We start from the raw sequence: 226,686 nt of genomic DNA on the forward strand, positions 1-226,686 counted from the left end.
TTCTTCGGCCGGTCGCGCGGCGGCGCGGTCGCCGCCCCCCTGAAGCCGTTCCGCGACGAGCTGCTCAGCCTCGAGCGGCTCGACGAGCGCGCCCGCTCGCTCGCCGCGCGCTTCACGGTGGACCCGTCGGGCCGCGCGGCGCGGACCGTCCTGCCGCGCTTCGAGGACAACGTCCGGGCGCTGCGCGACGGCTATCGCTCGCTCGCCGGGGACGTGCGCCGCGGCGAGTTCGTCACGCCCGCCGCCGAGTGGCTCCTCGACAACTACCACCTCGTCGCGTCCGAGAGCCGCGACGTCCGCCACAACCTCCCGCGGCGCTACTACCGCGAGCTGCCCAAGCTCGCCGCCCGCGAGGAGGCGGGGAACGCCCGCGTCTACGCGCTCGCGGTCGAGCTCATCCGCCACAGCGACAGCCGCCTCGACCGCGCCCAGCTCGTGCGCTGGCTCGACGCGTTCCAGACGGTCGCGCCGCTCACCATCGGCGAGCTCTGGGCCTGGCCGAGCATGGTCAAGCTGGCGCTCGTGGAGAACCTGCGGCGCCTCGCGGACGAGGCGCTCGTCGCCCGCGCCGCCCGGCGGGCCGCCGACGCCTACCTGGCGCGCTTCGACGCCGCGGGACACGGCTCCGCGCCGCCCCTGCCGCGCGTGCTGCACCCGGCGCTCGTCGTGCAGCTCCTCCAGCGCCTGCGCGAGTACGGGCCCCGCCTCTCGTCCGTCCGGAGCGACCTCGACCGGCACCTCGCCGCGGACCGCCGGACGGCGGAGGAGGCGATCCGGAGCGAGCACCAGCACGAGGCCGTCGCCCAGGTCTCGGTGGCGAACGTGGTCACGAGCCTGCGCCTCTGCGCGACGCTCGACTGGACCAGCTTCGTCGAGGGCGTGAGCCTGGTGGAGCGGGTGCTGCAGCGAGATCCCGCGGGCGTCCACGCGCGCATGGACTTCCTCACCCGCGACCGCTACCGCCAGGCGGTCGAGGAGCTCGCAGAGCCCACCGGGGAGGCCCAGGTCCGCGTCGCGCTCCGCGCGGTCGAGAGCGCGCGGGAGGCGGCGGAGGCCGGGGGGCCGGGCGCGCGCGCGGCGCACGTCGGGTCCCACCTCATCGGGAAGGAGCGCCGCGAGCTCGAGGTGGACGTGGCCTGGCGCCCGGGCCCGAGGAAGCGGCTCCGGCGGTTCGCGTTCGCCCACGCGACCGCCGCCTACCTCGGCGGGATCGCGGTCGCGACGGCGGCGCTCGTCCTCGCCGGGCTGGCGTACGCGCACCGCGCCGGCGCCTCCGCGCCGGCGTCGCTCGCGGTGGCGCTGCTCCTCCTCCTTCCGGCGAGCGAGGTGGCCGTCGCGCTCGTCCAGCGCCTGGCCGCGCGCCTCGCTCCGCCCCGGCGCCTCCCCCGCCTCGACCTGGCCGGCGGGATCCCCGAGGACGCGCGGACGCTCGTGGTCGTCCCGACGCTGCTCACGAGCGTCGAGGGCGTCGAGCGGCAGCTCGAGCACCTCGAGGTTCTCGCGCTCGGGAACCTCGACCCGCACGTCCACTTCGCGATCCTCGGGGACTTCGCCGACGCCGAGTCCGAGGCCGCGCCCGCGGACGCGGGGATCCTCGCGGCCGCCCGGAGCGGGATCGCGGCGCTGAACGCCCGCCTCGGCGACGGCCGGGACGACCGGTTCTTCCTGTTCCATCGCGCGCGCCGCTGGAACGCGGCCGAGGACGTGTGGATGGGGTGGGAGCGCAAGCGCGGGAAGCTCCAGGAGCTGAACCGGCTGCTCCGCGGCGCGACGGACACGAGCTACGACGTGCAGGTCGGCGACGTCGGCGTCCTGCAGCGCGTGCGCTACTGCATCACGCTCGACTCCGACACGCGCCTCCCGCGAGACGGGGCGAAGACGCTCGTCGGCATCATCGCGCATCCGCTCAACCGGCCCGTGCTCGACCCGCGCTCCGGCCGCGTCACCGAGGGCTACGGGGTCCTGCAGCCGCGGGTCAGCGTCACGACCGCGAGCGCGGCCAGCTCGCGCTTCGCGCGGATCTTCGCCGGCCACACCGGCGTGGATCCGTATACCACCGCGGTCTCCGACACCTACCAGGACCTGTTCGGCGAGGGCAGCTTCACCGGCAAGGGCCTCTACGACGTGGACGCCTTCACCGCGGCGCTCGAGGGACGCGTCCCGGACAACACCCTCCTCTCCCACGATCTGTTCGAGGGCCTCCACGCCCGCACCGGGCTCGTGACCGACGTCGAGGTCGTGGACGACTACCCCTCGAGCGTCCTCGCCCACGCGCGCCGCCAGCACCGCTGGACGCGCGGCGACTGGCAGATCCTCGGCTGGCTCCTGCCGTTCGTGCGGACGACGGCGGGCCTCGCGAGGAATCGCCTCCCGCTCATCTCCCGCTGGAAGATCTTCGACAACCTGCGGCGCGCGCTGCTCGCGCCCGCGACGGTCGTCCTCCTCCTCGCCGCGTGGACCGCGCTCCCGGGCAGCCCGGCGCTCTGGACGGCCGCGGTCCTGGCGTCCGTCGCGCTCCCGCTGCTCCCGCTCGCGCTCGCGGCCCTCCGCGGCCCGAGGCGCCACCAGCCGGTCCGGGCCTTCCTGCGCGCGCTCGCCGACGACGCGGTCGCCACCTCGGCCCGCGTCCTCCTGCAGGTCACGTTCCTCGCGAACCAGGCGTTCGCGATGGTGCACGCGATCGCGGTCACGCTGGTCCGGCTCACCGTCACGCGGCGCGGCCTGCTCGAGTGGGAGACCGCCGCCGCCAGCGCCGCGCGCGGCGCCGGGCTCGAGGCGCGGTCCTTCCTCGCCGGCATGGCCGCGGGCCCTGCGATCGCGCTCGCCGGCGGGATCCTCGTCTCCGCGCTGCGGCCCGCAGCGCTGCTCCCGGCCGCCCCGCTGCTCCTGCTGTGGGCGCTCGCGCCGCTCGTCGCGCACCGGCTCTCGCAGCCGATCGCGGCGCGCGACCGCGAGCTCGGGGAGGAGGACCGTCGCTTCCTGCTCGGCGTCGCGCGCGCGACCTGGAGGTACTTCGACGCGTTCATGGGGCCGGACGACCACCACCTGCCCGCGGACAATTTCCAGGAGGCGCCGGACCGCGTCGCGCACCGGACCTCGCCGACGAACATCGGGATGGGGCTCCTCTCCACGCTGGCCGCGCACGACCTCGGCATCATCCCGACCGGCGAGCTCCTCCGGCGGATCGACGCCACCCTCACCACCATGGAGGGGCTGGAGCGGCTCGAGGGGCACCTCTTCAACTGGTACGACACCGCGAGCCTGGCGCCGCTCCCGCCGCGCTACGTCTCGACCGTGGACAGCGGCAACCTCGCCGGCGCGCTCGTCGCGGTGGCCGAGGGGCTCCGCGCGCTCGCGCGCGGGCCCGGACCGCCCGGCGCTGGGCCCGGCGCCGCGCCGGCGCGGCTCGAGGACCTGGCGGCGCGCGCCGCGGCGTTCGCCGATGGCATGAGCTTCCGCTTCCTCTACGATCCCCGCCGGAGCCTGTTCGCGATCGGCTACCGCCCCGCCGACGCGGAGGGGCCCGGCCGGCTCGATCCCGCGCACTACGACCTGCTCGCCTCGGAGGCCCGCCTCGCCAGCTTCATCGCCATCGCGAAGGGCGACGTCCCGGAGAAGCACTGGTTCCACCTCGGCCGCGCGGTCACCAGCGTGCACGGCAGCCCGGCGCTCCTGTCCTGGAGCGCGACGATGTTCGAGTACCTGATGCCGCTGCTCCTCCTGCGCAGCTACCCCGACACCCTGCTCGACGAGAGCTGCCGGCTGGCGGTGCGGCGACAGCGGGACTACGCAGCCGAGCGCGGCAGGCCATGGGGGATCTCCGAGTCGGCCTACGACCTCGTCGATCACCACGGCAACTACCAGTACAAGGCGTTCGGCGTCCCGGGGCTCGGCCTGAAGCGCGGCCTCGCGGACGAGCTCGTGGTCGCGCCGTACGCCACCGCGCTCGCCGCGCTCGTCCACCCCACCGCGGCGGCGGAGAACCTGCGCCGCCTCGAGCGAGAAGGCCTCCTCGGCGCGTACGGGTACTTCGACGCGGTGGACTACACCCCCCGGCATCCGGAGGAGACGGACGCCGCGCCGGGGCGCGCCGATCGCGGGGGGACGATCGTCCGGACCTACCTCGCCCACCACCAGGGGATGACGCTCGCGGCCATCGCGGGCGCGCTCCAGGGGAACCGCATGGTGGAGCGCTTCCACGCCGATCGCCGGGTGCAGGCGACGGAGCTGCTCCTCCAGGAGCGCGTGCCGCGCCACGCGGCGGTCATCCGGCCGCGGCCGGACGAGGTGGCGCGCGTCGCCGCGCCGATCCCGCCGGCGGCCGCCCGCCGCTTCCGCTCGCCCGACACCACCTTCCCGCACGCGCAGTTCCTCTCGAACGGGAGCTACACCGCCGTCGTCACGAACGCGGGCGGCGGCGCGAGCTTCTGCCGCGACCGCGCCGTCACGAGGTGGCGGCAGGACGCGACGCGCGACCTCGGCGGCCAGTACCTCTACCTCCGCGACGTCCGCAGCGGCCGCGTCTGGTCCGCGACGCACCAGCCGACCGCGCGGGCCGGCGGGGACGACGTGGTCACGTTCACGATCGACAAGGCGGCGTTCCAGCGGACGGACGACGACATCGGGACGCGCCTCGACGTCGCCGTCTCGCCCGAGGACGACGTCGAGGTGCGGCGGCTCGAGGTGACGAACCACGGCGACCGCGCCCGCGAGCTCGAGGTGACGAGCTACGCCGAGATCGTCCTCGCGCCGGGCGCCGACGACCTGGCGCACCCCGCCTTCGGCAAGCTCTTCGTCGAGACGGAGTACGTCGCGGAGTGCAGCGCGCTCGTCTGCCGGCGGCGGCGGCGCGCCCCGGAGGAGGCCGAGGTCTTCGCGGTGCACGTCATCGGCCAGGAGGGCCGGACCCAGGGGCCGGTGGAGTGGGAGAGCGACCGCGAGCGCTTCCTCGGCCGCGGGCGCGACCCCGAGGATCCCGTGGCGCTCGACGGGCGCGCGCTCTCCGGCACCACGGGCATCCTGCTCGACCCCATCGTGAGCCTGCGGCAGCGCGTGCGGCTCGCGCCGGGCGGCGTGGTGAGGCTGTCGTTCGCGACCGGCGTCGCCTCCAGCCGCGAGACCGCCCTCGCGCTCGCGCAGCGGTACCACGACCCCACCGCCGCCGCCCGGACCTTCGCGCTCGCGTTCGCGCACGCCCGGAGCAGGCTCCACCACCTCGGCATCTCGAGCGAGGAGGCGCTCCTCTTCGAGCGCCTGGCCTCGCGCGTGCTCTACGCCGACGCCTCGCTCCGCGCCGGCCCGGAGCTCCTCGCGCGAAACGCGCTCGGCCAGGAAGGCCTCTGGGCACACGGCGTCTCCGGGGACCTCCCGGTCCTGCTCGTGCGCATCGCCTCGGACGCGGATCTCGCGCTGGTCCGGCAGGTCCTCCAGGCGCAGGAGTACTGGCGCCTGAAGGGGCTCCGCGCGGACGTCGTGCTCCTGAACGAGCACCCGGTGAGCTACCTCGACGAGATGCACGCGCAGCTCGCGGCGCTCCTCGACGACGGACCGTGGCGGACGTGGAAGCACACGCCGGGCGGCGCGTACCTGCTGCGCGGAGACCGGATGACCGAGGCCGAGCGCCTCCTCCTCTGCGGGGTGGCGCGGGCCGTGCTCACGGGCGGAGCCGGCTCCCTCGCGCAGCAGCTCGACGCCGCGCAGGGATCGCGCGAGCCGGCGCCGCTCGCGCTCCCGCGGGCCGGGAGGCGGGGGCCCGCGCTCGCGGCGGCCGCGCAGCCCGAGGTCCCCCCGCTCGCGCTCTGGAACGGCCTGGGCGGCTTCGCCGGCGGCGGGCGCGAGTACGTGATCGTCCTCGAGGGCGCCGAGGAGACGCCGCTCCCCTGGGCGAACGTCCTCGCGAACCCCGCCTTCGGCACGGTGGTCACGGCGTCGGGCGCGTCGTTCACCTGGTCCGAGAACAGCCGCGAGAACCGCCTCACCCCGTTCGCGAACGACCCGGTGAGCGATCCCACCTCCGAGGCGATCCTCGTCCGCGACGACGAGACCGGCGAGGCGTGGTCGCCCACCCCGGGGCCGCTGCCCCGGACCGCCGCGTCCGGCCGGTTCGTGATCCGCCACGCCGCGGGCGCGACCCGCTTCGAGCGGGCGGCGAGCGGCGTCCGGCACGCGCTCGACGTCTTCGTGGACGCCGCGGACCCGGTGAAGCTCTCGCTCCTCACGCTCACGAACGAGAGCGGCGTCGCGCGGTCCCTGTCGGTCTTCTCCTACGTCGAGTGGGTCCTCGGCCCTCCGCAGGCCGGCCAGAGCCTGCACGTCGTCACCGGGCAGGACGCCGGGAGCGGCGCGGTCCTCGCCACGAACGCCTGGAACCACGAGTTCGCCGGCCGCGTCGCGTTCGCCCACGCGAGCGAGGCGCTCCGGTCCGCGACTGGCGACCGCACCGCCTTCCTCGGCCGGAACGGCTCGCTGGGCCAGCCCGCGGCGCTCGGCCTCGCGGCGCTCCCCGCGCGCTTCGGCGCGGGGCTCGATCCGTGCGCGGCGCTGCAGGTCGGCGTCGTGCTCCAGCCGGGCGAGACCCGGCGCATCGTGTTCCTCGTCGGCGAGGGGCGGGACGTCGCGCACGTCCGGGCGCTCGTCGCACGCCACGGCCGCCCCGAGGCCGCCGACGCCGCGCTCGCCGCCGTGACGGCGGCGTGGGAGGAGACGCTCGGCGCGGTGCAGGTCCGCACGCCCGACGACTCCTTCGACGTCCTCATGAACCGGTGGCTCCTCCTCCAGGACCTCTCCTGCCGCATGTGGGCCCGGACCGGCTACCACCAGCCCGGCGGCGCGTTCGGGTTCAGGGATCAGCTGCAGGACGCGATGGCGCTCGCGATGGCGCGCCCGGCGCTCGTGCGCGCGCACCTCCTGCGGGCGGCCGCGCGCCAGTTCCGCGAGGGGGACGTCCAGCACTGGTGGCATCCGCCGGGCGGGCGCGGGACGCGCACCCGGTGCTCGGACGACCTCGTGTGGCTGCCGTACGCGGTGGCGCACTACGTCGAGACGACGGGCGACGCCGGCGTGCTCGACGAGCGCGTGCCGTTCCTCGAGGGCGAACCGCTCGCGCCGGGCGCGCCCGACGCCTACGCCCAGCCGCGCGGGTCGGACGAGCAGGCCTCGCTGTTCGAGCACTGCGTGCGCGCCCTCGAGCGCGGGCTCACCTCGGGAGTCCACGGCCTGCCGCTCATGGGGACGGGCGACTGGAACGACGGGATGAACCGCGTGGGGAGCGAGGGCCGCGGCGAGAGCGTCTGGCTCGGCTTCTTCCTCCACGCCGTCCTCTCCGGCTTCGCCCCGCTGTGCGCAGCCCGCGGCGAGGCCGACCGCGCCGCGCGCTACCGCGCCGAGGCGGCCCGGCTCGGCTCGGCGCTCGAGCGGAGCTGGGACGGGGAGTGGTACCGGCGCGGCTACTACGACGACGGCGCGCCGCTCGGCTCGGCGGAGAACGACGAGTGCTCCATCGACTCGATCGCCCAGTCGTGGGCCGTGCTCTCCGGCGTCGCCCCGGCGCGCTTCGCCGATCGCGCGATGGACTCCGTCCGGACGCACCTGGTGCGGCGCGGCGCCCAGGTGGTCCTGCTGCTCGCGCCGCCGTTCGACCGCTCGACGCAGGAACCCGGCTACATCAAGGGCTATCCGCCCGGCGTGCGCGAGAACGGCGGGCAGTACACGCACGCCGCCGCGTGGGTGGTGATGGCGCTCGCGAAGCTCGGGAGCGGAGACGAGGCGGCCGAGCTGTTCCACATGCTGAACCCCGTGAACCACACCCGCACCGCCGCGGACGTCGCGCGCTACCGGGGAGAGCCCTACGCCGTCGCCGGCGACGTCTGCGCCCACCCCGAGCACGCAGGGCGCGCCGGCTGGACCTGGTACACGGGCTCGGCCGGCTGGCTGTACCGCGCCGGGCTGGAGAGCATCCTCGGGCTGCGCAGGCACGGCGGGACGTTCGAGCTGGATCCGTGCATCCCGGCGTCGTGGCCCGAGTACGGGATCACCTGGCGCCTCGGCGCGACGCGGTACGAGATCACGGTCGCGAACCCCGAGCGGCGGTGCCGCGGGATCGCGCTCGCCGTGCTGGACGGCGTCGCGGTCGATCCGTCCGCCTTCGCGCTCGCCGACGACGGCCGCACGCACGAGGTCCTGGTGGTGATGGGGGCGGCCGGCCAGCGCGGCGAGCTGACGGGGCCGACCGCGGTGACACCCGCGTGACATCCCCTGTCCATGTATTGCCCATGACGGCATCGGCCCTCCGCGCCCGCTTCCCACGCGACGACGGGTTCCACGCGGACCTGAAGCGCCGCGTCGCGGCGTACTTCGCGGCGACGGGCGAGCCGGCGCAGGGGGGCCGCGCGATGCACGTGAAGACGGCCGCCATCTTCGGCTGGTTCGGCGCCTCGTATGCGCTGCTCCTCGCCTGGGGGGACGTCTCGGCGTGGCTCGCGATCGGCCTCACCGTCTCGATCGCGCTGGCGACCGCCGGGATCGGCTTCTCGGTCATGCACGACGCCAACCACGGCGCCTACTCGCGGTCGCCCCGCGTGAACCGCGCCGTCGGGCTCGCGCTCGACTTCATCGGCGCGAGCTCGTACGTCTGGCGCTTCAAGCACAACGTGCAGCACCACACCTACACCAACGTCGCCGGCCTGGACGCCGACATCGACGCCGAGCCGTTCCTCCGGCTCGCCGGCGCACAGCGCCGCCGCGCCCTCCACCGCTTCCAGGGCGCGTACGCCTGGCCGCTGTACGGCGTGCTCTCGCTGAAGTGGTGGCTGGTGGACGACGTCGTGGACCTCGTCCGCGGGACGATCGGCGGCCATCCGTACCCGCGGCCGCGCGGGCGCGAGCTCGCCGCCGTGGTCGCCGGCAAGGCCACGTTCCTCGGCTGGGCGCTTGTCGTCCCGGTCCTCGTCCACGGGAGCGCGTGGCCCGTGGCCTTCTTCGTGCTCGGTTCGCTCGTGCTCGGGGTGGTCATGGCGGTGGTCTTCCAGCTCGCGCACGCGGTCTCCGGCGCGCAGTTCCACGACGCGCCCGCCGCAGACGGCCGCATGCCCGCGGCCTGGGCCGAGCACCAGGTCCGGACGACCGTGGACTTCGCGCGCTCGAGCCGGGTCCTCGCCTGGTACCTGGGCGGCCTCAACTTCCAGATCGAGCACCACCTCTTCCCCGGCGTCTGCCACGTCCGCTACCCGGCGCTCGCGACGATCGTGGAGGAGACGTGCCGCGCGCACGGGATCCCCTACCGCGCGGAGCCGTCGCTCGGGGCGGCCATCGCCGCGCACCACCGGCACCTGCGCGCCCTGGGCGCGCCGGTGCCGGCGTGAGGGACCGCCCGGACCGCCGGGCGACTTACCTGGTCGTCCCGGGCGGCGGCGACGTCGGCGCGGGCGGGGACGCCCCTTCGCTCGAGCTCCCCGTCCCGGTCGCAGGAGGCGTCCGGTCGCCGCTGCCCATCCCGGACCCCGAGGCGGCGCCCGAAGGGTTCACCGCCACCGTCACCGCCGTCGGCCCGTTGGCGGACGGCTCGTAGACGACGCGCGCTTCGGCGCCTTCGCGGATCTGGTCCGCTGCCGCGACCCGGCCGTCGATCTGGACCTGCGTCCGATCGTTCAGCTTGAACCTCATGACGTCGCCCGCGCGAGGCTGCAGCACGATCTCGTCGGACCGGACCTGCGTCACCACGCCCGCGGCGAGCTGCTGGCCGCGCACGCTGCGCTCCGTCTGCTGGACGAGCCCGCTCTCGGCCGCCCGCTGGTGCCGCTGCGTCTCCTGCGTTGCCCGGGCGGTCTCCTGCTGCGCCGAGGCCTGGAGCTGCTGGGCCTTCAGCTGCTCCTGCCGGAGCTTCATCTGATCCTGCTCCAGCTTCGCCTGATCCTCCCGCACCTGCGCCTCCGCCGCCGCGGCCCTCTTCGCCTGCTCGGCCGCCGCGTCCTGCGCGGCCTGCGCGCGCTTCAAGGCCGCCTGGGACTGCGCCTGCGCCGACGCGACCTCCCGCGTCGCAGGGTTCGGGCTCTCGGACGCCTGCTGCCTGCTCGCGCAGCCCAGCAACAGCGCCGTGCACGCTACCGCGTAGCTCACCGCTCTCATGGTTTTGCCCCCGATCAGATCTCTGTGGTGCGTCTCGAGTCGGCAACCACCGGCCCCGGCGCCGGGCTCGGCGAGCTCGCTCGCGACCCTGGGCGCCGGCTCCCTGCGGCCGCTATGGAGGGAAGGCTGACGAGATCGCTCGTCGCGCGTCAGGGTTTCGGCCCTGCAGGACGGCGTCATGGGGAATCCGGGAAGTCTCACCAGGAGCGCGCTCGCGTTCTCGCTTGCCGCGGGGGTCGCCTTCCTCGGCAGCGCGATGCTGCTGAAGGCGGGCCGCACGTTCCCGGCCCTGGCGGGCGGGGCGCCGGGCGCCGGGCAGCCGGGCATCCTCCTGGTCACGACGGTGATCCTGCTCGCGACGACCGGTGTGCTCCTGGCGGGGATGGCCGCGCGGGACCTCCTGGAACAGCGCCGCCGCTCTCACGCGCGCTGAGGGACGCGCCGTACCACCGTCAGGCCCGGAGCACGACGGTGATGCTGCCCGACCGCTCCAGGTACGCGTCCTTCACGTCCGCGAGGCTCCCCTTCCCGAGCCGCCGCACGTGGGCGAGGAGCTCGTCCTCGGAGACCCGCGTCGCCCGCATGACGTCCCGCTGTAGCACGCCGTCGCGGACGAGCTGGCGGATCCTCCCCTCGAGCAGGTCGGCCGCGCGCCTGCTCCGAGACGTCACGAGCGAGAACAGCCAGTCGAGGGCGACGAGCGTGGTGAGCGCCACGACCGCGGTGGTGAGGCTCGCGTCGTCCGCGACGAGGGTCTTCCGGACGGCGGTGGTGACGAGGAACAGCAGCACGATGTCGGAGACGCCCCACCGGGCGAACTCCTTCCGCCCGACCACGCGGAACAGGACCTGGACGAACAGGTAGACGAAGGCCGCCCGGAACACGACCTCCCACGGCGGAAGCTCCGGGCGCCAGAGGGCACTGTCCATGGTGCAAGGATGCGACCGCCGGGCGTGGGCCGCAGCCGAGGGCTGCCGCCGTGCGTGAAACGGCGCGCACGCCAGTCCCATGCCGGCGGGACCGAGAACACCTGGTACCACGTCGCGCGACGACGCGGGCCCGATCCACGGCCTCGCACGCGGAACCAGGCTCCCCCCCCGCCACGGCGCACCGTGGCGGGGGGGACTCCGGTCCTGCCCACCGGTCACGGCAGCTCGTCGTCGTCCTCGCGCCTCGGCGAGAACGCGCCGGGCTCGTCCCTGCGGACGCTCGCTCCACCCTCGCCCTCGACGCGGATGCGCTCCTTGCGCAGGTCCTCGTCAGCCGCTCGCTGCTCGGTCACGCGCTCCTTGCGGAGCCGGACCTCCTCCTTGACGACGGGGCGCTTGCGGATCTCGACCTCCTCCTCGTGGACCGGGACCGAGACGCTGTCCTTCTCGAACGCCCTCTCCCCCGCGCTCATGGCGCGCTCGCCGGTCGCCGGCGTGCGCTCCACGTGGACCACCTCGCGCGTCACGGGAACGTCGACGTGCTTGGTCTCGGTCACGACGTCCTTGCGGAGCCGGACCTCGCCGGCATCCCGCTCGCGCTTCAGGACGTCGAGCTCCTCCTCGTGCACCGGTACCCGGATGTCCTCGGCGCTGGTCCGCGTGGTGTCGCGGGTGTCGGTGAACCCGTAGTCCCCCCGCTCGCGCATCGCGATGAAGGCGTCCTTGGTCATGGCGAGCCGGATCTCGTCGTCGGTGATCCCGCTGATCTCGTCGTACCTGGCGATGTAGTCCTTCGGGAAGAAGATGCCCTTCTCCACCGTGAAGCTCCGGTCGTCCTTCGCGACCACCTTGCCGAGCTTTTCCCCATCGCTGCTCAGAACCGTCATCCCGTCCTGCACCATCCAGCGGTCGTTCATCTGTCGTCCCTCCCGGCCTCAAATGCTGCTTATGCCTGGGCAAGCGGCCTGCCCTGCGGCGCGAGCCGCGACCGGGCTGGCGACCGGGTGAGTCGGGAGGGCGTCGGCAGGACCGCCCGCGGCAGGCCGGTGCGCCGGGCAGGAGATCGCCCCGCCCACCCACGGGATGCTCGGCGCTCCGCTACATCATGTTCGCGCCGCCGCACACGGGCAGGTAGACGCCCGTCACGTGCCGCGCCGCGGGGGAGCAGAGGAAGGCGACGGCCCCGGCGATGTCCTCCGGCTCGGCCAGCCGCCGGAGCGGCGTGTGCGCGGCGATCGCCTCGTGGAACTGCGCCGGCTGGTCGCGCGTCGCGTCGGTGAGGGTGAGGCCGGGCGCGACGACGTTCACGCGGATGCCGTGCGGCCCCAGCTCGAGGGCGAGCGCCCTGGAGAACCCGTCGAGCCCGGACTTGGCGCACGAGTGCGCGACGAACCCGGGGCCCGGGAACCGCGACAGCGTGCTGCTCACGTTCACGATGCAGCCGCTACGCCGCTGGATCATGCCGGGGATCACCGCCTGGCAGGTGAAGAAGCTGGCCTTCGCCTCCCCCTCGACCTTCCGCTGGAAGTCCTCCCAGGCGTACTCGGCGAACGGGACGATCGGAAAGCCGATGGAGGCGTTGTTGACGAGGATGTCCACGGGGCCGAGCTCCGCCTCGACGCCGCGGACCATCGCCTCGGCCTCCGACCGGACCGTGGCGTCGGCGCGGACGAGGATCGCCCGCCCGCCCGCCGCGACGATCTCGTCCACCACGTGCTGCCCCTTGGCGCGGCTGGCCACGTAGTTCACCGCGACCTTCGCGCCCTGGCGGGCGAGCGCCTTGGCGATGGCGGCGCCGATGCCGCGGCTCGAGCCGGTGACGATGGCGATCTTGTCCCATGATCCAGATCGCCGAGTGGTGGTCGCGCGAGCGCGATCGGGCCCCGGGCGAGGCGCTCGCCGCGCTGCTGTGGCGCCTCGCCTGCGATCCGCGGCCGCACCTGGAGCCGCTCCTGTCCAAGGTGGGCGGGCACCTGTGCGTCCGGGCGATGCAGCTCGTGCGCGAAGGCTCCGCGTGATCCGGCGCGACGAGAAGTCTGGCGAGGGAGGACCGACATGGCCGCGAAGGACGACCGCGCCGCGAACATCACGCCGGACTCCCGGGTCGGAGAGCTGCTGGAGCGCTGGCCGCAGCTCGAGGACGTGCTCATCGAGCTCTCGCCGCGGTACCGCGCGCTGAAGAACCCGGTGCTCCGGCGCACGATCGCGAAGGTCGCCACGCTCCGCCAGGTCTCGGTCGTCGGCGGCGTCTCGCTGGCCACGCTGATCGAGCGGCTCCGCGCGGCCGCCGGCCTCGCGCCGCTCGCCATCCCGGCGGCGGAGGCCGGGGCGCCCGGCCGGCGCCCACCGTGGGCGGTGGAGCAGGCGGTGACGCGGCGCCATGATGCGCGCGCGGCCATCGAGGCGGGCGAGCACCCCATGCCGAAGGTGATGGCGGACCTCGCCGCGCTCGGCGAAGGGGACGTCTACGAGCTCGTGACGCCCTTCGTCCCTGCGCCGCTCGTGGATCTCGCCCGCGGGAAGGGGTTCGAGAGCTTCAGCGTCTCCGAGGGAGACGCCGTGGTGCGGACCTACTTCCGGAGGGTCGGATGAGCGAGCTCATCAACAACCGCGAGAAGCGCGTCCAGACGCTGAAGGAGATCATCCTCCACCTGCACCGCGGCGAGGCGCCGGAGGCCGTGCGGGGCCGGCTCGCGGCGCTCATCGCGGACGTGGACGCGAGCGAGGTCGCCGCCATGGAGCAGGAGCTCATGGCGGAGGGCATGTCTCACCAGGAGGTCCAGTCCCTCTGCGATCTGCACGCGGACGTGCTGCAGGACGTGATGACGCGGCCCGCGACGCCGATGCCGCTCGCGCCCGGCCACCCCGTGCACCAGCTCCGCGCCGAGAACCGCGCGCTCGGCGCCGCGGCCCAGGCCGCGCGGTTGCACGTCCGGAAGCTGGCGGCGCTCCCGGACGAGGGGCGGTTCGACGCCAGCCGAGTACGGATGGTGCCTCGTCGCGCCGGCCACGGGCTACCGCCCGCCCGAGCCGCGACCGGTGACCGACGCCGTGAAGCTGCCGCCGGCGCAGGCGGTGCAGTTCCCGAGCGGCACGCTCTCGTTCGAGCAGCTCCTCGGGCTGTTCCAGACGTTGCCGGTGGATCTCACGTTCGTGGACCGAGACGACCGGGTGGCGTTCTTCAGCGAGGGGCCCGACCGCGTCTTCGCCCGCTCGCGCGCCGTCATCGGCCGGGAGGTGAAGCACTGCCACCCGCCGAAGAGCGTCCACATCGTCGAGCGCATCGTCGCGGACTTCAAGGCGGGGCGGGAGAGCGTGGCGGAGTTCTGGATCGACCTCCACGGGAAGTTCGTGCACATCCGTTATTTCGCCGTCCGCGACGCCGCGGGCGCGTACCTCGGCACGCTCGAGGTGACGCAGGACCTCACGCGGCTGCGGGCGCTCGAGGGGGAGCGGCGGCTGCTCGAGTACGACAGGCCGCAGACCTGACGGCGTCCACCTCGGGACGTCGTCGTGGCTCGCGCATTCCCTTGACCGCCGGAGGACACCTCCACATATCCGGGCCCGTCGGTTCCGGGAGCGGTGGCGAGCGTCCGCGCGCCTCGAAGCCGGATCCCGCGTCACACCCCTCCGTCCCGCCTCCGGGAGATTCGCCATGTCGAGCCCCTCCGTCAACCGCCGCATCGTGCTCGCCGCTCGCCCGCGCGGCGCGCCGACGGCGCAGGATTTCCGCCTCGAGCAGGTCCCGGTGACGGCCCCCGCGGACGGGCAGGTGCTGCTTCGCACGGTGTACCTGTCGCTCGACCCGTACATGCGGGGCCGCATGAGCGAGGGCCCCTCCTACGTGCCGCCGCTGGCGCTCGGGGAGACGATGGGGGGTGGCACGGTGAGTCGCGTGGTCGCCTCCAGGCACCCGGGATTCCGCGAGGGCGAGCTGGTGCTCGGGGCCACCGGCTGGCAGGACTACGCGCTCTCCGACGGCGAGGGGCTGATGCCGGTCCGCGACACCGCGCATCCTTCCTACGCCCTGAGCGTGCTCGGCATGCCCGGCTTCACCGCGTACCACGGGCTCCTGAACATCGGCCAGCCGAGGCCCGGCGAGACCGTGGTCGTGGCCGCGGCGAGCGGCGCGGTCGGCGCCGTCGTGGGCCAGATCGCCAGGATCCGGGGCGCGCGCGTGATCGGCGTCGCCGGCGGCGCCGAGAAGCGCCGGTACGTGACCGAGCAGCTCGGCTTCGACGCCTGCCTCGATCGCCGCGACCCGCACCTCGCGCAGCAGCTCGCCGAGGCCTGCCCCGACGGCATCGACGTCTACTTCGAGAACGTCGGCGGCGCGGTGCTCGACGCCGTGCTGCCGCTCCTCCGCGAGGGCGCGCGCGTCCCGGTGTGCGGGGGGATCGCGCACTACAACGACGAGGCGCCGCCGCCCGGGCCGGACCGCCTGCCGATGCTGATGGCGCTCGTGCTCCGCAAGCGCCTCCGCCTGCAGGGCTTCATCATCCTCGACCACTACGCCGACGGCTACGCGCCCTTCCTGCGCGACATGAGCGCATGGGTCGCCGAGGGCAAGGTGAAGCTCCGCGAGGACGTGGTCGTCGGGCTGGAGAACGCGCCGGCGGCGTTGATGGGCCTGCTGGAGGGCAAGAACTTCGGCAAGGTCGTCGTCCGCGTCGCGGATTGACGCGGGGTCCGGTGCGGTGGGGACGGGCGAGCGCGGCAGCCCCGGCATCGGCGGGGTCACGTCGCCGTCGCCGTCCCTCCACCTCACCCGGGCATCACGCGATAGAACGCGCCCAGGATCCCGCCGAACACGAGGTGCGCGGCGACCGTGGTGATGGGCGTCCGGACGCCGTAGTTCAGCGCGAGGAACCCGGGCGGCTCGAGCTGCCGCGTGACGTCGGGGCCTTGCTCCTCGCTCGCCATCCTCGGGTGGAGACCGGGCAGGATCCGCATCCCCGCGGTCAGCACGAACGCCGCGTGGACGAGGCCGATGGCGGCGCCCAGCCACACCGATGCCCTGCCCCAGGCCTCGAACGCCGCGACGTATAGGAGCGAGAACAACCAGCCGTTCACGAGGTGCACGCCGAACCCGAGGAGCTTCGCCCGGTCCCGGCTCGGGGTGAGCATCGTGCCCAGCATGTACGGCAGGTTCATGCGGGTGAGCCGGAGGCCCTGGCTCGCCGACATCACCGTCGTGAGCACGACCGTCCCGACGAAGCCCCAGAGCAGCCAGCTCCCGACGCTCATGGGCCCACCTCGTCGGCCGCGGGCAGCTCGCGCGCCTCCGCAGCCGACGCTGGCGCCTCGCGCCGGATCCGCCGCTCCAGCGAGAGCGCCGCGTTGATGAGGCCGACGTGCGTGAACGCCTGGGGGAAGTTCCCGACCGCCTCGCCGGTGGCGGGGTCGATCTCCTCCGCGAACAGGCCGACGTCGTTCGCGAATCCGCACAGCCGCTCGAACGTGGCCTGCGCGTCGGCCGCGCTCCCCGCCCCGAGCGCCAGGGTCTCGGCGCCCCAGAAGCAACAGATCCCGAAGGCGCCCTCGCCGGGCGAGTCGCCGGTGCGGTACCGGTAGAGGAGGCCGTCCCGCGCGCCGAGCTGCTCGGTGATCCGCCGGTACGTCGCGCGCATCCGGGGCGCGCTCGCGTCCTGGAACCCGTACCACGGGATGAGGAGCAGCGACGCGTCGAGCTCCTCGCCGTCGAGCCGCGACACGTAGCTGCCGAGCCGCGCGTTCCACGCGTGCGCCTCGACCTCGCCGCGGATCGCCGCCCGGTTCCGCTCGAACAGGCCCGCCGGCGCGTGGCGGACGTGCCGCTTCGCGTGCAGCTCGAGGAGGCGGTCGAGGGCGGTCCAGCAGAGGACGCGGGAGTGCGTGTTGTGGGCCGCTCCGGACCGGGGCTCCCAGATCCCGTCGTCCGGCCGCTGCCAGTTGCGGCAGACGTACTCGCCCAGCGCGGACAGCATCCGCTGCGTCTCGCGGTCGAGCGTCCCGCCGCTGCGGACGAAGTGCGCCACCGCGTCGATCACCTCACCGTAGACGTCGAGCTGGAGCTGACCCGCGGCGCCGTTCCCGACCCGCACCGGGCGCGATCCACGGTAGCCCGCGAGGTGCCCCAGCGTGCGCTCGGCCGCAGGCTGGTTGCCGTGGACGTCGTACAGCACCTGGAGCGCCGGCTGCGTGAGGCGGGTCGAGTGCAGGAGCCAGCTCACGAACGCGTCCGCCTCCTCGCGGAAGCCGAGCCCGAACAGCGCCCGGACCGTGAGGGCTGCGTCGCGCAGCCAGCAGTACCGATAGTCCCAGTTGAGATCGCCTCCCACCCGCTCCGGGAGCGACGTGGTGGGCGCCGCGACGACGGCGCCGGAGGGTGCGTAGACGAGGAGCCGCAGCGCGAGGGCGCTCCGCACCACCGCCTCGCGAGCCGGTCCGCCGTAGCGGATCCGCGCGGCCCAGTCGCTCCACCAGCCGACCGTCCGGTGGAGGGCGTCGTGCGTCGCGGCCCCGAGCGGCGGCAGCACGGCGGGCCACTCGCTCGCGAAGGTGAGCGCAAAGTGGCACGCCTCGCCGGCGCGGAGCCGGACCCGCCCGGTGGCGCGCCCGCCGTCCTCGATGCGCAGCGGCAGCCCGGCGCGGAGCGCGACGAGCCCCGCCCGCGTCTCCACGCGCAGCCCCAGCCCGCGCGCGTCGACGAGCCGCGGCCGCTCGCGCCCGTAGTCGGGGCGCGGCTCGAAGATCGCCTCCAGCTCGACGTCACCGCGCTCGCACGCAGCGATGCGCAGGATGGCGTGGTCGGGGAGGAGGAGGCGCCGCCGCTCCGGGCCGGACGCGACCGGCATGAAGTCCGTGACCGCGACGGTCCCCGATGCGGTCTCGAACCGCGTCTCGAGCACGTTGGTGTCCCCGAGGTAGCGCCGGCGGGTCCGGAATGGCTGGGTCGGCGCGACGGTGAAGTGTCCCGCCCCGTCGTCCAGGAGCGCGCCGAGGACGCTCGGGCCGTCGAACCGCGGCCAGCACAGCCAGTCGATGCTCCCGCGCCTGGACACGAGCGCCGCCGACCGGCCGTCGCCGATGATGGCGTGATCGTGGATGCGCTCCACCCGCACCTCCCCGGCGCCGGCGCCGGTCCGCGACGGGGCCAGCGGCCAGCCCGTCCCGCAGATGCGTGCGGCGCACCGGGGTTACCGTAGTGCCCCCGAGGTCGCGCGGCACCGGAGCGGTGGAGCACTCGGTCGCCGAGGTCGGCGACCTGCCGCTCCGTCCTAGGCCTCCTGAGCGGCTGGTCCGGTGAGCCCGTGGAGCAGATCGGCCCTGTCCACGATCCCGACGACGCGCCCGTCGGCGTCCGTGACCGCGAGGACCTTGTCGTCGCCCTGCAGCATGCTCGCGATGGCCTCCGAGAGCAGCGCGTGCTCCCGGGCCGTCGCCACGTGGCGGCTCATCACGTCGGCCGCCGTGCCACCTCGCGTGTGCGCGGCGACCGACTCCTCGCCCCTCGCGTGCCGGAACGGGAGCCGCTGCATGATCGCCCGGATCGCGCCCGGGCGCAGCGCCGGCGTCACACGCTCGAGGAGCTCGGCATCCGTGACGAGCCCGACCGGTCGCCGCTCGTCGTCCAGCACCAGCGCGCGGTTCAGGCGGGTGGAGGTGACGGCCTGGAACACCTCGGGCAGCGGTGACTCAGGATGGATGGCCGGGACGTCGCGGCGCATCACCCGCGAGAGCGGCACGTCGCCGGCGAGTCCCAGCTCGCGTGCGATCGGCTCCTTCTTGCCGAACCCGACGCCGACCGTGCGGAGCAGGTCCACCCGGCTCACGATTCCGACGAGCGACCCGGCCTCGTCCACCACCGGGAGGCGCTTCAGCCTGCGACGAGCCATGCGCTCCGCCGCCGCGGGGAGCGAGGCGGACGACCTCACCGTCACGGGGTCGGGCGTCATCACCTCTGCCGCCGTCCGTCGCTGCTGGGTCAGGCGCTCGAGGAGCTCCTGGAGCGCGGGCCTGTCGAGCGTCGCCAGCAGGTCGAGCCGGACGCCGAGCCCGCCGCGGTGGACGAGGTCGCTGCTGGTGACGATGCCGACCGGCCGACCGCCCTCGACCACCGGGACCGCGCGGTACGTCTTGCCGAGCGTGAGCTCCACGACCTCGCGCACCGGTGTCGAGCGCGCCACCGTCACGACGTCCCGGCTCATCACGTCGGCGACGATCGCCGTCGTGGTGAGATCCCGGACCGGGTGCGGCTCGAACAGGAGCACGTCCGTGTCGTCCACGGTGATGAGGCCGTGGCGAACGAGCGCGCGGAGGCGGGGCGCGAGCCGCTCGACCTGCTCCGGGCGATCGACCCACTCGATCACGAGGGGCAGGCGCCAGGCGACGTCGACGAGGCTGCTGACGTGGATCCGGCCCGTCGCGCCGAAGCCCTCGACGCCCTTCAGGACGGTCGCTCCCTGGGCGCTCTCCCGACGGAGGAGCTCCAGGATCGCGAGGTGGAGCGGCTTTCCGTCCGCCCGGTCGTCCTCGCTCACGTAGATGCGGACCCGCTTCGCCTTTCCGAGCGTCTCCATGCGCGCTCCTCGTGCGCCCTCCATCAGAAGTGTCGGGCGTTCGCCGCGCCGAGGAGCGTCTCGCATGGGGTGCGACCGATGAGCCCTTCTCGGCCGCCGGGTCGGATGAGTGGAGCCCCTTCCGATGGCTCGTCGGGAGGGCGTTCCTTCGGTACCGAGTCTCCCCATCCGACCGCCGTCGCGTCGATGGGCGGCAGGCGTCCCACAACGGAGGACGAACACATGGAGAAGAACACGATCTGTCTCTGGTTCGACAAGGACGCCGAGGCGGCGGCCCGCTTCTACGCGAAGACCTTCCCGGACAGCGCCGTCGGCCGCATCTACCGTGCGCCCAGCGACTTCCCGAGCGGCAAGAAGGGCGACGTGCTGATGGTCGCGTTCACGGTGGCCGGGGTGCCGTGCATCGGCCTGAACGGGGGTCCCGCGTTCAAGCACAACGAGGCGTTCTCGTTCCAGATCGCGACCGAGGATCAGGCGGAGACCGATCGCTACTGGAACGCGATCGTCGGCAACGGTGGCCAGGAGAGCGCGTGCGGCTGGTGCAAGGATCGCTGGGGCGTGTCGTGGCAGATCACGCCGCGGGTCCTGATGGAAGCGCTCGAGGCGGGGGGCGAGGAGGCGCGGCGCGCCTTCGAGGCCATGATGCCGATGACGAAGATCGACGTCGCGAAGATCGAGGCGGCGCGGCGCGGCTGACGCCCGCATGACTCGACGCATCCGGCCATCGACTCCATGGGACTCCTGACCTTCGCGCTCAACGTGACGCTCGACGGTTGCTGCGACCACCGCGAGGGGATCGCCGACGACGAGATGCTCCGCTACTGGACGCGCGTGATGGACGGGGCGGGAGCGATGCTCTTCGGCCGGGTGACCTACGAGCTGATGGAGGAGGCCTGGCCGCAGGTGGCGCGCGACCCGAAGGCGAGGCCGGCGGACCGGACCTGGGCGAGGAAGCTCGAGGCGAAGCCCAAGTACGTGGTCTCGACCACGCGCCGCGACTTCCCGTGGAGCAACACGCACCTCGTCGAGGGAGACCTGACGCGGGCGGTGAAGGCGCTGAAGAAGGCCACGCCGCGCGGGATCCTGGTGGGCAGCCCCCAGCTCTCGGCCGCGCTGCAGCGCCTCGATCTCGTGGACGAGTATCGCCTCGTCGTCCACCCGGTGGTGGCCGGGCACGGTCCGTACCTGTTCACCGGCCTGCAGCCCTCGCTGCGCCTGAAGCTCGTGGCGGCGAGGCGGCTGAAGTCGGGCATCGTGACGCTGCACTACCGGCGACGCTAGAGGGCGTTCGGCGGACGCCGGTTGCGAGCAAGCGGGCGGCGATCCTTCCCGGCCGGCGCCCCTTGCACGCACCGGTGACGTTGCGCCGCGGTGGCAGGAGGGCGCCTGGCCCACGCCTCGCGCCTCACTTCCGGAGGATGCTCTCCAGCTTCTTCCCCCTGGCGAGCTCGTCGACGAGCTTGTCGAGGTAGCGGATCTTCTGCATCAGCGGGTCGGCGATCTCCTCGACGCGCACCCCGCACACCACGCCGGTGATGAGCCCGACGTTCGGGTTCAGCCGCGGCGCCTTCGAGAAGAACGTCTCGAAGTCCACCCCGGAGTCGATGGCGCGCTGGAGCTTCGCGCCGCGGTAGCCGGTGAGCCACGCGATGATCTCGTCCACCTCCTCCTTGGTCCGCCCCTTCTTCTCCGCCTTCTGGACGTACAGCGGGTACACGCTCCCGAACGACATCGTGAAGACGCGCGGCTTCTTTTCCATGGTCGCCAGGTCTCGCGACGCGGCACCGAGGTCCCCGCGTCGATCCCCTCCCAGGCGAGGAGACCATGGATGCACTTTGCGTGTCGACCACCTTGCGCATTTCGCCGGCGCCCTCCGCTCCGGACGTCTCCAGCACGTGCCACCACGGCGCGACCGCGATCGGGCTCCGGTGCCCCCAATCATGAAGGCTTCCTGCACGGCCCATGCATCTTGCGGCCGTTTCTCGGACGTCTGCCCGCGCCTAGGTTCCCGGGCGACGAGAAGGCGCCGATGGCCGTCGAGCCGGACCACGTGGGCCTCGAGGGGCTCGCGAAGCTCGCGGACGAGGGGAAGCTGCGGGTCCACGTGAGCGAGGCGCTTCTCCTCGTCCCGCGGGCGTTGCTTGCTCACGCCGCCTCGAGCAGGTGCCATGTCGGGTCGGCGTTCCGCAGCGGGAGCGGCAGCTTCGACTCCCGCGCCGGCTCCGAGCGCACCAGTCGCCAGGACCGTCCAAAGGCCGAGGCGACGTCCTCCGCGCTCGCGCCCCGCGGCGCCGGCCCCCGCCACCCCGGCTTGAACGCGAACAGCAGCATCACCGTGCGCGCCCCGCGCAGCGCGGTCACGCCCTGCGCGTACGCCGCTCGCTCCGGGTCCGAGAGCCCGTGGAAGCAGCCTGCGTCGAGGAAGAGGTCGTAGCCCGGCGAGAGCCCGAGCGCGTCGAGCCGGGTGACGTCGCCGTCCAAGAACTGCACCTCCACGCCGGCCTCCGCCGCCCTCCGGCGCGCCTGTGCGAGCGCTGTCGGGACGAGATCCACCCCGGTCACCTTCCACCCGTGGCTCGCGAGATAGACCGCGTGCGCCCCCCTCCCGCACCCGAGATCGAGCGCCCGTCCGGGAGGACGCGCGCGCGGTCCCTCGACGAGCGCCAGGAGCTCCGGCGGCAGTGGCTGGTCTTCCCAGGGCGTGAACCCGAGCAAGTATGCCAGGCGGTACGAAGTGCCCATCGCGCACCTCTCCGGCGGCGCTCAGTCCTGTACGCGCCACCGCCGGGGAGATAGACGGCGGGCGTGGGGCGCGCTGCTCCCGAAGAGACAAAGGCCTCCGTCGTCGACGCACGGCTCCGCAGACCATACAGAATCGGTCCCCGCGCGCGCACCAGGGGCGCAGCGCGCCAGGGTGGTCCGGGCCTGCCGCCGGGTCGACGGGCCCGCCTCGACCTGCCCCTCACGGCGAGAGCTGTGAGGCGGCGGCCTTGCTGCGCAAGCTGACCACGTGTCGCCGAGGAGGCGCGCCGAAGAGCCGCGCGTACTCGCGGCTGAACTGCGAGGGGCTCTCGTACCCGACCTTGAATGCGGCGCCGGCCGCATCGAAGCCCTCGTTCAGCATCACCCGCCTCGCCTCGTTCAGCCGCAGCCACTTCTGGTACTGCAGCGGGCTCATCGCCGTGAGCTGGCGGAAGTGCTGGTGCAGGCTCGACGGGCTCATGTGCACGCGCGCAGCCAGCTCCGCGATGCGCAGCGGCGCCGCATAGTTCACCTTCAGCCACTCGATGGCGCGCGCGATGGCGTGGCTCTGGCTGCCCACGGATGCAATCTGGCGCAGGCGTCCCGCCTGGTCGCTCGTCAGCAGCCGATAGTGGAGCTCGCGACGCACGAGCGGCGCCAGCACGTCGATCGCGTCCGGCTCGTCGAGCAGATCCGTGAGCCGCATGAAGGCGTCGAGCAGCGGCGGCGTGACCGCGCCGAGCGCCATGCCCTTCGCGGCGGAGCGCTCCTCGCGCGCCGCCAGGTGGACCTGCGGCACGAGCTCGGCCAGCAGGCGCAGGTCGAGCTTCAGGGTCAGGCCCAGGCAAGGTCGTTTCGGGCTCGCCTCGAGGACCTGGGAGCTCGCCGGGACGTCGAGCGACGCGATCAGGAAGTGATCCCGGTCGTACGCGTACGCGTCGTCGCCCGCGAGCATCCGCTTCTTCCCCTGGACCACCAGGACCACGCTCGGCTCGACCCTGCAGATGCCCGGCGGCGTCGGCCCCTCGCGGCGGAAGAACAGGAGGTCCGCGATGGGCGTCGAGCGGTCCTCGACGCCCTCGGTCCACCGCCCGATGGTGCGCGCCAGCGCCGCGCGGATTGCGTCGAGAGACGTCCCTGTCTGGTCGGATGGCATGCGGGCCCTTTCCCTCCCTCACGGAGCATCATTGTAGCGAATGCCGCCCAGGCGTTCTCGATCCTCCGCGGCCTTGTCGGATCAGGCAAGAACAGGCGCCGATCCGTCTACCGGTCGCGCATGCCCCCCGACAAGAATGCCCAGGTCGAACCATCGATCCCCGAGGAGACGCGAATGAAGAGGCTTCACCCCCACAACGGAATCACCCGGCGCTCGCTCATCGCCTGCGCAGCGCTTGCCGTGACCTTTGGGCCCGGTCTCGTGCGCGCCGCTCCCGATGCGAGCAAGGAGAACGCCGTGAAGCGGACCCAGGCCTGGGACAAGACCTTCGCGAGGAGCGCGAAGGTGGACCATCAGAAGGTGACGTTCAAGAACCGCTACGGCATCACGCTCGCGGGCGACCTGTACCTGCCGAAGGACCGCGCCGGCAGGAAGCTCGCGGCGCTCGCCGTGAGCGGTCCGTTCGGCGCGGTGAAGGAGCAGTCGTCCGGGCTCTACGCGCAGACCATGGCCGAGCGCGGGTACGTGACGCTCGCGTTCGATCCGTCCTTCACCGGCGAGAGCGGCGGCGAGCCGCGCAACGTCCCGTCGCCGGAGATCGACACCGAGGACTTCAGCGCCGCGGTGGACTTCCTCGGCCTTCAGGCCTTCGTGGATCGCGCCCGCATCGGCCTCATCGGCATCTGCGGCTTCGGCGGGATGGCGCTCAACGCCGCCGCGCCCGACAAGCGGATCAAGGCCGTGGTCACGACGAGCATGTACGACATGTCGCGAGTGATGGCGAAGGGCTACTACGACCGCCTCACGAGGGAGCAGCGCGGGCAGCTGCTGGAACGGATGAGCCAGCAGCGCTGGGCCGACGCCGAGCGTGGCACCCCGGCCGCGGGCCCGCGGATCCTGCCCGAGACGCTGGAAGGGGTGACCGATCCCGTCGCCCGGATGTACTTCGACTACTACCGCACGCCGCGCGGCTTCCACGAGCGCTCGCCCAACTCCAACGGTGCCTGGACGGCCACGGGGGCGATGCCGTTCATGAACATGCCGCTGCTGACCTACGTCGACGAGATCTCGCCGCGTCCCATCCTCCTGATCGCCGGCGAGAACGCGCACTCGCGCTACTTCAGCGAGGACGCCTACGAGGCCGCGGCGGAGCCCAAGGAGCTCCTGATCATCAAGAACGCCGATCACGTGGATCTGTACGACCGTCCGGACAAGATCCCGTTCGACAAGATCGCGGAGTTCTTCGGCAAGAACCTGAGATGAGCGATCGGGGGCGCTCCACCGGCCGGACGCTTGGCCGGGGGCGCCGCTCACCCCCATGGCACGCATCTTCATCACAGGGTCGGCGGACGGGCTGGGCAAGGCCGCAGCCGAGACGCTTGTCGCCGGCGGTCACGAGGTGATCGTCCACGTGCGCACCGAGCAGCGGCTCGGGGCGGTGCAGGAGCTCGTCGCACGAGGTGCGACGGCCCTGGTCGGCGATCTCGCCGACCTGGAGCAGACCCGCGCGCTCGCAAGGCAGACCAGCACGCTCGGGCGCATGGACGCCGTGATCCACAACGCGGGCGTCTACTCCGGCCCTTCGGTCCTTCCAGTGAACGCGGTCGCGCCCTACGTGCTCACGGCGCTCATGCCGCGCCCGGAACGCCTGATCTACCTGAGCAGCGGGATGCACCACGGCGGCCGACCGCGGCTCGAAGGCCTGGACTGGAGCGGGCGGCGTGCCACCGGGTCCTATTCGGACAGCAAGCTCTTCGTGACCGCGCTCGCCGCCGCCGTCGCGCGGCTGTGGCCGGACGTCGTCAGCAACGCGGTGGATCCGGGGTGGGTGCCCACTCGGATGGGCGGTCCCAACGCGCCGGACGATCTCCGCCTCGGGCACGCCACTCAGGAGTGGCTCGCGACCAGCGACGCTCGCGAGGCGCGCACCAGCGGCGGCTACTGGCACCATCGACGGCAGGTCGCGCCGCACCCCGCGGTGCACGACGTGAAGTTCCAGGCCCGGCTTCTAGGAGAGCTGGCTCGGGTCACCGGCGTGACGCTGGAATGAAGACATCGCGCGCGCCCCCTCGTCCTCCTTCTGCTGGTCGGCAACGCGCCGCTGACGACGGAGGCCCCCCCTCCGGCGACCGACTCGGCCGCAACGCAGGAAGTGACTTCGATGAAGATCAAGATCCAGCTCGAGGGTCGTGCGTTCACCGCGACGCTCGCGAACGGCGAGGGAGCGCGTGACTTCCTGTCGCTCCTGCCCCTCACGCTGACGCTCACCGACTACGACGGAACGGAGAAGATCGCCGACCTGCCGAGGAAGCTCTCGACCCGCGGCGACTGCTGCCGGGCATGAGCTGACCGTCTCGGGCCGACGCGCGAAGGCGGAGGGGTGCCCACGAACAAGCGTGTTGTGTCTGAGCTATAATCATGACACAACCGCCCTCCCCGGCCCCCCACGGCCGGACAGAGGAAGATCGAATGGCCTACGTGCGGAGACGGGGCAACCAGCTCGCCATCGTCCGAGGTGCCCGCAACCCGGAGACGAAGAAGGTCGAGCAGGAGATCCTCTTCACGCTCTACTCGAAGGGCGAGGCGCTGGCGGCGCTCGGGAAGGCCGACGGCGGAGACGCCTTTCGCTTCCAGTCCCTCGTCGAGCGCGCTCACCCCGACGTGCGCTTCGACTGGAAGGCGATCTCCCGCGCCATCGCCGAGAACCTCGAGGTCCTGCCGGAGAACTACGATTACCGCTCCACCCGCCTGCACGCCGGCTTCCGGCGAGACCTGCTCGCCTTCGCGCGGCAGGTCGTCCTCACCGATCCGCTCGGCGCGACCGCCGCGCGGCAGCTCATCGACGAGCACCGCGAGGCGCTCGAGTACCTTCGCGAGCTCATCGACCGGCGGCTCGCCGCGCCAGCTCAGGTCGAGAGCGAGTGGACCGCGGACAACGCCTTCTACTGGCGCTTCGCGTCCCGACCCTCGGACGTCCCGGCTGACGTCGAGGAGCAGGCGGCGGACCTGTACGCGCGCCAGGAGTACCGCCGCGCCGCAGCGGCGTTCCGCCTGTTGACCGAGTCCTTCCCCGACTACGCGGAAGGTCACAACTACCTCGGCCTCATCGCGCTCGACCAGCGGCGTGCGGAGGAGGCGATCGAACACTTCGAGCGCACGATCGAGGTCGGACGCCGCCTCCTCCCGCGCCGCGTGCCCCGGAGCAGCTGGTGGAGCGATCACCGGACCCGGCCGTACATGCGCGGGCTGCGCAACCTCGCCCTCGCCCTCGTCCACGCCAAGCGCTACGAGGAGGCCCTCGCCACCTGCGACCGGCTCACCACGGAGTGCGACGACAGGATCACGGCCTCGGCCCACCGCGCCTCGGCGTACCTCGACACCGGCCGCTGGCGGGAGGCGCTGGCGGCCGCGCTGCACATCCACCAGCTCAGCCCAGGCGACAGCCTTCTCGCCGCCTTCGCCGCCTTCGAACTCGGGCGTGAGGCCGAGGCTCGGGCGCTGTTCCTCCATGCCGCGTTGAACAAGCCGCGAACCGTGGGGGGCCTCCTCGGCGTCCGGTTCGCGCGCCCTCGGGACCGCGACGAGACCGTGGACCACAACGACGGCGTCCTGCTCGCGAGGACCCTGGACGACTTCCTGCGCAAGCGTCGCCCCGCCTCCCGGCGCTTCTTCGCCGGGCTCTGGGAGCACCCGATGGTGAAGGACCTGCGCGAGGAGGTGGCGGTGGTGACCGCCCGCTGGCAGGCCGACCGTCAGGGTCGCGACCGCGCCGCCTTCGTCCGGATGCAGGAGCTGCGCTCCTGGGAGTTCGCCGAACGAGCCTGGGGCCCGGAAGGCCCTCCGATCGCGGGCTCCCCTCCCCTAGCCCGCGGGCGTGCCAGGAAACAGCTTCACTGACGAGCATCGGCGAGGGTTCCACACAGATCCGCGCTGCGCTCGGGTTCACTTCGCGGTGCGCATCGCGAGCTCCCGGGCCGCGTCGATGAAGAGTCGCAGCGGCGCGTAGCGCTGCGATCGGGGGGAAGTACAGGAAGAAGCCCGCGATGGTAGCGGACTCGAGCAGCCGCTGCAGGCGGCCCGTTCGCAGCGGGCTCTTCGAACTGGAGCCGGGCGCCACCGCGCTCGGCGGGCTCGCGCTCGCTCAGGTAGACCGGCGAGCGTGCGACGTACTCTGGCTCCGGGTATCGCGCCGAGAGGCAGGGGAGCCCCACGGGCCGGCGCGCTCGTCTGCGACTACGCGGGAGCGGCTCAGGGGGGCGGCGGTCCCGCGGGGAGCGTCACCAGCGACAGAACCACGAGCGCCGCGAATAGGCCGATGGTGACGACCCAGCTCGCCCGCCGCGGCGGCGGCGGCGCGGCGCCGGTGGCGAGCCGCCGCTCGGGCGGCCGGAGCGACCACGACGTGACCGTGAAGGCGGCGAACACGAGCGGCGCGACCCACTTGCCGGCACGATCCCCGACGAGGAAGTGGGACGCGGCGGCGCCTGCGTAGTTGAGCAGGGAGCCCGTGTACGCCCACTCCTTGACGCGCAGGAACCGCGGGAGGAGGAGCACTGCGCCACAGGGGATCTTCCAGACGCCGATGATGAGCAGCACGTAGAGGGGATACCCCAGGTGCTCCATCACGACGCGGACGTACTCGATGCGGAGGAGGTCCCAGAGCCCCCCGGCGATCATCTCGTAGGCGACGATCAGCGTGGACGTCCAGTAGAGGGCGCGCGCGGCCCAGGCCGCGGCGCCGAGCCGGTGGCCTCTGGGGGCGGCGGGGGATGACGCCGCGGGATCGCGTGGAAGCGGGTTCGAGTCGTGAGCGAGCATGGGTGAGCTTTCGATGTGTGCGAGATCGCCGATCTCGACGGGTGGGTACGTCGCGACGATGACGCGCGAGCCGAAGGAAACGTGACGGACGCGTCCGGCGTGCGCGCCCGGTTGCCCCCGGCACGACGGGGCTCGACGCGCGAGCGACGACGCGCGCCGCAACCCCATGGTTCGCACGCGACTGGCGCCGTCGTCGTCGCGTCACCCGGGGATCTTCAGGTCGAGCGCGCGGAGCCGCTCGGGATCGGCGAGCACGTCGATCTCGACGATCTTGCCGTGCGCGACCGTGAACCCCAGCACCGAGAAGGGCTGCCCTTCCTTATCGAACGAGACGAGGCCCGCAGCGCCGTTGACGAGCGCGGCCCGGGTCTCGCCGGCGGCCCGGGCGGCGTGGATCGACTGGTCGGCCGCCGCCCGCGCGCCGCGGATTACGATCGTCCCGCCCGGCGCGGCCGGGCCGCGGTCGGCCCGGAGGACGACGTCCGGATCCAGGATTCGGAGCAGCGCGTCGAAGTCTCCTCCGCGCGACGCGGCGAGGAACGCATCGACGATCACCCGCTGCCGGGAGAGATCCGGGTCAGGGCTCGGCGCGGCGCCACGGACCCGGCGGCGCGCCCGGCTCGCGAGCTGCCGGGCCGCCTCCGGTGAACGGCCGACCACGCGCGCGATATCCTCGAACGGGACGCCGAACATGTCATGGAGCACGAAAGCGAGCCGCTCCGCGGGCGCGAGGGAGTCGAGCACCACGAGGAGCGCGAGCCCGACCGAGCCCGACAGGAGAGCCTCGGTCTCGGGATCGGGGCCGCCCGCACCGCTCACGATCGGCTCGGGCAGGCGGACGCCGACCGGCTCTTCGCGCCGGGATCGGCGCGACCTGAGCATGTCGAGGCACACGCGGGCAACCACGGTGGTGAGCCACCCGCGGAGGCTGCTCACCCCGTCCGTGTCGGCGCCGCTGAGGCGGATCCAGGCTTCCTGGACGGCGTCCTCGGCCTCGTTCAGCGATCCGAGCATCCGATAGGCCACCGCGCGGAGATGCGCGCGGTGGGCCTCGAACCGCCCGGCCAGAGCCTCGTCTTCCTTCATCGGTCACGTTCCTTGGTCGCGTTCCGTCTACTGCGTGACGAACGAGGCGAGCCTGGCGTGACGAGGAACGACCACGGAGGCCGCACGGGCGAGACCGATCCGCATCTAGCGATACGAGGAGACCTCTTCCATGAAGATTTTGATGGTGCGTTCGAGCATAAAGCCGGAGCACGTGATGGACGTGGAGGCCGCGGTCCAGCGGCTCTTCTCGGCCATCGAGCGCGCGCGGCCGGCCAACGTCCGGTACGCCTCGTCGATGCTTCCCGACGGGGAGACGTTCCTGGCCCTGCTGCAGGTCGAGGAGGGAACCGAGAACCCCCTCCCGGCGCTGCCGGCATTCAGGGAGTTCCAGGAGCGCCTGAAAGCGTGGGTCGCGAGCCCGCCCGTCGCCGAGCAGCTCACGGTGGTCGGGTCGTACCGGCTTTTCGGGTAGCTCGCACACCGACGTTCCTAGGTCGGGCGCCGCCGCACAGCGGGGCGCCTGCCTCCGCAGCGTGCCGTCCGCTGGATGCCAGCGGTAGTGCACCACGGCGACTTCGTTGCGATGGGCAGAATGAACGGGGACTCGCCCTCGGCCGGAAGAACTTCCTCTTCGTCGGGACGGACGAGGCCGGCGAGAACCTGGCCGGCCTGTACTCGCTCATCGCGAACGTGCGAGGCGAGCGGCGTGAACCCCGTCGACTACCTCACCGACGTCCTCCTCCGCGTGCAGACGCACCCGGCGGCGCGGATCGACGAGCTGCTGCCACACAACTGGACGCCCCCGAGACCCGAGCCGTCGGCCTGAGCAGGTCGGCGGCGAACTCGAACACGACCGGGGGGAGCGACGAGCCCGCGGCGGCGCGGGGCGGACAACTACCGGGTCAACACGTCCGCGGCCGGGCGGTTATGGAGGGCCCGCTCGAAGCCCTTCCCGCGGATCCCAGTCACGTTTCAGGCACGTTTCACGGTATGTCAAACGACGAAGGCCCCGGAACGACGCGGTTTCCCGCGCAATTCCGAGGCCTTCTGAGTCGGGGAGACAGGATTTGAACCTGCGACCCCTTGGTCCCGAACCAAGTGCTCTACCAGGCTGAGCCACTCCCCGATGCTGCAGGACGCCGGTGCTTCACCAGGGCCTCGGGAGGGCCTCGGTCCGACGTAAGGCCGCGTATCTACTGGACGGCCGAGAGGGTGTCAAGGGGCTTCTCCGCGGCGGGGGCAGAAAAGCCCGGGGCTGCTGAAACGGCTGGGCGGGAGGCGTTTCGGGCGCCCGAAACGACGCGTCGGCTCAACCCTTCGACAGGCTCCGGGTGAGCGGCGGGGGACGGGCTGCACGCGCGTCAGCTCTCCCTTCGACAGGCTCAGGGTGAGGGGCGGGGGCGGGCTGCACGCGCGTCAGCTCATCCTTCGACAGGCTCAGGGTGAGGGGCGGGGGCGGGCTGCACGGCTCCGCTCACCCTTCGACGGAGCTCAGGGTAAGCGGACGACGGCCTACCTCACGCAGACCGCCTCCATCTCGGCGATCTCCTTGGGCACGGCCTCGGTGAGGTTCGCGTGACCGTCGTCGGTGACGAGCACGTCGTCCTCGATGCGGATGCCGACGCCGCGAAGCGCTTCGGGGGCGTCCGGGTCGTCCTCGGCGACGTACAGGCCGGGCTCGATGGTCAGCACCATGCCGGGCACGAGCGGCCGCGACTTGCCGTCCACGTAGTAGTCGCCGACGTCGTGCACGTCCATGCCGAGCCAGTGGCTGGTGCGGTGCATGTAGTACCGGCGGAACGACTTGTCGGCGATGCGCTCGTCCACGCTCCCCTTCAGCAGGCCAAGGCCGATGAGGCCGTCGGTCAGCTCGCGGACGGTCTGGTCGTGGATGGCGTCGAGCGTGGTCCCGGGGCGCACCGAGGCGACGGCGCGCTTCTGCACCTCGAGGCAGAGCGAGTACAGCTCGGCCTGCGCGGGGGAGAACTCGCCGGACACGGGGAACGTGCGGGTCACGTCGGCGGTGTACCACTGGTACTCGCCGCCGGCGTCCACCAGGCACACGTCGCCGTCCTTCAGCACGGCGTCGCCGGCGCGGTAGTGGAGGATCGTCGAGTTCACGCCGGCGGCCACGATGGTCCCGTAGCCGGGCCCGCTCCCGCCGCGGCGGCGGAACGCGTACTCGATCTCCGACTGCACCTGGTACTCGCGGCGGCCGGGCAGGCCGTCGCGCATGGCGGCCATGTGCGCCTCGGCGCTGATCTCGGCTGCGCGGCGGAGCTTCACGATCTCGTCGGGCGTCTTCACGAGCCGCAGCTCGTGGACGATGCGGCCGGGATCGACGACCGCCTCGGGGGGCAGCTTGCCGAGCCGGGCGGCGCCGCGCAGCTCGGTGAGGATGCGCGAGAGCCGCGCGTCCCAGGCGGCGTCGAAGCCGATGCGGTACCAGAGCGTCCGCGCCCCCTCGACGAGCCGGGGCAGCTTCTCGTCCAGCTCGGCGACGACGTACGCCTCGTCGGCGCCGTACAGCTCCTTCGCGCCCTCCACCCCGGCGCGGCGCCCGGTCCAGATCTCCTTCTCGCGATCCCGCGGCCGCACGAACAGCACGAGCTTCCGCTCGCCGCCGCGCGCGAGCAGCACGGCGCAGCCGGTGGGCTCGTCGAGGCCGATCGCCCACGCGTAGTCGGAGTCCTGGCGGAACAGGTACTCGGAGTCGTGGTTGCGGACCTTCTCGTCGGCGGCGGGGAGCACCATCACGCCGCCGCCTCGCTTCTCCATCTCCTCGAAGACGCGGGCGCGGCGGGCGGCGTGGATGCTGGGGTCGTGGGCCATGGCGGACCCTTATAACCCAGCCCCCGCAGGCAGGCTCGGGCCGTGATCAGGGCACGGCCGGCCGGGGCACGGCGCCCCCGGCGCGCGGCGTCATGATGGCCTCACTTCGCCGGGAAGGGCGCGCCGGCCCAGGCCTCGAACGCGGCCTTCTGCTCGGGCGACGGCGCGGCGGCGGGCTCGAGCCAGAGGGTGTCCTCGGGCGCCTTCCCGAGCGTCACAAGCACCTCGACCAGCTCGTCGCGGCGGAACACGGTCAGCCGGAGCGCACCGCCCTCCCCCACCTCGCAGAGCCGGTTCCACAGCGCGCCGGCGTCCACCCGGAACCCGTCCTCGGCGACGACCTCGTCCTCTGCGTAGAGCCCGGCCCGCCAGGCGGGGCTGCCCTCGCGCACGCTCCGCACCGCGAGCTTGGGCGACGTCGCGAGGTCGGCGCCGAGCCAGCCGGCGGGCGGCCGATCATCGTGGTTGCCGTTGCTGGCGGGCTTGCCGCCCTTGTCCTCGAAGCCGCTCGCGGCGCGCCGGCGGAGCGCGAGGCCGACGAGGTCGAGGTCGGGCTGGAGCGGCGCGGTCCCGCGCACCCACCGGTCGAAGAACGCGCGCGCGGGCGCCTCGCCGAGCAGCTCGGCGGCGACCCGCTCCACGCCGTCCTCGGGCACGCCTCCGTCGGCGAAGCGCGCGTACAGCGTCCGCAGGAGCGCGTCGAGCGAGTGGCCGGCGCGGCGCAGCGCGAGGTCGAGCGCGAGCGCCACCAGCTCGCCCTTCAGGTAGTAGGAGATGGCGCTGTTGGGCGAGTTCTCGTCGGGCCGGTAGTGCTTCACCCAGGCGAGGAAGCTCGCCTCCTCGACGCTCATCTTCCCTGCGCCGGGCGTGCGCTCGAGGCTGGTGAGCGCCTGGCCGAGGTTCTCGAGCCACTTCTTCGGCGACAGGATCCCGGCGCGCACCAGCGCGAGCTGCTCGTAGTAGCTGGTCGCACCCTCGAACCACCACAGGAGCCGCGTGTACTGCTCCCGCCCGTAGTCGAACGGCACGAACGCCGCGGGGCGGAGCCGCTTCACGTTCCACAGGTGGAAGTACTCGTGCGAGAACAGCCCGAGCGTCTCCACGTACGCGTCGCGCGGGAAGAAGCCGCCGCGCGCCACGTTGAGCGTCGTCGAGCGCGCGTGCTCGAGCCCGCCGCGCCGCTTGTCGGTGACGTGCACGATGAAGAGGTAGCGATCGTAGGGCAGCTCCCCGCCCATCAGCTTCCCCTGCGCCTCCACGATGCGGCGCGCGTCCTCGGCGAGCCGCTCCCCGTCCACGTGCCCGCGCCCCCACAGCGCGATCTGGTGGGGCTTCCCGAGCGCCTCGAACCGGACCAGCCGGTGCGTGCCGATCTCCACCGGCGAGTCGGCCAGCTCGTCGTAGTCGCGCGCCGTGAACGTCGTCGGGCCGCCCTCGAGCGCGGTCGCGACCGACCAGCCGGCGGGCGGGGCGATCTCGAGCAGGTGCGGCTCCCGCTCTCGCCCGGGGACCCACGGGAACACCGCGGCGCCGTTCAGGTAACCGTGCGTGCCGTCGAGGTGGCAGGTGCGGACGGTCAGGTCGTTCGCGTAGACGCGGTAGCGGAGCACGAGCTGCGTCGCGTTGCCGCAGGCGACCCGGACCCGGTGCTTGTCGAGCCGCTCCAGGGCGAGCGCTCGCCCGCTGCCGTCCTCGGCGGCGAGCCCCTCCACGTGCCGCGCGTACTCGCGGACCAGGTAGCTGCCGGGCGTCCAGACCGGAAAGCGCAGCTCGGCGGACGGACCGGGGCGCTCGACGTGCACCTCGACGTGGAACAGGTGGCCGTGGGGCTCGGGCATCGAGAGGCGGTAGCGCATGCAGCCGCCGACTGTAGCCCGGGATCAAGTCCGCCGCGGGGGCTTCTTGGTACGTTGCCCCGGGGGAGACGCGGCGATGGAAACGCAGGGCCATCGAGGCGGAGCCCGGCCCGGCGAGCCATCGTCGCCGCTGCTGCGGCTCTACCTGCTCGGACGGTTCGAGGCGGTCCGGGAGGACGCGCCCATCCCCGCGCACGCCTGGCGCCGCCGCCGGCCCGCCGACCTCCTCCAGCTCGTCGCGCTCACGCCGGGCCGCGCGCTCGGTCGCGACCAGGCCATCGACGCGCTCTGGCCGGACAAGGACCCGGCCAGCGGCGCGAACAACCTGCACCGCGCGCTCTACGACCTGCGCCAGATCCTGGGCGGACGCTGGGTGGACATCGAGCGCGGCCAGGTGCGGATGCGGCCGGACGTCTGGGTGGACGTGGACGCGTTCGAGCAGGCCATCGCCGACGGCGGCCGCGAGCGGCTCGCGGAGGCGGTCTCGCTCTACCGCGGCGACCTCTGCCCGGGCGAGCGCGAGGTGCCCTGGCTCTCGGCCCGCCGCGCGGTGCTGCGGGCACGCTTCGTCGAGGCGGCCTACCCGCTCGCCCGCGCGCACGCGGAGGCCGGCGCGGCGGCCCAGGCGATCCCGCTGCTGCGGCGGCTCCTCGAGGTGGACCCGGCCGCGGAGGACGCGCACCGCCAGCTCATGCGCCTGCTCGCGGAGTCGGGGCGGCGCGCGGAGGCGCTGCGGCAGTACGACGCCTGCGAGGGGGCGCTCCGCACCGCCGGCGTGGCGGTGTCCGACGACACGCGGCTGCTGCGCCAGGCGATCCAGCGCGGCGAGGTGGGCCACCCGCAGGCGCGCCCGGCGCTCGACGGCGTGCGCCGCGCGGCGCGGCGGCTGCTCGGCACGGTGGACCCGCCGCCGGTGCGCGGGCGCGGCGCGATCCTGCTGCTGTTCGAGTCGCTGGTGGAGCGCGGCAGCGGCACGCTGATCTTGCTCGGCGAGCGCGGGGTGGGGAAGACGCGGCTCGCCGTGGAGGGCGCGCGCATCGCGCAGTCCCGCGGGGCGGGGGTGCTCTCGTGCGTGGCCGGCGCGCAGGGCGCGGGCGTGCCGTACGGCCTGTTCGCCGACCTGTTCCGCGAGGAGTGCCGGCTGGCCCAGGGCGTCGCCGACCCGTTCGCCGACGCGAACTTCGACGGCAGGGCCTCGGCGGAGGCGGTGCGCCTGCGGGTGTTCGACGCGGTGACCCGCGGCCTCGCCACGCTGGGCGAAGGCCGGCCGGTGTACCTGCTGCTCGACGAGCTTCACGACGCCGACGAGTCGTCCCTCAACCTGCTCCACCACCTCGCGCTCCACGCCGGCGCGCAGCGCCTCATGATCGTCGGCACCTGCCGCGAGGACCGCATCCACGCGGGCACGCCCATCCAGATGGCGCTGTCGCACCTCGACGGCGGGCGGCTGGCGCGCGGCATCCGCGTGCCGCGGCTCGGCCTGGTCGCCACCCGCGAGCAGGTGGCCGATCTCGTGGGCGGGGTTCCGCCGGACGCGCTGGTGGAGCAGGTGTATCGGGTCACCGACGGCTGCCCGTTCCTGGTGGAGGAGGCGGTGCGCGCGCAGCGCGAGACCGGCCACCAGGTCCCCGCGGAGCCGCGGGCGGGCCTGCGTGCGCGGGTGGCGCGGCTCGGGCCTCGGGTGGAAGGGCTGCTCGCGGCTGCGGCGGTCGCGGGGCAGCGCTTCGACTTCGAGCTGGTGCGGCCGGTCACCGGGCTCACCGCGCACGAGGCGGTGGGCGCGCTGGAGGCGTGCCTGGAGCACGGCCTCCTCGACGAGGACGGCAGCGGGTACCACTTCCACCACGGGATGGTGCGCGACGCGATCCTGGCCGGGCTGGAGCCGACCCGGCGGGCGGCGCTGCACGGCGCCCTCGCCGACGCGCTGGAGGCGAGCGCCGGGCACGAGCCGCCCTCGGAGGCGCTGGCGCGCCACCGACGCGAGGCCGGCCAGCCGGAGCGTGCGTTGCGCCACCTGGTGGCCGCCGGGCACCGCGCCGCGGCGCGGGCCGGCCTGCGCGAGGCGGTCGCGTTCTACGCGGAGGCGCTCGAGCTGCTGGCCGGCCAGGCGAGCCCGGATCCGGCGCTGCGGCTCGAGCTGCTCGAGGCGATGGGGCGGGTGCAGCTCGAGCTGGGCGAGGTGTCGGGCGCGGCCCGCAGCTTCGGCGACGCGGCGCTCCTCGCCGGCGCGGGTGGGGCCGGACGGCCCGATGTGCGCGCCCGGAGCCACCGGCTCGCCGCCATCGCGCACGCGGCCGCGGGGCGGATCGACTCCGCCCTGGCCGAGGTGGCGGCGGGGCTGGAGCCGGCGGGCGACGAGCCGGCGCCGCTCCTCCACCTGCGCGCGCAGCTCGACTGGCACCGCGGGCAGTACGCCGAGGCGCGCGAGTCGGCCCGCGCCTGCGCCGAGGCCGCGGGGCGCGCCGGCGACGCGGACCTGCTCGCCCGCAGCCACGATCTCTCCGCGCTGGCGCGCGGCATGCTCGGGGAGGCCTCCACGCCCGAGGACGAGTCGGACGCGGTGGGGCTGGCCGACCGGTGCGCGCAGGACGCCGCCCCGGAGCACCCGCTCGACCTGCACCTCGTCCTGTGGGACCGCGATCTGCTCGGCGACCTGGGCTGTGCCGAGCTGGCGCGCGGCGCGGGGCTGCTGGTGGACCGTGCCCGGCTGCGCGAGGCGCCGGAGGCCCAGGCGGCGGGCCGGCTCGGCGAGGGCACGTTCGCGCTCGCCGCCGGCCAGCTCGAGGCGGCCGAGCTCGCCATCCGCGCCGCGCTGGACGGGTTCCGCTCGGTGGGCTCGGCGCTCGGCGAGGCGCTCGCGCTCGAGCGGCTCGGCCTGCTGCTCACGGTGCTCGGGCACCTCGAGGAGGCGCGGTCGGTGCTGGGCGAGGCGGTGGTGGTGGCGGAGCGGTCCTCGCTGCGCCGGCACGCGCTCACCCGCATCCACGCCGCCGAGGTGCGCCACCGGCTCGCCTCCGGCCTCACCGCGGCGGCGGAGGACGCGCTCCACGAGGCGAGCGAGACCGCCGCCCGCCACGGCGACTGCCTGGCCTGCGACGCGGCGTTCCGGCCCGAGGCGGTGCGGGTGGCGCTGGCGCGCGGCCGGATCCCCGACGCGGACCTCGAGGTGCTGTCGCTCGAGGAGATCGCGCGGCAGCGCGGGGGCCGCGGGCTCGCGGCCGTGGCGCGCCTGGCGCGCGCGCGGGTGCTCGCGGGCCAGGGGCGCACCGACGACGCGCGGGCGGCGCTGGCGCAGGCTCGGTTCGCGTTCCTCGCCGGCGGGCAGCGCTACGACGCCGCGCGCTGCGTCCGGCTGGAGGCGCGGCTCGGCGGCGCGCTGCCGGACGACCTGAAGGCGCTCGATGCGCTGGTGCGGGTGGACGCGGACGCCTAGACGTCGCGGGCGGTTGCGCGTTCGCACGGCCCCGCGGGCCCGGGAATCGCTGCGCCCCAGCCATTTTGATCCAGGTCAAGCGTTCGGCCACCCCTTGACGCCCGAATCTTGAACATGAGAATGATTCTCAACTTCATCGGTCGCCGGCCGCCGCCTTCCACCCACCCTCCCCGCGCCCAGGTCCACCGCATGCCCGTCCCGCACCCCCTCGTCGTCGCCGCCCTCCTCCTCGCCTCCGCCGCCCGCGCCCAGGCACCGGACGAGCCGTCCCCGCCCGCGCCCGACCACGGCAAGGTGGCCACCGACGACGCGACGCCCGCCGGCGCGGGGACGCGCGAGGTGGAGCTGGCCTACCTCCCGTCCGTCACGCACCACGGCGGCGGGCGCTTCGAGCAGGCGGCGCACGCGCACGTGAACGCGTTCGCGGTCACCGCGCTGGTCGGCGTCACCGACGACCTCGACCTGAAGCTCACCGGCGGCTTCGCCCACGCGATGGACCGCTCCGACCCCGCCATGGCGACCCGCGGCTCCGGCCTGACCGATCTCACCTTCGGCTCGCGCTGGCGCCTGCTCGCCTCGGCGCCGCGGGCGCTCGACGTCATGCTCACCACCGCGGTCGTCGCGCCCGTCGGGCACGAGGCGTCGCCGGGGTCGCTGGGGCTCACGCAGGGCTTCTGGAGCGTCCGGAACGCGCTCGTCGCGTCGAAGGACTGGGGGCGGGTCACCGGCAACGCCGAGGTCGCGCTCACCGTGCCGGTGGGCGGCGGCGCCGGCGCCTTCCGATCGGCCACCTGCGGCAACCTCGCCGTCGGGTACGCGGTGCTGCCCTGGCTGCAGCCGCTCCTCGAGGCGAACTACGACCTCGCCCGCAGCGCCGTGACCTCGCAGCGCGTCGCGGTGACCGCGGGCGTGAACCTCAGCGGCAGCGGCGGCACGCGCCTGATGGCCGGCGTCCAGCGGGCGGTGTGGGGCCGGAACGTCGTCGAGTCCACCAGCGGGCTCGTCGCGCTCAAGACCGGCTTCTGACGAGGGCGCGAGAGGAGCCACGCGATGATGCCGCTCGGGCTGATGGGCGAGGGAGAGGTCGCGGAGATCGTCTCCGTGCAGTGCGCCGCCGGCGGGACCGCCGCGGCGAGGGTCGAGGACATGGGCCTGCGGCCGGGGAAGCGCGTCCGGATGCTGTCGAACGGCGCGGGCCCGGTGCTGGTGAAGGTGGACGAGTCGCGCCTCGCGATCGATCGCGGCGTGGCCATGCGCATCGCGGTGAGGACGGCATGAGGACGAACCTGGCGAGTCTCTCCCCCGGGCAGCGGGGGCACATCACGGCGCTCCGGGCGCCGGGCGCCCTGCGGCGCCGGCTCATGGACATGGGCCTTCTGCCCGGCGAGGAGGTCCGCGTGGAGAAGGTGGCGCCGCTCGGCGATCCCATCGAGGTGACGGTGAAGCGCTACCAGCTCTCGCTGCGCAAGGCGGAGGCGGAGGGCATCGCGGTGGAGGTGATGCCGTGAGCGCCGCCCGCCCGCTCCGCGACGCCGCCGCGGCCGCGAACGGCCCCGCGCGCACGGTGACGATCGCCATCGCCGGCAACCCGAACTCCGGCAAGTCCACCCTGGTGAACGGCCTGGCCGGCTCGCGGCTGCAGGTGGGGAACTGGCCGGGCGTCACGGTGGAGCGCAAGGAGGCGTCGTTCGAGCACGGCGGCCGCCGCGTCCGCCTGGTGGACCTCCCCGGCACCTACTCGCTCTCGCCCTGGTCGCAGGAGGAGCGCGTCGCGCGCGACTACCTCGTCGAGGAGCGGCCGGACGTGGTGGTGAACGTCGTGGACGCGACCAACCTCGAGCGCAACCTGTACCTCACCGTGCAGCTCCTCGAGCTGGGCCTGCCGGTGGTGATGGCGCTCAACATCTACGACGAGGCGCAGGCGAAGGGGCTGCGCATCGACGTGCGGGGCCTCGAGGAGCGGCTCGGGATCCGGGTGATCCCCACCTCCGCCACGCGCAAGGAGGGCCTGCCGGCGCTGCTCGACGCGGTGCTCGCGACCGCCGACGCGGCCGCCGGCACGCGCCTCGGCGCCCCGCCGTCCTACGGCCCGGACCTCGAGGACGCCATCGCCGCGGTGGAGCGCGCCGTCGAGCAGGCCGACCCGGCGCTCGCCGCGAGCGCCCCGCGCCGCTGGCTCGCGCTGAAGCTCATCGAGGGGGACGCGCCGGTGGTGGCGGCGACGGCGCTCGACGCCCCGGCGCTGGTCGAGGCGCCGCTCCGCCACCTGCGGGAGGCCCACGGCGGCGACGTGGAGGCGATGGTCACCGAGGCCCGCTACGCCGTCGCGACCGGCCTCACCCGCGAGGTGCTGACGCAGCCGGCCCGGCCGCGCCGCGAGCTGACCGAGCGGATCGACCGGGTGGTGCTGAACCGCTTCCTCGGCATCCCCATCTTCCTCGCCGCCATGTGGCTGGTGTTCAAGCTCACCTTCGACCTCTCTGCGCCGTTCGGCGACTGGATCGACGCGGCCACCAACGGCCCGCTGAAGCGCTGGGCGGCGGCGCTGCTCGGCGCGGCGGGCGCGCCGGACTGGACCGTCTCGCTCGTGAACGACGGCATCGTCTCGGGCGTCGGCTTCGTGCTGGTGTTCGTGCCGGTCATCTTCGCGATGATGTTCTTCATCACGCTGCTCGAGGCCTCTGGCTACATGGCCCGGGCCGCGTTCGTGATGGACAAGGCCATGCACGCCATCGGCCTGCACGGGAAGTCCTTCATCCCCATGGTGCTCGGGTTCGGCTGCAACGTGCCGGCCGTCTACGCGACGCGCACGCTGGAGAGCCACCGCGACCGCGTGCTCACCGCGCTGCTCGTGCCGCTCATGTCCTGCGGCGCGCGCCTCCCGGTGTACGTGCTGTTCGTGGGCCTCTTCTTCCCCGGCCGGTCCGGCACGGTGATCTGGGGCCTCTACGTCCTCGGCATCGCGCTCGCGATCGGGGTGGGCATGGTGTTCAAGCGCACGCTGTTCCGCGGTGAGGCGCCCGCCTTCATCATGGAGCTGCCGCCCTACCGCATGCCCTCGATGCGCAGCCTGTGCCTGCACACCTGGGAGAAGGGGAAGCACTTCCTCTACAAGGCGGGCACGTACATCCTCGCGGTGTCCGTGATCGTCTGGTTCCTGCTCAACCTGCCCTGGGGCGTCGCGAGCAAGAAGGACTCGCTGCTCGGCCAGGCGGGCCAGGCGGTGGCGCCGGCGCTCGCGCCGCTCGGGTTCGGCACCTGGGAGGCGGCCTCCTCGCTCCTCACCGGCATCATCGCGAAGGAGATCGTGGTCGGCACCATGGGCGAGATCTACGCGCCGGCGGCGCCGCCCGAGCCGGCAGGCCCGGCGCCGACGCTCGCCGAGGACGCGCGGGAGCTGGCGACGTCCTTCGTCGCCGCGGTGGGCGCCGCGGGCGCGAACGTGAGCTCCACGTTCGGCCTCACCTCGCTCCGCGCCGAGGACGACACCGCGCCGGACACGCCGCTCAAGCTCGCGGTCCACCGTGCGTTCACGCCGCTCACCGCGCTCGGCTTCATGATCTTCGTCCTGCTGTACATGCCGTGCGTGGTGGTCGCCATCGCCATGCGCCAGGAGCTGGGCGGCTGGAAGTGGTTCGGCGTCGCGTTCGCGTACCAGACCGCGCTGGCCTGGAGCGTGGCGCTCCTCGTCCACCAGATCGGCCGCGCGCTCGGGCTGGGGGCGTGACATGGGTGCCGGCGATCTCGTCGCGGCGGCGGTCATCCTCGGCCTGGCGGTGTGGCTCCTCTGGCGCTCGGCGTTCCGGCGCGGCGGCGGGTGCGCCGGCTGCTCCGGCGCAGGCTGCGGCCGGCCCCCGGAGCACGGCGGCGCCCTCGTGAAGCTGGGACGGCGCGGGCGCTGAGGGCAGGCGGCGCTCCGTCGCGGGCCTCGACGCGTGGCGGGCGTCCTCCTAAGCTCCGCCGCCATGGATCCCTACGGCCTCCGCCGCGTCATCTCCCCCGCGGGCGTGCTCCCGCAGCGCGCCGACGTCCTCGACCCGGCGCTGCCGCTCGGCGAGGACGAGCTGTCGATCGAGGTCGAGGCGCTCAACGTGGACGCCGCCAGCTTCCGCCAGCTCGAGGGCGCGGTGGGCGGCGATCCCGGGCGCATCGGCGACGAGGTGCTCCGCATCGTCCGCGCGCGCGGCAAGATGCACAACCCGGTCACCGGCTCGGGCGGCATGCTCATCGGCCGCGTCCGCGCGCTCGGGCCGCGCCACCCCGCCGCGGCCGCGCTGCGCCCGGGCGACCGGATCGCGACGCTGGTCTCCCTCACGCTCACCCCGCTCCGCATCGACGGCATCCGCGCCGTGCGGACGGAGATCGACCGGGTCGAGTGCGACGGTGAGGCGATCCTGTTCGCGACCGGCCTGTGGGCGAGGCTGCCGGACGATCTCCCCGAGACGCTGGCGCTCGCCGCGCTCGACGTGTGCGGCGCGCCCGCGCTGGTGGCGCGGCACGTGCGCCCGGGCATTCGCGTCCTGGTGCTGGGCGCGGGGAAGTCCGGCGCGCTCGTCGCGGTCCAGGCCCGCGCCTCGATGGGCGACGACGGTGCGGTGGTGCTGGCGGATCGCTCCGAGCCGGCGCTCGACGCCCTCGGCGCGCTGGGCGTCGCCGACGCGCGGCTGCGCGTGGACGCCACCGACCCGCTGGCGGTGCTCGCCGCGGCCGAGGGCGCGGGCGGGCGCTTCGACCTCGTGGTGAACTGCGCCAGCGTCCCCGGGACCGAGATGGCGGCCATCCTCGCCGCGAAGGACGGCGGGACCGTGATCTTCTTCTCGATGGCGACCAGCTTCACCGCCGCGGCGCTGGGGGCGGAGGGCGTGGGCAAGGACGTCACCATGCTGGTCGGCAACGGCTACGCCCCGGGGCACGCCGAGCTCACCCTCGACCTGCTCCGTCGCCACCCGCGCCTGCGCGCGCTGTTCGAGCAGCGCTACGCGCGCTAGTGCCCCCGCTCCGGCCGCGGCCGGCCGCCGCCGCTCGATGGGCGGGGCCGCTGGCGCGGTAGCCCGCGCGCGGTATCATCCCGCCGCCGCGCGATGCGCGGCCGTCGTCACGGGGCCGTGGCGAAACTGGCAGACGCGGGGGACTTAAAATCCCCGGCCGCGGAAGCGGCGTCCCGGTTCGAGTCCGGGCGGCCCTACACTCTGAAACGCCGTCGCCGCAGGGGCGAGAACGCGAGGGGAGCCGAGTCCAGGCACCGGCTGCAGCCCTGGTGCAGCCCGCGGAACATCGAAGGCGCGCGCCACCACGCCGCCGAGCAGGTCCTCGGCGAGGTGGGTGTACTTCGCGGTCATCCTCGGGTCGGAGTGCGCGAGCAGCGCCTGCCCGGCGCCCGTCCCGCCCGCCGCCACCACCGCCGTGCCGAACGAGTGCCGCAGGTCATGGAAGCGGACCTTCCGCGGCACCGGTCGCGCGTAGACGCTGTCGTGGCCGCAGCTCGGGCAGGCGTCCGGGATCGGTGGCGGCTGCACTCCGCCCCGCTCCTCGGTCCAGCCGCACGCGGCGCGCCGCCGGCAGCGGAGCTCGTGCCCGGTGACCAACCCGGCCCGCCCGCAGGCGCGGCGGAGCATCTTCACCAGGTTCGGGAGGCGCTTCGTCCGGTCCCACGCGAACAGGTACGCCCCCGGTGTCGCGAGCTGCCGCTCGAGGTCCGCCACCAGGTCGTCGTGGATGGGCAACCGGCGCGCCTTCTTCCCCTTCGAGATCGTCGCGTTCAGTACCTGGTGCTCGAGATCGACGTCGGCCTTCCGGAGGCCGAACACGTCGCCTCGGCGGAGCCCGGTGAAGAACGCGACCTTCGCCACGGTCCGCCAGCGCGCGAAGATGTGCGGCTCGAGCAGGGGCCACTCCGCCGGCGTGATCACCTGGATGCTCTTCTCCGGCGGCCTGAGCTGGCGCGCCTCGGGCACCGGGTTCGGCCGGCCCTCCCACGGCCCGCCCTGCACCCGCGCCGCCTCGAAGATCGCGTTCAGGTGGCCGCGGATGTGCTTCACGCTCTTCTCGCTGAGCTCGCCGAGCTTCGCGCCCAGGAGGCGGTCGACGACCGCCGTGGTCACGTCCACCGCCGGCATCCGGCGCAGCCGCACCAGGTGGCTCGAGCACCAGGCGGCGAACGTGGGCGACCGGAGCCCGGCGCCGCGGGTGGTCCCGTAGAAGTCCTCGAGGTCGCCGAAGGTGACGCCGGTGGTCGCCCCCCGCGGGCGCGGCGCGAGGCCGGCGCGCTGCCGCTCGGCCAGGTCCTCGAGCTCGGCCAGGAGCCGGCGCGCCTCGCCGCGCAGGGCGATGGGGGACAGCGGGCGCCCGTCGGCGCGGCGCTTCCTCACGGTGCGCTGCCGCTTCCGGCCGGCGCCGTCCACCCACTGCACCACGATCCGCTCGCCGCGCTCGAGGATGGCGCCCATGGCTACTCCTCTGCCGTGTCCAGGTACCGGCGAAGGACCTCCGGCCGCCAGCGGTACAGCGCGCCCAGCTTCACCGCGGGCAGCTTGCCGAGGCGGCGGAGCTTGTAGACCAGCTCGACCGAGCACGCGAGGTGCGCAGCGACCTGCTCGGCCGTGAGCAGTGGTGACCCCAGCGCCGGCACGGTGGAGGTGCTCACGGCCGGAGATCCTCAGCGGAAATCCCCAGGACCCTCGCGACGGCCTGGGCGGTCCGATCCGACATGAGCTGTGGGGCCTTCTCGGCCCAGTACAGCGTCGCTCGACTGATCCCCGCCGAGACGGCGAGTTGCTCCATGCTCAGCCGCGCGCGCTGTCTCGCAGCTCGCAGAGGGCTCGCGTTCTCAGGATTGGCGCTAACCATGACGCGAATCCTCGCTCGGTTTTCGGAATCGTCCAGCGCAGTGCACACTCTCTGGTAGGACACGATCCGTGTAGTACCGGCGCTGCCCGCGAGCCTTCCGCCAGCGGCCCCACCGCGCGCCGGAGCTACCTACTCGGAGCCCGCCTTCTTCCGGCGCTTGAGCCAGGCGTCGAGGATCTCGCGCATCACCTCCGACGCATCGACCCTCCGAGCTCCGCGTTCGATCATCCGGCGCGTGGCTTCCTCCCGGAGCGCGTCATCCTGTTCCGGGGTCAGCGTCCACTGCCCTTTCACGAAGCCCTTCGTCGGCACCACGCGCCACTGTCGAGCGGGTTTCGGCGTCTTCACCATGTCGGGACCCCTCCGTCCCGAAGGGTACTATCACGCCGGCGTGACAGCGTGCCTGCCGCGGCGGGGCTGAGACGCCAAGTCTGATCCGACTTCGCGCTCGACGGCGTCGAGAACCCGCTCCAGGTGTGCCGCGGCGCTGATCAGCCTCGTGAGCTGCATCTCCGGATCGGGGAGCCGGGAAGGCTGGCCGCTCTGCTTCAGTGCGAACTCCACGAGGCCTACGTCGAGCAGCATCGAGGTCAGGGCGTCTGCGCCGCTCCCGTCTGCGGCCTGCGCCTGCGCGAAGGCGGTCCGGATGCTCGCCCGAACCCGCTCGAGACGAGGACCATCCGGGAGCGCAAGAGCCCGAGCATCCAACCGGCTGCGCTCGCGTCCCCTATCAGCGCTCAGCTGCTTCGCGCGGCCAGAGGCGGCCTCAGCCTCGAACTGTTTGTGCGCCCTCTTCATTGTGAATCCTCCTGGCCACGGCTGGTTTGGGAAGGGGGCCGTGCCCTGTAATCCGGCACGCTAGCACGCTAGCACGCCAACGAGCAACACCCCTCCAGCTCTCGCGGGCCGGCGGGCCGGCGAGTTAGGGGCCGCGGTCTGAGTACAGTCGCTGCGGTGGCCTCAAGCCGCGCGGGACGCCGACTCGGACGAGCGTCCCGGGCGAGGAGTCCGGAATCGGCGCGCATCTGTGCTGCACGGCATCGGCTCGGCCTGCCGCTGGGGGTTTTGGTGTTCCCCGGGCCCGGTCGAGCCGGCGGTGGTGCCCGCGAGCTGGCTCGCCGCGCAGGCACGGACGGCGGCGCACCGGCGCGCTAGCCGCGGGTCCGCATCCGCGCGAGGCGCTCCTCCGCGCGGGCGTCGGCGAGGTCCTCCTCGGCCGCGACCTGGCGCAACCGGTGCCGGCGCCACGCCGTCAGCACGGCGTGCGCCGCCACGTAGCAGGAGATCCAGGTCAGCGCGAGGCCGACGGGGATCGCCAGGAGCGCGACGAGCGGGTCCACTCAGGGACCGTGAAGTAATCCGTCCGCGCTGCGGGTGCGGCGCGGGCAGGCGCCCGGGGTCGAGCGCGCCCACCTTCGGGGACGCGGGGGCGTCGGAGGGCTCGTTCAGCCGGCGGAGCTCGGTCCGGCGCCGGGAGTCCCGTCCGGAGGCGATTAGGCCGAGAGTCTGCTCGCGATGAGACGCATGATGTTGAAGCTGATCGCGGCGAGCAGCACGATCGTCTTCACCTTTACCAGCCCTCGGACGTTCAGCCGGTCGAGTCGCCGGTGCACACGGAGATCTGCGTTCGTCCTCTCGGCGAGGACGCCGCGCTGCACGTAGACGCGCTTGGCGTCCTCTGTCCCCATCCGCACGCGCCAGGCCCCGATCGCAGGTGTGTCGTTGCGCTTCGGAGCGTGCGGATCGACGGCTTTGCTCTTCGGCTTCGGCAGCGGCGCATACGGAGTCGCGCCCCGCTCTGCGATGGCCTCGATGTTGTCGAGCGTCACGAAGCCACCGTCGACCAGGTACTCGCGTGGCGTCTCGCCCGTTCGGCGCCGGATCTCGTCGAGCATCGGCACGACGTGCGGCTGGTCGGTACCGTTGTTCGTGACGTCGGTGCCCACGATGACACCGCTCTCGTCCGTCGCGAACTGCACGTTGTAGGCGGGCCGGAACCCACCGTCCGCCATCTTCATCACGCGGCTCTCCGCGTCCGTGGTGCTGACGCGGATCTCGCCGCGACGCCTCGCGTCCGAGGGCTTCTTCTCGTCTCGCTCGACGCGCTGCTTCTCGACGACTTCGACCTCCGCAAGTGCGGCCTCGACGGCATCGAGCCGAGCTTGCGCGGCCCGCTCCTTCGCAGCCTGCACACGCTTCGTCGAAGCTGACGGATCGCTCTCGATCTCGCGCCTGAGCTTTCGGACCTGTTCCTCGGCTTCTTTGCGGCAGCGCTCCAGTGACTGACGACGCCGGAAGCTCGCCGCGCCGGCGCTCGCCCGGACCTTCATCCCGTCCTGCGCCACGCGCCGGAGCTGCACCACGCCTTCCTTCATGAGCGCGGCCAGCACCTGCGTCATGAGCCGGTCGAGCTTCTTCCCGTGCTCCACGCGAAAGTCGGCGAGCGTATGGTGGTTCACCGGCACCCCGCCGCAGATCCAGCGGTAGGGCGCGTCCCGCTCGCACAGCCGCTCGAGCAACCGCGCGCTCCCCACGCCCTCCGAGTTGGCGAACAGCCACAGCGCGAGCAGCACCGCCGGGTCCGTCGCTGGCCGCCCAGCATTGCTGCCGCGCGACGCGATCTCGTCGTAGAACGCCGACAGGTCCAGCCGCTCGACCAACGTCCAGATGGCGCGAACCGGGTGCTCGTCCGGGACCAGCGCTTCGAGGTCCGTCGGCTGCAGCGAGAGTTGATTTCGGACCGGCCTCACCACCCGCGGCGCGTCGTGTTCGCTCACGCCCCGAGAAGATCACGGCCGGCGGCCACAGTCCATGGGGCACCGGCCGATTCCTTCACGCTCTCTCAGTGCACCGCCGCGGGGTCGCAGTCGTGCGGAGGCACCTTGTCCGGCGATTGCGCCACGATGAGGGTGTCGCAGTTGCGGCAACGATACGCTGGCGCACTGGTGAGTCCGCCCGTTGTCGTCACTTCCATCTTCGTGAACAGCCCCTCGACGTACCCACCCACAATCAGCCGCCTCGTCGCCATGGTGATCTCCTTGTCCTACTGGTGCGGACACGGATCCATGGGGGTCTGACAATGAGTGAGAACACGGAAAGTAGAGTGAGGTAGGCTAGTCGCGTGCCCTCCTGGTGGCGCTGCTCCGAGTGCAGGTGCCCGTGGACCAAGGCCGACCGCCGGCGCCGGCGCACCGGCCTCCCGCCGCTCACGGTGGTCGCGAAGACTTGCTCGCCCCGGTGTGCCACGGTCCGCAACCGCAGGATCGTCCCGCAGAACGGCGGTGCCTGGCGCTGCTCGGAGTGCGGCGTCGGGTGGGGCGAGGCGCTCGAGCGCCCGCCGCGCGCGGCCTGCGCGAACTGATGCGCGGCCGGGCCCGGACCTGCTCGCCGGAGTGCGGGGCCGCCCGGGCGCGCCGGCGCCACCTCGTCGAGCGGCGCGCGTGTAGGGGAAACCACCTGCCACCAAAGTGTCGAGTTTAGAATTTTATAAACACCCCACTTGCGGGCGGGCGCCGTGCCCGCTAGCCTGTGGACTGCATGGCATCCCACCGCACGCCAGGCCAGCTGCTCGCCGAGCTTCTTGAGGAGCGCTCCTGGACGCAGAACGTCCTGTCAGTAGTCCTCGGCATCAACAAGGCCACCATCAGCCAGATCGTGGCCGGGAAGCGGGACCTCGATGTCGAACTCGCGCTCCGGCTCGCCGAGATCTTCGATGTGCCGGTCCAGCAGTTCATGGATCTGCAGAAGTCGTATGAACTGTCGCGCGCACTCCTGACCTGGTCCCCCGATCCCGCATTGGCGCGCCGCGCGGAGTTGTTCGGCTCACTGCCGATCGCCGAGATGATCAAGCGGTCCTGGCTATCGGTCGGCGATCTAAAGGACATGCCCAAAGTCGAACGGGCAGTCGCTGCGTTCTTCGATGTCGCGGCGATCGAGGACGTGCTCACTCGTCCCCAGCCACACGCCGCGAAAAAGACCGCCGCGGGGACTCCGGTGACGCCGACGCAGCGTGCGTGGCTCCAGCGTGTGAAGCAGATCGCGCGCGAGATGATCGCCCCGAGATACTCGGCGGCCGGGCTTCGCGCCGCGATCGAGAAGCTCTCTGACCTTCGTCTCTCCCCGGACGAGGCTCGTCACGTGCCGCGCATTGTGGCTGAGGCCGGCGTGCGCTTCGTGCTTGTTGAATCGCTGTCCGGCGCGAAGATCGACGGGGCATGTCTATGGCTGGACGAGAAGGCTCCCGTCGTCGGCATGTCTATGCGCTTCGATCGTTTCGACAACTTCTGGTTCGTGCTTCGCCACGAGCTCGAGCATGTCCTCCGTGACCACGGCCGAGACCATCCAATGCTCGACACCGAGTTGGAGGCCAGCAACTCCGTGGTCGGGACCGACCGGCCCGAAGAGGAACGCCAGGCGGATGCCGCCGCCGCAGCGTTCTGTGTGCCGCAGAAGGATCTCGAGTCCTTCATCGCGCGGAAGAGCCCGTTCTTCGCGGACCGCGACATCGTCGGCTTCGCCGCGAAGCGCCGGATCCACCCGAGTCTCGTCGCTGGTCAGATCCGCCACCGAATGAAGCGGTGGGATTTGTTCACGAAGCACAACGCGAAGGTGCGGTTTGCAGTTGCACCGGGTGCGATGGTCGATGGCTGGGGGAACGTCGCCCCAGTAGAGCAGGCAAGGAGCGTGTAGCGATGAAGAAGGCGATCCTCCACCAGCGGCTCCGCCGGCAATATCAGGAGGAGACGGGTAACGCCGGTCCAGTGACGACGAACGAGGTCGCGCGCTGGGCGGTCGGGCGGAACTTTCTCCCCCTTCCAAAACCTGTAGACCCGATGACCAGGCTGGCGGACGAACTCGCCCGCTCGTGGCGGCAGGAAACGCGGCACGACAAGAACACCGGTCGCCCATACAGAGCGAACCACGCGGTCACGGAGACGGTATCGGGAACGACGCGGACGCTCTGGGGCGACATCGACCATGCGCCCCGGTCGTTCGTGCACAAGTCCTTCGTGCAGCGCCGCGAGCAGATCGTAGGGGACTGCGTCCAGCTCACCTTCGACTGCGACCACTTCAACAGTGAGCATCCAGACGAGGAGCCAATCTCCATTCCGCTGGACTTCACTGAAGACGTGGACGAGCGGAAGTACGGCGAGGCAACCCCGGACGCGGAGGCGGCATAGAGGGCAGAGCGTCCATCGGGCCCTGTTACAGTAGGTGTGTACGGCATCGTCTACGTCGGCCGCGGGGAGCGCACGGGCCGGCGGATGATGCGAGGAGCGCGTATGGCTTGATGCGGCGCGACCCGCAGCCCCTTGCACGGGCGGCGGGTCGCGGGGTGATGCTGCCCGACCTAGGTCGAGACGGAACAGGACACGCGGACGGTGTCACCACTGGACGCGCTCGTCAAGCTCTCCGCTGCGGGCGGTAACTGGAAACGAAAGGAGGCCCTCATATGAGCGGCTCTTCTATGTTCCCGCCTGTGCCGCCGGGATGCACGGTCATCTTCCGGCGCTGGCGCAAGGACCCGCGGACGGGAGCGTGGCTCGACGCTCGCCGGTACGGGCACCGCGCGTGGCCGATGGTCGTCCGCAACGACGACGACAAGCGGCAGTAACTCGTAGCCTGCAGTGCAGCGGCCCCGGTGCTCCGTCGCCGGGGCCGCTCTCGTTGAACGACTGCGCTGAGCGGCTCGCTCCCGCGCTCCGTTCGGCGGGCAATGCCACCGCGCGCGGGGCTGGAGAGGCTGGGGGAATGGCCGCTCGACAGGTCCCCGCGCGAGGCAACTCTAGGAGGCCAGCATCGGCGGCATCGGAAGCGCGAATGATCCGGCGCCACCGGCCTTCACCGCTTGGAACTGCACGATCTGCTGGCTCTTGATGAACGCCTTGCCCCAGTTGTTCTCGATGATCTTCTGGACCGCCACCCCTGTGCCACTGAAGGTGTGCGTCGCGGCGTGATACACGGAGAGCACTAGGTCCTGCAGCTGCTGGTCCGACTCGAGGTCATCGACTACTAGACCGAGGGTCTTCAGCTCCTCACGTGGGATGAAGCGCGAGTGAGACTTGAAGTGGTCGTGGTTGTTGAGCGTCTTCGCGATCGCCTCAGCCTTGGCCACAGCGTCCGGATGACCGCTGAGCATGTACTTGGCCAACCACGAGCCGACGAGCGACTCTGCGAGATCCGTGTGGTACCGGCACTGCATGAGCAGCGACGGCCCGAGCGAACGCAGGATGGGCAGCCAGGTCGCGATCTTCGCGGGGTTCTTCGCGCATTCATCTTGCGCGAACTTGAACTGCTCCATGATTGCGTGGGCTGGTGCCACGCGCGTGTAAACGTCCCCGCCGGACAGGATGAACTGCGGGTCGATGGGCCCCAGGAACGAATGCTTGCCCATCAGGAGACGATCGCCGGAGCAAGCCAGCATGGTGGCAGCTGACATCGCCGCATGCGGGACGATCACCCGGACGTCGGAGAACTTCGACCGCATGTAGTTGACGATCGCCTCGGCTGCCTCAGCCGAGCCGCCCGGCGAATGAAGGATAAGGTCGACGCCCTTCGCCGCCGCCAGCCCGTGGAACACCTCCATTAGCCCTTGAAGATCCTCCATCGTGACGGAGGTCAACTGAGGGTCGGAGCCTGGCTGCGTCCATGCGGTTGCGTACAGGACCACATTCCGCCCCGTCGTCTTTGCCACCTCTTTGAGGTAGCGACGGCGAACGATGTCGAACTCAGTTCCCGGGGTGGGTGCAGGCTTCTTGGCGCGCTCTGCCTTGATCTCGTTGAGGATTCCTCCCCACGTGGGCATCTAGCGCTCCGATCCGTCGTTCGTCGAGTACATGGGCGCGATGGCTTCCGCGACGAGGTAGCGACCAACTTCCACCACTGCGCGTTCGTACCCCCCGTAGAGGCTCAACACGTCCATGACGCCCGGACCTGCCTCTCGGGCGGCTGCCTCCTCGATGGCCGCGAACTCGGCCTCTGCCTCTCGCTGCAGTTCTTCGCGCGACCTGGACATGGCGTCTCCTAAGGGGTCGGTCGGCTCCAAGCGGACGGGGGACACGGACAGTATGCGCTTCCGAGGGCGAAGTGAAGAGTGGCGAGCGCGTACATGTGAACCATGCTCGGGTGACCTGTCGCGTCATCTCATTTAACGGATGCGGCGGGATGGCGTCGCGACCTGAGATGGTGCGCTCGACTGGGCGTGGTTCTGCAAACCGTCACGCTCCCCTCGAAGCGCGTCACCGCCTCGCGAACGGTATGGTCACAACGGCGGTTGCTTCGCGGACAACCTATCCCGCAACAGACGGCGACGCCGACGCTGTATCGTTCGAGCGCGCGCAAGAGGAACCGCGCCGCGCGGAGCCCTTCCGATGACCGAGGAAGACGCAGCACGGACTGCGACGGGACGAGCCCTCGATGAACTCGCCGCCGCGGCCAGGCAGGTAGCAGCGGCGTTCAGCACGCAGCTCCCCAGGGAGATCCGCGCCAGCGACGCGATCGCAGCCTACGCCGCCGCCCGTGCCTTGGCGGACGCCCTAGCCGTAACCTTCGGTCCCAACGTCCGTGCGCTCGCCGATCGCGTCGCGGTGAAAGTGAAGGCCGAGGTGCTCACGAACGCGGGCCTCTCGTCCGACGGGTCGACGCACTAGGAACTCGTGGCCGAGCCGACCGCGACCCTCCAGGTCCTCCTCGCCGCGATCGAGCGGCTCGAGCGCAAGGTCGACGCGCTCACTGCGCGCCTCGCGGAGCCCCCGCCGGCGGAGGCCGTGGGCAAGCGGGAGGCGGCGCGGCTCCTGGGGGTCGACCGCTCGACGACGCTCGAGCAGCTGCTCCGCAACGGGCGGCTGCGGGCCACCAGGTACGGGGGCCGGGTTCGGATCGCCCGGTCCGAGATCCAGCGGTTCCTCGAGGAGCCGGAGGCGCCGCGCCGGCACCGCGCGGCCGCCGCGCCGCGCCGGGCAACGACGCGCCGCCAGGTCATGGACGAAGCGGCGCGACTGCGTGCGTTGAAGATCGGCGACCTGTAGCGAGGAGCACGCGGGCGAGCTCCTCGGCCCGGGCTACCGCTCAGCTGCCACCGACGTCGGCCTCCCTGGTGACGGCGAGCACCGTGCACGGCAGCGGCTCGCGCTGGCGCACCGCGGCGCGGCCCTTCTTGTTCCAGCTCGAGAACGCGACGACCTCGGCGAGGCCGGAGAACAGCTCGGGCACGCTGAACCCGTCGCCCGGCTGCTCCCACTCGGCCCATTCGCTCTCGGGCGCGCCGGCCGCCTCCGCCACCTCGAGCCCGCGGCTCGCCTCGAGCTCGAAGGCGACGCGGGTCACGGTCTTGACCTGGTTGCGGACGTTCGCGTTCGGCAGCGCCAGGTCGAGCAGCTCGAACTCGGAGACGTAGGGGAGGCCGACGTGCACGACCTGGTAGCCCTCGCCGTCGCCGGGCGGGAGCACGACCTGCCCGCCGGCGACCCGGAGCGGCGCGCCGGCCGCGTCCTCCCGGAGCACCCGGCCGTCCGCGAGCGCGACGACCTGGAGGCCTTCGAGGTGTCCCAGGCCGCCCACCACCGGCCCGGGGTCGGCCGCCGGGACGGCGCGCGCCGTGACCGCGGAGTCGAGGAAGATCCCCTCCTCCGCCATCACGCGCGCGGTCGTGTAGGGCTTCCCCTCGGCGTCGATCGCCTCCACCGGCTCGGTCGGGAGGACACGCGACGCCATGCGCTCGACGTAGCGGTGCCAGGTCCCGTCCCCGATCTGCCGCTTCACGATCAGGTAGACCGCGTCCTCGGTGCCCTCGGGGATGGCGCAGACGTCCTCGACGATGCCCTGCGTGTCGTGCCACGCCCAGGCCCAGACCTCTTGATCCCGGACGTAGGTGAGCGAGAGGAGCTTCCCGTCGGAGCGCACCAGCCAGGCGACGCTCCACGGGTCCTCCTGGAACGTCCACGCCTTGATCGAGTAGCCGGTGAACAGGTGCTTCGCGAGGAGCGACAGGTCGGAGCCCACGAACCCCTGGCGGCCGTCGTCGTACACCAGGTCGCGCACGCCCGAGCCCTTGGTGCGGACGTACAGCACAGCGTCGCCGACGGCGCTCGGCACGACGAGCGGGTCCAGGTAGCTCGAGCCGGCGGAGCTCTGCGGGACCGCGGTTGCCTTCCCCGGCCCGAGGACCTCGCCGCTCGGCGGCCGGATGGCCCAGACGCCGCTCTGCGTGCCGATGAGGAGCGCCGCGGCGCCCACCGCCCACCGGACCTCCTCGCGGAGCCGCCCGGCGAGCTCGAGCTCGAAGGCGTCGTCCACGAGCGCGGGCGTGTGCCTGTCGAAGTTGTAGTAGTCACCGGTCCGCGAGAGGAAGGCGTGCGCCGGGCGCTGCGCCGTGCCGAGCAGCGAGCGCCGCTCGGCGTGGAACGTCACGACGGACGGTTGCTCGAGGCGCACCACCTCGCCTGCGGGCCCGAACACCGTGAACGGGTTTCGACCCTGGGGCGGGGAGTAACTGAGATCCGGCGTGTCGCCGGTGTCGCGGAACTCGGCGACCTCGAATTCCCCGACGTAGCCGAAGACGGTTCCACGGCCCCGGTACACGCGTCGCCCGACGAGACGGGAGCCGTCGACTCCGGTCCACGCCCCGGAGGCCCAGAGCTTGATGGTGCGGTCCGGGAAGAGCACCACATCGGTCGGAGCGTTCGACTCGTAGACGGCGAACGGATCCGGGACGGCCCCGACGGGCGTCCAGTAGGGGTAAGTCGCCGCCGGCGGGTCACCCACCATCACGGCCTCTGGGACGTGCCCGCGGTTGTCCGCGATCACCGACTGCCAGAACTGCCCGGCGTACGAGACGCACGCGCCGAGGGGGTACGTGAAGCCGGTGTGCCAGGTGGCGCCCGCGCCGACTGCGATCTTCCGCACCCGAAGCGGGCTCGTCTCCCACTGCAGGCCGCTCTCGTCTTCCCAGATCTCCGTGACCTGCCACGCCCACTGGCGAGCCGGGTGCGTCGCGTCCGCGACGTTCTCGAGCGCTTCGACGCCGAGGTACACGACGCCGTTCGGCGCCGGGACGTCGAACGAGAGGGGGACGAGCTCCCACGAGTCGTGCGCCAGGCGGCGCAGCTCGCGCGGATCGTAGCCCTTGCACGTCAGGGTCACGACGTCGCCCTGCTGCGCGTACTTGAGGCGCGGGAGGTCCGCGGCCAGGTACGGAGTGGCTAGCTCGTACGGCTGCGCCGAGTTGAGCGGGTCGGCGATCGTCGCGCCGCCCACGTGGAAGCGGACGTACCCCTGGCCGAACTCGAGCTCGTACGCCTGGCCGAGGTCCTCCGAGAAGATGAACGGGATCAACCGCGCGCCGCGGTCCACGCCGGCGGCGGAGTCCTTGGCCTCCCGCACGAACGGGGTCCCGGGCCGGTTGAGCGCGGCGCCCTCCGGGGACAGGAAGAAGTTGCGCGCGCGCCGGAGGCCGACCTGGTACTTCGCGAGGTCGTGGCGCCCGTGGAGCCGCGGGCCGAGCTCGCCGGCGGCGAAGGAGCCCTGGCGGAAAGGTTGGAGGCCCATCAGGTCGTCTCCCCTCGGTGAACGCTCATCGGCGAGAACCTCGCGCGTCCCGGAGCGCCGTGCCCACGCGAACCAGTAGCCGGACGAGCTCGGGATGGTTGCCGTATCCGTGGGCGTCGAGGGCCTCCTCCAGCTCCCTCGTGCCGAACTCGGAGACGACGTCGCGGGCGATGCCGATCGACGAGTCGAACCGGTCGCCGCCGATCTCCTGGTCGTCGCGCGCCGCCTTCTCCCACGAGGTGACCTGGGCATCCCAGGTCTCGCGCCACGCCTCGAGGGACCGCTCGTGCATCTCGAGGAACCTGCTCGCCCCTTCCCCGTCGAGACCGAGCTCGTCCGCCACCTTTTTGAACTCGCCGAGGATCGGGTCAGCCGGATCCATCCCTGCAGGCGCCTCGAGATCGAGTGGCGACTCCGGAGCGGCCGCGGGTTCGGTCGGCTGGCGCTCGCGGCGTTCCTCGCCGTCGCCCTCCCCCTCCACCTCCGACCCGCCCACCCCCTCCGGATCGCCGTCCAGCTCCGCCTGCATCTTCGGGTAGAGGACGCGCCCGGGCGCGCCCGGCTCGCCGTCCGCACCCCGGCGTCCGTCCTGGTCGCTGGCGACCTCCGGCCTGCCGCGCGGCGCACCGGCCGCCGATGGCATCGTGCGCGCGTACATCTGCTCCATCCGCGCGCGCGGACTGCTCTGCTTCTCGGGTTCGAGGCGAACCTGCGTCGGGGCCGGGTCCTGCGCCTTCGCCCCCTCCTGCTCCATCGACTTGTAGAGCTTCCCCCCGATGTCGTCTGCCACGCCCATTGGCTACCTCCTCGAGTTGCGACCACCGCGCCGGGCCTGCGCGACAGCGCTGGTCACGGCGCGTCGGTGCGCGGCGAGCAACGGCTCGGCCTTCTCGCGCGGGAGCCCCAGCTCGACCATCGCCCGGAGGAACCGGTCCTCGGCGGCACCGCCCGCATTGGCGCCGGGCGGCTTGGTCGCCCCCGGTCCGCGCTCGGGCGGCGGTCGCTCCCCCGCGCGGACCCGTGCGCCGCCGAGCTCGGCTTCCATCTTCGGGTACATCGACTTCGGGAAGCGGTGCCCCGAGTTCACTTTCCGTCCTCTTCGGCCCGGTCACCGTGGAGGTACGCGCGCTGCCGCTTCACCCCCATCTCGCGAACCGTGAGGAGCGCCCTCGCGATCCCGTCCCACAGCTCGCCCTCGGCCTCCGAGATGGTCGAGAAGACCGTCCCGCCGGTGTGCGTTCCCGGCGCCCCACCGGACCCGACGCGCACCGCGTCCCCGAGTGCCCTTCGCGCGGCGACGAGATCCCGGTGCGCCGCGAGTCGCTGGCGGACCTGCTGCTCCAAGTTGAGGAAGTACTCGCCGAGGGACACGACGTCCTTCCGGACCTGCTCCTGGAGGTCCTGCAGCTCGAGCTTGTCTGCCGCGAGCTGGACCTCCGCCAGGTCGGTCTCGGCCTTCTGCGCCGCCGCACGGGAGGCCGCGAGGGATGCCTTGAGCGTGCGCTGCTTCCGCCGCGCGTTCTCCCGCTCGAGGAGGTCGTTCTGCGTGACCTCCGGAGCATCCTCGATCGCGCGCAGCGTCTCCTGAACGGACGCGATCTGCGCCTCGAGATCGCGCACCGCGGCCTCGCACTGCTCGCGCCTCTCTTCGGCCGCCTTCACCTTCGCGGCAACCGCGTCCCTCAACTGTTGGGTCGCAACCGCTTCCACCTCTTCGATCATGTCCGTCTCCTGTGGTGATGCTGCTTTCCCGGCGCGCCCCCGTCGCGCGCCTCGGTCTCTTTGCGGCGAGCTGCGTCAACCCTCGTCGCTGTCCTCCTCCTGGTGGTCTTCGTCGCTCTCGTGCGCGCCACGCTCGACGATGCCTCGCCTCGAACGGTGCCCGTCCAGCATTGGCCCGGCGTCGGCCCGCACCTCGCGCCAGGCGTGAGGGAGGACGGGCCGAGCCACGCCGTTCACCACTCGCCACCCGGGAGCCAGCTCGCTCGCCGGCAGGCGTACGATCTCGCCGGGCTCGTACATCCGCCCGGCGCGGTAGTACGGCACGCCAACGGGCGCGCCCGGGATCCGATAGGTCTTGGTGGTCGCCGGCCCGCCGATCGGGCACCGGTCGATGCCAGGCTCCCGCGCCGCGCAGCGCTTCACCTTGCACCGCCGAGGATCGTCTCGAACCGCCGTGAGGCGCCGGTCGCGGGCGGCGCGCTACACAGCGCCCATCGAGCCGCGCAGGCGGCGAGGAGCTCCTCGACACGCGCGAGCCGCGCATCGAGATCCTGGCGGACCGTCAGCGTGGCGTGCGCCTCGATGACGGCCTGGGCGGCGCGGGCTGCCACGTGATCGGACTTGGCACCGCGCGCGAGCTGGACCAGGCGATCCGCGGCCGATGGAAGACCGTTCCGGAGACGGGTCACGGCATCCCGGATGACCTCGCCGCGTGCGGCCTCGACCTCCGCCCAGCACTCGGGGATGGCGCGCCAGCGCTGAACCGTTCGCACTGAGAGGCGCACGTGCTTCGCTACGTCCTCGGTCCGGGTGTGCTGGACGAAGGCGGCGAGCAGTCGGTCATGGTAGACGCGCTTGCGGTACGAACTGCGGCGCCTCGCGCCGTTCATGGGGGTGACAGAGGCGGTCATCGAGCGGCTCCTCAAGCTCGAGTAGGCGCCGCCTCGCGACACTCCGATAGGTGGACAGGTCGGTTGTCGGCGGTTCTCTGCTCGACGAGCTGCTTCGCCGCGGCGGCCAGAAGCCGCGGGTAGCAGGCACGCGCGAACCCGCTCTGGTTCCTGACGTCGAGCAGCGCGCCACATCCGCAGGCGCACTGCCGGTTCGACACGTTCGCCTTTCGGCACAGGTAGCAGATGCCGCTCCGGTTGCTCGGGCGCAGGGGATCGCCGCAAGCGGCGCACGAGCGGTCTTCCGGGCGAGGCGTGGCGCTGGGACTTCTCACCGGCACGCGACCTGCCCAACGACCGGCAGCGCCAGCTGCAGAACCTGAGGCCTACCGAGCGCAACGCGGCGCCGCTTATCTCGGGATATCGCTGGGTTGTGCGCACGAGCCGGGCGGGCTGCCGTCCAGGCGCGACGCGGCGGGGCATCAGGTGGAATCAAGTCGTCAGGTCCACGCGCCGAGCGTGTCACCTCACGCGGCGGACGGCGCACCTCGGCGCTGCGGTCCTCGGCGGCCTCCTGCCAGTACGCCGGGGGCGCCTCCTCGCGCACGGGCGCGGACTCTGCGGGGCGATCGCCGGGTTCAGCGGGCTCGGATGCGGGCCCGGCTTCGTTCGCCTCGCTGGCGGCCAGCGCGGCCGCCTCGGCGCGCAGGCGCGCCGTCGTACGGCGAAGCCGCTCCTCCGCGTTGGGGCCGTGGTCCGGCATCATGGCGCGCCGCCCATCGCGGCGGCGCGGGCCGGCTCGAGGATCTGCAGGCCGAGGCCCAGGCAATGTGCCTCGCGCTCCAGGCCGGCGCGGTAGAACTCGAGCGCCGCCGCCACATCGGGACGGCGGGGCCGCGCGGTGAGCAGCTGCCCCTCGGTGCGCAGCTCGCAGCCGCCCAAGGTGGTCTGGAGCATCGGCGTCAGCTTGCCGGCCGCGTCGATTCGCTCCTCGAGCAGCGCCCAGCCTTCGGCCTCCCGCGCCGCGGCAGCGAGCCGCCGCTCCGGCTGCTCCCGTGGACCCGCCGGCTGTTCCTCCGCCGGCACTGGGCGCCGCGGCGCGCCGTTCGCTCCGCTGTACGCGTTCCACTTCGCCGCGAGCTCGTGCATCCCGTCGCAGCGCCGGAAGCCGGCCTCGTCGAGCCCCGTCCGCCACCGCCGCTCGACCTCGGCGGAGTCCCCGTTCGACAACCGCAGGAGCTCGGTGAGCGCCTTCGCGTCGCGCGGCTGGAACCCGTACGCGCTGCCACGCACCTCGCGGAAGGCGGCCTCGAGGCGTTCCTGCAGCGGCCGGTGCCGCGGATCAGGCTCTGCCCCTGCCCTCCTGCGCCGGCGCGGCGCGCTCGCCGGAGCCGAAGGCGACGGCGAAGACGTCTTCGTGTTCTGTGTTCCCTTGTTCTCTTGTTGGATGGGGTCGGCCGACATGTTGGCCCGGGTGTCGGCCTGGGTGTCGGCCGGGGTGTCGGTCGGTCCGGACGGCGCCTGAATTCCGAACCAACTTCCGAGGTCTACGAGCGTCGGGGGGGTGCCGCCCGAGGTGTCGGGTGCACTGTCGGCCTGGGTGTCGGCACGGGTGTCGCCCGACACCCCCACGAGCGATGCCCGCCGGGCGGTCGCGAGTCCGACCTGCTCGAAGCGGCGCAGCGCGCGGCGCACCGCCTGCCACTCCATGCCGTACCTCGCGGCCAAGCCGTCGTAGCTCACGAGGACCTGGCCACGCCCGATGCGCCAGCGGCCATCCGCCGAGACCGAGCCTCCCGGCCGCCACTCCGCGGCGTAGGCCAGGCCGATGAAGAGGCGGAGCTGCTCCGCGGTGAGTTCGCCGATCGCGCGGGCCAGCACCGCGTTCGGCAACCCGGTGAAGCCCTCGCGCGGCTGGACGGGCCAGGCGCGCGGCATCAGACGTCCTCTTCGAGCGCGCCCAGCGCCTCCAGGAGCAGCCGCCGCGCGCGCCGCCGATCCCCCGCTGCGAGTGCCACCCTGGCGGCCTCGAGCGCGTCCCACGCCGCCTCGCCACGCGCGGCGCTGGACCGCCTCTCGTCGTCGTGGCTCCGAGGTGCGTCGGAGACGGGCGCCGACGCAACTTGCAGCCCCGGTGCAGCCCTGAGTATCGGGTCAGATGCATCGGAGCCGTCCCGGTACAGCGACGGCCCGGAACCCGTGTCAGTGATTCCGCCTGGATGCGCCCCGGTGCACTCCGTCCCAACGTATGCAACGCTAGTCCTGGCCGGTTCGAGTCCGGGCGGCCCTACACTCGCCACCCCTTCAGCCGGACCCTTTGCCGCCGCGGCGTCGGAGGCCGCGAGCGGCGCCGGTGGCAGGCAGCGGTCACGTGCAGGGCGTCGGTCGCGCGCGAACACGTCACCGCGCCAGAACGTGCGGTCCCGTGATGCTCCTTGTTCTCCGCACGCCTCGGCGCACACTGACGGTGGTGCTGCCGGCGAGCACCCCACGTGAAGGGAGTTGGTCATGCTCTGGACCGTCGCCGTCGTCCTCCTCGTTCTCTGGGCCGTCGGGCTCCTGAGTTCGTACACCCTCGGTGGATTCATCCACGCCTTGCTGGTGGTGGCAGTCGTCGCGGTGCTTGTGGGCATCATCCAGCGCCGGCGAGTCGTCTAGCGCCGCGAGGAGCCCCGGGGCGAGCGCTGCCTCGGCGCGCCCGGGCGGCCGTCGTCGAGCTCACGGAACTGGAGGTCACGAGATGCGCAGCCTGCTCATGGCGTTGTCGTTGATCCTTTGCCCGGTGATGGCCCGCGCGCAGGTCGGCGTCTCCGTCGGCGTCAACATCGGGTTCAGCATGCCCGTCTTCCCGGAGCTCGTCGTGGTGCCGGGCCACCCCGTCTACTACGCGCCTCGTGCGCCTGCGAACTACTTCTATTACGACGGACTTTACTGGGTGTATCAGGGCGACCGCTGGTACCTGAGCAGCTGGTACGACGGGCCGTGGCAGATGGTGGATCCCGACTCCGTGCCGCTGTACCTGCTCCGCGTTCCGGTGCGCTACTACCGCCAGCCGCCCGTGTACTTCCGCGCCTGGGCGCAGGACGCGCCCCCACGCTGGGGCGAGCGCTGGGGCCGCGGCTGGGAGCAGCATCGAAGGGGATGGGACCGATGGGATCGCCGATCCGCTCCACCTCCCGCGCCGCTTCCGGTCTACCAGCGGGAGTACTCCGGTGATCGCTATCCTCGCGCGCTGGAGCAGCAACACGCGGTCCGCTCCGAGAGGTTCCAGTACCAGCCGCGCGAGGTCGTGACGCGGCAGCACTATCAGCAGAGGGCCAGCCCACGGCCGGTGTCGGTGCAGCCGGCGCCCGCGCGAGAGCCGCCGCCCTCCCGGCCTGCGCCGCAGGTGCAACCCGGGCAGCAGAGGCAGCATCCTCAGGGTGCACCGCAGGAGCAGGGTCGGGAGATGCCGCCCGCGCGGGACCGCGGCCGGGCGAGCCAGGCCGTGCCGCAGAAGAGCGGCCAGCAAGACGAGGGCCGGAAGGACGGGGGCCCGCCGGGCAAGGGCCAGAAGGACAATGCCGGCGGGCACGGTCAGGGCGAACGTTGATCGAAGCTCATGAAGCTCACGGAGAGGGAGCAGCCCCCATGAAATGGATGAACGCCGTCGCGATGTCGCTTCTGTCGTCGTTGCTCGTGGCCGTCGCGGGTTGTGCCACCTCGCCGAGCACCCCGGCCAAGCGCGAGGATCTGAAGGCCAGCGCCGTCGATGCGCTGGCGACGATGAAGGCAGACGACCCGAGCCTCGCGGGGTTCCTCGACAAGGCGCACGGCTACGCCATCTTCCCTCACGTGGGGAAGGGCGGGGCCATCGTCGGTGGCTCCTATGGCCGCGGCATCGTCTACGAGAAAGGCGCGCCCATCGGCTACGCCGACATCTCGCAGGCGACGGTCGGGCTCCAGCTCGGCGGCCAGAAGTTCATGGAGCTGCTCACCTTCGAGAGCGCCAAGGACCTCGAGCGCTTCACGGCCGGCAAGCTGGCCGTCTCGGCGAACGTCTCGGCCGTCATGCTCAAGTCCGGCGCCGCGGAGTCGGCCAGGTACACCGACGGCGTCGCGGTCTTCGTCAAGCCGATCGGCGGAGCGATGGTCGAGGCCTCCATCGGCGGACAGCAGTTCACCTTCCAGCGCGAGTGAGCGTCACTCCCGCTCGCCCAGGATCGCGAGCATCGCCGCCACGTCGACGAGCTTGTCGCGCGGGGCGCCGCGGCGTGCTCCGCGCGCGACCTCCACCTCGTCGAGCCGCGCCCAGTCCACGAACGACACCGGCCGGACGCCGCGCGCGCGCAGCAGCTCGTCGATGGCGTGGCGCGGGGGCAGCGCGCGGGCCTCGAGCCCGGCGCCGTCCGCGAACATGTGCGCCACCACGTTTGCCGAGGCGCGCCGGTGCTCGCCGATGAGCCCCTGCGGTCCGCTGCGCGCCCAGCCGACCACGTACTCGCCGGGGAACACCGTGCGGCGGACCGGGTCGACCACCCGCCCGTCCTCGTTGGCGACGACCCGCGCCTTCTCGTCGAAGGGGACGCCCGCGATGCGCTCCGCGGCGTAGCCGACCGCCGGCAGCACCAGCCCGACCTCCAGCACCTCGGTCTCGCCGGTGCCGCGCGCGGCGACGCTGCCGTCGGCCCTCGTCTCCAGGCGGTTCCTCTCGAGCCTCAGCCCCGCGACCGCGCCGGCCGCATCCGGGAGCACCTCCGTCGGCGACACGAGGAAGCGGAGGTGGAGCTTCCTCGCGTCCGGGCGCGGCCGCCGCGCGGCGAAGGCGCGGAGGATCTCCAGGTTCCCGCCCGGCGCGGGGTCGCTCAGGCCCGCGAGGTCGGCGGGGTCGACGACCGGGTCCGCCGCCTCGAGGGTGCCGAGCTCCCGGAGCTCGGCCGGCGAGAACGCCGCCTGCGCAGGGCCCCTCCGCCCGAGCAGGTACACCTCGCGGACCTGGCTCTCGCGCAGGGCCTCGAGCGCGTGCGCCGCGATGTCGGTCCGCTCGAGCTCGGCCCGCGTGCGCAGCAGGATGCGGGCGACGTCGACCGCGACGTTGCCGTTGCCCACCACCGCGGCCCGCCGGACCGACAGGTCGAACCGCGCGTGGCGATAGTCCGGGTGGCCGTTGTACCAGCCGACGAACACCGTCGCCGGCGTGCAGCGCTCGATCCCCTCGCCCGGGATGCCGAGCCGCCGGTCGGACTCGTTGCCGGTGGCGTAGACGATCTGGTGGTAGTGCCGGCGAAGCTCGTCCACCGTGACGTCCTGCCCGAGCCGCACGTTGCCGAGGAACCGGAAGGTGGGCCGTGCCGCCGTGCTCGCGAAGACGCGGGTGACCGCCTTGATCTTCTGGTGATCGGGCGCGACCCCGCCTCGCACCAGCCCGAACGGCGTGGGGAGGCGATCGAACATGTCCACGTCCACCGCCACGTCGGTCCGCTTCAGCAGCGCCTCGGCCGCGTAGAAGCCGGCAGGACCGGAGCCGATGATCGCGACGCGCATGCGAGGTGCTCCTTACTGTCCGGCGGATACCGTGACGCATCTTACGAGACACCGCGGAGAAGGCCCTGCGACGCGGGGCCTCGGCGGATTGCCCGGTAGCGGGCGATCGCACCCTGGGCGGCTCAGTCGATGGGGATGCTCCGGCCGTCGTGCGGGTGCACCGGCACCGTCGCGGGGTCCACGCCCTCGGAGCGTGCCCTTCGAGCAGATGGGGCGTCCCCCCGCATCGTGAGAAGGCGGCGCGGCGGCCGCCCGGGGGCGGGTCCGCCGCGCCGCTCGCCGCCGCTCCACTCAGTGGATCGACGCCTGATCGCTCTTCACCGCCTGGACGGTGTCGCCGATGGACCGCTCGCTCTCGACCTCGGCGATGTCGGCCAGGCTGATCACGCCGCGGAGCCGGCCGTCGTCGTCGCAGACCATCACCCGAGACAGCTGGCGCTGCCGCATGAGCTGCTCCGCGTCCCTGAGGTCGTCGCCCAGCCGGCAGGCCACCACCTCCCGCGTCATGCAGCTCGACACCTGCTCGTCCGCCGTGCGCCCCTCCGCCAGCACCCGGATAGCGAGGTCGCGATCCGTGATCGCCCCCACCGGCTCGCCGGCGTCGTTGCACACCGGCACGAACCCGATCTCCTCGTCCCTCATGAGCTCCGCGCAGTCGCGCACCGAGTCGTTCTCCCGGCAGCCCGTCGCACGGCTCATCGCCTGTTCGACCCGCATCGTTCGCCTCCTCCCGTGGATGAGGGTGCGGACGCGGCGGGGAACGGCAACGTGCGGGCGGGAGGTGCCACGGCCGCTCGCGCGCCTGATTGCGCCGCTGCCCGCTTTTCGGGCAATCGCACATTGCGGGCACTCTGGCCGATTCGGCAATCGAACATTTACGTCCTCCGACGCCGCTGGCGGCAACGGTGACGGCCCATCGTGGCCACACACGGACTCGGGGTAAATCACGCTCCGTCAAATCGGCGGCTTACGCATCCGCGATCCCCCGCCCTCGCAGGAGGCCTCCGGGGCGCCCCCATCGGGACCCCTCGTCACGAAGCGGGGTGGTGTGCACGTGTGCGACAACCGCTCGATCGTAAAGCCACCGAGAAGAAGAGAGGACGGCAGGTCCCCGCCCGCCGCTACGGGATCCGTCCGTCCTTTCGCGCATCTGTCCGCCTCGCATGGCGCGAGGTGGACGACCGGGCCCCTGCCGGAAGCAGGAGATGCCGTGACCGTGACCCGCGCTACCCAGGTGCTCTCGCTCCTCGCGATCGCGAGCGCCGCAGTGTCCGCCGCCGCGCAGCCCGCACCGCTGCCGTCCGCATCGCTCACGCCGCAGACGGCGCTCCCGCCGAAGGCCATCCCGCCGTTCGTGGATCGGCTGCCGGTGCTCTCCGCCAGCGCGGAGCCGCTCTGGTCGGCGTACCCGCGCATCGAGACCGTGGTGGACGACGGCGAGACGCCGCTCGCCGTCCACATGTGCGAGTTCCAGACGAACGTGCTCCCCACCGGCACCTTCGCCCCCGGGCAGCGGCCCGCCACCTGGACCTGGGGCTACCGGCTGGGCGGATGTCCCGCCGCCGGTGCGCTCCCGCAGGACACCTTCCTCGGCCCGGTGGTCGTCGCGACCCGCGGCGCGCCCACCACCGTGCGCTACGTGAACGCCCTCCCCGCCTCGCCGGATCCCATCTCGACGAACCCGCTCGGCACGCACGTGATCGCGTACTCCGACAGCGTGGACCAGACGCTCCACTGGGCCGACGCGAACATGCAGATGTGCATGTCGAGCATGCCGCCCGCGCTCCGCGACGTGTGCACGTACCCGTACCGCGACGCGAACGGCGCCATGGGCATCCCCGCGGCGCCGCACCTCCACGGCGGCGAGATCCCCGCCGAGCTCGACGGCAGCCCGGACTCCTGGTTCACCAGCACCGGCATGATGAACGGGCCGACCTGGTACGCGAGCCCGCTGTTCTCGCCGGCGCCGAACGAGACCGTCTATCGCTACCCCAACAGCCAGGAGGCGGGGCCGCTCTGGTTCCACGACCACACGCTCGGCGCGACCCGCCTGAACGTCTACGCCGGCCTGGCCGGCGGGTACGTGCTCGTCGATCCCGATCAGCAGCTCCCGGCCGGCCTGGAGAACCCGGCGAACATCGTCCCGCTCATCCTGCAGGACCGAATGTTCGACACGAACGGCGAGCTGTTCTTCACCGCGGGCACCAAGGGCGGCATCCTCTGGGCGCTCAACCCCGAGCACCCGTACTGGAACCCGGAGTTCGTGGGCGACACGCTGCTCGTGAACGGGACGGTGTGGCCGTACCTGGAGGTCGAGCCCAAGCGCTACCGGTTCCTGTTCGTGAACGGCTCGAACGCCCGCACCTACGAGCTGTTCCTCACCAACCCGAAGACCAAGATCAACGGGCCGGCGATGTGGATCATCGGCACCGACGGCGGCTACGTGGACGTGGCCCGGAAGATCGATCCGACCGCGCTGAAGCCGGCGCCGCAGCGGCTCGTGATCATGCCGGGAGAGCGCTACGAGGTCATCATCGACTTCGGCGGCCAGCCGGCGGGCACGACGCTCGTGCTCAAGAACGTCGCGAAGACGCCGTACCCCGGCGGCGCGACGCCGGCGGGCGGCCTCTCGCAGCTGATGCAGCTCCGGATCGCCTGCCCTCCGGCGCCGGCGCAGTGCGGCGCCGGAGGGATCGCCTGGAACCCGGCCGTGGATCCGACCATCCGCAGCGGCGCGGGCGCGGTGAAGCCGCTCGTCGCGTTCGACACCGGGACGCTCGGCGCGGGCGTGACCGCACAGAAGACGCGCCTGCTCACGCTGAACGAGGTGATGGGGATGCCGGTGAACGCGGTGAACCCGATCGACGGGGTCATGACCGCGTATCCGGGCGGACCGCTCGAGATCCTGGTCAACAACACGAAGTGGAGCGGCGCCTCGGCGCGCAACGACCCGGCCTCCGGCACCGCCTACCGCGGCGACTTCACCGAGCTGCCCGCGGGCGGGCTCCACTACTCCGAGCTGCCGGCGGAGGGCGAGACGGAGCTGTGGGAGATCGCGAACCTGACGGCCGACTCGCACCCCATCCACCTGCACCTGGTGCAGTTCCAGCTCCTCAACCGCCAGGCGCTCGACGTGCCGAAGTACGCGGCGGCGTACGCGGCCGCGTTCCCGCAGGTGAACGACCCCGCCACCGGCCAGCCGCTCATGATCGGCATGAACGTCTGCACCGCCGGCGCCTACTGCCCCGGCTACGGGCCGCCGCTGCATTACGACACCGGCACGCCCGGCAAGTTCGGCGGCAATCCCGACGTCACCCGGTTCCTGAAGAGCGTGCCGGTGCCGGCCGCGGCGCAGGAGCGCGGCTGGAAGGACACGGTGCAGGTGCCGCCGGGCACGGTGACGCGGTTCGTGGTCCGCTGGGCGCCGACCAGCGCCGACGTCGGCACCACCGCCGCGTTCCCGTTCGACCCGAGCGGCCAGGGCGGCGCGTTCAACTACGTGTGGCACTGCCACATCATCGACCACGAGGACAACGAGATGATGCGGCCGGACACCATCCTGCCCATCCCCGGCGCCAGCCGGACCTACGTGATGGGCGAGGACTACTGACGGTCTGCGGCGGGGGCCGGCTCCATCCCGGGGCCGGCCCTGCGCCGCACGGCTCACTTCCCGCCGGCGGGCGGCTCCTTGCCGGCGGCGCCGCCGCCCGCGGCCGAGTCCATGCCCGGCATGTCGCCCCAGCCGCTCTCCATCATCGCGGCGAAGCGCCAGCTCCCGTCCACCCGCACCAGCATCGCGGCGCTGCGCCCGGCCATCTTCTTCTTGCCCATGGTCATCGACCAGGTGTCGCCCACCAGCGCGAGCGAGTCGCTCACCAGGTGGATGGTCGGGTTGTGCGTCATCTTCGCGTCGGACATCGGCTTCGCGTACATCGGCTTCATCACCTCGAGCCACTGCTCGCGGGTCCACGCCTCGGCGCTCCCCTGCCCCTTCGCGTCGTCGGTCGCCATGAGCACCGGGAAGTGGACGAGCGTCGCCGCGGCCTCGACGTCGCCGTTCACCCCGGCGGCGTCCATCGCCTTCATGAGCGCGAGGATCTCCTTCCGGTCGGCGGCCTCACGCGCGACCTTGTTCGGCTTCCACGCGGCCATGGGATCCGCGCCGGGCGGTGGGGCCGTCTTCTCCTGCGCGGCGGCGGCGGAGGCGGTGAGTGCGACGGTCAGCAGGAGCGCGATCCGGATCATGGTTCCTCCTCGGGGGTTCGTGGGCCGCGCGGGGCGCGGCGCCCCGGCAACATCCTCCTCCGGCGTGGCGGCGGCGCTCGCCCGGGCGGGGCGGCCTCGCCAAGGACGGCGCCGCGGCGCCGCGCCGGCCGCTCCCTGGGCGCAACGCCGCTCGCTCCCTCGCGGGCACCCGCCTTGACACGGCACCCTCCGTGACGGAAGAGCCGCTGCATGCCCCTTCCCCCTCCGCCCCCCGCCGCCGGCGCGCTCGAGCTCATCGGCGCGACGCCCATGGTCCGCGTGCGCCACCTCGACACCGGCCCGTGCGAGCTGTTCCTGAAGCTCGAGAGCGCGAACCCGGGCGGCTCGATCAAGGACCGCATCGGCCTGTCGATGATCGCGGCGGCCGAGCGCGACGGGAGCCTGGGCGGCGACCGCCGTCACCTGGTGGAGGCCACCGCGGGCAACACCGGGCTCGGCCTCGCGCTGGTGGCCGCGCAGCGCGGGTACCGACTGACGCTCGTCATCCCCGACAAGATGAGCCGCGAGAAGATCCTGCACCTCAAGGCGCTCGGGGCCGAGGTGGTGATGACGCGGTCCGACGTGGGCAAGGGCCACCCGGAGTACTACCAGGACCAGGCCGAGCGGATCGCGCGCGAGGAGGGCGCGTTCTACGTGAACCAGTTCGCGAACCCGGCCAACCCGGCGGCGCACGAGGCCGGCACCGGGCCGGAGCTCGTGGCGCAGCTCGGCGGCCGGCTCGACGCGATGGTGTGCGGCGTCGGCTCGGGCGGCACGCTGACCGGCCTCTCGCGCCACCTGGCGAAGGCGGTCCCCGGCTGCGAGATGGTGCTGGCCGACCCGGAGGGCTCGGTGCTCGCCGGCTACGTCGAGACCGGCACGATCGGCAAGGCGGGGAGCTGGCTGGTCGAGGGCATCGGCGAGGACTTCCTGCCGCCGGTCGCCGACCTCTCGCGCGTCCGGCGGGCGCACCGGATCCCGGACCGCGAGAGCCTGGAGACCGCGCGCGCGCTGCTCCGCGCCGAGGGGATCCTGGCCGGCTCGTCCACCGGCACGCTGCTCGCGGCGGCGCTGCGCCACTGCCGCGCCGCGGACCGGCCGCTCCGCGTCTGCACGCTCGTGTGCGACTCGGGCAACAAGTACCTGTCGAAGATGTTCGACGACCTCTGGATGCTGGAGCAGGGGCTCTCGGACCGGCCCACCGTGGGCGACCTCACCGATCTCGTCACCCGCCGCTTCGCCGACCGCGCGGTGGTGACCGCCGGTCCCGGCGACCCGCTGCTCGTCGCGCTGAACCGCATGAAGGCGAACGACGTCTCGCAGCTCCCGGTGGTGGAGGACGGGCGCGTGGTGGGCATCGTGGACGAGTCCGACCTGCTGCTCGCCGCGGTGGACGACCCGTCCCGGCTCTCGCTGCCGGTCCGCGACGTCATGACCACCCGGCTCGAGACGGTGACGCCCGCGACGCCGTTCCAGGCGCTCCTGCCGATGTTCGCGGCGGGCCTGGTACCCATCGTGATGGACGCCGGCCGCTTCGTCGGCCTGGTCACGCGCATGGACGTGCTGGGCGCGCTCCGGCGCCGCGTCGCGCGCTGACCGACCGCCCGCCGGCGCCGGCGCCGGATTCGCGGGCCACCCGGCCCCGTGGCACCATGGCGCGATGGACCCGCGCGCCGAGCTGCTGGCACGCCGCGCCGCGCTGCGCACCCGCCTGCGCGCCGGCGACGCCCGCGCCGCGCTCTCGCTGGCCCGCTCGCTGGAGCGCGACCCGCCGCGCGACCACGCCGCCGCCCGGCGCGCCTACGAGGCCGCGGCGAAGGCCGGGCTCGCGGACGCGATGGCCGCGCTCGGCGAGATGCTCCGCGACGGCCGCGGCGGCCCGCGGGATCTCGAGGGCGCGGTGCGCTGGTTCTCCGAGGCGGCGCGGCGCGGGAAGCCCGAGGCGATCGCCAGCCTGGCCGGCGCGCTGCTGCACGGCGAGGGCGCGCCGCGGGATCGCGCGACCGCGATCCGCCTGTTCCGCCGCGCGGCCTCGGCCGGCGTGGTCCAGGCCATGGTGGACCTCGCGCTGTGCCTGCGCCAGGGCGCCGCCGGCGTGCCGCGCGACGACGCGGCCGCGCTGCGCTGGCTCCGCCGCGCCGCCACGCTGGGCCACGCCGGCGCGGCGCTCCTCGTCGGCCAGGCCTACTGGTTCGGCCGCATGGGGGCGCCCCGGGATCGCGCGCGGGCAGCGCCGTTCCTGCTCGCGGCCGCGCGCAAGGGCGAGCCGAAGGCCGCCGGTCTGGCCGCGGAGGCCCGGACGGTGCTCGGGGGCGCGGCGCCGCGGCGGCCGCCGGCGCGCGTCACCGCCCCCGCCGCGCGTCCCGCAGGATCTCGCGCGCCGCGTTCCGGCCGCACGCGCCCATGACCCCGCCGCCCGGGTGGGTGGCGGCGCCGCACAGGTACAGGCCCGGCACCGGCGTGCGGTAGCCGCCGCCGCCGGGGAACGGCCGCAGGAAGAGCAGCTGCGCCGGCGTCATCGCGCCCTGGAAGATGTTCCCGCCGGTGAGCCCGAAGCGCCGCTCCAGGTCGAGCGGGGAGAGCACCTCGCGGTGCAGCACCGAGGCGGCGAAGCCGGGCGCGTAGCGGTCGAGCAGCGCCACGCAGCGATCCGCGAACGGCTCCTTGAGCGCGTCCCAGGAGCCCTCGGCCAGCCGGTACGGCGCGTACTGCACGAACATCGACATCAGGTGGCGGCCCGCCGGCGCGACGCCCGGGTCCACTGCGGAGGGGATGGTGCACTCCAGCACCGGCTCCTGGGAGGGCCGGCCGGCCACGGCGTCGGCGAACGCGCGCTCGAGGTGGTCCAGCGTCGGCGAGATGTGGATGGTGCCGCGGTGATGCGGGCCGGGCGTTGCGCCGGCGTGCGGCGCCGCCGGGAAGCGCGGCAACTCGGAGAGCGCCAGGTTGATCTTGAGGGAGGCGCTCGCGTAGTCGATCGCGCCCACCGCCTCGGCCACCTCCGGCGCGAGGTGCTCCGCCCCCACCATCCCGAGCAGCGTGCGCCGCGCGTCCACCGACGAGGCCACCCGCCGGGCCGCGATCTCGGTGCCGTCCGCCAGCACCACCCCGTCCGCCCGCCCGCCGCGCACCCGCACCCGCGCCACCCGGGCGCCGGTGCGGACCTCCGCCCCGGCCGCCCGTGCCGCGCCCGCCAGCGCGGCCGCGAGCGCGCCCATGCCGCCGCGCACGTAGCCCCAGACGCCGCGCGCGCCGTTCACCTCGCCCATCACGTGGTGGAACAGCACGTACGCCGTGCCGGGCGTGGACGGCGAGGCCATCGCGCCGATGATGGCGTCGGTGGCGAGCGTGGCGCGGAGCGGCTCCGACTCGAACCAGCGCTCGAGGATGGGGCGCGCGGCCCCGAGCAGCACCTCCAGCGCGCGCGGGCCGTCCTTGCCGAGGCGCAGCAGCCGCCAGCCGGTGCGCGCCAGCCGCCACAGGTCGCCGGGCCGGCCGGAGAACGGATCCGGCGGCGGCTCGAGCAGCGACGGCTCGACGGCGCGGGCGAGCCGGTCGAGCAGCGCCTCGTAGCGCGGGAAGCGCTCCGCGTCGCGCCGGGAGAACTTCGCGATCTCGCGCTGGTTCAGCGCCGGGTCCGGGCCGAGCAGGAGCGAGCGGCCGTCGGGGAGCGGCGTGAACGAGGACGGGTCGCGCGGCAGCACCGCGTAGCCGTGGCGGGCGAGGTCGAGCTCGCGGACGATCTCGGGGCGGAACAGGCTGACGACGTACGCGGCCGTGGAGACGCGGAAGCCCGGCCACGGCTCGTCGCCGCCGCTCGCGCCGCCGACGCGGTCGAGCGCCTCCAGCACCAGCGTCCGCTGGCCCGCGCGCGCCGCGTACGCGGCCGCCACGAGGCCGTTGTGCCCGCCGCCCACCACCACCAGGTCGAACGGCTCCATCCCGCGGTGGTAGGCGGGCGGGCCGCCGGCCGCAAGCGCACCGGGCGCCGCGCCCCCGGCGATGCGGGGGGCGGGCGCCCGGGCGCCACGGCTGGGCTCCTCGAAGCCGCTCCGGCCGAGCCCGTCGAGCCGCGAGCGGAGGGCGCGATCAGTTCGCGGCCTTGACCGGCTTCTCGGAAGGCGCCTGCGCGGTCTTCGGCTGCGCCTTCTTCTCCGCCTTGGCGACGGCGGTGGTCTTCGCCTTCGCGTCGGTGGCCGTGGCCGTGGTGGTCTTCTTCTCGCCGCACGGGAACGCCGGCGACGCGAGCCCGAGCAGCGCGAGCGCCGTGGCGGCGCGGAACAGCAGCTTCATGGGAGGCTCCTTCCGCTCCTCGCCGCCCCGGGGATCGGGGCGACTCGAGGCCCATGTCCGCCGGGCCTCGCCGCCGCAACCGCGCCGTCCGTGAACGTCCGCTTGCGCCCCCACGGCGCGCCGCGGCAGGGGGCGGGCGCGCGCTGGCCGGGCGCAGCACCGGGACGGCCGCCGCCGAGGTGCTCCGGGCGCCCACCTCTCGCCCTGACGACGCACGCCGTCGCCGAATTCGCAGGTGGCCTGCGCCGGAGCGCGGGGGTCTACTGCGCGATCGCGCGTGTCCCACGTTCCGGCGACACGCCTCCCCCTCCACGAAGGAGCATCTCGATGAAGCGCCTCCTCCTCCTCGCCGCCGTCGCCACGGCTACCGCCTGCGGCGGCGGCTCCGACAAGAAGGACCCGAACTGCAACCCGGCGGATCCGGCGGCCTGCGCCGACGGGCTGGTCTGCGAGGTGGTCCAGGGCGTCGGGACGCGCTGCGCGTCGCCGGTGGTGATCACCGGGGTGGTGTACGACCTGTCGCTCGGCCTGGAGGCCGGGCCGATCGAGGGCGCGCGCGTGGTCCCGCTCGACGTGAACGGCGCGCCGGTCGGCTCCGCCGCCACCACCGACGCGACCGGCGCCTACTCGGTGCAGGTGCCGGCCGAGCGCGACGCGAACCTCGCGCCGGTCTCCGGGCACGTGACGCTGCGCGCCGACGCCGACGGGTTCGCCACCTTCCCGTCCGGCATCCGCTCGGCGGTGCCCGTCGATCTCTCGGCGGCGACGGAGGTGAACGCGGCCACCACGCAGTGGGTGGTGGCGTCCTCGCTCACCGACGTCGGCCTCGACCCGACCAGCGGCGCGGGCACCGGGCGCCTCCACGGCAACGCCGCGCAGGCCACCGCCGGCGCGCTCGTCGTGGCCGAGCGCACCGACGGCACGGTCCGCACCGGCGTCGCGGACGCCTCCGGCGACTACGTGATCTTCAACGTCCCCGCCGGCGACTGGACGGTGCAGGGATACACGCAGGGCGTGAACTACCAGCCGGCGCCGGTGGCCGGGCTCACCGATCTGGAGGACCGGCAGGTGGACCTGGTGGTGAAGAACCGCGCCGCCGCCACGGTCACCGGCAGCATCCAGCCGACCGGCCAGAACCAGCCGGCCGCGCTCGACACCACGGTGGTGCTGGTGGTCCGCGCCACCTACGACGTCGAGCTCGATCGCGGCGAGTCGCCCCCGGGCCTGGTGGCGCGCCTGACGAACGCCACCGGGACCCGGTTCAGCGTCCCCGGCGTGCCGGACGGTGAGTACACGGTGCTCGCGGCGTTCGGGACCGACGGCTACATCCGCGACGTCTCCGGCATCGGCGGCACCGCGCCGGTCGAGGTGCTGGTCGAGAACGGCGTCATGACCAGCGCGCCGGGCGCGTTCAAGATCACCGGCGCGGTGAGCTTCGCCGACCCCGGGATCTCCCCGTCCACCGGGACCGTGGGCGAGACGCTGGTCACCGACGCCTCCACCCCGACGTTCGCCTGGCAGGCCTACCCGTCCGCCACCGGCGGCTTCGACCTGGTGGTGTTCGACTCGCTCGGCACGCCGGTGTGGGCGCCGGCGCGGCTCGCGGCGGCGACGCTGTCCGTCCCCTACGCCGGCGCCGCGCTCGAGGCTGGCCGCACCTACCAGGTGCGGGTGACGGCGTACGACAACGCCGGCATGGCGGTCTCCCGCTCCGAGGACCTCCTCGGCGTGTTCACCTACGTCCCGCCTGCGGCCCCGTAGCCCGGCGGCCGCCGCGCGCGCGGCACCGGGCTCCCGGTCCCGGTGCCGCCGCGCGCGTCTCACCCCCTCCCACCCCGCGGCTGTGGCATCCTCCGGTTCGCGCGCGGTGCGTCCGCTGCGCCAGGAGGGAAACCCATGGCCGTGGTGCTCGTGCTGCTCGGGCTGGTGGTGCTGGTGGCGCTCGCCGCCGTCGGCATCTACAACGGGCTCGTCACGCGGCGGAACGCGTACAAGAACGCGTACAGCCAGATCGACGTCCAGCTCAAGCGGCGGTACGACCTCATCCCGAACCTGGTCGAGACCGCGCGCGGCTACCTGAAGCACGAGCGCGAGACGCTCGAGGCGGTGGTCGCGGCCCGGAACGGCGCCGCCGCGGCCGCCCGCGCGGCGGCGGCGAACCCGGGGGACCCGCAGGCCATGAACGCGCTCTCCGGGGCCGAGGGCGCGCTCGCCGGCGTGCTCACCCGCTTCCTCGCGGTGGCCGAGGCGTACCCGGATCTCAAGGCGAACCAGAACATGCTGGCGCTGCAGGAGGAGCTGACCTCCACCGAGAACCGGATCGCGTTCGCGCGCCAGGCCTACAACGACGCGGTCATGGCCTACAACAACGCCCGCGAGACGTTCCCCGGCGTGCTGCTCGCCGGCGGCTTCCCGCCCGCCACGTCGTTCGAGCTGCAGGGCGCCGCCGAGCGCGAGCCGGTGCGGGTGCAGTTCTAGCCGATGGCCGCCCAGGCCCCGCCCGCCGGGCGGGTCACGCTGGACTTCTTCGCCGCCCAGCGGAACGCCCGCCGGCGCACCACCGTCCTCGTGATCGCGTTCGCGGTGGCGCTCGCCGCCGTCATCGCGGTGGTCTACCTCGCGCTCGCCGTGGCGCTCGGGCTGGGCGCCGGCGCGGGCGGCGGCGGGTGGGCGGTGGACGGGTCCGGCGCGGTGTACGGCCCGCCGCTCCTCCAGCCCGGCCTGCTCGCGCTCACCGCGCTCGGCGTCGGCGCGGTCACCGGGGTGGGCGGCGCGTGGCACGCGGCGCGGCTCTCGGCGGGCGGCGGCGCCGCGGTGGCGGAGCTGCTGGGCGGCACGCCGGTCGACCGCGCCACCCGGGATCCCGCCGAGCGGCGCCTCGTCAACGTGACGGAGGAGATGGCCCTCGCCGCCGGGATGCCGGTGCCGCGGCTCTACGTGCTCCGCGGCGAGGCCGGCATCAACGCGTTCGCGGCCGGCCACACGCCCGGTCACAGCGTGGTGGCGGTGACGCGGGGCGCGCTGGAGCGGCTCACCCGCGACGAGCTGCAGGGCGTGGTGGCCCACGAGCTGTCGCACGTGCTGAACGCGGACACGCGCATCGACCTGCGGCTCATGGCGGCGGTGGGCGGGCTCGGGTTCCTGACGCTGCTCGGGCGGCTGCTCCTCGACGTCGACTCCGGGCCGCGCCGCTCGCGCGATCGCAACCGCGGCGCCATCGCGCTGGTCGGGCTGGGGCTGCTCGTCGCCGGCGCCATGGGCAGCCTGTGCGGCCGGCTGGTCCGCTTCGCGGTGGCGCGGCAGCGCGAGTGGCTGGCGGACGCGTCGGCGGTGCAGTTCACGCGCAACCCGGACGGCCTGGCGGGCGCGCTCCGGAAGATCGCGGCGGAGGGGTCGGCGGTGTCCGGGCCGCACGTCGCCGAGGCGGCGCACCTGTTCTTCGCGCGGGCCTCGGGCGGCCTCCTCGCCGGCCTGTTCTCCACGCACCCGCCCATCGAGGAGCGCCTCCGCCGGATCGCGCCGCACCTCGCCGGCGCCCCCCTCTCCCGCGCCACGGCGGCCTCCGCGGAGGCGTCGCCGCCCCGCCCTGCGCCGGCCCCGGCCGCTGCGCAGGCGCCGGACCGCGCCGGCGAGGCGGGGCTCGCGGGCGGACCGGCGGAGCCGGCGTCGGCGCCGCCCGCGTCCGCGCTCCTGGCGGACCACCTCCCCCGCGCGGCCGGGCTGCTCTCGGGCCTCCCGCCCGCGCTCGCGGCGGCGGCGCGCGAGCCGTTCGGCGCGCGCGGCCTCGCCTGCGCGCTGCTCGTGGACGCGGCGGCGCCGGTGCGCGCGGCGCAGCTCGCGTACCTCGAGCGGAACGACCGGGCGCTCCGTGCCGAGGTGGAGCGGCTCCTCCCCGCGCTCTCGGGGCTGGATCGCACCGCCCGCAACGCGCTCCTCGCGCTGGCGCTCCCGGCGCTCGACGCGCTCTCGCCGGCGCAGGGCACCGCGCTCGCCGCCGACCTCCGCGCGCTCGCCGCCGCGGACCGCGCCGTGTCGCCCTACGAGCTGGCCGTGCTCCGCGCCGTCCTCCGGCGGCTCTCCCGCGGCGCCGGCGCGCCGCCCCGGGCGCTCCTGCGCACCGTCGAGGAGGCGGGGCCGGAGTGCCTGGAGCTGCTCTCCTGCCTGGCGTGGACCGGCGGGCGCGACGCGGCCGCGGCGCAGGCCGCGCTCGACGCCGGCGCGCGGGCGCTGGGTGCGCGCGGGCCGTGGCGGGTCCTCCCGCGCGACCGGCTCGGGCTCGGGCGCCTCGAGACCGCGCTCGACCGGCTCGACGCGGCGTCACCCTCAGTGAAGTCCGCGACGCTGGAGGCGTGCTCGGCCGTGGTCCGGGCCGACGGGCGCGTCGGCGCGGACGAGGCCGAGCTGGTCCGGGCGGTCGCTGCCTCGCTCGGCCTACCCTTTCCGCCCGGGCTGGAGGCGGCCACCGCGCCCGGGGCGGACGCCCTGGCGCCCCCGCTCAGTTGAAGAACGCGGGCGGCCGGACCGTCACGCCCTCGATCGGCTGCCGGGCGGCGAACCCCGCGTCCACGGGGTGCCAGTGCGACACCGCCGGCTCCCCGAACTGCCAGCACAGGAACACCGGCTCGCCGTCCTGGAGCGAGTAGAAGTCCACCAGGCCGGCCTCGAGGTCCTTCACCAGGCACCCGAGGCCGTTGATGCGCTCCACCGCCGCGCCGAGCTGGTCGGCGAGCGCGCGCAGCCGCTGCGCGTCCTCCCCGTGCCCGGCCGGGCCCGGCTCGCCCCGCTGCAGGACGGCCATCGCGACCTCGGCGCCGCCCAGCGCCTCCACGCACGCGACCATGTCGGCGCGCACCTGGGCGACCCGCCCGAACTCGATCTCGAGGTCGGACACGAGGTCGTTCGCCTCCTCGACGGTGAAGTACCGGGGGCCCTCGTCCATGGGCGGAAACCTCGTCATCTCCGTGTTATAAGCGCGGCGCGTGGCCCGACCAGGGCCGAAAGGATCACGCCGAGTGCTCGAGACCGTATCCAAGGGCTTCAAGGCTGCCCGCAACAAGCTGAAGGGGCGCACCGAGATCACCCCGGAGGTCGTGGACGACGCGCTCCGCGACATCCGCGTGTCCCTGCTCGAGGCCGACGTCTCGTTCGACGTGGTGAAGCGGTTCGTCGCCCGCGTCCGCGAGAAGGCCATCGGCGAGGTGGTCGAGACGAAGGTGAAGACGGAGAAGGGGCAGCTCCGCGTCACGCCCCAGGACCACTTCGTCAAGATCTGCCACGACGAGCTCGAGGCGCTGATGGGCCCGGTGGACACGTCGCTCCGCCAGGGCGAGCGCGGCCGCCCCACCGGCATCATGATGGTCGGCCTGCAGGGCTCCGGCAAGACGACGACGGCCGGCAAGATCGCGAACCGCCTCCTCAAGGACGGCAAGCAGGTCATGCTGGTGGCGGCGGACGTGTACCGCCCCGCCGCCGTGGACCAGCTCAAGGTGCTGGGCGAGCGGCTCGGCGTGCCGGTGTTCCACGAGCCGGGCGTCTCGCCGCCGGACATGTGCCGCCACGCGTTCGAGGCGGCGCAGCGCGACCACCGCAACGCGGTCATCTACGACACCGCCGGCCGGCTCGCCATCGACGACGAGCTCATGACCGAGCTCGAGAACATCAAGGCGAACGTCGCGCCCGAGAACATCCTGCTCGTCGCCGACGCCATGATCGGCCAGGACGCGGTCAAGACCGCGACCGAGTTCGACCGGCGCCTCGCCATCGACGGCTTCATCCTGACGAAGCTCGACGGCGACGCCCGCGGCGGCGCGGCGCTCTCGATCAAGGAGGTCACCGGCAAGCCCATCAAGTTCCTCGGCATGGGCGAGGCGCTGGATCGCCTCGAGGAGTTCCGGCCCGAGGGGCTCGCCTCCCGCATCCTGGGCTTCGGCGACATCGTCGGCCTGGTGAAGGACTTCGAGCAGCACGTCGACGAGGAGACCGCAGAGGCCGAGGCGCAGAAGATCCTCTCCGGCGACTTCACGCTCGAGGACTTCGTCAACCAGATCCGGATGGTCCGGAAGATGGGCCCGCTCGGCGAGCTCATGGAGAAGTTCCCGATGTTCGGGGAGCTTCCCGAGAACTTCCAGTTCGACGACTCCGCCCTCACGCGCATCGTGGCGATGGTCGACTCGATGACGCAGGCCGAGCGGCTCCGCCCGGACTCGATCACCGACCAGCGCGTGAAGCGGATCGCGAAGGGCGCCGGCCGGACCGAGAAGGACGTCCGCGACCTGCTCAAGCAGTACAACGCCATGCGCGGCGTGATGAAGCAGGTGGGGTCCGCGCCCGGCCTGCTGGCGCGGCTGCCCGGCGTGAAGCAGCTCATGCAGCTCCGCAAGATGCAGGGCAAGGGCATGGAGGACGTGCTCGGCGCCGACGCCGACGCGGTCGAGCGCGCCATGCAGGGCGGCCTCGTGGACCCGCGCATGGCCGCGCAGATGGCCGGGCTGCCCAAGGGCTACACGCCGCCCATGTCGGCCGGCGCCATGGCGCGCGCCCGGATGATGGGCTACGCGCCCGAGCCGATCGCGCTCGAGAGCGCCAAGGAGCGCGAGGCCCGCAAGAAGAAGCGCAAGGCCGAGCGCCAGGCGCGCAAGAAGGGCCGGAAGAAGGGCCGCCGCTGATCCGGAGCGCGTGGTGGACCTGCCCCGCCAGCGCGCGCTCTCGACGTACCGCGCGGCGCCGTTCCGCCCGCCCGCCTGCGCCGGCGCGGTCTACCCCGACGCGCCCGGCGCGCTCCGCCGCGCGCTCGACGGCTGGCTGGCGCTCCCTGCCGGCGCCCCGGCCGCGTCGACCCCGCCCCCCGGCGTGGTGGTGGCGCCGCACATCGACTACGCGCGCGGCGCCGCCGGCTACGCGCACGCGTACCGGGCGCTCGAGGCGAGCCGGGCCGACCTGTTCGTGATCTTCGGCACCGCCCACGCCACCCCGCCGCGCCCGTTCACGCTCACCCGCCTCGACTACGGCACGCCGCTCGGGCCGGTCCGCACAGACCGCGCGCTGGTGGACGCGCTCTGCACGACGCTCGGCGAGGACGCGCTGCTCGGGGACGAGCTCGTCCACCGCGACGAGCACTCGGTCGAGCTGCAGGCGGTGATCCTGGCCCACCGGCTGCGCCGGCCGTTCACCGTGCTGCCGGTGCTCTGCTCCGCCATCGGCCACCTCGCCGACCCGCGCGCCGCGACCGCCCCGTTCCTCGGCGCGCTCGGCCGCGCGGTGGCCGGCCGCCGGGTGTGCTGGGTGGCGGCCGCCGACCTCGCCCACGTCGGCCCCCTCTACGGCGACGCGCGCCCGCCCGCGCCGGCCGAGCTGGCCGCGCTCGCGGCGGCGGACCGGCGCACGCTCCGCTACGTCGAGGCCGGCGACGCGGCGGGCTTCCACCGCGACGCGGTCCGCGACGGCGCGCGCCGGCGGCTCTGCGGGATCGCCCCGATCTACGCGGCGCTCCGCGCGGCCGGCGCCGGCGCGCGGCTGCTCCACTACCAGCAGTGGACCGACGGCGTCGACTCGGTGTCCTTCGCCGCGGCCGCCGGCTGACGGCTAACCCTCGTCGCCGCCGCGGGCGTCCTCCTCGCCCGCCGCCTCGCCGTACTCGATGGCGCAGCGCGGGCAGAAGGCGTTCGGCGCGGGCGCGCCGGGCACGGCGATCGTGTCCCCCTCGGCGCCGCACACCTGGCACTCGCCGGCGATGACGACCTCGCCGCGGTCCTGCGGGCTGTTCTTGGTCGGCTCCCTCATGATCCACCTCGCCGTCTGCGCTTCGGCACCACCAGGCCGCGCGAGAGGCGCCGGAGCACGCGCTTGAGCTGCCGGCGCTTGTACCGGTCGTGCGACGAGTCGCCCGCCTCGTTCGCGATCGCGGTCGCGCGATCCACCACCTGGAACTCCACCAGCGAGAACACGATCCGCCCCAGCTCGTCCGCCATGGGGTCGAGCGGCGGCAGGAGGTCGTCGATGCGGACCGGCAGGTCCACCACGAAGTTCAGCACCCGGTAGCCGCGGCCGCTGAACTCGTTGCGCGGCTCGGAGGGATCGCGCCGCTCCAGGTCCGGCGGGAGCTGCAGCTGGCCGCCGATCTCGGCGCCGCGCGGGTGGCGCTTCAGCAGGTCGACGAAGCGGACCAGGCTGTTCTGCGTCTGGCCGGGGACGGTGTAGTTGAACGGGAACAGCGTCCGGGTGAGGTGCAGCACCACCGGCGCGATCTGCTCCGGGGTCTCGGTGACGATCCGGTAGCGCACCCGGTCGAAGATCTGCGCCGCCACCGACTCCTTCTTCGCGATGAGCTTCGTCACCAGCGAGCCGCGCGCCTTCACGCTCCCGGCGAACTCGAGGATGGGCATCCCCCCGGCCCGCATGCGGGCCGCCTCGCCCATGATGCGGCGGTCCACCCGCTCCGAGAGGTCGCTCTCCCGGGTGGGCGTGCGGAACAGCAGCTCGCGCGCCTCCAGGTGGTGGATCACGTGCATCACCTTGAGCACGACGCACGCGATGCGCCGGTACTTCCGCGGCTCGGCGACGCCGGAGGCGAGCAGGAACAGGTCCCGCACGTCGTCCGGCATGGCCACCGGGTCGGCCACCCGGTAGCCGAACGCGTGCCGCAGGTACTCGACCGCCTGGCCCAGGATGGCGCGCAGGCGGCGCTCGTCCCGCGGGTCCTCCAGGTCGAACAGGTTCAGGCCGAGGAACTCGTCCACCTCGGCGGCGGTGGTGAAGTCCAGGCGGCGCCAGTCCACCACCGACCCGCCGCGCAGCACCAGCCGCAGCGCCTCCAGCTCGGCCAGCCCCATCTCCTCGAGCGGGCGGTAGAGAGCGCCCGGAACGGACGGCTGCTTCGGCTGCTTCAGCTCGAAGGGCATCTCTCCTCGGAGGTCGCGGGGCGCGAACGGCGAGGCTGAAGATGTCAGCGCGGGGTGGCCGGGTCAAGGCACCGATGGCCGCACGCGAGCGGCCGCCTGCCGCCACGGGCGGCGCCCGCCGGCCCCGAGCCCGTCCGAGGTCCGGCGGAAGCCCCGCCTGTTCGTGAACGTCGATCGGCCGCTAGAACTTGATCGGGAACGTCACGTCGGAGCGGCCGCTCTTCGACCTCGGGAACCTGGTGCCCCGGAGCACGCCCGACAGGCACTGGGCGAGCGGGCCCGAGGCGTACTCCGGCGTGGCGCACTTGGCGTTCTGCACCGACCCGTCGGGGGCGATGGCCCAGCGCATCTTCAGCACGCCGGACGCGGCCGGATCCCGCGTCTTCTGCTCCTGCACGCACTGCTGCAGCGAGGAGACGCGGCCGAGGATGGTCTCGTTCACCTGCGAGTCGGAGACGCGGTCCGGCAGCGCGCCGCCGCCGGGCGCGGGCGGCACGTACACGGAGCGTGCGCCGGGCTTGGTGCCGCCGAGCGCCGCGTCCAGCGCGGCGTCGTTGCTCTCGAAGTCGAGGACGGAGTCGCGCTTCCGCGGCGCGGGCGCCGGCGCGGCATCGGCCTTCGCGACGCGGGTGGGCTCGCGCACCGCCCGCTCCGGCGCCTCGCGCCGCGCCGGGCGCGCCGGGGCGGGCTCGCGCCGCGCGGGCGCCTCCGCGACCTTGCGCGCCGGCTCGGGCGCCGGCGCCGCCTTGGCGGGCTCGGGGGCCGCCGCGGGGGTTGGCGCGGGCGCGGGCTCGGCAGCGGCCGGAGGCGCGTCTGCCTTCGCGACCACCGGCTCGGCGGCCGGAGTGGGCGCCGGCGCCGCCGCAGGCTGCGCGGCGGGCGGAGCCGGGGCGGGCTCCGGGCGGGCCGCGGTCGCGACCGGCGCGGGCGCGGCCTGGCTCGCCGGCGCGCGGCCGAGGATCCACCAGCCGGCCCCCGCGGCCGCGACCACCGCCACCGTCGCCACCGCGCCGAGCACCGCCGCGCGCGAGGCGGAGCGGCGGTTCCGCAGCTCCTCCGCGCCTCGCGCCACCGACGAGCGCCGCTCGATCTTCTTCTCGCCGGTGGTCTCGAGCGCCTTGATGGGCAGCGGCACCGCGCCGGTGGGATCCACCCCGCCGCCGTCCGGCAGGTCCATCGAGTCCATGAGCGACTTCACGCCGCCGGCCGACGGCCGCGCCGCGGCGGGCTCGGGCGCGCGGGCGGCCAGCTCGTCGCTGGCGAGCGCGGCGAGCGCGGACGCGCCCACCGGCTTCCAGTCCACGTCGGCGCCCGGCACCGGCGACGCGGCCGGCGCGGGCTCCGGCGCGGCGCGCGCGGAGGCGGACGCCGCGAACGGCGCCGGCGTGCGCGACGGGCGCGCGCCCCGCGGGACCGGCGAGAGGTACGCGGCCAGGTCCGGCACCGCGGACACCGCCGCCCAGTCGCCCATGCCGGGCCGCCACACCAGCGAGTCGGGGCCGACGTCGCCGCCCTCCCACTTCTTCTTCACCTCGAGGAGCGGCAGCGGCCCCACCTGCGCCTGGCCGATGGCCACGTACCACTCGGTGGCGGGCAGCTCGGGCGTCGGCGCCGCGGAGGCGGCCGCGAGGCGCGCCTGCTCCTCCGGCGTGGTCTCCTGGGTGGCGTCGGGATCCTGCCCGGGCGCCGCCACGCCGGCCGGCGGCGTGTCGCCGAACGCGTGATCGAACGCCTGGCCCAGCTCGGCGTCCAGCCCGCCCTCCGGCGCGCCGCCGCCGCCGGGCGGCGGGGTCCCGGCGCCGCCGCCGGCCGCCGCGGCCGTCGTGGACGCGGGCGCCTCCGGCGCCACGGCGCCGTTCTCCGCGGCCCGGCGGACCCGGATCACGTTCCCGCACTTCTTGCAGCGCACCTTGACGCCGCTCGGACCGACCTTGTCGTCCGAGATCATGTACTGAGCGTCACACCGATCGCAGCCGAATTTCATGTGCCAACCCGCGCAGATCCTAGGTTTGCCTGCTCCGCACCGTCAAGGACGCCCCCGCTCACGCCGGCACGACGCAGGAGAGGCCGAGCTTCTCCCGCAGCGTCGCATATTCCTCGGAGACGCAGAACGTCGCCAGGTCGCGCAGGCGGGTCTCCTCCCGCAGCTTCGAGACCTGGGGCTTCTCCGCCGCCGCCGCCCGCCGCACCACCTCGAGGTCGCCGGCGAGCAGCGCGCCCGCGCGGTTCGAGGTCAGCTCCGCGCCGTCCAGGTACGACCGCACGTCGCCCGGGTGCTGCACCTCACAGTAGCTCCGGGCCAGGAGCTTGAGGGTGTTCTTGCGCACGCCCTCGGGCAGCGTGCGCTCCAGCTCGCGCTTCAGCTTCTCCACCAGGTGCGGATCGGCGGTCACCACGAAGCGCGAGGTGCCCACCGAGCACGCCGCCTGGAACACCAGGTCGAGCTGGTCGTGCGGCATGAGCCGCGCGAGGTACAGCTCCGGCCGCGCGAACGCCATCGCCTTGCCGATCGCGAACCACAGCTCCTTCTTCGGCGCCTCCTCGAACAGCTCGTCGGAGGCGACCAGGCCCGCCGGGTCGGTGGGCACGATGGCCAGCTTCGCCGCGGCGCCGGACTTCCGGAACAGCCGCAGGCCCCGGAAGCCGAGCGTGCGCTCCACGTACTTGAACATGTTGGCGAAGAAGAGCATCGAGCCCTGCACGTCGAGCTCGTCCTTCTTCGGGTTCAGCCCGAGGTCCTTGTCGCGCTGCAGGAACATCGGGCGCGCGTGGACCGCCAGCAGCGTCATGATGTCGGCGAGCGGGCCCTTCACCCGCTCGTGGAGCAGCAGCGCCCAGAGCGCGTCGTCGAGCGGGCGGCTCGCCTGCTCGCGCGCGAACTTGCGCAGCCGCGCCACCACCTGGACCTCCTCGCCGTCGGTGGCGCCGAGCAGGTGGACGAGCACCTGCGCCGCCGAGTACGCCTGGTCGTACTCGCGCCGCGAGGCGTGCAGCTTCACCAGCGCCGCGGCCGGCTTCTGCGTGCGGCTCCCGCCGCGCAGCAGCTGCCGGTACGCCGCCACCGCCTCGGCCTCCTCGCCCGGCTTCCGCGCCGCGAGGTCGGCGTACAGCTCCAGCGACACCGCGTCGTCCGGGTCGGCCTTCGCCACCACCTGGTAGGCGAGCCGCGCGCCGTCGTCGTTCCGCAGCACGTTGCGGTACAGCTCGCCGACCGTCTTCCACAGCGCCAGGCGCGCCTGCGCCACGTCCGGCGTCTTGGGCAGCCGCTGGATCATCCGGAGGTACGCCTGCTCCAGCTCCTGCCAGCGCTTGCCGCGGGTGAGGGCGTCCTCGATGGCCGCGAACGCCTGGACGAGCCGCGGGTTGCGATCGAGCGCGCGCTCCAGCTCGGCCAGCGCGGCGTCCTCGTCCTTGACCTCGTCGCGCAGCACCTCGGCGCGCGCCAGGTGGAGCCGGGCGGCGCGGACCGGGTCGGCCTGCACCTCGGGCCGCGCCACCATCTGCCCGAGCACGTCGGCCGCCTTCTGGCCCTGGCGCGTCTCGCGGTAGAGGCCGAGCAGCGCCTCGGTGACGGGCAGGCTGGTGGGGTCGATGCGGGCGGCGCCCAGGAACGCGTCGATGGCCTGGTACGGATCCTGGAGCTTGTCGCGGCAGGCCTCGCCGATGGCGACGAAGTCGTCGAACCGGGCCTTGCCCTCGAGCAGCGGCAGGAGCCGCTGCCGCTGGTCCACCGCGCCCTCCCAGTCGCCCACCGCCTCGAGCACGCGCACCAGGCTGCGGCGCGACGGCTCGTGGTTCGTGTCGATCTCGAGCGCCTTGCGGAACGCGTTGGCGGCCCGGTCGAGCTGCCCCAGCTTCGCGGCGATCTCGCCGATCTGCCAGTGCGTCTCGACCACCTCGAGGTCGGTGAGGCCGTCGCGGTGGTGGATGATGACCGCGGTGAAGATGCGCAGCGCCTCGTCCCACTCCTCCCGCCGGACGAGCAGGTTGCCGAGACCCTCCAGCGCGGGCAGGTAGGTCGCGTCGAGCTCGTACGCCCGGCGGTAGGACGCGAGCGCCTTGTCCATGCGCCCGAGCTTCTCCGCCACGTAGCCCTGGCGGTAGCACTGGCGGCACAGCTCGCGCGCGTCGCCGCCCGCGTCCAGCACGCCCACGATCACGTCGAGCACGCGCTCGGCGTCGGCCCAGCGCGCCTGCGCCACGTAGATGTCCGAGAGCGGGCGCGCCGCGTCGAGGTGGCCGGGGGTCCGCTTCAGCGCCTCCTCGTAGTAGCGGGCCGCGCTCTCCCGGTCGTCGCGCTCCTCCTGGTAGACGCGCGCCGCCTCGGTGTAGCGCTCGGTCTTCTCCTGGACGTCGGTCGCGTAGCGGGCCTCGTCGACCAGCAGCTCGAGGTACCGATCGCGGTCGCGCTCGCGCTCCGCGATGCCCTTCAGCGCGCGCAGGGCCGGGAGGTTGCCCGGGTCGAGCTGCAGGGCGCGGCCGTAGGCCTCCTTGGCCCCGGCGACGTCCATGAGCATGTCCTCGAAGATCGCGCCCATGCGGACCTGCAGGTCCACCGCGTCGCGCGAGCCGCCGGCCACCCGCGCCTCGCGGCGCAGCATGTCGAGCGCGAGGTTCCAGTTGCCGCTGTTCTCGTACAGGCGCCCGAGCGCGCTCACCGCCTGGCGCGAGTCGGGGTCGAGCTGGAGCGCGTGGCTCAGCATGGCCTCGGCGCGATCCACCCGCTGCAGCTCCTTCCACCAGATCTCGCCGATGGCCACCTCGAGCGTCACCTGCTCGCGCCGGTCCTGCACCAGCGAGACGTGGTGCTGCATCACGCTGATGAGCCGGTCCCAGAGCGCCTCGTCGCGGTAGAGCCGCTCGAGGTTCTTGATGGCCACCGCGTTCGCGCCGTCGATGCGCAGCACCGCCTCGTTCTTCTCGATGGCGGAGCGCGGGTCGCGCAGCTTCTCGTCGTGGATCGCGGCGCTGCGCGACAGCACCCGCACCTGCTCGCGCGGGTCCTGGGTGAGCGCGATGAGCCGCTCGTAGACGCGGTTCAGCTCGGCGAAGCGGTCGAGCTTGGTGTACAGGCGCTCCAGCCCCGCCAGCGCGTCGGCGTTCCGGTCGTCCAGGCCGAGCACGGTCCGGTAGCCCTCCACCGCCGCCTCGTCGTCGCCGATCTCGTTCTCGTGCAGCGAGGCGATCTGGAGCTGGTAGGCGATGCGCGCCTCGTCCGAGGCGGAGAGGTCGCGCGCCCGGGCCAGCACGCCGGCCAGGTCGGCCCAGCGCTGCTCGCGCCGCAGCAGCTCGGACAGCGCCTCCAGCGCCGCCGGATCCGCGCCGTCCAGCTCCAGCACCCGCCGCAGCGCGCTCACCGCCTCCTCGACGTCGTGCAGCTCGCCGTCGTAGATGCGCGCCATCTCCAGCAGCGTGGCCTTCTTCTCCTCCAGCCCCGCGGCCGCCTCGAGCTTCTGCTCCAGCGTGATGACCAGGTCGCGCACCCGCCCGCGCCGCTTGAACAGCTGCGTGAGCGCGTCGAGCGCCTCGGGGCTGGCCGGGTCGGCCTCCAGCGCCTTGCGGTAGGCGGCCTCCGCCTCCTCGGGCGCGTCCAGCCGCTCGTCCCGCACCTTGCCCAGGCGGAGCAGCAGGCGCGCCCGGACCATGCCCTTCGCGTCCTCCGCCACCTGCTCCAGCACCGCCGCGAGCTCGTCGAACGCCTCGGTCTCGGCGGCCAGCCGCTCCGCCTCGGCGAGCGCCTCGGCGTCGCCGGGCCCCTCGGCCAGCGCGCGGCACCAGCCGAGGAAGCTCATCTCCTTCTGGCCGAGCCGCTTCTCGTGGACGCCGGCCACCTCCTTCAGCAGCGCCAGCTTCTCCGCCGGGTCGGGCAGGTGCGGCGCGAACAGGTCGCAGACCCGCGCCAGCGCGCGCCAGTTGCCGGCCGTCTCGTGCAGCGCCCGGAGCTGCTCGTAGGCGGTGCGGTTCGCCGGGTCGAGCTCCAGCACCTTGTCGAGCGCCGCCGCGGCGGCGTCGTTCCGCTTCTGGGCGCGCCACAGGTCGGCCACCGCCAGCCAGGCCGGCACCGCCTCGGCGGGGCCGCCCTCGGCCGCGAGCAGCGCGGCGCGGGCCTCGGCGGCGCGGACGCCGTCCTGGGCGGCGCCGCCCTGGCGGAAGGTCTCCTCGATGCGGACCAGGTCGCCGGCCGTGTGCGGCTCGATGTCGAACGCGAGCTTGGCCTGCTCCACCGCCTCGCGCTTCTGGCCGGCCCGCAGCAGCACGTCCGCGAGCTCGAGCCGGACGCGCTTCACCCCGGCCGCGTCCTCCTGGAGCGGGACCAGGCGCCGGTAGACCGAGACCAGCGCGTCCTGGTCGCCCTGGGCGGCGTGGATGTCCCGCAGCGCCTCCAGCGCGCGCCGGTTGCGCGGATCCGACTCCAGCACCGCCTTGTACGACTGCACCGCCTGCGCGGCGTCGCCGAGCCGCGTGCCGAGCACGTGGCCGAGCTTGTCGTTGAGGCGCGCGATCTCGCGGCGGTCCACCGTGGCGGACACCCGCAGCCGCAGGTGCTGCGCCAGGTCCTGCCAGCGCTCCAGCCGCTCGTAGAGGTCCTCCAGCGCGGCCAGCCCCGCCTCGTGGCGCGGGCGGATCCCGAGCAGCTCCTTCCAGAGCGCCACCGCCTCGTCGAGGCGGCCCAGCTCGGCCGCCAGCGCGGCCATGCGGGCCAGCACGCGCTCCCGGGCGGCCGGCTCCTGCGCCGCGGCCCGCTGTGCCGCCAGGTTCTGGAACAGGTCCTCGCGCCGGCCGGCGCCGTCGTACAGCGCCTCGAGCGCCCGGAGCGACGGCACGTGGCGCGGGTCGGCCGCCACCGCGGCCTCGTAGGCCTCGGCGGCCCGATCCGGCGCGGCGAGCCGCTCCTCGCAGAGCTGCCCCAGCCGGAACAGGAGCTGGACGCGCTCGGCGCCGTGGGCGGAGGAGGCGAGCGACGACAGCGCGTCGGCGAGGTCGGGCCAGCTCTCCAGCTTCTGGTAGATGCGCTCCAGCGCGGGCAGCGCCGCCGGCGCGGCGGCCGGGTCGAGCGCCGCGGCGCGCCGCAGGAACTGGGCGGCGCGGGCCGGCTCGGCCAGGTGCTCCTCGTACAGGGCGCCGAGGCGCAGGGCCACCTGCGCGGTGTCGGACGGCGGCAGCCGGTCCAGCTCGTCCTCGTAGATGGCGGCCAGCTCCTCCTCGTGGCCGCTCCGCGCCGCGAGCGCCTCCATGCGCGCGCGGAGCGCCGGGTCGGCGGGGTCCTCGCGGAACGCCTTGCACAGCGCCAGGAACGCGAGCGAGGGATCGCCGAGCCCCTTCTCGCGCAGCTCGGCCAGCGCGAGGTAGAGCGCCTTGCGCTCCTGCGGATCCGGGCGCTCGCCGGCGCGCTGCTCCAGCACCGCCGCCTGGCGCAGCGGGTCGCCGGCCGCGGCGTAGGCCCGCTCCAGCGCCACCGCGGCGCGCGCGTTGCCGGGGTCCTTCTGCAACATGGCCTCGAGCCGCGCCAGCGCCTCGGGGTGGTCCGGCCGGGCGCGCAGCACCTCCTCGTACAGCTCGAGCGCGCCCTCGCGATCGAGCAGCCGGTTCTCCTTCAGCTCCGCCAGGCGCTGCCGCACCGCCCCGAGCACGTTCGCGTCGCCGGCCTCGGCCGCGGCCGCGATCTCGCGCGCCAGCACGTCGCCGAGATCCACCCAGCGCTCGGCCTTCACGCACAGGCGATCCAGCCGCCCGAGCGCCTCGCGATCGTCCGGCGACAGCTCCAGCAGGCGCTTCAGGCTCTGGATGGCGCCGGCCGCGTCGCCGAGCCGCTCGTCCTGCACCGCCGCCAGCCGCCGCAGCAGGTGGGCGCGGCCCTCGGCCAGCTCCTCCATCGCCAGCCCGCGCCGCAGCGCCTGCGCCAGCGCCTCGGGATCCGCGCCCGCCTCCAGCGCGTCGATGAGGCCGACCAGCGCCTCGCGATCGTCCGGGGCGAGGTCGAGCACCTTCTGCCAGGCCGCGGCCGCGCGGGCCGGCTCGCCGTGCGCGAGCCGCGCGATGCGCCGCTGGTACTCGGCCCGCGCGACCGGCTCGCGGGCCCGGTCGGCGTGCTCCTCCAGCAGCGCGGCCAGCTCGTCACCCAGCCCCGCCGCCTGCGCGTGGCGGACCGCCAGCTCGAGCGACTCGGGCGCGTCGGGGTCCGCCGCGAGCGCGCGGGACGCGGCCAGGAACGCCATCTCGGCGTTGCGCAGCGGCCCGCCGTACGTCTCGGCCACCCGCCGCAGCAGCGCGGCGCGCCGGGCGGGCTCGGTCTCGTTCGCCGCCCGCGCCTCCAGCGTCTCCACCACCTTTCCGTGCTCGCCCTCGGCCGCGTACACCGGCTCGAGCAGCAGCGCCGCCTCGAGCGCGGCGGGACCGGTGCCGCGGGCCAGCTCCTCGAGCGCGGACAGCGCGGCCGGGTGGCGGGGCACGCGGTGCAGCACCTCGCGGTAGGCGACGAGCGCGCCCTCCGCGTCGGCCAGCCGCTGGTGGCGGATGCGGCCGAGCCGGAAGCGCAGCTCGGCGGCCTCGGCGACGAAGTTGGGCTGCCGGTCGGCGAGCGCCACCTCCCGGTCGAGGATCTGGACCAGCTCCTCCCAGCGCTCGGCCGCGCCCAGCAGCCGCCCGAGCAGCCGGAGCGCCTGGGGGTCCTCCGGGTCCACCGCGAGGATCTTCCGGTACGCGTCCACCGCGCCTTCGCGATCCGAGAGCTGCTCAGCCATGATCTTCGCCACCTCGAGCAGGAGTTCCTTGCGGGCCGCCGCCGCGGGCGCGACCTCGGCGAGCCGCGAGAGCGTGACGGCCAGCTCGCGGTGGGCGCCCATGCGGCGGTAGACGCGCGCCAGCGCGCCGAGCGTCTCGGGGGAGACCGCCGCCGCGGCCACCTCCTCGTACTGCCGGGCCGCCTCGGCGAGATCGCCGAGCCGGTCGGCGCACACCGCGGCCAGCCGCCGCCGCGCCTCCAGCGCCGCGCGCGCCGGCAGCCCGGCGGCGAGCGCCACCCGCAGCGCCTCCGCCAGCTCCGCCCACGCTCCGGTCGCCGCCGCGAGCCGCTCCAGGTCCGCCCGCGCCGACGGCGCGTCGCGTCCCGCCCGCGCCGCGTCGGCCAGCTCGCGGACCCGCGCCTCGAACGCGCGGCGCCGGTCGCCGAGCCGCTCGTGCAGCGCGGCGATCTCGGCGAGCAGCGGCGCGCGCTCGGCCTCGTCGGCGCCCTCCAGCCGGACCTCGAGCAGCGCGGCCAGCCGGCCCGCGTCGCCCGCGGTCCGGAGCACGTCCTCGAGCAGCCGCGCCGCGCCCTCGCGCGCGTCCGGGCGCTTCAGCAGGCGCTCCAGGCCGGCCACCGCCTGCGGCTCGCGCGGGCGCTCGGCGAGCACCTCGGCGTAGCCCTCCACCGCCCGGCGCGGATCCGGGTCGCGCTCCAGGCGCGCCGCGCGCCGGAGCAGCGCCGCCACCCGGCGATCGGGATCGGCCCCGCAGGCGCGGGCGAGCGCCTCCAGCACCTGGAGCAGCTCCGCCGTCGCCGGCCCGGGCTCCGCGCCCGGCGCCCGCTCCAGCACGCGCGCGAGCCCCTCCAGCGCCTCGATCCGGTCCGGGGCCTCCTCGAGCACCGCGCGGTAGGCCTCGGCGGCCACGCCCCCGTCGCCCAGCTCGTCCGCGACCACCGCCGCGTGCAGCAGGTGGCCGATCCGCTCCTCGCCCTCCGCCAGCGCGGCGCGGCGGCGCGCGACCTCGAGGATCTCCCGCGCCGAGCGCGCCGCCTCGTGCAGCGCCGCGAGGGCCTCGAGCGCCTCGGCGTCGTCCGGCGCGAGCGCCAGCACCGCGTTCCACGCGTCCACGGCCCCCCGGCCGCCGACGCGCGCCTCGCGCAGCCGGGCCGCCTGGCGGAGCAGGGCGAGCCGCTCCTCCGGCCCCGCCGCAGCCGCCGCCTGCTCGTAGACGTCGGGCAGCTCGTCCTCCGCGCCGGTCTCGCGCGCGAGCCGCGCCAGGTCCTCCTCGGCGCCGGCGCGGGACGGCCCGCCCTCGGCGAAGGCGCGGCAGGCCGCCACCCAGGCCAGGCCGGGCTCGCCCAGGTCGCGCTCCAGGATGGCGCGCAGCTCCGCGTGCAGCCGGGCGCGCTCGCCGCGGTCCTCCACCGCCGCGAGCCGCGCCTCCCGCGCCGCCACCCGCCGGGCGTGCTCGCCGCCCTCGCGCAGCGACGCGTCGGCGGCGTCGAGCGCCTCGCGCCCGACCGCCCCCGGGACCGCGGCCAGCTCGGCGAGCGCGTCGCGCACGTCCGCGCGCGAGGGATCCCGGCGCAGCAGCTCGGCGTGGAGCGCCAGCGCGCCGGCCGGATCGCCCAGCCGGAAGCGCCGCAGCTCGGCGAGCCGGGCGGCGGCGTCCGCGTCGAACGCGCGGGCCAGGCGGCGCTCCAGCAGGGCGGCGAGCGCCTCCGGCCGGTCGAGGCGCTGGTACAGCCGCTCCAGCGCCGCCGCCGCCTCCGCGTCGTCCGGCGCGAGCGCCGCCACCTCGCCCCACGCCGCGGCCGCGCGCGCCGGATCGGCGAGGCGCGCCTCCGCGACCGCCGCCTCCTCGCGCAGCGCGTCCTCGCGCGCCGCCGGCGCGGCCTCCGGCGCGGCCGCCAGCGCGGCGCAGACGTCGGCGAGCTCGCCCCAGCGCTCGCGCGCGCGGTGCAGGCGGCGCAGCGCGGCCAGCGCGTCGCGATCGCCCGGCGCCGCCCCGGCGACCTCGGCCCAGGCCGCGGCGGCGCGGTCCCGGTCCAGCCTGCGCTCGGCGAGCTCGGCGCGCTCGCGCAGGACCGCGAGCCGCCCCGAGGCCGGCACCGCGTCGACCAGCGCGTCGTGCACGCGCGCGCAGGCCTCCCACTCCTGGGCCTCGCCGGCCACGCGCCGCAGCTCGGCCCGCAGGTCCGCGTCGCCGGGCAGCTCGCGCGCGGCCGCGGCCAGCGCGGCGAACGCGAGCGACGCCTGCCCCAGCTCCTGCTCCGCGACGCGCGCGGCAGCGCGGTGCGCGGCGGCGCGGCCGCCGGGCTCCGGGTGTGCCCGGGCCTCGGCCTCCAGCGCGCGCAGCCGCCGGCGCGGGTCCGCCTGGCCGGCCAGCGCGCGCGCCGCCATCAGCGCCGCGGCCGGGTCCTCCGCCCCGAGCTGCTCCTCCAGCGCCGCGAGCGCGGCCGCGTCGTCGGGCGAGGCCCGCAGCGCGGCGGTCAGCCGCTCCACCGCGGCGCGCGCGTCGCCCATTCCGGCGCGGATGCGCGCGCTCTCCAGCGCGGCCCGGGTGGCCTCGGCCGGCTCCGGCGAGGCCGCCGACAGGTCGCCGAGCGCCTCGGCCCGCCCGGCCTCGTCGCCGGCGGCCCCGAGGGCGCCGGCGAGCCGCGCCAGCAGGCGCGCGCGCTGCTCCGGGGCGCAGCGGGCCAGGGCGGTGCGGCACGCCTCGGCGGCGGCGGCGGGGTCGCCGAGGCGCTCCTGCAGCACCTCGGCGCGCTGCGCGAGCAGCGCCACCTGCTCGGCGCCGGTCGCCGCGGCGGCGCGCTGCGCCAGCAGGCGGTCGGCGTCGGCCCAGCGCTCGGACGCGAGCGCGGCGCGCGTGAGCCCGGCCAGCACCGCCGGGTCGCCGGGCCGCAGCTCCAGCGCGCGCCGGAGCTGCGCGGCGGCGTCGTCGAACGCGCCCAGGTCCTCCTCGGCGGTGGCGGCGGCGCGGATCCGGAGCGCCGCCTCCTCCTCGGGCCGCCCGGAGAGCCGGCCCGCCACCTCGACCAGCAGCGCGAGCAGCTCGCGGTGCGCGCCGACCTCGCGGGCCAGCGCCTCGCAGCGGGCGCGGGCCTCGGCGTGGTCGGGGCAGGCCCGCAGCGCCGCGGCCGCGGCGGAGAGCGCGCCGCGGCGGTCGCCCAGGCGCTCGGCCCGGACCGCGGAGGCGTCGAGCAGGTGGCGGGCGCGCTCGCGCGGGTCGGCGGAGGCGGGCAGCTCCTTCGCCACCCGCTCCAGCATGGCGGCCTGCCGGGAAGCGTCGCCCGCGGCGGCGTGCGCGCGTGCCAGCGCCTGCGCCACGCGCAGCGGCTCCGCGCCGCGCGCCAGCAGCCGCTCCAGGAGCGCCACCGCCTCCGCGCGCTGCGGCGGGGAGAGCCCGCCGGCCTCGACCACGGCCAGCGCCACCCCGGCGGCGTCGGCGTGGCGCCCGAGCGGCTCCGCCAGCGCCTCGGCGCGGGCCAGCTCGATCACGGCGCGCTCGGCGGGACCCCGCGCGCGCGCCGCGAGCCGCGCCAGGATCCCGATCCGCTCCTCGGCCGCGGCCGCGCCGCCCTGCGCCTCGAGCGCCGCGTGCAGGCCCCACAGCGCCTCGTCGTCCTCCGGGCCCTCGGCGAGCACCGCGCGCCAGGCGGCCCCGGCGCGGTCCGGCTCGCCGGCCTCGGCCCAGAGCCGCGCCAGCTTCGCCCCGAGCGCGCGCCGCTCGTCGCCGGCCGCGTGCTCGCGCCGGGCCTCGAGCTCGCGCGCCAGCTCCTGCTGCTGGCCCGCCCGCGCCAGGCACGACTCCAGCGCCGCGCGGGCGCCGCGATCCTCCGGGTCCACCTCGACCAGCGCGCGCCAGGCCCGGACGGCCTCCTCCGGCTGGCCCAGGTCGCGGTCCAGGATCTCGGCCACCCGGCGCAGCAGCGTCTTGCGCGCCTTCAGGTCGCCGTTCGCGGCCGCCGCGGCGGTGCGGTAGGCGCGCGCCAGCTCCGCGAACGCGTCGGCGCGGGCGGCGGCGCCCTCCATGGCCTTGCGGGTGGCCGGCCGGGCCGGGTCGAGCGCGAGCGCGCCCGCCAGCGTGCGCAGCGCGTCGCGCGGACGCCCCAGGCGCTCCTGCTGGATCTCGGCGAGCCGCTCGAGCAGGCGCACCCGCTCGCCGGGGGAGCGCTCGCGGCGGGCCGACAGCTCCAGCACGCGCGCGAGCGGCTGCCACTCGCCGGCCTCGGCGAGGAGCGGCGCCAGCGCGGCGGCGGCGGGGGCGTGGCCGGGGTCGGCGCGCAGCGCCGCCTCGAGGTGGCGCCGGGCGCGGCCCGCATCGCCGAGCTTCTCGCGCGCGATGGCGGCGGCGCGCACGCGCAGCGGCGCGTGGGCGGGCTTCGCCGGCGCGGCGGCGAGGTGGCGCTCCAGCACGTCCAGCGCCTCCGCGAAGCGGCCCGCGTCGGTCTCGTGCTCGAACGCCTGCAGCGCGGCGGGCTCGCAGGCGGGATCGAGCTCCAGCGCGCGGCGCAGCGCCGCCAGCGCGGACTCGGCGTCGCCGAAGCGCACCAGATCCACCCGCGCCATCTCCAGGTGCAGGGCGACCTGCGCGGCGCGGTCGCGGGTCTGCGTCGCGAGGCGCGCCAGCGCGTCGGCGTGGCCGCGGTGATCGCCGCGCTCGGCCAGCACCCGCTCCAGCAGCTCCAGCGCGGCCGGCGCGCCCGGGGCGAGCGCCCAGGCGCGCTCGATCCGCTCCACCGCGCGGCCGGCGCCCTCGGGATCGTAGGCGGCGTGGATCTGCGCGAGCCGGAGCTGGAGCGCCGCGGCGGTGCGCCGATCGGACGCGCGCGTCGCCTCGGCCTCCAGCCGGCCGGCCTCCTCGCGCCAGGCGCGCGGGAAGCCGCGCAGCCGCTCCCGCGCGGCCGCCGCGCCGGGCGCGGCGCGATCGAGCGCGAGCGCGTCGATGAGCGCGTCGGTCGCGAGCGCGTGGTCGAGCGGCTCGTCCACCAGCGCGGCGCCCAGCCGCGCGTACTCGGCGGCGAGCGCGCGCGGATCGGCGCCGGCATCGCGCGCGCCGTCGAGCAGCCGCTTCGCCTGCGCGAAGCGGCGGAGCGCGCCGAAGCACTCCATGGCGCGGGCGCGCGCCTCCTCCAGCGAGGGATCGAGCCGGTGCGCGCGCGCGTAGAGCAGCGCGGCGCGGTCCCGCCGTCCGAGCCGCTCCTCCTGGACCTTGCCCAGCCGGAGCGTCACCGCCGCGGCGGCGGCCCGGTCGGCCGTGGCGGTCGCCTCGCGCTCCAGCGCGGCGGCCACCCCCGCCCAGTCGCCGCGCTCCTCGAGGAGCTCCACCAGCGCGCGAAGCGCCACGGGGTGCGCCGGCTCGAGCTGGAGCAGCTGCCGGTACAGGTCCTCCGCGCGAGCCACGTTGCGCAGCTTCCGGTGCGCGAGGGTGGCAGCCTCGGCGAGCAGCGGGCCCGGGCCGGGCGCGTGACGCGCGCGCCCCTCGTAGAGCGCGATCAGCTCCTCCCAGCGCGCGCCGCGCTCGTAAAGTCCCACGAGCGCGTGAAACGCCTCGTCGTCGCCGGGGGCCGCCTCGAGCGACTCGACGTGGGATCGGATCTGCTCGTCCAGGGAGGGTGCGCTCAAGGTGGCTTCGCGGGGGAGTGAGTGGCGGGAAAAAAGCGCCTGACGACGCGGAAGTATAGGGCGCTGTTCGCAGGAGGGTCAACGTTGTCCCGGCCGGATTCCCTTGCCCTTACGGGCATTTGACTACATCGCCCCCGGTCGCGGGCGGGGTGGCAGGAACCCGGACGACCCAGGGTACGGGGTCGCATTGACCGTCCCTCTGCGGGACGTGTCTGGGGGCGCCGCGGTGCGTTTCCCGCGCAGATCGCGCGCTCCGCTGCCGCTCGCCCGACCGTGCACGAGCGGTGATCGCGGGCGGCCGGAGCGAGACGCCGCGCGGCGCGCGCGCGGCGCGGATAGCGCCCGATACCAGCCCGCGATCGCCTCACTGCGACTTCCGCGACGCATCGGCGAGGCGCGGCGCGACCTCGCCGGCCGGCGCGGGCGCGCCGTGCGCGGCGCCCGGCGCGTCCGCCTCCGCGGCCTCGCCGGCGGGGAGCAGGTCGAGGACCGCCAGCACCGCCGACGCCGCGAGGCCGGCGGTGAGCGCGAGGCCGAGCGTCCCGTGCCCGCACGCCATCCCCAGGCCGATGGTGAGGAACAGCACCGCCGCGTCGCGCGGGTCCTTCAGCCCGGAGCGGAACCGGACGAAGCTGCCCAGGCCCACCAGGCCGAACGCCTTCGCCACGCTGTCGCCGATCACCATGGTGATGATCGCCGCGGCGGCGCAGAGCAGGATCTGCGCCTGCGCCATCTCGGTCTTCGGGAGGCGCCGGCCCAGGAGCAGCCGCCAGGGCCGGACCCCGAGCGCCACGCCCACCGCCAGCGCCGCGCCGATGCGCGGGAGCACCGTGCCGAGCGGCAGCGTGTGCAGGTCGATCCCGCTGATCGGGGTCAAGGGGTGCATGAGGCCTCCACCGCCGCCGGCGGGAGCGGGGCCGGGCCCGCCGCGTGCGCCGCCAGCGCGAGCGCCGCGTGCGCGTTCCGCAGCACCGGCAGGCTCGCCGGCGCGGCCCGCAGCGCGGCCGCGACGATCTCCCGGCCGCGCGCGGTCGCGGCGAGGTGCCGGAGCGACGACACCGCGGTGGCGGGCCAGCGCGCGACGCCCTCGGCCCGCAGCGCCCAGGCGCGCGGGTGATCCATCCCGTCCACCGCGTCGAGCGCCTCCTTGGTCGCGGCGAGCGCGCGCTCGCGCAGCGGCCAGGTCCACGGCGCCGCGTTGCCCGCCAGCGTGCGGAGCACGCGCTTCGGCGCGAGCGGGAACAGCCGCTCGCGGAGCGCGCGGGCGGGGCCACTCTCCACCCCGACCGTCCCGCGCAGCGCGGCGAGGCCATCGTGGGCGGCGAGCGCGGCGCGCATCGCGTCGGCGCGCGCGCCGTCCACGCCGGCCAGGCCGCGCCCCACCGCGTCCCACAGCCCCTGCCCGACGCCCTCCGCGCGGAGCGCCCACGCGCGCTCCGAGCCGAGCCCGGCCAGCCCGCGCAGCACGCCCTCCAGCCCCCCCCGCTCCAGCGCCTCGGCGCGGAGCGCCCACGCCTCCGATCCATCCGCCGCGACCAGGCCGGCCACCGCGGGCCCCGGCGCGCGCGCCAGGAGCGCCGCCCGCAGGCGCATCGCCTCGGACGACGCGTCGGCGCCCAGGCCGGCCGCCACGTCGGCCGGGACCCGCCCGGCCAGCGCCCACCTCAGCGCGTGCGACTCCGGGTCGGACAGGCCCTCGAGCGCGCGCGCAACCACGGCCGGGCACCGGGCGGCGAGCGCCACCCGCCGCGCGTGGGCGGCGCGGCCGGGGATGCCCGCCAGCAGGTGGGCCGCGAGCGCGGGCTCCCGCGCCGCGAGCGCGTCGAGCGCCGCCTCGAACCGCTCCGCCAGCCCGCCGGCCTCCGCCTGCGCGGCCGCGTGCGCCCGGGGGCGCGCGGTGGGCGGCGCGGCGCGGGGCCGGCGCGGGGCGCGGCCGTCCACGCGCGCGGCGATCGCCTCCGCGACCAGGTCGGCGAGCGCCTCGAGCGACCTCCCCTCGTTCGCGACCCGGAGCCAGGCCTCCGGCGCCGCGGCGGCCTCGGCGGCGAGGTGCTCGCGGATCCGGACCTGGAGGCCGTGCCCGGCGAGGCCCTTCCTCGATCCCGGCTCGTCGGCGCGGCCCTCCAGGATCTTCCCGACGCGCTTGCGCAGCCGCGCCAGGTCGGGATCCACGTCCACCAGGACGGCGAGGTCCGGCCAGGTGCCGCCCGAGGCGGCGCGCACCGCCGCCTCGACCTCGGCGCGCGGGAGGCCGCGGCCGGCGATGGCCAGCGCCAGGATCGAGTGGAGGCTCCGGTCGGCGACGCAGAGCGCCCCGCGCGCCAGCGCCGGCCGCACCACCTCCTCGAGCTGCTGCGCCTCGCGGGCCAGGTTCAGGAACAGCTCGGCGCGCGGCGAGAGCTCGAGCAGGCGCGGGTCGCGCGTCAGCTCGCGCACCCGGCGCGCCGCGGCGGTGGCGAGGACCCCGCGCTCGCGCGCGTGGACGACCTCGCGCCCCGCGCCGCGGAGGCGCTCGCAGACCAGGTTGGAGAGCGCGGTCTTGCCGCTGCCGTCGATGCCTTCGAAGGACACGAGCATGGGGTCAGGCCCTGCGCGTGCGCGCCGGCGCGGCGCGCGAGAACGCCTCGGCGAGCTTGCTGTACGGCTGGGCCCGCGCGGTGACGAGCGCGACGAGCCAGCGCGGCGGCGCGTCCGCCCCGAGCTTCAGCTCCAGCACCGCGCGCGGCTCGGCGCCGAGCGGGGGCGGCAGCCCGTCGGGCCACGGCGGCGCGCCCGGCTCGAGCAGCGGCCAGCCGGCGGGGTGGAACCGCAGCCCGTCGTCGAGGGTGACGCGCCACCCCTCGCACGGCTGCCACACGCGGCGCCGGTACGACGTCGCGACGAGCGGCGCGAGCGGCCCCGGCAGCGGCAGGCACGCGAGCGCGCGCGCCAGCGCGGAGCGCGGCAGCCAGGTGCGATCCTTGGTGGTGAGCCCTCCCCGCTCGTGCTTCAGCTCCAGCACCACGTGCCCGGGCCGGCCGGAGCGATCCGGGTGGTAGGCCTTCGCGCGCACCTTGACGCAGTCGCCGGGCGACTCGAGCGCCCGGAGCGCCAGCGGCGCGCCGGGCGCGTCGAAGTAGACGGTCGCCACGCGGGTGGTGACCGCTGCCCCGGCGCCGAGCCGCGCCGCGATGTCCCGGGCCTCCCCCGGCGCGAGCAGCACCTTGTGCTCGCGCCGCAAGAGCGTCACCGGTCCCTCCGCGTAGGGCACCACGCTAGAACCTCGTCGCGAGCTGGACGGCGATCGCGTTGGCCGGCGCCGTCTCCCCCGGGCGGCGCGCCCGCTCCCCCTGCACCTTCAGCTTGAGCCCTTCCCCGAAGCCGAGCACCGCCCCGGCCACGGCGGACGATCCGGTCCCCTGCGCGGGCGCGCGGAGTCGCAGCGCCTCCAGGCCCGCCATCGGCGTGACGCGGAGCCGCTTGCCGAGGGGGATCGTGTACTCGACCAGGCCCAGACCGGCGGTGAACGTCCCCTGCTGGATGTGCCCCGTGAGCCCCTCCAGGCTCACCGCCAGCGGTCCCGCGTCGAGCGCCGCGAAGGCGGAGGCCGCCTCGCGCCGGGGCACGTCCGGGGTGGAGCGGCCGGCGCGGTAGCCGGCGGCGCCGAGCTCGAGCGCCCCGGCGAGCCGGACCGCGGCGCGCGCCACGTAGTCCTGCGGCGGCTTCTCGTCGCCGTTGGGCGTGCCCTGGAACACGCCCGCGGACAGCTCCACCGCGCCGTCCCACGGGCGCAACGCGCCGACCGCGCCGACGCGCCGGCCGCCCATCTCGTTCCGGTCCACCAGGTAGTCGTTCACCACGCCGCGCCCGATGCGCGGGAGCTTCCACGCGGAGGCCGTCTCCCGCTCCAGGAACGGCGGCTTGAACCGGCCGGCGGTGAGCCGCGTCGAGGAGGGGCCGTCGAGGCGCACGAACGCGTCCTTCAGCGGCTTCGTGTCGGCGACGTCCGCCTCGATGACGGTGAGCAGGCCCGGCATGCTCCCGCGCACCTCGATGCGGGCCCGGTCGAGCGCCACGTCGCGCTTCCACCCGTCGCGCGCGTCCGCCGCGCCGCCGACGAACACCTGCCCGCCCACCTCGATCTGGAGCCCCTCGCGGCGGGCGCGGATCGGCTCCGCCACCGGGCTCGGGGGCGGCGCGACCGGCGCGGGCGGCGCGGCCCTCGGCGCGGGCGCGGGCGCCGCGGGCAGCGGGGCGGCGCGCACCACCTCGACGCGCGCCGTGCCGGCCGGCGCGTCGGGCGGCGAGTAGGTGGCCTCGCGGGCGCTCGCCGCCCCGGCCGTCGCCGGGGCCGCCGGCACGTCCGCCTGGCCAGCGAGGGGCCGGTCGGTGTCCGGCACGGCGGCCGGCGTGGCGACCGCCACCTCGCGCTCACCCCGTGCCGCCGGTGCGGCGCTCCCCTCCGCCGCGAGCGCGGCACACGGGCTGGAGAGCAGCAGCAGCAACGGGAGCGCACGGCGCGTGGGTCGGTATGCGAGCACGGCCGGCCGCGGTGCAACGGCGATGCCCGTACATCCGCGCCCACGCTCCCCCGCCCCCAGGGCGGCCGCGCGGCGCCGGTCGTGGAAGCGCCGTTCCCACCCGCGCCCGCGGACCGCCACGCGATCGGCACGGGAACGCCGCGGCGCGCACCCCGACGGAATGGTGCGGCGCCCCGCGCGTGTTCAGACGGGCTGATCCCCTCAAGCGCCGTCCTGCGGCCCGCGCCCTCGCGCGCACGGAGATGCCACATGCGCTCGTTCCCCCGCCTGCTCCTCGCGCTCGCCGCGCTGCCCTCGGCGGCCTTCGCCGCGAGCGTGACGCGCGGCCCCTTCCTGCAGCAGACCGGCCCGTCCTCCGCGCTGGTGGTGGTGGACACCGACGCGGCCGCGACGGTGCAGGCCATCGCGGACCTCCCGGGCGGTGGGACGGCGCGCGCCGCGAGCGACGGCACCCATCACCTGCTCCGCCTCGACGGGCTGCCGGCGGCGAGCGCGGTGCCGTACCGGCTCACCGTGGACGGCGTCGAGCGGCCGGGCGGCACGCTCCACACGCCGGGCCGGCCCGACACGGCCGAGGGCCGCGCCGCCATCCTCGCGGTCGTCGGCGACTACGGCACCGGCGATCCCGCCGAGATGAACCACATCGCGCGCATCCGCGAGGAGGGCGCGCAGGCGATCCTGACGGTCGGCGACAACGCCTACCCGGACGCCACGGCCGCCGACTTCCTCACCAAGCTGTTCCGCCCGATGGCGGCGCTCCTCGCGGACGTGACGATGTGGCCGGCGCTCGGGGACCACGAGTACCGGCAGGCGTGGGCGCAGCCGTACCTCGACGCGTTCGAGCTGCCCGAGGGACCCCAGGGCGAGCGCTACTACGCGTTCGACTGGGGCGACGTGCACGTGGCCGCGCTGGACTCGAACTGCATCGTCCCGATGGACGCGGCCACCGCCGGCTGCGACGGGAAGACCATGGTGGGCTGGCTCACCGCCGACCTCGCCGCCAGCCGCGCCCCGTGGAAGATCGTCCTCATCCACCGGCCCGTGGTCGCGACCGGGAAGTACGGCGTGTACCCGCAGATCCCGGCGGCGCTGCTCGGGGTGCTGGAAGGTGCCGGGGTGGACCTGGTGCTGCAGGGCCACAACCACCTCTACGAGCGGAGCTGGCCGACGCGGCAGGGCCAGCCGGTGCAGAAGGACTACGACCACCCCGCCGCGCCGGTGTACGTGACGAGCGGCGGCGCGGGCGGCTGGCTCTACGACTTCGCCCTCCCGGCCGAGCCCTGGACGGCGTACCGCGAGAAGATCGACCAGCACCTCCGGCTGACGCTCGAGGGCGGCACGCTGAAGGTGGACTCGATCCGCGGCGACGGCGTCATCCACGACACCTTCACCATCGTGAAGGACATCCCGCCGCTGCCCGCCCAGCCGCCCGGTGGCGGGGACGGCGGCGGCGCTGGCGGCACCCCGGAGACGCCGCCCGCGAACGGCGCCGTGGCGGTCGGCTGCCAGGCCGGCGCTGGCTCGGGCTGGGCGCTGCTCGCCCCGCTGGCGGTCGTCGCGGCCGCGGCGCTGCGGCGGCGGCGGCAGCGTTAGCGCACGGCGAGCGCCGCGCCGCCGCGCCCGCGGGGAGCTCGCGCGAGCCCGCGTCGGCGTGCTCCGAGGTCGCGGGCCCCAGGCAGCTCCGCCCCGCCGGGCGGGGCGCCGCCCCGTAGAAGGGGAAGCCCCCGCGTGCCCGCTTCCCCGCGCGCCGACCGCTGCGCTGCATGTGCTCATGCGACGCACCTCGGCGGCCGCCGTTCTCCTGCTTCCGTTCCTCCTGCTCGCCTGCAACGGCGCGCCCCTCCCCGACGCCTCGCTGGGCGGCCAGCCGGGCGGTGGTGGACCGGGCGGCCAGCCGGGCGGAGGAGGTGGCGGCGGCGGCGCCGGGTCGGTGAACCCCGACGCCCCGCTCGCCGCGCCCGCCTGGCCTCCGCTGCAGGCCAGCGTCGAGCCGTACGCGCTCGCGTTCGACGACGCGACGGCGGCCATCGTCTACACGATGTGGAGCAAGGACTACGCGCCGGGCCGGTTCCACTACCACGGCGCCTGGTGGGACGTTGAGCTGCGCCAGCGCGGCGACGGCTCGCGCGAGCACCCCAAGCACAGCTGGAAGGTGCGCCGCCCGAAGGACGCGCCGCTCGACGGCGAGCGCACGCGCAACCTGCTCGCGGAGTGGCCCGACGGCGGCTACCTGTCGGACCCGTTCTCCTACGGGCTCATGAAGGGCGCCGGCGTGCCCACGCCGCGGGCGCAGTTCGTGACGCTCGACGTCAACGGCGAGCACCAGGGCGTGTACGTCGAGCTCGAGGAGCCGGACGAGAAGCACTTCCTCCTGGAGAACGGCATCGACTCGAACGCCAACGTCTACCGCTGCGGGCTGCGCGACTGCGAGCTGAAGCTCACCCCGCCCGCCCACTACCAGGGGCCGTGGGAGAAGAAGACGAACGAGAGCGAGCCCTCCGACGACCTCGACGCGTTCCTGATCGGCCTGAACCGCACGCCCGAGGGCGAGATCGAGGCGTGGCTGGAGCAGCACGTCGACCTGCCGCGCTTCTTCCGCTTCTACGCGGTGGGCATCCTCATCAGCCTCTCCGGCATCGACGACTCCGGCAGCTACCTCGTGCACGACCGCACGCGCGACAAGTGGCTGTGGGTGCCGTGGGATCTCAACAACGCGAAGCTGGTGTTCTGGCGCGACAACCCGGTGGAGTGGGGCGTGCCGTTCCGCTACGCGATCCCGTTCTACACGCTCTACGACGCCGCCACCCTGGGCGTCGCGGCCGGCAAGGAGGCGCGCTACGGCGGCGCGCACCCGCCGTTCGTGGTGCTGTTCCAGCGCATCTGGGACCGGCCGGCGCTGCGCGACCGCATCCTCGACGAGGTGGAGGCGATGCTCGACGGCCCGTTCGCCGAGTCCGAGACGTCGCCGCGCATCGACGGGCTGCGCGCGCTCATCGCCGGGCTGCTCCCGGCCGATCCCTGGGTGGAGCCGGCGCACGCGGACGCCTCGGTGCAGGTGCTGAAGGACTACGTCCGGCGGCGGACCGGGTTCCTGCGCGAGCAGATCGCGCTCGAGCGACACCGCGGCGAGGGAGGCCTGGTGGTGAACGCGATCGCGCCGGACGCGATCGAGCTCTACAACCGCGAGGACGCGCCGCGCGACCTGGGCGGCCTGGCCCTGACCGGCGACCTGCGCCAGCGGCTCGCGACGCTGCTGCCCGCCGGCACGGTGGTGCCGCCGCACGGCACGCTGCGGCTCCCGTTCCCGGTGGCGGCCGAGGGCGGCGAGGTCGGGATCTTCGACGTCGCGACCCAGCTGCCGGTGGACGCCGTCTACTACGGGCCGCCCGGCGGGCGGACCTACGCGCGCACGCCGGACGGCGCGGAGACCTGGGCCTGGCGGTGAGTGGGGGAGCCGGGGCGGGCGCGCGGCGAGGACCGCGCGCGCCCGCCGCCCGGATCAGAACGTGTAGCGGACCGTCGGGTAGACCGCGTACCCGCTCGCCTTCGCCTTCGTGGCGTAGACGTAGTCCGCGGCCAGGCCCACCGAGAAGTGGCGCAGGCGCGTGAAGTACTCGATGCCGGGGCCGCCCTGCACCACCACGTCGTTCGTGCTGAACAGGCCCTCGGGCCAGCTCTTCGCGTAGCCGCCGCGGCCGTGCACGTAGAGGTAGAAGCGCTCCCAGTCGTTGCGGTCGGTCCAGCCGAGCAGCGCCACGCGCAGGTCGAGGCCGCCGGCGAACAGGCTGAAGGCGCCGTAGCTCGAGCTGCCCTTCTGGTTGCCGCCCTGCCCGTAGACGGCCATCGAGAGCCGGTTGCCGAAGTCCATGCCGAGCGTGAGCCCGACCATCAGGCCGCCGGCCGCTCCGCCCCCCTTGCCGGCGTAGGGATACTTCGCCGGGTCCTCGGTGGGCGTGTCGGTGAAGCCCATGTAGCCGGCCTCCATGCCGACGAAGAGGCCGCGCTCGACGTCGCGGAAGCGCGCGGCGCGCGGGTCCTCCTGCAGCCGGGGCGCCGACTCCTGGGCGCCGGCGAGGAGCGGCGCGCTGAGCGCCAGGATGGCGAGGATGTTCTTCACGGAGATGTCCCTCCTATTCGCCGCCGGCGGACCGGAGGATCCAGGGGTAGGTGATGACGGCGATGCCGCCGCCCTTGGGCTTGGGGAACTGCCAGCTGGTGATGCGGCTCATCATGCAGTCGTGGACCTTGGCGTCCTCGAGCGTGGTCGCCCCGGAGTCCACCTGCGGGCTGGTGGCGCTGCCGTCGGTCTGGATGACCCACTTGATCGACACCTTGCCCGCGAGCCGCGGGTTGATGGCGAGCTGCTGCTCGTAGCAGTAGCGGATCTGCGCGGCGTGGTCCTGGATGACCTTGCGGACCAACTCCTTGTCGATCGATCCCATGACCTGGGCGGCGCCGGTGCCGATGCTGATGTCGCGGTCGCCCTTCTTGCCGAGGCCGCCCACGCCGGTGCCGTAGGTGCCGAGCCCGCCGCCGCGGCCCTTCGTGCCGACGGCGCCGATGCCGATGGTCTCGCCGGAGCCGCCGCCGCCCGAGCCGGAGCCGCGGATGCCCAGGCCGCCCAGGCCCTGCGCGTCGCCGACCACCGGACCGAACATGTTGCCGACCGCGCCCTTCAGGTCGCCGCCCAGGCCGCCCGAGCCGAACACGGTGGAGAGCCCGCCGCCGCCGCGGCCGAGCGCGCCGAGCAGGCCGGTGCTCTTCACGACGTCCTTGGCGTTCGGGTCGATGGCGCGCGGCGCGGACCGGGCGTTCGACTTGGGCGCGTCCCGCTTGCCCATCTTGCCCTCGTCGCCCTTGTGCTTCTCGGCCATCTCGCCCGGATCGTCCTTCTGCGTGCCGCCGGCGAGCTTCTCGAGCTTCTTCGGCTTCGCCTCGGGGGGCTTGATGATGAACTTCGCCATCCGGGACGGGTTCTTGAACAGGTCGTCGGCCAGGACGTCGGTGTCGTACGGGAAGTTGTTCGCCGCGACGATGAACCCGGACTGGATGAAGAACAGCACCAGGAACAGGTTGAGCAGCCGGTAGTTGACGCGGTCCCAGAGCGGGACGGGCTTCACCGGCTCCGGCTTCTTCGGGCGCGCCTCGATGGCGAGGCGGCTGCCCACCTCGGCGCGGACCGCGCCGGCGCGGGGCACCGGGATCCAGTAGGCGCCCTTCACCTTCTCGTCGCTGGCGGCCTTGCGCGACTTCACCAGCTCGCCGAACGCCGTGCGCTGCCCCCGCTCGTCCACCACGCCGGTCATCCCGGAGCCGAACGCGAACTTGTAGTCGCCGTCCTCGAAGCGGAGCATCGGGAACTCGGCGAGCGGCAGCCCCTCCACGCGCAGGCTGCACTTCTCGCCGTCGCCCACCAGCACCGGCTGCTTCGGCCGCACGAACGTGGCGGCGTCGAGCAGCGTGTCGCCCCAGAGCACGCGCAGCTCGACCCCGAGGTCGGCGACCGCCGAGAGATCCTCGGCGGCGGCGGCATCGGCGGGACGGAGCGCGGCGCGGCGGCGCGGCTCGGTGGACCGGCGCGGCGCGGGCGCCGGGGCCGCGGCGGGCGCGGGCTCCGGCCGCGGCGACGGCGCGGGGGCCGCGGCGACGGCAGCGGCCGCGGCGACGACCGGGGCGGCCGCGACCGGCGCCGCCTCGGCGGCGCCGACCGCTGCGGCGGGTGCGGGCGCGGGCAGCTCGGCGTGCGCGTGCCCGTGGCCGTTCACGCCGTTGCCGTTCACCTTGGCCGGGCGGGCCGCCGCGGGCGCGGCGACCGCGTGGTTCACCGTCTCGGCCGCGGGCACCGCCGCGTTCGCCGGCGCCGGCACCTCCGCCGCCGCGCCCTCCACCACGATGAGGAGGCCGCCGAGCGTGATCTGGTCGCCGGCGCGCAGCGCGCCGCGGCTGACCTTCTTGCCGTTGACGAAGGTCCCCTCGGCGCTGCCCATGTCGATGATGGAGATGGCGCCGTCCGGCGAGACCTCGATCACCGAGTGGATGCGCGAGACCTTCTCGTCGTCGAGCACCAGGTGCGCCGACGCGAGGCGTCCGATCTTGATGATCTCGCGGCTGAACTGCTCGCTGCGCACGAGCTCGTTGCCGCGGAACACCTTGAGGGTGATGGGGGTGGCCATGGTCTCCCGGGTGGTCGCCGTGGGTACCGGCTACAGGTCGCCGGACGCCTGCATCACCTTGTCGCGCCAGTCCTCGCGGATCTTGATGAGGTTGGAGTGGTCCACCTTCTGGCGCGACTCCACGTACTCGCCGTCGGGCCGCTTCAGGTCGCCCTCGATGGTGTCGTCCTCGAAGTTGATCACCGTCTTCTTCTCGTACTCGACCTTGCCCTGAGGCTGCTGGGCCGCCCCCTGGCCCGTCGACTGGGCGGACGTCGCGAGGGGAAGGCCGAGCACCAGCGTGAGCAGAAGCATTCGCATCTTGGAACCCCGATTCTCGTTGGCCGAGGCTATCACCGCGGCCGGTGGTGCAAGTAGCAACGGCTGTGCTCCGGAACCGACCTTCGCGCTCACCGTGACGGGTTCGGGGGCGATGTGGGCGCGGCACCTCCGCCCGCACCGGTACCCGGCTCCCCCGGCTCGCTCTTCCCCGCCCCTGCCCCGGCGGCGGCAGGCGCGACGGCGGGCGCGGCCGCCGCGGCCTTGCGCGCGGCGGCCTCCGCCGCCTTGCGCTCCGCGTCCCGCTGCATCTCCTTCGCGGCCTCCTGCGCCCGCTTGTTCTCGGCCACGATCTGCTCGCACTCCCGCTGGAGCTTGAGCGCCGGCGAGTCGGCGGACGCCACCGGCCCCACCATCCGGCCGTAGGCGCGGAGCTCCTCGAGCGCCGGCTCGCACTCGTTCTTCACGCGCATGAACAGGACGCCGCGGGCGAGGTGCACCTCCGGCAGCGCGTCGCCGGACGCCTCCTGCGCCTTCGCGTACGCGGCGAGCGCCTCGTCGGGCTTGTCCTGGTGGCGCTTCGCGACGCCCAGCGCCAGCCACGCCGGCGCGTTCTTGGGATCCGCGTGCACCATGGCCTGCGCGTGCTCCGCGACCACCGGCCAGCGGCGGCCCTTCACGGCGGCGTCGAGCAGCGCGCGGCGCGCCGGCAGGTACCCGTCGTCCAGGGTGAGCGCCTTGCGCCACTGCGCGGCCGCCGCCTCGACGTCGCCCTGCTTCGCGAGCACTTCGCCGGCGAGGAAGGGCAGCTCCGGCTCGGAGGGCGCGAGCTTCTGCGCGCGCAGCAGGATGAGCTGCGCGACGTCCAGGTTGCCGCGCTGCAGCGAGACCCGCGCCATCACCACGTACGCGCCCACCGAGCGCGAGTCGCGCAGCAGGGCCTCGCGGGCCAGCCGCCAGGCCTCGTCGAGCTGGCCGGCGTTGCGGTACATCGCGGCGAGCCGCTCGCGCGCGCGGGCGTCCTCGGGGAAGTCGCGCACCACCGCCGCGTAGATCGACTGCGCGCCGGCCAGGTCGCCCTGCTTCTCGAGCAGCACGCCCAGGTTCACCGCCGACTGGCGCAGGCCGGGCTTCGCCGCGAGGGCCTTCTGGTACTCCGCCCGCGCCTCGTCCACGCGCCCCTGCGCCTCGAGCGCGACGCCCAGGTTGTGCCGCGCCTCGGCGACCTCGCCCGCGTCGAGCACCGCGCGCCACTTGCGCTCGAGGACCGCCCAGTCGGTGGGCACCTTGAGCCGGCGCTGGTCCTCCTGAGCCTGGACGGCCTCGGCGTAGAGCCGCTGCGCGCGCGCCGAGAGCGCCTCGGCCGCGTCGGCGGGGAGCCCCGCGGGGCGGGCGCCGGACGCCGGCGCCGGGGCGTTCGCGCGCGAGCCGGCGCAGCCGGCGGCGGCGAGCAGGAGCAGCAAGGAGGCGGTGCGCGCGTTGGTCACGGCAGGAGGTCCTCGTCCTCGTCGCCGCCCTTCTTGCGGCGGGGGAGCTGCGGCTCGGCGTCGGCGCGGCCGGGGCGCGCGTCGGCGGGCTCGGCGGCCGCGCGGCCGGGGCGCGGATCGCCGGGCTCGGCCGCGGCGCTGCGGGCGCCGGCCGGCTGGAGGCGGAGCACCGGCAGCGGCGCCTCGGGGGCGCGCGGCGCGCCGGCGGCGGGGCGGGCCTGCACCGGCTGGATCTCGGCCAGGATCCCGTAGCCCTTCGGCGCCTCGGCGATGGGCGGCGCGGGGACCGACGGGACGACCTCGGCCGAGGCCGCGCCGGCCTGATCCGGCTTCGCCTTCGCGAGCATGGCCGAGGCGTCGCGGGCGCACGCGTTCACCACGCCGTAGTCGCGCGACGCGTTCGCCGCGAGCTCGAAGCCCTCCACCGCCTTGCGCTCGAGCGGCTCGGACGCCTGCGTGAGCTGGGCCCGGTACTCCTCCACGAACGCCTTGTTGCCGCGGATCTCGCGGGGGATGGGCGCGGCGTGGAGCGCGCGGGCGAAGCGCTCGTACCCGAGGCCGATCTTGTACAGCGCGCAGATGGCGGGGCCGGCCTGCTTCAGCTTCACCACCTCCCCGTAGGCGTCCTCGAGCTGCTTCAGCTTGCGCCCCTTCACCTGCAGCTGCGCCTTCAGGTAGTTCGGCGCCACGTCGAGCGTGATCTTGTCGTACTTGCCGAAGTCGTCCTCGAGCTCGAGGTACATCGCCTGCGCCACCAGCCCGAGGCCGCGCTCCTTCACCTTGTCCCGGTTCCGCCGCCAGTAGGCGTAGCCGGCCTGGTAGGTGCGCTGCGCGGCGGCGCCGTTGCCGGACTTCTCCTGGATCGCGGCGATGCGCTGCTGCGCGTCCATCCAGTCCTCCGGGTCGCGCGCGTACTTCAGCTGGAACTCCTCGAGCTGGCGCAGCTCGCGGCTGGCCTGGCCCTGCTTGCCGTAGAGGTCGGCGAGCGAGCGGAACATCCGCCGCGCGTCGGGGCCGTTCGGCCAGGTGTCGAGGTACGCCCGGGTGGCGGCCTCGGCCTTGGCCCACTCCCGCAGGCCGGCGCGGAACACCGCCGCGTTCACGATGGCGTCGTTCGCCTTCTTCTCCTCGTACACCGCGGGCGGCCCGGCCGGCGCCTCGGCGACGGCGGCGGCGGCCTTGCCGCCCCTGGCCTTGCCCTTCGCGGCGGGCGGCGGCTCGCGCCGGCTGGCGGCGCGCCAGGCCTGGAAGTACCGCTCGTAGTGGTCCGCGGCGCGCCCGAAGTCCGCCACCGCCTCGTACGCCTCGGCGTTGTCGTAGAGCGACTTCGGCGCGAGCGTGTGCGTCGGGTACCGCTGCAGGAACTGCTCGCGGATCTCCATGGCGCGGTCGAGCCGGTGGGCCCGGACGTAGTCCACCGACGCGTTATAGTAGGCGGTGGGGGCGAGGCGGGAGGTGGGCCAGTCGCGCGCGAACGCGAGGTACTGCTCGGCCGCGCCCACGAAGTCCTGGGCCTTCTCCTTCTCCTCGATCACCTTGAACGCGCTCTGCTCGATGACGCGGGAGAGGTCGTCCTTGAGCTGCGGGTGGGCGGCGATGAGCGCGCGGTTGTCGTAGAACCGCTTCGCCCAGCCGTTCACGTTGCGCCAGTCGCCGAGCAGGTTGTACGCGTCCAGCACCAGGTTCGCGGAGTAGCCGGCCAGCTCGTGCTGCGGGTGGTCGAGCGCGATGCGCGTGAACAGGTCGCTCGCCTCGCCGAACGCGTTGTGGCGGTAGTGCAGGTTCGCGAGCTTGTAGGCGACCTCCACCCACTTCTCGCCGCGGGGCTGGTACTCGAGGTAGCGCTGGCACGCCTCGGCCAGCTTCTGCCGCTGCGGCGCCATCGCGAGCTTCTTCTTCGGGTCCGAGGGCTGGCGCTTCTCGGTCTCGTCGAGCTTCTTCGCGACGAGGTCGTAGGCGAACACCGCGTTCTCGAGCGCGTCCTTGAAGAACTTGCCCGGCTTCGGCGCCGGCTGCCCGGCCTGCGGCTTCGCCTTGAGCGCCTGGACGTCGGCGAGCGCCACGCGCTCGTACTCCGCGCCGGCGGCCTCGAAGTCGGCGAGCGCGTAGAGCAGCTCGGCGTGGAAGAACCGCATCTCGTAGGCGGGCGCCTCGCCCGGGAAGACGTCGAGGTAATCCTTGTAGACGGCGGCGGCGTAGCCGGCGACCGGGTCGTCGCGCGTCTTCTTCCACTCGTTGTGGTACTGCACCGCGAGGATGCGCAGCGTGGACTCGGCGTCGCGCCGCGCGTCCTTCAGCACCTTCGCGTTCTTCGGGTCCTTGCCCTCGGCCGACGCCTCGATGTCGCGGAGCATCCGCACGAAGACGTGCGCCTGGGCCACCGCGGCGTCCTTGCGCCCCATGCGGCCTGCGCAGGTGACGATGCGCGACTGGAAGAACGGCGCCTCCACCGAGAGCGGCTTCTCCTGGATCATGCGGTGGTAGACCAGCACCGCGTCGCGATCCTTGCCCTCGTCGAAGTACAGGCCGGCCAGGGACTTCAGCATGTCCCACCAGCCGGTCTGGCCGCCGACGCGCCGGAAGTCGTCCCAGGCGCCCTCGGCCGAGCCGACGTGGCTGTAGGTGCGGACGTAGTCCTTCCGCGCCTCCTTCACCAGCGCGAGCTTGCGGTCGGCGGGCACCGTGCTCGTGGGCATCTCGCCGAAGAAGATCACCCCGCGGAACAGCTCCAGCGCCTCGCTCCAGTTGCCGAGGTTGTAGTGGACCCAGCCCTGCTTGTAGAGCGCGTAGCCGTAGACCGAGCTCTCCTGGTACTCGGCGGCCTTGCGGTAGGATTCGAGCGCCTTGCGCAGGTTGCCGTTGCGGTCGTTCTTGTTGGCCCGCTCGAAGTAGTACTCGCCGAACGCCATCCACGCGTCGGGCACGTAGCGCGAGCTCGGGAACTTCTGGATGAGCGCGCGGTACGCCTTCAGCGCGTCGGGGTCGTTGCGGTCGCGGCGGGAGAGGTTCTCGCCCAGGAAGTAGAGCACCTCGTCGAGGCGCGGGTAGCTCGGGTAGCGCGAGATGATGGCCTTGTAGAGCGCCACCGCCTGCTCCTGCAGGCGCCGCGACTGCTGGTCGAGCCCCTTCTTCTCCTCCTGGAGCCGGCCCACCTCGCCCGGGTTCGACGTGCCGATCTCGATGATGCAGTCGTCGCGGCGGTTCGCCTCGAAGAAGAAGTACTGCGACTCCTCCCAGAGCAGCTCGGCCAGCCGGAAGTACCACTGCGGCGTCTCGGTGGCCGAGCCGCCGCCGAGCTGGATGAGCTGCTGGAGGCTGGCGATCTCCTCGCGGCGCTTGGCCGAGATGTCCACCTCGACCTTCTTGCGGAACGTCTCGAAGTCCAGCTTCGGGCCGCCCGGCTCGGCGACCTTCTTCGCGGCCTGGAGGCTCCCGCCCAGCGACGCGTCGGGCGCGACCTGGCGCTTCTGGCCGAGGTCCGCCTCCTTGGGCTGCGGGCGCGGATCCGCGGCGCGCGCGGGACCGGCCGCGAGCGCCACCACCACGGCGCCGAGGGCGAGAGCACGGGTCATGCTTCGGTCTCTCCTGGTGAGGCCCTACTTCGAGGCGGTGCCGGGCCGCGAGAGGCGGTCCTTGCAGCCGCGGGTGAGCGTGTACGAGTACGTGCCGAGCTCGTCGCGCCAGAACTCGCCCTCGTACGGCCAGTACAGGTGCTCGTCGGAGACGGCCGAGGAGTACTTCAGGTCCTTCACCACCTCGACCTGGCTGCCGCGGGCCAGCGAGCCCTCCAGCGCCTCGCGCTCCTTGCGCGAGACCTCGATCTTGATGCGGAGCGCCTGCGCCAGCAGCGAGCGGAGCTGGTCCCGCTCCCACTCGAGCTTCGCGCGGGTGCGGGCCCCGGCCTCCTCGACCAGCGCCACCTTCTCGGCCCGGAGCTGGTCGCCCAGCCGCTTGGCCAGCGCCGACTGGCGGAACTCGGAGCGCCGCCCGCCGATGCCGCGGTCCATCTCGTCCTCGACCTCCGTGACGCTCTGGGCGAGCTGGCGGACGTTCTGGTCGGTGAACGCGAGCTTCATGATGCGGCGCGGGAGGGCGCCGGCGCGCACGCCCGCGTCGAGCAGGTCGTAGTACGCCGCGGGCGGCCGCTGCGCCGCGGTGGTCTTCACCAGCTCGTCGTAGACCGGCTGGTACAGCCCGGCGAACGTCTCGAGCACGCGCCGCGCCTCGGGGTAGCGGCAGTTCTCGTAGTAGACGATCGACTTCAGGACGTACGACTCGGGGAAGTACTCGTCCTTGAAGTACGGCGACTGCAGCGTGAGCAGGTTGCCGAGCGTCTTCTCGTAGTCGCCGATGCGGTAGTGGGCGTACGACGCCTCCCACAGCCCCTCGAGCCAGCTCTCGCCGCCCCACGGCATCTTCCCGTAGTAGAAGATGGCGTAGCGGTTCTGCCGGTTCTGGTAGTGGATGCGCGCGAGCTGCAGGAACGCGAGCTCGCGGAGCTGCGGATCGGCGGCCCGGCCGCGCTTCGGGTTCGTCAGGCGGACCACCTGCTTGAACTGCTCGGACGCGCCGACGTCGTCGCCGGACGCGTAGAGCACCAGGCCGTCCACGAACCGCGCCTTCGCGTACACGTCGCCCTGCTCGTTCGGCGGGGCGTCGCCCTTCGGCGCCGCGGCGCCGGCCTGCTCGCGCACCAGCGACACCAGCCGCCGCGCCTCGCCCCAGGCGCCGCGCGCCTCGTCGGCGCGCCCGGCGTCGGCGAGCGCGCGGCCGCGCTCGAACTCGTACTTGGCGAGGAGGAAGTGGAAGCGGTCCTCGAAGCCGGGCGGGAACGAGTCGCGGGCGTGCTTCGCCACGCGGGAGAGCAGCGGCTGCTCGTTCTTGAGCTTGTTGCCCGCGTAGAACAGCCACTCCATCGAGGAGCCGTAGAAGCGCGAGCCGCTCGGGCCCTTCGCCAGGATCTCGTCGAAGGTGGCGAGCGCCGAGTGGAGCAGGCCCATGCGCGCGAGCGACTTGCCGAGCTGGTAGCGCGCCTCGTCGTGCGCGGCGGCCAGCGCCGGCTCGCGCAGGATCTGGTCGAACGCGAGGGCCGCCGTCTCGGTGGCCTTCTCGTCGAGGAGCCGCTTGGCCGCGTCGAGCCGCGCCTTCGCCTCGGCGGCGGGCGCGGCCTTGCCGAGCTCGAGCGCGGGGAGCGAGAGCGACTCGTCGCGCTTCTGCGCGGCGGGAGGGGCCGGCTTCTTGTCCGGCGCGGTGAGATCGATGCCGAGCTGCGCCTCGGCCGCGGGAGCGGCGGCGAGGGCGGCGACGGCGAGGAGGATCTTGGAGGTGGCGCGCGCCATGGTGGCCTAGTGCCCCGCCCGGTTGTGGAACGGGAAGAAGAACGACAGCCCGATCTCGGTGAACAGCTGGTTCTGGATGTCGTCCCGGGCCGCGCCGCCCTCCTGCCAGTTGGGCACCGGGACCGAGTAGATGTAGTCCTTGAACTCCAGCCGGGCGGCGATCCACTCGGCGAAGAACACGCGGAAGCCGAGCCCCACGTGGCCGCCGATCGTGCTCTTCGTGCCGGGCTTGCCGCCCGAGACGGCGAGCGCCTCCGCCTGCGTGGCCGACAGCACCTCCTCGTAGGAGATCCAGTCGGCACCCGCGATCACCGAGAGGTCGAAGTGCGCGACGCGCTCCGCGAACACGTTGAGCTTGCCGTACACCGGCGACCAGCCCACCTCCAGGCCCGTGACCATCTTGAGGTTGCCGGGGACCTGGTAGAGCTGCGTGTCGGCGGCGTCCTGGCAGCCGCCGTTGGAGGGGCACACCACCGCGGAGCCGGTCCGGGTGGAGCTGCCGGCCGCCACGGCCGCGCCCACGTAGAGCCACTCCGCCGGGTGATAGCCGAGCTTCAGGCCGCCCCAGCGCTTCGCGTAGAACGCGTCGTTGAGGGAGAGGTTGCCGGTGAGGGAGAGCTCGAACCGTCCGGCCTTCTGGAAGAGCGCGCCGGAGACCGGCGGGATCTTGCCGGCGAAGGCGTCGGACTTGCTCTGCGCCCGCGCCGCGAGCGGCGCCAGCAGGAGCGCCAGCGCGAGCGCGGCGAGCGCGCGTGCGGCGAGGGATCGGATCGTCAGGCCGTCGGTCGTCATGGGTGGACGTACTCGAACGTCGTCGGGAAGAAGAACGAGAAGCCCACGTTCGCGGTGAACACCTTCTGGAGCGTGCTCGGGACCGAGGCGACGGGCTGATCGGGGTAGAGCGTCGCGAGCATGCCGAGCTCGAACGCCATCCACTCCCGCGGGTAGAAGCGGACGCCGCCGCCGAGGTCGGTGGCCAGGTGCGGCCCCTCGTTGCGCGGCGCGACGCTGGTCGCCGTCCACACCGCGCCGAAGCCGGCGGTGAGGAACAGGTCGAAGTGGATGATGCTCTGGTTGAGGAAGGCCGCCTTGCCGTAGATCGGCGACCACACCCCGGCCAGCATCGCCTGCCCGTACAGATCGGAGGTGAGCAGCTGGCTCTGGAAGGCGAGCTTGCCCTCGCGCACGTTGTCGGTGCGGAGCGAGGTGCCGCAGCCCCAGTCCTCGCGGTAACAGGCGCCGCGCACCGCGATGGCGAAGGAGTCGTGCACGCTGTACGCGAGCCGCAGGCCGACGCCGAGCTTCTGGTAGAACGCGTCGTTCACCGTGGCCGAGAACATCGGCGCGATCTCGAAGCGCCCGCGCTTCATGAACCCCTTGCGCTGGACGGCCTTCACCTTGTCGCCGAGCGCCACGTCCTTCTCGGAGAAGGGCAGCACCGGCGCCGGCTCGGCCTTCGCCGCGCCCTCGCTGGGCGGTGGCGTGGCCGGCTTGGGCGGTGGAAGGTCATCCGTGCGCACCGGGTCCGCGTCCTTCGCGGGCGGAGGTGGCTGGCTCAGATCGAGCCCTGGAAGGTCCTGGGCGGCCCCGGACAGCGGGACCACCACGACGAGCAACCAGGCATATGCGAGATGTTTTCTCATTCGATGGCGTCCCACGTACACGGGGCATCCTAGCCAAAGCAAATGGGAGGAGCAACGGAGCGTACCGCGCAGAAATGCGTGATTCTGTGCGTCTGTAGGCGCTTGTAGCGGGTCGAGAGCCTTCCTTGTCGAGTCGCGAGGTGCGTGCTAACGATTCCCACAATCATGCGTCCCCAGGTCATCCGATTGATCGCCGCGCTCGCCTCTGCCGCAGCGCTCACCGCTTGCCAGAACCCGAACGTCGGGGAGCGCTGCAAGCTCTCGTGGGGGAGCGGCGACCCGCCGAGCCCGCAGACCGCTTCCGGCGACTACTTCGAGTCCGGCAACATCGGCTGCGAGGACCTCATCTGCATCGTCTCACCGGCCCCGGAAGGCTCCAAGTACGGCGGCTGCTCCGGTGATTCGTGCGGATACTGCTCGAAGCCGTGCGTCTCCGACCAGGACTGCTACAAGTCCGAGACCGGCCTGGTCTGCGACCAGGTGGTGCTCGACCCGGCGTTCCTGGCCAGCCTCGACGAGACGACCCGCCAGCGCTACCTGGGCGAGACGCAGTACTCGTCCTACTGCGTCGTCCCGCGGCAGTGATCGGCGCGCGCGCCGTGGTCGTGCTCGCCGCCGCGCTGGCGTGTGCCTCTCCCAAGGCACCCGAGCCGGCGCGCCCCGCCCCGCGCGTCATCGTCGAGACCGCGGCCGGCGCGAGCCACGCCGTCCGGGTCGAGGTCGCGCGCGACGAGGCCTCGCGCACGCGCGGCCTCATGGAGCGCTCCTCCCTCGCCGCGGACGCCGGGATGCTGTTCGTGTTCGAGGAGAGCGAGCTCCACACGTTCTGGATGCGCAACACGCTCATCCCCCTCGACATGATCTTCGTCGACGACGCCGGCCGCGTGGTCGGCGTGGTGGAGCGGGCCGAGCCCCTCACCCTGTCGCCCCGCGACGTGGGCGTGCCGAGCCGCTACGTGCTCGAGGTGAACGGCGGCTGGGCCGCGGCGCACGGCGTGAAGGCCGGCGACCGGGTGCGCTTCGAGAACGTGCTGTATTGAGCGCGGGGCCCGTGACCTCGCGCGCCCGCCTTCGCGGGCTCGCGCGACGTCCCCGCGGGCGCAGGATCGCCGCGCTACCCCTTCCTCAGCAGCCGCTTCGCGAGCAGCGGCCCGAGGCTCTCGGACATCAGGCGCTCCACCGTGCTCTCGAAGTCGGCGCGGAGGCGCTCGTCGGACCAGACGAAGCGGATGCCCATCCCCGCCTCCTCGCCCTGCGCGCTCGCGTGCACCACCTCGCCGTTCAGCTCGAACGCCGCCGGGCGCCCCGGCACCGCGAGCCGGAACACGAAGCGCGTCCCCACGGGAAGCGTCTTCCGGGTCTTGATGAACGTGCCGCCCTTCGAGATGTTCTTCGTGTAGTCGGCGAAGAAGCTGTTCAGCTTCTTGTAGTCGACCTTCAGCTCGATGGGCGCGCGCGCGTGCTCGCGGTTCTCCGGCATCGCGCGCCATGTTATCCCGGGGCTGGCGCGGCCGGTAGCGGCGGCGCCGATATCGGCGGGACGCGATGCTCGATCTCCTCCAGGCGCTGATCCGCCTGCGCGCGGTGCGCGGCGCCGCGGCGCTGCTCGCGGCGCTGGGGCTGGCGAGCGGCTCGCTCCCGCTGCTCGACGCGCCGGGGTACGAGCTGGGCGAGGCCGGCGCGCTGCTCGCGGCGCTCGTCCTCGGTCCGGCGCTCGGGTTCGCGGCGGGGCGCGCCGCCCGGGCCCGCCCGGAGCCGTCGCCCGCGGCCGCTGCCGCCGCGGCGGGCGCGGTCGCGGCGGGCCTGCTCGGGCTGCTGCTCGCGGGCGCCCTGCTCCGGGCCGCGGTCGGGCCGTGCAGCGCCCTCGCCGCCGCCGGCTTCTTCCCGCTGCTCGCCGTCCCGTCGGCGCTGCTCGCCGCCGCCCTGGGCGCCGCCGCCGCGTTCCTGGCCCGCGGCCGCGCCGGCCCGGCGGCGGCCCTGTACGCGCTCGTCGTGCTGGCGGCGCTGGGCGTGGCGCTCCGGGGCGCGTACGCCGGCCCGGCCGCGTTCGCCTGGAGCCCGCTGCTCGGCGCCTGGCCCGGCCCGCTCTACGACGAGGCGCTCCGGGTGGACGGGCGGGTGGTGCTCGGCGCCCTCGAGGCCACCGCGCTCGCCGCCGCGGTGGCCGCGGCGGCCGAGCTCGCGCTCCGGCCCCGGCGCACGCGGCGCCGGCTGGCCGGGGTCCTGCTCGCGCTCGCCGCCGCGGCGGGTGCGGTCGCCGCCGCGCGGGGCGCCCGCGCCGCGCTCGGGCTGGACGGCTCGCGCGAGACGGTGGCGCGCGCGCTGGGCGGCGTCCGCGAGGGCCCGCGCTGCACGCTCGTGCTCCCCTCGGAGAAGCCGGAGGCGGCCGCCGCCGAGCTGCTGGCGGAGTGCGAATTCCACGTGGCCGAGGTGGCGCGCGCGCTCGGGATCGAGCGGCCGCCGCGGGTGACGGTGTACGTGTACCGGAGCGCCGAGGAGAAGCGGCGCCTGGTGGGCGCGGCCGGCACCGACTTCACCAAGCCCTGGCGCGCCGAGATCCACCTCGGCGACGCGCCGCTCCCGCACCCGGTGCTGCGCCACGAGGTGGTCCACGCGGTCGCCTCGGCGCTCGCGCCCGGCCCGCTGCGCGTCCCGGCGCGGGCCGGCGTGCTGGTGTCGGCGGGCCTGGTGGAGGGGCTGGCGGTGGCGCTCGAGGTGCCGCGCGGCGCCTGGACGGTGCACGAGTGGTCCCGGGCGGCGCGCGACCAGGGCCGGCTCCCGGACCTGCCGGCGATCGTGGGCCCGGGCGGCTTCTGGAGCCAGGCGCCGGCGCGCGCGTACACCGCGGCGGGGAGCTTCCTCGCGTTCCTGCTCGCCCGGCACGGGCCGGCGCCGGTGGCGCGCGCCTACGCCACCGGCGACGTCGCCGCCGCCCTGGGCCGCCCGCTGCCGGCGCTGGTGGACGAGTGGCAGCGCTTCCTCGACGGCGTGGCCGTGCCGGAGGGGCTCCGGCGCGAGGCCGAGGCGCGGCTCGCGCGCGGCAGCCTGTTCACGCGCCGCTGCGCGCGCGAGGCGGCGGCGCTGGAGGCCGGCGCCGGGGCCGCGGCGGCCGCCGGGCGGACCGAGGAGGCCTGCGACCTGTACCGGCGCGCCGGCGCGCTGACCGGCTCGCCCTGGGCCGCGAAGGCGCGCGGCGACGCGCGGGCACGGTCCGGCGACCTCGCGGGCGCGCTCGCGGCGTACGCGGAGGCCCGGGCCCAGGGCGAGGGCCAGGGTGCGCTGCAGGGCGCGCTCGCCGCCGCCGAGGCGGACGTCCGCTGGCGGCAGGGCGACGCCGCCGCGGCCGCGGCCGGGTGGGCGGAGGCGCTCGGCGCGGGCCCGGACCGCGGGGAGGCGCGGCTCCTCTCGGCCAAGCTCGCGGCGCTGCGCGACCCGCGGCTCGCCGCCGCCGCCCTGCCCTACCTGCTCGGCCTCGGCGACGCGACGCTCGCGCTCGCCCGCACCGCGGCGGTGGACGCGCCGCTCGCGGCGTACCTGGTCGGGCGCGCGCACGGGATCCGCGGCGAGGCGGCGCCGGCGGCTGCCCTGCTCGCCCGCGCCGCGGCGGGCGGCCTCCCGCCCGAGCTCGCGGCCGAGGCGCGCGCGGCCGGCGGCGAGGCGGCCTGCGCCGCCGGCGAGATCGGCGCGGGCGAGGAGGCGCTCCGGGCGGCGCTGGCGCGCGCCGCCTCGGAGGCGGAGCGCGAGCGCCTGGAGGCGGGGCTGCGCCGCTGCGCGTTCGTGGCCGCGGATCGATCCGCCGCGCGCTGACGCGCAGGCGCGATCAGACGCCGCCGCGCAGGCGGTCGATGGCGGCCTTCGGGTTCTTCACACCTTTCTTCAGCAGCCACCAGCCGACCTTCATCCCACCGACCGCGAGCACGCCCAGGTACCCGTGCTCCAGCAGCCGCGCCGTGGACGCGTCCACCCGCACGCGCACCTTCACGGCCGGGTCGCGCTCGATCACCAGCTTGAAGAACTCCACGCCGAACTCGCCCACGTCGTCGGAGCGCAGCCCCGTGATCCGCTCCACCGCCGCGGCCGGCAGGGTGAGCGTGAAGTCCGGGTCGGGCGCCGCGCCGTCCTCCACCGCGGGCCCGCCGCTCGCCATGGTGAAGCGGGCCGGGCCGCCGTCGAGCGCCAGGTTCACGCGCGCGCCGCGCGCCAGCGGCCGGGTGGCCTTGCGGGCGGCGGGGGCGGTCTCGAAGAACGTGCGGAGCGAGGCGAGGCTGGGATCGGCCATCGCCGGGAATGTATGCGGCGGGAAAGCGCGTCGGCAACGGCCCGCCGCGGCGCCCCGGAAAGGCCCGAGAAGATTGACGCGGCACCTCGGGCGGGACAAAGTCGCGCGCATGACGAAGCGCCTCGCCCTCCTGCTCGCCCTGGCCACGGCCTGCGCAGCGCGCCAGCTCCCCGGCACCAACATCGACGACACCCGGGACAACCGCGGGGTCTTCGAGGCCATCCAGCAGTACGTCCAGGCCATGGGTCGCCGCGACGCGGCCGCGGTGGTCGCGCTCGCCGCGCCGGACTACTTCGACGACGCCGCCACGCCCGCGCCGGAGGACGACGTGGACCGCGCCACGCTCGCGCGCACGCTGCCCGAGGACCTCGCGAAGGTGGACGCGCTGAAGCTGGAGATCCAGGTCCGCAAGATCGAGGTCCAGGGCGACCGCGCCATCGCCGAGGTGTTCTACGACGGGTGGTACCGGGTGAAGACCGCGACCGGCGTGGTGCCGCGGCGCGACTCCGACGTGCACCGCATGCACCTGCGCAAGGTGGACGGGCGCTGGCTGTTCACCGCCGGGCTGTAGCGGGTCAGACGCCGAGCAGCGCCCGGAAGCCGCCCTCGCCCATGTCGCGCAGCGCGGCGAGCCGGTCGCGGTAGCGCCTCCAGTCCTTCCAGGCCAGCCGGTCGGCGCCGAGCGCGGCGCGGTGGAACGCGTGGATGCGCGAGGCGGTGAAGCGCAGCGCGGCGTAGCGCGCCCACGGGTAGAGCGCGTCCGCGGTCTCCGGCTCGAGCCGGCGCTTCGCGCGGTAGCCGGCGAGCAGCGCGGCGGCGCGCGCCGGGTCGTAGCGATCCACGTAGCACCAGGCGTTCACCGCGACCCCGAGGTCGTAGGCGAACGGGTCCACGCAGCTCATCTCCCAGTCGAGCACCGCGCCGACGCGATCGCCGATCCAGAGCACGTTGTCGATGAACAGGTCGCCGTGGACCAGCCCGCGCGGCGCGCCGGGGAGCCGCTCCGCGCGCGCCAGCTCCTCCTCCAGCATCGGCAGCGCCGCCCGCACGTCGGCGTCGCCCCCGCCGTCCGGCCGCAGCTCCGAGATCCACCCGCGCACGCGCTCCGGCGCGTACGGGTTGCGGCGCTCCGGCACGAAGCCGGACGCGAGCTCGTGCAGCCGCCCGAGCTGCTCGCCCACGCGACGGCAGCGCTCCGGGCCCGCGGCGTCGCGCGAGATCTCCTCGCCGGCCGCGTAGGCGAACAGCATCGCCTGCTTGCCGTCCACCGGCACCCAGGGCCGCCCGTCCGCCGCGAGGCGCAGGCGCGCCACCGGGAACCGGGCCTCGTGGAGGTAGCGCTGGACCTCGGCCTCGAACCGCACGTCGGCGTCGGTCTTCCCCTCGTTGAGCCGCAGGAACCAGCGCTCGCCGCCGGCCCACAGGTGGTAGTTCGTGTTGACGCTGCCCTTCGGCTCCGGCTGGACGCGGTCCGGCGCGGGGAGCCCGAAGCTCCGGACCGCGGCGGCGATCTGCTCGCTGGAGAGGACGGTGTAGAGGGCCATCGGTCGAGGCCGGCCGGAGCCGGGAGGCGGAGCATGCCCTCCAGGGTCGTCCCCGTCAACGGTCGGGGGCCGGCGGGAGCGTCGCCGGCGGCGGCCCCGCCAGTGCCTCGGCGAGCGTGATGGGCCGCCACGCCGCCTCGACCACGCGCCACCCGTCCGCCTCGCGCTCGAGCCGCAGCGCGAAGCGGTGCGCGGTGCCCTCGCCGGGGAGGAGGTTCACGAGCGCCTTCCCCCGGCCCGCCGCGCGCGACAGCACCGCGTCCACCTGCGCCGCGGCGCGGTCCCCGTCCACCGCCACGGTCGCGCCGGCCACCGCGGCCGAGGCCCAGGCGCCGCGCAGCACCTCGAACGCGACGAGCTGCTTCGCGCCGGCGCGATCCAGGCCGTGCCCCCCGAACCGCTCCGACAGCGGCGCCACCACCGCATTCACGTCGCGGGACGCGACCGCCGCGGCAGAGCCGTCCACCAGGCGGCGGATGCGCGCCTCGTCGTCCTCCTCGCCCCGGCCCCACCACCAGGCGGCGCCGGCCGCCGCGATCGCCAGCGCGATCGCCATCCACCACGCGCTCCTTCGCCTCACCCTCGCCTCCCGGGCGCCCGCCCGTCCGCCCTCTCCGTCCCTGGCCCCGGGGCGCCGGCGCCGGTTAGATTCGCTCCAGCCGACCTCCGCGCCCCTGTTCCGGGCGAAACGAAAGTACACTCCGCCGCCGTGAGCCGCGACAAGAAGGACCCCATCGCCCTGTCCGACGCGCACAACTCGCGCGGCATCGAGCTCGCCGACCGCGGCTGGCTCGACGAGGCCATCAAGGAGTTCCACAAGGCCATCGAGCTCGACCCCAGCTCCGCGCACGCGCACGACAACCTCGCGACGGTGTACTCGGAGAAGAAGCTCTACCGCGAGGCGCTGAACGAGTACCTCACCGCGCTCCGGCTCGAGCCGGACAGCGCCACCGCGCACTACAACCTGGCCTCCTTCCTCGCCACCCACGGGCCGGACATGGCGGTCGTCGAGTACCAGGACGCGATCCAGCTCGAGCCCGACCACCCCGACGCGCACCTGAACCTCGGGCTGACGCTGGCCGACCAGGGCAAGACGGAGGAGGCGGTGAAGGAGCTCGGCGTCGCCATCGAGCTCGAGCCGTCCGACCCGTTCCCGCGCCACGAGCTGGCCGGCCTGCTCATGGACGAGGGCGACTACCGCGCCGCCATCGCCCACCTCAAGGAGGTCGTGCGCCTCGAGCCGTCCAACTTCGAGGCCGAGCTGGACCTGGGCATCTGCTACGCGCAGAAGGGCTTCTACGCCGAGGCCGAGCGCGCCTACGCGCGGGCCGCGGCGCTGAAGCCGGACGACCTGCTCCTCAACTACGACGTGGCGGCGCTGTACGCGCTCTGGGGCAAGCCGGCCCCGGCGCTGGAGGCGCTGCGCAAGGCGCTGGCGCAGGACGCCGACAAGGTGCGGGACTGGCTCCGGACCGACCCGATGTTCGATGGCCTGAAGGGCAACGCGGAGTTCGAGGAGCTGGCCCGCGGGTAGCGCTCCGGCTGCCCGGGTCAGCCACGCACTCCCCGTATGGCCGCCCCCTCGGCGGAGGGCGGACCTTCACCCAGGGCGCGGGGTTGGCTAGCCTCGGGCGCATGCCCGAGCTTGCCTTCTTCCGCCACGGCGAGGAGCTGCTGCGCGTCACCCTGACCGATCGCACCGCGCTCGGCAGCGGCCCCGAGTGCGACGTCTCGCTGCCCGATCCCGCGCTCGCCCGCGTGCAGGCGGTGGTGGAGCGGCGCGCCGACGGGTGGTGGCTGGTGGACCGGTCCGGCGCGGGCACCGCGGTGGGCGGGGCGCCGGTGCGCGAGGCGCGGCTCGGCGACGGCGCCGACCTCGCGCTCGGCGCCTGGCGGGCGCTCTTCCGCGCGGCCGAGGGCGTCGCGCCGGGCGCGGGCGAGACGCGGCTGCGCGCGCACGACGAGCCGCCGGCCGGGGCGCCGCCGCCCGCGCGGCTCCGGCTCCGCGCCGGCGGCCGCGAGCGCACCGTCCCGGTCACCGCCGCGGGCGTGGTGGTGGGCAAGGACCCGACCTGCGACGCGCCGCTCGACGACGCGTTCGTCTCGGCCCGCCACCTGCGCGTCGAGGCGCGCGGCGGCCGGTGGGCGCTCGTGGACCTCGGCTCGACGAACGGCACGTTCATCAGCGGCGCGCGGGTGACGCGCGCGGAGCTGCCGTTCGGCCTGCCGGTTCAGCTCGGGGACGCGGAGATCGTCCTCGAGCCGCGCGAGGCGCCCGAGCCCGCCCGCGCCGAGGCGTTCGAGGGGATGATCTCGCGCGACGCCGCCATGCGGCAGGCGTTCGAGCTGGTGGAGCGGGTCGGCCCGTCGGAGGCGGCGGTGACCATCCTCGGCGAGACCGGCACCGGCAAGGAGCTGTTCGCCCGCGCGCTGCACGCGCGCTCCGCGCGGCGGGACGGGCCGTTCATCCCGGTGAACTGCTCGGCCATCGCCGAGACGCTCATCGAGTCCGAGCTGTTCGGCCACGAGAAGGGCGCGTTCTCCGGCGCGGAGCGCATGCGCAAGGGCGCCTTCGAGGAGGCCGACCGCGGCACGCTGTTCCTGGACGAGATCGGCGAGCTCCCGCTCGACCTGCAGCCGAAGCTGCTCCGCGTGCTCGAGCTGGGCGAGGTGAAGCGGGTGGGCGCGTCCAGGCCGATCCAGGTGAGCGTGCGCATCGTGGCCGCCACCCACCGCGACCTGCGCGCGCAGGTGCGCGCCGGGCGGTTCCGCGAGGACCTGTTCTACCGGCTCTGCGTGGTGCCCATCACCGTCCCGCCGCTGCGCCGGCGCGCCGGCGACGTGCGGGCGCTGGCGGAGACGTTCCTGGCGCGCGCGGCGCCGCGCGGCGTGGCGCTGCGCTGGAGCGAGGAGGCGCTCGCGAAGCTCGAGGCGTACGACTGGCCCGGGAACGTCCGGCAGCTCCGGAACGTGGTGCAGCGCGCGCTCCTGTTCCGGGGCGAGGGGCTGGCCATCGGGCCGGCGGCGGTCACCTTCGAGGACACGCGCGCCGCGCCCGCCGACGGCGGCGACGACGACACGCTGTACGTGCGCGGCCTCACGCTGGAGGAGATCGAGCGGGAGGCGATCCGCCTGTCCCTGCGACGCAACCGCGGCAAGCGCGCCGCGGTGGTGAAGGAGCTGCGCATCGCCAAGAGCACCGTGATGAAGCGCATCGGCCAGTGGGGCCTGCACGACGAGGGTCGGCCGCCGGGCGAGGCGCCGGATCCCGAGCCCGACGACGAGGCCGAGGTGGCCTGACGCGGGGGCGCAGCCCTCGTCGGCTAATGCATCCAGCCGTCGCCCCGACGCAGCAGCGTCAGCGGGCTCGTGTCCTCGGGCAGGTCCACCGCGTCCGGGCGGTAGGCGAAGCCGCCGGGCCGGAACGTCGCGCCGTCCAGCAGCCGCGCGATGGCCCGGGTGAGGTCGTCGTCGGCGGCCAGCACCGGCTTGACCCGCAGGCCGGTCGCGAACGCGATCTCGTCGAGGACGCCGAGGTCCCCCGGGTCCGCCAGCGCGACCACCACCGCCGCGCCGCGGGGCTCGTTCACGCGCGAGAGCGGCAGCACGTTGCGGGTGCGGATGAGCTTCTCGGGCAGCAGGCGAAGGACCGCCGGCGGCACGTGCCGGTCGCCGATCTCCATGAACGGCACCCCGAGCTGCGCGCCCACCGCGCCGAGCACGACCGGCTCGCCCAGGAACCCGAGGCTGACGATGCTGCGGCCGAGGCGCCCGCCCCAGCGGCGCTGGTGCGCGAGCGCGCTCTCGAGCTGGACCGCGTCGATGGCGCCCTGCGCCACGAGCAGCTCGCCGATCCGCATCCTCGCCATCGCACACCCTCCACGGACGGTGGAACACACACTCCGAACGGGACGGAGTGTACCACCTACCTCAGGGGGATGTGAGAGGAACGCGCCTACTTCCGGCGCGGCTTCTTCGGGGTGAGGTCGGCCTGGAGCTTCCTGGCCTGCGCGGCCGCGTCCGACCTGGGGAACTTCGCCACGAGCTCCTTCAGCACGCCCGGGGCGTCCTTCTTCAGCTCGTCCACCTCGAGCATGGCCCGGGCGATGCCCAGCATCGCGTCGGGCGCGCGCTCGGAGCGCGGCGCCTTCTCGTAGATCCAGCCGTACGCGACCAGCGCCTCGCGCCAGCGCTTCTGCTCCATCGAGCGCTCGGCGGAGTGGAAGGCGGCCTCGGGCGCCATGGCGTCCGCCGGCCAGCGGCGCACGTACTCGTCGTACAGCGTCCGCGCGACGCTCTTGTCGCCGGTCGCCTCCTCCTTCTGCGCGAGCGCCAGGAAGGAGACCTTGTCGTCCGGCCGCTCGAGCGTGTCGATCCGCTCCTTCGCCTCGAGCTCGTCGAGCGCGCCGCGCCCGCGGAGGGCCGCGAAGCGCTTGTCGGTGCGATCGGAGAGGGCGCCGACGGACTTCTCGATCTGCCCGAGGCGGTGCTGCTCGACCTCGAGGTCGCCCTTCACGCGCGTGAACTCGTCCTGCAGGCGCTGGAGGGAGACCCCGAGATCGGCGCCGCTCCGCCGGGCGGCGCGGTTCAGCTCGTCGATCTTCTGCTGCACCTCGACGATCTTGCGATCGACCGCGGCGACGCGATCGGCGACGACCCGCTGCTGCTCGGCGGAGTCCGCCTCGAGCCGGTCGAGGCGCGCCTCCATCTGACGCCCGCGCTCCAGCGGGACCCAGCATGCGGTCAGCAGGAGCGCGAGCGCCGGCGCGGCGGCCCGGAGGATGGAGGTGCGGAGGCTCACCGCTCGATCTGGAAGTCGTCGCGGCGGTTCTTGGACCAGCAGGCCTCGGTCGCCTCGGAGCAGACCGGCTTCTCCTCGCCGTAGCTGACCGTGTCGACGGAGGAGCTGACGCCGAGGTCGGTCAGGTACTTCTTGGCCGACTCGGCGCGGCGGTTGCCGAGCGCGACGTTGTACTGCGCGGTGCCGCGCTCGTCGCAGTTGCCCTGCACGAGCACGCGCTTCGCCGGGGCCTGCTTCAGGCAGTCGGCCAGCTTCTGCAGGTTCTGCTGCGACTCGGGGGTCAGGTTCGAGCGATCGAAGGCGAAGTGGACGCTGAACGCGGTGACGTCGGCGCACTCGGGCGGAACGGACGCCTCGGGGGCGGCGGCGGCGCAGCGGCCGGCCTGGCACTTCTCACCGGCGCCGCAATCGCGATCCGACGCGCAGGAGCCGGGCTCGCGGGCCACGCAGCGCTCGCCCTGGCAGGTCTGGCCGGCGGGGCAGTCGGTGTCGGCCGCGCACTGGGGCTTCGGAACGCACGCGTTCGCGCGGCACACGAAGCCTTCCTTGCAGTCGGAGTCGGCGCCGCACTCCTGGCAGCGGCCCTCGACGCAGACCTTGCCGTACCCCTCCTGCTCGGCGCAGTCCTGGCTGGTCTTGCACTCACCGTTCTTCGGCTTCGACGGACAGCCGCCGAGGACGAGGGCACCTGACACGGTCAGGGCGAGAAGGAGAACACGACGCATGACGACCTCCATTCGAAAATGACAAGTCTGGGAACTTGGGGACGCCCGCTTATTGGCTCCATTCGGAACGCCTGTCAAAGGATTTCCTCGTCGCGGAACCATCCGGGATTAACATCCCCGCATGCCGGCGACGGTGCTCGTCGTGGACGACGAACGCAACATCCAGCTCACGCTCTCGCGCGCGCTCTCCATGGAGGGCTACGCGGTCGAGACGGCCTCCGGCGGCCGCGAGGCGCTCGAGAAGATCGCCGCACTGCCGGTGGACGTGGTGGTCATGGATGTGCGGATGCCCGACCTGGACGGACTGGCAGTCCTCCAGCGGGCACGCGAGACCCGCCCGGAGCTGCCCATCGTGATCATGTCCGGGCACGGCTCGATCGACACCGTGCGCAGCGCCTTCAAGCTCGGCGCCTTCGACTACCTCGAGAAGCCCATCACCGAGAAGGAGAAGCTGCTCGTCGCGGTGAAGAACGCGCTCGCGCTCGAGTCGCTCCGCGCCGAGAACGCGGCGCTGCGCCGCGCGGCGGGCCAGGGCCAGCTCGAGATGATCGGCGGCGGCCCGGCCATGCAGCGGCTGTTCGACCTGGTGCGCCGCACCGCGCCCTCCGAGGGCCGCGTGCTCATCACCGGCGAGAACGGCACCGGCAAGGAGCTGGTGGCCCGCGCCATCCACGAGCAGTCGCGGCGGCGCGACCGGCCCTTCGTGAAGCTGAACTGCGCCGCGGTGCCGGCCGAGCTGATCGAGAGCGAGCTGTTCGGCCACGAGCGCGGCGCGTTCACCGGGGCGGTGGCGGCGCGGCGCGGCCGGTTCGAGCAGGCCGACGGCGGGACGCTGTTCCTCGACGAGGTGGGCGACATGCCCGCCGCCATGCAGGCGAAGGTGCTGCGCGTGCTGCAGGAGGGCGAGCTGGAGCGGGTGGGCGGCCAGCAGACGCTGCGCTGCGACGTGCGGGTGGTGGCCGCCACCAACAAGGACCTGCAGGCCGAGGTGGCCGCGGGCCGGTTCCGTGAGGACCTCTACTACCGGCTCAACGTCGTGCCCATCCACACCCCGGCGCTGCGCGATCACAAGGAGGACGTGCCCGAGCTGGCGGCGCGCTTCCTGGCCGAGGCCTGCGAGCGGAACGGCCGCCGCGCCATGCGCCTCGGCCGCGACGCGGTCGCCGCGCTCCAGACGCACGACTGGCCCGGCAACGTGCGCGAGCTGCGCAACCTGGTGGAGCGGCTCGCCATCCTCTGCGACGGCCCGGAGATCGGCGCCGAGGACGTGGTGGCGATGCTGCCCGGCGCCCGCCGCCCGCGCGGCGATCGGCTGCGCGCCGGCGCCGCGTTCCACGAGCTGGTCGAGGAGGCGGAGCGCGAGATCGTGCTCGCGGCCCTCGAGGCGCACCAGGACAACGTGTCGGACACGGCCCGCGCCCTCGGCCTGGAGCGGAGCCACCTCTACAAGAAGATGCGCGCGCTCGGCATCAAGCGCGGCGCCGAGTAGCCGCCCGCCCGCCCCCGCCCGGCCGTGTCGCCCCGGCCACGGCGGCCGTGTCGCGGCGGACACGCGCGCCAAGGAATCCGCTGGGCCGCCGCGCGTTCCATGGAGGTGGGGGCCCCTGGCACGCCGACTGCTCCCCCAGGGGCATGACCTTTCACCGCCGCGGCGCTTTGCCGGACGCCACCCCGGGAGCTATCGTTCGAGCCCTCGCCGTGGACACCCCCTCCCACCCCGCCACACCGCCCCCGGCCGCCGTCCGCGCCGCCGAGGGCGAGGAGCCGCCGCGCGTGCGCCGTCGCCTCTCCCGCAAGTCGAAGCGGCTCCTCCGCGCCGCCGCCCTGGCCGTGCTCGCCGGCGGCCTGCTCGGCGGCGGCCTGCTCCTCGCCTGGACCCGGGAGCTGCCCGCGTTCGACGGCCTGAAGGACTACGAGCCGCTCGTCTCCACCCGCGTGTTCGGCGCCGACGGCGAGGAGGTGTTCCAGTTCGCGCGCGAGCGCCGCACCGTGGTGCCGATCGACGGCATCCCCGACGTGCTGAAGAAGGCGGTGCTCGCCGCGGAGGACGCGCGCTTCTACGAGCACGAGGGCGTGAACTACCTCGCCATCGCGCGCTGCGCGGCGAAGGGGCTGCTGGGCGGCGGCGTGAAGTGCGGCGGCTCGACCATCACGCAGCAGGTGGTGAAGACGTTCCTGCTCCCCACCGAGTGGCGCGTGAAGCGGAAGGTGAAGGAGCTCGTGCTGGCGCCGCGGCTCGAGCAGAACCTGACCAAGGACGAGATCCTCTACCTCTACCTGAACCAGATCTACTTCGGCCACCGGCGCTACGGCGTCGAGGAGGCGAGCCGCTTCTACTTCGGCAAGGGCGTGAAGGACCTCACGCTCGGCGAGGCCGCCGTGCTCGCCGGCGTGATCCAGTCGCCCATGCGCTGGTCGCCGGTGAACCACCCCGCGCGCGCCAAGGAGCGGCAGCGGTACGTGCTGCGCCGGATGATGGAGGAGGGCTTCATCACGCGCGCGCAGGCGGAGGCCGAGTCGGCGCGTGCCATCCGCACGCGCCCGCCGCCGGACGATCCGCCGGGCGCGTGGTACGCGGACGCGGTCCGGAAGTACCTGGACGAGCGCTACGGCGCCGAGGCGGTCGAGACGCAGGGGCTGCAGGTGGACGTGGCCATGGACGCGCGGCTCCAGGCGGCCGCCGAGACCGCGCTCGAGGGCGCGCTGCGCGCCGTGGACAAGCGCCAGGGCTGGCGCGGCCCGCTGCTCCACCTCGACCCGCCGCGCGCCGCCGCGGCGCTCCCGCTCTGGCGCAAGCGGCTCGAGGCGATCGAGCCCGGCCCGGGCGAGGTGTACGTGTGGGACCTCGGGCGCGTGAACCCCGACCAGATCGAGCCGGGGGAGGACGAGGAGCAGGAGCGCGACGTGGCGCGCATGGCGCGCGCGCGGCGGCTCGAGGACGGCGGCATCTACGCCGGGCTGGTGCGGGAGGTGGACGACCGGACCGCGGTGGTGGACCTGGGCAACGCGCGCGGCGAGGTGACGCTGGCGCAGGCCGCCTGGGCCCGCAAGTGGAACCCGACCTCCGCCACCGCCGCCCCGAAGAAGCTGTCCACGGTGGTGCAGCCGGGCGACGTGGTGAACGTGCGCGTGGTGCCGGGGAAGGTGCCGGCCGCGCGCACCGCGGCCGCCGGCAAGCCCGTGCCGCTCGCGCTGGAGCAGACGCCGCTGGTGCAGGGCGCGCTGGTGGCCATCGACCCGGCCACGCGCGGCGTGCGCGCGCTGGTGGGCGGGCTCGACTTCCAGGCCTCGCAGTTCAACCGCGCCACGCAGGCGCGCCGGCAGCCGGGCAGCGCCATGAAGCCGTTCGTGTGGGGCGCCGCCATCGAGTCGCGCCGCTTCACGCCGGCCACGGTGGTCTACGACACGCCCGACCTGTACCGCGACCCGTGGACCGGCAAGGAGTGGAAGCCGCGCAACTTCGAGAAGGACCAGTTCGACGGCCCCATGCTGCTGGCCTCGGCGCTGGCCCACTCCAAGAACACCGTCTCGGTGAAGCTGGTGGACGCGCTCGGGGTGGATGCGGTCATCGGCTTCTCGAAGCGGATGGGGATCGCGTCGGAGCTGCCGCGCAACCTCACGCTCGCGCTCGGGACGGGCGAGGTGCTGCCCATCGAGCTGGTGAACGCGTACGCGAGCCTCGCGGCGAACGGCTTCCAGACGCCGCCGCTGGTGGTGCTGCGCGTGCGCGACCGCACCGGCAAGGTGCTGGAGGAGCAGCGGCCGGTCGCGCCGCCCGCGCCGTCCCGCGACGGCGCGGTGGTGGTGACGGCCTCCGCGGTCGAGGCGGCCGGCGCCCCCGCGGCGCCCGCTGCCGCGCCCACCGCCGCCGTCCCCGGCGCTGCTCCGGCCCCGGCCGACGCGCCCGCCGGGGCGCTCGCCGCCGCGGCCCCGGCGGTCGAGGGCGCGGGCGCCACCGCCGCGCCGGCGCCGTTCCCGGTCCCGACCTCCGGCACTCGGCCCGACGTCTCGTACGTCGTGACCTCGATGCTGCGCGGCGTGATCGAGGGCGGGACCGGCGCCGCCGCGCGCGTGCTGGGACGGCCCGCCGCCGGCAAGACCGGCACCGCCCAGGATCACCGCGACGCCTGGTTCGTCGGCTACACGCCGGAGCTGGTCGCGGGCGTCTGGGTCGGCTTCGACGACCACTCGCCGCTCGGGCCGCGCGAGACCGGCGCGGTGGCGGCGCTCCCGGCCTGGATCGCGTTCATGCAGGCGTCGCTGGGCGGCAGGCCCGCGAGCGACTTCGACCCGGTGCCCGGCGTCGAGGTGGCGCGGGTCGATCCGCAGAGCGGCCTGCTGGCCGCGCCCGACCAGGGCGGCGCGCCCGCGCTGCCGTTCCTGTCCGGCACCGCGCCGGCGCAGGAGGCCTCGTCGCACCCGGGCTCCGCGCCGCAGAACTTCTTCATGGACGACCATTGACGCCGCGGGCGGCCATCCCCGTGCTCCCGCCCGCGCTGCTCGCCGCCCTCGCGCTCGCCGCCCTCCCCGCCCGCGCGCAGGCGCCCGGCGCCGCGCCGCCGGCGCTCGCCGCCGCCGCCGAGGCGCTCGCGGACGCGCTCGGGCCGCCACCGGACGGCCGCCGCGCCCTGGCGCTCTCGGTGGAGACGCGCGCGCGGGCGCTGGCGGCGCCGCTCGAGGCCGCGCTGGAGGCGGCGCTCGCCCGCCGCGGCTACGCGGTGACCCCGGCGCGCGCCCCGGCCAGCGAGGCCGAGGCGGCGGCGCGCGCCTCCGGCCAGGACTGGCTGCTGCGGGTGCAGGCCGGGCTGGTGCCGGGGCGGCGCGAGCTGTCGCTGGTGGGCGAGGTGATCCCGGCGTGGGCGTCCTTCTTCCTGCAGCACCGCCCGGGCGCGCGCGCCATCCCGCCGCGCCTCGTGCAGGCCCGCGCGGCCGCCGACCCGGACACGCTGCTGCTCGCCCGCGAGGACCGGCCGGCCGGCGCCGGCTTCGCGAGCGTGCGCGCGCTCGGGCAGGTGCCGGACGAGGTCCTGGCGCTCGCGGTGGGCGAGCCGGGCGGCGGCGGCGTCCGCGCGATCGTCGCCGTCACCTCGACCGAGGCCTGGGTGCTCTCCTCGGGCGGTGCGCCGGTGGCGCGGCGCGCGCTCGAGCCGGGGGAGCGGACGCCGGTGCGCGCCCCGGCCGCCGCGCTGGCGGTGGGCGAGTTCGGCGGCGGGCGGATCGCGGTGCGCCTGGCGGGCGCCGCACGCGGTGAGGTGCTCGCGCTACGCGACGGCGCCCTCCAGCCCGCGGGCGCGCTCGACGGCACGCCGGTCTGCGCCGCCGAGGGCGTGCGCGTGTGGGGCGCGTTCGCGCCCGGGCGCGGCGAGCTGCTCGACCGCCTCGCCGCGGATCCCGCGAGCCTGACGGCCGCCCCGCCTGCCGCCGGGGGCGCCGCGCCGGCCGCGCCGCGGCGCCTCTACCGCGTGACGGCGGCGCCGCACGGCGGGCCCGTGGCCGTCGCAGCGCTGGGCGTGGACGGGCGGCTCGACCTGCTCGGTCCCGACCTCGCGCCCGCCGCCGCGCCGCTCCGGGGCGTGGGCGCCGGCCTCGCGCTCGCGGACCTCGACGGCGACGGCGCGCCGGAGCTGGTGGTGTCCGAGCCCGGCCCGGGCGCCCCGGATCGCGTCCGGGTGCTGCGCACCTCCGGCGGTCCGCCGCTGCTCGAGTCCGGACCGGTCGCGGGGCGCATCCTGGCGGGCGCCGGCGGGGATCTCACCGGCGACGGCGTGGACGACGCGGTCCTCGGCTCGGTCGGCGCCGGCCCGGACGGCCGGCCCGTCACGACGCTCCTGCTGGTGAGCGCGGACGCGCGGGAGGCCCCGTGATCCGACGCGCCGCCGCGCCCGGCCTCGCGCTCGTCCTCGCGCTCGGCGCCGGCCTCCCCGGCCCGGCGGCGGCCGCGATCCCGCCCGCGTCGGGCGGCGAGCTCCGCGTGCTGCTCCCCGCGACGCCGCGCGTCGGCGATCCGGCGCAGGCCACCGCACCCCAGGACCTCGCGCTGGTGCGCGCGCTGCAGGCCACGCTCGTGGAGGTCGACGCGAGCGGCGGCCTCGCCCCGGGCCTGCTCGCCGAGCTCCCGGCGCCCGAGCCGGGCGGGACCGCCTACCGGCTCCGCCTGCGCCCCGGCCTGCGCTTCGGCGACGGCACGCCGCTCCGCGCCGCGGACGTGGCGGCCAGCCTGGCGCGCCTGCTCGCCCGGAGCGGCCCGGCGCGCGAGCCGTCTCCGCACGCCTGGGTGCTGCTGCCGGTGCTGGGCGCGGACGCGGTGCTGGAGGGGCGCGCCGTGGCGCCCGCTGGGCTCGAGGTGCTCTCGGAGCTGGAGCTGCGCGTCGTGCTCGCGTTCCCGTTCCCGGAGCTCCCCTGGGCGCTCGCCGCGCTCCCGTCGGCGGTGGTGTCGTCGCGGGGCGCGGGCGCCGGCCCGTTCGTGCTCGACGGGCACGAGGCGGGCGCCGTCCGGCTCGCGCCCAACCCGCACGCGGTGCGCGGCCTGCCGTTCGCGGATCGCCTGCTGCTCGGCGCCGCCGAGGCGCGGGGCGCGGCGCGCGCGCTCGAGCGCCGGCAGGCGGAGCTCGCCATCCGGCCGGAGGCGGTCTCGGACGGCGCCGTCCCCGCCGCGCCGCTCACCGTCACGCTGCTGGCGCTGCAGCGGTCGCGCCTGGGCGCGGGCACCGAGGCGGTGCGGCGGGCGGTGGAGGCGGTGGACCGTGCCGAGCTGGCCCGCCGGTTCGTGCGCGGCCCCTCCGTGCCGCTCGAGACGCTGGTGCCCCCGGCCATCCTGCCCGGGCGGCCGCGCCCGCGCCCGGGCCGGCTCGCGACGGCGCCGGCGCCGCGGCAGCTCACCCTGCTCGTCCCGGCCGGCGCGCCCGAGGCCCTCGCCGCCGCGGACCGGCTGCAGGTGAAGCTCCACGACGCCGGGATCCGCGTGTCGGTGGAGACCGCGCCGCCGGAGCGCTTCGCGGCGCGCCTCGCCGCCGGCGACTGCGGGGCGGCGATCGGCTCCGTCCCGGTGCTCGGGCTGCGCCCGGCGCTCGCCGCCGGCCAGGTGGCGCTCGCGACCCGCGGCCCGGCCGCCGCGCGCCAGGCCATGGCCGCGCTCGCCGGGCTGGAGGGCCCGGCCGCGCTGGCGCGCGTCGCCGAGCTGGAGCGGTCGCTGGACCTCGTGCCGCTGTTCGCGTCCGGCCAGCGCGCCTCGCCGGCGCCGGCGCTCCAGGGCGCGGCGCCGCGCGCCGACGGCGGGATCGATCCGGGCGATCTGTGGCTGCTGGGGGGAGGCGCGCCATGACGCTCCGCGGGAAGCTCGCGCTCGCGTTCTCGCTGTTCGCGGCGGTGCCGCTCGCCGCCACGCTCGTGCCCGTGTCGCGGGCGCTCGGGCGCGCGCTCACCACCGAGCACGCCGCCCGCCTGGACGGCGCCGCGGCCGCCGTGCAGAAGGAGCTGGCGCGCCTCGGCGAGCACGCGGCCGGGGCGGTGGCCGACCTGGCGCGGGCGCCGGAGCTGGAGGCGTTCGCGCGGGACCGGTCGGCGGACGGCGCCGAGCTCGCGGAGGCGGCGGCGCGCGCCGGCGAGTGGATGGGGCCGCGCGGCCTGGACGTGCTCGCGGTGCTGGAGCCGGACGGGCGGGTGGTCTCGTCGGGTCACCTGCCCGGCCGCGCCGGCGATCCCGACCCGGAGCTGGGCGACCTCCCCGACGCGGTGCGCCCCGGGCGCGCGGTGCCCCGGGTCGTCTCGCGGGCCGGGCCGGAGGGCGTGGAGCCGGTGCTGGCGCTGGTGGCCTGGGCGCCGGGGCCGGGCGATCCGCCGCTGCGGGTCGCCGGCGGCGTGGCGCTCACCGAGGCCCGCGCGGCCCGCCTGGCCGCGCTGACCGGCGGCGCGGTGGTGATCCGCTCGGCGGACGGCGAGGTGGTGGCGGCCGCGTCGGCGGAGGCGCCCGGGCCGGCGCGCGGCTGGCGGCGGCTGCGCCTGCTGTTCGGCGGGCTCTCCGCCGCGCCCCGCCGCACGATCCCGCTCGGCCCGTCCGAAGCCCCGGTCGCGCGGGTCGAGGTGTCGCTCGCGTCCGAGGGGCTGGCCCGCGCCGAGACCACGGTCCTGCTCGCGTTCCTGGGCGCGCTCGCGGCGGGCGTGGCGGCCGCGGCCGCGCTGGGCGCGGTGGTGGCGGCGCGCATCACCCGGCCGCTGGAGGGGCTGCGGGCCGCGGCCGCGCGGGTCGCCGGCGGGGACCTGGCCGCGCGGGTCGAGGTCCGCGCCGGTGGCGAGGTGGGCGAGCTGGTCCGGGCGTTCAACGCCATGACGCAGGACCTGGCGCAGGGGCGCGCCCGGCTGGCGCAGGCGGAGCGCATCGCCGCCTGGCGCGAGGTGGCCCGCCGGCTGGCGCACGAGATCAAGAACCCGCTCACGCCCATCGCGATGAGCGTGGAGACGCTCCGCGAGGCGCACGCGCAGGGGCGCGCCGACTTCCCCGAGATCTTCGACGAGGGCACGCAGGCGATCGGCGAGGAGGTCCGGCGCCTGAAGCGGATCGTGGACGAGTTCAGCCGCTTCGCCCGCCTGCCCGCGCCGGAGCGCAGCGAGGTGCCGGCGGAGGAGCTGGCGTCCGCGGTGCTGGCGCTGTTCCCGGCGGCGCCGGCGGGCGTCGAGGTCGAGCGGGCCATCGCGCCCGACCTCCCGGCGGTGCTGGCCGACCGCGACCAGGTCATGCAGGTGCTGCTCAACCTGGTCCGGAACGCGCTCGACGCCATGCCGTCCGGAGGCCGGCTGCGCCTGGTGGCGCGCAGCGACGGGGATGCGGTGGCGTTCGAGGTGTCCGACTCCGGCGCGGGGATCGCGCCGGCCGACCTGGAGCGGGTGTTCGAGCCCTACTTCACCACCAAGCCCGGCGGCACGGGGCTCGGGCTCGCCATCGCGCGCCGCATCGCCGAGGAGCACGGCGGCTCGCTCGAGGCGGCGTCCCCGCCCGGCGCAGGCGCGACGTTCACGCTGAGGCTGCCGGTCGCCGCGGCGGCGGTGCGGCAAGCGCCGGGCGCGTGACCGCGCGGCGAAGCCGCTCCCGCGGGCAAGGCCCCTACCGCACCGGCGTCGCCTTGAGAGCGGTCTTCCCTTCCTTCACGTAGACCTGGAAGCGGACCGTGCGGCAGCCGTACTTCGCCACCAGCGTGGCGCGATTCTGCTCGAGCTTCTGCCGGAAGCGCTCGTAGGTGAGCCCCTCGACCGGCTCGCCGCACTCGCCGCGCACCCGGAGGAAGTCTCGGAAGACCTCGCGCCAGTGCTCCTCGTCGGTCGGCGGCTCCGGCGCGGTGGCGCGCGCGGCGGCCTGCAGCAGGTCTGCGGGCGCTGCCTGCGGCGGGTCGGGCACGATCGCCGGCGGCGGGCGAGCCGCCGGGGCGGGCACCGCCGCCGCCGCGAACGCGCCGCCCTGGAGCGCGCTGACGTCGAGCCGCTGCGTCGCGCCGGCGGCGGGCGGCGGGGGGACCGGGGCGGGCGGCGGGCGCGGCGGGAGCTGGAAGCTCTCCGGCTCGGGGGCGGGCGCCGGCGCGGCGAAGAACTCCTGCGTCAGCGACGGGGCCGGGCCGTGCGCCGCGGCGCCGGCCGCCTCGGTGGCCCGGTTCAGCGCGGCCGAGAGCGTGCCCATCTTGCCGGCCATGGCCGGCGCGCGGGCGCCGAAGTCGCCGCGGCCGATCCGGTCCGCGGCGGCGAGGAGGTCGGGCGGCACGTCCGGCGCCGGCTCGGCGCTGCGCACCAGCACGCCGAACAGCAGCCCGAGCACCAGCAGGACCGCGAGGAGCGCCGCGCCGTTCCACTGCAGCCGCACCACCGGCGCGAGCGCCGGCGCGGCCTGCGCGGACACCACCAGCGCCGCGTCCTGCACGCCGGCGACCGGCACGGCCAGCACCCGGTGCGCCGGGGCGGCGCCGGTCAGGAACCCGTGCGCGCCGATGGCGACGCCGAGCACATCCACCTTCACCGGCGCGAGCCGGCCCGCGTCGCGCTCGCGTCCGGCGCCCCCGCGCGCGGAGGCCGCGAGCTCGTCCGCGCCGGCCGGCGCCGAGGACGCCACCTTCGCGCCCGGCACGGCCAGGGTCAGGTCCACGCCGGTGCCCGCGGCGACGCCGCGCAGCCACGCGGCGTCGAGCGGGACCACGACCGCGAGCGCGCCGGACGCGCCGGCCGGGACGGCCACGGTGACCGCGAGCCCGCCCTGCGCCCGGGCGTACACGCGCCGCGCCTTCCCGGCGAGCGCCTCGCGCAGCGCGGCCACGACGTCGGCGTCCGCCGCCGGCTGGGCCGCGCGCCGATCCAGCTCGGCCGCGTCCACCGCCACCGCGCGGGCGCCCGCCAGCGCGGTTCCCAGCTCGGACTGCGCGGCGGCCAGCGCGGCCGCCGCCGCCGCATCGAGCGCGGTCCCGCGCGCGGCCGCGTCCGGCTCCGCGGCGGCGACGCCGCGCGCCTTCCCGGCGGCGGCTGCCGGGGCGAGCGCCTGGAGCAGCGCGCCGTCGCGGGCGGCGAGCACTGCGGCGCCGTTCGCCTCCGCCTGCAGCGCGTGCTGCGCCGCGGCGAGGCGGCCCGCGCCGGCCTGCAACCGCGCGTCGAGCTGGCGCAGGGCGCTCGCCCGGAGGTCCGAGGTGAGGAGGTGGAGCGAGGCCGCACCGGCCCCGACCACGATGAGCGCATAGAGCCAGAGCTTGAGCCGGTTCATCGTCCGCCCTTATAGGCGGCTGCCGAGGGGGTGTCAAACCAACCGCCGACCGAGCGAGCGCCCCTTTTCTTCCGTGTTCCCGGGCAGTTCGACGGCCGGCCCGGGTTCACGGTCAGTGGATGACGGCCCCGGACCGGGACGGCGCGGCCGAGGGCGCTGCGCCGGGGCCGGGAAGGGGCGCCACCCCCCCCGCGACGTGTCACGTCCGAGTACACCTTTCCTCCGTACGTTGCTGTTTCAACCTGGATCGGGCCGCCCTCCCGCCCGTCCGTCTCCCCGGAGACCCACCTCGTGAAGCGACTCCTCCTCGCGCTCCTCCTCGCCTCCCCGCTCGCCGGCCGCGCCGACGAGGGCATGTGGACCTACGACGCGTTCCCCTCGGATCGCGTGGCCCGCAAGTACGGTTTCGATCCGTCCACCGCGTGGCTGGACCGCGCCCGCCTCGCCTCCGCCCGCCTCGCCCGCGGCTGCTCGGCGTCGTTCGTGTCGGACGGCGGCCTGGTGATGACCAACCACCACTGCGTGCACGAGTGCGTGGAGGAGCTCTCCAGCGCCGGCAAGGACCTGGTGGCGACCGGGTTCCTGGCGCGCACGGGCGCGGACGAGCTGCGGTGCCCCGCGATGCAGGTGGACCAGCTGCTCCGGATCACGGACGTGACGAAGCGGGTGCACGGCGCGCTGGCGGGCCTCCAGGGCGCGCGCTTCAACGCCGCGCTCTACGCGCAGAAGGCCGCGATCGAGAAGGAGTGCCAGGGCACCGACCCGGGCCTGCGCTGCGAGCTGGTGGAGCTGTACCACGGCGGCGTCTACAGCCTGTACCAGTACCGCCGCTACGACGACGTGCGACTGGTGTTCGCGCCGGAGTTCGCCATCGCGTTCTTCGGCGGCGATCCCGACAACTTCATGTTCCCGCGGTACGACCTCGACGTCGCGTTCATCCGCGTGTACCAGGGCGGCAAGCCGGCGCGGACCGCGGACCACTTCACCTGGTCGCCCGCCGGGGCCCCTGCCGGCGCGCTCACGTTCGTCTCCGGGAACCCCGGCAAGACCGAGCGGCTGCTGACCGTGGCGCAGCTCGCGTACGTGCGCGACCACGCGCTGCCGGATGCGCTGGAGCGGCTGGCGGAGGAGCGCGGCCTGCTCACCGGGTTCCAGCTCACCGGCCCGGAGGCGAAGCGCGTCTCCACCTCCCGGCTCTTCTACAACGAGAACAGCGTCAAGGCGCGCCGCGGCCAGCTCGCCGCGCTCCGCGATCCGGCGTTCTTCGCGACGAAGGTGGCGGAGGAGAACAAGCTCCGCGCCGCGCTCCGCCGCGACCCGGCGAAGGCCCGGAAGTACCTTCCGGCCTGGGACCGCATCGCGGCCGCGCAGGTGCGGGCGCTCTCGCTGGAGATCCCCTACGACTGGCTCGAGCTCCTGCCCTCCGGGCGCAGCCGGATCGGCGGCGACCTGTTCTGGATGGCGCGCCACCTGGTGCGCGCGGCGGACGAGCGCAGGAAGCCGGACGGCGAGCGGCTGAAGGAGTACCGTGACACCGCCCTCCCCTCCCTGGCGGACAGCGTCACCAGCACGGCGCCCATCGACGCGGCCTACGAGACGGTCCGCCTCGGGTTCTGGCTGGAGAAGGTGCGGGAGCGGCTCGGGACGGATCACGCCGCGGTGAAGCACGCGCTCGGATCCGCCTCGCCCGCCGAGGTCGCGCGCAAGGTGGTCGCCGGCACGGCGCTGCGCGACCCGGCGGTCCGCAAGGCGCTCTGGGAAGGCGGCGCGGCGGCGGTCGACGCCAGCAAGGACCCGCTCCTCGCGCTCGCGCGCGCCGCGGACGCCGACGCGCGCGCGGTCCGCAAGCAGTGGGAGGACGAGGTCGACTCGGTCGAGATCCAGAACCAGGCGCTCATCGCCCAGGCCCGCTTCGCGGTGTACGGCCGGAGCATCTACCCGGACGCCACCTTCTCGCCGCGGCTCTCCTACGGCCAGGTGAAGGGCTGGAAGCAGGACGGCCGCGAGGTGGCGCCGTTCACCACCTTCGCGGGCGCGTTCGAGCGCCACACCGGCAGCGAGCCGTACGCGCTCCCGAAGAGCTGGCTGGACGCGAAGCCCCGCCTCGACCTGGCCACGCCGCTCGACTTCGTCACCGACAACGACATCATCGGCGGGAACTCGGGCTCACCGGTGTTCGACCGCGACCTCCGCATCGTGGGGCTGGCCTTCGACGGGAACCTGGCCTCGCTCGGCGGCGACTACGGGTTCGACGATTCGGCGAACCGCGCCGTGGCGGTCCACTCGTCCGCCATCGTCCACGCGCTGGCGCGCATCTACGGCGCCGACCGGCTGGTGTCCGAGCTCGGCGCCGCGCCGGCCGGGGCCGCCGGGGCGGCCCCCCCGCCGGGCGCCACCCGCAGCACGAAGTAGCGGGACGGATCGCCGCGGGCCCGGGTGCCGTCGAGGCGCCCGGGCCCGTCCATTTTGCCGCGCCGCCCCGCCCAGGGCCCCTGATATCCTCCGCCGCCTCAAGGAGATCGCCGTGACCGCTCCCGCCTCCGCCCTCGATCGCTTCTTCGGCCTCCGCGCCCGCGGCACCACCGTGCGGCGCGAGATCCTGGCCGGCACCACCACCTTCATGACGATGGCGTACATCCTGTTCGTGAACCCGGAGATCCTCGGGAACGCGGCGGGCGCGGGCCACTTCGCGGCCATCCTCACCTCGACGGCGCTGGTGGCCGCGGTCATGACCGCGGCCATGGGGCTGTTCGCGAACCTGCCGCTCGCGCTCGCCTCGGGCATGGGGCTGAACGCGGTGGTGGCGTTCGGGCTGGTGCTGGGCAAGAAGCTCACCTACCCGCAGGCCATGGGCGTCATCGTGGCGGAGGGCCTGCTCATCACGCTGCTGGTCGCCACCGGCCTGCGCCAGGCGGTGGTGCGCGCGGTGCCGATGACGCTGAAGCGCGCCATCGGCATCGGCATCGGCCTGTTCCTCGCCATCATCGGCTTCAAGGGCGCCGGCTTCATCTCGGCGGGCGGCGCGCTGCTGCAGCTCGGGCCCGAGGGCGCCGCGGGCCGCCTGGCCGGGTTCCCGGTGGTGCTGTTCGCGCTCACGCTCGTGTTCACCGCCTGGCTCGTGTCGCGCGGCGTGCGCGGCGCCCTGCTCATCGGCATCGCGGTCTCCACCGCGGTGGCGGTGGCCGCGAAGGCGGCGTTCGGCGGCGCGGGCTTCGCCCCGCACGTCGCGAACCTGCCCAGCTCGATCTTCGGCCTGCCCGACTTCTCCATGCTCGGCCAGGTGGACTTCTCGTTCGTGACGGTCCTCGGCTGGCTCGCGGCCTCCCTGGCGGTCTTCTCGATCATGCTCTCCGACTTCTTCGACACGGTCGGCACCGTGGTCGCGGTGGGCCAGGAGGCGAAGTACCTGGACGAGAACGGCAACTTCCCCCGCGCCAGCACGGTGCTGATGGTGGACTCCCTCGCCGCGATCGCGGGCGGGCTCGCCGGCGCCAGCTCGGCGACGACCTACGTGGAGAGCGCCGCGGGCGCGGCCTCCGGCGGCCGCACCGGGCTCACCTCGGTGACCACGGCAGCGCTGTTCGCGCTGTGCCTCTTCATCTCGCCGCTCGCCGGCATCGTCCCGCCGCAGGCCACCGGGGCGGTGCTGGTGCTGGTCGGCTACATGATGATGCGCGACGTCGGCTCCATCGCCTGGGACGATCCCACCGAGTCGATCCCCGCGTTCCTGACGGTGACCGTGATGCCGTTCACCTACTCCATCACGAACGGCATCGGCGCCGGGTTCGTCTCCTACGTGCTCCTGAAGCTCGCCGGCGGCAAGGCGCGCCAGGTCCACCCGCTCATGATCGGGGCCTCGATCGCGTTCGTGGTCTACTTCGCCATCGGCGGGTAGGCGGCGGGCCGGCGGCCGGGCCCCGGAGGGCGCCGCGCCGGCCCTGGCCGGCTCACGCGTCCCGCGGCACCGCGATCATCCGCTCCAGCGCGCGGCGCGCGCCGGCGGCGACGTCCGGCTCGACCCTCACCTCGTGCTTCCCGCGCACCAGCGCGTCGCGGATCATGAGCAGGTCGATCATCTTCATGTAGGGGCAGTGCATGCGACAGCCGATGCAGCCGTCGGCCACGATGAACTCGCGATCCGGCCAGCGCTTCTTCATCTGGTGCACGATGCCGTGCTCGGTGGCGACGATGAACGTCCGGGCCGACGGGAACTTCTCCACCGCGGAGATCATGGCGGTGGTGGAGCAGACCACGTCGGCGACGTCGATCACGTCGGCACGGCACTCCGGGTGCGCGATGACCACCGCCTCGGGGCGGCTGGCGCGCACCTTCTCCACGTTGGCCGAGCGCAGCACGTCGTGCACGGGGCAGCAGCCGTCGTAGACCACCACCTCCTTCTCCGGCACCTTCGCCGCCACCCAGCGGCCCAGGTTCCGGTCCGGCGTGAACAGGATCTTCTGCTGCGGCAGCGAGCGCACCACCGAGGCGGCGTTCGCGCTGGTGCAGCAGATGTCGGAGAGCGCCTTCACCTCGGCGGTGGAGTTCACGTAGGTCACCACCGCGTGGCCCGGGTAGCGCGCCTTCCAGTCCTCCAGCGACTCGGCGGTGATCGAGTCCGCCAGCGAGCAGCCCGCGGACAGGTTCGGCAGGAGCACGCGCTTGTCGGGCGCCAGCACCTTGGCCGACTCGGCCATGAAGTGCACGCCGCAGAACACGATGGTGGACTGCGGCACCTTCTGGCCCAGGATGGCGAGCTGCAGCGAGTCGCCGACGTGGTCGGCCACGTTCTGCACCTCGGGCACCTGGTAGTTGTGCGCCAGGATGACCGCGTCCTTCTCCTTCGCCAGGGCGCGGATCTCCGCCTCGAGCCCGGCCACCTCGGCGGCGGGGAGGTCGCTGCCGCTGACGGGGTGCGCGACGGGGTCGTGGATGGGGACGACGGGCAGGGTCATGGCTTCACCCGGGCGCCGCGCGCGGGCTTGATGTCGCCCGTGCCGGCGGGAAATAGGCGCCAGAACTCGCGGCGCACGAGGCCGACCAGGGTGGCCGACTTGGAGAACCCGTGGTAGCGGGCCACCGCGTCGAGCATCGTCACGTCCTCGTCGGTGGCCGAGAAGCTGCGGACCTTGGCGGCCCGGCCGCCCGGTCGCTCGCCGTTCTTGCGGTTCATGCGTCGCGCTTCCGGCATGGTCGAAAAGTTATATAAACGTTCGTGAAGACCTACGCATCCTACGACGCCCGCGCGCCCCGGCGCAACCCGTGCCGGCCGTTCCCTTCGAGCGCCAGGCCTTGCGCGGAGGACCGGGAGCGGGCATCCCTGCCTGCGTGCGCCTCGTCGTCACCACCCCGCTCCGCCCGTCCGCCGAGGAGGAGCGCGACGCCGTGCTCGCCGCGGCGCGCTACGACCTGCCCTACGCCGCGCGCGGCGGGCGGGCGCTCACCCGCGTGGTCGCGGCCGCGGGCGGCGAGGCCGCGCTCGTCCTCTCCGCCACGCGCGCGGTGCTGGTGGCGGGCGGGGCCGAGCACGCCTGGTCGCCGGGGATGGGCATCCTCAGGATGAAGCGGGTGCTGGCGGCGCGCGCGTCCGGCCGGCCCGCGGCGCCGCCGGATCGCGACCCGTTCACCGAGGCGGCGGGGCTCGAGCCGGGCGACCGCGTGCTCGATTGCACGGCCGGCCTCGGCGCGGATGCGCTGGTGGCGGCTGGGGCGGTCGGGCCCCGCGGCGAGGTGGTGGGGATCGAGTCCTCGCGCGCGCTGGCAGCGTGGACCGGCGAGGGGATGCGAAGGCTGGAGCACGAGCCGGCGAGGCGGGTGGAGATCCGCTGCGCCGACCACGCGGCGTTCCTGGCCGGGGCGGCGGATCGGTCCTTCGACGTGGTGGTGTTCGATCCGATGTTCCGGCACGCGCGGGCGGAGCCGGGCGGGTTCGACGTGGTCCGGCGGCTCGCCGACGCGCGGCCGCTCGCGGCGGAGGCGCTGGCCGAGGCGCGGCGGGTGGCGCGGCGCTGGGTGGTGGTGAAGGACGGCGCGCCGGGGTGGGATCTGGCGCGGCTGGGGCTGGTGCCGATGGCGAGCGCGCGGGGGGCGCATCGGTACTATGCGAGGGTCGAGGCGAGGTGAATCGGAGCGGGAGCCGCGCGCGAACGTTCCGAATGGCGGTGAGGGGGCGGGGGCGGCGGGAGCGGGGCTGCTTGGCCGGGCCGAACGGGGGCACGAGGGGGCGGGGGCGGTGTGCCGGAACCGGGCGGCGGGGGGCTTCGAGGACGCGGGGGCGGTCGGAGCGGGGCTGCTTGGCCGGGCCGAACCGGGGCATCGAGGGGGCGGGGGCGCGTGTGTACGGTGCGCATCGCGCAGGCCGAGGTCCCGAGGGGCAGCGAGCGTTCGGCGGCGGTCGGGCCGGTGCCGCGTACCGAGGCCGCTGACGGCTCGTCGCCCTCCTTCGCTCCGAGCGCCATGCCATGGCGGAGTTCCTGGTCGCGCTGGCGGAGTTCGACCGGCGGGGGTTGTACCGGGACCTGGGGCACGCCTCGCTGTTCTCTTTCCTGCATCGGGAGCTGAAGGTCTCGGCGGGCTCGGCCCAGCTTCGGAAGACGGCCGCCGAGCTCATCCAGCGCTACCCTGCCGTCGAGGGAGCGCTGCGGGAGGGCAAGCTGTGCCTGTCCTCGGTCTGCGAGCTGGCGAAGGTGGTGACACCGGAGAACTGTGCCGACGTCCTGCCCCGCTTCTTCGGGCTGTCGAGCCGCGAGGCGGCGGCCGTCGTCGCGTCCATCCGGCCGGTCGAGAATCCGCCGCGGCGGGAGATCGTGGCTTCGCTGCGGTCCGCTGCTCCTGCGGTGCTCCCGATGGCGGCCTCGCGCGATGCCGAGTCGCCGGAGCCCGCACGGGTCGTTTTACTTCATGCGCATGAAACGCCGCCGCCCCTCTCCGCTCGCGGTGGGCCTGTCGAACCGCAAGCGCTCGAGGCGGGCCCGGCGGCGCTCGCTCCGCCCGCCGCGCCAGCCCTGAAGCCCAGTTCCGTGGACTGGCTCGACGGGGATTCGGCGCGCCTGCACCTCACCGTCTCCAAGGCCTTCCTGAAGAAGCTCGACGCCGCGCGGGACGCGCTGTCCCACGCGATGCCCGGCGCCTCCCGCGAGAACGTCCTCGCGGCGGCGCTCGACCTGCTCATCTCCGAGCGCGACCGGCGCAAGGGGCTCGGCGCCCGGCCGCAGAAGAAGGTTCGTCCTTCGAAGACGGACCACGTCCCGGCCCACGTCCGCCGCGAGGTCTGGGCGCGCGACGGCGGGCGATGCACCTTCGTGCTCGCGTCCGGGGAACGGTGCGGGTCCACGCACCGGCTCGAGCTCGACCACGTCGTGCCGCGGGCGCGCGGCGGCGCCTCGACGGCGGACAACCTTCGGATCCGCTGCAGAGGTCACGATCTCGAGGAGGCGCGGCGGGTCTTCGGCGACGCGCTGATGGACGCATACGCGCCGAGGCCGCCCGCATCTCCACGGGCGAGCGACCGCCCTTGTCGGCCACCATAGCGTCGGCTGCGCGCGGCCGCGCCCGGACGGCCGCGCTACAATCGCCCCGCGCACCCGGAGGAACTGCTCGAGCGCGGCGTTGAGCGGCTGCGCCCGTTCTTCGACGGGCTCGGGTTCCGGTACGCCTTCCTCGAGACGGTCGTGGGATCGGGGGGCGTCGCGGCCGTGGGCGAGTTTCGCCGCGGGCCGTGCTTCGTCAGGCTCCACGTCCGCGGGGCGCTCGGCATCGTCGAGTATGGGCTGGACGGCGATCCGCGCGCACTCGTACGTCATCGTGACGTGCTCGCGCGGGTCAGGGTCGAGCAGCAGGCGGCGTTCCCGGCGTTCGGCGATGATCCCCTGACGAACGTCAGCGCGCTGCGGAGCGACCTCGAAAGATTCGTCCGGGCGCTCCTCGAGGACGACGAGAAGCTCAGGGCTCTGCTCGCCACGCCGTCGCCGAAGCGCAGCGGGCATCTCCCGTAGGCCGCGAGCCCGCCGCGATGAACGAGAAGGGCCGGCCGCGCGGGTGCGCGACCGGCCACGGGAACGTCGGAGCGGCGGAGGCTAGGCCTGCGCGGCGGCGCCGCCGGCGGAGGAGGCCTCGGGCTTCGGGCCGCCGGGCTTCGCGAGGAACTCCTCGGGGTGCTCGAGCAGCAGCGCCTCGCGCAGCACCTCGTCGGCGTGGTCCACGGGCACGATCTGGAGCTTCTCGCGGACGCGGCGGGGGATCTCGCGGATGTCCTTCTGGTTCTCCTTCGGGATCAGGACCTTCTTGATCCCGCCGCGGTGGGCGGCGAGGACCTTCTCCTTCAGGCCGCCGATGGGAAGCACGCGGCCGCGCAGCGTGATCTCGCCGGTCATGGCCACGTCCTTGCGGACGGGGATGCGGCAGAGCGCCGAGACCAGCGTGGTGGCCATGGTGATGCCGGCGGAGGGGCCGTCCTTGGGGATGGCGCCCTCGGGCACGTGGACGTGGATGTCCACGTTCTCGAGGAACCGCTTGTCGAGCCCGAGCAGCTCGGCGCGCGAGCGCACGTAGCTCATGGCGGCCTGCGCGGACTCCTGCATCACCTCGCCGAGCTTGCCGGTGATGGTGAGCTTGCCCTTGCCGGGCATGACCTGCGCCTCGACGGTGAGCAGCTCGCCGCCGAGCTCGGTCCAGGCGAGGCCGGTGGTGAGGCCGACCTGGTCCTGCTCCTCGGCGGTGCCGTAGCGGTAGCGCGGCGGGCCCAGGTACTTCTGCACCATCCGCTCGGTGACCACGTACGTCTTGCCGTCCACCTGCCCGGTCTTCAGCACGTCCTTCGCGATCTTCCGGCAGATCGAGCCGATCTCGCGCTCCAGCGAGCGGACGCCGGACTCCTTGGTGTACTTGTGCACCAGGGCCCGCATCGCGCTGCGCTTGAACTCGACCGGCACGTGCTCGAGGCCGTTGACCTCCTTCTGCTTCGGGACCAGGTACCGCTTCGCGATGGAGAGCTTCTCCAGGTCGGTGTAGCCCGCGAGCCGGATCACCTCCATGCGGTCCTGCAGCGGCAGCGGGATGCCCGCCATGGTGTTCGCCGTGCAGATGAACATGACCTTGGAGAGGTCGTAGTCGAGGTCGAGGTAGTGGTCGTTGAAGTTGAAGTTCTGCTCGGGGTCGAGCACCTCGAGCAGCGCGGCCGACGGGTCGCCGCGGAAGTCGGTGGACATCTTGTCCACCTCGTCGAGCAGGAACACCGGGTTGCCGGAGCCCGCCTTCTTCAGCGACTGGATGATCTTGCCCGGCAGCGCGCCGATGTACGTGCGCCGGTGCCCGCGGATCTCGGCCTCGTCGCGCACGCCGCCGAGGCTGATGCGCACGAAGCGGCGGTTCATGGAGCGGGCGATCGACTTCGCCAGCGAGGTCTTGCCCACGCCCGGCGGGCCCACGAAGCAGAGGATGGGGCCGCGGATCCGGTCCACCAGCTTCTGGACCGCGAGGTACTCGATGATCCGCTCCTTGGGCTTCTTCAACCCGTAGTGATCCTCGTCGAGGACCTTCTCGGCCTCGGGGATCTCGAGCTTGTCCTCGGTGTAGTCGTACCAGGGGAGCGAGAGGATCCAGTCGATGTAGTTGCGGACCACCGTGGCCTCGGCGCTCATCGGGCTCATCATCTTGAGCTTCTTGAGCTCCTTCTTGGCCTTGAGGGTGGCCTCCTTCGACATCTTCTTGTTCTTGATCTTCTCCTCGAGCTCCTGGATCTCGTTCTTGAACTCGTCGCGCTCGCCGAGCTCCTTCTGGATCGCCTGCATCTGCTCGTTGAGGTAGTACTCCTTCTGCGTCTTCTCCATCTGCTTCTTGACGCGCGTCCGGATCTTCTTCTCGACCTGCAGGATCTCGATCTCGCCCTGCATCAGCTCGTAGAGCTTCTCCAGCCGCTTCGCCGGGGACTCGGTCTCGAGGATCGACTGCTTGTCGTTCAGCTTGAGCGAGAGGTGCGCGACGATGGTGTCGGCGAGCCGCGCCGGATCGTCGATGGACGACACCGAGGTCAGCATCTCCGGCGGGATGCGCTTGTTGAGCTTGACGTAGGCCTCGAACGTCGAGTGCACGGAGCGCATCAGCGCCTCGAGCTCGACGGTGCGCTCGCTCTCCTCCTCGATGTCCTCCGCCTCGACCACCAGGAACTTGTCGGAGTCGAGGAAGCGGCGGACGCGGGCGCGCTGCTTGCCCTCGACCAGCACCTTCACGGTGCCGTCGGGCAGGCGGAGCAGCTGGATGATCGAGCCGACGGTCCCGACCGCGAAGATGTCGTCGGCGGCGGGCTCGTTCGTCTTCGCCTTCTTCTGCGCGCAGAGGAGGATGGCCTTGTCGTGCGCCATGGCCTCCTCGAGTGCGGCGATCGACTTCTGACGGCCGACGAACAGCGGCACCACCATGTGGGGAAACACGATGATGTCGCGGAGCGGGAGGAGCGGCAGCGTGCGGCTCTTCTTCCCGTCCTTCTTCCCGTCGTCGTTGCGCGAGAAAATGGGCACGGTGGTCAGGCTCCTTGGTGGCCCCGGAGCAGCCCGTCGAGGCCGGTGAGAGACTAACACTTAACATCCGGGCCGCCCCCGTTCTTCGGGACCGCACTCAGGTTTCGCACCGGCGGGGCTCCCCCGCCCGCCCGCGCTCTTGTCGGGCGTCCCGCACCCCGCTACAAGCCGGGACCCATGCCCTTCGAACAGGTGGCCGCGCGCGTGCGCCGCGGCGAGATCGGCCGGCGTACCTTCGTCTGCACCCCCTTCGGGCGCAGGCTCGTGACCTACGCGGACCTGACCGCCACCGGGCGGGCGCTCGCGCCGGTGGAGGCGCTGGTCGCCGCGGCGCGGCCGCTCTACGCGAACACGCACACCGCCATCTCGACCACCGGGCGGGTGACCACCCGCCTGCGCGAGTCGGCGCGGGAGGCGATCGCACGCGCGGTCAACGCGGGCCCGGACGACGTGGTGCTGTTCGTGGGGAGCGGCGCCACGTCCGCCGTCAACAAGCTCGTCGGCCTGCTGGGCCTGCGCATCTCCGAGCCGCTGGAGCGCGCGTACGGCCTCTCGCGGCACGTCCCGCCGGACGAGCGGCCGGTCGTGCTGGTCTCGCCCTACGAGCACCACTCGAACCAGCTCCCCTGGCTCGAGTCGGTGGCCGAGGTGGTGGAGGTGGACCTGGACGGCGACGGCCAGGTGGACCTGGCCGACCTCGACCGGAAGGCGGCCCGGTACGCAGGGCGCCCGCTGCGCGTGGGCGCGTTCTCGGCGGGCTCCAACGTGACCGGCGCGCTCACCGACGTGCGCGCGGTCGCGCGCGTGCTCCACCGTCGCGGGTTCCTGGCCTGCGCCGACTACGCCGCGGCCGGCCCGTACGTCCCCATCGACATGCACCCGGCCGACGCGGACGAGCGGCTCGACGCCATCGTCGTGTCCACCCACAAGTTCGCGGGCGGGCCGGAGGGCTCGGGGATCCTGGTGGCGCACCGCGCGCTGTTCCGCAGCCGCACGCCCGAGCGGCCCGGCGGCGGCACCGTCGAGTACGTGGCGGCGTTCGACCGGCTCTCGGTGGACTACACCGAGCGGCTCGCGGAGCGCGAGGAGGGCGGTACGCCCGACATCCTCGGCGACGTGCGCGCGGGGCTCGCGTTCCTCGTGAAGGAGGCGCTCGGCCCCGAGGCGATCCTCGCGCACGAGACCGCGCTCGCCGAGCGCGCCATGGCGCGCCTGCGCCGGCACCCCCGCATCCGGCTCTACGGCCCGGCGCACGGGCCCCGCCTGCCCATCCTCTCCTTCAACGTGGAGGGGCTGCACCACGACTTCGTGTCGGCGCTGCTCGACCACCTGTTCGGCATCCAGAACCGCGCCGGGTGCTCCTGCGCCGGACCGTACGGGCACCGGCTGCTGGGCATCGGCCCGGAGCGCTCGTCCGAGCTCCGCCGCGCCATCGCGCTCGGCGTGCTGGCGCTGAAGCCGGGCTGGGTCCGGATCTCCCTGCCCTACACCGCCACCGAGGACGAGATCGAATTCCTGCTCGAGGCGGTGGAGCTGGTGGCGGATCACGGCGAGGCGTTCCTGCCGCTCTACCGGCTGGGCTGGGGCGACGGGATGTGGCGGCCGCTGGACGCTGCGCCGGCGGATCCCGTCGCGGTGGAGCTGACGGTGGAGGCGGTGCGCGCGGCGCTCCTGCGCGAGGAGCCGCCGGCGCCCCCGGCGGAGGAGCCGGTGACCGAGGCCCAGGCGGCGGCGCTCCGCCGCGACTACCTGGACGAGGCGCGGCGCCTCGCGACGGAGCTCGAGGCCCGCCACGCCGGCCAGCCGCTGCGGTGGAACCCGCCCACCGGTGACGCGTTCGTGGACCGGCTGGTCTGGTTCCGCTACGTGCACGCGGACCCTTCGGCTCCGGCGGCCTAGGGCCGCCTACGCTCAGGGTGAGCGGGCCTACATCCGGATCGACGCGCTCATCCCGAGCGTAGCGCCGCGCGAGCGGCGCGGAGTCGAGGGACCTACGCCGACTCCGCCTCCTTCTGCATCACCACCAGCGGCGCCTCGTGCTTGTCGACCACGTCCTCGGAGATGACGATCTCCCGGACGTTCCGGCGGCTCGGCACGTCGTACATGATGTCGAGCATCGCGTTCTCGAGGATGGCGCGCAGGCCGCGGGCGCCGGCCTTGTTCTTCATGGCGGCGCGGGCGATGGCGACCAGCGCGCCGTCGGTGAACTTGAGGTTCACCCCGTCCATCTCGAGCAGCTTCTTGTACTGCTTCACCAGCGCGTTGCGCGGCCGCGTGAGGATGTCCACCAGCGCCGGCTGATCGAGCTCCTCCAGGCTGGTGATGACCGGCAGGCGGCCCACGAACTCGGGGATCATCCCGAACTTGAGCAGGTCGTCCGGCTCCACCATCGCGAGCAGCTCGCCCACGTTCTTCTCGGTCTTCGACTTCACGTCGGTGCCGAAGCCGAGGCTGCGCCCGCCGGAGCGCCGCTCGATGATCTGCTCCAGCCCGCAGAACGCGCCGCCGCAGATGAACAGGATGTTGGTCGTGTCGACCTGCAGGAACTCCTGCTGGGGATGCTTGCGGCCGCCCTTCGGCGGGACGTTCGCGACGGTGCCCTCGATGATCTTGAGCAGCGCCTGCTGCACGCCCTCGCCGGACACGTCGCGGGTGATCGACGGGTTCTCGCTCTTGCGGGCGATCTTGTCGATCTCGTCGATGTAGACGATGCCCTTCTGCGCCCGCTCGATGTCGTGGTCGGCGGCCTGCAGCAGGTTGACGATGATGTTCTCGACGTCCTCGCCGACGTAGCCCGCCTCGGTGAGCGTGGTGGCGTCGGCGATCGTGAACGGGACGTTGAGGATCTTGGCGAGCGTCTGCGCGAGCAGCGTCTTGCCGGAGCCGGTGGGGCCGAGCAGCAGGATGTTCGACTTCTGCAGCTCGACGTCGTCGATCGAGACGCGGCTCTCGATGCGCTTGTAGTGGTTGTGGACCGCGACCGCGAGCGTCTTCTTCGCCCGCTCCTGGCCCACCACGTACTCGTCGAGGATGGTCTTGATCTCCGACGGGCGCGGCACCCGCAGCTTCTGCTCACGCTTCTCCTCGCCGGCGATCTCCTCGGCGATGATGTCGTTGCAGAGCCCGATGCACTCGTCGCAGATGTAGACCGTCGGCCCTGCGATGAGCTTCTTCACTTCCTTCTGCGACTTGCCGCAGAAGCTGCAGCTCAGCGTCTCGCGCTTCTCCACGTGCCACCTCCGGTTCGCGAGCCCGCTTCCTCGGCTGCTTCCCCTGGTGAGGATGCCCTCCGGCGCCTCGCCTCTTCCCTCATCTTACTGTGGCTTCTTGTCCGCCGCCTTCTTGTGCAGGAAGACGTCGTCGATCAGCCCGTATTCCTTCGCCTCTCCGGCGCTCATGAAGTAGTCCCGCTCGGTGTCCCGCTCGATCCGCTCGATCGGCTGGCGGGTGTGCCGGGCCATGATCTCGTTCAGCTTGGCCTTGAGACGGAGCGCCTCCTTGGCCTGGATCTCGATGTCGGTGGCCTGCCCCTGGAAGCCGCCGGAGAGCTGGTGGATCATGATGCGCGCGTTCGGCACCGCGAAGCGCTTGCCGGCCGCGCCGCCCGCGAGCAGGAACGCGCCCATGCTGGCGGCCTGCCCGAGGCAGATGGTGGACACCTGGGGCTTCACGTACTGCATGGTGTCGTAGATGGCGAGGCCCGAGGTCACGGAGCCGCCCGGGCTGTTGATGTAGAGGTTGATGTCCTTGTCCGGGTCCTCCGACTCGAGGAAGAGGAGCTGGGCGATGATGACGTTCGCGACGTCGTCGTCGACCGGCGTCCCCAGGAAGATGATCCGGTCCTTCAGGAGCCGCGAGTAGATGTCGTAGCTGCGCTCGCCGCGGTGGGTCTGCTCGACCACGTACGGCATGGGGATGTAGGGCATCGCGGGTCTCCGGCGTTCGCTACTGCTGGATGGTTGCAGCGGAGGAGAGCAGCGAGAGCGCCTTCTCCTCCCTGATCCTGTTCTTTAGCGCCTCGCGCGCGTCCTTGCCGCGCGTCTGCTGCTGGACCTTCGCCAGGGGCATCCCCAGCTCGTCCGCGATGCGGGCCGCCTCGGCCTCCAGGTCCTCCTCGGTGACCTCGATCTTCTCGGCGTCCGCGATGGCCTCGAGCAGCAGGGCGCCGCGCACCTGGAGGAGCGCCTGCTCGCGCAGATCGGCGCGCATGCGCGACACGTCGAGCTGGAGCTGGCGGATGTCGATCCCCTGGCGGGCGAACCGCTCGGCCGCGCCCTCGAGCATGGTGTCGATGGCGCGCTCCACCAGCGCCGGCGGCACCTCGAACTCGTTCCGGGCCAGCGCCGCCTTCACCAGCGCGTCCTTCAGCTCCGACTCGGCGCGCCGCTTCTCGCGCTTCTCCAGGTCGGACCGGATCCGGGCGCGCAGCGCGTCCAGGGTCTCGACGCCCTCGATGCCCAGGTCCTTGGCGAGCGCGTCGTCGAGCGACGGCGCCTGGCGGGCCTTCAGCGCCTTCAGCGTGACCTTCATGTGCGCCGTCTTGCCGCGCAGCGCCTCGTCGCGGTGGTCGGCCGGGAACGGCTCGTCGAGCTCGACCACGTCGCCGATCTTCTTGCCCTTGAGGGCCTCGACGTTGCCTTCGGTGATCGGACCCGGCGCCACCTTGACGGTCACTCCCTCGGCCGTGCTGCCATCGAACGGCTTCCCGTCGATGGTGCCCTCGTGATCGATCACCGCCCAGTCGCCCTCCTGGGCCTCGAAGCGCCCCTCGACGGGCACGAGCTGGGCCATCGAGTCCTGGATCTTCGTCAGCTCGCCGGAGACCGCCTCGTCGGTGACCTCGGGCGGCTTCCGCGTCACCTCGAGGCCCTTGTAGTCCTTGGGCTCGAGCTTCGGCTTCACCTCGACGCGCGCCGAGTAGCGCATGGGCTTCCCCTCGGCCACACCGTCGGTGATGGAGACGCTGGGCGGCGCCACCACCGGCAGCGACTCGACCCGGACCGCCTCGGTGAACGTCTCGGTGACGATCCGCTCGGCGACCTCCCCCTCCACCTCGGTCTTGAACTGGCGCTCCAGGACCTTGCGCGGCGCCTTGCCGGGCCGGAAGCCGCGCAGCTTCACCCGCCGCGACAGGCTGGCGTACGCGCGATCGAGCTCCTTGGCGACGCGATCGGGGTCCACCTCGATGGTGACCTTCCGCTCGACGGGGGAGACCGTTTCGACCTGGATCTTCATGTCCTGTTCGACCTTTGCGGGTGTGTGGGCGGGGAAATCGGCTAGTGCTACGTGCCCGCCGGTGGCGGGTCAAGGGTGAAGTGGGCGGGGAGGGGCTCGAACCCTCATGCCTTGCGGCACTGGATCCTAAGTCCAGCGCGTCTGCCAGTTCCGCCACCCGCCCCCGGGCGCCTCTTTACCATGCTCGCGAGGACGGGGAGCCGCGTCCTGTAGTACACAGAAACGCGTGGAGTCGCACCACGACCACGCCCCCGACGACCCCTGCCTGCCCGCCTGCCCGGGCTGGGCGCAGGGCGCGCTCGAGTTGTTCGCGCCGCAGCGGCGCTACGGCGAGATGCTCGAGGCCTGCCGCAACGCCTCGGCCATCGAGTGCGTGATCGTGGCGCCGGCCGCGCCGGCGGTGGAGATCCCCGAGTACCTCCACGAGGAGGAGCTGGTCCGCGTGAACCTGGTCGTCGGCCGGGACACGCCGGAGGTGCTCCTCGACGAATGGGGGATCCGCTGCAACCTGACGTTCCGCGGGCGCCGCTTCGACTGCGCGTTCCCGTGGCCCTCGGTGCTGGCGGGGATCCTCAAGCCACCCGAGCGCAAGCGGCCCCGCTTCGGCGTCATCCAGGGCGGCAAGAAGGACTAGCGCCCCCCGGCCTCCCTCGGCCGGAGCACCACCACGTGGTTCCGGAGCGCGCCGCCGCCCCAGCGGGCGTCCACCGCGCCGTCGTACACGCCCAGGTCCTCGACCCGGAAGCGCCGCGCCAGCTCCGGCGCGAGCACCCGGTCCGGCGGCTCCGAGGTCATGAGCAGCAGCGGCGGCGCCACGGGCGGCTCGGGCCGCTCGCGCGGATCCCAGGCGTGGATCTCGCGCCCGCTCGCCCAGATCACCTCGATGAACTTGCCGGTCACGTCGCCGGCGCGGAAGAACGGCACGCCGGCGAGGTCGGCCCGGTGGCGGAGCTCGCCGTAGGGCCGGTAGCCGGGGTTGCGCGTGATGATGGCCGGCACCTGGCCGAGCACCAGCACGCAGGCCGCGGCCACCATCCCCACCATCCCGCCCCACATCGCCAGCGGCCGGAGGCGGAGCCCGGCGTGCGCGAGCAGCGCCGCCAGCGCCCAGAACACCGCCGCCGCCGCCGCGAGCAGCGGCCACCCGGGGCTGGCGCCGCGGGCGCGGAGCGCGAGCCACAGCGCAGGCGGGACCGCGGCGGCGATCGCCGCCATGAGCCAGGCGTTCGCCCGGACGAGGGCGCGATCGGCGCGGGTCTCGGCGCCGGCCCGGAACGCGTCGGCCAGCGCGCGCACGTAGACCGCGGTGAGGAGCGCCATGGGCACCAGCACCGGGAGCAGGTAGCGCTCCTTCTTCTCCGGGAAGAGCGACAGGAGCCCCACGCCGGCCCAGATCCAGGCGGCGAGCAGCCGGTAGTCGGCGAGCCGCGCCACGCGGCGGCGCGCGTACGGGAACACCAGCGCGGCGGTGGCGAGCACCGCCCACACGCCCGACTGTGCGGTGAAGCTCCAGTATTGCCAGAACGGCCGCACGTTCCGGTTGATCCAGGCGGTGGACTCCTTCTGCGCGACGTGCGCGGAGGCCTCGGGCCGGGCCAGCCAGGCGTAGGCCGGCCACGCCGCGCTCGCGGCGAGCGCGACGACGATCGTGAGGAGCAGCGGGCGCCAGGCGGCGCGGTACGGCGCCACGCCGGACGAGAGCGTCCGCGCCACCAGGTACGGGAGCAGGAGCGAGAAGAAGGAGACCGGGCCCTTCGAGAGGAAGGAGAGGCCCATGAGCAGGCCGGCGGCGGCGAAGCTCGCGAGCCGGCCGGCGGGGCGCGCCAGGCCGCGGTGCAGCTGCCAGATCGCGCCCAGCATGAACGCGTGGCAGAAGATGTCCCAGGTGATGTCCCGGGCCATGAAGAACACGTAGAACGAGGTGGCGGCGGTGCCGGCGGCGAGGAACGGAGCGAGCCGGTCGCCGGTGAGCTCGCGCGCCAGCAGCCACGCGAACGCGACCAGCAGCGCGCCGGCCAGCGCGGCGGGCAGGCGCAGCCGCCCGAGGTCCTCCTCGCCGAACGCGTCCATGGCGACGGCGGTGGCCCAGGTCGGCAGCGGTGGCTTCTCCAGCCGCGGCTCCCCGTTCATGGTGGGCAGCAGCCAGTTGCCCTTCTCGAGCATCTCGCGCGCGGCGGTGAGGTTGCGCGACTCCATGATGTTCGCGGTGAGCGCGCCCGCGTTCACCACGAACGTGCAGGCGCAGAGCGCGGCGAGCAGCAGGAGCTGGACCCTCCCGCCCAGGCCGGGCGGGCCGGCGCGACCGGGCGCGGCGCTCATGCGGCGGGGTGGCGCCGGGCGCGCAGGCCCAGCACCAGGTTGCGGGAGTAGGCCACCGCGCCGCCGGCCTGCCCGAAGAACAGCACCGGATCGCGGCGGAACACGGAATACACCAGGATCATCGTGGAGCCGACCAGGCTCACCACCCAGAAGCCGTTCGAGAACACCGACTCCTTGCGCGACTCGGAGTCGATCCACTGCATCACGAAGCGGAACGTGAACACCACCTGGCCCACCGAGCCCCACACCTTGAGCCAGAGCGGGATCTCCACGTTGCCGAGGATGTCGCGCAGGTTGCCGGGCGCGCTGGAGACGAGGTACGCGACGCTCAGCACCGGGACCAGGTAGGCGGCCCACCGGAACGGCGCGCTCACGGTCATCCACCGCTGCTGCAGGTGCAGGTTCCGGATGTAGATGAAGTAGACGATGAGCTGCCCGAGGACGATGGCGAAGTCCTTGCGCAGGATCCCGTAGACGAAGAACAGGATCCCGCCGAGCAGGCTGAGCTGCCAGAAGACCACCGGGGAGATGGGCTTGCCGGCCTTCTCGGAGTGGAACCACTGCACCAGCATCCTGGCGGCGAACAGGATCTGGGCGGTGAACCCGACGGCGAAGATCCAGAGGTGGCTCGCGGTCATCCCTTTTTCGCGATCTCGTAGCGGATGTAGCGGCTCCGCATCCAGCGGTAGGCGAACAGGTCGGCGGTGGGGCCGAGCAGCCGGTTCCAGAGGTGGTACTTCGACTCGCCGGCGACGCGCGGGAAGTGGCGCACCGGCACCTCCTTCACCTTGCCGCCGTCGAGCTGCACCAGCGCCGGGAGGAAGCGGTGCATCCCCTTGAAGAACGGGATGCGGCGGGCCACGTCGGCGCGGATCACCTTGAGCGGGCAGCCGGTGTCGCTGGCGCCGTCGTGGGTGAACGAGCGCCGGATGGCGTTGGCGATCCGCGAGGACAGCTTCTTCACCAGCGTGTCCTTGCGCTTCACCCGGACCCCGGTGACGAGCTCGTACTCGGCCGCGAACGGCATGAGCAGGTCGAAGTCGTCGGGCGAGGTCTGCAGGTCGGAGTCGATGTAGCCGGCCCAGCGCGTCTCCACGTGATCGAAGCCGGCCTTGAGCGCGGCGCTCAGGCCGGAGTTGCGCGCCAGGTGGACGAAGTGGAAGCGCGGGTCCGCGGCGCAGAGCGCCTCGATCATCTGGCCGCTGCGGTCGCGCGAGCCGTCGTTCACGAACAGGATCTGCGCCGGCGTGGAGGTGCGGTCGAGGTACGCGGTCAGCTCGCGACCGACGCGCTCGAGGTTGTCCTCCTCGTCGAAGACCGGGACGATGACGGTGAGCGTGGGATCCATGGGCCTCGGCTTCCGGGGACGGGGCGGGCTACCGGCGATCGGCCGAGGCGCGCGCGCCCGGCTCCCCCGCGGGCGCGGCGGCCTCGCCGGGGCGGGCGGCCGGGCCGCGGATGGCGGCGGCGTTGAGGGGGAAGAGCAGGATCATCGCGAACAGCCAGGTGGCGCCGAACTCGAGCAGCTCGTCCCGCTCGCGCGACGGCACCAGCGCGATGAACGCGAACGTCGCCACCACCGCGATCACCTGCCGGACGCGGGGCACGGGCACGGCCCACGCGTCCACCAGCCGCGCGAACGCCGCCCGGCGGCGGTACGCCCAGGGGAGCACCAGCAGGAACAGCGCGGCGGCGACCGTGAAGAGCTGGGAGAAGACCAGCTTGTTCACCTTCACGCTGCCGACCACGAGGTTGTGGAGGTTCGTCTCGTGCTGCGCGTTGTGGCTCTGGAAGAACTCGGGGCTCTGGATGCCGAGGAGGCGCTGGCCCCAGCTGATCTCCTCGCCCGCCGCGAAGAAGCAGAGCAGCGTGAGGCCGATCCAGGTGAGGCGGTGGAGGCCCGGCTTGCCCGCGCCCGGACGGCGCGCGGTGACCGCGGCGACGCCGGCGCCGACCAGCAGCGCGATGGCGGTGGCCCACTCGATGGGGCCGTCCTCCACGGCGTAGACCTGCTCGAACCAGTGCACGTCCACGATCGCCGCCGCCAGGCCGACCAGCAGGCCCACGGCGACGAAGGCGTAGACGGCGAGCTCCATGGGGTGACGCTTGTCGGTGTCCACGTGCGAATCCTGCTGCGAGGGTGAGGGGCGGGCGCGCCGCCCTGCCGCAGCGCGCCGGATACTACGTCGGCCCCCTGCCCGGATCCACGTCGGCGGGGCCCGGGGCCCGGCGGCGCGAGGGCCGCTGCGAGGCATGCCCCGGATAGACGAAAACCCCTGGGGTCGCCAGGGGTTTCGAGTGAGCGCGGAAGGAATCGAACCTTCAACCTATGGATTAAGAGTCCATTGCTCTGCCAGTTGAGCTACGCGCCCGATGCATCTCGGGATGGCCGAGGGGCGCCGTATTAGCAGCGTCCCGGTGGGCTGTCAACGACCTCCGGCGCGATCATCGCGCCGCCTTTTCAGCACGCCCGGAGGGATTCGAACCCCCGGGCATTCGGACCCGGGGGCTTCGCACGAACGTGGCCGACGACGGGTCGTACCGCGACGCTGCGCCCCCGGACCCCCGCCGCGCTCCGGCGCGGCCTCCTCCGGCCGCGCCTGCGCGCCGAACGATGCAGCGCGCCCGGAGGGATTCGAACCCCCGACCCGCGGCTTAGAAGGCCGCTGCTCTATCCAACTGAGCTACGGGCGCGTACGTCGAAGGTTACCTCGCCCGCGATCGGGAGGATCTACGGGGGCCAGTGACGGCCCCCGGGCCCCCGGCCAACTGAGCTACGGGCGCGTACGTCGAAGGTTACTCTGCCCGCGGGTCGTGGGCGTCGGGCGAAAAAGTGGGTGAGTAAAGGGGCTCGAACCCTTAACCCCCGGATCCACAGTCCAGTGCTCTACCGATTGAGCTATACTCACCGTAAATCATCATCTCAGCGCGCCCGGAGGGAATCGAACCCCCGACCTGCGGCTTCGAAGGCCGACGCTCTATCCAACTGAGCTACGGGCGCGAAACTTCGAAACGCGACCTTGCCCGCGACCCGGAGGATCTACGGGGGCCAGTATTGGCCCCCGGGCCCCCGGCCAACTGAGCTACGGGCGCATGAGGGAGCCGCACCCGGCCATCACCATTGCTGTCAAAGAGTCGGGGCGGCCGGATTCGGACCGGCGACCTCCTGCGCCCAAGGCAGGCGCGCTACCAGGCTGCGCTACGCCCCGGAACACCTGCGGTGGCGCCGAGCGCCCCTGAGCCGATCCGAGAACGCCCGTCTCTAGCCGACCCGCCGCCGTCCCGTCAAGCGCCGCGAGCGGCGAGCGTGGCGAGCAACGGGCGCAGCCTGCGGAAAGCCTCACCTCGGTGGGAGAGGGCGTCCTTCTCCTCCGGCGTGAGCTCGGCCATGGTCCGCCCGCGGGTCCCCTCCCCGGCCTGGAGCTCCGCGGTCGGGATGAACAGCGGGTCGTACCCGAAGCCGCCGTCCCCCCGGCGCGCGCGGCCGATGCGCCCGGAGCACGTCCCGGTGACGGTTCCGACCAGCGTCCCGTCCGGCCGGGCGAGCGCCAGCACCGCCTCGTAGCGCGCGGCACGGCGCGGGTCGGGGAGCCCGGACAGCGCTGCCAGCAGCTTGTCGTTGTTCCGCTCGTCGCGGGCGGCCCGCCCCGCCACCGGCCCCAGCTCCAGCTCGGCCACGCCCGCCAGCTCGCACACCGGGCTGGCCGGCCCGTCCGGCTCGAGATCGGACCAGCGGGCGGAGCGCACCCCGGGCGCCCCGCCCAGCGCGTCCACGCACAGGCCGGAGTCGTCGGCGAGCGCGTGCAGCCCCGACCAGCGCGCCCAGGCGATCGCCTTCTTCTCGGCGTTCGCCTGGAACGTCGCCCCGTCCTCCACCACCTCGGGCAGCGGCCGGCCCAGGTCGTCGGGCGAGACCACCCGCACCGCCAGGCCCGCCACCAGCCGGCGCAGCTCGCGCAGCTTCCCGGGGTTCGTGGTGCCGAACAGCAGATCCACGGGGCTCACGGCGTGCGAAGCGCCGCCTCCTGGAGCTCCTTCAGGCGCGACAGGCCGGCCAGCGCGGCGTCGAGCATCCGATCCAGCTCGGCGCGCGGGAACGGCTTGCCCTCGGCGGTGCCCTGGACCTCGACCAGCGCGCCGTCGCCGGTCGCGACCACGTTCATGTCCACCTCGGCGGTGGAGTCCTCGTCGTAGTCGAGGTCGAGGTGCACCTGCCCCGCGACGATCCCCACCGACACCGCCGCCACGCTGCGCTTCACCGGGTCCTGCGCGAGCTGCCGGCGCTTCTGGATCCCGCGCACCGCCTGGACGAGCGCCACGTAGGCGCCGGTGATGGCGGCGGTGCGGGTGCCGCCGTCGGCCTGGATCACGTCGCAGTCGAGCGTCACGGTGCGCGGCCCGATGGCGCGCAGATCCACCGCGGCGCGCAGCGCCCGCCCGACCAGCCGCTGGATCTCGAGGGTGCGCCCGGTCTGCTTCCCGCGGGCCGCCTCGCGCTGCATGCGCTCGTGCGTGGAGCGCGGCAGCATGCCGTACTCGGCGGTGACCCAGCCCGCGCCGGTGCCGTACACGTGCGGCGGGACCTTCTCGTCCACCGAGGCGGTGCACAGCACGTGGGTGTCGCCGAAGCGAACCAGGCAGGAGCCCTCCGCGTGCTTGGAGACGCGGGGCTCGAGGAGGATGGGGCGGAGGTCGAGCTCGCCGCGGCCGTTCTTTCGCATGGCGGCGGGATTAGCACGGGCGCGCCGGGCGCGCCACGCCCACGGGGCGTCCCGGACGGCGGGGGCTAGCGGCTCGCCCGGACCGTCTGGGCGCGGTAGGCGGCGATCCCCTCGACGATGGCGCCCGCCACCTGCTCCTGGTAGGCCGCGCTGCGCAGCCGGTCGCCCTCGGCCGGGTGCGAGATGAACCCGACCTCCAGCAGCACCGCCGGCATGCGCGCCCCGGCGAGCACGTAGAACGGGGCCTGCTTCACGCCGCGGTCCTCCGCCCCGAGCGCCTGGACCAGCCGCTCCTGCACCGCGTACGCGAGGCGGGACGACTGCTGCAGCGCCGCGGTGTCCTCGAGGTCGCTCAGGATGGCGGCGACCGGATCCGACGGGTCCAGCTCGGGCTCGCCGGCCAGCCGGTCGGCGTTCTCGCGGGCCGCCACCGCCGTGGCGGAGGCGTCGCTCGCGTCGGCCGACAGGAAGTACGTCTCGATGCCGTGGGAGGCGCGGCGCGCCTCGGCGGTGGGCATCGAGTTCAGGTGGATGGAGACGAACAGGTCGGCGCGGATCGCGTTCGCGAGCGCGGCGCGCGCGGCGAGCGGCACCGAGGCGTCGGCGGCGCGGGTGAGCACGGCCTTCGCGCCGAGGCGCTTCAGCCGGGCCGCCACGCGCCGGGCGATCTGGAGCGTCAGCTCCTTCTCGCGGTCGCCGCGCGGCGAGACCGCCCCCTCCTGCTCGCCGCCGTGGCCGGGATCGATCACGGCGACGAAGCTCGGCCCCCGGGTGGCGGAGAGCGCGATCAGCGCGGCGGCGAGGTGCGCGAGCACGGCCGCGGATTGTAGCAGAGGCTAGGGGACGAGCTCGATCCGCGGCGGGTCGCCGGGGAGCACCTCTCCCACCTCCACCGCCGCTACGCCGGCCGCCCGGAGCGCCTCGAGCACCGCGCCGGCCCGGGCGGCGTCCACCGCCGCGAGCAGCCCGCCGTTGGTCTGCGCGTCGGCGAGCACCGCCGGGAGCGCCTCCGCCACCCCGGGCGCCACCCGCAGCGCGGGCTCCACCCAGGCCAGGTTCGCCTTCGAGCCGCCCGGCAGCACGTCCTTCGCGGCGAGGTCGAGCACGCCCGGGAGGACCGGCACCGCGCCCGCGTGGAGCCGGAGCGCGACGCCCGAGCCCTCCGCCATCTCCCAGGCGTGGCCGAGCAGGCCGAAACCGGTGACGTCGGTGAGCGCGCGCACGGCGCCGCTCTCCGCCAGCACCTCGCCGGCGGCGCGGTTCAGCGCGGACATGACCTCGACGGCCGCGTCGATCATCGGGGCCGGCGCGATGCCGCGCTTGATGGCGGTGGTGATGATGCCGGAGCCGAGCGGCTTGGTGAGGAGCAGGCGGTCTCCCGGCCGGGCGCCCACGTTGCGGAGGACGCGGTCCGGGTGGACGAGGCCGGTCACGGCCATGCCGTACTTGGGCTCGGGGTCGTCGATGCTGTGGCCACCGACCACCGGCGCGCCCGCGAGCCGGGCGGTCTCGGCGCCGCCGCGCAGCACCTCGCCCAGCATCTCCATGGGCAGGGTCTTCACCGGCCAGGCGACCAGGTTCAGCGCGAACAGCGGCCGCGCGCCCATGGCCCATATGTCGGAGAACGCGTTCGCCGCGCCGATGCGGCCGAACCAGTACGGGTCGTCCACCACCGGCGTGAAGAAGTCCACCGTCTCGACCACCGCGCGCTCGGCGTCGAGCGCGTACACGGCCGCGTCGTCGCGGGTCGAGTGGCCGACCAGCACCCTGGGATCGTCGACGGCCGGGAGGCGGCGCAGGACCTGCGCCAGATCCGCTGGGCGGATCTTGCAGGCTCAACCCGCCCCGTGGCTCAGGCTGGTCAGCCGCACCGTCTTGTCCGCCTCGCTCATGGTTTGGGACATATCGTCCCCGGCGGCCCGCGGCAACGCCGCCGAGCGAAGGCCCGTTCGCGCGGCGCAGCTGCGCCCGCGGGGACCTCGCGCGCACCCGCGTCAGCGGGCGCGCGAGGTCACGGGACCCGCGCAGCAAGGTGGGGCCGCGCGGAGCTCCGCTCCGTGGGGCGGGGCGCAGCCCCGTTACGATTGCCCGGCCGCGAGCTGGAGGTACATCTCGGCGTTGCGGTTGCCGGGAGAGATCTCCAGCACCCGCTGCCAGTGCCCCACCGCCTCGTCCTTGCGACCCACCGTGAATAGCGAGAGGCCCAGGTTGAGGCGCGCGAGCACGTAGCTCGGGGCCTGCCGGACCGCCTCCTCGTACTCGGCGATGGCCGCCTCGCGCTCCCCGGCGTCGCGCAGCGCGCCGGCCAGCTTCGCGCGGATGTCCACGAACGCCGGCCCCAGCGCGAGCGCCCGCCGGTACTCGGCGATCGCCTCGGCGTACAGGCCGGAGGAGAGGTACACGTCGCCGATGTCGGCGTACATGTTCGCGAGCTTGCCCTGCACGAAGCGATCGAGCTTGCCGTGCTGCGCGCCCGAGCGCGACAGCGCGTGGCGGTACGTCTCCTGCGCCTCGCGGTACTTGCCGGTGTCGTTGTACGTGACGGCGAGGTTCAGCGCCGCGTCGGTGTAGCCGGGGTTGATCCGGAGCGCCGCCTCGAAGGCGCGCAGCGCTTTCTGGTACTGCCCCTGGTCGTGGTAGATGACGCCGAGCATGTTGTACACGTCGGCGAACGACTGGTTCTGCTCGACGACCTCGGTCAGGTACTGCTCGGCGAGCCCGTAGTCCTTCTTGAGGTAGTAGCCGCGTCCGAGCGCGAGGGCCTGCTTCAAGGTGTCTTCCATGGTCGGGGCCTCCCGGCGCGCGAGTCTACACCAGACCGCGGCGCGCCCCGAGCGGCCGTTCACCGGCCGCGCGCGCCGCGCGGGACGCTCACAGCCCGTCCACGAACCGCCAGCGCTCGCCCTCGCGCGCGAGCACGTAGCGCGCGCGGCGGCGCTCCGCGGCGCGACCCTCCCGGACCAGCTCGTAGTCCTCGCCCACCTCGGCGCGGTCGCGCTCCACCCGGATCTGCCAGGCCGAGATCCGGACCCGCGCGCCCGCCGCGGCGGCGAGCTCGGCGCGGAGCCGCGCCCCCAGCGCCGCGGGGTCGCCGGCGTGGGCCTCGGCGACCAGCCGCTCCAGCGCGGCCGCGTCCGCCGCGTTCCAGGCGTCCTCGCGGCGGAACAGCGCCGTGAGCACGCCCCGCAGGCCGGCGAACTGCTGCCCGTCGCCGCACCAGAGCGCGATCGAGCAGCGGGTCATCGCGAACGCCTCGCGGCCGACGTAGGAGACCTCGGCGTGCTCGTCGCGCCAGGTCACCCGGCCATCCGCCTCCACGATGGCCAGCACCGAGGCGCGGTCGCCGTCCACCTGCACCGCCACCTCGGCGAAGCGGACCGGGACCAGCTCGGCGGTGCCGCCCGACTTGAAGCCGTAGACGTCGTTCAGGTGCGCGCGCTCCTGGTGGCGGAGCGCCTCGCGCACCTGCGTCTCCGGGCTGGCGGCGGAGATGGCGAGGTCGGCGCCGGCGATCCGGTCCCAGTAGCGCCACAGCAGCAGCGCCGCCACGGCGGCGAGCGCCAGCGGGACGAGGTAGGGGGCGCCGACCTTCGCGGCGCGGGCGCGCCGGCGGGCGGCGCGGGAGCCGGGGGAGAACGGCGGGGGACGCGCCGGCGGCGGCGCGGGCGGCTCAGCGGATCGAGGCAAGGAGCTTCTCGGCCTCGGCCCGTCGCGCGTCGCCCGGGTGCTTCACGATGAGCGTCTGGAGCGCCTTCCGGGCGCGGTGCTTCTCGTCCATCTTCAGGCAGGCGCTGGCGAGCTTCCAGAGCGCCTCGGGCTCGTGGGTCGAGCCCGGGTACTTGTCCACCAGCGTCTCGTACCGGCCCGCGGCGCCCGCCCAGCGCGAGCGCTTGTAGTAGTACTCGGCCACGTACCACTCGCGCGCCGCCAGCCGGGTCTGGGCCTCGGCCAGCACCTTCTTCGCGTCCGCCAGGTACTTCGACTGGGTCCGGGTCTGGACGAAGTCGGTCAGCACCTGCACCGCCTTCTCCGCCTGCCGCTGGTCCTTCTCCGACGCCGGCGGGAACAGCGCGAAGTCGCCGGGCGCGTCCTTGAAGTAGGCGAGGCCGGAGCGGTACTCCGCGTAGTCCACGTCCTCGTGGGTGGGGTGGAGCTGGACGAACTGCTTGTAGGCCTCGGCGGCCTCCAGGTACCGGTCCTGCTTGAACTTCACGTCGGCGAGGCGCAGCTCGGACAGCGCCGCGAACTTCGAGAACGGGTACTTCGTCTTCACGAACTCGAAGAACTTCACCGCCTCGGTGAAGTTGTCCGCCTTCAGCTCGTCCATGCCGGCCTGGTAGTTCTCCTCGGGCGTCTTCCCGAGCTTCAGGCCGCCGGTGAAGGTGGTGTGCTTGGTGCCGCACGCCGCGAGGGCCACGGCGGCGGACAGGGCGGCGGCGAGGGCGAGGTTCCGGCGCATGGGGCCCGGAAGATAGCAGAGGCCCGGCCGGCGCGCAGTCGTTCCGGGGACCGCCCGGGTTCAGCCGTCCTGGTCCTCGTAGACCCCGAGGGCCCGGGCCACCACCGCCCCGGAGAAGCCGCGCCCGAGCAGGAAGCGCGACAGGCGGCGGCGCCCGGCCGCGTCGAGGTCCGCGAGCGGCCGCCCCCGCGCCCGGCGCTCCGCCAGCGCGCGGCACAGCACCAGCTCGGCGGCGCGGGGATCCTCCCCCGCCTCCCCGGCCAGCGCCGCGGCCACGGCCCCCCGCGCCTCGCCCGCACCGATCCCCTCCCCCACCAGCCGGCGCTCGGCCATCCGCGGCCCGAGCCTGCCGCCCGCGACCAGCGAGCGCGCCCGGGCCCGGGCGTAGGCGGCGTCGTCGAGGTAGCCCAGCCGGCGCAGCCAGGCCACGGTCTCGTCCGCCTCGGCCTCCAGGCCGTCGCGCGCCAGGCGCGCGCGGACCTGCGCCTCGGTGCGCATGCGGGACGCGAGCTGGCGGAGCGCGATCGCCTTGGCGCGCGCGAGCGGTGGCTGCCCGGGGGGCGGCACGGGGCGCGGCGCTAGAAGCGCTCGATCTGGAAGTCGTCGTCCGGCCCGCCCTGGCCGCCGGCGCGGGGCGCGGCGGGGGGCCGGGGAGCGGCGCCGGGCGCGAGCCGCCCGAGCGGCGCGCCGGGCGCGGGGCGGGGCGCGGCGGGCTGCCCGGGCGCCGGCGCGCGGGCCGCGGGGCCCGCCTCGGCCGGCTTCTCGAAGGAGTCCCACTTCGAGTCGGAGGTGCCGCTCACGCCCGAGACGCGCAGCGCGAAGTCGTCCGGGTTGGTGGCCTGCCGGAGCGCCTCCTCGTAGCTGATGAGGCTCGAGCGGAGCAGCGCCATGAGCGACTGATCGAACGTCTGCATCCCGTAGGTGGTGTGGCCCTGCGAGATGGCGTCGGTGATCTCCTTCGTCCGGTCCTTGTCCTCGATGAGCTCGCGGACGCGCCCCGTCGCGAGCAGCACCTCGATGGCCGGCACGCGCCCCTTCCCGTCGGCGCGCGGCACCAGGCGCTGCGAGATCACCGCCTTCAGCACCGAGCCGAGCTGCAGGCGGACCTGCTTCTGCTGGTACGGCGGGAACGCGGAGATGATGCGGTTGATGGTCTCGGTCGCGTCGAGCGTGTGCAGGGTGGACATCACCAGGTGGCCGGTCTCGGCCGCGGTGAGCGCGGTCTCGATGGTCTCGAGGTCGCGCATCTCGCCCACCAGGATGACGTCGGGGTCCTGCCGGAGCGCGCTCTTCAGCGCCTGCCCGAAGCTCATCGTGTCCACCCCGACCTCGCGCTGGTTCACGATCGAGCGCTTGTCGCGGATGAGGAACTCGATGGGATCCTCGATGGTCATGATGTGGCAGGTCTCGGTCGCGTTGATGTGGTCGATCATCGCCGCGAGCGTGGTGGACTTGCCGGAGCCGGTCGTGCCGGTGACGAGCACCAGGCCGCGCTGCTCGCCCGCGACCTTCTCCAGGATCTTGGGCAGCATGAGCTGCTCGATGCTCTGGATGCGGAACGGGATGACGCGGAGCACCACGCCGAGCGTGCCGCGCTGCTGGAAGACGTTCACGCGGAAGCGGCCGAGGCCGGGCACGCCGTAGGCGAGGTCCACCTCGTTCGTCTGCTTGAACTTCTCCTTCTGGTACTCGTTCATGATCCCGAAGCCCATCCGCGCGATCTCCTCGGGCGGCAGGCGGCGGGCGTCCTTCAGCGGCACCAGCGAGCCGTCGACGCGGAACATCGGCGGGAGGCCCGCCTTCAGGTGGATGTCCGAGGCGCCGGCGCGGAGCGCGACCTGCAGGATCTCGTTGAGTTCCATCGCGGTGCCGAGGGTAACATTCGTGATCCGGCGGATCCAATCGGACGGACCCCGGCGCGCGGCGCCTATGTAGGCGCGCGTGAGCGGCGCCCGGCCGCCGGTTCGCCGCCGGGGTCCCCGCCCGGCCCGGCGCCCCGGCGCGCCGCCCGCGCCCGCCGCAGCACCTCGCGCAGCGCGTCGCGGCGGACGGCCGCCGACGCGGCGCCGACCGCGAGCAGCGTCAGCACCGTGGCGGCGTGCGTGAGCACCGCGAGCGCGGCCGCGTCCGCCGGATCGGCCCCGAGCCGGCGCGCGCCCAGGGCCGCGAGCGCGTAGTACACGCCGGTGCCCACCGGCAGCCCCGGGGTGAGCTGGCCGAAGGTGACGAGCGCGAGGATCACCGCGCCGCCGGCGAGCGGATCGGCGACCCCGAACGCGGCGAGCGGGAGCGCGTAGGCCGCCGCCGCGGCCAGCGGCGGGAGCGCGCCGAGCGCGAGCGCGCGGGACAGCCGGGCCGGCGCCGCCAGGCCGCGGATCCCCTCGGCCCCGGCCGCGACCAGGCCGGCCCAGCGCGCGTGGCGCGGTGACAGCCGGCGGGCCGCGCCCGGGCCGAGTCGCGCCAGCGCCACCGCCGCGGAGGCCAGCGCCGCCACCGCCGCCGCGCCCGCGAGCGCGGCCCGGCCCGCCCCGCCCCCGCGCGCCGCGGCCGCCACGGCGCCGAGCGCCACCACCGCCGCGAGCTCGAGCAGCTTCGCCACGAGCTGCGAGGACAGCGCCGCGCCGAACGGCCGCCCGGTGAACCGTGCCAGCAGCGCCGCCGCCGCCGCCGGCCCCAGCTTGCCCGGCACGGCGTTGTGCACGAGCGCCCCGAGCGCGGTGGCGTGGTAGGCGTCGGGCCAGCGGACCCGCGCCGGCGCGAGCGCCGCCCGCCACACCAGCGCGCGCAGCGCCGGCAGCGCGGCGGTGATCGCCGCGAACGGGACGAGCCAGCGGGCCTGGGCGGGGAGCTCGCGGGCGAACGCGCCCAGGTCGAAGCGCGGGACCAGCGCGGGCGCGCCGCCGCGCCACTCGGGCCGGAAGAACACCAGCCCGACGAGCACCGCCCCGCCCGCGGCGGCGGCCGCGAGCACCACTCCTCGTCCGGCGCCGCCCCGCTGCGACATGCCGGCAAGGTCGTCATCGCGGGAGCGCGGGCCCGGACCGCGGCCCCGTGCCCAACCTTCGGGCATGCGCCTGAGGACGGACGGAGTGCTGGCGAGCGCCTTCCCGCTGGCGCTCGGGGTGGCCCTGGGCGGCCATCTCTCCCGCCGGCTGCGCCGGCAGCAGCTCGCCCGGCGGTTCATCCGCCTGGCGGACGAGGTGCCGCTCGACGTGCTGCTGGAGCGCGAGGTGGGCGTACCGGTCCGGGAGGCGAACGAGGTCTCGCTGCTCGAGGACGGGTCGATCTTCGACGCGCTGGAGCGCGAGATCCGGTCCGCGCGCGAGTCGATCCACATCTGCGAGTTCATGTGGCGCGGCACCGGCGACCCCTCCGAGCGGATCGGCCGCGCGGTGCTCGAGCGGCGCCCCGGCGTCGTCTGCCGGATCGTGCTCGACTGGTTCGGCTCGCAGCACTTCGACCCGGCGCTGGAGCGGCGGCTGGTGGCGAGCGGCTGCGCCATCCGGCGCCACGCGCCGCTGCCGGACCCGTTCCGCTGCAACCACCGGCGCGTGCTGGTGTTCGACGGGCGGACCGCGTTCGTGGGCGGCTTCGGGATCTGGAAGAGCTGGCTCGGGAACGGGGTGGGCGAGGAGGGCTGGCGCGACACGGCCGCCCGGGTGCGCGGCCCCGCGGTGGGCGACCTGCAGCGCGCCTTCGACGAGAGCTTCCAGGCGGCGGGCGGCCAGCCGCTCCCGGCCTCCGCCTACCCGCGCCTCGCGCCGGCCGGGCCGCACCGCGTGGCGGTGGTCGCGTCCACGCCCGCCTGGGCGCGCGCCACGCTGGCCGCGCGGATGAGCTATGCGCTGCTGGCCTCGGCCCGGCGCCGGCTGTGGATCGCGAACTCCTACTTCGTGCCGGATCGCTCGCTCCAGGACGTGCTGATCGCCCGTGCCCGGGCCGGGGTGGACGTGCGGGTGCTCGCGCCGGGACCGTGGCACGACGTTCCGCTGGTGCAGGCCGGGCAGCGCCGGACCTACCGGCGGCTGCTCGCGGGCGGGGTGCGCGTGTTCGAGTACGACGCGTCGATGATGCACGCGAAGACCATCCTCGCGGACGGCGCCTGCGCGATCGGCTCGACCAACATGGACTCGCAGAGCCTCTCGTTCCTGTGGGAGACGTCGATCGTGACCGACGCGCCCGAGGCGGCCGCCGGGCTCGCCCGGCGGTTCGGGCTGGACCTGACCCGCTCGTACGAGATCGAGCCCGGCGCCTGGCGGCGGCGGCCGAGGGCCATGCGGCTCCGCGAGGCCGGCGCCGCGGTGGCCGAGCCCTGGCTCTGAGCTGCGCGGCGGCTCCGGACGCACGACGGCCGGCGCCGCGTCGCCGCGGGCCGGCCGTGGAGGTCCCGGAGGACGGGGCGGCTAGCGCTTGGAGAACTGGAAGCGCTTGCGGGCGCCCGGACGGCCGTACTTCTTGCGCTCGACGGCGCGCGCGTCGCGGGTCATGAAGCCGGCCTTCTTGAGCACCGGACGGTACTCGGGGTTCAACTCGACCAGCGCGCGGCTGATGCCGTGGCGGATCGCGCCGGCCTGGCCGGAGAGGCCGCCGCCGGCCGCGTTCACGAAGACGTCGAGCTTGCCCATCTGGTCGACGAGCTTCAGCGGCTCGACCAGGATCATCTTCGAGGTCTCGCGGCCGAAGTACTCGTCCATCGAGCGGCCGTTGATGGTGATGTTGCCCGTGCCGGGGACGAGCCGCACGCGCGCGACCGCCTCCTTGCGACGGCCGACGGTCATGTTCGCCTGGATAGCCATGTGCGATCGTCCTTACTGAGCGAGGCTCAGCGCCTCGGGCTTCTGCGCCGCGTGCGGGTGCGTGTCGCCCGCGTAGACCTTGAGCTTGGCGAGCATCTGCCGGCCGAGGTTGTTGCGGGGCAGCATGCGGCGGACGGCGTTCTCGATGATCTGCTCGGGGTGCCGCTCGCGGAGCTTGTTCATCGGCGTCTGCTTCGCGCCGCCCGGGTGCATGGTGTGCGTGAAGAAGACCTTGTCGGTCTCCTTGTTGCCGGTGAAGCGGACCTTCCCGGCGTTCACCACGACCACGAAGTCGCCGGTGTCCATCGAGGGGGTGTACGCCGGCTTGTGCTTGCCCTTGAGGATCGAGGCGATGCGGGTGGCGGCGCGGCCGACGGTGAGATCGGTGGCGTCGACGACCCACCACTTCCGACCGTTCAGGGCCTCTGCGCGGGTGGCGCTGTGCGTGGTGCCTTTGGACATGGATAAACCTGCGGAATCCCGAGTTTGGAAACGCGCCTTTTAGAGGACGCGTGCCCCGTTGTCAAGCGTGATCGGACCCCTGTCCTGGCACCCGGCACGCGAGCCGTGCCTCCAGCCGGAGGGGAGCGGAAAGCGCCGCGCAATCTAGCGGCTTCGGGGCTTCCCCACAAGACCTCGCTCGCCGTCCCGGCCGGCGGGCGCCGCGCGCGGCCGCGCGGCGCACGTTGGCCTGGGGGGAGGAGCGTATGGCCGATCGGCGGATCGGGGCGCTGGGCGCGGTGTTGCTGCTCGCCGCGTGCGGGGGCAGCGGGCGGGCCGGGGGCACGGCCGATCCGGGGCCGGCGCCGCCGCCGCAGACGCCGCCGGCGAGCAACCCTCCCCCGACCGGCGGATCGAGCGCGCCCCCGGCGCGGCTCGAGGTGTCGTTCACCGGGACCGAGTTCCGGTTCCTCGGGATCGGGGCCGACGGGACCGCGTACGCGACGAACCTCTCCGGGCCGCGGCAGATCCACGCCAGCGCCGACGGGCGCACCTGGACGCCGCGCGGTCCGACCCCGGGCGGGCGCGGCGTGCGCGTCTTCGCCGCCCTCTCCGGCGGTGCGCTGCTCGCCGACACGGCCGACGCGACCGGCCACGTGATCGCGCGCTCCGGCGACGGCGGCCGGACCTGGACCGACGTGCTGTGGCTCGGCGGGTACCGGATGCTCACCCCGGGCAGCGTGGCGGAGCTCGGCGGCGAGACGTTCCTGCTCGAGTACCAGTCCTTCACCGGCGACAGCGTGCCCATTCGCCTGTGGGCGAGCGCCGACGGCGGCCTCACCTGGTCGGTGCGCGCCGAGACCTCCGAGCACCGGCACGGGCACGGGCTGCTCGCCGACCCGGCCACGGGCGCGCTCTGGCTGTTCTACGGCGACCGGGTCGGCGGCACGTACCTCTCCTTCGACGGCGGCCGCACCCAGGCCCTGGTGCGAGGGCCGCTCGAGGGCGGCGTGCTGGTCCGCGCGGTGGCGACGCCCGAGGGGCTGCTCGGGGGGATCGACTCTCCGTTCACGCTGGTGGTCCCCCACGTGATCACGCTCTCGTTCGGCGGCGCGTACGAAGCGGGGTTCCGCCTGCCCGGCCCGAGCTACTCGGCGCTCGCGCTGCGCGGCGGCGGCTACCTGGTCGGCGCGGCCCGGGAGCCGGCCGGCGACGTGTACCCGGACGGCGACGTGTCGGCCCACCTGTTCGCGTCCGCCGACGGCGCCGCGTTCGACGAGGTGTTCGCCTGCGCGCGCCTCTCGCCGGACGCCACGGCGCGCGCCGACGCGAACTGGCAGCTCGCGAGCGGCGAGGTGGTGGTGGACGTCCTGAACTGCGAGGGCTTCGGGCCCGGCGGCGCGGGGTACGTGCTGCTCGCGCCCTCGGCCGGGCCCTGAGAGCACGTGAACCCATCCCCTCCCGTCGCCGCGGCGGCCGATCCGCGTCGCATCGCGTCGTTGCTCCTCCCTCACATGCCTCGGGGCATGCTCGGTCGTCGCGCCTCGCGCTGCTCGCGTCTCGACCGCCTGGCTCGGTCCGGGGATGGATTCACGCGCTCTGAGAGCGCGTGAGCCGGCGCGCCCCGACGGTCAGCGGCCGCCCAGCCGCGCGCGCAGCGCGGCCATGACGCTCTCGGTGTGCGCCGCCACGTCCTGCGGCGGCGCGGCGAGCGCGGCCGGGTCCACCTTCTCGTGGGCCGCGGGCGGCAGGTCGTCGAGGAAGCGCGACGGGGTGCGGGGCAGGAGCTTGCCGCGCTTCGATCGCGCCGCGACGCGCGTCAGGTACAGCCGCTCGCGCGCGCGGGTGATGCCCACGTAGGCGAGCCGCCGCTCCTCGTCGAGGTCGCGGGCCTCGCCCTGGATCCCGGCGCAGGGGAGGTAGTCCTCCTCGACGCCCACCAGGAACACCACCGGGAACTCGAGCCCCTTCGCCGCGTGCAGCGTCATGAGCGTGATCCCGCCCTCGCCCGACGGATCCTCCTCCTCGCGCGAGTCGAGCGCGAGCCGCTGCAGCCAGGTGGCGAGCGACGGGCGCGCGGTGCGCTGGACGTAGCCGTCGAGCGAGCGCAGCAGCCCCTCCAGCGCGTCCACCCGGCGGGATCCCGCCTCGAGCGACTGCACCCCGGCGCGCACGTGGCTGAACAGGTCCACCTCCGCCACCAGCGCGCGCGCGGCCTCCGACACCGGCCCCTCGCGGAAGCGGGCCTGGAAGCGGTCCACCAGCGCGACGAACGCGCCGATCTTCTCCGCGGCGCCGCGCGGGAGGTCCGGGATCTCCGCCGCCCGCCGCATCGCCTCGAGCAGGTGGAGCTTCCGCGGGATGGCCCAGTCGTGCACCCGCTCCATGGACGTGTCGCCGATCCCGCGCGGCGGCACGTTCACGACGCGCGAGAGCGACACGTCGTCCTCGGGCTGCACGCAGAGCTTCAGGTACGCGAGCAGGTCGCGCACCTCGGAGCGGTCGAAGAAGGCGGGGCCGCCGTGCACCTTGTACGGCATGGAGCCCTCGCGGAACGCCTCCTCGAACGGGCGCGAGAGCGCGTTGAGGCGGAACAGCACCGCGAAGTGGCTCCACGGCCGGCCCTCGCCGCGCTGCCGGGCGATCTCCTCGGCCACGAAGCGCGCCTCGTCCTCCTCCTCGGACATGGCCACCACCCGCACCGGCTCGCCCGCCTCGCCCGCGGTGAACAGCGCCTTCGCCTTGCGCGCCGCGTTCTTCGCGATGACCGCGTTCGCGCAGGCGAGGATGTGGCCGGTGGAGCGGTAGTTCTGCTCGAGCCGGACCTCCTTCGCGCCGGGGAAGTGCCGCTCGAACCGCAGGATGTTCTTCACCTCGGCGCCGCGCCAGCCGTAGATGGCCTGGTCGTCGTCGCCGACCGCGCACACGTTCCGCCGCTCGCCGGCGAGGAGCTTCAAGAGCTCGAGCTGGGCGGCGTTCGTGTCCTGGTACTCGTCCACCAGCAGGTAGCGGAAGCGCTCCTGGCAGCGGGCGCGCAGCGCCGGGTCGTGCGCCAGCATCGCCACCGGCCGGGCGATGAGGTCGTCGAAGTCCACCGAGCGCATGGCGCGGAGCGCCTTCTCGTAGCGCGGGTACACCTCGGCGGCGACGAGGTCGTAGTCGTCGCCCTGCCCCGCCTCCCGCGGCACGATCCGCTTCTTGCCGGCGTTCTTGGCGCGCGAGAGGAGCGAGAGCACCCGGTGCGCGTCGAACTTGCGGTCGTCCACGCTCACCTCGCGCATGCACCGCTTCACGAGCGCGAGCTGGTCCCCGGCGTCGCAGATGGCGAAGCGGCGGGGCAGCCCGGCCGCCTCGTGCTCCTGCTGCAGCAGCCACAGGCCGAAGCTGTGGAACGTGGAGACGAACACGTCCACGCCGGGCGGGCCCGCCAGCGCGGCCACCCGCTCGCGCATCTCGCCCGCGGCCTTGTTGGTGAACGTGACCGCGAGCACCTGCTCCGGGTCCACGCCCTGCACCAGCAGGTAGGCGACGCGGTGCGCGATGACGCGGGTCTTGCCCGAGCCCGCGCCCGCGAGCACCAGCAGCGGGCCCTCGGTGGTCATCACCGCCTCGCGCTGCGGCGGGTTGAGGGTGGACAGGTCGAGCATGGCGCGGGGCCCGCGTATCTGGCACGCCGGCGGGCCGCCCGCAAGACTTGAAAATCCCGGCGCGACCGCGCGCCCGCGCCGTCGCGCGGCGCGCAACCGTCCGTTCCCCGTTTTGCCGCACCGGCGCGCGCCGCCGCGGTTAGGAACACGCCCCTCCACACACCCGGAGGTCCCCCACCATGATGCGTTTCCTCGAGACCGACGACTCCACCACCCGCCTCTTCCAGCGCGTCGTGCTGGGCCTGGTGATGTTCCCGCACGGCGCGCAGAAGCTCCTCGGCTGGTTCGGCGGCCGCGGCCTGGAGGCCACCCTGACCGGCTTCACCGCCGGCATGGGGCTGCCCTGGCTGCTGGCGGTGCTCGTGATCCTCGCCGAGTCGGTCGGCTCGGTCATGCTCGTGCTCGGCGTGCTCTCGCGCCTCGCCGCGCTCGGCATCGCGTCGGTGATGGTGGGCGCCATCGTCACCGTGCACGGGCAGCACGGGTTCTTCGCGCCCGACGGCTTCGAGTACCACCTGCTCGCGCTGGGGCTGGCGCTCCCGCTGGTCGTGGCGGGGGGCGGCCGCCTCTCGCTGGACCGCGCGCTGGCCCTTCGCCGCTCCGCCGGGCGCGCCCACCCGGCGCTCCCGGCGGAAGGCTAGTCCCGCTCGTCAGGCGCCCCGGGCCCGCAGCGACGCGCTCGCGGCGGGCCCCGGCGCGCCGGCGCCGATCCGCCCGAGCGGCGCGGCCACGCCCACCGCCACCCAGGCCCAGAGCGACAGCCACACCGCCAGGATCAGCAGGCTCCCCAGCAGATCCATCAGCCTTCGCCAGCCGTCGGCCTTCGCGGCGCGGGGGACGGTCGGGTTCACGGGACGGGCCATGGCCTCTCTCCTTGTAACCGGCATGCCGGATTATAACCGGCAAGTCGCGTTTAGATGGTTACAGCTTGGGCCTGGCTATCTAACCTGTCAAGTGGCATCATGCGGGTTAAAGGAGCGCTCGTGACCCAGCCCCCCTTCCGGTTCGATCTCTCCGGCGGCCGCCTCTGCCTCGACTTCGCGAACACCGTCGGCGGCATGCGGGGCGTGACGCCGAAGGAGCGCCTGGCCGCCTACCCGGACCTGGTCGAGTTCGCGCGGCAGACCGGCGCGGTGAACGAGGCGCAGGCCCGCCACCTGCTCGCCGAGGCCCGCCGGCGCCCCGCCGAGGCGGAGCGCGCCTTCTCGGACGCGCTCACGCTCCGCGAGACGCTGTACCGGACGTTCCTGGCGCGGGCGGAGCGGCGCGCGCCCGCCGCCGAGGACGTGGAGCGGCTCTCGACGGCGCTGGGCGCGGCGCTCGCGCACCGGCGCCTGGAGCGCCGCGGCGACGCGTTCGCGCTGGGCTGGGACGCGGACGCCGGCGCGCTCGACGCGCCGCTCTGGCCGGTGGTGCTCTCCGCCGCCGAGCTGCTCACCTCCGACGCCGACGCCGACCGGGTCCGCGTCTGCGGGCTCTACGAGACGCACGAGTGCAGCTGGCTGTTCGTGGACGAGACCCGCGCCGGCACCCGACGCTGGTGCTCGATGCAGGACTGCGGCAACAAGGCGAAGGCGCGGCGCCACCACCGGCGCACCCGCGAGCAGCGGCAGGCCTAGCGGACCGTCGCCGTCACGCGAGCAGCAGCCAGGCCAGCCCGCCCAGCAGCGCGAACTTCACGGCGTAGTACGTGGGCCGGTTCCAGGCCTTGAGCCGCTTGCCGACGAGGCGCACCTGGTACACGCGCGCGAAGGCGCGGTTCACCCAGCCGATCTCCTCGCCGTCCTCGTTCCGGGTCCGGCTGGCGCGCATCAGGTGGTCGCCGACCCAGCGGTTGAGCCGGCCGGCGGCGCGCCAGCGCATGGGCCGCTCCACGTCGCAGAACAGGATGATCCGGGCCGTGTCGGTCTGGTTGACGGCGTGGTGGACGTACGTCTCGTCGAACAGCACCGCCTCCCCGTCGCGCCAGGCGTAGGGCTCGCCGTCCACCACGATGCGGCAAGCGTCCGAGCCCGGCGTGACCAGGCCGAGGTGGTAGCGGATCGAGCCCGCGAACGGATCCCGGTGCGCCATGAGCGTCCCGCCCGGCGGGAGGAGCGCGAACATGGCCGCACGGACCCCGGGGATCGCCTCGACCAGCTCGACCGTTCGCGGGCAGCGGGCGCGCGCCGACGCGAGCGGCTCGCCGTACCACTTGAGGTAGAAGCGCTTCCAGCCGCGGCGGAAGAACGAGTTGAACCCCGCGTCCACGTGCCCGTCCGCCGCGCGGATGCGCTCCTCCGACTGGAGGCGCAGCGCCTCGTCGCGGATCTCCTGCCAGTGCGCCCGGAGCGGCGCGAGCGCCGGGAAGTCGGCGAGGTCGAGGAACGGGCGGCTCGGGACCGCGGAGGCGAGGTACACGAGCGCGTTCAGCGGCGCGAAGAAGGTCGAGTGGTCGGTGAGCTGCCGGAAGAAGGGGTGGCGGACACGGCCGCGGCGGTGCACGTACGCGGCGGAGCCGACCAGCGCACCGACGGCGCCGAGCTTCAGCAGGAGGGCGGGGTTCACGTTCGCGGGTCTATGGCGCGCGGCGCGCCCGCCGGCCGCTCCCGGGCGGGGATGCCGCGGGCGCGGCGGCCCGGACCCGCCCGCCGGGCCCCGCGGCGCCCTCGCGACGGCCCCACGCGAAGGGGAGGCGCTGTAGTGTGGGCGCGCGCCGGGCGAGCGGACCGGCGCGGAGGGACGGACCGTGCAGGCGCAGCAGGACGAGCGGCGGGGCGCGCCGGCGCGGATCCCCGCCGGCGTGTGGGTGCTGGGCGGCGTGAGCCTGCTCATGGACGTCTCCTCCGAGATGATCCACGCGCTGCTGCCGCTGTTCATGGTGACCGCGCTCGGCGCGGGCGCGCTGACGGTGGGCGTGATCGAGGGGCTGGCCGAGTCCACCGCGCTGGGGGTGAAGGTGTTCTCGGGCGTGCTGAGCGACGCGCTCGGCCGGCGCAAGGCGCTCGCGGTCGCCGGGTACGCGCTGGGCGCCGCCACGAAGCCGCTCTTCGCCCTGGCGCCGACGCCGGCGGTGGTGCTCGGGGCGCGCCTGCTGGATCGGGTCGGCAAGGGCATCCGCGGCGCGCCGCGCGACGCGCTGGTGGCCGACATCACGCCGCCGGCGCTCCGGGGCGCGGCGTTCGGCCTGCGCCAGGCGCTCGACACGGTGGGCGCGTTCGCGGGCCCGCTCCTCGCCACGGGCCTGATGCTGCTGTGGGCGAACGACTTCCGCCGCGTGTTCTGGGTGGCGGTGATCCCGGGCGCGCTGTCGGTGGCGCTGCTCTGGCTCGGGCTGCGCGAGCCCGAGCACCGCGGGGACGGCCGACGCACGAACCCGATCCGGCGCGAGAGCCTGCGGCGCCTCGGCCCCCGGTACTGGTGGGTGGTGGGCATCGGCGCGACGTTCACGCTCGCCCGCTTCAGCGAGGCGTTCCTCGTGCTGCGCGCGCAGCAGGGCGGCGTCCCGCTCGCGCTCGTGCCGCTGGTGATGGTCGCGATGAACCTGGTGTACGCGCTGACCGCCTATCCCTCGGGGCGCCTGTCGGATCGCGTGAGCCGCAGGGGCCTCCTGGCGGCGGGGCTCGGCGTCCTGGTCGCCGCGGATCTCGTGCTGGCGATGGAGGGCGGCTGGCCGGTGGTGCTCGCCGGCGTGGCGCTGTGGGGCGTGCACATGGGCATCACGCAGGGCCTGTTCGCGACGCTGGTGGCGGACACCGCCCCGCCCGACCTGCGCGGCACCGCGTTCGGCGTCTTCAACCTGCTCGCCGGGATCGCCACGCTGGTGGCGAGCGTGGTCGCGGGGCTCCTCTGGGAGCGGCTCGGCGCGCCCTTCACGTTCCGCGCGGGGGCCGTGTTCTGCCTGCTCGCGCTGGCGGGGCTCGCCGGGAGGCCGGCGGGGCTCCGGGCGGCGCCGCGCGGCTGAGATCCGCCGGCGGCTCAGCCGGCGAGCGCGGCGATGGCCCGCTCCAGGTCCTCGGGCAGCGGGGCGCGCACCTCCACCGGCGCGCCGTCGGACGGCCGCGGGAACGCGAGCCGCGCGGCGTGGAGCGCCTGGCGCGCGATCGCGTCGGCGCGCACGCCGTAGGCGGCGTCGCCGAGCACCGGGAAGCCGGCCTCCGCGAGCTGCACCCGGATCTGGTGGGTGCGCCCGGTCTCGAGCCGGACCCGCAGGAGCGCGGCGCCTCGCAGGGCGCGCTCCACCGTCCAGGACAGCCGCGCGCGCCGGGCCGAAGGGAAGCGCGTGGTGAAGCGGCGCGGATCGGCCGGGTCGCGCCCGTACGGCGTGTCGAGCCGGCCCTCCCGCGGCGGGGCGCCCCCCACCAGCGCCAGGTACTCCTTCTCGACCGCGCCGGCCTCGAACGCGGCGCGCAGCGCGGCCAGCGCCCGGTCGTGGCGCGCCAGCAGCAGCGCGCCGCTCGTGTCGCGGTCGAGCCGATGCGGCAGCCCGGGGACGGCGCGGCCGTCCACGTCGAACGAGCCCAGCCGGCTCGCCGCCGCGACGGCCGACGCGCCGCCGGGCGCCGACGCCTCCACCGCGAGCCCGGGCGGCTTCGCGACCACCAGGCAGTCCGCGTCGTCGTACAGCACCGCCAGCGCCGGGCCCGACGCCTCGGCCGCGCGCGGCGCGGGCCGCTCCACCGCGACCTCCTCGCCCCCGAACAGCTTGCGGTGCGGGGAGCAGGTCTTTCCGCGGATGCGCACCCGGCCCGTCTCCACCAGCCAGCGGGTGCGCTCCGCGGTCGCGCCGATCGCGCCGGCCAGCCAGCGGTCCAGCCTGGCGCCGGCCGCCTCGCGCGGCACGCGGAGGAGCTCCGGCGCGGCGGGTGTACCCACCGTGAACGGCCCCCTTCTTCCGGGCCCCGCGGGGCCGCGACCCGGTCTAGAACGATCCGAACCCTTCATGGAGGACACCGGGATGAAGCTCTACTACGCGCCGCGCACGCGGGCCACCCGCCCCCGCTGGCTGCTCGAGGAGATGGGCGTTCCCTACGAGCTGGTCCGGCTCGATCGCGCCGCCGGGGCGCTGCGCACGCCCGAGCACCTCGCCCGCCACCCGATGGGCCGCGTGCCGGTCCTGGAGGACGGCGACGCCCGCCTCTTCGAGTCGGCCGCCATCTGCCTGTGGCTCGCCGAGCGCTTCCCGGAGAAGGGCATGCTCCCGCCGGCCGGCACGCCGGGCCGCGCGCTCACCTACCAGTGGCTGTTCTTCGCCATGGACGAGCTGGAGCCGCCGCTCGAGGCGCTGCACGGGCTGCTCCGTCCGCCCGAGGGCGAGCGCGACGCGGCGGCCATCGAGGCCCAGAAGGCCAGGTTCCTGGAGGGCGCGCGCGTCCTCGACCTGGCGCTCCGGGGCCGCCCGTTCCTCGCCGGCGACGCGTTCGGCGTGGCCGACCTCGTCACCGGCGCCGTGGCCTCCTGGGGCAAGGCGCTGGTGGGCGGTATCGACGGGATGCCGGCGCTGGCGGCCTGGCTCGCCGGCGTGAAGGCGCGGCCCGCCTGGAAGCGGGCCATCGCCGACTGAGGCACGGGAGCGCCCCGCGCGGCGCAGCCGCGCCCGCGGGGACCTCGCGCGAGCCCGCGAACGCGGGCGCGCGAGGTCACGGGCCCCGCGCAGCCGGGTGGGGCCCCGCGGAGCTCCGCTCCGTGGGGCGGGGCGCAGCCCCGTCAGATACCGTCCCCGGCTTCACGTTGCCGTCGGCGTCCACGAGCTGGACCTCGCCGAGGCCGATCTCGCGCAGGCCGGGCTCGATCTTGGCGCGGTCGCCGATGATGACCCAGGTGACGCGGTCCGGCTCCACCATGCGGGCCGCGTCGGTGAGGTCCTTCGGGCCGAGCGCGGCCACCTTCTGCGCGAAGCCGTCGAAGTAGCGATCGTCGAAGCCGAAGCGGACGATCTGCGCGATGGACCGCGCCACCGCCCGCGACGTCTCCCAGCGGCCCGGCAGCGACAAGGTCAGCGTGCCCCGCGCCACCGCCGCCTCCTCGGCGGTGACGGGCTTCGCCCCGCGGATGCCGGCCAGCTCCTTGCGGATCTCCAGCACCGTCTCCTTGGTCTTGTCGGCCTGCACCGGCGCGAGCGCGAAGAACGGCCGCTGGCCGCGGGCGTCGGTGAGCAGCGCGCGGGCGCCGTAGGACCAGTGCTTGTCCTCGCGCAGGTTCATGTTGAGCCGCGAGGTGAACGCGCCGCCCAGCACGGTGTTCATGGCGGTCTGCGCGATCTCCGCGGGGTTCGCCCGCGGCGGGGCGACCTGCCCGGCGATCACCACCGACTGGATCGACCCTGGCCGATCGAGGAGGAACACGCGCTGCCCGGCCGGCAGCGCCACCTGCGCCAGGTTCTTCTTCGGGACCTCGCCCGCCTTCCAGCCGCCCAGCAGCCGCTCCAGCTTCGGCACGATCTCCGCGGCGGTGGTGTCGCCCACCACCACCAGCGTGGCGTTGTTCGGCTTCACCCAGGTCGCGTGCCAGCGGGCCGCGTCCGCGCGGGAGAGCTTGCCGACGGTGGCCGCGGTGCCGGAGCCGGTGAGCGGGTTCGAGTAGGCGTGCCCCTCGCCATACAGCAGGCGCGGCAGGATGCGGAACGCCGCCGTCACCGGCTGCACCGCCTCCTGGCCGAGGCCGGCGAGCTGCTGCGCCTTCAGCCGCTCGAAGTCGGCCTCCGGGAACACCGGGTTCACCACCACGTCGGCGAACAGCGCCAGCGACGCGTCGAGGTTCGCGCGCAGCGCCGCCATGCTGACCAGCGAGGTGTCGAGGTCCGCGCCGGTGTCGAGGCGCGCCCCCAGCCGCTGCAGGGTGTCGGAGATCTCCAGCGCCGAGCGCGAGCGGGTGCCCTCGTCCAGCATGGCCGTCGCCAGCTTCGCGAGCCCGGGCGCGCCGTGCTGGTCGGAGGCGTAGCCCGCGTCCACCAGCAGGTCGAGCTGCACGTCCGGGACCGCGTGGCGCTCGGCCACCACGACCTTCAGGCCGTTGGAGAGCTGGTGCCGCGTGAACGCCGGGAACCGGGGCGCCGGCGCCGGCCCGGGCTCGGGCCGCACCTTGCGATCCGCGCCGGTGGCGGCGGCCTGCAGCTCGGGGAACGGCAGCACCGACAGCACGTAGACGCCGTCTGACAGCCAGCGGCGGCAGGCGTCCCGGACCTGGGCGGCGGTGGCCGAGCGGATGCGCCCGAGCCGGGTGCGGTAGGCGTCCGGCGTCCCGCCGTAGACCTGGTTCTCGGCGAGCACGTCGGAGACGCCGCCGAAGCCGCCGATGCGCTCCACGCCGCGCACGAACTCGGACAGGATGCCGGTCTTCGCCCGCACCAGCTCCTCGGCGGTGGGGCCCTGCGCCACGAGCCGCGCCACCTCCTCGCGCACCGCGCGCTCGACCCTGGCGAGGTCGCCACCGGGCTTCGCGGTCGCCTCGATGAAGAACGTCGAGCCGATCTCGCTGGTGCCCGGATCGGCGCTCACGTCGGTGGCGATCCGCTCGTCGTAGACGAGCCGCTTGTAGAGCCGCGAGCTCTTGCCCGACGCGAGCACCCGGGCCGCCACCGTGAGCAGGTCGTCGTCCGGGTGGCCCCACTCCGGCGTGTTCCACACCAGGTAGGCGCGCGCCTGCGGCACGCGGTCCTGCATCACCTGGCGCTGCTCGCCGGTGCGCTTCGCGATCCAGGCCTGCTGCTTGGCGATGGGCTCGCCCGGCGGCACGTCGCCGAAGTAGTGCTCGACCTTCTTGCGGACCTCGTCGGGCTTCACGTCGCCCGCCACCACCAGCACCGCGTTGCTCGCGCCGTAGTAGCCGCGGAACCACTCCTTCACGTCGTCGAGCGAGGCGGCCCCCAGGTCCTCCATGGAGCCGATCACCGTCCAGGAGTACGGGTGCGCCTTCGGGTAGAGCGAGGGCGTCATCACGTCGTACACGCGCCCGTACGGCTGGTTCTCGCCCTGCCGCTTCTCGTTCTGGACGACCCCGCGCTGCTCGTCGAGGCGCGCCTGCGTGATGGCGCCGAGCAGGTGGCCCATGCGGTCGGACTCCATCCACAGCACGGTGTCGAGCGCCGACACCGGCACGTTCTGGAAGTAGTTGGTCCGGTCGTTGTTGGTGGTGCCGTTCAGGTCGGTGGCGCCGACGCGCTCCAGCACCTTGAACCAGTCGTCGTCGAAGTGCTCCGAGCCGTTGAACATCAGGTGCTCGAAGAGGTGCGCGAATCCGGTCTTGCCCGGCCGCTCGTTCTTGGAGCCGACGTGGTACCAGACGTTCACCGCCACGATGGGCGCCTTGTGGTCCTCGTGGACGATGAGCGTGAGGCCGTTCGGCAGCACGCTCTTCACGTACGGCAGGTCCGGGATCTCCGGCAGGCGCACGGCGGCGGGAGCGGCTGGGGCGGCGGCGGCCGGCGAGGGCATGGCGGCCAGGGCTGCGATGCCGGCGAGGGCGAGGGAGGCGAGGGTGCGTGTGGGCATGTGGGCTCCGTTCGGTCGCAGAGGCCCGGATCCCGGAGACGTGACGGCTGCCCGCCCTCCCGGACCCGGCCGGGGGTGCGCGACGCCGCGCACCTGGCGCGCGCACACGAACGCACCGTCCGCGCACGCCTCCGCGGGTCGGTCACCGCGCACCCGCCGCGCATGATAGCGTTCCGGGGCGACGGCAACCCGCCGTTTTCCCCCAGCCGACCCTCCCCGCCCGCCCACCATGCGCTCCGTCTCCCTCGAGCTCCGGCTCCTCGTCGCCCTCTTCGCCCTCTGCGCCGGGGCCGCCTTCCTCGGCGCACGCCTGAGCGGCGGGATCGTCGAGCAGCAGGTGGAGCAGGCCGGCACCGAGCGGCTGCGCGGCGCGGAGGAGGCGTTCGCGTCGCAGGAGCGGGCCGAGATCGAGAAGCTCTCGGCCACGCTCGACGCGCTGCTGTCGCGGGACGACCTGCGCCAGGCGTTCGTGGCGCGCGACCGGGAGCGCCTGCTGGCGCTCTCCGCGCCGCTGTTCGAGACGATGCGCGACCGGGATCGGATCACCCACTGGTACTTCATCGCGCCGGAGCCCGACGCGACCGTGTTCCTGCGCGTCCACCGGCCCGAGCTGCGCGGCGACAAGGTCGATCGGGTCACGTTCCGGCGCGCGGTGGAGACGGCCGACGTGGGCGCCGGCAAGGAGCTGGGGCGCACCGCGTTCGCGCTGCGGGTGGTCCGGCCCTGGCTCCAGGATGGGAAGGTGGTCGGCTACCTCGAGCTGGCCGAGGAGATCGACCACTTCCTGGGCGCGATGAAGTCGCGCACCGGCGACGACTACGGGATCCTGGTGAAGAAGCGGTTCCTCGACCAGCGGCGCTGGGCCGAGGTGCTCGGCGAGCGCTCGAACACCTGGAACGACCGGGCCGACGTGGTGGTGGTCGACACCACCACCTTCACCGAGGGCATCATCGACTACGAGGGCGACCTCGAGGTGCTGCCCGACGAGGGCGTCGCGCTCGGCGAGGTGGTCCGCGACGACCGCGCGTACATGCGCGGCATCTTCCCGCTGCGGGACGCGGGCGGGCGCAAGGTGGGCGGCCTGTTCGTGCTGCACGACTTCACCGCGGAGCACGGCGCGGCCCGCGCCGCCATGCTCCGCTCCTTCATGGTGCTGATCGGCGTCGGCGCGGTGCTGGCCGCGATCCTGGCCGCGATGCTGCACTACGCGGTGTTCGCCCGGCTGCGCCGGCTGGAGCGCCGGCTCGAGCGCGAGGCGGCCCTGCGCCAGCTTCCGCCGGGGCGGGTGGTCGAGCTCACCGACGACGAGATCGGCCGGCTCGAGGTGCTGCTGGGCCGCGCGCTGTTTCCGAGCCGCGACGAGTTGCCGCGCGACCCATCGTCCACCGGCCGCCAGGGTTGACCCGAGGCAAGGCCGCAGGGATCCCGCGGGCGCATCCTGCGCCTGGGCCGGAGGGAATCGGCCAAGGCGATCATGGCGGAAGCACGCGAAGCCGAGGAGCGTGGCACCGGCGCCCCGGCGCCGGCCGGTGGCGTCCCGGGAGGGAGTGCGTCCGGCCGCGCAGTGCCGTTCTGGCGCCGCCTCTCCACCAAGCTGCTGGCCGCGGTGGTGCTGCTCGCCCTGCTCGCGCTCGCGGCCGTGGTGCTCGCGGAGCGCCGCTTCGAGCGGCACCTCCAGGACGAGATCGTCCGCTCCACCGCGCTGGTCGGCGAGGCGGTGACCACGGTGGGCCAGGCGGCGCTGCTCGGCGCGACCGAGCGCCACGAGTACCGGACCATCGGCCGGCTCGCCGCGCTGGAGGGCGTGGACCGGATGCGCGTCCTCGACCCCCGGGGCACGGTTCGCTACGCCAGCCGGCCCGAGGAGATCGGGCAGACCCGCGACAAGGCGCACGCCTCCTGCGTGCCCTGCCACGCCGGGCACGAGCTGCCGCTCTCGCGGGCGCCGGCGGAGCAGCGCTGGCGCGAGGAGCGCGGGCCGTCCGGCCGTCGCCTGGTGGTCACCACGCCCGTCTACAACGACCGGACCTGCGCCACCGCCGAGTGCCACGTCCACCCGCCCGGCCGGCAGGTGCTGGGCCTGCTCGAGACCGACGTGGCCCTGGAGCCGATCCTCTCCGGCGTGGCGTCGTTCCGGCGCGGCTTCGTCTCGCTGCTCGTGATCGCGATCGTCGCGACCTCGGCGCTCATGTACCTGTTCCTCCGCTCGGAGGTGCTCGGGCCGGTGGCCGCGCTGGTCGAGGGCACGCGGCGCGTGGCGAAGGACCAGCTCGACGTGGAGGTCCGGGTCCGCTCGCGCGGCGAGCTCGGCAACCTGGCCGCGTCGTTCAACGACATGACCCGCTCGCTCCGGCGCCTGGAGGACGAGCTGAACGGGCTGCTCGCCGGCCTCGAGGAGCAGGTGGAGGCGCGCACGGCCGATCTGCGCAACGCGCAGGAGCAGCTGGTGCGGACCGAGAAGCTCTCCTCCCTGGGCAAGCTCTCGGCCTCCATCGCCCACGAGATCAACAACCCGCTCGCCGGCATCCTCACGTTCGCGAAGCTGGTGTCACGCACCCTGGCCGAGGGTCCGCCCGACGACGCGCGGCGCGCGGTGCTGCAGCGGAACCTGGGGCTGGTCGAGCGCGAGGCCCAGCGCTGCAGCGCCATCGTGCGCAACCTGCTCGACTTCGCGCGCGAGCGCCCCATGGCGAAGAAGCCGGTGGATCCGCGCGCGGCGGTGGAGGAGGCGCTGTCCCTCATCGCGAACCAGATCGCCATCCAGGGCGTGAAGCTGGAGCGCCACCTGCCTCCGCTCCCGCAGGTGCTCGCCGACTTCGGCCAGCTCCGCCAGGCGTTCGTGAACGTGGCGATGAACGCCTGCGAGGCGATGGGCGCGAAGGGCGGCAAGCTGCGGATCACCGCGCGCGCGCCGGAGGGAGCGGTGGAGATCGCGTTCCAGGACGACGGGCCGGGCATGCCGCCGGAGCGCGTGAGCCACATCTTCGACCCGTTCTTCACCACCAAGGAGAAGGGCACCGGCCTGGGCCTCTCGGTGGTGTACGGCATCGTGCAGCGCCACGGTGGGAGCATCGCCGTGGACAGCACCGAGGGCGAGGGCACCACCTTCACCTTCCGGCTGCCGGCGGTCCCGGCGGAGCGGACCGCGGAGCCGCCGGCCCCGCCGATCCCGGCCGACCCGGCCGCCGCGCCGGCGCGCGCGCAGGGCTGATCGGCCCGGGCCGGCTCACCCGCCCCGCTGCGCGCCGCGCAGGAGCGCGGCGGCGAGCGAGAGCGGGCCGGAGGCGATGTCGTCGGCGTCGATCACGATCACCTCGTCGTCGCCGTCCCAGCGCGACTCGCGCGGCGGCAGCGGCCCGGCGCCGGGATCCACCACCAGCACCGCGGCGGGCACGAGCGCGCGCACCCAGCGCAGGATCGCCGCGAGCCGCCTCGGGCTGGCGCCGCGGCGCACGATCACCACCGGAGCCTCGGAGCGATCCCGCACGTGATCCAGAACAGGCGTCCGTCCGGCGCATTTCACCCCCTGGCGGGCACGTCCGCATTAGCATCCCCGGATGCGCCGGCCGCTCGTCACGCTCGACCGGGTGGACGTCCGCCTGGGCGGGGTCCCCGTCCTCGCCGACGTCACGCTCGCGCTCCACGCCGGCGAGGGGCTGGCGGTGCTGGGCGGGAACGGCGCGGGGAAGTCCACGCTCCTGCGGGTCCTGCGCGGGGAGCTGTGGCCGGATCCGCGCGGCGGGCGACGCCTGTTCCACGGGCCCGACGGCGCGTTCGAGAGCCCGATCGGCGCGCGCGAGCGGTTCGCGCGGGTGGCGCCCGAGGCGCAGGACGCGTACCTGCGCAACGACTGGGACCTGCCGGTCGAGGCGGTGATCCGCTCCGGCTTCTTCGACGCGCTGTGGCCCTCCGAGGCGGCGACGCCGGAGCAGGCGCGGCGCGTGCGCGAGGTGGCCGGCGCGCTGGGCGTGGACGCGCTGCTGGGGCGCTCGGTGCTGGAGCTGTCGCGCGGCGAGGGGCGGCGCGTGCTGCTGGCGCGCGCGCTCGCGCCGCGGCCGGAGGCGCTGTTCCTCGACGAGGCCTGCGACGGGCTCGACGCGCCGGCGCGGGCCGGGCTGCTCGAGACCGTGTCGGGCATCGCGCGCGGCGGCGTCGCGGTGGTGATGGCCACGCACCGGGTCGAGGAGCTCGTGCCCGAGCTGGGCCGCGTCATCCGGCTGGAGGGCGGGCGGATCGCCTGGGAGGGCGACCGCGCCGCCGCCCTGGCGGGCGCGCGCGAGGCCGCGGCGCCGCGCCGCGCGCCGCGGCGCGACGCCGGCCCGCGCGCGGCGCTCTTCGCGCTCCGCGGCGCCACCGTGCTCGTGGACGGGCGCGCGGTGCTCGACGGCGTGGACTGGACCGTCGGCGCCGGCGAGCGCTGGTCGGTGACCGGCCCGAACGGCGCGGGGAAGTCCACCCTGCTCCGGCTGCTCGCGGGCGAGGAGCAGCCGGCGCGCGGCGCGGTGGAGCGGCTCGGCCTCGGGCCCCACGCCTCGGCCGACGACCTGCGCGGCCGCGTGGGCCTGGTCTCGCCGGAGCTGCAGGCGCGCCACCGCTTCGACGCGCGCGCCGGGGACGTGGTGCTCTCCGGCTTCGCGGGCACGGTCGGCCTCGCCGTGGAGCCCACCGCGCGCGAGCGGGCGCTGGCCGCCGCCGCGGCGGCGCGGCTCGGCGTGACGCCGCTGCTCGAGCGCCACGTGCTGTCGCTCTCCTACGGCGAGCTGCGCAAGGTGCTCATCGCCCGCGCGCTCGCCTCGGCCCCGCGGGCGCTGCTGCTGGACGAGCCGCTCGCCGGGCTCGATCCCGGCGCGCGCGCCTGGGTGCTCCGGGTGCTCGACGATCTGGGCGCGGCCGGCACCGCCATCGTGGCCGTGTCCCACCACGCCAACGAGCTGCCCGGCGCGGTGGACGGGCGGGCGCGGCTCGAGGCGGGCCGGCTCTCCGTGGATCGCGGCTGAGGGGGACCGCGGCCGGCGGCGGGCGGGCGCACGGCGCGCCGCCCGGGCGGTGGCGTCGCGGGCGGCCCGGGGGTATCACCGTCGCGTGCCGCTCGCCCCGCTCCTCGCCCTGCTCGCCGCCGCCGCCCCGTCCCTGACCCTCGCGCCCGAGGCGGCGCGCCCCGGCGACGCGGTGCTGGTGCGGGTCGCGGGCACCGGGCGGGAGGCGCCGCGCGGCACGCTGGGCGGACGCCCGCTCACGTTCTGGCGCGCCGGCGCGGAGTGGCGCGCGCTGGCGGCGCTCCCCATCGAGACGCCGGCCGGCGAGCTCCCCGCGGAGGCCGAGGCCGGCGGCGCCGCGCTGCGGGCCACGCTGCGGATCGTCGAGCCCAGATTCGCGTCGCGCGCGCTCACGCTCGCGCCGAAGTACGTGGAGCCGCCCGAGGCGGTGAAGGCCCGCATCGCGGCCGACCGCAAGGCGTTCGCGGACGCCTACGCGCGCCCGTTCGAGCCGCCCGCGTTCGCGCGGCCGTTCGCGCTGCCCCGTCGCGCGCCCACCTCGGGCCGCTACGGCGACCAGCGGGTGCTGAACGGCGAGAAGCCGAGCGTGCACTACGGGCTCGACCTGACCGGCCCGCGCGGCGCGCCGGTGGCGGCCGCGAATGCCGGGCGGGTGGTGCTGGTGCGCGACGCCTACCTGTCCGGCCGGAGCGTGGTGCTGTGGCACGGGGCGGGCATCTACACGCTCTACTTCCACCTCGACCGCGTGGACGTGCGCGCCGGCCAGGTGGTGCGGCGCGGTCAGCGCATCGGGCGGCTCGGCTCGACCGGCCGCTCCACCGGCCCGCACCTGCACTGGAGCGTGCGGGTGGACGGGCTGCTCGTGGATCCGGAGTCGCTGGTCGCCATCGACTTCGCGCGGGGCGTCGCGCCCGCCCGCGCGCCGGCGCCCGCACCCGCGGTCGCCTCCCCGGCCGCCGTCCCGACCCCGACGCCGGCCCCGGCCGCCGTCGCCGCGCCGGCGACCCCGATCGCGCCCGCCGCCGCCGGCACGCCCGCCGCGCAGCCCTGACCCGCTAGCCCTCGCGCCGGATGACCTCCAGCATCGGCGCGTGGAGCGCCGGCGCCGCGGCCAGGATGTCGCCGGTCTCCAGCATCCGGTCGCCGCCGTCGAGGTCGGTGACCAGGGCCCCCGCCTCGCGCGCGATCAGGATCCCCGGCGCGACGTCCCACGGCTTCAGCCGCTCCTCCCAGAACCCGTCGAAGCGCCCGGCCGCGACGTAGGCGAGGTCGAGCGCCGCGCTCCCGAGGCGCCGCACGCCGCGCGCGCGGCGCACGAACGCGCCGAACAGCCGGAGCGGCCGCTCGTGGCGCCGGTGCACGTCGTAGGGGAAGCCGGTGACGAGCAGCGCCTGCACCAGCTCCCCGCGGGCGGACGCCCTCAGGGGCGCGCCGTTCAGGTGCGCCCCGCCGCCTCGGGCCGCCGTGAACAGCTCGTCGCGGAGCGGGTCGTAGGTCGCCCCGGCGGCGATCCCGGCCCCGTCGAGCGCGGCCACGTTCACCGCGAACTGGGGCAGCCCGTGCGCGTAGTTGGTCGTCCCGTCGAGCGGGTCCACCACGAAGCGGAGCCCGCCGCCCTCGCCACCCCGGCCGCCGCTCGCGCCCGACTCCTCCGCCAGGATCCCGGCGCCGGGGAAGCGGCCGCGCAGGAAGCCCAGCACCGCCGCCTCGCTCGCCCGGTCCGCGTCGGTGACGAGGTCGATCTCGCCCTTCAGCTCCACCGAGCGCGCCTGGCCCCACCGCTCCCGCAGCACCGCCCCGCCCCGCCGCGCCGCCTCGGCGCAGGCCTCCCGCAGCTCCGTCGCCTCGCTCATCCGCTCCGGCTCCTTTCCGCCCGCGGAGGATAGCCCGCCGCAGCCCTCGCCGCAGCGGCCACGCGGACGGAGCGCCCGACCCCCGCGCTTGGTAGAATGCCCGGATGCTCAAGGCGCTCGCCGTGCTCCGGACCATCTTCCTCCTCGGCCTGGTGGTGTACGTGGTCGCCTGGGCGATGCCCTGGTCCACCTACGTCGCCGATCCGATCGAGGTCCAGTACCGCCACTGCTCCGCCAGCCTCAGCCGGATGAGCGGCGCCGTCTGGATCGCCGTCGCCTGGATCGCGTTCGAGACCGTCGTCGGCTGGATGATGTCGGCCTGGTCCGGCCGCCGGAAGGGCGCCGCCCGCGTGCCCCCGCCGGCGAGCGGCGAGCCGCCGTTCGCGCCGCCGCCGCGCGGGTGAGCCCGGGCGCCGCGTGATGCGCCCGCGCGCACTCCTCTACCGGCTCCGCTCCTGGTTCTACCGCCGGGACGTGACGCTCTGGTACGACCCGCGCTACCGCCTGCCGCTCTCCGGCCTCGAGTCCGGCGCCGGCATGGAGCCGCGCCGCGCCGACTTCGTGGCCTGGTGGCTCGCCGACTCCGGCGCCGTGCCGCGCTCCCGGCGCCGCACGCCGCGGCGGATCTCGTTCGAGGACCTGGCGCGCGTGCACGACGCGGAGCTGCTCGAGTCGCTGGGCCACCCCGACACGCTGGCGCGGGTGTTCGCGGTGGACCCGTCCGACGTCCCGGTGGACGAGGTCATGACCACCGTCCGGCTGGCCTGCGGCGGCACCCTGGGCGCGGCCCGCGAGACGCTCCGCACGCGCGCCCCCGCCATCAACCTCCTGGGCGGCTTCCACCACGCGTTCCCCGGCGCCGCGGGCGGCTTCTGCCCGGTCAACGACGTCGCCGTCGCGATCGCCGCGGTGCGCGCGGAGGGGTTCTCGGGGCGCGTGGCGGTCCTCGATCTCGACGCGCACCCGCCCGACGGCATCGCCGCCTGCCTGGCGCAGGATCCCGATCACTGGATCGGCTCCATCTCCGGGTCGGACTGGGGGCCGCTCGAGGGCGTGGACGAGACGGTGCTCCCGCCGGGCAGCGGCGACGACCCCTACCTCGAGGCGCTCGGCGCGCTGCTCTCGCGGATGCCGCGGCCGCAGCTCGCGTTCGTGCTGGCCGGGGGCGACGTGCTGGCCGGCGATCGCTTCGGCCAGCTCGGGCTGTCGCTCGACGGCGCGCGCGAGCGCGACCTGCTCGTCGCCGCCGAGCTGGACTTCGTGCCCACCGTGTGGCTCTCGGCGGGCGGCTACTCGCGGCGATCCTGGCGCGCGCTGGCCGGCACGGGCATGGCGGTCGCGGCCGGCTCGCTCGCGCCCATCCCCGACGAGTACGACCCGCTCTCCGCCCGCTTCGAGATGGTCTCGCAGAAGCTCCTGCCCGGCGATCTCGGCGACACCGGCGACATCACCGCCGAGGATCTCGAGGAGGCGCTCGGCATGCGGCCGCGGCGCCAGCGGCTGCTGCTCGGCTTCTACACCGCCTCCGGCATCGAGCACGCGCTGTTCCGCTACGGCGTGCTGGAGCAGCTCGAGCGCATGGGCTACCGGCAGTTCCGGGTCGGGTTCGACTCCGCCGGGCTGGGCGATCGGGTGCGGCTCCACGGCGAGGCGGAGGGGCAGGAGCACCTGCTCGTCGAGCTGATCCTGGAACGGCGACACGTGCTCGGGGTCGAGGTGCTGTTCGTGCACTGGCTCTCGCTGCGCAACCCGCGGGCGCAGTTCAGCGACCGCCGCCCGCGCCTCCCGGGGCAGGAGGTGCCGGGGCTCGGCCTGGCGCACGAGGCCGGGTCGATGCTGGCGCGCATGGCCATCCGCCTCGGGCTGGGCGGCGTCGCGTTCCGGCCGGCGCACTTCCACACCGCCTACGCCGCCCGCCACGCGTTCGCGTTCATCGACCCGGAGCGGCAGGGGCGCTTCGAGGCGCTGGTGCGGGACCTCGCGACGGTGCCGCTCCTCGAGGCGACGCGCGCGGTCTCCGAAGGCCGGGTGCTCCTCGACGGGCGCCCCTACGCGTGGGAGGCGGACGAGATGGCGTACTGGCTGCGCGAGTCGCCGTCCGAGCCGGGGGAGGCGGAGCGCGAGCGCGAGCGGGTCCGCTTCACGCTGCTGCCGGAGGCGCCCCCGCCGGCGGTCAGGGCGCCGGCTCCGCCAGGAGCAGCCTGACCTCCTCCTCCAGCTTCTCTCCCTCGGCGCGGTCGTAGCCACGGTGGACGTGGCGCACCAGCCCGCGACGGTCGATCACGAGCGTCGTGGGCAGCCGCTGCACGTCGAGCCGGTCGCCGAGGGCGGCCCCGCCCGGATCCCAGAGGATCTCGAACGCGACCGGGGCGGGCGCGAGGAAGGCCTCCACCGCGGCCCGGTCCTCGTCGAACGCCACGCCGGTGACCCGAAGGCCGTCCTCGCCGTGCTCCCGCGCCAGCCGGTCGAGGTGCGGGAGCTGTTCCTTGCAGGGCTCGCACCAGCTCGCCCAGAAGTCCACCACCTGCACCCGTCCGCGCGCCGCCGCGCCGCCCACCTGGACGTCCCGGCCGGCGAGATCCGGCGCCGAGAACGACACCTCGGTGCCCAGCAGGCGCGACGGGCCCGGCGGCGGGCGCGGGGTCGGGCGCTGCGGGGTGCGCGGGGCGGCGCAGGCGGCGACGAGCGCGAGCAGGGCGGCGGCGAGCGGGGGGCGGCGCATCCCCCGATTGTAAGCGCGACGATCAGGGCCCGCCCGGAACGCCGCGCGGGCCGTGAACGCGCCCTTGCGCTCCGCGTGGTTCACGCAAGGTGACCGGCCGCCCCGGCCCCCGGTCCCAGGTGGGATCGTGCCTCCCGCTTACGCGTGATCTAGCGCAAGATTGCGCTCGCCTGCCTGTGCGATCTTCCGCGCCGACCCGGGCGGCGGACACCGCGCCGCCGGGTGAATCTTGACCCGCCGTCGAGTGAGATCCTGATGCGCACTCCGAGACACATCGTCGCCGCCGTGGCGCTGCTCGCAGCCACCGGCGCCGGCGCCGACACGGTCGAGGTCACCTCGACCACCCTCGTCTCCGCCGGCCAGCAGGCCCGCGACCGGCGCCTGGGCGAGGCGCCCGACCTCGTCACCGTGGTCCCCGCCTACGAGATCGTCAACATCACGGCGCGGGACATCCGCACGTCCATCGCCGACGACCTGCAGCTCCAGCTCTCGGGCTGGGGCTCCTACGACTTCGACAGCCTGCGCTGGGACAACGGCACCAGCGAGTCGCTCACCGGCGACCTGATGAGCGCGCAGGTGCAGGCGAAGTTCCTCGACCGGCGCCTCACGCTGCGGCTGGGCCGCGAGCACGTCATGAGCGGCGTCGCGCGCATGATCCAGATCGACGGCGGCGAGGCCATCCTGGTGCTGCCCGGCGGCTTCCGGCTCTCCGGGTACGTCGGCTCGCCGGTGGCGCAGCGGTTCGCGTCGCGCTCCGGCGTGAAGAGCTGGAACCCGGCCGGCGGCGACTTCGCCTACGGCGGCCGGGTCGGCTGGTCGCTGGCGATCCCCGGCCACGCCGGGCGCGGCCTGGACGTGGGCGCGTCGGCGAACGTGGTCGAGGACGCGGGCGACCCCGTCCGCCAGGAGGTGGGCGCGGACTTCCGGCTGCAGCCGCTGCAGACCGTGTCCTTCACCGGCTTCGGCGCGTTCAGCGTCTACGACGAGCGCTTCAGCGAGGCGAGCGTGGCGGCGCGCTGGAAGCCGGTGCACCGGCTGGAGGTGAGCGCCGACTGGCGGTTCCTGGCGCCGGACCTGTTCCTGGCGCGGAACTCGATCCTCTCGGTGTTCTCGGCCTCCACGCGCAAGGAGTACGGCGTGGGCCTCGACTACGAGCTCGGGCGCGGCCTCTCGGTGGGCGCCGACTACCACCTCTCGGTGGAGCCGGGGGAGACCACCGAGGACGACAGCTACCTCGGGCACGACCTGGTGATGCGCGCCGACTGGACCCGCGGCGCCACCGACGCCGGCGCCGAGGTCACCTACCTCGACGCGCTCGAGAACGGCTACTGGGCGGGGCGGCTCTACGGCAAGCAGGGCTTCGGCAAGGTGTTCGCCGCCGCCGACGTGATGAGCTACTTCTTCAAGGAGGACGTGAACGGCGAGTCCTTCGCCGTCACCGGCTCCCTCAGCGGCGGCATCGAGCTGGCCCGCGGCTTCAGCGCGGTGCTGTCGGGCCGCGCCGGCGTCACCCCGTACATGGAGCAGACCTACGACGTCATGGCGAAGCTCGTCTACAACCAGACCTACACGGTGCGGGAGGTGCGGTGATGAACCGGATCGTCCCGGTGATCGCGGCCGCGCTGCTGGCGGCCTGCGGCGCGAAGAGCAGCAAGACGGTGACCGCGGCGGCGGCGGAGCAGCCGGCCGTCGAGTTCACGCACGAGGCGCACATCATGGCCGAGGTGGCCTGCCTCGACTGCCACTCCGGCATCGACAAGGCCACGCGGCTCGAGCCCAAGCGCCACGTCAGCGTGAGCTGCTCGGACTGCCACGACGACGCGCGCGGCCAGGTGAAGGTGCCTGAGCGGGTGAAGCAGGTGCGGTTCACGTTCTCGCACCAGGACCACCTGGCGAAGGTGAAGGACTGCAAGACCTGCCACCAGGCGCTGCCCGAGCCCGGCGACAAGGAGATCAAGGCGCCGCCCATGGCCGCCTGCACCTCCTGCCACAACCACCAGATGGACTTCGCGCAGGCGAAGTGCACGCCCTGCCACACCGACCTGAAGGGCTTCGTGCCAGAGTCGGCCTTCGCGCACACGGGCGACTGGCTCCGGACGCACGGCAACTCCTCGCGGACCAGCGCGCAGACCTGCGCTGCCTGCCACGACCAGACCTACTGCGCGACGTGCCACGCGTCGCAGACCACGCCGGCCCTTCCCTCCTCGATCTTCCCGGAGGAGGTGAAGCGCGACTTCATCCACCGCGGCGACTACGTGTCGCGCCACATGATCGAGGCGGGCGCGAACCCGGCCAGCTGCCGCCGCTGCCACGGCAGCCCGTTCTGTGACTCCTGCCACACGCAGCAGAACCTGACCATGAAGTCGCTCACGCCGTTCCCGGTGCACCCGGCCGGCTGGGCCAGCGACAAGGCCAGCGGCCACTTCCACGGCGACGCGGCCCGGCGCGACATCACCTCGTGCGCCGGCTGCCACGACAACGGCGCCTCCGCGGTGTGCGTCGCCTGCCACCAGGTGGGCGGCCTCGCGACGAAGAGCCCGCACCCGAAGTCCTTCGCGCGCAAGCACGACGCCGGCGACCGCCGGTCGAACGCGATGTGCGCGGCCTGCCACCACGGGGCGTAGCCCGCGGCGCAGGACGAGACTCGAAGGGCCCGGTCGCGCGAGCGGCCGGGCCCTTTTCTTCTCGCGGGGGCTGCGCCCCCGCCCCGCCCAGCGAAGCTCGTCGGGGCCCCACCCCTGCTCGCCGGGTCCCTTGCGCCGCCGCGAGCGGCTTCGCCGCAAGCGCGGCGTCGCCCCGGCGGGCTCGCTGCGCTCGCTTTCTCGCGGGCCGCGAGCGGGGGGGGCGCCGCTCAGCGCCGCTCAGCGCCCGACGCGCGCGAGCAGCTTGCCCCAGATTCCGCCGAAGGCGCCGTTCGACATGGCGACCGCTACGTCGCCGGGGCGCGCGTCGGCCGCGATGGCCTCGACCAGGGGATCCACCGCGTCGAACACGCGCGCGGGCAGCCCGTGCGCCGCGAGCGCGCGCACCACCGCGTCCACGTCCAGCCGCTCCGCCTCCGGGACGCGGTCGGTCGGGGCCGGGCGCAGGATGAACACCTCGGCCGCGCCGGACCAGGTGGCCGGATCGGAGTAGTCGGCCTGGTGCAGGTTGCGGCGGCTGGTGTTGGAGCGCGGCTCGAACGCGGCCAGCATGCGGGCGCCGGGGAAGCTCCCCCGCACCGCCGCCAGCGTCTTCTTCACCGCGCGCGGGTGGTGCGCGAAGTCGTCGATCACCGTCACCCCGCCCGCCGTGCCGCGCACCTCCTGCCGGCGGCGCACGCCGTGGAACGCGCCCAGCCCGGCGGCGATCTCGGCGGGGGAGAGCCCGAGCGCGGTGGCCGCGGCGGCGACCCCGAGCGCGTTCTCCACGTTGTGCGCCCCGCCCACCGGCAGGTGGACCTCGGCGAGCGGCGCGCCCCGGCGCACCAGCGTGAAGCGGGCGCCGTCGGGCCCGAGCGACAGGCCGCGCGCCTCCCAGTCGGCGCCGGCGACGTCGACGCCGTAGGTCTCGATCCGGCACCGCGCCCGGGCGGAGATGCGGCGCACGCTCTCGTACGCGGCGCAGGTGGCCAGGAAGCCGTCCGGCGGGAGCAGGTCGGCGAACCGCTCGAACGCCGACTCGTAGTGCGCCTCGTCCCGGTAGATGTCGGCGTGGTCCAGCTCGCAGCTCGTGAAGATCGCGGTGCGCGGGCGGTAGTGGAGGAACTTCGGCCCCTTGTCGAAGTAGGCGGTGTCGTACTCGTCGCCTTCGACGACGAAGTGCGGACCGCTCCCCAGGCGGAAGTTGGAGTCGAAGTCGCGGGTCACGCCGCCGACCAGGAAGGACGGATCGCGGCCGGCGTGGTGCAGCACGAAGCCCATCATCGCGGAGGTGGTGGTCTTGCCGTGCGTGCCCACCACCACCACGCCGTGGCGGGGCCCGATGAACAGCTCGCCCAGCGCCGCCGGGAAGGACACGTGCGGCAGGCCCCGCTCGCGCACCGCCGCCGCCTCCGCGTTCACCGACCGCACCACGTTTCCCACCACCACCAGGTCGGGCCGGGCGCGGTCGAGGTTCGCGGCCGCGTACGGCGTCATCGCCTCGATGCCCCAGCGCTCGAGCTGGGTGGACATGGGCGGGTAGACGTTCTCGTCCGAGCCGGTGACCTGGTAGCCGGCGGCCTTCAGCATGCCCGCGAACGAGCCCATGCCGGTGCCCGCCACGCCGATGAGGTGGATGCGCTTCACGCTCTTCCAGTCGATCACGTTCGCTCCGGTGCCGCTCCGGCCGCGCGCGCGGGCGCGGGGCGGCGGCGAGATGCACGGCCTACCCGATCCCCAGCGCCTCCGCCACCGCGTCGTGGAAGCGCTGCCGGAAGGCGCGGATCCGCGGCCGGTCGCTCTGGCCGGAGGGGTGGACGTGGTTGGTGAGCAGCGCGCACACCAGGCGGGCGTCGCGGTCGATCCAGAGCGACGTCCCGGTGAACCCGAGGTGGCCGAGCGCGCCGCGCGGCCCTCTCCCGAGCCGGCCGCCCAGCGACGAGGCGCCGCGGCTGGGCGTGTCCCAGCCCAGGGCGCGCTCGCTGCCGGGGGTCGGATCGCGCTCGGCGAACGCGGCGGCGGCGCGCGCCGGCACCACCGAGGGGCGGCCCTCCAGCGCGTCCAGCCAGGCCTGGCCGAGCGCCGCCACCTCGGGCGCGGTGGAGAACACGCCCGCGTGCCCGGCGGCGCCGCCCATGGCCCAGGCGTTGTCGTCGTTCACCTCGCCCTGCAGCGCCGCCGCGCCGCGCCGCGGGCACGCACCGGTCGGGACGAAGGCGCGGCCGGCCGACCGGACGGCCGCGGCGGCCGGATCGACGCCGTCGAGGAAGAACGTGGCGCCGAGCCCGAGCGGCCGGAACACCCGGCGTTCGGCGAGCGCGGCGAGCGGCGCGCCCCCGAGCGCCTCGACGAGCAGCCCGAGCGCGATGAACCCGGGGTCGCAGTAGACGGCGCGCGCGCCGGGCGCGGCCTCGAGCGGCTCCGCCAGCACCGCCTCGCGCACGAGCGCGCGCCCGCGCGCGAACGGGCCGGTCAGCGCGGCCGGCGGGGGGCGGCGCCCCGGGGGCAGGAACGCGGCGCCGGCCACGGGATCCGCGGCGACGCGCTCGAAGTACGGCCGCCAGCGCGGCAGGCCGCTCGCGTGCGCGAGCAGGTGGCGCGCGGTGACCCCGGCCTTCCCGCCGGCCTCGAACCCCGGGAGCCGGGCGGCCACGGGCGCGTCGAGGTCGAGCGCGCCCTCCTCCACGAGCTGCGCGGCGAGCGTGGCGGTCGCGATCACCTTGGTGAGGGAGGCCACGTCGAACAGGTCGTCGCGCCGCAGCGCGCGCGGGGCCGGGCCGGACAGCTCGCCGTGCCAGCTCGCGTGGACCAGCCGCCCGTCGCGGAGCACCGCCGCAGAGAGCGCCGGGGCGACGCGCTCGCGCGCGCCCGCGTCCAGCACGGCCGCGACCGGCGGGAGCGCGGCGCTCACCGGGCGGCGCCCTCGCCTTCGCGGGCCCACCAGCCGTCGAACAGCAGCCGCGGCGCGCCCTCCTCGCCGGGCCCGGGCGCGACCAGCGTCGCCCGGGCGCCGAGCGGGACCGAGAAGTTCGCGTCCTCGTGTCCCACCGGGAAGCCCTCCGCCACCGGCACCCCGAGGCCCGCGACCCGCTCCCGGACCACGTCGGCGCCGCGCACCCCCGCGGCGTCACATTCCGTGAAATGACCCAGCGCCACCCCCGCCACCCCGTCCAGCGCGCCGGCCAGCCGGAGCTGCGTCAGGTAGCGATCGAGGCGGTACGGCTTCTCCCCCACGTCCTCGAGCAGGAGCAGCGCGCCGTCCAGCCGCGGCGCGAACGGCGTGCCGCACAGGTGCGCCAGCAGGGTCAGCGAGCCGCCGAGCAGCGGCCCCGCCGCGCGGCCCGCCCTCACCGTGGCCGTCCCGGGCAGCCCGGCCCCCGCCGCGGGCGGCGCCCACGGATCCGGGCGCGGCGCGCCTCCCAGCAGCAGGGCCTCGAGCTGCGCGACCGCGGCCTCCGGCGCCCGGCCGAGCTGCGTCAGCACCGGGCCGTGGACGGTGGCGAGGCCGGCGCGGTTGAGCGCGGCGTGCAGCGCGCACACGTCGGAGAAGCCCACCAGCACCTTGGGCCGCTCGAGCAGGGGCGCCGGGTCCACCTCGGGGAGCAGCCGGCTCGCCCCGAACCCGCCGCGCGCGCAGAAGATCGCCCGTGCGTCCGGGTCCGCGACCGCCTCGCGCCACTCCTCCAGCCGCCGGGCGTCGTCGCCGGCGAGGTAGCGCGCCCGCGCCCCCAGGTCGGCGCGCATGCGCGGCTCGAGCCCGAGCCGGTCGCGGAGGACGGCCACGCCGCGGGCGAGCAGCTCCGGCTCGAAGGGGCTCGACGGCGCGATGACGCGGACGGGGTCGCCGCGGCGCAGCAGCGGGGGGAGGCGCACGGCGCGGAGGATAACCGCGCGGCCGGTGGGGGTCGAGGCGGCGTCCCCGCCAAGGCGGGAGGCGCTCGCCGGCTGCGGCCCCCGTGTCACCGTCCGTGCAATCGAGCGGGCCTCCTCGCGGCGTGGGACCCACCGGGGGACACGCTGCCGGAGCGCCCTGGAAGCATGATTCTTCGTTCGGCCACCGGTGCCCGGCGCCGGGGCCTGCGACGAAAACCCGCGGGGCTCGCCTGTCCGTCTGCTAATGTCGAGGGTCCGACTCGATCTCCGAAGCCCCCACGCCGCGCCGGGTCCCCCTCCCGGCGCGCGACGTCCGGCCCGACCGGCGAAAAGGAGCCCGTGATGAGCTCGAAGAAGACGCAGCTGGAAGGTGAGGTCTTCTACCCCTCCGCCGAGGTGGCCACGCAGGCGCGCGTGCCGGACTGGGCCGCGCTGGCGAAGCGCGCCGACGAGGACCTGGAGGGCTTCTGGGCCGCGGAGGCCGAGGAGCTCGAGTGGTACCGGAAGTGGGACAAGGTCCTCGACGCCTCCGAGAAGCCGTTCTACCGCTGGTTCAAGGGCGCGCAGACCAACATCGTCCACAACTGCCTGGACCGCCACCAGCGCACCTGGCGCAAGAACAAGCTCTCGCTGGTGTGGGTGGGCGAGAAGGGCGAGGTCCGGACGTACTCGTATTTCGCGCTGAACCGCGACGTGTCCAAGTTCGCGAACGTCCTGAAGGCCATGGGCGTGAAGAAGGGCGACCGCGTCACCATCTACATGCCCCGCATCCCCGAGATCGTGATCGCCATGCTGGCGGCCGCGAAGATCGGCGCCATCCACTCGGTGGTGTACGGCGGGTTCTCGGTGGACGCGCTGCAGGGCCGCATCGAGGACTCGGAGTCGAAGGTCGTGATCACCGCCGACGGCGGGTTCATGAACGGGAAGATCGTCGAGCTGAAGAAGACGGTGGACGACGCCGTCCGCCGCTGCCCGACGGTGGAGACCGTGATCGTGGTCCAGCGCACCGCGCACGAGGTCCGCATGGAGGCGGGCCGCGACTACTGGTACCACGAACTGATGAAGCTCCCCCTCGCCGCGGGCGTCTGCCCGACCGAGGTGATGGACTCCACCGACCCGCTCTACATCCTCTACACCTCCGGCACCACCGGGAAGCCGAAGGGGCTCATCCACGGGCACGGCGGCTACCAGGTCGGCATCTACTCCACGCTCAAGTACGTCTTCGACATCAAGGACGAGGACCGCTACTGGTGCGCGGCGGATCCGGGCTGGGTCACCGGCCACAGCTACATCGTGTACGGGCCGCTGCTCATGGGCGCGACCACGTTCATGTACGAGGGCGCGCCGACCTACCCGTACCCGAACCGCTGGTGGTCGCTGGTCGAGAAGTACGGCATCACCATCCTCTACACCGCGCCCACCGCCATCCGCGGCCTGATGCGCTTCGGCGAGTCGTGGCCGAACCGCCACGACCTCTCCACGCTCCGGCTGCTCGGCTCGGTGGGCGAGCCCATCAACCCCGAGGCGTGGAAGTGGTACCACCGCGTCATCGGCAAGGGCCGCTGCCCGGTGATGGACACGTGGTGGCAGACCGAGACCGGCATGTTCATGATCACGCCGGTCCCGACGCTCCCGCTGAAGCCCGGCTCGGCGGCGAAGCCGTTCTTCGGCCAGCAGGTCTCGATCCTCGACGACAACGGCAAGGCGGTCCCCGACGGCGAGGAGGGGTTCCTGGTGCTGGAGCGGCCCTGGCCGGCGATGGCCATGACCGTCTACAAGGACCCTGAACGGTTCGTGAAGACCTACTGGGAGAAGTACCCGGGCCGCTACATGGCCGGGGACGCCGCCAAGCGCGACGCCGACGGCTACTACTGGGTCATCGGCCGCACCGACGACGTCATCAAGGTCTCCGGCTACCGCCTCGGCACCGCCGAGATCGAGAGCGCCCTGGTGTCGCACCCGGCCATCGCCGAGGCGGCGGTGATCGGGCTGCCGCACGAGGTGAAGGGGCAGGCCATCCACTGCTACTGCCTGCTGCGCCAGGGCTTCAAGCCGAGCCCCGAGCTGGAGGACGAGGTGAAGCAGCACGTGGCGCAGCACCTCGGGCCCATCGTGCGGCCGGAGAAGGTGACGTTCGTGGACTCGCTGCCCAAGACGCGCTCCGGCAAGATCATGCGGCGCGTGCTCAAGGCGCGCGCCCAGGGGCTCCCCGAGGGCGACGTCTCCACGCTGGAGGAGTGATCGCCTCCTCCCCGCCCGCTCCCCACGCGAAAAGGGAACGGGCGGGGCGGCGCGCTTTCGGCGATACTCGCCGCCCGATGCAGACCGACCTGCCCCTCTGGAGGCGACCGCGCACCCGCCTCTACGCGCTCACCGCGCTGCTGTGGGTGATGATGCTGGGGGTGGTGGCGCTGGCGTGGCCGGTGCTGCTCCCGTTCACGCTGGCCGGGCTCGCCGCCTACGTCATCGACCCGGTCATCGCCGGGATCGCGCGCCAGCGCGTGGCCGGGCGGCCGGTCCCGCGCGTGGCGGCGGTGCTGGTCGTGTACGCGGTGCTGGGCACGCTCGTCTGGATCGCCGCGGTCTCGATCCTCCCGGCGGTCTACCGCGAGGCGATCCGCGCCCTGCTCGAGCTCCGGGACTTCCTCGCCTCGATCACGCCGGAGCGGGTGCAGGAGTGGACGCGCGCCATCGACGCGTTCCTGCAGCGCTACGGGATCCCGCTCGACGTCACGCCCTCGACCGGCGGGCTCGACACGCCCGGCGGGCGGTTCTCGGTCGACCTCGCCGCGGGGATGGCGAGCGCGCTGCACGACCTGACGCTCGCGCTGCGGGGCCGCGTCAGCGACGTGGTGGCGTTCTCGCGCGCCATCCTGGCCGGCACGATCCAGACGCTGTTCTTCGTGGTGCTGCTGTTCATGCTGACCGCGTTCATCTCGATGGACGCACCCCGCATCCTGCGCTGGTTCGAGACGGTGGTCCCCTCGCACTGGCGCGCCGACCTGCGCCGGCTCCGCGCCGGGATCGACGCCGGGCTGTCCGGCGTGGTGCGCGGGCAGCTCACCATCATGGTGGTGAACGGCATCCTCACGCTCATCGGCCTGCTGGTGCTGAAGGTGCCGTTCGCCTTCGCGCTCGGCTTCCTCGCCTTCGTCCTCTACATCGTGCCCATCTTCGGCACGATCCTCTCCTCCGTCCCCATCGTGCTCCTGGCGCTCACCGGCGGCGGGCCGACCAAGGCGCTGCTCGCGCTCGGCTGGATCACGGTGGTCCACGCGCTCGAGGCGTACGTCCTCAACCCGAAGATCATGGGCGACGCGGCCCGGATCCACCCGGTGCTCATCGTGCTGGCGCTGGTGGTGGGCGAGCGCAGCTTCGGGATCGTGGGCGCGCTGCTGGCGGTGCCGGTGGCGAGCGTGGTGGTCGCGGTCTTCCGCTTCCTGCACCGGAAGCAGGTCGAGCTGGACGAGCGCGCCGCCGTCCCGGTCGTCCAGAGCGTCTCCGCAGCGCCGGGACCGGCCCCGTCAACGCCGGACCAGAAAGGGAGCCCCACATGAAGCCGATCCGCATCGCCCTCCTCGCCGCCCTGGTGCTGGCCACCGCGGCGCGCGCCGAGGACAAGAAGCCGGCCGCGCCCGCGGCCAAGCCGGCCCCGGCCGCGAAGGCGCCGGCCGACACCGACCGCGCGCTGTACTCGGTCGGCCTGGCGGTGGCCAAGAGCCTGGACGTGTTCTCGCTGCAGCCGGGCGAGCTCGAGAAGGTGATCCAGGGCATCCGCGACGGCGCCGCCGGCAAGCCGAAGTTCCAGCTCGACGAGAAGTCGCAGCAGCAGGTGAACGAGCTGGCGCGCTCGCGCATGTCGGTCACCGCCGAGCGCGAGAAGACCAAGGGCGCCGGCTACCTCGACAAGATGGCGAAGGAGAAGGGCGCCATCAAGACCGCGTCCGGCGCGGTCGTGATCCCGGAGAAGCAGGGCACCGGCGCCACCCCCACCGCCACCGACAAGGTGAAGGTGCACTACGAGGGCAAGCTGGTGGACGGGACGGTGTTCGACTCCTCCCGCAAGCGCAACGAGCCGGCCGAGTTCCCGCTGAACGGCGTCATCAAGTGCTGGACCGAGGCGCTGCAGAAGATGAAGGTCGGCGGCAAGGCCAAGGTGGTCTGCCCGGCCGCCATCGCCTACGGCGAGCAGGGCCGCCCGCCGGTCATCCCCGGCAACGCCGTCCTGACGTTCGACGTCGAGCTGCTCGACATCGTGAAGTAGCGTCCTCGCGGCGCCGCCCGTCCCCTCGCGGGCGGGCGGCGGCCGCGCAGGCGGGCTTGCGACCCGGCCCGGCGGCGCATAGACAGCGCGGCATGACCGACGACCTCGTCCTGTACGGCAACAAGGGCTGGACCAGCCCCTACGTCTTCTCCGCGTTCGTCACGCTGAAGGAGAAGGGGCTCCCCTTCCGCATGGAGGTGCTCGACCTGCAGGCGGGGCAGCACCGCCGGCCCGAGTACACCGAGCCCTCCTCCACCGGGCGCGTCCCGGCGCTCCGCCACGGCGACTTCTGGGTGGCGGAGTCCTCCGCCATCGACGAGTACCTGGAGGAGGTCTTCCCTCCGCCCGCCCATGCGCGGCTCTACCCCGCCGACCCGCGGCAGCGCGCCCGCGTCCGCATGGTGCAGGCGTTCGTGCGCAGCGACGTGCTCGAGGTGAGGATGGAGCGCTCCACCGCGACGCTGTTCGAGGGCGCGGCGGCGAAGCCGCTCACGCCCGCCGGCCGGGTGGCGGCCGAGCGCCTCGTGGCGGTGGCCGGCCGGTTCCTGGCGCCCGGCGCGGAGCACGTGGCCGGCGAGTTCACCATCGCGGACGCGGACCTCGCGCTGCTGCTGCAGCGGCTGGTCCACAACGGCGACCCCTGTCCGGAGCGGCTCGCGGTCTACGCGCAGCGGGTGTTCCAGCGCCCGTCCGTGCGCGAGTGGCTGAAGCAGACCGCCTGGCGCGACCGGTAGCGGGGGCCCCCGGCCCCGGCTTCGCCCTCCCCGCCGCCCGCCCGCCGTGGCACCATGGGCGGCGGGAGGGCCTCCATGTCCGACGATCCCCGCGCCACCGCCACCCTGCTCGCCCGCTTCCGCACCGCCCTGCTCGCCACCCGTGGCGAGGACGGGCACCTGCGCTGCCGGCCCATGGCCATGCGCCACGAGGTGCGCGGCGAGGAGATCTGGTTCGCCACCGCGCCGGACTCGACCAAGTGCCGCGACCTCGAGCACGACCCGCGCTGCGCGCTCGTCTTCTTCGACCCGCAGGACGGCACCACGGTCACGGTGTCGGGCGCCGGCGAGGTGATCCGCGACCGCAAGCTCATGACCGAGCTGTGGGATCCCTCGTGGACGCGCTGGTTCCCGGCCGGCCCGGACCCGCGCGAGGTGGCGCTGCTGCGCGTGATCCCGGAGCACGTCGAGCGGCACGACGGCACGACCGGACGGCTGCAGGTGCTGTTCACCGCGCCGCCGCGCAAGCGCGCGCCCGCCCGCGGCAAGGGCGGCTAGCGGCGTCGGCCGCGCGCGGCTACGCCTCGACGGCCCGCTTCAGCCCGGAGGCGAGGTCGTTGAGCGCCTTGGCCTCGGTCGCCACGGCGTGCGTGGTGCTCATGGTCTCCTGGGTGGCCAGGTAGATCTCGTTCATCGCCTTCAGCACCTGGTCGATCCCGTGGTCCTGCTGCTGGGCGACCGCCGCGATCTCCTGCGCGGCCTGCGACGAGTCGCGCAGCGCCGAGGCGAGGCGCCGGATGGTGTCCCCGGTGCCGCTCGCCACCTGCGCCCCCTGCTCGGCGCGCCGGATCCCCACCTCGGCGGCGGTCATGGCGGCCAGCATCGCCTTGTGCACCTCGGCCAGGATGGCGCGCACCTGGCCCGACGCGCGCTTCGCGTCCTCGGCGTGCTGCCGCATCTCGCCGGCGACCTCGCGGAACCCGTCGGCGCCCGCGCCGGCCCGCTGCGCCACCTGCCCGGCCTGGTCGGCGAGCCGCTGCGAGCGCTCGGCCACGAACCCGACCACCGACGAGATCTCGAACACGTCGCGCATGCGCCCGTTCAGCGCCTCGATGCGCTGCGAGAGCCCGCGCACCTCGTCCGCCAGCTTCGCCAGCTCGCCGATGCCCGTCTCCACCGCCTGCAGCCCGTCGGAGGAGGCGCGCTCGCCCTGGCGCGCCAGGCCGATCACCGTCTCGGCGGTGAGCGCCGCGCGGGTGGCGGTCTGGCCGAGCTGGCCCATGGTGGCGGTCGTCTCCCGCACCGAGGCGGCGGTCTCGGCCGTCATGGACGAGAACGACGAGACGGTCGAGAGCAGCGACTGCGCGGCGGTGAACAGCTCGGAGGCGGTCTTCAGGAAGCCGTCGCGGCGCACCGACTCGATCGCGACGAGCTGGTCCTGTCGCTGGCCGGCGAAGCTCGCGAGCACGCCCAGGAAGAACGGCGCGGTGAAGATGATCCAGAGCAACGGGGTGCCGCCGATGGCGCGGACCATCCCGGCGGCGCTGAGCCCGTACTCGGGCCGGCTGGCCGCCTCGACCACCGTGCCGGCGACGGGGAACAGGACGCCGAACAGCGCGCCCCACAGGGCATAGGTGGTGGCGTGGCTGCGGGTGCGCATCGGCGGAATCCCTCCCGGATCCGCGCGATTGTGCACCAGCCGGGAGGCGCCCGCCAGATTGCCGCGCCGCCCGGCGGCCTAGCCGCGGGTGGCGGCCCGCAGCGACGCGGCCAGCGCCTCCAGCTCGCGCGCCTCGCGCGCCACGTGCTGCGTGGACGTCACGGTCTCGTCCGTCGCGAGCGCGATCTGGTTCATGGCCTTGAGGGCCAGCTCGATGCCGCCCTCCTGCTGCTGCGCCACCCGCGCGATCTCCCGGGCCGCGCGCGCCGACTCGTGCAGCGTGGCGGAGAGCCCGCGCACCTCCTCGACGAGCCCGCGCAGCTCGACGCCCGGCGCCTCCGCCTGCCGCAGCCCCTCCTCGCCGGCGCGCTCCGAGCGCAGCGCCAGGCCGATCACGGCCTCGGCGGTGAGCGCCGCCGAGGAGGCGGTCTGCGAGAGCTGGTTGATGGCGGTGGTGGTGGCGCGGACCGACGCCGCGGTCTCGGTGGTGGTGCGCGTGATGTCCCGGACGTCGGCCAGCAGCGCCTGCGCGGCGTGGGCCAGCTCCGACGCGGTCCGCTCGAAGCTCTCGCGGCGCCCCTGCTCGAGCCGCACGATCTCGCGGCTCCGGAGCACCAGCTCGTCGCTCTGCCGGACCAGCTCCTCGTGCTGGCGGACGATCACCCGTCCGAGGCCGCCGAGCACGAACGGGGTGGTGTCCATGATCCACAGGAGCGGCTGCCCGAGGTGCGCCCGCAGCAGCGCCCCCGGCGCCAGGCTCCCCAGGTGCGTCAGCGCCTCGATCACCGTGGCGACCAGCGGCAGGCCCACGCCCGCCAGCGCACCGTACCAGTCGTACCGGAACTTCCGCTCCATCCGCTCCACCTCGCCTCCACCTCGCCGCCGCGGGACGCGGGGATTCTGCCCCCGCGGCGGCCCGGCCGCCACCACCGCGGTGCGCGCGCCGCGGCGGGGGTGCGGCGGCCGATCCCGGGCGCGGCGCGGCGCCCTGGGTGGTAGGCTCCGCTCCTCGCGACCCCGTCCGGAGGAGCACTCGACGTGAACCTGCCCGCCGTCCTCGCCGCGCTCGCGGCCACCGCCACCCCGCCGGCCGGGGCCCCCTTCCCGCCGCCGCTGGACAGCTACACGGGCGAGGCGGGGCTGTCGCTGTGGGGGGTGCTCCTCCACCGCGCGCAGGCCGAGCCGCTCAACGCGGTCGCGACGGCGCTGTTCCTGCTCGCCATCGTCCACACGTTCCTCGCCCCGCGGTTCCTCGCCGCCTCGCACCGGCTGCGCGAGCGGGTGGAGGCGGCCCAGGGTCCCGGCGCGCACAGCGGCAAGGTGGAGGTGCTCCACTTCCTCGGCGAGGTCGAGGCGGTGTTCGGGATCTGGGTGCTGCCGCTCATGATCGCCATCACCGTCGCGAAAGGCTCGAGGACGGCCGAGGCGTTCCTCGGCGGCGTGAACTTCACCGAGCCGCTGTTCGTGGTGGTGGTGATGGCCCTCTCCTCCACCCGGCCGGTGCTGTCGTTCGCCGAGGCGCTGATGGGACGGGTCGCGCAGCTCGGGGGCGGGACCCCGTTCGCGTGGTGGCTCTCGACGCTGACGCTGGGCCCGCTGCTCGGCTCGCTCATCACCGAGCCCGCCGCCATGATCATCTGCGCGCTCCTGCTCGGCCGGCGCGTGCTCGACCTCGATCCCACCCGCTGGCTCCGCTACGCCACGCTGGGCCTGCTGTTCGTGAACGTCTCGGTGGGCGGGACGCTGACGCACTTCGCCGCGCCGCCGGTGCTGATGGTCGCGGGCCGCTTCGGCTGGGACACGCCGCACATGCTCGCGAACTTCGGCTGGAAGGCGGCGGTCGCCATCGCCGTCTCGAACCTGCTCTACGCGGCGGTGTTCCGGAAGGACCTGCAGGCGCTCGCGGGCCGCGCCGAGGCCCAGGCCGCCGCGCGCGACGCGGGGGCGCGGCCGGACGAGCCCGCCCCGCGATCGCCGGCCTGGATCGTGGTGGCGCACCTCCTGCTGCTCGCGCTGGTCGTGAAGGCGGCGCACACGCCGCCGGTGTTCGTGGGGCTGTTCCTGTTCTTCATGGCGTTCCACACCGCCACCGCCCCGCACCAGCAGCCGCTCGACCTGCGCGCGCCCATCCTGGTCGGCTTCTTCCTGGCCGGCCTGGTGGTGCACGGGGCGCTGCAGCAGTGGTGGATCGCGCCGGTGCTGGGGCGCCTCGACCCGCTCTCGCTGCTGTTCGGCGCGGCCGGCCTGACCGCGTTCAACGACAACGCCGCCATCACCTACCTGGCCTCGCTGGTGCCGACGTTCGACGCGGCGGCGCGCTACGCGGTGGTGGCCGGCGCGGTGGCGGGCGGCGGCCTCACCGTGATCGCGAACGCGCCCAACCCCGCCGGCCAGGCCGCGCTGGCGCGCTACTTCCCGGACGGCGTGAAGCCCGCGTCGCTCGCGGCCGCGGCGCTCGCGCCCACCGCCGTCGTGCTGGCCTGCTTTCTGTGGCTCTAGGCGCGGATCGGCGCCGGGCGCGCGCGCCGCGACGCCGAGGGGGTCGCGGATCACGGCCGCCGTTCAGAACCCGACCTCGAGCGTGGCGCCCAGCGCGGTGTCGGTGCGCACCTTGCCCGGCGCCGGCGCCGAGTCGTAGGCCACCTGGTACGACACGCCGAAGCTCACCGCCTCGAACAGGCGGCTGGTGAGCTTCGTGAGCGACCGCACCTGCCAGCGCTCGCCGTCCGTGACGTTCGCGAGCACCTCGGCCTCCTGCACCAGCTTCACCTGCTCGGAGAAGCCGTAGCGGAACGCGAGGCCGGCGCGCGGCGCCACCGCCTCGACGTCGGGCAGGTCGCCCTCGGGCGCGACGTCCGTCGCGTAGTACTGCCAGCGCGCGTCGTAGGTGTAGCGCACGCCGAGGTCGGTGCGGAGGAACAGCTCGCCCCCGGCGTCCGGCTTCCGGTCCAGCCACAGCCAGCCGGCGCCGCCCTCGCCGTACGCCCGGTACTCCAGGCTGGCCACGTGGTCGGTTTCCGCGCCGCCCAGCGCGAAGACGGTGACGTGCTCGGCCACCTTGCGGTCGGCCCGGAGCTGGCCGGTGGCGCCGAGCGCCACGGTCTGCGCCGGCTCGTCGCGGCTGGCCGGGCGCGTCCGCCCGTACACGCCGGTCGCCTTCCCGGCCAGGATCCACCCGCCCGCCTCGCGCTGCGCGCTGGCGGCGCCGTTCATGGTGGTGGTCTCGGCGTTGCCGGTGAGGACGATCACCCCCGCGCCCACCACGCCCGACCACTCCGGCCCCGGCTTCGCCGGCGCGTCCGCGACGGCCAGCGCCGGCGCGAGCAGCGCCGCCCACGGTGTCAGCTTCATGCGTTCCTCCTCGTCGCACCGTGATACCGGGCGGGCGGCGGTCCGGGCAACCGGTCGCAGCGCCGCGGCGCACCGCGAGACCGCGCGGCCGTTCGCGACGCCCGCGCGGCTGGCGCCGAGGGCGCGCACGCGGTACGAAGGCCGACGCATGTCCACGCCCAGCCCCACGCCCGCGTCCGGCCCCGAGCCCCTGCGCGCCCCGCTCGCCGCGCTGCTCCCGCCCGAGGGCGCGCCGCCGCTCGCGCCCGACGCGGTGCTCGATCGTTTCGTGTCCTGGGTCGCATCCACCGGGCTCGAGCTCTACCCGCACCAGGAGGAGGGGATCCTGGCGCTCCTGGACGGCAACCACCTGGTGCTCTCGACCCCCACCGGCTCGGGCAAGTCGCTGGTGGCGACGTTCCTCCACTTCCAGGCCATGGCCGCCGGGCAGCGATCCTTCTACACCTGCCCGATCAAGGCGCTCGTCAACGAGAAGTTCTTCGACCTGTGCCGGCTGTTCGGCCCCGAGAACGTGGGCATGATGACCGGCGACGGCGCGGTGAACCGCGACGCGCCCATCGTCTGCTGCACCGCCGAGATCCTGATGAACCTGGCGGTCCGCGAGGCGGAGTCGTCGGTGGACGCGGTGGTGATGGACGAGTTCCACTACTACGGCGACCGCGAGCGCGGCGTGGCCTGGCAGGTGCCGCTGCTGGTGCTGGAGCGGGCCCGCTTCCTGCTCATGTCCGCCACGCTCGGCGACACGCGCGCCATCGAGGCCTCGCTGCGCGAGGTGACGGGCCGGGAGGTGGCCGCGGTCCGGAACGCGGCGCGGCCGGTGCCGCTCGAGCACGAGTGGCGCGAGACGCCGCTGCACGAGACCATCGAGGAGCTGGTCTCGTCCAGCCGGGCCCCCATCTACCTCGTGAACTTCACCCAGCGCGCCGCCGCCGAGCAGGCGCAGAACCTCATGAGCGCGAACTTCTCCTCGAAGGAGGAGAAGGCGCGCATCGCCGAGGCGCTGGCCGGGGCCCGCTTCGACTCGCCCTACGGCAAGGACCTGCAGCGCTTCCTGCGCCATGGGATCGGGCTGCACCACGCCGGCCTGCTCCCCCGGTACCGGCTGCTCGTCGAGAAGCTCGCGCAGGGCGGGCTGCTGAAGGTGGTCTCCGGGACCGACACGCTGGGCATGGGCGTCAACATCCCCATACGCACCGTGCTCTTCACCCAGCTCTGCAAGTTCGACGGCACGAAGACCGCCATCCTGACCTCGCGCGACTTCCACCAGATCTCCGGGCGCGCCGGCCGGAAGGGCTTCGACGAGCGCGGCTACGTGGTGGCGCAGGCCCCCGAGCACGTGGTCGAGAACAAGAAGCTCGCGGAGAAGGCCGCGGCGGGGAAGAAGGTGGTCAAGAAGCAGCCGCCCACCAAGGGCTACGTGCACTTCGACCGGAACACGTTCCAGCGGCTGCAGGAGAAGGAGCCCGAGCCGCTGGAGAGCCGGTTCGAGCCGACGTTCGGCCTGCTCGTGAACCTGCTGCAGAGCGAGACCACGCGGCGGGGCGGCGGCTACGGGCGGCTCGTCGAGATCATCGCCCGCTCCCACGGCAACGACTACGTGCGCGCGCGCCACCGGCGCGCCGCGGCCCAGCGCTTCCGGACGCTCCGCGCGGCGGGCCTGGTCGAGGTGCGGCGGATCGAGGGCTATCGCGGCGCCTACCTGCGCCCCGCCCCCGGCCTGCAGCGCGACTTCTCGCTGTTCCACACGCTCGCGCTGTACCTGCTCGACACGCTGCCCGCCATCCCGCGCGAGCGCGAGACCTACGCGCTCGACGTCCTCTCGATGGTGGAGTCGATCCTGGAGGACCCGGACGTCATCCTCTGGAAGCAGCTCGACCGCGCCCGCGGCGAGGCCGTCGCCGAGATGAAGGCGCGCGGCATGGAGTACGACGAGCGCATGGCCGAGCTGGAGAAGGTCGAGTACCCGAAGCCGAACCGCGACTTCGTCTACGCCACCTTCAACGAGTTCGCCGCGAAGCACCCGTGGGTCGGCGCCGAGAACATCCGCCCGAAGTCGGTGGCGCGCGAGATGGTCGAGCGGTTCATGACGTTCGCGGACTACGTGCGCGAGTACGAGCTGCAGCGCTCCGAGGGCGTGGTGCTGCGCTACCTCTCGGAGACGTACAAGACGCTGGTCCAGACCGTCCCCGAGACCTACCGCGACGACGCGCTCCTCGACGTGATCGCGTTCCTGCGCGCGACCGTCCGCGGGGTGGACTCCTCGCTCATCGACGAGTGGGAGCGCATGCGCGACCCGTCGTACCAGGCCGTGGCGGTGGACGCCCGCGCGGCCGTGGCCGGCACGCTCGGTCCGCCGCCGGTCTGGGCCGACCCGCGCGCGTTCGCGGCCCGGATCCGCAACGAGCTGCACGCGCTGCTCGTGGCGCTCGCGCGGAAGGACCACGCCGGGGCGGTGGCGGCGCTCGCGCCCGGCGCGGAGTGGACGCCGGCCACGCTGGAGGCGGCCATGGCGCCCTACTGGGAGGCGCACCCGCGCATCGACGTGACCCCCGCCGCGCGCCGGCCGCACAACACCTTCGTGAAGGAGCTGGCGCCGCGGCGGTGGGAGGCGGTGCAGCGGATCGTGGACGAGGCCGGCGAGGTGGACTGGGCCGTCACCTGCGAGATCGACCTCACCGACCCGCCCCGCGACCCCGACCAGCCGCTGCTCGCGCTGGTCCGCGTCGGCACCTGAGAGCACGTGAACCCATCCCTCCCGTCGCCGCGGCGGCCGATCCGCGTCGCATCGCTTCGTTGCTCCTCCCGCACATGCCGACGGGCATGCTCGGTCGTCGCGCCTCGCGCTGCTCGCGGCTCGACCGCCTGGCTCGGTCCGGGGATGGATTCACGCGCTCTGAGCGTCGCGCGGGCTACGGCCGGAACGCCGCCGGATCGATCCGGGCCGGGAGCTCCACCTTCTCGAGCACGGTCTCGCCGGTGGTCTGGCCGTTCGCCCAGTTGCCCTCGCGGAACGCCACCAGCACGCCGTCCACGGCGCGGAAGTCCGAGTACGTGGTGACGAACTCGACCGGCCCGCCGCCGCGCGACGCGCCGCGCGAGCGCAGGATCCGGCCGGTGGCCGGGTCGATGCCGGCCTCCACCACCACGCCCGGCGCGACCTCCAGCGCCAGGACGCGCAGCGTCGCCCCGTCGACCTCCCACGCCCCGCGGTCCTCGAGCTTGTTCTCCCAGGCGGCGAGCAGCGCCGGCAGGTCGAGGCGGGAGGCCTGCAGGATCATCGACATGAGGAACGGGCCGCCCACCTCCTCGCCGAAGCGCCAGCCGCGGCCGCCGTCCAGCACCCGCACCTCCACCGGCGCGCCGGGGAACGCGATCTCGACCCGCAGCTTGCCCGATCGCTGGTAGACGCGGGTGATGCGCCCGGGCTGCCCGGGGTGCAGCAGCGAGGTGACCGTGCCCTCCTCGCGGACGCGGGCCAGCCGGACGACCGCCTTCCTCCCGCCGTACGCCGCCACGCACCGCTCCACCAGCGCGTGGACCCCGGCCCGGCCCTCCGCCCGGACCTCGGCGTCCGGCCGCGCGCCGGCCGGGGCGGCGGGCGCGCCGGCGGCAGGCAGGGAGGGGGCGGCGGCGAGGACGAGCGCGGCGAGCGCGAGCGCGGCGGTGGGCACGGGAGACCTCCGGGTCGGACGGCGGGGCGGCGGCCAGTGTCGTGGCTGGACGGGCGGAAGGCAACCGCGGCGTGCCCGCGCGGCGCCCCGGGGCCACCGTGATCCGGCGTGACCGAGCTCCTCGGCTGGCTCAGCTCCGCGGTGCTGCTCGCCACGCTCGCCCGCCAGGTGCACAAGCAGTGGCGGGAGGGCACCGGCGCGGGCGTGTCGCGCTGGCTGTTCGCAGGGCAGACCACCGCGTCGGCCGGGTTCACCCTCTACAGCCTGCTCGTCGGCAACTGGGTGTTCGTGGTGACGAACGCGCTCATCCTCGCGAGCGCGATCGCGGGGGTGGCCATCACGGTGCGGCAGCGGCGGGCCCGTCCGCAGGGTACGTGACGCGCCGCCCCTCCACCCGCGCGAACGGCGTGAGCCGGTGCGGGCGCGTCCGCCCGGGGCCGGTGACGTGCTCCACCACCACGCCGCGCGCCAGGAGCGCGTCGGCCACCAGCGAGCGGTGGCAGCGCCAGGGCACCGCCTCGGCGCAGACCAGCGCCACCGGCCCGCGGCGCGCCAGCTCGCGCAGCTCCAGCAGCCCCTCCTCGAACTCCGGCGTGCCCATGTGATCCGCGTAGCCGCGGAAGCTGGCGTTGCGCCACGCGCCGTTCGGCGAGTCGCGCCGCGCGTGGCGCAGGCCGCCGAGCCGCGGGAGGTGCGCGTAGCCGATCCCGGCCGCCGCGAGCGCGGCCCGGAGCGCGGGCCCCTCGTACTGCGGGTTCGCGCGCGAGCGCGGGATGGTCCGGATGTCGGCCACCGTGACGGCGCCGACCGAGCGCAGCAGCTCGAGGAACGCCTCGATGGGCCGGGTGGAGTGCCCGAGCGCGAGCACGCGAAGCCCGCCCCAGCCCGGCGCCGCCCTGCGGCGCGGCGCGTCCGCCGACCCGGCCGATCCCCGTGAGGTCACGGACGGTTGCATGCCGCCGCGGCGCCGCCGGCGCACGGCCCCGGCGGCCGCGGCCCGGCCGGAACCCTTCCGCCCGATCCCGGCTCCCACCCCACCATGAGTGCCCCCACCGAGACGACTCCCACGATCGAGGTGACCGATGCAGCGCGCACCGCGCTCCTCGAGCACCTCTCCCGCGACCCGCAGAGCCGCTACGTGCGCATCCACGTCGGCCATGGTTGAGGTGGCATCAGCTACCAACTGACTCTGGACGAGTCGGCCGACCCCGAGCGCGACGCGCTCATCGAGCAGGACGGGATCACCTTCCTCGCGGAGCAGCGCCAGAAGCACCTCATCCCGGGGCTCCGCATCGAGGTGCAGAAGGTGTTCGGGCGCGAGGGCCTGGTCGCCTGGAACTCGGCCTTGGAGGGCGGCGCCTGCTGAGGTCGGCGCCCCCGGGGCGCGGCGGCGCTTGACGCTTCCCAGCCCTTGCGGTTGACAAGGACCGGCCCGAGGGCCGATACCCGTCCTCCGACCATGCAACCGAAGCCTCGGGAAGGTCCGCGCTGGGCGCGCGGGCAGAAGTTCACGCTGTCGCTCGCCGGGCGCGACGCCGAGGAGGCGTACCGCGCAGCGGTGCTCGACGCGCGTGGCGCCGGGCGTGCGGTGCTGGACACGGCGCTGGCCGCCTGGGCCTCGCCGCGCGCGGTGGAGCCGGGCGACGGCGTGCTGCTGGGCGAGCTGAAGGGCAAGCCGCGCGGCCTCTCCGACTTGGGCCACGCGCTCGAGGACGCCGGGATCCCCGGCGCCGAGGTGCGGGCCGCCCTCGACCGGCTGGTCCGCGCCGGCCTCGCCGAGCTGGTCCCGCTCGCCTCGCAGCTCGAGGCGCAGCGCGCGCCTCCGCCCGTCACCGGCCGGTGGTAGCGGCCCCCGGCGTCACTCCCACCCGCGCCGCGAGGCCTTCCGCTCGCCGCGGCGCTTCTTCTCGGTGAGCCGCCGCTCCTTCGCGCCGCGCGTCGGTCTGGTGGGCCGCCGCGGCTTGGGCCGGTGCGCGAGCGGCTGGAGGCGCGCGCGCAGCCGCTCCAGCGCCGCGCCGCGGTTCTGCAGCTGGCTGCGCCGCTCGGTGGCGGTCACCGTGATCGCGGTGGGCCGGTGCACCAGCCGCACGCCGCTCTCGGTCTTGTTGCGGTGCTGGCCGCCGGGCCCGCCGCCCACGAAGAAGCTCTCGTCGCACTCGGCGAGCAGCGCCTCGTCGGGCAGGGCGAGCGCCCGGCGGGCCTCGGCCCGCAGCGCCTCGGGGACCGTCATGCTCCGCTCCTCCGGTGGGGCCCGTCGGCCACGATGCGCCCGTCCACCAGCTCGATGATGCGATCGCAGCGGTCGGCGAGCCGCGGGTCGTGCGTCACGATCAGGAAGGTGATGCCGGCCCTGCGGTTGAACTCGCGCAGCAGCGCGAACACCTCGTCCGCGGCGTGGGTGTCGAGGTTGCCGGTGGGCTCGTCGGCCAGCACCAGCCGCGGCGCCATCGCCAGGGCGCGGGCGATCGCGACCCGCTGCTGCTGGCCGCCGGAGAGCTGGGTGGCGCGGCGGTGCAGCACCGCGCCGAGGCCCACCTGCCGGAGCAGGTGCTCCCCGCACTCGGCCATGTCCGGGGCCGCCCGCCCGCGCGCCGCCATCATCGGGATCATGACGTTCTCGAGGGCGGTGAACGCGGGCAGCAGGTGGTGGAACTGGAACACGAACCCGATGGTGCGCCCGCGCGTGCGCGCCATGGCGTCGTCGTCGAGCGCGGCGGTGTCGAGGCCCGCCACCCGCACCCGGCCGCCGGTGGGACGGTCGAGCAGCCCGATGAGGTTGAGCAGCGTGGACTTCCCGGAGCCGGACGGGCCCATGAGCGCGGTGAACTCCCCCGCGCCCACCTCGAGGTCCACGCCGTGCAGCACCGGCGTGACCACCGAGCCGGCCACGTAGTCCTTGCGGACGCCGGAGAGCTCCACCGTCGCCGTGGCCACCGGCTCAGCCATACCGGATCACCACCGCCGGGTCGAGCTTCGCCGCGCGCCGCGCCGGGTAGGCGGCGGCCACCAGGCCGGTCCCGACCGCGACCGCCGACGCCAGCAGGAACAGCCCCGGGGTCAGCTCCACCGGGAACAGCGCCTCGCCGTAGGGGTTCCGCACCAGCGTCGCGAACGCGAGCGACATGGCCGTGCCGAGCAGCGCGCCGAGGATCGAGCCGGCCCCGCCGACCAGCGCGCCCTCGATGAGGAAGATGCGGAGCACGGTGCCGGTGGTGGTGCCGGTGGCCTTCAGGATGCCGATCTCGCGCGACCGCTGGATCACCGAGATGCCCAGCACGCTCGCGATCCCGAGCGCCACCGCCAGCACCACGAAGGACTGGATGAGCAGGGAGGAGGCGCTCTGGGAGCGCAGCGCCGTGAGGAGCTGCTGGTTCAGCTGCATCCAGCTCTCGGCCAGCAGGCCGGTCCGCGCCGCGAGCGACCGCGCCACGCGCTCGGCGGCGAACGGGTCCCGCACCTTCAGCTCGATCCCGGTGATGCCACCCTGGAGATCGAGCAGCGTCTGCGCCGCGCGCAGCGAGACCAGCACCCACCGCTGGTTCACGTCCCGGCTGCCCAGGTCGAAGATGCCGGCCACGGTGAACAGGTCGGAGCGCGACTCGGCGCTGGTGATCCGGAGCTTGTCGCCCACCGCGAGCCCCAGCTCGTCCGCGAGCACCGCCCCGATCACCGCCTCCTCGCCGCCGACCCGGAACGCGCCCGCCTTCATGCGCCGCGACATCTGGATCACGCCGTCGAAGCTCCCGGGCTCGACCCCGCGCAGCGCCACCGCGCGCGACACCCCGGCCCGGCTCGCGAACGCCGAGCCCGCCGCGGTCGGCGTGGCCGAGACCACGCCCGGCGCGCCCCGGACCACCGCGAGCACCTCCGGCCACTGCTCCACCGAGCGATCGCGCTCCGGGATCTTCTCCACCAGGGCGGCCAGCGCCTCGCCCGGCCCGGGCGGCAGCGCCTTCGGGACGCGCTCGGGCCGGCGCAGCACCACGTGCGCCTGCGACCCGAGCGTCTGCTCCACGAGCGTCGCCTGGAGCCCGCCGATGAGCGCGGTCAGGAAGACGATCACCCCCACGCCCACCGTGGCGCCGCCCAGCACCAGCGCGGTCTGGGCGCGGCCCTCGCGCAGGAACCGCAGCGCGACGAACAGCTCAAAGGGCACGGCCCAGCTCCGGCCCGGGCAGGCGGCGCACCCGCACGCGGCTCCCCTCCGCCACCGCGGCGGAGGGCGCCAGCACCTCGTCGCCCGCCGCGAGGCCACCCGCGATCTCCACCAGCGCGTCGCCCCGGAGCCCGAGGCGCACCGCGCGCCGCTCCGCCCGGCCGCCGCGGACCGCCAGCACCCACGGCGAGCCGCCCGCGTCGCGGACCGCGTCGGCGGGGAGCACGAGCGCGTCCGCCTTGCGCCCGACCTCCACGTTCACCGAGACGGTCATGTCCGGGCGCAGGAACGGCGGCGGCGCGGGGACCGCGAGGCGCACCTCGACCGTGCCGCGGGCGGGATCCACCGACGGCGCGAGGAAGGACACCGCCGCGTCGAACGGCGCGTCCGGGAACGCGTCCGCCACCGCGCGCGCCGGCTGGCCCTGGCGCAGCAGCGCCAGGTTCTTCTCGTCCGGCTCCACCGAGAGCCGCGTCTCGCCGGTGCGGGCCAGCACCAGCAGCCGCGCGCCGGCGGTCACCGTGTCGCCGGGCTCCACGTCGCGGAGGATCACCGTCGCGGCGGCCGGCGCGCGGAGCTGGCGGTCCTCCAGCCGCGCGCGCGCCACCTCCTCGGCGCCGCGGGCCGCCGCGAGCGCCGCCTCGGCCAGGCGCTGGTCCGGGCCGCCGCCTCCGGCCGCCGCGGCCTGGGCGAGCGCGCTCTCCCGCGCGCTCCGGGCCAGCGCGAGCGCCTGCTCCGCGTCGTCCAGCTGGGCGACGCTGGCGCTCCCCGCGTCGGACAGGCTCCGCGCCCGCTCCCGCGCGCGCTCCGCCAGCTCGACCCGCAGCTCGGCCTGGCGCAGCGCCTCGCTCGCCCCGCGCGCCGCCGGGCCGCGCGACTGCTCCAGCCGCGCCGCCGCCTGGAGCACCTGCGCGCGCGCCTGCGACAGCGCGGCGCGCGCCTCCGCGTCGTCGAGCTGCACCAGCAGGTCGCCCGCGCGGACCGCGTCGCCCTCGTCCACCCGGACCGCGGCCACCTTGCCGGTCGCGACCGCGCCGACCTGGATGCGGGCCGGCGCCATCACCCGCCCGCTCGCCACCACCCGCTGGACCAGCGGCCGCCGCTCCACCGCCCAGCCCGGCGCCGCCGGCCCGCGCGCCGCGCGCACCGCCGCCACGGCCGCGAGCGCCAGCGCGAGCCCGGCGGCGGCCCGCCCGGCGCGGGACCGGAGCAGGCGCGCGATGGCGCGGCGCGGGCTCGCGGGGGCGTCCATGTCCCCATTGGTACACCGACGTGGTGCGGCCGCCCAGCGCCGCGGTGCCGCTGCCACCCGCCGCGACACGGCCGCAGGGCTCGCGCGCCGACGCCCCGAGACGGACGCCCTGCGCGAGTGGCCGATCGGCCGGCCGCCGGGTCGAGCCGTCACACCACCATGGCGCTCCCCCACCCGCACAGGCTCGGCCTCACCGTCCTCGCGCTCGTCCTCGGCACCGCCGGCCTGATGGCGTACAAGGTGCGCGCGCTCGGCTACCGGCTCGCGGACATCCTGCCGGTGCGCCAGTACGAGGTCACCTACGCGCTCGAGCTCGACGGCCACGGCGGCGACGTGCGCGTCCGCAGCTTCCTCCCGTCGAGCGACGCGCACCAGACCATCTCCGAGGAGCGCGACCAGACCTCCGGCCTGCACCTCTCGCAGTCGATGGAGGGGCCGAACCGGGTGGCCACCTGGAGCGGCGCCGACGTCCCCAACGGCGCGCGCATCCGCCACGCGTTCAAGGTGCTCCCGCGCCGCGTGTCGTACGACCTGCCCGCCGGGCTCGAGGTGCCCGCCGCCTACCCGCCCTCGGCGGCCGCCTGGCTGCGGCCGGAGAAGGACATCCAGGTGGACGCGCCGGAGATCCGCGCCACGCTGCAGCGCATCGGCGCCGATCAGGGCGGCGTGGTGGAGCGGCTCCGGCGCATCCACGCGCTGGCCGCCTCGCTGCAGCCGCGGCCGTTCAAGGGGACCACCGACGCGCTCACCGCGCTGCGCCTGGGCGAGTCGAGCTGCAACGGCAAGAGCCGGCTGTTCGTGGCGCTGGCCCGCGCGGGCGGGATCCCGGCGCGGCTGGTGGGTGGCCTCATCCTCGAGCCCGGCGCGAAGCGGACCTCGCACCAGTGGGTGGAGGCCTGGGTGGCCGGGCACTGGGTGCCGTTCTGCCCGACGAACGGCCACTTCGCCGAGCTGCCCGAGCGCTACCTCACGCTCTACGTCGGCGACGAGGCGCTGTTCCGCCACACCGCCGACGTGAACTTCGACTACCGCTTCGAGACGCACGGCGCGCTGGTGCCGTCGCCGCAGGCGAAGGCGACGTTCACGCTGTTCGACGTGTGGGGGCTGTTCGACCGCCTGCGGCTCCCGTTCGCGCTGCTCCGCACCGTGCTGATGCTGCCGGTGGGCGCGCTGCTGGTGGTGCTGTTCCGGAACGTGGTGGGGATGCCGACGTTCGGCACCTTCCTGCCGGCGCTGCTCGCCGCCTCGGCGGGCGAGACCGGCGCCGGGTACGGCGTGCTGGCGGTGCTGCTGGTGGTGGCCGCGGTCGCGGCGGTGCGCTGGGGGCTCACCCGGCTCGAGCTGCTCCACTCGCCCACGCTCGCGATCCTGCTGGCGGCGGTGGTGCTGACGCTGCTCACCACCTCGATGATCGCGGAGCGCGCCGGGATCGCGCAGCTCACCCGCGTCACCATGTTCCCGATCGCCGTGCTCGCCATCTGCGCCGAGCGCTTCTACCTGTCCCTCACCGAGCACGGGGCGCGCGCCGCCGGCAAGGAGCTGGCCGGGACGCTGGTGGTGATGCTGGCGTGCCACGCGGTGATGAGCTCGCTGGCGCTGCAGGTGCTGGTGATCGGCTTCCCCGAGGTGCTGCTGCTGGTGGTGGCGGCGAACGTGTACCTGGGGCGCTGGGTGGGGATGCGGCTCAGCGAGTACCGCCGCTTCCGCGGGCTGCTCGGGGGCGCGGCGTGAGCGCCCTGTCGCGGGCGGCCGCGCGGGTCCGGGGCGTGGTGGCCCGGCGCGCCGAGGTGTACGGGATCAACCGGCGCAACCTGGCGCTGGTCTACCCGAACAACGCGCGGCGCCACTACCCGCTCGCCGACGACAAGCTGCTCGCGAAGGAGCGCTTCCAGGCCGCCGGCGTGCCGGTGCCGGAGACGCTGGCGGTGTGCGAGGGGCTGTACGCGGTGCCGGGCGTGGTGGAGGCGCTGCGCGGGCGCTCGCAGTTCGTGGTGAAGCCCGCGAACGGTGCCGGGGGCGGCGGCATCCTGGTGGTCGGCGAGTGGGACGCGTCGGCCGGCAGCTGGCGGAGGGCCGGCGGCGAGCCGCTCTCGCCGCGCACGCTCGGGCGCCACCTCGCCGACGTGGTGTTCGGGGTCCACTCCAGCCAGCTCGAGGACCGCGCGTTCGTGGAGCGACGCGTGGCGCCGCACCCGCTGTTCGCCGGCCTGTGGGGCGACGGGCTGTGCGACCTGCGCATCATCACGCTCCGGACGTCGCCGGTGATGGCGATGATCCGCGTCCCCACCGCCGAGTCCGGCGGGCGCGCGAACCTGCACCAGGGCGGGCTCGGCATCGCGGTGGACCTCGCCACCGGCCGGACCTTCCGCGCCCTCCACCGCGGCCGCGCGGTGGAGCGCCACCCGGAGTCCGGCGCGCCGCTGCTCGGGCTGGAGGTCCCGGCCTGGCCGGCGGTGCTGGACGTCGCGCGCCGCGCCGCCGCCGCGGTGCCGCTCGGCTACCTGGGGGTGGACGTGGTGGTGGACGGCGAGGCGCGCCCGCTGGTGCTGGAGATCAACGCGCGGCCCGGGCTCGAGATCCAGAACGTGAACGGCCGCGGCCTGGGGCCCGCGCTCGCGGCCGCGCTCGACGGGAGGGCGGCTTGACATCGCCGCCCATTCGCATGGAGCCCTGCTGCGGCGCACGCTGGCTGCCTGCGCCGGGCAGACTCGTCCCTGCGCTGCTCGACGTGCCTACGGGCACGCCTCCGCTGCTCGGTCCTCGTGTGCCCGGCTCGGCGACGCCATCGTGGGCCTCGCGACGGGCCCCACGCGAACGGGAGGCGCCATGAGCCCCGGTGATCGCCTGGCGCTGGACCGGCTCTGGCCGATGCTGCTCGGGCTCGCCGCCCTGGTGGCGGGCGCGCTCGCGCTGGAGGCCTGGGCCGGCCGGCGCGGCAACGAGCCGCTCCGCATCGCGGTGGCCGACGAGGCGGTCCCCGCCGGCGACGACGAGGAGCCCTCCGGCGACGCGCCCGACGGACCGGAGGCGCCGCCCGTCTCCGAGGCGCACGCCCGCGCCCGCACCGCGGCGCGCCGCGCGCTCTACGCGGACGCGATCCCGCTCTACGAGCAGGCGCTGCGCGATCGCCCCGACGCGCCCGCGCTCGAGGCGGAGCTGGGCGCGTGGCTGCTCGCCGCCGGCCAGCCCGAGCGCGCGCTGCCGCACCTCGCCCGCGCCGACCAGCTCCACCCGGAGCCGGCCACGGCGCTCCGCCTCGGGCTGGCCCGGGCCCGCCTGGGCGATCGCGACGGCGCCGAGCGGGACCTCCGCCGCGCGCTGGCCCAGCGGCCCTCGTCGGGCGCGGTCCGCATCGCGCTCGGCACGCTGCTGCGCCGGCGCGGCGCGATCGCCGAGGCGGTGGCGCTGCTCGAGCCCGCCGCCGCGGCGGGCTCGAACGAGGAGCGCGCGCGGGCGCTGGTGGCGCTCGGCGCCGCGCACCTCGCGGCCGGCCGCCGCGCCGAGGCGGGCCGCGCCTTCGAGCAGGCGGTGCTGTACGCGCCGGCGCGGGTCGAGATCCGCCTGGGCGTGGCCCGCGCCTGGCTCGGCGGCGACGCCGGCGACGCCGAGCGCGCGCTGTCGGTGCTGGCGCGCGCCGCCGATCTCGCGCCCGACGTGCCGGCGGTGCACGCCGCGCTCGGGCGCGCCCGCGAGCGCACCGGCGACGACGCCGGCGCGGCCGAGGCCTACGAGCGCGCGCTCCGCCTCGACCCCTCGAACCGCTACGCGCGGCGCCGCGTGCTGCGCCTCGCGCTCGCGGCCCGCGACTTCGCGCGGGCCCGGCACGAGGCCGACCGGCTGGTGGCCGACGGGCCGGAGGTGGCGGAGCACCACTTCCTCGCCGCCCTGGTGGCGGACCGCGACGGCCGCCCGGCCGACGCGCGCCGCGCCTACCGGCGGGCCATCGAGGTCGCGAAGGGCGAGTACCCGGAGGCCTGGCTGAACCTGGGCGTGCTGGAGAAGGGCGAGGGCGACCTCGCCGCGGCCCGCGCCGCGTACCAGCGGGCGCTGGAGCTGCGGCCCGGCTACGGCGCCGCGCTCGTCAACCTGGGCAAGCTGGAGGAGGCCGCCGGCGACGCCTCGGCGGCGGAGGCCGCCTACCGGCGGGCGGTGGAGCTCGATCCGCGGCACGCGCCGGGCTGGCTCGCGCTCGGCCAGCTCCAGTCCGACGCGCGCCGCCTCGACGAGGCCGTCGCCTCGCTCCGCCGCGCGCTGGAGGCGCGCCCCGGCTACGACGCCGCCGAGCTGTCGCTGGGCGTCACCGCCGCGCGCGCCGGGCGCACCACCGAGGCCATCGCCGCCTACCGCCGCGTGCTGGCCCGCTCGCCGCGGTCGGCCACCGCCTGGTACGACCTCGGCCTGGCGCTGCTCGACGCCGGCGACCCGCGCCAGGCGGGCGACGCGTTCCGCCAGGCGGCCTCGATCGACCCGGACCACGTGCCGTCGCGGCGCAGGACGGCCGAGCTGGAGCTCGCCTCCGGGCGCGTCGCCGAGGCCCGGGCCCGCTTCGAGGAGCTGCTCGATCTCGTCCCCGGCGACGTCCCGGCGCGCGCCGCGCTCGCCGAGATCGCCGCCCGCGAGGGCGACCGCGCCGGCTGCGAGGCCCGCGCGCGGGCGCTGCTCGCCGAGGCGCCGAAGGATGCCGCCGTGGCCCCGCTCCTCGCGCGCTGCACCACCCTCGCCCCACGGGCCGCCCGCTGAGCCTGCCCTCCCCCACCGGTCCCCGGAGCCCCGCATGCCACGCCCCGCCGCACTCGCCGCCCGCCTCGCCGTCGCCGCCCTGCTCGCCACCGCCGCCTGCGGCGGAGGCGGAGGGGGTGGCGCCAGCGGCCCTGGCGGCGTGCCGCTCGACGCGTCCCGCCCCGGCGACGCGCTGCTCATCTCGGCGCTCGGCCACTACGACGCAGCCAACGCGCTCGCCGCCGCCGCCCGCGCCGCCACCGATCCGGCGGTCGCCGCCGCGAAGGCGTCGGACGCCATCGCCGAGTACCGCCTGGCGCAGGCGGACCTGCGGCGCCTCCCGGTGGAGTTCCCGCAGTCCATCCGGCTCGACAACGCGGCCTACCTCGACGGTCGCTGCAGCTACGAGGTGGGCACGCTCTCCGCGGACCCCGCCGACTTCGCCGACGCGCGCGACCGGCTCGACGCCGCCGAGGCGGCGTTCCCCGCGTCGCCGCTGCTGGACGCGGTCGCCTACTTCGAGGGGCGCACCCGCTTCCAGCTCGCGGCCATCGCGCAGGCGTCGGCGGGCGCCTCCACCGCCGCGGTTCAGGCCGGCTACGCGGCCGCGCGGGACGAGTTCCGGCGCTCCCGGCAGGCCAGCGCCGCCGGCACCTGGGCGGACAACGCCGCCTACTACCTGGGCCGCGCCGACTACGAGCTCGGCTACCTCGCCGTCCACCCGCTCGAGACCGGCGCGGTCGCCCCGGCGGACGGCACGCCGGAGCAGGCCGCCGCGGTGGCGAGCTTCGACCGCGCCGAGGCGGAGCTCGCCGCGGTCCCCGCCGCGTCCAGCTACTTCGACAACGCCCGCTACTACCTGGGCCGCAGCCACCTCGAGGAGCCGTCCGACTCGACCGCCGCCGGCTGGCAGGCGCTCCGGACCGCCTCGCTCGACGCCGCCGTCGCGGCGTTCGGCCAGGTCCTCGGGATCCCGGGCAGCTTCTACCGCGACGCCGCGCAGTACTGGCGCGGGCGCGCGCACCAGTCGCTCGCGGTCTACGCCGCCGACCCGGCGCCCGAGCTGGGCGCGGCCTCGGCGGACTTCCACGCGGTGATCGCCGGCGCGAGCAGCTGGCGCGACAACGCGCTCTACCACGTGCTGAAGGCGTACCTGGCCTGGCCCGCGCCCGGCCCGTACTGCTCCGCCCTGCGCCCGGGCGACGCGTCGCCGGCGAGCGCCTGCGCCGCGTCCGGCGCGCTCTCCACGCTGGTCGCGAGCGACCCGGCCTTCGCCGCCAGCACCTACCCCGCGCTCGCCGCGTCGGCGCTGTCCGCCGCCGGCTGCGCCTGCCCCTGAGGTGAAGCCATGAACCTGCTCCTCTCGCTCGCCGCCGGCCTCCTCCTCGCCGCCCAGGGCGCCGCCCCGGCGCCCGACGCGCCGGACGGGACCGACGCCCCCCGCACCCGCCGCGCCGCCCGCCGCGGCGCGTCCGGCTGGACCCTCGACGCCCGCCTCGGCGCATACGCCGGCGCGTTCGACGGCATGGGCGTGCGGCGCGACTCCGGCGGCCTCGGCATCCTGGAGGGCGCGCTCGCGCCCGAGTGGCGCGGCGGCGACTGGACGGTCGGCGTCCCCCTCCGGCTCGCGCACCGCCAGACGTTCGGCGCGGACCTGTCCGAGACCACCGGCGCGCTGGACGTGACCGCGGAGCGCCGCATCACGCGCAGCTTCCGCGCCGGGCCCGAGGCCGGCGTGTCGGGGGCATACCGGCCCGGCTGGCCCGACCTGTACCAGCGCGCGCCGGGCGGCGCGCTGGCCTCCACCGACCGGTTCGGCTACCTCGCGTGGCACGTCGGCGGCCAGCTCTGGGCGCGCCCGCTGCCGCGCAGCCACCTGCGGCTCCACTACCGCTACGTCTCCTACGCGTACCAGGGCGAGGCGGCCTTCCAGCCGGACGTGAACCCGATGCACCTCACGCCGCGCGACAACGTCCAGCACCAGGTGGACCTCTCCTGGCGATACCTGGGCGGCGAGTCCTGGGCGGCCGCGTTCCGGCTCGACTACACCCACCGTCACGACCTCGACCTGCTGGCCCGCAACGCCGGCACCGGCGGGACGAGCGGCTACACCAACCCCGACCAGAAGCTGAGCAAGCTGGAGCCGTCGGTGGAGGTGGAGCTGAAGCGGCTCGGTGGCCAGCTGGACGCCTCGCTGCGCTGGGGCTACGTGGTGCAGGACGATCCGTTCCAGGGCTACTACTCGTACTCCGGCCAGCACCCCCGCCTGGACCTGGACTGGACGGCGACCGGCCGGCTCACGCTGGAGGGCCGGGTGGAGGCGTGGCTGCTCGAGTACGGCGCGAACGGCACCAGCCCCGCCCGCCTCGACTCCGGCTCCCGCCGGTACGACCGCCGGGTGGCGCTCCGCGCCGGCGCGCGCTACGCGCTCACGCCGGCCGTGTCCGCGGTCGCCGAGGCGGAGTGGGTGAAGCGCGACACGAACTACCCGGACTACGTGCCCGACCCGGCCACCGACGCCGGGTACGACATCCGCTTCGACTACGAGAACGTCCGCGCCATCGCCGGCGTGGAGTGGCGGCTGTAGCGCCCGGCGGCGGGCCGCGCGGTCCGGGCCTCCCCCCGGCCCGGCCGCGCGGCCCCGCCGCCTTTCCCCGTGGTACGGTGGCCGGCGTGTCCCGGCGAGGCGCCTCCCCCGACGATCCGCGCCGCTGGGTGTTCAACCGCCTGGCGGAGGACTACGCCGTCCGGCCCGGCTACCCGGCGCCGCTCGCCGACCGGCTGGCGGCGCTCGCCGGCGGGCCCGGCGCGCGGGTGGCGGACCTGGGCGCCGGCACCGGGCACCTCGCCCGCGCGCTCGCCGCCCGGGGCCTGCGCGTGGCGGCGGTGGAGCCCGCGCGCGCGATGCTGGACGCGCTCGCCGACGCGCCCGCGTCGGCCGGCCCGGCCGTCGAGCCGGTGCACGCGGCCGCCGAGCAGACCGGCCTCGCGGCGGGCGCGTTCGCGCTCGTGGTCATCGCCGACGCGCTCCACTGGATCGACCCGGACCGCGGCGCGCGCGAGGCCGCGCGCCTGCTCGCGCCGGGCGGCGTGCTGGCGGTGGTCACGCCGCGCCTCGCGGACACGCCGTTCCTCCGCGCGCTCGGCGAGCGCATCGCGCGGGCGAACTTCAAGGCCCGCCCGCGCCCGCCGCCGGTGGGGCTGTTCTTCTCGGTGGCCGGGCTCCCCGCCCCCGCGGTCGAGCCGTTCGAGGACGAGGTGCGGCTCGAGCCCGACGCGCTCGACGCGGTGCTGCGCTCGCTCTCCTACGTGGGCCCGGCGCTCGGCCCGGCCGCGCTCGAGGCGCTGCTGGCGGACGCCCGCGTCCTCGCCAGGGGGCACGGCGGCGCCGCCTGGCGGCGCGAGATCGCGCTGGCGTGGGCCCGTGATCCCCGCTCACCCTGAGCGCCCCTCGACTCCGCGCGGCCATCAGCGCTCACCCTGAGCGTAGGCGAGCCGAAGGCTCGCCGGAGTCGAAGGGTCGGGATGAGCGAGCGAGCCGAAGGCTCGCCGGACTCGAAGGGCTCACCCGCCGAGCCGCGGGTGCTCCTCCCGCCAGCGCGCCACCGCCTCCAGCCGCTGCGGCCGCTCCAGCTCGAGGTGGCGCCGGATGGGCGCGTCCAGCCGGCGATCGAGCAGCAGGTGCGCGCTCCAGGTCTCGGCCGGCTCGAAGCCGCGGGCCAGCTTGTGCTCCCCGCCCGCGCCGCCCTCGAAGCGGCGCACGCCGCGGCGGATGCACTCGTCGATCGAGTGGTACAGCGCCACGTTGAAGTGCAGGAACGGGTGCTGCTCGACGCAGCCCCAGTAGCGGCCGTACAGCGCCTCGGCGCTGGCGAGGTTGAACGCCATCCCCACCAGCCGCCCCTCCCTCCGCGCCTCCACCACCTCGACCGCGTCGGGCAGCCCGGCGAACACCCGCGCGTAGAACGCGCGGTTCACGAAGCGCATGCCCCAGGCCATCTGGTCGGTCGAGGCGCGGTGCAGCGCGAAGCAGTCGCGCGCCCAGCCCTCCGGATCCCGCGACAGCTCGTCGCCGCGCACGGTGCGGATGGCGATCCCCTGGCGCTCCGGCGCGGCCTTCTCGCGGCGGATGGCGTTCCTGCGCTTGGAGGGGAACGCCGCCAGGAATGCCTCCGGGTCGGCGTACCCGGCGTTGCGCCAGTGGTACTGGAAGTCCACCCGGAGCGCGAGGCCGGCCTCCTCCAGCTCGCGCGCCTCGTCGGCGCCGGGGAACAGCACGTGCAGCCCGTGGAGCCCCTCCTCGGCGCAGAGCCGCCGCGCCCGCTCCAGCAGCGCCCGCACCAGGGCCGCCCGGTTCTCGCCGGCGGCCACCAGGAAGCGGCGCCCGGTGGCGGGCGTGAACGGCACGCCCAGCACGAGCTTCGGGTACCAGGGGAGACGGGCCCGAGCGGCCGCCGCCGCCCACTCCCAGTCGCGCCCGAAGTCGCCGTCGGAGCTCTCGCGCACGTAGGCGAACGCGGCCGCCACCACCCGGCCGCCGCGCCGGGCCACCAGGTGCCGCGGCGCCCAGCCGGTCCGCGGGGTGGCGCAGCCGCTCTCCTCGCACGCGGCCAGGAACGCGTGGCGGGCGAACGGGCTGGCGCGCTCGGGCTCGTGCTCGAGGAGCGCGTCCCAGTCCTCGGGGCGGAGCTCGGAGATGGAGCCGTGGACGGACAGGGTCAGGCCAGACACCGGCCGTTCATAGCCGCCGCGGCGCCGACGGCGCAATGCGCCACGCCCCGGGGTTCGCCCCGACAGGGCCCGCCCGCGCCCCGATCCTCGGGTCGCAACCCGCCAAACGTCCGATTACGACAACGCCGATATGACTCAGGAATGGCCAGCGAGCGAAGCGAGCTTGCCGGGGCGCCGCCGCGTAGGTGGCGAAGCCGCCCGCGGTGGCGCAAGGGACCCGGCGAGCAGGGTGGGGCCCCGCGGAGCTCCGCTCCGTGGGGCGGGGCGCAGCCCCGTCTAGATCATGCGCCTCGCGACGCGACGTGACGGCAGCCGCGACGGGCGGCTCATGGTGGTCCGCCGGGATGGCGAGGCCCTCCTCGACGCCGGCCCCGCCGCGAGGACGCTGCAGGACGCGCTCGACCGGTGGGAGGAGGCGGAGCCGAAGCTCCGGGCCCTCGCCGAGTCGCTGGACGCGGGGCGCGCCGCCGGCGTCCCGCTCGATCCGCACGCGCTGCACTCGCCGCTGCCGCGCGCCTACGAGTGGGTGGACGGCTCCGCGTACCTCAACCACGTGCGCCTGGTGCGCAAGGCGCGCGGCGCCGAGCCGCCCCCCACGCTCGAGTCCGACCCGCTCGTGTACCAGGGCGGCTCGGGCGTCCTCCTCGGGCCCACCGACGACCTCCCGCTCCCGGATCCGGGCTGGGGCCTCGACCTCGAGGGCGAGGTCTGCTGCATCCTCGGCGACGTGCCCCGCGGCACCCGCGCCGCCGACGCGGGCCGCCACGTCCGGCTGCTCTGCCTCGCGAACGACGTCACGCTGCGCAACCTGGTGCCGGGCGAGCTCGCGAAGGGCTTCGGCTTCTTCCAGTCGAAGCCCGCCACCGCGTTCTCGCCGTTCGCGGTCACGCCGGACGAGGTCGGCCCGGCCTGGCGCGACGGCCGGCTGCACCTGCGCATGACGGTGCGGTGGAACGGCCAGGTGGTGGGCACGGTGGACGCCGGCCCGGAGATGCACTTCTCCTTCTTCCAGCTCCTCGAGCACGTGGCCCGGACCCGCGGGTTCACCGCGGGCACGATCCTCGGGAGCGGCACGGTCTCGAACGCCGATCGCGCCCGCGGCTGGTCCTGCATCGCCGAGCAGCGCGCCCTCGAGATGATCGACGGCGGCGCGCCGCGCACGCGCTTCCTCGCCGCCGGCGACACCGTCGAGAT

The 226,686-nt window shown here is 74.7% G+C and carries 191 protein-coding genes, 8 tRNA genes and 3 pseudogenes (2 of these 202 running past the window's edge); 91 read left to right on the forward strand and 111 right to left on the reverse strand.

Translation table 11 applies throughout. The features are described 5' to 3' along the window. Positions 1–8,247: the 3' portion of a glycoside hydrolase family 94 protein gene (locus A2CP1_RS23975; protein WP_280959879.1), read on the forward strand. Its footprint begins 24 nt before the window's first position; 8,247 of the gene's 8,271 nt are visible here — the last part of the coding sequence; the start codon falls outside the window, past its left edge; it ends in the stop codon at positions 8,245–8,247. A gap of 23 nt (positions 8,248–8,270) precedes the next feature. Further along, positions 8,271–9,359, forward strand: coding sequence for a fatty acid desaturase family protein (locus A2CP1_RS17010; protein WP_015934522.1), 1,089 nt, complete (start codon positions 8,271–8,273; stop codon positions 9,357–9,359). 25 nt (positions 9,360–9,384) lie between these two features. On the opposite strand, the gene A2CP1_RS17015 is transcribed toward A2CP1_RS17010, so the two are convergent. Next, a complete protein-coding gene (locus A2CP1_RS17015; RefSeq protein WP_015934523.1) occupies positions 9,385–10,122 on the reverse strand; it encodes a hypothetical protein in 738 nt (245 codons plus the stop codon). 178 nt (positions 10,123–10,300) lie between these two features. On the opposite strand from A2CP1_RS17015, the gene A2CP1_RS17020 reads away from it, so the two are divergent. Next, positions 10,301–10,555 carry a hypothetical protein gene (locus A2CP1_RS17020; protein WP_015934524.1) on the forward strand — a complete coding sequence of 85 codons (255 nt, stop codon included), beginning with the start codon at positions 10,301–10,303 and terminating at the stop codon, positions 10,553–10,555. 19 nt (positions 10,556–10,574) lie between these two features. Here the strand turns inward: A2CP1_RS17020 and A2CP1_RS17025 are convergent, their stop codons facing one another. The 3 genes from A2CP1_RS17025 to A2CP1_RS17035 all read right to left on the reverse strand — a co-directional run bounded on the left by A2CP1_RS17025 (position 10,575) and on the right by A2CP1_RS17035 (position 12,881). Further along, a complete protein-coding gene (locus A2CP1_RS17025; RefSeq protein WP_015934525.1) occupies positions 10,575–11,051 on the reverse strand; it encodes a DUF421 domain-containing protein in 477 nt (158 codons plus the stop codon). A 215-nt stretch (positions 11,052–11,266) separates the two neighbouring features. Then, positions 11,267–11,968 carry a YsnF/AvaK domain-containing protein gene (locus A2CP1_RS17030; protein ID WP_015934526.1) on the reverse strand — a complete coding sequence of 234 codons (702 nt, stop codon included), beginning with the start codon at positions 11,966–11,968 and terminating at the stop codon, positions 11,267–11,269. Between the two features lie 181 nt (positions 11,969–12,149). After that, positions 12,150–12,881: an SDR family NAD(P)-dependent oxidoreductase gene (locus A2CP1_RS17035; protein WP_041450702.1), complete on the reverse strand. Its 732-nt coding sequence runs from the start codon at positions 12,879–12,881 to the stop codon at positions 12,150–12,152. An 8-nt stretch (positions 12,882–12,889) separates the two neighbouring features. Here A2CP1_RS17035 and A2CP1_RS17040 point away from each other — a divergent pair, with 8 nt between their 5' ends. The 5 genes and pseudogenes from A2CP1_RS17040 (at position 12,890) to A2CP1_RS17055 (ending at position 15,732) form a co-directional block, all read left to right on the forward strand. Further along, positions 12,890–13,069, forward strand: a complete 180-nt coding sequence (locus A2CP1_RS17040) for a hypothetical protein (RefSeq protein WP_015934528.1) — start codon at positions 12,890–12,892, stop codon at positions 13,067–13,069. Positions 13,070–13,106: 37 nt separating this feature from the next. Next, on the forward strand, positions 13,107–13,643 hold the full coding sequence (locus A2CP1_RS17045; RefSeq protein WP_015934529.1) for a DUF1858 domain-containing protein: 537 nt from the start codon (positions 13,107–13,109) through the stop codon (positions 13,641–13,643). Next, a pseudogene (locus A2CP1_RS23820) lies at positions 13,640–13,816 on the forward strand (DUF438 domain-containing protein); the annotation flags it as partial. The gene A2CP1_RS17045 and the pseudogene A2CP1_RS23820, both read left to right, overlap by 4 nt. Before the next feature lie 274 nt (positions 13,817–14,090). After that, positions 14,091–14,540 carry a PAS domain-containing protein gene (locus tag A2CP1_RS23825; protein WP_245529819.1) on the forward strand — a complete coding sequence of 150 codons (450 nt, stop codon included), beginning with the start codon at positions 14,091–14,093 and terminating at the stop codon, positions 14,538–14,540. 166 nt (positions 14,541–14,706) lie between these two features. Beyond that, positions 14,707–15,732, forward strand: coding sequence for an NADP-dependent oxidoreductase (locus tag A2CP1_RS17055; RefSeq protein ID WP_015934530.1), 1,026 nt, complete (start codon positions 14,707–14,709; stop codon positions 15,730–15,732). A gap of 83 nt (positions 15,733–15,815) precedes the next feature. Here A2CP1_RS17055 and A2CP1_RS17060 read toward each other — a convergent pair whose 3' ends face one another. The 3 genes from A2CP1_RS17060 to A2CP1_RS17070 all read right to left on the reverse strand — a co-directional run bounded on the left by A2CP1_RS17060 (position 15,816) and on the right by A2CP1_RS17070 (position 19,612). Next, positions 15,816–16,298: a hypothetical protein gene (locus A2CP1_RS17060; RefSeq protein WP_015934531.1), complete on the reverse strand. Its 483-nt coding sequence runs from the start codon at positions 16,296–16,298 to the stop codon at positions 15,816–15,818. After that, a complete protein-coding gene (locus A2CP1_RS17065) occupies positions 16,295–18,148 on the reverse strand; it encodes a glycoside hydrolase family 15 protein (RefSeq protein WP_015934532.1) in 1,854 nt (617 codons plus the stop codon). The genes A2CP1_RS17060 and A2CP1_RS17065 overlap by 4 nt, the downstream gene beginning before the upstream one ends. Before the next feature lie 162 nt (positions 18,149–18,310). Then, positions 18,311–19,612 carry a DUF190 domain-containing protein gene (locus tag A2CP1_RS17070; protein WP_015934533.1) on the reverse strand — a complete coding sequence of 434 codons (1,302 nt, stop codon included), beginning with the start codon at positions 19,610–19,612 and terminating at the stop codon, positions 18,311–18,313. A 222-nt stretch (positions 19,613–19,834) separates the two neighbouring features. Between A2CP1_RS17070 and A2CP1_RS17075 the strand changes: the two genes are divergently transcribed. Then, complete coding sequence (locus tag A2CP1_RS17075) at positions 19,835–20,308, forward strand: VOC family protein (RefSeq protein ID WP_015934534.1); 474 nt, start codon at positions 19,835–19,837, stop codon at positions 20,306–20,308. A gap of 36 nt (positions 20,309–20,344) precedes the next feature. Beyond that, on the forward strand, positions 20,345–20,893 hold the full coding sequence (locus A2CP1_RS17080; RefSeq protein WP_015934535.1) for a dihydrofolate reductase family protein: 549 nt from the start codon (positions 20,345–20,347) through the stop codon (positions 20,891–20,893). A 124-nt stretch (positions 20,894–21,017) separates the two neighbouring features. Here A2CP1_RS17080 and A2CP1_RS17085 read toward each other — a convergent pair whose 3' ends face one another. The 3 genes from A2CP1_RS17085 to A2CP1_RS17095 form a co-directional block, all read right to left on the reverse strand. After that, positions 21,018–21,371 carry a DUF2200 domain-containing protein gene (locus A2CP1_RS17085; protein ID WP_015934536.1) on the reverse strand — a complete coding sequence of 118 codons (354 nt, stop codon included), beginning with the start codon at positions 21,369–21,371 and terminating at the stop codon, positions 21,018–21,020. Positions 21,372–21,757: 386 nt separating this feature from the next. Continuing rightward, on the reverse strand, positions 21,758–22,354 hold the full coding sequence (locus tag A2CP1_RS17090) for a class I SAM-dependent methyltransferase (RefSeq protein WP_015934537.1): 597 nt from the start codon (positions 22,352–22,354) through the stop codon (positions 21,758–21,760). A gap of 220 nt (positions 22,355–22,574) precedes the next feature. Beyond that, a complete protein-coding gene (locus tag A2CP1_RS17095) occupies positions 22,575–23,510 on the reverse strand; it encodes an AraC family transcriptional regulator (protein ID WP_015934538.1) in 936 nt (311 codons plus the stop codon). A gap of 297 nt (positions 23,511–23,807) precedes the next feature. On the opposite strand from A2CP1_RS17095, the gene A2CP1_RS17100 reads away from it, so the two are divergent. The 4 genes from A2CP1_RS17100 (at position 23,808) to A2CP1_RS17115 (ending at position 27,407) form a co-directional block, all read left to right on the forward strand. Next, positions 23,808–24,773: an alpha/beta hydrolase gene (locus tag A2CP1_RS17100; RefSeq protein ID WP_218917129.1), complete on the forward strand. Its 966-nt coding sequence runs from the start codon at positions 23,808–23,810 to the stop codon at positions 24,771–24,773. A 55-nt stretch (positions 24,774–24,828) separates the two neighbouring features. Beyond that, positions 24,829–25,560, forward strand: a complete 732-nt coding sequence (locus A2CP1_RS17105; RefSeq protein WP_015934540.1) for an SDR family NAD(P)-dependent oxidoreductase — start codon at positions 24,829–24,831, stop codon at positions 25,558–25,560. 111 nt (positions 25,561–25,671) lie between these two features. Next, a complete protein-coding gene (locus A2CP1_RS17110) occupies positions 25,672–25,854 on the forward strand; it encodes a cyclophilin-like fold protein (protein ID WP_015934541.1) in 183 nt (60 codons plus the stop codon). Between the two features lie 125 nt (positions 25,855–25,979). Further along, complete coding sequence (locus A2CP1_RS17115; RefSeq protein WP_015934542.1) at positions 25,980–27,407, forward strand: tetratricopeptide repeat protein; 1,428 nt, start codon at positions 25,980–25,982, stop codon at positions 27,405–27,407. A 351-nt stretch (positions 27,408–27,758) separates the two neighbouring features. On the opposite strand, the gene A2CP1_RS23040 is transcribed toward A2CP1_RS17115, so the two are convergent. Continuing rightward, a complete protein-coding gene (locus A2CP1_RS23040) occupies positions 27,759–28,328 on the reverse strand; it encodes a DoxX family protein (RefSeq protein WP_015934543.1) in 570 nt (189 codons plus the stop codon). A 201-nt stretch (positions 28,329–28,529) separates the two neighbouring features. Next, positions 28,530–29,414, reverse strand: coding sequence for an RNA polymerase sigma factor SigJ (gene sigJ, locus A2CP1_RS17125; protein ID WP_015934544.1), 885 nt, complete (start codon positions 29,412–29,414; stop codon positions 28,530–28,532). Positions 29,415–29,544: 130 nt separating this feature from the next. Here sigJ and A2CP1_RS17130 point away from each other — a divergent pair, with 130 nt between their 5' ends. Both A2CP1_RS17130 and A2CP1_RS23830 read left to right on the forward strand, forming a co-directional pair. Next, a complete protein-coding gene (locus A2CP1_RS17130; RefSeq protein WP_015934545.1) occupies positions 29,545–29,847 on the forward strand; it encodes a hypothetical protein in 303 nt (100 codons plus the stop codon). Between the two features lie 125 nt (positions 29,848–29,972). After that, positions 29,973–30,201 (forward strand): annotated as a pseudogene (locus A2CP1_RS23830) (transposase domain-containing protein); the annotation flags it as partial. Positions 30,202–30,427: 226 nt separating this feature from the next. On the opposite strand, the gene A2CP1_RS17140 reads toward A2CP1_RS23830, so the two are convergent. The 3 genes from A2CP1_RS17140 to A2CP1_RS17150 all read right to left on the reverse strand — a co-directional run bounded on the left by A2CP1_RS17140 (position 30,428) and on the right by A2CP1_RS17150 (position 34,063). Next, positions 30,428–30,501, reverse strand: a tRNA-Pro gene (locus A2CP1_RS17140). 386 nt (positions 30,502–30,887) lie between these two features. Further along, positions 30,888–32,207 carry an aminopeptidase P N-terminal domain-containing protein gene (locus A2CP1_RS17145; RefSeq protein WP_015934546.1) on the reverse strand — a complete coding sequence of 440 codons (1,320 nt, stop codon included), beginning with the start codon at positions 32,205–32,207 and terminating at the stop codon, positions 30,888–30,890. Positions 32,208–32,308: 101 nt separating this feature from the next. Next, on the reverse strand, positions 32,309–34,063 hold the full coding sequence (locus A2CP1_RS17150) for a M61 family metallopeptidase (protein WP_015934547.1): 1,755 nt from the start codon (positions 34,061–34,063) through the stop codon (positions 32,309–32,311). 76 nt (positions 34,064–34,139) lie between these two features. On the opposite strand from A2CP1_RS17150, the gene A2CP1_RS17155 reads away from it, so the two are divergent. From A2CP1_RS17155 to A2CP1_RS17185, 8 genes are all read left to right on the forward strand, one after another. Beyond that, a complete protein-coding gene (locus A2CP1_RS17155) occupies positions 34,140–37,496 on the forward strand; it encodes an ATP-binding protein (protein ID WP_015934548.1) in 3,357 nt (1,118 codons plus the stop codon). A 189-nt stretch (positions 37,497–37,685) separates the two neighbouring features. Beyond that, complete coding sequence (locus tag A2CP1_RS17160) at positions 37,686–38,522, forward strand: hypothetical protein (RefSeq protein WP_015934549.1); 837 nt, start codon at positions 37,686–37,688, stop codon at positions 38,520–38,522. 24 nt (positions 38,523–38,546) lie between these two features. Continuing rightward, positions 38,547–38,774, forward strand: a complete 228-nt coding sequence (locus A2CP1_RS17165; RefSeq protein WP_012527355.1) for a FeoA family protein — start codon at positions 38,547–38,549, stop codon at positions 38,772–38,774. Next, a complete protein-coding gene (locus A2CP1_RS17170; protein ID WP_015934550.1) occupies positions 38,771–39,004 on the forward strand; it encodes a FeoA family protein in 234 nt (77 codons plus the stop codon). Before A2CP1_RS17165 ends, A2CP1_RS17170 begins: the two co-directional genes overlap by 4 nt. Further along, a complete protein-coding gene (gene feoB / locus A2CP1_RS17175) occupies positions 39,001–41,223 on the forward strand; it encodes a ferrous iron transport protein B (RefSeq protein ID WP_015934551.1) in 2,223 nt (740 codons plus the stop codon). Before A2CP1_RS17170 ends, feoB begins: the two co-directional genes overlap by 4 nt. Position 41,224: 1 nt before the next feature. Beyond that, positions 41,225–41,398, forward strand: a complete 174-nt coding sequence (locus tag A2CP1_RS23510; RefSeq protein WP_015934552.1) for a hypothetical protein — start codon at positions 41,225–41,227, stop codon at positions 41,396–41,398. 63 nt (positions 41,399–41,461) lie between these two features. Further along, on the forward strand, positions 41,462–42,484 hold the full coding sequence (gene kdd, locus A2CP1_RS17180; RefSeq protein ID WP_015934553.1) for an L-erythro-3,5-diaminohexanoate dehydrogenase: 1,023 nt from the start codon (positions 41,462–41,464) through the stop codon (positions 42,482–42,484). Between the two features lie 111 nt (positions 42,485–42,595). After that, a tRNA-Leu gene (locus A2CP1_RS17185) sits at positions 42,596–42,681 on the forward strand. 187 nt (positions 42,682–42,868) lie between these two features. Here the strand turns inward: A2CP1_RS17185 and A2CP1_RS24085 are convergent. Further along, positions 42,869–43,405: pseudogene (locus A2CP1_RS24085) on the reverse strand (tyrosine-type recombinase/integrase); the annotation flags it as partial. Here A2CP1_RS24085 and A2CP1_RS17190 point away from each other — a divergent pair. Beyond that, positions 43,323–43,694 (forward strand): hypothetical protein, encoded by a 372-nt coding sequence (locus A2CP1_RS17190; protein ID WP_150106357.1) that lies wholly within the window; start codon positions 43,323–43,325, stop codon positions 43,692–43,694. The pseudogene A2CP1_RS24085 and the gene A2CP1_RS17190 overlap by 83 nt on opposite strands. Before the next feature lie 250 nt (positions 43,695–43,944). Here the strand turns inward: A2CP1_RS17190 and A2CP1_RS17195 are convergent, their stop codons facing one another. From A2CP1_RS17195 to A2CP1_RS17225, 7 genes are all read right to left on the reverse strand, one after another. Next, positions 43,945–44,139, reverse strand: a complete 195-nt coding sequence (locus A2CP1_RS17195; RefSeq protein WP_015934554.1) for a helix-turn-helix domain-containing protein — start codon at positions 44,137–44,139, stop codon at positions 43,945–43,947. Further along, positions 44,136–44,342, reverse strand: a complete 207-nt coding sequence (locus A2CP1_RS24090) for a helix-turn-helix transcriptional regulator (RefSeq protein ID WP_041450543.1) — start codon at positions 44,340–44,342, stop codon at positions 44,136–44,138. Before A2CP1_RS24090 ends, A2CP1_RS17195 begins: the two co-directional genes overlap by 4 nt. A 129-nt stretch (positions 44,343–44,471) precedes the next feature. Further along, positions 44,472–44,693, reverse strand: a complete 222-nt coding sequence (locus tag A2CP1_RS17205) for a hypothetical protein (RefSeq protein ID WP_015934555.1) — start codon at positions 44,691–44,693, stop codon at positions 44,472–44,474. Between the two features lie 30 nt (positions 44,694–44,723). Further along, positions 44,724–45,140: a hypothetical protein gene (locus tag A2CP1_RS17210; protein WP_041450545.1), complete on the reverse strand. Its 417-nt coding sequence runs from the start codon at positions 45,138–45,140 to the stop codon at positions 44,724–44,726. Between the two features lie 353 nt (positions 45,141–45,493). After that, positions 45,494–45,682: a hypothetical protein gene (locus A2CP1_RS17215; protein ID WP_015934556.1), complete on the reverse strand. Its 189-nt coding sequence runs from the start codon at positions 45,680–45,682 to the stop codon at positions 45,494–45,496. A gap of 153 nt (positions 45,683–45,835) precedes the next feature. Next, on the reverse strand, positions 45,836–47,119 hold the full coding sequence (locus A2CP1_RS17220; RefSeq protein WP_012633848.1) for an IS1182-like element ISAde2 family transposase: 1,284 nt from the start codon (positions 47,117–47,119) through the stop codon (positions 45,836–45,838). A 65-nt stretch (positions 47,120–47,184) separates the two neighbouring features. Continuing rightward, positions 47,185–47,370 (reverse strand): hypothetical protein, encoded by a 186-nt coding sequence (locus A2CP1_RS17225; protein ID WP_015934557.1) that lies wholly within the window; start codon positions 47,368–47,370, stop codon positions 47,185–47,187. A 509-nt stretch (positions 47,371–47,879) separates the two neighbouring features. Between A2CP1_RS17225 and A2CP1_RS17235 the strand changes: the two genes are divergently transcribed. Together A2CP1_RS17235 and A2CP1_RS17240 are read left to right on the forward strand one after the other, a co-directional pair. Beyond that, on the forward strand, positions 47,880–49,031 hold the full coding sequence (locus A2CP1_RS17235; RefSeq protein WP_015934558.1) for a HigA family addiction module antitoxin: 1,152 nt from the start codon (positions 47,880–47,882) through the stop codon (positions 49,029–49,031). A gap of 2 nt (positions 49,032–49,033) precedes the next feature. Next, positions 49,034–49,522 carry a hypothetical protein gene (locus A2CP1_RS17240; RefSeq protein WP_015934559.1) on the forward strand — a complete coding sequence of 163 codons (489 nt, stop codon included), beginning with the start codon at positions 49,034–49,036 and terminating at the stop codon, positions 49,520–49,522. A 605-nt stretch (positions 49,523–50,127) separates the two neighbouring features. On the opposite strand, the gene A2CP1_RS17245 is transcribed toward A2CP1_RS17240, so the two are convergent. Then, the gene (locus A2CP1_RS17245; RefSeq protein ID WP_015934561.1) at positions 50,128–51,147 is read right to left on the reverse strand and encodes an SDH family Clp fold serine proteinase; all 1,020 of its coding nucleotides are present in this window, start codon (positions 51,145–51,147) and stop codon (positions 50,128–50,130) included. Beyond that, on the reverse strand, positions 51,148–51,357 hold the full coding sequence (locus A2CP1_RS17250) for a hypothetical protein (RefSeq protein ID WP_015934562.1): 210 nt from the start codon (positions 51,355–51,357) through the stop codon (positions 51,148–51,150). A 355-nt stretch (positions 51,358–51,712) separates the two neighbouring features. On the opposite strand from A2CP1_RS17250, the gene A2CP1_RS17255 reads away from it, so the two are divergent. Further along, positions 51,713–51,991 carry a hypothetical protein gene (locus A2CP1_RS17255; RefSeq protein WP_015934563.1) on the forward strand — a complete coding sequence of 93 codons (279 nt, stop codon included), beginning with the start codon at positions 51,713–51,715 and terminating at the stop codon, positions 51,989–51,991. 6 nt (positions 51,992–51,997) lie between these two features. Beyond that, on the forward strand, positions 51,998–52,369 hold the full coding sequence (locus A2CP1_RS17260; RefSeq protein WP_015934564.1) for a helix-turn-helix domain-containing protein: 372 nt from the start codon (positions 51,998–52,000) through the stop codon (positions 52,367–52,369). Positions 52,370–52,409: 40 nt separating this feature from the next. Here A2CP1_RS17260 and A2CP1_RS17265 read toward each other — a convergent pair whose 3' ends face one another. The 7 genes from A2CP1_RS17265 to A2CP1_RS17295 all read right to left on the reverse strand — a co-directional run bounded on the left by A2CP1_RS17265 (position 52,410) and on the right by A2CP1_RS17295 (position 59,392). Then, entirely contained in the window at positions 52,410–54,887 is a 2,478-nt protein-coding gene (locus A2CP1_RS17265) for a phage tail protein (RefSeq protein ID WP_015934565.1), read from the reverse strand. A 25-nt stretch (positions 54,888–54,912) separates the two neighbouring features. Further along, positions 54,913–55,677, reverse strand: a complete 765-nt coding sequence (locus A2CP1_RS17270; protein ID WP_150106359.1) for a hypothetical protein — start codon at positions 55,675–55,677, stop codon at positions 54,913–54,915. 9 nt (positions 55,678–55,686) lie between these two features. Beyond that, positions 55,687–55,974: a hypothetical protein gene (locus A2CP1_RS17275; RefSeq protein ID WP_015934567.1), complete on the reverse strand. Its 288-nt coding sequence runs from the start codon at positions 55,972–55,974 to the stop codon at positions 55,687–55,689. Beyond that, a complete protein-coding gene (locus tag A2CP1_RS17280; RefSeq protein ID WP_015934568.1) occupies positions 55,971–56,609 on the reverse strand; it encodes a hypothetical protein in 639 nt (212 codons plus the stop codon). The genes A2CP1_RS17275 and A2CP1_RS17280 overlap by 4 nt, the downstream gene beginning before the upstream one ends. A 75-nt stretch (positions 56,610–56,684) precedes the next feature. Continuing rightward, entirely contained in the window at positions 56,685–57,032 is a 348-nt protein-coding gene (locus A2CP1_RS17285; RefSeq protein WP_015934569.1) for a hypothetical protein, read from the reverse strand. Next, positions 57,029–57,520 carry a hypothetical protein gene (locus A2CP1_RS17290; protein ID WP_015934570.1) on the reverse strand — a complete coding sequence of 164 codons (492 nt, stop codon included), beginning with the start codon at positions 57,518–57,520 and terminating at the stop codon, positions 57,029–57,031. The genes A2CP1_RS17285 and A2CP1_RS17290 overlap by 4 nt, the downstream gene beginning before the upstream one ends. Before the next feature lie 741 nt (positions 57,521–58,261). Further along, the gene (locus A2CP1_RS17295) at positions 58,262–59,392 is read right to left on the reverse strand and encodes a hypothetical protein (RefSeq protein WP_150106360.1); all 1,131 of its coding nucleotides are present in this window, start codon (positions 59,390–59,392) and stop codon (positions 58,262–58,264) included. A 615-nt stretch (positions 59,393–60,007) separates the two neighbouring features. Here A2CP1_RS17295 and A2CP1_RS23300 point away from each other — a divergent pair. The 3 genes from A2CP1_RS23300 to A2CP1_RS17305 all read left to right on the forward strand — a co-directional run bounded on the left by A2CP1_RS23300 (position 60,008) and on the right by A2CP1_RS17305 (position 61,678). Further along, positions 60,008–60,157, forward strand: coding sequence for a lmo0937 family membrane protein (locus A2CP1_RS23300; RefSeq protein ID WP_015934572.1), 150 nt, complete (start codon positions 60,008–60,010; stop codon positions 60,155–60,157). Positions 60,158–60,239: 82 nt separating this feature from the next. Further along, positions 60,240–61,091: a hypothetical protein gene (locus tag A2CP1_RS17300; RefSeq protein ID WP_015934573.1), complete on the forward strand. Its 852-nt coding sequence runs from the start codon at positions 60,240–60,242 to the stop codon at positions 61,089–61,091. A 38-nt stretch (positions 61,092–61,129) separates the two neighbouring features. After that, positions 61,130–61,678 carry a lipid-binding SYLF domain-containing protein gene (locus A2CP1_RS17305; protein ID WP_015934574.1) on the forward strand — a complete coding sequence of 183 codons (549 nt, stop codon included), beginning with the start codon at positions 61,130–61,132 and terminating at the stop codon, positions 61,676–61,678. 3 nt (positions 61,679–61,681) lie between these two features. Here A2CP1_RS17305 and A2CP1_RS17310 read toward each other — a convergent pair whose 3' ends face one another. Beyond that, positions 61,682–63,022 (reverse strand): FAD-dependent oxidoreductase, encoded by a 1,341-nt coding sequence (locus A2CP1_RS17310; protein ID WP_015934575.1) that lies wholly within the window; start codon positions 63,020–63,022, stop codon positions 61,682–61,684. A gap of 291 nt (positions 63,023–63,313) precedes the next feature. Further along, a complete protein-coding gene (locus A2CP1_RS17315; protein WP_012527363.1) occupies positions 63,314–63,739 on the reverse strand; it encodes a CBS domain-containing protein in 426 nt (141 codons plus the stop codon). 499 nt (positions 63,740–64,238) lie between these two features. Here A2CP1_RS17315 and A2CP1_RS17320 point away from each other — a divergent pair, with 499 nt between their 5' ends. Beyond that, positions 64,239–66,632, forward strand: coding sequence for a multicopper oxidase family protein (locus A2CP1_RS17320; RefSeq protein WP_245529821.1), 2,394 nt, complete (start codon positions 64,239–64,241; stop codon positions 66,630–66,632). Between the two features lie 53 nt (positions 66,633–66,685). On the opposite strand, the gene A2CP1_RS17325 is transcribed toward A2CP1_RS17320, so the two are convergent. Further along, entirely contained in the window at positions 66,686–67,267 is a 582-nt protein-coding gene (locus tag A2CP1_RS17325) for a DUF4440 domain-containing protein (protein WP_015934577.1), read from the reverse strand. Positions 67,268–67,477: 210 nt separating this feature from the next. Between A2CP1_RS17325 and A2CP1_RS17330 the strand changes: the two genes are divergently transcribed. Both A2CP1_RS17330 and A2CP1_RS17335 read left to right on the forward strand, forming a co-directional pair. Next, a complete protein-coding gene (locus A2CP1_RS17330; RefSeq protein ID WP_015934578.1) occupies positions 67,478–68,863 on the forward strand; it encodes a pyridoxal-phosphate dependent enzyme in 1,386 nt (461 codons plus the stop codon). Positions 68,864–68,927: 64 nt separating this feature from the next. After that, a complete protein-coding gene (locus tag A2CP1_RS17335) occupies positions 68,928–69,674 on the forward strand; it encodes a tetratricopeptide repeat protein (RefSeq protein WP_015934579.1) in 747 nt (248 codons plus the stop codon). Here the strand turns inward: A2CP1_RS17335 and A2CP1_RS17340 are convergent. Both A2CP1_RS17340 and A2CP1_RS17345 read right to left on the reverse strand, forming a co-directional pair. Then, entirely contained in the window at positions 69,610–71,208 is a 1,599-nt protein-coding gene (locus A2CP1_RS17340; RefSeq protein ID WP_015934580.1) for a phytoene desaturase family protein, read from the reverse strand. The two genes, A2CP1_RS17335 and A2CP1_RS17340, sit on opposite strands and share 65 nt — an antisense overlap. 148 nt (positions 71,209–71,356) lie before the next feature. Further along, a complete protein-coding gene (locus tag A2CP1_RS17345; protein ID WP_012527369.1) occupies positions 71,357–71,560 on the reverse strand; it encodes a hypothetical protein in 204 nt (67 codons plus the stop codon). Between the two features lie 327 nt (positions 71,561–71,887). Between A2CP1_RS17345 and A2CP1_RS17350 the strand changes: the two genes are divergently transcribed. The 3 genes from A2CP1_RS17350 (at position 71,888) to A2CP1_RS17360 (ending at position 76,063) form a co-directional block, all read left to right on the forward strand. Next, positions 71,888–73,321 (forward strand): carboxypeptidase-like regulatory domain-containing protein, encoded by a 1,434-nt coding sequence (locus A2CP1_RS17350; RefSeq protein ID WP_015934581.1) that lies wholly within the window; start codon positions 71,888–71,890, stop codon positions 73,319–73,321. 135 nt (positions 73,322–73,456) lie between these two features. Next, on the forward strand, positions 73,457–74,038 hold the full coding sequence (locus A2CP1_RS17355; RefSeq protein WP_015934582.1) for a LemA family protein: 582 nt from the start codon (positions 73,457–73,459) through the stop codon (positions 74,036–74,038). A gap of 3 nt (positions 74,039–74,041) precedes the next feature. Next, a complete protein-coding gene (locus tag A2CP1_RS17360) occupies positions 74,042–76,063 on the forward strand; it encodes a M48 family metallopeptidase (RefSeq protein ID WP_015934583.1) in 2,022 nt (673 codons plus the stop codon). Here the strand turns inward: A2CP1_RS17360 and A2CP1_RS17365 are convergent. Then, positions 76,056–76,517, reverse strand: coding sequence for a DUF2203 domain-containing protein (locus A2CP1_RS17365; protein WP_245529822.1), 462 nt, complete (start codon positions 76,515–76,517; stop codon positions 76,056–76,058). The genes A2CP1_RS17360 and A2CP1_RS17365 overlap by 8 nt on opposite strands. Positions 76,518–76,572: 55 nt before the next feature. Between A2CP1_RS17365 and ffh the strand changes: the two genes are divergently transcribed. Together ffh and amrB are read left to right on the forward strand one after the other, a co-directional pair. Next, entirely contained in the window at positions 76,573–78,225 is a 1,653-nt protein-coding gene (gene ffh / locus A2CP1_RS17370) for a signal recognition particle protein (RefSeq protein WP_015934585.1), read from the forward strand. A 13-nt stretch (positions 78,226–78,238) separates the two neighbouring features. After that, positions 78,239–79,138 (forward strand): AmmeMemoRadiSam system protein B, encoded by a 900-nt coding sequence (gene amrB / locus A2CP1_RS17375; RefSeq protein WP_015934586.1) that lies wholly within the window; start codon positions 78,239–78,241, stop codon positions 79,136–79,138. Between the two features lie 3 nt (positions 79,139–79,141). Here the strand turns inward: amrB and A2CP1_RS17380 are convergent, their stop codons facing one another. The 8 genes from A2CP1_RS17380 to A2CP1_RS17415 form a co-directional block, all read right to left on the reverse strand. Then, complete coding sequence (locus tag A2CP1_RS17380) at positions 79,142–79,339, reverse strand: hypothetical protein (protein WP_012527376.1); 198 nt, start codon at positions 79,337–79,339, stop codon at positions 79,142–79,144. Then, on the reverse strand, positions 79,336–80,457 hold the full coding sequence (locus A2CP1_RS17385; RefSeq protein ID WP_015934587.1) for a TIGR04552 family protein: 1,122 nt from the start codon (positions 80,455–80,457) through the stop codon (positions 79,336–79,338). Before A2CP1_RS17385 ends, A2CP1_RS17380 begins: the two co-directional genes overlap by 4 nt. A gap of 181 nt (positions 80,458–80,638) precedes the next feature. After that, the gene (gene gltJ, locus A2CP1_RS17390; RefSeq protein WP_041450547.1) at positions 80,639–82,441 is read right to left on the reverse strand and encodes an adventurous gliding motility protein GltJ; all 1,803 of its coding nucleotides are present in this window, start codon (positions 82,439–82,441) and stop codon (positions 80,639–80,641) included. Between the two features lie 58 nt (positions 82,442–82,499). Continuing rightward, complete coding sequence (locus A2CP1_RS17395) at positions 82,500–94,814, reverse strand: tetratricopeptide repeat protein (protein WP_015934589.1); 12,315 nt, start codon at positions 94,812–94,814, stop codon at positions 82,500–82,502. Between the two features lie 364 nt (positions 94,815–95,178). Beyond that, a complete protein-coding gene (locus A2CP1_RS17400) occupies positions 95,179–95,700 on the reverse strand; it encodes a DUF4956 domain-containing protein (protein ID WP_012527379.1) in 522 nt (173 codons plus the stop codon). Further along, complete coding sequence (locus tag A2CP1_RS17405; protein WP_015934590.1) at positions 95,688–97,391, reverse strand: dTMP kinase; 1,704 nt, start codon at positions 97,389–97,391, stop codon at positions 95,688–95,690. The genes A2CP1_RS17400 and A2CP1_RS17405 overlap by 13 nt, the downstream gene beginning before the upstream one ends. 4 nt (positions 97,392–97,395) lie before the next feature. Beyond that, positions 97,396–98,067 (reverse strand): VTC domain-containing protein, encoded by a 672-nt coding sequence (locus A2CP1_RS17410; protein ID WP_015934591.1) that lies wholly within the window; start codon positions 98,065–98,067, stop codon positions 97,396–97,398. Position 98,068: 1 nt separating this feature from the next. Then, complete coding sequence (locus A2CP1_RS17415) at positions 98,069–99,334, reverse strand: OprO/OprP family phosphate-selective porin (protein WP_245529823.1); 1,266 nt, start codon at positions 99,332–99,334, stop codon at positions 98,069–98,071. Between the two features lie 249 nt (positions 99,335–99,583). On the opposite strand from A2CP1_RS17415, the gene A2CP1_RS17420 reads away from it, so the two are divergent. Continuing rightward, positions 99,584–100,927, forward strand: coding sequence for a metallophosphoesterase (locus A2CP1_RS17420; RefSeq protein ID WP_015934593.1), 1,344 nt, complete (start codon positions 99,584–99,586; stop codon positions 100,925–100,927). Positions 100,928–101,105: 178 nt separating this feature from the next. Next, positions 101,106–102,779 (forward strand): CotH kinase family protein, encoded by a 1,674-nt coding sequence (locus A2CP1_RS17425; RefSeq protein WP_015934594.1) that lies wholly within the window; start codon positions 101,106–101,108, stop codon positions 102,777–102,779. 54 nt (positions 102,780–102,833) lie between these two features. Here the strand turns inward: A2CP1_RS17425 and cglE are convergent, their stop codons facing one another. The 8 genes from cglE to A2CP1_RS17465 form a co-directional block, all read right to left on the reverse strand. Then, positions 102,834–103,451 (reverse strand): adventurous gliding motility protein CglE, encoded by a 618-nt coding sequence (cglE, locus tag A2CP1_RS17430; RefSeq protein ID WP_015934595.1) that lies wholly within the window; start codon positions 103,449–103,451, stop codon positions 102,834–102,836. Positions 103,452–103,464: 13 nt separating this feature from the next. Continuing rightward, complete coding sequence (gene gltG / locus A2CP1_RS17435) at positions 103,465–105,507, reverse strand: adventurous gliding motility protein GltG (protein ID WP_015934596.1); 2,043 nt, start codon at positions 105,505–105,507, stop codon at positions 103,465–103,467. A 30-nt stretch (positions 105,508–105,537) separates the two neighbouring features. Then, the gene (gene cglF, locus A2CP1_RS17440; RefSeq protein ID WP_012527387.1) at positions 105,538–105,807 is read right to left on the reverse strand and encodes an adventurous gliding motility protein CglF; all 270 of its coding nucleotides are present in this window, start codon (positions 105,805–105,807) and stop codon (positions 105,538–105,540) included. An 89-nt stretch (positions 105,808–105,896) separates the two neighbouring features. After that, positions 105,897–107,252, reverse strand: a complete 1,356-nt coding sequence (gltE, locus tag A2CP1_RS17445; RefSeq protein ID WP_015934597.1) for an adventurous gliding motility TPR repeat lipoprotein GltE — start codon at positions 107,250–107,252, stop codon at positions 105,897–105,899. Further along, entirely contained in the window at positions 107,249–110,824 is a 3,576-nt protein-coding gene (locus A2CP1_RS17450) for a tetratricopeptide repeat protein (RefSeq protein WP_015934598.1), read from the reverse strand. The genes gltE and A2CP1_RS17450 overlap by 4 nt, the downstream gene beginning before the upstream one ends. Before the next feature lie 24 nt (positions 110,825–110,848). After that, positions 110,849–112,591 (reverse strand): adventurous gliding motility protein GltC, encoded by a 1,743-nt coding sequence (gene gltC, locus A2CP1_RS17455; protein ID WP_015934599.1) that lies wholly within the window; start codon positions 112,589–112,591, stop codon positions 110,849–110,851. 6 nt (positions 112,592–112,597) lie between these two features. Further along, the gene (locus A2CP1_RS17460; RefSeq protein ID WP_012527391.1) at positions 112,598–113,383 is read right to left on the reverse strand and encodes an outer membrane beta-barrel domain-containing protein; all 786 of its coding nucleotides are present in this window, start codon (positions 113,381–113,383) and stop codon (positions 112,598–112,600) included. Then, a complete protein-coding gene (locus tag A2CP1_RS17465) occupies positions 113,380–114,111 on the reverse strand; it encodes an outer membrane beta-barrel domain-containing protein (protein WP_245529824.1) in 732 nt (243 codons plus the stop codon). The genes A2CP1_RS17460 and A2CP1_RS17465 overlap by 4 nt, the downstream gene beginning before the upstream one ends. Before the next feature lie 288 nt (positions 114,112–114,399). On the opposite strand from A2CP1_RS17465, the gene cglC reads away from it, so the two are divergent. Next, the gene (cglC, locus tag A2CP1_RS17470) at positions 114,400–114,819 is read left to right on the forward strand and encodes an adventurous gliding motility lipoprotein CglC (RefSeq protein ID WP_012527393.1); all 420 of its coding nucleotides are present in this window, start codon (positions 114,400–114,402) and stop codon (positions 114,817–114,819) included. Continuing rightward, positions 114,816–115,274, forward strand: coding sequence for a DUF192 domain-containing protein (locus A2CP1_RS17475; protein WP_012527394.1), 459 nt, complete (start codon positions 114,816–114,818; stop codon positions 115,272–115,274). Before cglC ends, A2CP1_RS17475 begins: the two co-directional genes overlap by 4 nt. A 74-nt stretch (positions 115,275–115,348) precedes the next feature. On the opposite strand, the gene A2CP1_RS17480 is transcribed toward A2CP1_RS17475, so the two are convergent. Next, positions 115,349–115,714, reverse strand: a complete 366-nt coding sequence (locus tag A2CP1_RS17480) for a TIGR02266 family protein (protein ID WP_012527395.1) — start codon at positions 115,712–115,714, stop codon at positions 115,349–115,351. A gap of 65 nt (positions 115,715–115,779) precedes the next feature. On the opposite strand from A2CP1_RS17480, the gene A2CP1_RS17485 reads away from it, so the two are divergent. Beyond that, positions 115,780–118,041 (forward strand): type VI secretion system protein, encoded by a 2,262-nt coding sequence (locus A2CP1_RS17485; RefSeq protein WP_015934601.1) that lies wholly within the window; start codon positions 115,780–115,782, stop codon positions 118,039–118,041. Positions 118,042–118,054: 13 nt separating this feature from the next. Here the strand turns inward: A2CP1_RS17485 and A2CP1_RS17490 are convergent, their stop codons facing one another. Continuing rightward, a complete protein-coding gene (locus tag A2CP1_RS17490; RefSeq protein ID WP_012527397.1) occupies positions 118,055–118,513 on the reverse strand; it encodes a hypothetical protein in 459 nt (152 codons plus the stop codon). A gap of 109 nt (positions 118,514–118,622) precedes the next feature. Here A2CP1_RS17490 and A2CP1_RS17495 point away from each other — a divergent pair, with 109 nt between their 5' ends. After that, a complete protein-coding gene (locus A2CP1_RS17495) occupies positions 118,623–119,084 on the forward strand; it encodes a DUF4440 domain-containing protein (RefSeq protein WP_015934602.1) in 462 nt (153 codons plus the stop codon). Positions 119,085–119,088: 4 nt separating this feature from the next. Here the strand turns inward: A2CP1_RS17495 and A2CP1_RS17500 are convergent, their stop codons facing one another. Then, entirely contained in the window at positions 119,089–120,057 is a 969-nt protein-coding gene (locus A2CP1_RS17500) for a homoserine kinase (protein ID WP_015934603.1), read from the reverse strand. 55 nt (positions 120,058–120,112) lie between these two features. Beyond that, complete coding sequence (locus tag A2CP1_RS17505; protein ID WP_015934604.1) at positions 120,113–120,613, reverse strand: hypothetical protein; 501 nt, start codon at positions 120,611–120,613, stop codon at positions 120,113–120,115. 153 nt (positions 120,614–120,766) lie between these two features. On the opposite strand from A2CP1_RS17505, the gene A2CP1_RS17510 reads away from it, so the two are divergent. Together A2CP1_RS17510 and A2CP1_RS17515 are read left to right on the forward strand one after the other, a co-directional pair. Beyond that, entirely contained in the window at positions 120,767–121,591 is an 825-nt protein-coding gene (locus A2CP1_RS17510; RefSeq protein WP_015934605.1) for a tetratricopeptide repeat protein, read from the forward strand. A gap of 101 nt (positions 121,592–121,692) precedes the next feature. Further along, positions 121,693–123,357, forward strand: coding sequence for a sigma 54-interacting transcriptional regulator (locus A2CP1_RS17515; protein ID WP_015934606.1), 1,665 nt, complete (start codon positions 121,693–121,695; stop codon positions 123,355–123,357). Positions 123,358–123,380: 23 nt separating this feature from the next. Here A2CP1_RS17515 and A2CP1_RS17520 read toward each other — a convergent pair whose 3' ends face one another. From A2CP1_RS17520 to A2CP1_RS17530, 3 genes are all read right to left on the reverse strand, one after another. Continuing rightward, positions 123,381–123,926 carry a GspE/PulE/PilB domain-containing protein gene (locus A2CP1_RS17520; protein WP_015934607.1) on the reverse strand — a complete coding sequence of 182 codons (546 nt, stop codon included), beginning with the start codon at positions 123,924–123,926 and terminating at the stop codon, positions 123,381–123,383. 86 nt (positions 123,927–124,012) lie between these two features. Next, complete coding sequence (locus A2CP1_RS17525; protein ID WP_015934608.1) at positions 124,013–124,858, reverse strand: tetratricopeptide repeat protein; 846 nt, start codon at positions 124,856–124,858, stop codon at positions 124,013–124,015. Then, on the reverse strand, positions 124,855–125,583 hold the full coding sequence (locus tag A2CP1_RS17530; RefSeq protein WP_015934609.1) for an OmpA family protein: 729 nt from the start codon (positions 125,581–125,583) through the stop codon (positions 124,855–124,857). The genes A2CP1_RS17525 and A2CP1_RS17530 overlap by 4 nt, the downstream gene beginning before the upstream one ends. Before the next feature lie 121 nt (positions 125,584–125,704). Here A2CP1_RS17530 and A2CP1_RS17535 point away from each other — a divergent pair, with 121 nt between their 5' ends. The 5 genes from A2CP1_RS17535 (at position 125,705) to A2CP1_RS17555 (ending at position 134,646) form a co-directional block, all read left to right on the forward strand. Further along, entirely contained in the window at positions 125,705–127,072 is a 1,368-nt protein-coding gene (locus A2CP1_RS17535; RefSeq protein ID WP_015934610.1) for a sigma-54-dependent transcriptional regulator, read from the forward strand. Between the two features lie 209 nt (positions 127,073–127,281). Beyond that, positions 127,282–130,044 (forward strand): penicillin-binding protein 1A, encoded by a 2,763-nt coding sequence (locus A2CP1_RS17540; protein WP_174315305.1) that lies wholly within the window; start codon positions 127,282–127,284, stop codon positions 130,042–130,044. Positions 130,045–130,064: 20 nt separating this feature from the next. Beyond that, the gene (locus A2CP1_RS17545; RefSeq protein WP_245529826.1) at positions 130,065–131,447 is read left to right on the forward strand and encodes an FG-GAP repeat domain-containing protein; all 1,383 of its coding nucleotides are present in this window, start codon (positions 130,065–130,067) and stop codon (positions 131,445–131,447) included. Then, positions 131,444–132,904 carry an ABC transporter substrate-binding protein gene (locus tag A2CP1_RS17550; protein WP_015934613.1) on the forward strand — a complete coding sequence of 487 codons (1,461 nt, stop codon included), beginning with the start codon at positions 131,444–131,446 and terminating at the stop codon, positions 132,902–132,904. The genes A2CP1_RS17545 and A2CP1_RS17550 overlap by 4 nt, the downstream gene beginning before the upstream one ends. After that, positions 132,901–134,646: a sensor histidine kinase gene (locus A2CP1_RS17555; RefSeq protein WP_015934614.1), complete on the forward strand. Its 1,746-nt coding sequence runs from the start codon at positions 132,901–132,903 to the stop codon at positions 134,644–134,646. Before A2CP1_RS17550 ends, A2CP1_RS17555 begins: the two co-directional genes overlap by 4 nt. Before the next feature lie 34 nt (positions 134,647–134,680). Here A2CP1_RS17555 and A2CP1_RS17560 read toward each other — a convergent pair whose 3' ends face one another. Continuing rightward, positions 134,681–136,312, reverse strand: a complete 1,632-nt coding sequence (locus A2CP1_RS17560) for an MXAN_5187 family protein (RefSeq protein ID WP_015934615.1) — start codon at positions 136,310–136,312, stop codon at positions 134,681–134,683. Between the two features lie 291 nt (positions 136,313–136,603). Here A2CP1_RS17560 and A2CP1_RS17565 point away from each other — a divergent pair, with 291 nt between their 5' ends. Together A2CP1_RS17565 and A2CP1_RS17570 are read left to right on the forward strand one after the other, a co-directional pair. Further along, a complete protein-coding gene (locus A2CP1_RS17565; RefSeq protein ID WP_015934616.1) occupies positions 136,604–138,724 on the forward strand; it encodes a S46 family peptidase in 2,121 nt (706 codons plus the stop codon). Positions 138,725–138,836: 112 nt separating this feature from the next. Then, entirely contained in the window at positions 138,837–140,207 is a 1,371-nt protein-coding gene (locus tag A2CP1_RS17570; protein WP_015934617.1) for an NCS2 family permease, read from the forward strand. Between the two features lie 52 nt (positions 140,208–140,259). Here the strand turns inward: A2CP1_RS17570 and nadA are convergent, their stop codons facing one another. Both nadA and A2CP1_RS17580 read right to left on the reverse strand, forming a co-directional pair. Continuing rightward, positions 140,260–141,264, reverse strand: coding sequence for a quinolinate synthase NadA (gene nadA / locus A2CP1_RS17575; protein ID WP_015934618.1), 1,005 nt, complete (start codon positions 141,262–141,264; stop codon positions 140,260–140,262). After that, positions 141,261–141,500 carry a hypothetical protein gene (locus A2CP1_RS17580; RefSeq protein ID WP_232288260.1) on the reverse strand — a complete coding sequence of 80 codons (240 nt, stop codon included), beginning with the start codon at positions 141,498–141,500 and terminating at the stop codon, positions 141,261–141,263. Before A2CP1_RS17580 ends, nadA begins: the two co-directional genes overlap by 4 nt. A 137-nt stretch (positions 141,501–141,637) precedes the next feature. On the opposite strand from A2CP1_RS17580, the gene A2CP1_RS17585 reads away from it, so the two are divergent. The 3 genes from A2CP1_RS17585 to A2CP1_RS17595 all read left to right on the forward strand — a co-directional run bounded on the left by A2CP1_RS17585 (position 141,638) and on the right by A2CP1_RS17595 (position 144,303). After that, a complete protein-coding gene (locus A2CP1_RS17585; RefSeq protein ID WP_015934619.1) occupies positions 141,638–142,432 on the forward strand; it encodes an SAM-dependent methyltransferase in 795 nt (264 codons plus the stop codon). Positions 142,433–142,770: 338 nt separating this feature from the next. Beyond that, complete coding sequence (locus A2CP1_RS17590) at positions 142,771–143,838, forward strand: HNH endonuclease (RefSeq protein WP_015934620.1); 1,068 nt, start codon at positions 142,771–142,773, stop codon at positions 143,836–143,838. A gap of 165 nt (positions 143,839–144,003) precedes the next feature. Further along, positions 144,004–144,303, forward strand: coding sequence for a hypothetical protein (locus tag A2CP1_RS17595; protein ID WP_245529828.1), 300 nt, complete (start codon positions 144,004–144,006; stop codon positions 144,301–144,303). 81 nt (positions 144,304–144,384) lie between these two features. Here the strand turns inward: A2CP1_RS17595 and lon are convergent, their stop codons facing one another. Continuing rightward, positions 144,385–146,817: an endopeptidase La gene (gene lon / locus A2CP1_RS17600; RefSeq protein WP_041450709.1), complete on the reverse strand. Its 2,433-nt coding sequence runs from the start codon at positions 146,815–146,817 to the stop codon at positions 144,385–144,387. A 183-nt stretch (positions 146,818–147,000) separates the two neighbouring features. Between lon and A2CP1_RS17605 the strand changes: the two genes are divergently transcribed. Beyond that, positions 147,001–148,722 (forward strand): aminotransferase class V-fold PLP-dependent enzyme, encoded by a 1,722-nt coding sequence (locus tag A2CP1_RS17605; protein ID WP_015934623.1) that lies wholly within the window; start codon positions 147,001–147,003, stop codon positions 148,720–148,722. Positions 148,723–148,814: 92 nt separating this feature from the next. On the opposite strand, the gene clpX is transcribed toward A2CP1_RS17605, so the two are convergent. From clpX to A2CP1_RS17625, 4 genes are all read right to left on the reverse strand, one after another. Then, positions 148,815–150,053 carry an ATP-dependent Clp protease ATP-binding subunit ClpX gene (gene clpX / locus A2CP1_RS17610; RefSeq protein ID WP_011422401.1) on the reverse strand — a complete coding sequence of 413 codons (1,239 nt, stop codon included), beginning with the start codon at positions 150,051–150,053 and terminating at the stop codon, positions 148,815–148,817. A gap of 84 nt (positions 150,054–150,137) precedes the next feature. Next, positions 150,138–150,749: an ATP-dependent Clp endopeptidase proteolytic subunit ClpP gene (clpP, locus tag A2CP1_RS17615; RefSeq protein ID WP_011422402.1), complete on the reverse strand. Its 612-nt coding sequence runs from the start codon at positions 150,747–150,749 to the stop codon at positions 150,138–150,140. 19 nt (positions 150,750–150,768) lie between these two features. After that, on the reverse strand, positions 150,769–152,058 hold the full coding sequence (gene tig, locus A2CP1_RS17620; protein WP_015934624.1) for a trigger factor: 1,290 nt from the start codon (positions 152,056–152,058) through the stop codon (positions 150,769–150,771). Positions 152,059–152,139: 81 nt separating this feature from the next. Beyond that, positions 152,140–152,221, reverse strand: a tRNA-Leu gene (locus A2CP1_RS17625). A gap of 63 nt (positions 152,222–152,284) precedes the next feature. Here A2CP1_RS17625 and A2CP1_RS17630 point away from each other — a divergent pair. Then, entirely contained in the window at positions 152,285–152,692 is a 408-nt protein-coding gene (locus A2CP1_RS17630; protein ID WP_015934625.1) for a hypothetical protein, read from the forward strand. Here A2CP1_RS17630 and A2CP1_RS17635 read toward each other — a convergent pair. The 19 genes from A2CP1_RS17635 to A2CP1_RS17725 form a co-directional block, all read right to left on the reverse strand. After that, positions 152,689–154,377, reverse strand: coding sequence for an ArnT family glycosyltransferase (locus A2CP1_RS17635; RefSeq protein WP_015934626.1), 1,689 nt, complete (start codon positions 154,375–154,377; stop codon positions 152,689–152,691). The genes A2CP1_RS17630 and A2CP1_RS17635 overlap by 4 nt on opposite strands. Continuing rightward, positions 154,374–155,015: a lipid-A-disaccharide synthase N-terminal domain-containing protein gene (locus tag A2CP1_RS17640; protein ID WP_015934627.1), complete on the reverse strand. Its 642-nt coding sequence runs from the start codon at positions 155,013–155,015 to the stop codon at positions 154,374–154,376. Before A2CP1_RS17640 ends, A2CP1_RS17635 begins: the two co-directional genes overlap by 4 nt. Beyond that, the gene (locus A2CP1_RS17645) at positions 155,012–155,725 is read right to left on the reverse strand and encodes a glycosyltransferase family 2 protein (protein WP_015934628.1); all 714 of its coding nucleotides are present in this window, start codon (positions 155,723–155,725) and stop codon (positions 155,012–155,014) included. The genes A2CP1_RS17640 and A2CP1_RS17645 overlap by 4 nt, the downstream gene beginning before the upstream one ends. Positions 155,726–155,753: 28 nt before the next feature. Beyond that, positions 155,754–156,497: a hypothetical protein gene (locus tag A2CP1_RS17650; RefSeq protein ID WP_015934629.1), complete on the reverse strand. Its 744-nt coding sequence runs from the start codon at positions 156,495–156,497 to the stop codon at positions 155,754–155,756. A gap of 179 nt (positions 156,498–156,676) precedes the next feature. Next, positions 156,677–156,749: transfer RNA gene (locus tag A2CP1_RS17655), tRNA-Lys, on the reverse strand. Between the two features lie 248 nt (positions 156,750–156,997). Beyond that, a tRNA-Arg gene (locus A2CP1_RS17660) sits at positions 156,998–157,071 on the reverse strand. 142 nt (positions 157,072–157,213) lie between these two features. Next, positions 157,214–157,286 (reverse strand) — tRNA-His (locus A2CP1_RS17665). 18 nt (positions 157,287–157,304) lie between these two features. Next, positions 157,305–157,378 (reverse strand) — tRNA-Arg (locus tag A2CP1_RS17670). Positions 157,379–157,512: 134 nt separating this feature from the next. Continuing rightward, a tRNA-Pro gene (locus tag A2CP1_RS17675) sits at positions 157,513–157,586 on the reverse strand. A gap of 76 nt (positions 157,587–157,662) precedes the next feature. After that, positions 157,663–158,382 (reverse strand): non-canonical purine NTP pyrophosphatase, encoded by a 720-nt coding sequence (locus A2CP1_RS17680; protein ID WP_015934630.1) that lies wholly within the window; start codon positions 158,380–158,382, stop codon positions 157,663–157,665. Further along, positions 158,379–159,098 carry a ribonuclease PH gene (rph, locus tag A2CP1_RS17685; protein WP_012527429.1) on the reverse strand — a complete coding sequence of 240 codons (720 nt, stop codon included), beginning with the start codon at positions 159,096–159,098 and terminating at the stop codon, positions 158,379–158,381. Before rph ends, A2CP1_RS17680 begins: the two co-directional genes overlap by 4 nt. Positions 159,099–159,163: 65 nt before the next feature. Then, positions 159,164–159,913: an N-acetylmuramoyl-L-alanine amidase family protein gene (locus A2CP1_RS17690; RefSeq protein WP_012527430.1), complete on the reverse strand. Its 750-nt coding sequence runs from the start codon at positions 159,911–159,913 to the stop codon at positions 159,164–159,166. Positions 159,914–159,934: 21 nt separating this feature from the next. Beyond that, positions 159,935–160,990, reverse strand: a complete 1,056-nt coding sequence (gene selD / locus A2CP1_RS17695; protein ID WP_081444553.1) for a selenide, water dikinase SelD — start codon at positions 160,988–160,990, stop codon at positions 159,935–159,937. 186 nt (positions 160,991–161,176) lie between these two features. Next, positions 161,177–161,881, reverse strand: coding sequence for a tetratricopeptide repeat protein (locus A2CP1_RS17700; RefSeq protein ID WP_015934632.1), 705 nt, complete (start codon positions 161,879–161,881; stop codon positions 161,177–161,179). An 88-nt stretch (positions 161,882–161,969) separates the two neighbouring features. After that, complete coding sequence (locus tag A2CP1_RS17705; protein WP_015934633.1) at positions 161,970–162,785, reverse strand: hypothetical protein; 816 nt, start codon at positions 162,783–162,785, stop codon at positions 161,970–161,972. After that, positions 162,769–163,557, reverse strand: coding sequence for an outer membrane protein assembly factor BamD (locus A2CP1_RS17710; protein WP_015934634.1), 789 nt, complete (start codon positions 163,555–163,557; stop codon positions 162,769–162,771). Before A2CP1_RS17710 ends, A2CP1_RS17705 begins: the two co-directional genes overlap by 17 nt. A gap of 60 nt (positions 163,558–163,617) precedes the next feature. Continuing rightward, entirely contained in the window at positions 163,618–164,124 is a 507-nt protein-coding gene (locus A2CP1_RS17715) for a regulatory protein RecX (RefSeq protein WP_015934635.1), read from the reverse strand. A gap of 11 nt (positions 164,125–164,135) precedes the next feature. Next, on the reverse strand, positions 164,136–165,419 hold the full coding sequence (locus A2CP1_RS17720) for a type IV pilus twitching motility protein PilT (protein ID WP_015934636.1): 1,284 nt from the start codon (positions 165,417–165,419) through the stop codon (positions 164,136–164,138). Positions 165,420–165,484: 65 nt separating this feature from the next. Continuing rightward, positions 165,485–166,561: a lysylphosphatidylglycerol synthase domain-containing protein gene (locus tag A2CP1_RS17725; RefSeq protein ID WP_015934637.1), complete on the reverse strand. Its 1,077-nt coding sequence runs from the start codon at positions 166,559–166,561 to the stop codon at positions 165,485–165,487. 64 nt (positions 166,562–166,625) lie between these two features. On the opposite strand from A2CP1_RS17725, the gene A2CP1_RS17730 reads away from it, so the two are divergent. Continuing rightward, positions 166,626–167,879 (forward strand): phospholipase D-like domain-containing protein, encoded by a 1,254-nt coding sequence (locus A2CP1_RS17730; RefSeq protein WP_015934638.1) that lies wholly within the window; start codon positions 166,626–166,628, stop codon positions 167,877–167,879. Positions 167,880–167,960: 81 nt separating this feature from the next. Here the strand turns inward: A2CP1_RS17730 and rpsI are convergent, their stop codons facing one another. After that, the gene (gene rpsI / locus A2CP1_RS17735) at positions 167,961–168,353 is read right to left on the reverse strand and encodes a 30S ribosomal protein S9 (protein WP_011422420.1); all 393 of its coding nucleotides are present in this window, start codon (positions 168,351–168,353) and stop codon (positions 167,961–167,963) included. 12 nt (positions 168,354–168,365) lie between these two features. Beyond that, complete coding sequence (gene rplM / locus A2CP1_RS17740) at positions 168,366–168,815, reverse strand: 50S ribosomal protein L13 (RefSeq protein WP_011422421.1); 450 nt, start codon at positions 168,813–168,815, stop codon at positions 168,366–168,368. A 245-nt stretch (positions 168,816–169,060) separates the two neighbouring features. On the opposite strand from rplM, the gene A2CP1_RS17745 reads away from it, so the two are divergent. Beyond that, a complete protein-coding gene (locus tag A2CP1_RS17745) occupies positions 169,061–170,233 on the forward strand; it encodes a WD40/YVTN/BNR-like repeat-containing protein (RefSeq protein WP_015934639.1) in 1,173 nt (390 codons plus the stop codon). A gap of 192 nt (positions 170,234–170,425) precedes the next feature. On the opposite strand, the gene A2CP1_RS17750 is transcribed toward A2CP1_RS17745, so the two are convergent. Next, complete coding sequence (locus tag A2CP1_RS17750) at positions 170,426–172,441, reverse strand: ATP-dependent helicase (protein ID WP_015934640.1); 2,016 nt, start codon at positions 172,439–172,441, stop codon at positions 170,426–170,428. A gap of 179 nt (positions 172,442–172,620) precedes the next feature. Between A2CP1_RS17750 and A2CP1_RS17755 the strand changes: the two genes are divergently transcribed. Continuing rightward, complete coding sequence (locus A2CP1_RS17755; RefSeq protein ID WP_015934641.1) at positions 172,621–173,082, forward strand: DoxX family protein; 462 nt, start codon at positions 172,621–172,623, stop codon at positions 173,080–173,082. A gap of 9 nt (positions 173,083–173,091) precedes the next feature. Here the strand turns inward: A2CP1_RS17755 and A2CP1_RS17760 are convergent, their stop codons facing one another. Beyond that, positions 173,092–173,304, reverse strand: coding sequence for a hypothetical protein (locus A2CP1_RS17760; RefSeq protein WP_015934642.1), 213 nt, complete (start codon positions 173,302–173,304; stop codon positions 173,092–173,094). A 120-nt stretch (positions 173,305–173,424) separates the two neighbouring features. On the opposite strand from A2CP1_RS17760, the gene A2CP1_RS17765 reads away from it, so the two are divergent. Next, a complete protein-coding gene (locus A2CP1_RS17765; protein ID WP_015934643.1) occupies positions 173,425–174,060 on the forward strand; it encodes a CGNR zinc finger domain-containing protein in 636 nt (211 codons plus the stop codon). Positions 174,061–174,073: 13 nt separating this feature from the next. Here A2CP1_RS17765 and A2CP1_RS17770 read toward each other — a convergent pair whose 3' ends face one another. Continuing rightward, the gene (locus A2CP1_RS17770) at positions 174,074–174,988 is read right to left on the reverse strand and encodes an aspartyl/asparaginyl beta-hydroxylase domain-containing protein (RefSeq protein ID WP_015934644.1); all 915 of its coding nucleotides are present in this window, start codon (positions 174,986–174,988) and stop codon (positions 174,074–174,076) included. 181 nt (positions 174,989–175,169) lie between these two features. Here A2CP1_RS17770 and A2CP1_RS17775 point away from each other — a divergent pair, with 181 nt between their 5' ends. Next, positions 175,170–176,384 (forward strand): MFS transporter, encoded by a 1,215-nt coding sequence (locus A2CP1_RS17775; RefSeq protein ID WP_015934645.1) that lies wholly within the window; start codon positions 175,170–175,172, stop codon positions 176,382–176,384. A gap of 14 nt (positions 176,385–176,398) precedes the next feature. Here the strand turns inward: A2CP1_RS17775 and A2CP1_RS17780 are convergent, their stop codons facing one another. Next, positions 176,399–177,295, reverse strand: a complete 897-nt coding sequence (locus A2CP1_RS17780; RefSeq protein ID WP_041450549.1) for an RluA family pseudouridine synthase — start codon at positions 177,293–177,295, stop codon at positions 176,399–176,401. A gap of 82 nt (positions 177,296–177,377) precedes the next feature. Here A2CP1_RS17780 and A2CP1_RS17785 point away from each other — a divergent pair, with 82 nt between their 5' ends. After that, positions 177,378–177,983 (forward strand): glutathione S-transferase family protein, encoded by a 606-nt coding sequence (locus tag A2CP1_RS17785; RefSeq protein WP_015934647.1) that lies wholly within the window; start codon positions 177,378–177,380, stop codon positions 177,981–177,983. A gap of 76 nt (positions 177,984–178,059) precedes the next feature. Here the strand turns inward: A2CP1_RS17785 and A2CP1_RS17790 are convergent, their stop codons facing one another. After that, positions 178,060–180,909 (reverse strand): M16 family metallopeptidase, encoded by a 2,850-nt coding sequence (locus A2CP1_RS17790; protein ID WP_015934648.1) that lies wholly within the window; start codon positions 180,907–180,909, stop codon positions 178,060–178,062. Between the two features lie 229 nt (positions 180,910–181,138). On the opposite strand from A2CP1_RS17790, the gene A2CP1_RS17795 reads away from it, so the two are divergent. Further along, the gene (locus A2CP1_RS17795; protein ID WP_015934649.1) at positions 181,139–182,311 is read left to right on the forward strand and encodes a cache domain-containing protein; all 1,173 of its coding nucleotides are present in this window, start codon (positions 181,139–181,141) and stop codon (positions 182,309–182,311) included. 162 nt (positions 182,312–182,473) lie between these two features. Further along, the gene (locus A2CP1_RS17800; RefSeq protein WP_015934650.1) at positions 182,474–184,120 is read left to right on the forward strand and encodes a sensor histidine kinase; all 1,647 of its coding nucleotides are present in this window, start codon (positions 182,474–182,476) and stop codon (positions 184,118–184,120) included. 15 nt (positions 184,121–184,135) lie between these two features. Here A2CP1_RS17800 and A2CP1_RS17805 read toward each other — a convergent pair whose 3' ends face one another. Further along, positions 184,136–184,369, reverse strand: a complete 234-nt coding sequence (locus A2CP1_RS17805) for a hypothetical protein (protein WP_245529830.1) — start codon at positions 184,367–184,369, stop codon at positions 184,136–184,138. A gap of 97 nt (positions 184,370–184,466) precedes the next feature. On the opposite strand from A2CP1_RS17805, the gene A2CP1_RS17810 reads away from it, so the two are divergent. Then, the gene (locus tag A2CP1_RS17810) at positions 184,467–185,906 is read left to right on the forward strand and encodes an ATP-binding cassette domain-containing protein (protein ID WP_015934652.1); all 1,440 of its coding nucleotides are present in this window, start codon (positions 184,467–184,469) and stop codon (positions 185,904–185,906) included. 85 nt (positions 185,907–185,991) lie between these two features. Next, positions 185,992–186,957, forward strand: coding sequence for a M23 family metallopeptidase (locus tag A2CP1_RS17815; RefSeq protein ID WP_015934653.1), 966 nt, complete (start codon positions 185,992–185,994; stop codon positions 186,955–186,957). A gap of 4 nt (positions 186,958–186,961) precedes the next feature. Here A2CP1_RS17815 and A2CP1_RS17820 read toward each other — a convergent pair whose 3' ends face one another. Further along, a complete protein-coding gene (locus A2CP1_RS17820; RefSeq protein WP_012527454.1) occupies positions 186,962–187,759 on the reverse strand; it encodes an inositol monophosphatase family protein in 798 nt (265 codons plus the stop codon). 104 nt (positions 187,760–187,863) lie between these two features. Between A2CP1_RS17820 and A2CP1_RS17825 the strand changes: the two genes are divergently transcribed. Beyond that, complete coding sequence (locus A2CP1_RS17825; RefSeq protein WP_015934654.1) at positions 187,864–188,163, forward strand: hypothetical protein; 300 nt, start codon at positions 187,864–187,866, stop codon at positions 188,161–188,163. Between the two features lie 16 nt (positions 188,164–188,179). Beyond that, positions 188,180–189,964, forward strand: coding sequence for a histone deacetylase family protein (locus A2CP1_RS17830; RefSeq protein WP_015934655.1), 1,785 nt, complete (start codon positions 188,180–188,182; stop codon positions 189,962–189,964). Here the strand turns inward: A2CP1_RS17830 and A2CP1_RS17835 are convergent. Continuing rightward, the gene (locus A2CP1_RS17835; protein WP_015934656.1) at positions 189,933–190,481 is read right to left on the reverse strand and encodes a TlpA disulfide reductase family protein; all 549 of its coding nucleotides are present in this window, start codon (positions 190,479–190,481) and stop codon (positions 189,933–189,935) included. The genes A2CP1_RS17830 and A2CP1_RS17835 overlap by 32 nt on opposite strands. A gap of 255 nt (positions 190,482–190,736) precedes the next feature. On the opposite strand from A2CP1_RS17835, the gene A2CP1_RS17840 reads away from it, so the two are divergent. Both A2CP1_RS17840 and A2CP1_RS17845 read left to right on the forward strand, forming a co-directional pair. Further along, complete coding sequence (locus A2CP1_RS17840) at positions 190,737–192,071, forward strand: hypothetical protein (RefSeq protein WP_015934657.1); 1,335 nt, start codon at positions 190,737–190,739, stop codon at positions 192,069–192,071. Then, positions 192,071–193,105, forward strand: a complete 1,035-nt coding sequence (locus A2CP1_RS17845) for a cytochrome c3 family protein (protein WP_015934658.1) — start codon at positions 192,071–192,073, stop codon at positions 193,103–193,105. The genes A2CP1_RS17840 and A2CP1_RS17845 overlap by 1 nt, the downstream gene beginning before the upstream one ends. Before the next feature lie 237 nt (positions 193,106–193,342). Here the strand turns inward: A2CP1_RS17845 and A2CP1_RS17850 are convergent, their stop codons facing one another. The 3 genes from A2CP1_RS17850 to A2CP1_RS17860 all read right to left on the reverse strand — a co-directional run bounded on the left by A2CP1_RS17850 (position 193,343) and on the right by A2CP1_RS17860 (position 196,975). After that, the gene (locus A2CP1_RS17850) at positions 193,343–194,767 is read right to left on the reverse strand and encodes a UDP-N-acetylmuramate--L-alanine ligase (protein ID WP_015934659.1); all 1,425 of its coding nucleotides are present in this window, start codon (positions 194,765–194,767) and stop codon (positions 193,343–193,345) included. Positions 194,768–194,828: 61 nt separating this feature from the next. Beyond that, positions 194,829–196,013: a serine hydrolase domain-containing protein gene (locus tag A2CP1_RS17855; RefSeq protein WP_015934660.1), complete on the reverse strand. Its 1,185-nt coding sequence runs from the start codon at positions 196,011–196,013 to the stop codon at positions 194,829–194,831. Beyond that, positions 196,010–196,975 (reverse strand): S66 peptidase family protein, encoded by a 966-nt coding sequence (locus A2CP1_RS17860; RefSeq protein WP_015934661.1) that lies wholly within the window; start codon positions 196,973–196,975, stop codon positions 196,010–196,012. Before A2CP1_RS17860 ends, A2CP1_RS17855 begins: the two co-directional genes overlap by 4 nt. A gap of 342 nt (positions 196,976–197,317) precedes the next feature. Between A2CP1_RS17860 and acs the strand changes: the two genes are divergently transcribed. The 5 genes from acs to A2CP1_RS17885 all read left to right on the forward strand — a co-directional run bounded on the left by acs (position 197,318) and on the right by A2CP1_RS17885 (position 202,510). Further along, positions 197,318–199,216 carry an acetate--CoA ligase gene (acs, locus tag A2CP1_RS17865; protein ID WP_015934662.1) on the forward strand — a complete coding sequence of 633 codons (1,899 nt, stop codon included), beginning with the start codon at positions 197,318–197,320 and terminating at the stop codon, positions 199,214–199,216. A gap of 77 nt (positions 199,217–199,293) precedes the next feature. After that, positions 199,294–200,532 carry an AI-2E family transporter gene (locus A2CP1_RS17870; protein ID WP_015934663.1) on the forward strand — a complete coding sequence of 413 codons (1,239 nt, stop codon included), beginning with the start codon at positions 199,294–199,296 and terminating at the stop codon, positions 200,530–200,532. Further along, complete coding sequence (locus A2CP1_RS17875) at positions 200,529–201,239, forward strand: FKBP-type peptidyl-prolyl cis-trans isomerase (RefSeq protein WP_012527465.1); 711 nt, start codon at positions 200,529–200,531, stop codon at positions 201,237–201,239. The genes A2CP1_RS17870 and A2CP1_RS17875 overlap by 4 nt, the downstream gene beginning before the upstream one ends. A gap of 92 nt (positions 201,240–201,331) precedes the next feature. Continuing rightward, positions 201,332–201,973, forward strand: coding sequence for a glutathione transferase (gene yfcF, locus A2CP1_RS17880; protein ID WP_015934664.1), 642 nt, complete (start codon positions 201,332–201,334; stop codon positions 201,971–201,973). 75 nt (positions 201,974–202,048) lie between these two features. Continuing rightward, on the forward strand, positions 202,049–202,510 hold the full coding sequence (locus A2CP1_RS17885; protein WP_012527467.1) for a pyridoxamine 5'-phosphate oxidase family protein: 462 nt from the start codon (positions 202,049–202,051) through the stop codon (positions 202,508–202,510). Between the two features lie 19 nt (positions 202,511–202,529). Here the strand turns inward: A2CP1_RS17885 and A2CP1_RS17890 are convergent, their stop codons facing one another. After that, a complete protein-coding gene (locus A2CP1_RS17890; protein ID WP_012527468.1) occupies positions 202,530–203,612 on the reverse strand; it encodes a methyl-accepting chemotaxis protein in 1,083 nt (360 codons plus the stop codon). Between the two features lie 78 nt (positions 203,613–203,690). Next, complete coding sequence (locus tag A2CP1_RS17895) at positions 203,691–204,467, reverse strand: methyl-accepting chemotaxis protein (protein ID WP_012527469.1); 777 nt, start codon at positions 204,465–204,467, stop codon at positions 203,691–203,693. Between the two features lie 183 nt (positions 204,468–204,650). Between A2CP1_RS17895 and A2CP1_RS17900 the strand changes: the two genes are divergently transcribed. Then, positions 204,651–206,111 (forward strand): putative Na+/H+ antiporter, encoded by a 1,461-nt coding sequence (locus A2CP1_RS17900; RefSeq protein WP_015934665.1) that lies wholly within the window; start codon positions 204,651–204,653, stop codon positions 206,109–206,111. A gap of 63 nt (positions 206,112–206,174) precedes the next feature. On the opposite strand, the gene A2CP1_RS17905 is transcribed toward A2CP1_RS17900, so the two are convergent. Further along, positions 206,175–206,963, reverse strand: a complete 789-nt coding sequence (locus A2CP1_RS17905) for a DUF481 domain-containing protein (RefSeq protein ID WP_015934666.1) — start codon at positions 206,961–206,963, stop codon at positions 206,175–206,177. A gap of 148 nt (positions 206,964–207,111) precedes the next feature. Between A2CP1_RS17905 and A2CP1_RS17910 the strand changes: the two genes are divergently transcribed. Next, the gene (locus A2CP1_RS17910; RefSeq protein ID WP_015934667.1) at positions 207,112–209,697 is read left to right on the forward strand and encodes a DEAD/DEAH box helicase; all 2,586 of its coding nucleotides are present in this window, start codon (positions 207,112–207,114) and stop codon (positions 209,695–209,697) included. A 175-nt stretch (positions 209,698–209,872) separates the two neighbouring features. On the opposite strand, the gene A2CP1_RS17915 is transcribed toward A2CP1_RS17910, so the two are convergent. Beyond that, positions 209,873–210,634 carry a hypothetical protein gene (locus A2CP1_RS17915; protein WP_015934668.1) on the reverse strand — a complete coding sequence of 254 codons (762 nt, stop codon included), beginning with the start codon at positions 210,632–210,634 and terminating at the stop codon, positions 209,873–209,875. Between the two features lie 108 nt (positions 210,635–210,742). On the opposite strand from A2CP1_RS17915, the gene A2CP1_RS17920 reads away from it, so the two are divergent. Further along, the gene (locus tag A2CP1_RS17920) at positions 210,743–211,012 is read left to right on the forward strand and encodes a hypothetical protein (protein WP_011422456.1); all 270 of its coding nucleotides are present in this window, start codon (positions 210,743–210,745) and stop codon (positions 211,010–211,012) included. Here A2CP1_RS17920 and A2CP1_RS17925 read toward each other — a convergent pair. After that, the gene (locus A2CP1_RS17925; protein ID WP_245529832.1) at positions 210,972–211,577 is read right to left on the reverse strand and encodes a DUF488 domain-containing protein; all 606 of its coding nucleotides are present in this window, start codon (positions 211,575–211,577) and stop codon (positions 210,972–210,974) included. The two genes, A2CP1_RS17920 and A2CP1_RS17925, sit on opposite strands and share 41 nt — an antisense overlap. 96 nt (positions 211,578–211,673) lie before the next feature. Between A2CP1_RS17925 and A2CP1_RS23980 the strand changes: the two genes are divergently transcribed. Both A2CP1_RS23980 and A2CP1_RS17930 read left to right on the forward strand, forming a co-directional pair. After that, positions 211,674–211,799 carry a hypothetical protein gene (locus A2CP1_RS23980; protein WP_015934670.1) on the forward strand — a complete coding sequence of 42 codons (126 nt, stop codon included), beginning with the start codon at positions 211,674–211,676 and terminating at the stop codon, positions 211,797–211,799. A gap of 294 nt (positions 211,800–212,093) precedes the next feature. Further along, on the forward strand, positions 212,094–212,480 hold the full coding sequence (locus A2CP1_RS17930; RefSeq protein ID WP_015934671.1) for a hypothetical protein: 387 nt from the start codon (positions 212,094–212,096) through the stop codon (positions 212,478–212,480). A 12-nt stretch (positions 212,481–212,492) separates the two neighbouring features. Here A2CP1_RS17930 and A2CP1_RS17935 read toward each other — a convergent pair whose 3' ends face one another. Genes A2CP1_RS17935 through A2CP1_RS17950 form a run of 4 tightly spaced genes read right to left on the reverse strand, consistent with a single transcriptional unit; the run spans position 212,493 to position 216,042 of the window. Further along, complete coding sequence (locus A2CP1_RS17935; protein WP_015934672.1) at positions 212,493–212,864, reverse strand: peptide chain release factor family protein; 372 nt, start codon at positions 212,862–212,864, stop codon at positions 212,493–212,495. Then, positions 212,861–213,580, reverse strand: coding sequence for an ABC transporter ATP-binding protein (locus tag A2CP1_RS17940; RefSeq protein WP_015934673.1), 720 nt, complete (start codon positions 213,578–213,580; stop codon positions 212,861–212,863). The genes A2CP1_RS17935 and A2CP1_RS17940 overlap by 4 nt, the downstream gene beginning before the upstream one ends. Further along, complete coding sequence (locus A2CP1_RS17945) at positions 213,573–214,790, reverse strand: ABC transporter permease (RefSeq protein WP_015934674.1); 1,218 nt, start codon at positions 214,788–214,790, stop codon at positions 213,573–213,575. The genes A2CP1_RS17940 and A2CP1_RS17945 overlap by 8 nt, the downstream gene beginning before the upstream one ends. Continuing rightward, a complete protein-coding gene (locus A2CP1_RS17950) occupies positions 214,780–216,042 on the reverse strand; it encodes an efflux RND transporter periplasmic adaptor subunit (protein ID WP_015934675.1) in 1,263 nt (420 codons plus the stop codon). The genes A2CP1_RS17945 and A2CP1_RS17950 overlap by 11 nt, the downstream gene beginning before the upstream one ends. Before the next feature lie 159 nt (positions 216,043–216,201). Between A2CP1_RS17950 and A2CP1_RS17955 the strand changes: the two genes are divergently transcribed. The 6 genes from A2CP1_RS17955 to A2CP1_RS17980 all read left to right on the forward strand — a co-directional run bounded on the left by A2CP1_RS17955 (position 216,202) and on the right by A2CP1_RS17980 (position 224,205). Next, positions 216,202–217,773 (forward strand): 7TM domain-containing protein, encoded by a 1,572-nt coding sequence (locus A2CP1_RS17955; protein WP_015934676.1) that lies wholly within the window; start codon positions 216,202–216,204, stop codon positions 217,771–217,773. Continuing rightward, complete coding sequence (locus A2CP1_RS17960; RefSeq protein WP_015934677.1) at positions 217,770–218,687, forward strand: sugar-transfer associated ATP-grasp domain-containing protein; 918 nt, start codon at positions 217,770–217,772, stop codon at positions 218,685–218,687. Before A2CP1_RS17955 ends, A2CP1_RS17960 begins: the two co-directional genes overlap by 4 nt. A 181-nt stretch (positions 218,688–218,868) precedes the next feature. Further along, positions 218,869–220,782: a tetratricopeptide repeat protein gene (locus A2CP1_RS17965; RefSeq protein ID WP_015934678.1), complete on the forward strand. Its 1,914-nt coding sequence runs from the start codon at positions 218,869–218,871 to the stop codon at positions 220,780–220,782. A gap of 34 nt (positions 220,783–220,816) precedes the next feature. Continuing rightward, a complete protein-coding gene (locus A2CP1_RS17970; RefSeq protein WP_015934679.1) occupies positions 220,817–222,100 on the forward strand; it encodes a hypothetical protein in 1,284 nt (427 codons plus the stop codon). A gap of 9 nt (positions 222,101–222,109) precedes the next feature. Continuing rightward, positions 222,110–223,348, forward strand: a complete 1,239-nt coding sequence (locus A2CP1_RS17975; RefSeq protein WP_015934680.1) for a hypothetical protein — start codon at positions 222,110–222,112, stop codon at positions 223,346–223,348. Positions 223,349–223,434: 86 nt separating this feature from the next. Then, positions 223,435–224,205, forward strand: coding sequence for a class I SAM-dependent methyltransferase (locus A2CP1_RS17980; RefSeq protein WP_041450711.1), 771 nt, complete (start codon positions 223,435–223,437; stop codon positions 224,203–224,205). A gap of 120 nt (positions 224,206–224,325) precedes the next feature. On the opposite strand, the gene A2CP1_RS17985 is transcribed toward A2CP1_RS17980, so the two are convergent. Then, positions 224,326–225,492 (reverse strand): GNAT family N-acetyltransferase, encoded by a 1,167-nt coding sequence (locus A2CP1_RS17985; RefSeq protein ID WP_015934682.1) that lies wholly within the window; start codon positions 225,490–225,492, stop codon positions 224,326–224,328. A 283-nt stretch (positions 225,493–225,775) separates the two neighbouring features. On the opposite strand from A2CP1_RS17985, the gene A2CP1_RS17990 reads away from it, so the two are divergent. After that, on the forward strand, positions 225,776–226,686 hold the 5' portion of the coding sequence (locus A2CP1_RS17990; RefSeq protein WP_015934683.1) for a fumarylacetoacetate hydrolase family protein. Its footprint extends 67 nt past the window's final position; 911 of the gene's 978 nt are visible here — the first part of the coding sequence; it begins with the start codon at positions 225,776–225,778; its stop codon lies off the right edge, out of view.

The organism is Anaeromyxobacter dehalogenans 2CP-1, assembly GCF_000022145.1.
Taxonomy (GTDB): Bacteria; Myxococcota; Myxococcia; order Myxococcales; family Anaeromyxobacteraceae; genus Anaeromyxobacter; species Anaeromyxobacter dehalogenans.

What these genes read in the sequence shown, in the direction of transcription:
- rpsI (WP_011422420.1), bottom strand. Translation starts at nt 168,353, where the DNA reads ATGGCTATCCAGGCGAACATGACCGTCGGCCGTCGCAAGGAGGCGGTC.
- A2CP1_RS23040 (WP_015934543.1), bottom strand. Translation starts at nt 28,328, where the DNA reads ATGCTCGCTCACGACTCGAACCCGCTTCCACGCGATCCCGCGGCGTCA.
- A2CP1_RS17245 (WP_015934561.1), bottom strand. Translation starts at nt 51,147, where the DNA reads ATGCCCACGTGGGGAGGAATCCTCAACGAGATCAAGGCAGAGCGCGCC.
- A2CP1_RS17350 (WP_015934581.1), top strand. Translation starts at nt 71,888, where the DNA reads ATGAAGCGCCTCCTCCTCCTCGCCGCCGTCGCCACGGCTACCGCCTGC.
- A2CP1_RS17950 (WP_015934675.1), bottom strand. Translation starts at nt 216,042, where the DNA reads ATGGACGCCCCCGCGAGCCCGCGCCGCGCCATCGCGCGCCTGCTCCGG.
- A2CP1_RS17975 (WP_015934680.1), top strand. Translation starts at nt 222,110, where the DNA reads ATGAACCTGCTCCTCTCGCTCGCCGCCGGCCTCCTCCTCGCCGCCCAG.
- A2CP1_RS17335 (WP_015934579.1), top strand. Translation starts at nt 68,928, where the DNA reads ATGGACCCGCGCGCCGAGCTGCTGGCACGCCGCGCCGCGCTGCGCACC.
- A2CP1_RS17635 (WP_015934626.1), bottom strand. Translation starts at nt 154,377, where the DNA reads ATGAGCGCCGCGCCCGGTCGCGCCGGCCCGCCCGGCCTGGGCGGGAGG.
- kdd (WP_015934553.1), top strand. Translation starts at nt 41,462, where the DNA reads ATGGATCCCTACGGCCTCCGCCGCGTCATCTCCCCCGCGGGCGTGCTC.
- A2CP1_RS17955 (WP_015934676.1), top strand. Translation starts at nt 216,202, where the DNA reads ATGGCGCTCCCCCACCCGCACAGGCTCGGCCTCACCGTCCTCGCGCTC.
- A2CP1_RS17935 (WP_015934672.1), bottom strand. Translation starts at nt 212,864, where the DNA reads ATGACGGTCCCCGAGGCGCTGCGGGCCGAGGCCCGCCGGGCGCTCGCC.
- A2CP1_RS17870 (WP_015934663.1), top strand. Translation starts at nt 199,294, where the DNA reads ATGCAGACCGACCTGCCCCTCTGGAGGCGACCGCGCACCCGCCTCTAC.
- A2CP1_RS17405 (WP_015934590.1), bottom strand. Translation starts at nt 97,391, where the DNA reads ATGCTCGTGTCCTTCGAAGGCATCGACGGCAGCGGCAAGACCGCGCTC.
- A2CP1_RS17590 (WP_015934620.1), top strand. Translation starts at nt 142,771, where the DNA reads ATGGCGGAGTTCCTGGTCGCGCTGGCGGAGTTCGACCGGCGGGGGTTG.
- A2CP1_RS17845 (WP_015934658.1), top strand. Translation starts at nt 192,071, where the DNA reads ATGAACCGGATCGTCCCGGTGATCGCGGCCGCGCTGCTGGCGGCCTGC.
- A2CP1_RS17515 (WP_015934606.1), top strand. Translation starts at nt 121,693, where the DNA reads ATGCCCGAGCTTGCCTTCTTCCGCCACGGCGAGGAGCTGCTGCGCGTC.
- A2CP1_RS17250 (WP_015934562.1), bottom strand. Translation starts at nt 51,357, where the DNA reads ATGTCCAGGTCGCGCGAAGAACTGCAGCGAGAGGCAGAGGCCGAGTTC.
- A2CP1_RS17280 (WP_015934568.1), bottom strand. Translation starts at nt 56,609, where the DNA reads ATGATCGAAGAGGTGGAAGCGGTTGCGACCCAACAGTTGAGGGACGCG.
- gltJ (WP_041450547.1), bottom strand. Translation starts at nt 82,441, where the DNA reads ATGAAATTCGGCTGCGATCGGTGTGACGCTCAGTACATGATCTCGGAC.
- A2CP1_RS17255 (WP_015934563.1), top strand. Translation starts at nt 51,713, where the DNA reads ATGACCGAGGAAGACGCAGCACGGACTGCGACGGGACGAGCCCTCGAT.
- A2CP1_RS17170 (WP_015934550.1), top strand. Translation starts at nt 38,771, where the DNA reads ATGAGGACGAACCTGGCGAGTCTCTCCCCCGGGCAGCGGGGGCACATC.
- A2CP1_RS17330 (WP_015934578.1), top strand. Translation starts at nt 67,478, where the DNA reads ATGCCCCTTCCCCCTCCGCCCCCCGCCGCCGGCGCGCTCGAGCTCATC.
- A2CP1_RS17090 (WP_015934537.1), bottom strand. Translation starts at nt 22,354, where the DNA reads ATGGGCACTTCGTACCGCCTGGCATACTTGCTCGGGTTCACGCCCTGG.
- A2CP1_RS17355 (WP_015934582.1), top strand. Translation starts at nt 73,457, where the DNA reads ATGGCCGTGGTGCTCGTGCTGCTCGGGCTGGTGGTGCTGGTGGCGCTC.
- A2CP1_RS17115 (WP_015934542.1), top strand. Translation starts at nt 25,980, where the DNA reads ATGGCCTACGTGCGGAGACGGGGCAACCAGCTCGCCATCGTCCGAGGT.
- A2CP1_RS17290 (WP_015934570.1), bottom strand. Translation starts at nt 57,520, where the DNA reads ATGACCGCCTCTGTCACCCCCATGAACGGCGCGAGGCGCCGCAGTTCG.
- A2CP1_RS17325 (WP_015934577.1), bottom strand. Translation starts at nt 67,267, where the DNA reads ATGATCCGGATCGCGCTCCTGCTGACCGTCGCACTCACCGCCTCCGCC.
- A2CP1_RS17010 (WP_015934522.1), top strand. Translation starts at nt 8,271, where the DNA reads ATGACGGCATCGGCCCTCCGCGCCCGCTTCCCACGCGACGACGGGTTC.
- A2CP1_RS17305 (WP_015934574.1), top strand. Translation starts at nt 61,130, where the DNA reads ATGAAATGGATGAACGCCGTCGCGATGTCGCTTCTGTCGTCGTTGCTC.
- A2CP1_RS17605 (WP_015934623.1), top strand. Translation starts at nt 147,001, where the DNA reads ATGCCCTTCGAACAGGTGGCCGCGCGCGTGCGCCGCGGCGAGATCGGC.
- A2CP1_RS17225 (WP_015934557.1), bottom strand. Translation starts at nt 47,370, where the DNA reads ATGGCGACGAGGCGGCTGATTGTGGGTGGGTACGTCGAGGGGCTGTTC.
- A2CP1_RS17400 (WP_012527379.1), bottom strand. Translation starts at nt 95,700, where the DNA reads ATGCACCCCTTGACCCCGATCAGCGGGATCGACCTGCACACGCTGCCG.
- A2CP1_RS17730 (WP_015934638.1), top strand. Translation starts at nt 166,626, where the DNA reads ATGCGCCTGAGGACGGACGGAGTGCTGGCGAGCGCCTTCCCGCTGGCG.
- A2CP1_RS17790 (WP_015934648.1), bottom strand. Translation starts at nt 180,909, where the DNA reads ATGCCCACACGCACCCTCGCCTCCCTCGCCCTCGCCGGCATCGCAGCC.
- A2CP1_RS17025 (WP_015934525.1), bottom strand. Translation starts at nt 11,051, where the DNA reads ATGGACAGTGCCCTCTGGCGCCCGGAGCTTCCGCCGTGGGAGGTCGTG.
- A2CP1_RS17380 (WP_012527376.1), bottom strand. Translation starts at nt 79,339, where the DNA reads ATGAGGGAGCCGACCAAGAACAGCCCGCAGGACCGCGGCGAGGTCGTC.
- A2CP1_RS17560 (WP_015934615.1), bottom strand. Translation starts at nt 136,312, where the DNA reads ATGAACCGGCTCAAGCTCTGGCTCTATGCGCTCATCGTGGTCGGGGCC.
- A2CP1_RS17970 (WP_015934679.1), top strand. Translation starts at nt 220,817, where the DNA reads ATGCCACGCCCCGCCGCACTCGCCGCCCGCCTCGCCGTCGCCGCCCTG.
- A2CP1_RS17040 (WP_015934528.1), top strand. Translation starts at nt 12,890, where the DNA reads ATGATCCAGATCGCCGAGTGGTGGTCGCGCGAGCGCGATCGGGCCCCG.
- A2CP1_RS17385 (WP_015934587.1), bottom strand. Translation starts at nt 80,457, where the DNA reads ATGCCCTTCGAGCTGAAGCAGCCGAAGCAGCCGTCCGTTCCGGGCGCT.
- A2CP1_RS17020 (WP_015934524.1), top strand. Translation starts at nt 10,301, where the DNA reads ATGGGGAATCCGGGAAGTCTCACCAGGAGCGCGCTCGCGTTCTCGCTT.
- A2CP1_RS17910 (WP_015934667.1), top strand. Translation starts at nt 207,112, where the DNA reads ATGTCCACGCCCAGCCCCACGCCCGCGTCCGGCCCCGAGCCCCTGCGC.
- A2CP1_RS17720 (WP_015934636.1), bottom strand. Translation starts at nt 165,419, where the DNA reads ATGGAACTCAACGAGATCCTGCAGGTCGCGCTCCGCGCCGGCGCCTCG.
- A2CP1_RS17315 (WP_012527363.1), bottom strand. Translation starts at nt 63,739, where the DNA reads ATGCGGGTCGAACAGGCGATGAGCCGTGCGACGGGCTGCCGGGAGAAC.
- A2CP1_RS17580 (WP_232288260.1), bottom strand. Translation starts at nt 141,500, where the DNA reads ATGCCGGAAGCGCGACGCATGAACCGCAAGAACGGCGAGCGACCGGGC.
- tig (WP_015934624.1), bottom strand. Translation starts at nt 152,058, where the DNA reads ATGAAGATCCAGGTCGAAACGGTCTCCCCCGTCGAGCGGAAGGTCACC.
- A2CP1_RS17840 (WP_015934657.1), top strand. Translation starts at nt 190,737, where the DNA reads ATGCGCACTCCGAGACACATCGTCGCCGCCGTGGCGCTGCTCGCAGCC.
- A2CP1_RS17885 (WP_012527467.1), top strand. Translation starts at nt 202,049, where the DNA reads ATGTCCGACGATCCCCGCGCCACCGCCACCCTGCTCGCCCGCTTCCGC.
- A2CP1_RS17490 (WP_012527397.1), bottom strand. Translation starts at nt 118,513, where the DNA reads ATGGCCGATCCCAGCCTCGCCTCGCTCCGCACGTTCTTCGAGACCGCC.
- A2CP1_RS17130 (WP_015934545.1), top strand. Translation starts at nt 29,545, where the DNA reads ATGAAGATTTTGATGGTGCGTTCGAGCATAAAGCCGGAGCACGTGATG.
- A2CP1_RS17710 (WP_015934634.1), bottom strand. Translation starts at nt 163,557, where the DNA reads ATGCGCCGGAACCTCGCCCTCGCCGCCGCCCTGTCCGCCGCCGTGGCC.
- A2CP1_RS17300 (WP_015934573.1), top strand. Translation starts at nt 60,240, where the DNA reads ATGCGCAGCCTGCTCATGGCGTTGTCGTTGATCCTTTGCCCGGTGATG.
- A2CP1_RS17895 (WP_012527469.1), bottom strand. Translation starts at nt 204,467, where the DNA reads ATGGAGCGGAAGTTCCGGTACGACTGGTACGGTGCGCTGGCGGGCGTG.
- A2CP1_RS17345 (WP_012527369.1), bottom strand. Translation starts at nt 71,560, where the DNA reads ATGAAGCTGCTGTTCCGCGCCGCCACGGCGCTCGCGCTGCTCGGGCTC.
- A2CP1_RS17080 (WP_015934535.1), top strand. Translation starts at nt 20,345, where the DNA reads ATGGGACTCCTGACCTTCGCGCTCAACGTGACGCTCGACGGTTGCTGC.
- A2CP1_RS17495 (WP_015934602.1), top strand. Translation starts at nt 118,623, where the DNA reads ATGACGAAGCGCCTCGCCCTCCTGCTCGCCCTGGCCACGGCCTGCGCA.
- A2CP1_RS17965 (WP_015934678.1), top strand. Translation starts at nt 218,869, where the DNA reads ATGAGCCCCGGTGATCGCCTGGCGCTGGACCGGCTCTGGCCGATGCTG.
- A2CP1_RS17165 (WP_012527355.1), top strand. Translation starts at nt 38,547, where the DNA reads ATGATGCCGCTCGGGCTGATGGGCGAGGGAGAGGTCGCGGAGATCGTC.
- A2CP1_RS17205 (WP_015934555.1), bottom strand. Translation starts at nt 44,693, where the DNA reads ATGGTGAAGACGCCGAAACCCGCTCGACAGTGGCGCGTGGTGCCGACG.
- A2CP1_RS17520 (WP_015934607.1), bottom strand. Translation starts at nt 123,926, where the DNA reads ATGGCGAGGATGCGGATCGGCGAGCTGCTCGTGGCGCAGGGCGCCATC.
- A2CP1_RS17085 (WP_015934536.1), bottom strand. Translation starts at nt 21,371, where the DNA reads ATGGAAAAGAAGCCGCGCGTCTTCACGATGTCGTTCGGGAGCGTGTAC.
- A2CP1_RS17060 (WP_015934531.1), bottom strand. Translation starts at nt 16,298, where the DNA reads ATGAGCGTCGGGAGCTGGCTGCTCTGGGGCTTCGTCGGGACGGTCGTG.
- A2CP1_RS17095 (WP_015934538.1), bottom strand. Translation starts at nt 23,510, where the DNA reads ATGCCATCCGACCAGACAGGGACGTCTCTCGACGCAATCCGCGCGGCG.
- A2CP1_RS17745 (WP_015934639.1), top strand. Translation starts at nt 169,061, where the DNA reads ATGGCCGATCGGCGGATCGGGGCGCTGGGCGCGGTGTTGCTGCTCGCC.
- A2CP1_RS17425 (WP_015934594.1), top strand. Translation starts at nt 101,106, where the DNA reads ATGCGACGCACCTCGGCGGCCGCCGTTCTCCTGCTTCCGTTCCTCCTG.
- A2CP1_RS17645 (WP_015934628.1), bottom strand. Translation starts at nt 155,725, where the DNA reads ATGGATCCCACGCTCACCGTCATCGTCCCGGTCTTCGACGAGGAGGAC.
- A2CP1_RS17075 (WP_015934534.1), top strand. Translation starts at nt 19,835, where the DNA reads ATGGAGAAGAACACGATCTGTCTCTGGTTCGACAAGGACGCCGAGGCG.
- A2CP1_RS17835 (WP_015934656.1), bottom strand. Translation starts at nt 190,481, where the DNA reads ATGCGCCGCCCCCCGCTCGCCGCCGCCCTGCTCGCGCTCGTCGCCGCC.
- A2CP1_RS17875 (WP_012527465.1), top strand. Translation starts at nt 200,529, where the DNA reads ATGAAGCCGATCCGCATCGCCCTCCTCGCCGCCCTGGTGCTGGCCACC.
- A2CP1_RS17265 (WP_015934565.1), bottom strand. Translation starts at nt 54,887, where the DNA reads ATGGGCCTCCAACCTTTCCGCCAGGGCTCCTTCGCCGCCGGCGAGCTC.
- A2CP1_RS17785 (WP_015934647.1), top strand. Translation starts at nt 177,378, where the DNA reads ATGAAGCTCTACTACGCGCCGCGCACGCGGGCCACCCGCCCCCGCTGG.
- A2CP1_RS17825 (WP_015934654.1), top strand. Translation starts at nt 187,864, where the DNA reads ATGCTCAAGGCGCTCGCCGTGCTCCGGACCATCTTCCTCCTCGGCCTG.
- A2CP1_RS17150 (WP_015934547.1), bottom strand. Translation starts at nt 34,063, where the DNA reads ATGCGCTACCGCCTCTCGATGCCCGAGCCCCACGGCCACCTGTTCCAC.
- cglF (WP_012527387.1), bottom strand. Translation starts at nt 105,807, where the DNA reads ATGCGAATGCTTCTGCTCACGCTGGTGCTCGGCCTTCCCCTCGCGACG.
- A2CP1_RS17480 (WP_012527395.1), bottom strand. Translation starts at nt 115,714, where the DNA reads ATGCCGGAGAACCGCGAGCACGCGCGCGCGCCCATCGAGCTGAAGGTC.
- A2CP1_RS17750 (WP_015934640.1), bottom strand. Translation starts at nt 172,441, where the DNA reads ATGCTCGACCTGTCCACCCTCAACCCGCCGCAGCGCGAGGCGGTGATG.
- A2CP1_RS17760 (WP_015934642.1), bottom strand. Translation starts at nt 173,304, where the DNA reads ATGGCCCGTCCCGTGAACCCGACCGTCCCCCGCGCCGCGAAGGCCGAC.
- A2CP1_RS17155 (WP_015934548.1), top strand. Translation starts at nt 34,140, where the DNA reads ATGGAAACGCAGGGCCATCGAGGCGGAGCCCGGCCCGGCGAGCCATCG.
- A2CP1_RS17890 (WP_012527468.1), bottom strand. Translation starts at nt 203,612, where the DNA reads ATGCGCACCCGCAGCCACGCCACCACCTATGCCCTGTGGGGCGCGCTG.
- A2CP1_RS17360 (WP_015934583.1), top strand. Translation starts at nt 74,042, where the DNA reads ATGGCCGCCCAGGCCCCGCCCGCCGGGCGGGTCACGCTGGACTTCTTC.
- A2CP1_RS17485 (WP_015934601.1), top strand. Translation starts at nt 115,780, where the DNA reads ATGCTCGATCTCCTCCAGGCGCTGATCCGCCTGCGCGCGGTGCGCGGC.
- clpP (WP_011422402.1), bottom strand. Translation starts at nt 150,749, where the DNA reads ATGCCCTACATCCCCATGCCGTACGTGGTCGAGCAGACCCACCGCGGC.
- A2CP1_RS17110 (WP_015934541.1), top strand. Translation starts at nt 25,672, where the DNA reads ATGAAGATCAAGATCCAGCTCGAGGGTCGTGCGTTCACCGCGACGCTC.
- A2CP1_RS17725 (WP_015934637.1), bottom strand. Translation starts at nt 166,561, where the DNA reads ATGTCGCAGCGGGGCGGCGCCGGACGAGGAGTGGTGCTCGCGGCCGCC.
- A2CP1_RS17310 (WP_015934575.1), bottom strand. Translation starts at nt 63,022, where the DNA reads ATGCGCGTCGCGATCATCGGCTCCGGTCCTGCCGGCTTCTACGCGGCC.
- rplM (WP_011422421.1), bottom strand. Translation starts at nt 168,815, where the DNA reads ATGTCCAAAGGCACCACGCACAGCGCCACCCGCGCAGAGGCCCTGAAC.
- A2CP1_RS17905 (WP_015934666.1), bottom strand. Translation starts at nt 206,963, where the DNA reads ATGAAGCTGACACCGTGGGCGGCGCTGCTCGCGCCGGCGCTGGCCGTC.
- A2CP1_RS17555 (WP_015934614.1), top strand. Translation starts at nt 132,901, where the DNA reads ATGACGCTCCGCGGGAAGCTCGCGCTCGCGTTCTCGCTGTTCGCGGCG.
- nadA (WP_015934618.1), bottom strand. Translation starts at nt 141,264, where the DNA reads ATGACCCTGCCCGTCGTCCCCATCCACGACCCCGTCGCGCACCCCGTC.
- A2CP1_RS17460 (WP_012527391.1), bottom strand. Translation starts at nt 113,383, where the DNA reads ATGACGACCGACGGCCTGACGATCCGATCCCTCGCCGCACGCGCGCTC.
- A2CP1_RS17535 (WP_015934610.1), top strand. Translation starts at nt 125,705, where the DNA reads ATGCCGGCGACGGTGCTCGTCGTGGACGACGAACGCAACATCCAGCTC.
- A2CP1_RS17940 (WP_015934673.1), bottom strand. Translation starts at nt 213,580, where the DNA reads ATGGCTGAGCCGGTGGCCACGGCGACGGTGGAGCTCTCCGGCGTCCGC.
- A2CP1_RS17045 (WP_015934529.1), top strand. Translation starts at nt 13,107, where the DNA reads ATGGCCGCGAAGGACGACCGCGCCGCGAACATCACGCCGGACTCCCGG.
- A2CP1_RS17070 (WP_015934533.1), bottom strand. Translation starts at nt 19,612, where the DNA reads ATGGAGACGCTCGGAAAGGCGAAGCGGGTCCGCATCTACGTGAGCGAG.
- sigJ (WP_015934544.1), bottom strand. Translation starts at nt 29,414, where the DNA reads ATGAAGGAAGACGAGGCTCTGGCCGGGCGGTTCGAGGCCCACCGCGCG.
- cglC (WP_012527393.1), top strand. Translation starts at nt 114,400, where the DNA reads ATGCGTCCCCAGGTCATCCGATTGATCGCCGCGCTCGCCTCTGCCGCA.
- rph (WP_012527429.1), bottom strand. Translation starts at nt 159,098, where the DNA reads ATGCGAAAGAACGGCCGCGGCGAGCTCGACCTCCGCCCCATCCTCCTC.
- A2CP1_RS17340 (WP_015934580.1), bottom strand. Translation starts at nt 71,208, where the DNA reads ATGGAGCCGTTCGACCTGGTGGTGGTGGGCGGCGGGCACAACGGCCTC.
- yfcF (WP_015934664.1), top strand. Translation starts at nt 201,332, where the DNA reads ATGACCGACGACCTCGTCCTGTACGGCAACAAGGGCTGGACCAGCCCC.
- A2CP1_RS17500 (WP_015934603.1), bottom strand. Translation starts at nt 120,057, where the DNA reads ATGGCCCTCTACACCGTCCTCTCCAGCGAGCAGATCGCCGCCGCGGTC.
- gltG (WP_015934596.1), bottom strand. Translation starts at nt 105,507, where the DNA reads ATGGCCACCCCCATCACCCTCAAGGTGTTCCGCGGCAACGAGCTCGTG.
- A2CP1_RS17640 (WP_015934627.1), bottom strand. Translation starts at nt 155,015, where the DNA reads ATGACCGCGAGCCACCTCTGGATCTTCGCCGTCGGGTTCACCGCCCAG.
- A2CP1_RS23510 (WP_015934552.1), top strand. Translation starts at nt 41,225, where the DNA reads ATGGGTGCCGGCGATCTCGTCGCGGCGGCGGTCATCCTCGGCCTGGCG.
- A2CP1_RS24090 (WP_041450543.1), bottom strand. Translation starts at nt 44,342, where the DNA reads ATGGTTAGCGCCAATCCTGAGAACGCGAGCCCTCTGCGAGCTGCGAGA.
- A2CP1_RS17210 (WP_041450545.1), bottom strand. Translation starts at nt 45,140, where the DNA reads ATGAAGAGGGCGCACAAACAGTTCGAGGCTGAGGCCGCCTCTGGCCGC.
- A2CP1_RS17160 (WP_015934549.1), top strand. Translation starts at nt 37,686, where the DNA reads ATGCCCGTCCCGCACCCCCTCGTCGTCGCCGCCCTCCTCCTCGCCTCC.
- A2CP1_RS17530 (WP_015934609.1), bottom strand. Translation starts at nt 125,583, where the DNA reads ATGCGTCGTGTTCTCCTTCTCGCCCTGACCGTGTCAGGTGCCCTCGTC.
- acs (WP_015934662.1), top strand. Translation starts at nt 197,318, where the DNA reads ATGAGCTCGAAGAAGACGCAGCTGGAAGGTGAGGTCTTCTACCCCTCC.
- A2CP1_RS23980 (WP_015934670.1), top strand. Translation starts at nt 211,674, where the DNA reads ATGAGTGCCCCCACCGAGACGACTCCCACGATCGAGGTGACCGATGCA.
- A2CP1_RS17055 (WP_015934530.1), top strand. Translation starts at nt 14,707, where the DNA reads ATGTCGAGCCCCTCCGTCAACCGCCGCATCGTGCTCGCCGCTCGCCCG.
- A2CP1_RS17420 (WP_015934593.1), top strand. Translation starts at nt 99,584, where the DNA reads ATGCGCTCGTTCCCCCGCCTGCTCCTCGCGCTCGCCGCGCTGCCCTCG.
- A2CP1_RS17145 (WP_015934546.1), bottom strand. Translation starts at nt 32,207, where the DNA reads ATGGCCCACGACCCCAGCATCCACGCCGCCCGCCGCGCCCGCGTCTTC.
- gltC (WP_015934599.1), bottom strand. Translation starts at nt 112,591, where the DNA reads ATGGCGCGCGCCACCTCCAAGATCCTCCTCGCCGTCGCCGCCCTCGCC.
- A2CP1_RS17105 (WP_015934540.1), top strand. Translation starts at nt 24,829, where the DNA reads ATGGCACGCATCTTCATCACAGGGTCGGCGGACGGGCTGGGCAAGGCC.
- A2CP1_RS17830 (WP_015934655.1), top strand. Translation starts at nt 188,180, where the DNA reads ATGCGCCCGCGCGCACTCCTCTACCGGCTCCGCTCCTGGTTCTACCGC.
- A2CP1_RS17240 (WP_015934559.1), top strand. Translation starts at nt 49,034, where the DNA reads ATGAAGAAGGCGATCCTCCACCAGCGGCTCCGCCGGCAATATCAGGAG.
- A2CP1_RS17930 (WP_015934671.1), top strand. Translation starts at nt 212,094, where the DNA reads ATGCAACCGAAGCCTCGGGAAGGTCCGCGCTGGGCGCGCGGGCAGAAG.
- A2CP1_RS17450 (WP_015934598.1), bottom strand. Translation starts at nt 110,824, where the DNA reads ATGACCCGTGCTCTCGCCCTCGGCGCCGTGGTGGTGGCGCTCGCGGCC.
- A2CP1_RS17235 (WP_015934558.1), top strand. Translation starts at nt 47,880, where the DNA reads ATGGCATCCCACCGCACGCCAGGCCAGCTGCTCGCCGAGCTTCTTGAG.
- A2CP1_RS17505 (WP_015934604.1), bottom strand. Translation starts at nt 120,613, where the DNA reads ATGGCGATCGCGCTGGCGATCGCGGCGGCCGGCGCCGCCTGGTGGTGG.
- A2CP1_RS17015 (WP_015934523.1), bottom strand. Translation starts at nt 10,122, where the DNA reads ATGAGAGCGGTGAGCTACGCGGTAGCGTGCACGGCGCTGTTGCTGGGC.
- A2CP1_RS17700 (WP_015934632.1), bottom strand. Translation starts at nt 161,881, where the DNA reads ATGGAAGACACCTTGAAGCAGGCCCTCGCGCTCGGACGCGGCTACTAC.
- A2CP1_RS17820 (WP_012527454.1), bottom strand. Translation starts at nt 187,759, where the DNA reads ATGAGCGAGGCGACGGAGCTGCGGGAGGCCTGCGCCGAGGCGGCGCGG.
- A2CP1_RS17795 (WP_015934649.1), top strand. Translation starts at nt 181,139, where the DNA reads ATGCGCTCCGTCTCCCTCGAGCTCCGGCTCCTCGTCGCCCTCTTCGCC.
- A2CP1_RS17810 (WP_015934652.1), top strand. Translation starts at nt 184,467, where the DNA reads ATGCGCCGGCCGCTCGTCACGCTCGACCGGGTGGACGTCCGCCTGGGC.
- A2CP1_RS23300 (WP_015934572.1), top strand. Translation starts at nt 60,008, where the DNA reads ATGCTCTGGACCGTCGCCGTCGTCCTCCTCGTTCTCTGGGCCGTCGGG.
- A2CP1_RS17365 (WP_245529822.1), bottom strand. Translation starts at nt 76,517, where the DNA reads ATGACGAGGTTTCCGCCCATGGACGAGGGCCCCCGGTACTTCACCGTC.
- A2CP1_RS17030 (WP_015934526.1), bottom strand. Translation starts at nt 11,968, where the DNA reads ATGAACGACCGCTGGATGGTGCAGGACGGGATGACGGTTCTGAGCAGC.
- A2CP1_RS17755 (WP_015934641.1), top strand. Translation starts at nt 172,621, where the DNA reads ATGATGCGTTTCCTCGAGACCGACGACTCCACCACCCGCCTCTTCCAG.